The 230,686-nt window shown below is 70.7% G+C and carries 184 protein-coding genes and 1 tRNA gene (2 of these 185 running past the window's edge); 92 read left to right on the top strand and 93 right to left on the bottom strand.

Translation table 11 applies throughout. From position 1 onward, the window contains the following. The 3 genes from OV207_RS03255 to OV207_RS03245 all read left to right on the top strand — a co-directional run. Nucleotides 1-46, top strand: partial view of a hypothetical protein gene (locus OV207_RS03255; RefSeq protein WP_193346333.1) — the 3' portion only. The gene continues 410 nt to the left of window position 1, outside the view; only the last 46 of its 456 coding nucleotides appear in the window; the start codon falls outside the window, past its left edge; the stop codon is at nucleotides 44-46. Between the two features lie 106 nt (nucleotides 47-152). Beyond that, nucleotides 153-1,301, top strand: a complete 1,149-nt coding sequence (locus OV207_RS03250; RefSeq protein WP_193346332.1) for an AAA family ATPase — start codon at nucleotides 153-155, stop codon at nucleotides 1,299-1,301. Between the two features lie 145 nt (nucleotides 1,302-1,446). Beyond that, on the top strand, nucleotides 1,447-1,878 hold the full coding sequence (locus OV207_RS03245; RefSeq protein WP_193346331.1) for a DUF5335 family protein: 432 nt from the start codon (nucleotides 1,447-1,449) through the stop codon (nucleotides 1,876-1,878). A gap of 104 nt (nucleotides 1,879-1,982) precedes the next feature. Here OV207_RS03245 and OV207_RS03240 read toward each other — a convergent pair whose 3' ends face one another. The 3 genes from OV207_RS03240 to OV207_RS03230 all read right to left on the bottom strand — a co-directional run bounded on the left by OV207_RS03240 (nucleotide 1,983) and on the right by OV207_RS03230 (nucleotide 9,705). After that, nucleotides 1,983-2,798: a M57 family metalloprotease gene (locus OV207_RS03240; protein WP_267552496.1), complete on the bottom strand. Its 816-nt coding sequence runs from the start codon at nucleotides 2,796-2,798 to the stop codon at nucleotides 1,983-1,985. A gap of 322 nt (nucleotides 2,799-3,120) precedes the next feature. Further along, a complete protein-coding gene (locus tag OV207_RS03235; RefSeq protein ID WP_193346329.1) occupies nucleotides 3,121-4,515 on the bottom strand; it encodes an MBL fold metallo-hydrolase in 1,395 nt (464 codons plus the stop codon). Between the two features lie 285 nt (nucleotides 4,516-4,800). After that, nucleotides 4,801-9,705 (bottom strand): DNA topoisomerase 3, encoded by a 4,905-nt coding sequence (locus OV207_RS03230; protein WP_267552494.1) that lies wholly within the window; start codon nucleotides 9,703-9,705, stop codon nucleotides 4,801-4,803. Nucleotides 9,706-10,034: 329 nt separating this feature from the next. Between OV207_RS03230 and OV207_RS03225 the strand changes: the two genes are divergently transcribed. Further along, nucleotides 10,035-10,502 (top strand): hypothetical protein, encoded by a 468-nt coding sequence (locus OV207_RS03225; protein ID WP_267552491.1) that lies wholly within the window; start codon nucleotides 10,035-10,037, stop codon nucleotides 10,500-10,502. A gap of 48 nt (nucleotides 10,503-10,550) precedes the next feature. Here the strand turns inward: OV207_RS03225 and OV207_RS03220 are convergent, their stop codons facing one another. From OV207_RS03220 to OV207_RS03205, 4 genes are all read right to left on the bottom strand, one after another. Further along, nucleotides 10,551-11,876 (bottom strand): NAD(P)/FAD-dependent oxidoreductase, encoded by a 1,326-nt coding sequence (locus OV207_RS03220; protein WP_267552480.1) that lies wholly within the window; start codon nucleotides 11,874-11,876, stop codon nucleotides 10,551-10,553. A gap of 141 nt (nucleotides 11,877-12,017) precedes the next feature. Then, nucleotides 12,018-13,190 (bottom strand): NAD-dependent epimerase/dehydratase family protein, encoded by a 1,173-nt coding sequence (locus tag OV207_RS03215; RefSeq protein ID WP_193346326.1) that lies wholly within the window; start codon nucleotides 13,188-13,190, stop codon nucleotides 12,018-12,020. After that, nucleotides 13,187-14,473 (bottom strand): NTP/NDP exchange transporter, encoded by a 1,287-nt coding sequence (locus OV207_RS03210; RefSeq protein ID WP_267552474.1) that lies wholly within the window; start codon nucleotides 14,471-14,473, stop codon nucleotides 13,187-13,189. Before OV207_RS03210 ends, OV207_RS03215 begins: the two co-directional genes overlap by 4 nt. 68 nt (nucleotides 14,474-14,541) lie before the next feature. Further along, a complete protein-coding gene (locus OV207_RS03205; protein ID WP_267552472.1) occupies nucleotides 14,542-15,840 on the bottom strand; it encodes a pyridoxal phosphate-dependent aminotransferase in 1,299 nt (432 codons plus the stop codon). Between the two features lie 279 nt (nucleotides 15,841-16,119). Here OV207_RS03205 and OV207_RS03200 point away from each other — a divergent pair, with 279 nt between their 5' ends. After that, entirely contained in the window at nucleotides 16,120-16,881 is a 762-nt protein-coding gene (locus OV207_RS03200; protein ID WP_267552471.1) for an AMIN-like domain-containing (lipo)protein, read from the top strand. A gap of 12 nt (nucleotides 16,882-16,893) precedes the next feature. On the opposite strand, the gene OV207_RS03195 is transcribed toward OV207_RS03200, so the two are convergent. From OV207_RS03195 to OV207_RS03150, 10 genes are all read right to left on the bottom strand, one after another. Next, entirely contained in the window at nucleotides 16,894-17,301 is a 408-nt protein-coding gene (locus OV207_RS03195) for a hypothetical protein (RefSeq protein WP_267552470.1), read from the bottom strand. 273 nt (nucleotides 17,302-17,574) lie between these two features. Next, nucleotides 17,575-19,554, bottom strand: coding sequence for a 4-alpha-glucanotransferase (locus OV207_RS03190; protein ID WP_267552468.1), 1,980 nt, complete (start codon nucleotides 19,552-19,554; stop codon nucleotides 17,575-17,577). A gap of 72 nt (nucleotides 19,555-19,626) precedes the next feature. Then, nucleotides 19,627-22,809, bottom strand: a complete 3,183-nt coding sequence (locus OV207_RS03185) for an efflux RND transporter permease subunit (RefSeq protein WP_267552467.1) — start codon at nucleotides 22,807-22,809, stop codon at nucleotides 19,627-19,629. Between the two features lie 46 nt (nucleotides 22,810-22,855). Continuing rightward, complete coding sequence (locus OV207_RS03180) at nucleotides 22,856-24,115, bottom strand: efflux RND transporter periplasmic adaptor subunit (protein WP_267552465.1); 1,260 nt, start codon at nucleotides 24,113-24,115, stop codon at nucleotides 22,856-22,858. Nucleotides 24,116-24,386: 271 nt separating this feature from the next. After that, the gene (locus tag OV207_RS03175) at nucleotides 24,387-26,267 is read right to left on the bottom strand and encodes a hypothetical protein (RefSeq protein WP_267552463.1); all 1,881 of its coding nucleotides are present in this window, start codon (nucleotides 26,265-26,267) and stop codon (nucleotides 24,387-24,389) included. Nucleotides 26,268-26,525: 258 nt separating this feature from the next. After that, the gene (locus OV207_RS03170) at nucleotides 26,526-27,494 is read right to left on the bottom strand and encodes an ADYC domain-containing protein (RefSeq protein ID WP_267552461.1); all 969 of its coding nucleotides are present in this window, start codon (nucleotides 27,492-27,494) and stop codon (nucleotides 26,526-26,528) included. Nucleotides 27,495-27,681: 187 nt separating this feature from the next. Further along, nucleotides 27,682-31,506 carry a protein kinase domain-containing protein gene (locus OV207_RS03165; RefSeq protein WP_267552459.1) on the bottom strand — a complete coding sequence of 1,275 codons (3,825 nt, stop codon included), beginning with the start codon at nucleotides 31,504-31,506 and terminating at the stop codon, nucleotides 27,682-27,684. A gap of 119 nt (nucleotides 31,507-31,625) precedes the next feature. Then, on the bottom strand, nucleotides 31,626-32,093 hold the full coding sequence (locus OV207_RS03160) for a response regulator (RefSeq protein ID WP_193346307.1): 468 nt from the start codon (nucleotides 32,091-32,093) through the stop codon (nucleotides 31,626-31,628). A gap of 170 nt (nucleotides 32,094-32,263) precedes the next feature. Then, on the bottom strand, nucleotides 32,264-34,042 hold the full coding sequence (locus OV207_RS03155; RefSeq protein ID WP_267552457.1) for an Ig-like domain-containing protein: 1,779 nt from the start codon (nucleotides 34,040-34,042) through the stop codon (nucleotides 32,264-32,266). 286 nt (nucleotides 34,043-34,328) lie between these two features. Further along, complete coding sequence (locus tag OV207_RS03150; protein WP_267552456.1) at nucleotides 34,329-35,981, bottom strand: carboxypeptidase-like regulatory domain-containing protein; 1,653 nt, start codon at nucleotides 35,979-35,981, stop codon at nucleotides 34,329-34,331. A gap of 138 nt (nucleotides 35,982-36,119) precedes the next feature. Here OV207_RS03150 and OV207_RS03145 point away from each other — a divergent pair, with 138 nt between their 5' ends. The 4 genes from OV207_RS03145 (at nucleotide 36,120) to OV207_RS03130 (ending at nucleotide 40,570) form a co-directional block, all read left to right on the top strand. Further along, nucleotides 36,120-36,563, top strand: a complete 444-nt coding sequence (locus OV207_RS03145; RefSeq protein ID WP_267552453.1) for an HIT family protein — start codon at nucleotides 36,120-36,122, stop codon at nucleotides 36,561-36,563. Nucleotides 36,564-36,674: 111 nt separating this feature from the next. Further along, nucleotides 36,675-39,533 carry a TonB-dependent receptor domain-containing protein gene (locus tag OV207_RS03140; RefSeq protein ID WP_267552451.1) on the top strand — a complete coding sequence of 953 codons (2,859 nt, stop codon included), beginning with the start codon at nucleotides 36,675-36,677 and terminating at the stop codon, nucleotides 39,531-39,533. A 14-nt stretch (nucleotides 39,534-39,547) separates the two neighbouring features. Next, on the top strand, nucleotides 39,548-39,988 hold the full coding sequence (locus OV207_RS03135; protein WP_267552449.1) for a GNAT family N-acetyltransferase: 441 nt from the start codon (nucleotides 39,548-39,550) through the stop codon (nucleotides 39,986-39,988). A 129-nt stretch (nucleotides 39,989-40,117) separates the two neighbouring features. Then, nucleotides 40,118-40,570, top strand: a complete 453-nt coding sequence (locus OV207_RS03130; RefSeq protein WP_267552448.1) for an FKBP-type peptidyl-prolyl cis-trans isomerase — start codon at nucleotides 40,118-40,120, stop codon at nucleotides 40,568-40,570. A gap of 30 nt (nucleotides 40,571-40,600) precedes the next feature. On the opposite strand, the gene OV207_RS03125 is transcribed toward OV207_RS03130, so the two are convergent. Continuing rightward, a complete protein-coding gene (locus OV207_RS03125; RefSeq protein WP_267552446.1) occupies nucleotides 40,601-40,828 on the bottom strand; it encodes a hypothetical protein in 228 nt (75 codons plus the stop codon). 116 nt (nucleotides 40,829-40,944) lie between these two features. On the opposite strand from OV207_RS03125, the gene nudC reads away from it, so the two are divergent. Then, nucleotides 40,945-41,781, top strand: a complete 837-nt coding sequence (gene nudC, locus OV207_RS03120; RefSeq protein ID WP_267552444.1) for an NAD(+) diphosphatase — start codon at nucleotides 40,945-40,947, stop codon at nucleotides 41,779-41,781. A 129-nt stretch (nucleotides 41,782-41,910) separates the two neighbouring features. Further along, nucleotides 41,911-42,603, top strand: a complete 693-nt coding sequence (locus tag OV207_RS03115; RefSeq protein ID WP_267552441.1) for a radical SAM protein — start codon at nucleotides 41,911-41,913, stop codon at nucleotides 42,601-42,603. A 34-nt stretch (nucleotides 42,604-42,637) separates the two neighbouring features. Here the strand turns inward: OV207_RS03115 and OV207_RS03110 are convergent, their stop codons facing one another. After that, nucleotides 42,638-43,132 (bottom strand): hypothetical protein, encoded by a 495-nt coding sequence (locus OV207_RS03110; protein WP_267552439.1) that lies wholly within the window; start codon nucleotides 43,130-43,132, stop codon nucleotides 42,638-42,640. 1 nt (nucleotide 43,133) lies between these two features. Next, nucleotides 43,134-43,415, bottom strand: coding sequence for a hypothetical protein (locus OV207_RS03105; protein WP_267552437.1), 282 nt, complete (start codon nucleotides 43,413-43,415; stop codon nucleotides 43,134-43,136). Nucleotides 43,416-43,507: 92 nt separating this feature from the next. On the opposite strand from OV207_RS03105, the gene OV207_RS03100 reads away from it, so the two are divergent. Further along, nucleotides 43,508-43,816, top strand: a complete 309-nt coding sequence (locus tag OV207_RS03100) for a hypothetical protein (RefSeq protein WP_193346295.1) — start codon at nucleotides 43,508-43,510, stop codon at nucleotides 43,814-43,816. 25 nt (nucleotides 43,817-43,841) lie between these two features. Here the strand turns inward: OV207_RS03100 and OV207_RS03095 are convergent, their stop codons facing one another. The 3 genes from OV207_RS03095 to OV207_RS03085 all read right to left on the bottom strand — a co-directional run bounded on the left by OV207_RS03095 (nucleotide 43,842) and on the right by OV207_RS03085 (nucleotide 45,064). Further along, nucleotides 43,842-44,189 carry a hypothetical protein gene (locus tag OV207_RS03095; RefSeq protein WP_193346294.1) on the bottom strand — a complete coding sequence of 116 codons (348 nt, stop codon included), beginning with the start codon at nucleotides 44,187-44,189 and terminating at the stop codon, nucleotides 43,842-43,844. Nucleotides 44,190-44,431: 242 nt separating this feature from the next. Next, complete coding sequence (locus tag OV207_RS03090) at nucleotides 44,432-44,671, bottom strand: GIY-YIG nuclease family protein (RefSeq protein WP_120556452.1); 240 nt, start codon at nucleotides 44,669-44,671, stop codon at nucleotides 44,432-44,434. A gap of 75 nt (nucleotides 44,672-44,746) precedes the next feature. Next, nucleotides 44,747-45,064, bottom strand: a complete 318-nt coding sequence (locus OV207_RS03085; RefSeq protein ID WP_267552435.1) for a CBS domain-containing protein — start codon at nucleotides 45,062-45,064, stop codon at nucleotides 44,747-44,749. 151 nt (nucleotides 45,065-45,215) lie between these two features. On the opposite strand from OV207_RS03085, the gene OV207_RS03080 reads away from it, so the two are divergent. The 4 genes from OV207_RS03080 to pdxA all read left to right on the top strand — a co-directional run bounded on the left by OV207_RS03080 (nucleotide 45,216) and on the right by pdxA (nucleotide 49,495). Then, on the top strand, nucleotides 45,216-46,235 hold the full coding sequence (locus tag OV207_RS03080; protein ID WP_193346293.1) for an alpha/beta fold hydrolase: 1,020 nt from the start codon (nucleotides 45,216-45,218) through the stop codon (nucleotides 46,233-46,235). A gap of 179 nt (nucleotides 46,236-46,414) precedes the next feature. Continuing rightward, complete coding sequence (locus OV207_RS03075; RefSeq protein WP_193346292.1) at nucleotides 46,415-47,416, top strand: peptidylprolyl isomerase; 1,002 nt, start codon at nucleotides 46,415-46,417, stop codon at nucleotides 47,414-47,416. Between the two features lie 61 nt (nucleotides 47,417-47,477). Beyond that, nucleotides 47,478-48,449 (top strand): peptidylprolyl isomerase, encoded by a 972-nt coding sequence (locus OV207_RS03070; RefSeq protein ID WP_193346291.1) that lies wholly within the window; start codon nucleotides 47,478-47,480, stop codon nucleotides 48,447-48,449. Further along, a complete protein-coding gene (gene pdxA, locus OV207_RS03065; protein WP_267552431.1) occupies nucleotides 48,446-49,495 on the top strand; it encodes a 4-hydroxythreonine-4-phosphate dehydrogenase PdxA in 1,050 nt (349 codons plus the stop codon). The genes OV207_RS03070 and pdxA overlap by 4 nt, the downstream gene beginning before the upstream one ends. Here pdxA and OV207_RS03060 read toward each other — a convergent pair. The 8 genes from OV207_RS03060 to OV207_RS03025 form a co-directional block, all read right to left on the bottom strand. After that, nucleotides 49,419-49,751, bottom strand: coding sequence for a hypothetical protein (locus OV207_RS03060; RefSeq protein WP_193346290.1), 333 nt, complete (start codon nucleotides 49,749-49,751; stop codon nucleotides 49,419-49,421). The two genes, pdxA and OV207_RS03060, sit on opposite strands and share 77 nt — an antisense overlap. Nucleotides 49,752-49,797: 46 nt before the next feature. Then, a complete protein-coding gene (locus tag OV207_RS03055; protein WP_267552427.1) occupies nucleotides 49,798-51,432 on the bottom strand; it encodes an AgmX/PglI C-terminal domain-containing protein in 1,635 nt (544 codons plus the stop codon). Between the two features lie 214 nt (nucleotides 51,433-51,646). Then, the gene (locus OV207_RS03050) at nucleotides 51,647-52,735 is read right to left on the bottom strand and encodes an aldo/keto reductase (protein WP_267552426.1); all 1,089 of its coding nucleotides are present in this window, start codon (nucleotides 52,733-52,735) and stop codon (nucleotides 51,647-51,649) included. Nucleotides 52,736-52,886: 151 nt separating this feature from the next. After that, entirely contained in the window at nucleotides 52,887-53,495 is a 609-nt protein-coding gene (locus tag OV207_RS03045; protein WP_267552424.1) for a RedB protein, read from the bottom strand. Between the two features lie 90 nt (nucleotides 53,496-53,585). Continuing rightward, a complete protein-coding gene (locus tag OV207_RS03040; protein WP_267552422.1) occupies nucleotides 53,586-54,206 on the bottom strand; it encodes a DUF1360 domain-containing protein in 621 nt (206 codons plus the stop codon). 65 nt (nucleotides 54,207-54,271) lie between these two features. Beyond that, nucleotides 54,272-55,294: a zinc-dependent alcohol dehydrogenase family protein gene (locus tag OV207_RS03035; protein WP_267552420.1), complete on the bottom strand. Its 1,023-nt coding sequence runs from the start codon at nucleotides 55,292-55,294 to the stop codon at nucleotides 54,272-54,274. A 52-nt stretch (nucleotides 55,295-55,346) separates the two neighbouring features. Continuing rightward, nucleotides 55,347-56,189 carry a GIN domain-containing protein gene (locus tag OV207_RS03030; protein WP_267552418.1) on the bottom strand — a complete coding sequence of 281 codons (843 nt, stop codon included), beginning with the start codon at nucleotides 56,187-56,189 and terminating at the stop codon, nucleotides 55,347-55,349. Nucleotides 56,190-56,222: 33 nt separating this feature from the next. Next, entirely contained in the window at nucleotides 56,223-57,776 is a 1,554-nt protein-coding gene (locus tag OV207_RS03025) for a hypothetical protein (RefSeq protein ID WP_267552417.1), read from the bottom strand. Nucleotides 57,777-58,036: 260 nt separating this feature from the next. Between OV207_RS03025 and OV207_RS03020 the strand changes: the two genes are divergently transcribed. After that, nucleotides 58,037-58,933 carry an aldo/keto reductase gene (locus OV207_RS03020; protein ID WP_267552415.1) on the top strand — a complete coding sequence of 299 codons (897 nt, stop codon included), beginning with the start codon at nucleotides 58,037-58,039 and terminating at the stop codon, nucleotides 58,931-58,933. Between the two features lie 17 nt (nucleotides 58,934-58,950). On the opposite strand, the gene OV207_RS03015 is transcribed toward OV207_RS03020, so the two are convergent. Beyond that, entirely contained in the window at nucleotides 58,951-59,445 is a 495-nt protein-coding gene (locus tag OV207_RS03015; RefSeq protein WP_193346281.1) for a hypothetical protein, read from the bottom strand. 150 nt (nucleotides 59,446-59,595) lie between these two features. On the opposite strand from OV207_RS03015, the gene OV207_RS03010 reads away from it, so the two are divergent. From OV207_RS03010 to OV207_RS02985, 6 genes are all read left to right on the top strand, one after another. Continuing rightward, nucleotides 59,596-60,120: a pyridoxamine 5'-phosphate oxidase family protein gene (locus OV207_RS03010; protein WP_193346280.1), complete on the top strand. Its 525-nt coding sequence runs from the start codon at nucleotides 59,596-59,598 to the stop codon at nucleotides 60,118-60,120. Nucleotides 60,121-60,529: 409 nt separating this feature from the next. After that, entirely contained in the window at nucleotides 60,530-61,864 is a 1,335-nt protein-coding gene (locus OV207_RS03005) for an inositol-3-phosphate synthase (RefSeq protein ID WP_193346279.1), read from the top strand. A 10-nt stretch (nucleotides 61,865-61,874) separates the two neighbouring features. Further along, nucleotides 61,875-62,780 carry a phosphatase PAP2 family protein gene (locus OV207_RS03000; protein ID WP_227026701.1) on the top strand — a complete coding sequence of 302 codons (906 nt, stop codon included), beginning with the start codon at nucleotides 61,875-61,877 and terminating at the stop codon, nucleotides 62,778-62,780. Further along, nucleotides 62,773-64,017 (top strand): GtrA family protein, encoded by a 1,245-nt coding sequence (locus OV207_RS02995; protein WP_193346277.1) that lies wholly within the window; start codon nucleotides 62,773-62,775, stop codon nucleotides 64,015-64,017. The genes OV207_RS03000 and OV207_RS02995 overlap by 8 nt, the downstream gene beginning before the upstream one ends. Further along, nucleotides 64,007-65,002 (top strand): hypothetical protein, encoded by a 996-nt coding sequence (locus OV207_RS02990; RefSeq protein ID WP_267552410.1) that lies wholly within the window; start codon nucleotides 64,007-64,009, stop codon nucleotides 65,000-65,002. Before OV207_RS02995 ends, OV207_RS02990 begins: the two co-directional genes overlap by 11 nt. 17 nt (nucleotides 65,003-65,019) lie before the next feature. Next, nucleotides 65,020-65,601, top strand: a complete 582-nt coding sequence (locus OV207_RS02985; RefSeq protein WP_267552408.1) for a protein-tyrosine phosphatase family protein — start codon at nucleotides 65,020-65,022, stop codon at nucleotides 65,599-65,601. Between the two features lie 9 nt (nucleotides 65,602-65,610). On the opposite strand, the gene OV207_RS02980 is transcribed toward OV207_RS02985, so the two are convergent. Together OV207_RS02980 and OV207_RS02975 are read right to left on the bottom strand one after the other, a co-directional pair. Beyond that, on the bottom strand, nucleotides 65,611-66,237 hold the full coding sequence (locus tag OV207_RS02980) for a hypothetical protein (protein ID WP_267552406.1): 627 nt from the start codon (nucleotides 66,235-66,237) through the stop codon (nucleotides 65,611-65,613). A gap of 127 nt (nucleotides 66,238-66,364) precedes the next feature. Next, nucleotides 66,365-68,863, bottom strand: a complete 2,499-nt coding sequence (locus OV207_RS02975; protein WP_267552404.1) for an efflux RND transporter permease subunit — start codon at nucleotides 68,861-68,863, stop codon at nucleotides 66,365-66,367. Nucleotides 68,864-69,307: 444 nt separating this feature from the next. On the opposite strand from OV207_RS02975, the gene OV207_RS02970 reads away from it, so the two are divergent. The 3 genes from OV207_RS02970 to OV207_RS02960 all read left to right on the top strand — a co-directional run bounded on the left by OV207_RS02970 (nucleotide 69,308) and on the right by OV207_RS02960 (nucleotide 73,387). Next, nucleotides 69,308-71,794, top strand: coding sequence for an efflux RND transporter permease subunit (locus OV207_RS02970; RefSeq protein ID WP_267552403.1), 2,487 nt, complete (start codon nucleotides 69,308-69,310; stop codon nucleotides 71,792-71,794). 47 nt (nucleotides 71,795-71,841) lie between these two features. Then, nucleotides 71,842-72,576: a hypothetical protein gene (locus OV207_RS02965; protein ID WP_267552401.1), complete on the top strand. Its 735-nt coding sequence runs from the start codon at nucleotides 71,842-71,844 to the stop codon at nucleotides 72,574-72,576. A 232-nt stretch (nucleotides 72,577-72,808) separates the two neighbouring features. Continuing rightward, nucleotides 72,809-73,387, top strand: a complete 579-nt coding sequence (locus tag OV207_RS02960) for a hypothetical protein (RefSeq protein WP_267552399.1) — start codon at nucleotides 72,809-72,811, stop codon at nucleotides 73,385-73,387. A 177-nt stretch (nucleotides 73,388-73,564) separates the two neighbouring features. Here OV207_RS02960 and OV207_RS02955 read toward each other — a convergent pair whose 3' ends face one another. Next, nucleotides 73,565-73,783 (bottom strand): hypothetical protein, encoded by a 219-nt coding sequence (locus tag OV207_RS02955; protein WP_193346269.1) that lies wholly within the window; start codon nucleotides 73,781-73,783, stop codon nucleotides 73,565-73,567. A 283-nt stretch (nucleotides 73,784-74,066) separates the two neighbouring features. On the opposite strand from OV207_RS02955, the gene OV207_RS02950 reads away from it, so the two are divergent. The 9 genes from OV207_RS02950 to OV207_RS02910 all read left to right on the top strand — a co-directional run bounded on the left by OV207_RS02950 (nucleotide 74,067) and on the right by OV207_RS02910 (nucleotide 87,291). Next, nucleotides 74,067-75,338 (top strand): hypothetical protein, encoded by a 1,272-nt coding sequence (locus OV207_RS02950; RefSeq protein WP_267552398.1) that lies wholly within the window; start codon nucleotides 74,067-74,069, stop codon nucleotides 75,336-75,338. Between the two features lie 136 nt (nucleotides 75,339-75,474). Next, the gene (gene glgX, locus OV207_RS02945; protein WP_193346267.1) at nucleotides 75,475-77,619 is read left to right on the top strand and encodes a glycogen debranching protein GlgX; all 2,145 of its coding nucleotides are present in this window, start codon (nucleotides 75,475-75,477) and stop codon (nucleotides 77,617-77,619) included. A gap of 41 nt (nucleotides 77,620-77,660) precedes the next feature. Beyond that, nucleotides 77,661-78,344, top strand: coding sequence for a class I SAM-dependent methyltransferase (locus OV207_RS02940; RefSeq protein WP_267552396.1), 684 nt, complete (start codon nucleotides 77,661-77,663; stop codon nucleotides 78,342-78,344). Nucleotides 78,345-78,591: 247 nt separating this feature from the next. Beyond that, nucleotides 78,592-78,661, top strand: a tRNA-Trp gene (locus tag OV207_RS02935). Nucleotides 78,662-78,951: 290 nt separating this feature from the next. Continuing rightward, nucleotides 78,952-80,076: a slipin family protein gene (locus tag OV207_RS02930; protein WP_193346265.1), complete on the top strand. Its 1,125-nt coding sequence runs from the start codon at nucleotides 78,952-78,954 to the stop codon at nucleotides 80,074-80,076. Nucleotides 80,077-80,257: 181 nt separating this feature from the next. After that, nucleotides 80,258-80,887: a glutathione S-transferase family protein gene (locus OV207_RS02925; protein WP_267552393.1), complete on the top strand. Its 630-nt coding sequence runs from the start codon at nucleotides 80,258-80,260 to the stop codon at nucleotides 80,885-80,887. A gap of 171 nt (nucleotides 80,888-81,058) precedes the next feature. Further along, the gene (locus OV207_RS02920) at nucleotides 81,059-83,575 is read left to right on the top strand and encodes a VIT domain-containing protein (RefSeq protein WP_267552392.1); all 2,517 of its coding nucleotides are present in this window, start codon (nucleotides 81,059-81,061) and stop codon (nucleotides 83,573-83,575) included. 99 nt (nucleotides 83,576-83,674) lie between these two features. Then, on the top strand, nucleotides 83,675-85,492 hold the full coding sequence (locus OV207_RS02915; RefSeq protein ID WP_193346262.1) for an acyl-CoA dehydrogenase: 1,818 nt from the start codon (nucleotides 83,675-83,677) through the stop codon (nucleotides 85,490-85,492). Between the two features lie 143 nt (nucleotides 85,493-85,635). Beyond that, nucleotides 85,636-87,291 (top strand): hypothetical protein, encoded by a 1,656-nt coding sequence (locus tag OV207_RS02910; protein WP_267552389.1) that lies wholly within the window; start codon nucleotides 85,636-85,638, stop codon nucleotides 87,289-87,291. A 5-nt stretch (nucleotides 87,292-87,296) separates the two neighbouring features. Here the strand turns inward: OV207_RS02910 and OV207_RS02905 are convergent, their stop codons facing one another. After that, nucleotides 87,297-88,400: a hypothetical protein gene (locus OV207_RS02905; protein ID WP_267552387.1), complete on the bottom strand. Its 1,104-nt coding sequence runs from the start codon at nucleotides 88,398-88,400 to the stop codon at nucleotides 87,297-87,299. 332 nt (nucleotides 88,401-88,732) lie between these two features. On the opposite strand from OV207_RS02905, the gene OV207_RS02900 reads away from it, so the two are divergent. Together OV207_RS02900 and OV207_RS02895 are read left to right on the top strand one after the other, a co-directional pair. After that, a complete protein-coding gene (locus OV207_RS02900) occupies nucleotides 88,733-89,443 on the top strand; it encodes a LysM peptidoglycan-binding domain-containing protein (RefSeq protein WP_267552385.1) in 711 nt (236 codons plus the stop codon). A gap of 243 nt (nucleotides 89,444-89,686) precedes the next feature. Further along, nucleotides 89,687-90,067 (top strand): response regulator, encoded by a 381-nt coding sequence (locus tag OV207_RS02895; RefSeq protein ID WP_193346258.1) that lies wholly within the window; start codon nucleotides 89,687-89,689, stop codon nucleotides 90,065-90,067. Here OV207_RS02895 and OV207_RS02890 read toward each other — a convergent pair. Together OV207_RS02890 and OV207_RS02885 are read right to left on the bottom strand one after the other, a co-directional pair. After that, nucleotides 90,064-91,977 (bottom strand): sensor histidine kinase, encoded by a 1,914-nt coding sequence (locus tag OV207_RS02890; protein ID WP_267552383.1) that lies wholly within the window; start codon nucleotides 91,975-91,977, stop codon nucleotides 90,064-90,066. The two genes, OV207_RS02895 and OV207_RS02890, sit on opposite strands and share 4 nt — an antisense overlap. 102 nt (nucleotides 91,978-92,079) lie before the next feature. Further along, nucleotides 92,080-92,340, bottom strand: a complete 261-nt coding sequence (locus tag OV207_RS02885; protein ID WP_193346257.1) for a hypothetical protein — start codon at nucleotides 92,338-92,340, stop codon at nucleotides 92,080-92,082. Between the two features lie 190 nt (nucleotides 92,341-92,530). Between OV207_RS02885 and OV207_RS02880 the strand changes: the two genes are divergently transcribed. Then, nucleotides 92,531-93,211: a response regulator gene (locus OV207_RS02880; RefSeq protein WP_267552382.1), complete on the top strand. Its 681-nt coding sequence runs from the start codon at nucleotides 92,531-92,533 to the stop codon at nucleotides 93,209-93,211. Nucleotides 93,212-93,226: 15 nt separating this feature from the next. On the opposite strand, the gene OV207_RS02875 is transcribed toward OV207_RS02880, so the two are convergent. Genes OV207_RS02875 through OV207_RS02865 form a run of 3 tightly spaced genes read right to left on the bottom strand, consistent with a single transcriptional unit; the run spans nucleotide 93,227 to nucleotide 98,600 of the window. Then, on the bottom strand, nucleotides 93,227-96,325 hold the full coding sequence (locus OV207_RS02875; protein WP_267552380.1) for a bpX6 domain-containing protein: 3,099 nt from the start codon (nucleotides 96,323-96,325) through the stop codon (nucleotides 93,227-93,229). Continuing rightward, nucleotides 96,322-98,130, bottom strand: coding sequence for a hypothetical protein (locus tag OV207_RS02870; protein ID WP_267552378.1), 1,809 nt, complete (start codon nucleotides 98,128-98,130; stop codon nucleotides 96,322-96,324). The genes OV207_RS02875 and OV207_RS02870 overlap by 4 nt, the downstream gene beginning before the upstream one ends. Continuing rightward, nucleotides 98,127-98,600 (bottom strand): hypothetical protein, encoded by a 474-nt coding sequence (locus OV207_RS02865; RefSeq protein WP_267552375.1) that lies wholly within the window; start codon nucleotides 98,598-98,600, stop codon nucleotides 98,127-98,129. The genes OV207_RS02870 and OV207_RS02865 overlap by 4 nt, the downstream gene beginning before the upstream one ends. Nucleotides 98,601-98,871: 271 nt before the next feature. On the opposite strand from OV207_RS02865, the gene OV207_RS02860 reads away from it, so the two are divergent. From OV207_RS02860 to OV207_RS02850, 3 genes are all read left to right on the top strand, one after another. Continuing rightward, the gene (locus OV207_RS02860) at nucleotides 98,872-99,252 is read left to right on the top strand and encodes a DUSAM domain-containing protein (RefSeq protein WP_267552372.1); all 381 of its coding nucleotides are present in this window, start codon (nucleotides 98,872-98,874) and stop codon (nucleotides 99,250-99,252) included. Between the two features lie 135 nt (nucleotides 99,253-99,387). Further along, a complete protein-coding gene (locus tag OV207_RS02855; RefSeq protein ID WP_267552370.1) occupies nucleotides 99,388-100,296 on the top strand; it encodes a DUF2381 family protein in 909 nt (302 codons plus the stop codon). Nucleotides 100,297-100,461: 165 nt separating this feature from the next. After that, entirely contained in the window at nucleotides 100,462-100,812 is a 351-nt protein-coding gene (locus tag OV207_RS02850; protein WP_267552791.1) for a hypothetical protein, read from the top strand. 7 nt (nucleotides 100,813-100,819) lie between these two features. Here OV207_RS02850 and OV207_RS02845 read toward each other — a convergent pair whose 3' ends face one another. After that, a complete protein-coding gene (locus tag OV207_RS02845) occupies nucleotides 100,820-101,977 on the bottom strand; it encodes an AAA family ATPase (protein ID WP_267552369.1) in 1,158 nt (385 codons plus the stop codon). Nucleotides 101,978-102,102: 125 nt separating this feature from the next. On the opposite strand from OV207_RS02845, the gene OV207_RS02840 reads away from it, so the two are divergent. The 3 genes from OV207_RS02840 to OV207_RS02830 all read left to right on the top strand — a co-directional run bounded on the left by OV207_RS02840 (nucleotide 102,103) and on the right by OV207_RS02830 (nucleotide 104,217). Then, nucleotides 102,103-102,702 (top strand): hypothetical protein, encoded by a 600-nt coding sequence (locus OV207_RS02840; RefSeq protein WP_267552367.1) that lies wholly within the window; start codon nucleotides 102,103-102,105, stop codon nucleotides 102,700-102,702. A gap of 19 nt (nucleotides 102,703-102,721) precedes the next feature. Beyond that, nucleotides 102,722-103,441 carry a YqiA/YcfP family alpha/beta fold hydrolase gene (locus OV207_RS02835; RefSeq protein ID WP_267552364.1) on the top strand — a complete coding sequence of 240 codons (720 nt, stop codon included), beginning with the start codon at nucleotides 102,722-102,724 and terminating at the stop codon, nucleotides 103,439-103,441. Nucleotides 103,442-103,503: 62 nt separating this feature from the next. Further along, a complete protein-coding gene (locus OV207_RS02830) occupies nucleotides 103,504-104,217 on the top strand; it encodes an esterase family protein (protein WP_193346246.1) in 714 nt (237 codons plus the stop codon). A 22-nt stretch (nucleotides 104,218-104,239) separates the two neighbouring features. Here the strand turns inward: OV207_RS02830 and OV207_RS02825 are convergent, their stop codons facing one another. From OV207_RS02825 to OV207_RS02810, 4 genes are all read right to left on the bottom strand, one after another. Further along, the gene (locus OV207_RS02825) at nucleotides 104,240-105,643 is read right to left on the bottom strand and encodes an MATE family efflux transporter (protein ID WP_267552362.1); all 1,404 of its coding nucleotides are present in this window, start codon (nucleotides 105,641-105,643) and stop codon (nucleotides 104,240-104,242) included. A gap of 98 nt (nucleotides 105,644-105,741) precedes the next feature. After that, nucleotides 105,742-107,892: a beta-propeller domain-containing protein gene (locus OV207_RS02820; RefSeq protein WP_267552360.1), complete on the bottom strand. Its 2,151-nt coding sequence runs from the start codon at nucleotides 107,890-107,892 to the stop codon at nucleotides 105,742-105,744. 127 nt (nucleotides 107,893-108,019) lie between these two features. Beyond that, entirely contained in the window at nucleotides 108,020-109,192 is a 1,173-nt protein-coding gene (locus tag OV207_RS02815; protein ID WP_267552358.1) for a TIGR02266 family protein, read from the bottom strand. 92 nt (nucleotides 109,193-109,284) lie between these two features. Beyond that, a complete protein-coding gene (locus OV207_RS02810; protein ID WP_267552356.1) occupies nucleotides 109,285-111,111 on the bottom strand; it encodes an Hsp70 family protein in 1,827 nt (608 codons plus the stop codon). 208 nt (nucleotides 111,112-111,319) lie between these two features. Here OV207_RS02810 and atpH point away from each other — a divergent pair, with 208 nt between their 5' ends. The 3 genes from atpH to atpA all read left to right on the top strand — a co-directional run bounded on the left by atpH (nucleotide 111,320) and on the right by atpA (nucleotide 115,303). Beyond that, nucleotides 111,320-111,862 carry an ATP synthase F1 subunit delta gene (gene atpH, locus OV207_RS02805; RefSeq protein ID WP_267552355.1) on the top strand — a complete coding sequence of 181 codons (543 nt, stop codon included), beginning with the start codon at nucleotides 111,320-111,322 and terminating at the stop codon, nucleotides 111,860-111,862. A gap of 147 nt (nucleotides 111,863-112,009) precedes the next feature. Then, nucleotides 112,010-113,500 (top strand): sensor histidine kinase, encoded by a 1,491-nt coding sequence (locus OV207_RS02800; protein WP_267552354.1) that lies wholly within the window; start codon nucleotides 112,010-112,012, stop codon nucleotides 113,498-113,500. 255 nt (nucleotides 113,501-113,755) lie between these two features. Continuing rightward, nucleotides 113,756-115,303 carry a F0F1 ATP synthase subunit alpha gene (atpA, locus tag OV207_RS02795; RefSeq protein WP_267552353.1) on the top strand — a complete coding sequence of 516 codons (1,548 nt, stop codon included), beginning with the start codon at nucleotides 113,756-113,758 and terminating at the stop codon, nucleotides 115,301-115,303. Nucleotides 115,304-115,407: 104 nt separating this feature from the next. Here the strand turns inward: atpA and OV207_RS02790 are convergent, their stop codons facing one another. After that, nucleotides 115,408-116,256: an HAD family hydrolase gene (locus OV207_RS02790; protein ID WP_267552351.1), complete on the bottom strand. Its 849-nt coding sequence runs from the start codon at nucleotides 116,254-116,256 to the stop codon at nucleotides 115,408-115,410. A 169-nt stretch (nucleotides 116,257-116,425) separates the two neighbouring features. Between OV207_RS02790 and OV207_RS02785 the strand changes: the two genes are divergently transcribed. The 4 genes from OV207_RS02785 (at nucleotide 116,426) to OV207_RS02770 (ending at nucleotide 122,000) form a co-directional block, all read left to right on the top strand. Beyond that, nucleotides 116,426-119,023 (top strand): PAS domain-containing protein, encoded by a 2,598-nt coding sequence (locus OV207_RS02785; protein WP_267552350.1) that lies wholly within the window; start codon nucleotides 116,426-116,428, stop codon nucleotides 119,021-119,023. A 90-nt stretch (nucleotides 119,024-119,113) separates the two neighbouring features. Then, a complete protein-coding gene (locus OV207_RS02780) occupies nucleotides 119,114-119,980 on the top strand; it encodes an OmpA/MotB family protein (RefSeq protein ID WP_267552348.1) in 867 nt (288 codons plus the stop codon). A gap of 107 nt (nucleotides 119,981-120,087) precedes the next feature. After that, a complete protein-coding gene (locus OV207_RS02775) occupies nucleotides 120,088-120,966 on the top strand; it encodes a hypothetical protein (protein WP_267552346.1) in 879 nt (292 codons plus the stop codon). 137 nt (nucleotides 120,967-121,103) lie between these two features. Further along, nucleotides 121,104-122,000 (top strand): hypothetical protein, encoded by an 897-nt coding sequence (locus OV207_RS02770; protein ID WP_267552345.1) that lies wholly within the window; start codon nucleotides 121,104-121,106, stop codon nucleotides 121,998-122,000. A 67-nt stretch (nucleotides 122,001-122,067) separates the two neighbouring features. On the opposite strand, the gene OV207_RS02765 is transcribed toward OV207_RS02770, so the two are convergent. From OV207_RS02765 to OV207_RS02755, 3 genes are all read right to left on the bottom strand, one after another. Then, complete coding sequence (locus OV207_RS02765; protein WP_267552344.1) at nucleotides 122,068-122,784, bottom strand: nucleotidyltransferase family protein; 717 nt, start codon at nucleotides 122,782-122,784, stop codon at nucleotides 122,068-122,070. A gap of 301 nt (nucleotides 122,785-123,085) precedes the next feature. Further along, on the bottom strand, nucleotides 123,086-123,394 hold the full coding sequence (locus OV207_RS02760; RefSeq protein WP_267552789.1) for a CBS domain-containing protein: 309 nt from the start codon (nucleotides 123,392-123,394) through the stop codon (nucleotides 123,086-123,088). Nucleotides 123,395-123,479: 85 nt separating this feature from the next. Next, complete coding sequence (locus OV207_RS02755; protein WP_193346233.1) at nucleotides 123,480-124,019, bottom strand: hypothetical protein; 540 nt, start codon at nucleotides 124,017-124,019, stop codon at nucleotides 123,480-123,482. Between the two features lie 201 nt (nucleotides 124,020-124,220). On the opposite strand from OV207_RS02755, the gene OV207_RS02750 reads away from it, so the two are divergent. From OV207_RS02750 to OV207_RS02740, 3 genes are all read left to right on the top strand, one after another. Next, the gene (locus OV207_RS02750) at nucleotides 124,221-127,187 is read left to right on the top strand and encodes a hypothetical protein (RefSeq protein WP_267552342.1); all 2,967 of its coding nucleotides are present in this window, start codon (nucleotides 124,221-124,223) and stop codon (nucleotides 127,185-127,187) included. A 29-nt stretch (nucleotides 127,188-127,216) separates the two neighbouring features. After that, the gene (locus OV207_RS02745) at nucleotides 127,217-128,407 is read left to right on the top strand and encodes an OmpP1/FadL family transporter (RefSeq protein WP_267552341.1); all 1,191 of its coding nucleotides are present in this window, start codon (nucleotides 127,217-127,219) and stop codon (nucleotides 128,405-128,407) included. An 84-nt stretch (nucleotides 128,408-128,491) separates the two neighbouring features. After that, complete coding sequence (locus tag OV207_RS02740; RefSeq protein WP_267552340.1) at nucleotides 128,492-129,784, top strand: SEC-C domain-containing protein; 1,293 nt, start codon at nucleotides 128,492-128,494, stop codon at nucleotides 129,782-129,784. Between the two features lie 4 nt (nucleotides 129,785-129,788). Here the strand turns inward: OV207_RS02740 and OV207_RS02735 are convergent, their stop codons facing one another. The 5 genes from OV207_RS02735 to rpmG form a co-directional block, all read right to left on the bottom strand. Further along, entirely contained in the window at nucleotides 129,789-130,958 is a 1,170-nt protein-coding gene (locus OV207_RS02735) for a cyclic nucleotide-binding domain-containing protein (protein WP_267552339.1), read from the bottom strand. A gap of 111 nt (nucleotides 130,959-131,069) precedes the next feature. After that, nucleotides 131,070-132,239, bottom strand: a complete 1,170-nt coding sequence (locus OV207_RS02730) for a cyclic nucleotide-binding domain-containing protein (RefSeq protein ID WP_267552337.1) — start codon at nucleotides 132,237-132,239, stop codon at nucleotides 131,070-131,072. Between the two features lie 355 nt (nucleotides 132,240-132,594). Beyond that, nucleotides 132,595-133,245 (bottom strand): DUF1826 domain-containing protein, encoded by a 651-nt coding sequence (locus OV207_RS02725; RefSeq protein ID WP_267552336.1) that lies wholly within the window; start codon nucleotides 133,243-133,245, stop codon nucleotides 132,595-132,597. Continuing rightward, nucleotides 133,242-134,498 (bottom strand): zinc metallochaperone GTPase ZigA, encoded by a 1,257-nt coding sequence (gene zigA, locus OV207_RS02720; protein WP_267552334.1) that lies wholly within the window; start codon nucleotides 134,496-134,498, stop codon nucleotides 133,242-133,244. The genes OV207_RS02725 and zigA overlap by 4 nt, the downstream gene beginning before the upstream one ends. Continuing rightward, nucleotides 134,495-134,659 carry a 50S ribosomal protein L33 gene (rpmG, locus tag OV207_RS02715; RefSeq protein WP_193346225.1) on the bottom strand — a complete coding sequence of 55 codons (165 nt, stop codon included), beginning with the start codon at nucleotides 134,657-134,659 and terminating at the stop codon, nucleotides 134,495-134,497. The genes zigA and rpmG overlap by 4 nt, the downstream gene beginning before the upstream one ends. A gap of 232 nt (nucleotides 134,660-134,891) precedes the next feature. On the opposite strand from rpmG, the gene OV207_RS02710 reads away from it, so the two are divergent. From OV207_RS02710 to OV207_RS02670, 9 genes are all read left to right on the top strand, one after another. Then, nucleotides 134,892-136,247: a WD40/YVTN/BNR-like repeat-containing protein gene (locus OV207_RS02710; protein ID WP_267552332.1), complete on the top strand. Its 1,356-nt coding sequence runs from the start codon at nucleotides 134,892-134,894 to the stop codon at nucleotides 136,245-136,247. Beyond that, nucleotides 136,244-136,879, top strand: a complete 636-nt coding sequence (locus OV207_RS02705; RefSeq protein ID WP_267552331.1) for a hypothetical protein — start codon at nucleotides 136,244-136,246, stop codon at nucleotides 136,877-136,879. Before OV207_RS02710 ends, OV207_RS02705 begins: the two co-directional genes overlap by 4 nt. After that, complete coding sequence (locus tag OV207_RS02700) at nucleotides 136,876-138,117, top strand: YncE family protein (protein WP_420715157.1); 1,242 nt, start codon at nucleotides 136,876-136,878, stop codon at nucleotides 138,115-138,117. Before OV207_RS02705 ends, OV207_RS02700 begins: the two co-directional genes overlap by 4 nt. Continuing rightward, nucleotides 138,114-138,824, top strand: coding sequence for a c-type cytochrome (locus OV207_RS02695; RefSeq protein ID WP_267552330.1), 711 nt, complete (start codon nucleotides 138,114-138,116; stop codon nucleotides 138,822-138,824). Before OV207_RS02700 ends, OV207_RS02695 begins: the two co-directional genes overlap by 4 nt. Before the next feature lie 21 nt (nucleotides 138,825-138,845). Continuing rightward, nucleotides 138,846-139,379, top strand: a complete 534-nt coding sequence (locus OV207_RS02690) for a hypothetical protein (RefSeq protein WP_267552329.1) — start codon at nucleotides 138,846-138,848, stop codon at nucleotides 139,377-139,379. Nucleotides 139,380-139,446: 67 nt separating this feature from the next. Beyond that, a complete protein-coding gene (locus OV207_RS02685) occupies nucleotides 139,447-139,881 on the top strand; it encodes a hypothetical protein (RefSeq protein WP_267552328.1) in 435 nt (144 codons plus the stop codon). Nucleotides 139,882-140,042: 161 nt separating this feature from the next. Then, entirely contained in the window at nucleotides 140,043-142,442 is a 2,400-nt protein-coding gene (locus OV207_RS02680) for a PAS domain S-box protein (RefSeq protein ID WP_267552326.1), read from the top strand. 110 nt (nucleotides 142,443-142,552) lie between these two features. Next, complete coding sequence (locus OV207_RS02675) at nucleotides 142,553-143,341, top strand: hypothetical protein (RefSeq protein WP_267552324.1); 789 nt, start codon at nucleotides 142,553-142,555, stop codon at nucleotides 143,339-143,341. A 122-nt stretch (nucleotides 143,342-143,463) separates the two neighbouring features. Further along, nucleotides 143,464-143,868 (top strand): DUF2203 domain-containing protein, encoded by a 405-nt coding sequence (locus OV207_RS02670; protein ID WP_267552322.1) that lies wholly within the window; start codon nucleotides 143,464-143,466, stop codon nucleotides 143,866-143,868. Nucleotides 143,869-143,884: 16 nt separating this feature from the next. On the opposite strand, the gene OV207_RS02665 is transcribed toward OV207_RS02670, so the two are convergent. Continuing rightward, a complete protein-coding gene (locus OV207_RS02665) occupies nucleotides 143,885-144,499 on the bottom strand; it encodes a hypothetical protein (RefSeq protein WP_193346218.1) in 615 nt (204 codons plus the stop codon). Between the two features lie 181 nt (nucleotides 144,500-144,680). Here OV207_RS02665 and OV207_RS02660 point away from each other — a divergent pair, with 181 nt between their 5' ends. Next, nucleotides 144,681-145,607 carry an NmrA/HSCARG family protein gene (locus tag OV207_RS02660; protein ID WP_267552320.1) on the top strand — a complete coding sequence of 309 codons (927 nt, stop codon included), beginning with the start codon at nucleotides 144,681-144,683 and terminating at the stop codon, nucleotides 145,605-145,607. A gap of 95 nt (nucleotides 145,608-145,702) precedes the next feature. After that, nucleotides 145,703-146,434, top strand: a complete 732-nt coding sequence (locus OV207_RS02655) for a hypothetical protein (protein ID WP_267552318.1) — start codon at nucleotides 145,703-145,705, stop codon at nucleotides 146,432-146,434. Nucleotides 146,435-146,573: 139 nt separating this feature from the next. Here OV207_RS02655 and OV207_RS02650 read toward each other — a convergent pair whose 3' ends face one another. Next, entirely contained in the window at nucleotides 146,574-147,980 is a 1,407-nt protein-coding gene (locus tag OV207_RS02650; protein ID WP_267552316.1) for a competence protein CoiA family protein, read from the bottom strand. A gap of 392 nt (nucleotides 147,981-148,372) precedes the next feature. Between OV207_RS02650 and OV207_RS02645 the strand changes: the two genes are divergently transcribed. Both OV207_RS02645 and OV207_RS02640 read left to right on the top strand, forming a co-directional pair. Then, nucleotides 148,373-149,296 carry a DUF6310 domain-containing protein gene (locus OV207_RS02645; protein ID WP_267552784.1) on the top strand — a complete coding sequence of 308 codons (924 nt, stop codon included), beginning with the start codon at nucleotides 148,373-148,375 and terminating at the stop codon, nucleotides 149,294-149,296. Continuing rightward, a complete protein-coding gene (locus tag OV207_RS02640; protein ID WP_267552314.1) occupies nucleotides 149,293-150,051 on the top strand; it encodes a DUF5953 family protein in 759 nt (252 codons plus the stop codon). The genes OV207_RS02645 and OV207_RS02640 overlap by 4 nt, the downstream gene beginning before the upstream one ends. 176 nt (nucleotides 150,052-150,227) lie before the next feature. On the opposite strand, the gene OV207_RS02635 is transcribed toward OV207_RS02640, so the two are convergent. The 3 genes from OV207_RS02635 to OV207_RS02625 all read right to left on the bottom strand — a co-directional run bounded on the left by OV207_RS02635 (nucleotide 150,228) and on the right by OV207_RS02625 (nucleotide 152,677). Continuing rightward, nucleotides 150,228-150,512, bottom strand: a complete 285-nt coding sequence (locus tag OV207_RS02635; protein ID WP_267552312.1) for a hypothetical protein — start codon at nucleotides 150,510-150,512, stop codon at nucleotides 150,228-150,230. 156 nt (nucleotides 150,513-150,668) lie between these two features. After that, entirely contained in the window at nucleotides 150,669-152,000 is a 1,332-nt protein-coding gene (locus OV207_RS02630) for an IS4 family transposase (RefSeq protein ID WP_420715171.1), read from the bottom strand. Nucleotides 152,001-152,377: 377 nt separating this feature from the next. Further along, the gene (locus OV207_RS02625) at nucleotides 152,378-152,677 is read right to left on the bottom strand and encodes a hypothetical protein (RefSeq protein WP_267552309.1); all 300 of its coding nucleotides are present in this window, start codon (nucleotides 152,675-152,677) and stop codon (nucleotides 152,378-152,380) included. A 149-nt stretch (nucleotides 152,678-152,826) separates the two neighbouring features. On the opposite strand from OV207_RS02625, the gene OV207_RS02620 reads away from it, so the two are divergent. The 3 genes from OV207_RS02620 to OV207_RS02610 all read left to right on the top strand — a co-directional run bounded on the left by OV207_RS02620 (nucleotide 152,827) and on the right by OV207_RS02610 (nucleotide 156,705). Further along, entirely contained in the window at nucleotides 152,827-154,368 is a 1,542-nt protein-coding gene (locus OV207_RS02620; RefSeq protein WP_267552307.1) for an FAD-binding oxidoreductase, read from the top strand. A gap of 118 nt (nucleotides 154,369-154,486) precedes the next feature. Then, nucleotides 154,487-155,404: a hypothetical protein gene (locus tag OV207_RS02615; RefSeq protein WP_267552305.1), complete on the top strand. Its 918-nt coding sequence runs from the start codon at nucleotides 154,487-154,489 to the stop codon at nucleotides 155,402-155,404. A gap of 113 nt (nucleotides 155,405-155,517) precedes the next feature. Continuing rightward, entirely contained in the window at nucleotides 155,518-156,705 is a 1,188-nt protein-coding gene (locus OV207_RS02610; RefSeq protein WP_193346212.1) for a tetratricopeptide repeat protein, read from the top strand. A gap of 54 nt (nucleotides 156,706-156,759) precedes the next feature. Here OV207_RS02610 and OV207_RS02605 read toward each other — a convergent pair whose 3' ends face one another. Further along, entirely contained in the window at nucleotides 156,760-157,722 is a 963-nt protein-coding gene (locus tag OV207_RS02605) for an ornithine cyclodeaminase family protein (protein WP_267552303.1), read from the bottom strand. Between the two features lie 266 nt (nucleotides 157,723-157,988). On the opposite strand from OV207_RS02605, the gene OV207_RS02600 reads away from it, so the two are divergent. After that, nucleotides 157,989-160,019 carry an ATP-binding protein gene (locus tag OV207_RS02600; RefSeq protein ID WP_267552301.1) on the top strand — a complete coding sequence of 677 codons (2,031 nt, stop codon included), beginning with the start codon at nucleotides 157,989-157,991 and terminating at the stop codon, nucleotides 160,017-160,019. A gap of 7 nt (nucleotides 160,020-160,026) precedes the next feature. On the opposite strand, the gene OV207_RS02595 is transcribed toward OV207_RS02600, so the two are convergent. After that, entirely contained in the window at nucleotides 160,027-161,661 is a 1,635-nt protein-coding gene (locus OV207_RS02595) for a Sapep family Mn(2+)-dependent dipeptidase (RefSeq protein WP_267552290.1), read from the bottom strand. A gap of 112 nt (nucleotides 161,662-161,773) precedes the next feature. Between OV207_RS02595 and msrA the strand changes: the two genes are divergently transcribed. Both msrA and OV207_RS02585 read left to right on the top strand, forming a co-directional pair. Next, complete coding sequence (msrA, locus tag OV207_RS02590) at nucleotides 161,774-162,430, top strand: peptide-methionine (S)-S-oxide reductase MsrA (RefSeq protein ID WP_267552288.1); 657 nt, start codon at nucleotides 161,774-161,776, stop codon at nucleotides 162,428-162,430. 110 nt (nucleotides 162,431-162,540) lie between these two features. Next, nucleotides 162,541-164,856, top strand: coding sequence for a M20/M25/M40 family metallo-hydrolase (locus OV207_RS02585; RefSeq protein WP_267552286.1), 2,316 nt, complete (start codon nucleotides 162,541-162,543; stop codon nucleotides 164,854-164,856). Nucleotides 164,857-164,977: 121 nt separating this feature from the next. On the opposite strand, the gene OV207_RS02580 is transcribed toward OV207_RS02585, so the two are convergent. Then, nucleotides 164,978-165,352 carry a DUF962 domain-containing protein gene (locus tag OV207_RS02580; protein ID WP_193346205.1) on the bottom strand — a complete coding sequence of 125 codons (375 nt, stop codon included), beginning with the start codon at nucleotides 165,350-165,352 and terminating at the stop codon, nucleotides 164,978-164,980. 243 nt (nucleotides 165,353-165,595) lie between these two features. Between OV207_RS02580 and OV207_RS02575 the strand changes: the two genes are divergently transcribed. Beyond that, entirely contained in the window at nucleotides 165,596-166,714 is a 1,119-nt protein-coding gene (locus OV207_RS02575) for a hypothetical protein (RefSeq protein ID WP_267552283.1), read from the top strand. A gap of 2 nt (nucleotides 166,715-166,716) precedes the next feature. Further along, nucleotides 166,717-167,856: a hypothetical protein gene (locus OV207_RS02570; protein ID WP_267552281.1), complete on the top strand. Its 1,140-nt coding sequence runs from the start codon at nucleotides 166,717-166,719 to the stop codon at nucleotides 167,854-167,856. Here OV207_RS02570 and OV207_RS02565 read toward each other — a convergent pair. Continuing rightward, nucleotides 167,837-168,607, bottom strand: coding sequence for a class I SAM-dependent methyltransferase (locus OV207_RS02565; RefSeq protein WP_267552279.1), 771 nt, complete (start codon nucleotides 168,605-168,607; stop codon nucleotides 167,837-167,839). The genes OV207_RS02570 and OV207_RS02565 overlap by 20 nt on opposite strands. Nucleotides 168,608-168,829: 222 nt before the next feature. Here OV207_RS02565 and ptsP point away from each other — a divergent pair, with 222 nt between their 5' ends. Genes ptsP through OV207_RS02550 form a run of 3 tightly spaced genes read left to right on the top strand, consistent with a single transcriptional unit; the run spans nucleotide 168,830 to nucleotide 174,407 of the window. Then, the gene (ptsP, locus tag OV207_RS02560) at nucleotides 168,830-171,328 is read left to right on the top strand and encodes a phosphoenolpyruvate--protein phosphotransferase (protein WP_267552277.1); all 2,499 of its coding nucleotides are present in this window, start codon (nucleotides 168,830-168,832) and stop codon (nucleotides 171,326-171,328) included. After that, nucleotides 171,325-172,281, top strand: coding sequence for a 1-phosphofructokinase (pfkB, locus tag OV207_RS02555; RefSeq protein ID WP_267552275.1), 957 nt, complete (start codon nucleotides 171,325-171,327; stop codon nucleotides 172,279-172,281). The genes ptsP and pfkB overlap by 4 nt, the downstream gene beginning before the upstream one ends. Before the next feature lie 29 nt (nucleotides 172,282-172,310). Continuing rightward, nucleotides 172,311-174,407 (top strand): PTS fructose-like transporter subunit IIB, encoded by a 2,097-nt coding sequence (locus tag OV207_RS02550; protein ID WP_267552273.1) that lies wholly within the window; start codon nucleotides 172,311-172,313, stop codon nucleotides 174,405-174,407. A gap of 23 nt (nucleotides 174,408-174,430) precedes the next feature. Here OV207_RS02550 and OV207_RS02545 read toward each other — a convergent pair whose 3' ends face one another. Together OV207_RS02545 and OV207_RS02540 are read right to left on the bottom strand one after the other, a co-directional pair. Further along, a complete protein-coding gene (locus tag OV207_RS02545; RefSeq protein WP_267552271.1) occupies nucleotides 174,431-175,642 on the bottom strand; it encodes a GAF domain-containing sensor histidine kinase in 1,212 nt (403 codons plus the stop codon). A gap of 95 nt (nucleotides 175,643-175,737) precedes the next feature. Next, a complete protein-coding gene (locus OV207_RS02540) occupies nucleotides 175,738-176,199 on the bottom strand; it encodes an acyl-CoA thioesterase (RefSeq protein ID WP_267552268.1) in 462 nt (153 codons plus the stop codon). 165 nt (nucleotides 176,200-176,364) lie between these two features. Here OV207_RS02540 and OV207_RS02535 point away from each other — a divergent pair, with 165 nt between their 5' ends. Then, nucleotides 176,365-178,194: a metallophosphoesterase gene (locus tag OV207_RS02535; protein WP_420715156.1), complete on the top strand. Its 1,830-nt coding sequence runs from the start codon at nucleotides 176,365-176,367 to the stop codon at nucleotides 178,192-178,194. 114 nt (nucleotides 178,195-178,308) lie between these two features. Next, the gene (locus OV207_RS02530) at nucleotides 178,309-179,976 is read left to right on the top strand and encodes an alpha-amylase family glycosyl hydrolase (RefSeq protein ID WP_267552267.1); all 1,668 of its coding nucleotides are present in this window, start codon (nucleotides 178,309-178,311) and stop codon (nucleotides 179,974-179,976) included. 7 nt (nucleotides 179,977-179,983) lie between these two features. Here OV207_RS02530 and OV207_RS02525 read toward each other — a convergent pair whose 3' ends face one another. From OV207_RS02525 to OV207_RS02475, 10 genes are all read right to left on the bottom strand, one after another. Then, nucleotides 179,984-181,225 (bottom strand): imm11 family protein, encoded by a 1,242-nt coding sequence (locus OV207_RS02525; protein WP_324291497.1) that lies wholly within the window; start codon nucleotides 181,223-181,225, stop codon nucleotides 179,984-179,986. A gap of 21 nt (nucleotides 181,226-181,246) precedes the next feature. Beyond that, the gene (locus OV207_RS02515) at nucleotides 181,247-182,611 is read right to left on the bottom strand and encodes an AHH domain-containing protein (protein ID WP_267552262.1); all 1,365 of its coding nucleotides are present in this window, start codon (nucleotides 182,609-182,611) and stop codon (nucleotides 181,247-181,249) included. Between the two features lie 41 nt (nucleotides 182,612-182,652). Next, nucleotides 182,653-183,738, bottom strand: a complete 1,086-nt coding sequence (locus OV207_RS02510; protein ID WP_267552260.1) for a glucodextranase DOMON-like domain-containing protein — start codon at nucleotides 183,736-183,738, stop codon at nucleotides 182,653-182,655. Between the two features lie 148 nt (nucleotides 183,739-183,886). Next, nucleotides 183,887-186,007 (bottom strand): hypothetical protein, encoded by a 2,121-nt coding sequence (locus OV207_RS02505; protein WP_193346193.1) that lies wholly within the window; start codon nucleotides 186,005-186,007, stop codon nucleotides 183,887-183,889. A gap of 214 nt (nucleotides 186,008-186,221) precedes the next feature. Continuing rightward, on the bottom strand, nucleotides 186,222-187,205 hold the full coding sequence (locus tag OV207_RS02500; protein WP_267552257.1) for a glucodextranase DOMON-like domain-containing protein: 984 nt from the start codon (nucleotides 187,203-187,205) through the stop codon (nucleotides 186,222-186,224). 51 nt (nucleotides 187,206-187,256) lie between these two features. After that, nucleotides 187,257-188,144, bottom strand: coding sequence for a sugar ABC transporter permease (locus OV207_RS02495; protein ID WP_267552256.1), 888 nt, complete (start codon nucleotides 188,142-188,144; stop codon nucleotides 187,257-187,259). Between the two features lie 5 nt (nucleotides 188,145-188,149). Then, nucleotides 188,150-190,054, bottom strand: coding sequence for a carbohydrate ABC transporter permease (locus OV207_RS02490; RefSeq protein WP_267552254.1), 1,905 nt, complete (start codon nucleotides 190,052-190,054; stop codon nucleotides 188,150-188,152). Between the two features lie 148 nt (nucleotides 190,055-190,202). Continuing rightward, nucleotides 190,203-191,429, bottom strand: coding sequence for an extracellular solute-binding protein (locus OV207_RS02485; protein WP_267552252.1), 1,227 nt, complete (start codon nucleotides 191,427-191,429; stop codon nucleotides 190,203-190,205). Between the two features lie 20 nt (nucleotides 191,430-191,449). Beyond that, nucleotides 191,450-192,544 (bottom strand): ABC transporter ATP-binding protein, encoded by a 1,095-nt coding sequence (locus OV207_RS02480; protein ID WP_267552250.1) that lies wholly within the window; start codon nucleotides 192,542-192,544, stop codon nucleotides 191,450-191,452. An 82-nt stretch (nucleotides 192,545-192,626) separates the two neighbouring features. Then, complete coding sequence (locus OV207_RS02475) at nucleotides 192,627-194,093, bottom strand: alpha-amylase family glycosyl hydrolase (RefSeq protein ID WP_267552248.1); 1,467 nt, start codon at nucleotides 194,091-194,093, stop codon at nucleotides 192,627-192,629. A gap of 590 nt (nucleotides 194,094-194,683) precedes the next feature. Here OV207_RS02475 and pulA point away from each other — a divergent pair. Then, nucleotides 194,684-198,007: a pullulanase-type alpha-1,6-glucosidase gene (gene pulA / locus OV207_RS02470; RefSeq protein ID WP_267552246.1), complete on the top strand. Its 3,324-nt coding sequence runs from the start codon at nucleotides 194,684-194,686 to the stop codon at nucleotides 198,005-198,007. Between the two features lie 84 nt (nucleotides 198,008-198,091). On the opposite strand, the gene map is transcribed toward pulA, so the two are convergent. The 3 genes from map to OV207_RS02455 form a co-directional block, all read right to left on the bottom strand. After that, a complete protein-coding gene (map, locus tag OV207_RS02465) occupies nucleotides 198,092-199,093 on the bottom strand; it encodes a type I methionyl aminopeptidase (RefSeq protein WP_267552243.1) in 1,002 nt (333 codons plus the stop codon). After that, nucleotides 199,090-199,326: a hypothetical protein gene (locus tag OV207_RS02460; RefSeq protein ID WP_193346186.1), complete on the bottom strand. Its 237-nt coding sequence runs from the start codon at nucleotides 199,324-199,326 to the stop codon at nucleotides 199,090-199,092. Before OV207_RS02460 ends, map begins: the two co-directional genes overlap by 4 nt. 181 nt (nucleotides 199,327-199,507) lie before the next feature. Next, entirely contained in the window at nucleotides 199,508-200,503 is a 996-nt protein-coding gene (locus OV207_RS02455) for a hypothetical protein (RefSeq protein ID WP_267552239.1), read from the bottom strand. 287 nt (nucleotides 200,504-200,790) lie between these two features. On the opposite strand from OV207_RS02455, the gene OV207_RS02450 reads away from it, so the two are divergent. Beyond that, a complete protein-coding gene (locus OV207_RS02450; protein ID WP_267552237.1) occupies nucleotides 200,791-202,656 on the top strand; it encodes a serine/threonine protein kinase in 1,866 nt (621 codons plus the stop codon). Nucleotides 202,657-202,667: 11 nt separating this feature from the next. Next, entirely contained in the window at nucleotides 202,668-203,153 is a 486-nt protein-coding gene (locus tag OV207_RS02445; RefSeq protein ID WP_267552235.1) for a hypothetical protein, read from the top strand. 42 nt (nucleotides 203,154-203,195) lie between these two features. Here the strand turns inward: OV207_RS02445 and OV207_RS02440 are convergent, their stop codons facing one another. The 5 genes from OV207_RS02440 to OV207_RS02415 form a co-directional block, all read right to left on the bottom strand. Continuing rightward, nucleotides 203,196-203,648 carry a GNAT family N-acetyltransferase gene (locus OV207_RS02440; RefSeq protein ID WP_267552233.1) on the bottom strand — a complete coding sequence of 151 codons (453 nt, stop codon included), beginning with the start codon at nucleotides 203,646-203,648 and terminating at the stop codon, nucleotides 203,196-203,198. A gap of 778 nt (nucleotides 203,649-204,426) precedes the next feature. Further along, nucleotides 204,427-206,601 carry an RCC1 domain-containing protein gene (locus tag OV207_RS02435; protein WP_267552231.1) on the bottom strand — a complete coding sequence of 725 codons (2,175 nt, stop codon included), beginning with the start codon at nucleotides 206,599-206,601 and terminating at the stop codon, nucleotides 204,427-204,429. A 1,125-nt stretch (nucleotides 206,602-207,726) separates the two neighbouring features. Then, nucleotides 207,727-208,887 carry a M57 family metalloprotease gene (locus tag OV207_RS37625; protein WP_324291489.1) on the bottom strand — a complete coding sequence of 387 codons (1,161 nt, stop codon included), beginning with the start codon at nucleotides 208,885-208,887 and terminating at the stop codon, nucleotides 207,727-207,729. Nucleotides 208,888-209,057: 170 nt separating this feature from the next. Further along, nucleotides 209,058-210,758, bottom strand: a complete 1,701-nt coding sequence (locus OV207_RS02420; RefSeq protein ID WP_267552229.1) for an SH3 domain-containing protein — start codon at nucleotides 210,756-210,758, stop codon at nucleotides 209,058-209,060. A 107-nt stretch (nucleotides 210,759-210,865) separates the two neighbouring features. Further along, nucleotides 210,866-212,773 carry a LamG-like jellyroll fold domain-containing protein gene (locus tag OV207_RS02415; RefSeq protein WP_267552227.1) on the bottom strand — a complete coding sequence of 636 codons (1,908 nt, stop codon included), beginning with the start codon at nucleotides 212,771-212,773 and terminating at the stop codon, nucleotides 210,866-210,868. Between the two features lie 271 nt (nucleotides 212,774-213,044). Between OV207_RS02415 and OV207_RS02410 the strand changes: the two genes are divergently transcribed. The 4 genes from OV207_RS02410 (at nucleotide 213,045) to OV207_RS02395 (ending at nucleotide 217,063) form a co-directional block, all read left to right on the top strand. Continuing rightward, nucleotides 213,045-214,295 carry a putative DNA modification/repair radical SAM protein gene (locus OV207_RS02410; protein ID WP_267552225.1) on the top strand — a complete coding sequence of 417 codons (1,251 nt, stop codon included), beginning with the start codon at nucleotides 213,045-213,047 and terminating at the stop codon, nucleotides 214,293-214,295. Then, entirely contained in the window at nucleotides 214,295-215,698 is a 1,404-nt protein-coding gene (locus OV207_RS02405) for a UdgX family uracil-DNA binding protein (RefSeq protein ID WP_267552223.1), read from the top strand. Before OV207_RS02410 ends, OV207_RS02405 begins: the two co-directional genes overlap by 1 nt. A 124-nt stretch (nucleotides 215,699-215,822) precedes the next feature. Beyond that, nucleotides 215,823-216,176 carry a calmodulin gene (locus OV207_RS02400; RefSeq protein ID WP_193346174.1) on the top strand — a complete coding sequence of 118 codons (354 nt, stop codon included), beginning with the start codon at nucleotides 215,823-215,825 and terminating at the stop codon, nucleotides 216,174-216,176. A 113-nt stretch (nucleotides 216,177-216,289) separates the two neighbouring features. Continuing rightward, on the top strand, nucleotides 216,290-217,063 hold the full coding sequence (locus OV207_RS02395; RefSeq protein WP_267552221.1) for a hypothetical protein: 774 nt from the start codon (nucleotides 216,290-216,292) through the stop codon (nucleotides 217,061-217,063). Between the two features lie 171 nt (nucleotides 217,064-217,234). Here the strand turns inward: OV207_RS02395 and OV207_RS02390 are convergent, their stop codons facing one another. Continuing rightward, complete coding sequence (locus tag OV207_RS02390) at nucleotides 217,235-219,001, bottom strand: SulP family inorganic anion transporter (protein ID WP_267552219.1); 1,767 nt, start codon at nucleotides 218,999-219,001, stop codon at nucleotides 217,235-217,237. A gap of 172 nt (nucleotides 219,002-219,173) precedes the next feature. On the opposite strand from OV207_RS02390, the gene OV207_RS02385 reads away from it, so the two are divergent. Both OV207_RS02385 and OV207_RS02380 read left to right on the top strand, forming a co-directional pair. After that, nucleotides 219,174-220,670 (top strand): HAMP domain-containing sensor histidine kinase, encoded by a 1,497-nt coding sequence (locus OV207_RS02385; protein ID WP_267552217.1) that lies wholly within the window; start codon nucleotides 219,174-219,176, stop codon nucleotides 220,668-220,670. After that, nucleotides 220,660-222,105 carry a sigma-54-dependent transcriptional regulator gene (locus tag OV207_RS02380; protein ID WP_267552216.1) on the top strand — a complete coding sequence of 482 codons (1,446 nt, stop codon included), beginning with the start codon at nucleotides 220,660-220,662 and terminating at the stop codon, nucleotides 222,103-222,105. The genes OV207_RS02385 and OV207_RS02380 overlap by 11 nt, the downstream gene beginning before the upstream one ends. Before the next feature lie 90 nt (nucleotides 222,106-222,195). Here OV207_RS02380 and OV207_RS02375 read toward each other — a convergent pair whose 3' ends face one another. Continuing rightward, a complete protein-coding gene (locus OV207_RS02375; protein WP_267552214.1) occupies nucleotides 222,196-222,834 on the bottom strand; it encodes an SRPBCC family protein in 639 nt (212 codons plus the stop codon). Nucleotides 222,835-223,004: 170 nt separating this feature from the next. Here OV207_RS02375 and OV207_RS02370 point away from each other — a divergent pair, with 170 nt between their 5' ends. After that, nucleotides 223,005-224,498: an HAD-IG family 5'-nucleotidase gene (locus OV207_RS02370; RefSeq protein ID WP_267552213.1), complete on the top strand. Its 1,494-nt coding sequence runs from the start codon at nucleotides 223,005-223,007 to the stop codon at nucleotides 224,496-224,498. 32 nt (nucleotides 224,499-224,530) lie between these two features. Here the strand turns inward: OV207_RS02370 and OV207_RS02365 are convergent, their stop codons facing one another. After that, complete coding sequence (locus tag OV207_RS02365; protein ID WP_193346164.1) at nucleotides 224,531-224,989, bottom strand: DUF2267 domain-containing protein; 459 nt, start codon at nucleotides 224,987-224,989, stop codon at nucleotides 224,531-224,533. A 211-nt stretch (nucleotides 224,990-225,200) separates the two neighbouring features. Between OV207_RS02365 and OV207_RS02360 the strand changes: the two genes are divergently transcribed. Further along, nucleotides 225,201-225,716: a hypothetical protein gene (locus OV207_RS02360; protein WP_267552210.1), complete on the top strand. Its 516-nt coding sequence runs from the start codon at nucleotides 225,201-225,203 to the stop codon at nucleotides 225,714-225,716. 55 nt (nucleotides 225,717-225,771) lie between these two features. Here OV207_RS02360 and OV207_RS02355 read toward each other — a convergent pair whose 3' ends face one another. Genes OV207_RS02355 through OV207_RS02340 form a run of 4 tightly spaced genes read right to left on the bottom strand, consistent with a single transcriptional unit; the run spans nucleotide 225,772 to nucleotide 229,257 of the window. Beyond that, nucleotides 225,772-226,575, bottom strand: a complete 804-nt coding sequence (locus OV207_RS02355; protein ID WP_267552209.1) for an Imm49 family immunity protein — start codon at nucleotides 226,573-226,575, stop codon at nucleotides 225,772-225,774. Next, nucleotides 226,575-227,189, bottom strand: coding sequence for an imm11 family protein (locus OV207_RS02350; protein WP_267552207.1), 615 nt, complete (start codon nucleotides 227,187-227,189; stop codon nucleotides 226,575-226,577). Before OV207_RS02350 ends, OV207_RS02355 begins: the two co-directional genes overlap by 1 nt. Then, nucleotides 227,189-228,187 carry an AHH domain-containing protein gene (locus tag OV207_RS02345; protein WP_267552205.1) on the bottom strand — a complete coding sequence of 333 codons (999 nt, stop codon included), beginning with the start codon at nucleotides 228,185-228,187 and terminating at the stop codon, nucleotides 227,189-227,191. The genes OV207_RS02350 and OV207_RS02345 overlap by 1 nt, the downstream gene beginning before the upstream one ends. Next, complete coding sequence (locus OV207_RS02340; RefSeq protein ID WP_267552204.1) at nucleotides 228,184-229,257, bottom strand: hypothetical protein; 1,074 nt, start codon at nucleotides 229,255-229,257, stop codon at nucleotides 228,184-228,186. The genes OV207_RS02345 and OV207_RS02340 overlap by 4 nt, the downstream gene beginning before the upstream one ends. Nucleotides 229,258-229,564: 307 nt before the next feature. Here OV207_RS02340 and OV207_RS02335 point away from each other — a divergent pair, with 307 nt between their 5' ends. After that, entirely contained in the window at nucleotides 229,565-229,861 is a 297-nt protein-coding gene (locus OV207_RS02335; RefSeq protein ID WP_193346158.1) for a hypothetical protein, read from the top strand. Nucleotides 229,862-229,965: 104 nt separating this feature from the next. Here OV207_RS02335 and OV207_RS02330 read toward each other — a convergent pair whose 3' ends face one another. Together OV207_RS02330 and OV207_RS02325 are read right to left on the bottom strand one after the other, a co-directional pair. After that, nucleotides 229,966-230,583, bottom strand: a complete 618-nt coding sequence (locus OV207_RS02330; RefSeq protein ID WP_267552201.1) for a transglycosylase SLT domain-containing protein — start codon at nucleotides 230,581-230,583, stop codon at nucleotides 229,966-229,968. 95 nt (nucleotides 230,584-230,678) lie between these two features. Beyond that, a protein-coding gene (locus OV207_RS02325) for a S1 family peptidase (protein ID WP_267552199.1) crosses the window boundary here: on the bottom strand, nucleotides 230,679-230,686 show its 3' portion. The gene runs 1,252 nt beyond the window's last position; the window shows 8 of its 1,260 coding nt (coding positions 1,253-1,260); its start codon lies off the right edge, out of view — the gene reads right to left on this strand; it ends in the stop codon at nucleotides 230,679-230,681.

Here is a 230,686-nt window from a genome sequence, read left to right as displayed (position 1 = left end):
GACCTACCTCATCGACGGCCAGGGCCGCATCCTCGACATCCGGTAGCGGCGGGACGCGCATCGCGCCCTGCCCGGGTGGCTTGTGGCCCCCGGGCCCTCCCGGGATGATGGGGCGTCCGTCGCACGCCGCCCTGTCCTGGAGTCCACCGAAGATGCCCCCCCGCCCCGGCGCCGAACCCACCCCCTTCCCCGAAGGCCCGCCCGTCCAGGAGCGCGTGGCCGCCCTGGAGGTGCTGTCGCCCCAGGACATCGACGCGCGCCTGGGGGACCTGGGCTACCGGGGCCAGCCCGAGGCCCGCCGCGCCGCCGCCGTCATCGCCTACCGCCACCTGCGCCGCATCCGCCGCCTGTACCTGGAGGGCCTGGAGCCGGAGCCCGGCACCCGCGAGAACGCCCTCTTCCTGGGCCCCACCGGCTCCGGCAAGACGTTCCTCGTGGAGCTGATGTTCCGCGAAATCCTCGGCGTGCCCACCGTGCTCGCGGACGCCACCCAGTTCTCCGAGACGGGCTACATCGGCGATGACGTGAGCAGCCTGCTGTCCCGCCTCTACGAGGCCGCGGACCGCGACGCGGAGTGGGCCGCCTGCGGCGTCATCTGCATGGACGAGTTCGACAAGCTGGCCACCAGCCGCTCCGACAGCCGCTTCTCTGGTCAACAGACCACCAAGGACGTCAGCGGCTTCGGCGTCCAGCGCAGCCTGCTGCACCTGCTCTCCGCGTCCAGTTCCACCTTCCCCCCGGACTTCGGCTTCACCAGCCGCATCCGCGCGGAGACGCTGGACCTGTCCTGCCTCACCTTCATCGCCTGCGGCGCGTTCAGCGGTTTCCAGGGCACCGCCCTGAACATGACCCACGTGGAGCGCGTGGGCTTCGGGCGGGACCCCGGCAAGGGCGGCACCCGCGACGCGGAGTCCATCGCCACGCGCATCACCGAGGAGCACCTGGAGAACACCACCGCGTTCTCCCGCTACGGCTTCATCCCGGAGCTCATCGGTCGCTTCAACCGGCTGGTGTCCTTCGCCCCGCTGGACGCGGCCACCCTGGGCGACATCCTCCAGAACAACGTGCTGCGCACCTGGGAGCGCGAGTTCGAGCACGAGGGCCTCCAGCTCACCGTGACGCCGGAGGTGCGCGATTGGATCGTCGCCCGCGCCATCAAGCGCGAGACGGGCGCGCGCGGCCTGCGCACCGCGCTGGCCCCCGTGCTGGAGGCGGCCGCCTACGAGCACTTCGGGCACGGCCGCGCCGCCACCGTGCGCCTGGTGCTCAAGGACGACGCCGTGCACGCCCTGCGCGACTGAGCGCCCCTCCCCACCGTCGGGGGCAGCCGACACGGCGGGGCCCGGTCCGGGGGGCCCCCGACGCGACGGTCAGTCGGGCCCGTCCTTCATCCGCGCGTCACAGGCCTTACGGTTGAGGCACACGACAGCGCGCGGAGGCGGCTTCATGGCACACACCAGCAAGGAAATTCCCAGGGACCAGTGGGCGAGCTACCTCGCCGACATCAGCCGGCGGGTGCGCAACGAGCGCGTGCGCGTGGAGTCCATCGTCCGCGCCCAGCCCAGCACCCGCACCCAACGCGTCACCCTGGAGTCCCTCAGCGAGCAGACCGGTGACCAGGACATCGCCCGGAGCCTGCCGCTGGTGGAGATCTCCCTGGAGCTGAAGGGCAGCGACACCGGCGCGGTGCAGATCATCGTGGGCCACGACGACGACGCCATCACCCACCGCGTCCTCGAACCGGAGCGCATCAGCGCGGAGGTGGACTCGGACAGCGGCGCGCTGGAGTGCCTGGAGATCATTGAGCGCGGCAGCGGCAAGCTGCTCGTCTTCTTCGAGCGCGAACTGGACGTGGACAGCCCGACCCTCCACGGCTGAAGCGGGCCCGGCCGGAAACGAACGCGGGACCGACGAGAGCGAAGAGGCTCCCACCGGTCCCGTGCGCGCGGCATCACCCGCGCGAATTCAGCACGTCACGTCGCTCACGGGTACAGCGCGCGGGCGCCCTGCTTGTCCAGGGTGGTCAGCACGAGGTCGCCCGTCTGGGTGCCGTTGCACTGGGGGTAGTGCATGACCGAGGCGCGGTCGTAGGTGGAGGTCAGCGCGCGCCACTGGGAGTCCTCGTAGCAGCCGGACGCGGTGGAGCGGGTGTGCTCGTGGCGGAAGCCCAGCGTGTGGCCCAGCTCGTGACGGATGACGCCCGTCAGGGACCACGCGCCCGTGCTGGTGAACGCGCTGCTGTTCACGAGCACGTTGCGGCCGGAGCGGCTGGAGTTCGGGAAGAACGCGCGCGCCACGTAGGACTGGCCGCTCACCGGGCGCACGTCGAACAGCACGCCGGTCTGGCTCGCGGTGCAGGACGCGTCGTACTGGGACAGGTACGTGAAGTTGACGTTCGCCGTGGCCTCCCAGGCCGCCGTCGCGCTCGCCATCGCGTTGACCATCTTCGTCTTGTTGGCGCCGAAGTTGTTGCTGATGCAGTACGTCAGGTTCATCTTCTGCGTGGCGTTCCACTTGATGTCGCCGCCGATGTAGTACACGGCGAGACCGTCCTGCGACTGGCCCAGCTTGGCCTCCACGACGTTGTGGAAGTAGGCCGCCAGCTCCTCCTCGGACTCCAGCGCCTCGTCGCCGTTGACGATGATCTTCCCGCCCTCCCACGGCTCACGCACGGCGCTCGCCCTGAACTCCTCCCACGACGGCGTCACTTCGGCTTCCTGCTGGGACTCGGGACCACCACAGGCGGCACCGAGCAGCGAAACACCGGCCAGCATCGCAACAGAGCGGAACTTGAGCATTGGGAACTCTTCCTCTGTCCTACGGGGGATTGCGCCGCCACCGCCTGGCATCTCCGCCAGCCGCGACAGCTGCGTGCCGGCCCATTGAGCAACTGTCGGGCCAAGTTCCCGACAAACCCTCTCAGGGGGAGAAAATCCGAAAACGCGGGATAGCTGGAGTGACTTCACTCCACGCCCCCGCGTCTCCGTTGTCACCCTTCGTGACGTTCCCTTGACCAAGTGCCCTGAAGCACTGGGCTTTCCATCCCCTGTTCACTGCGTCCGGGAAGAAGACAGGGGGGTGTCCTGCTTCCGGTCAGCCTTCTTGCTTCTCTTTGAGCTCCTAGAGGATGGCGCGGCGCACCTTCCAATAGGTCTCCTTGGCCATGCGGAAGGCGCTGGAGTCAGCGGGCAGCAGGGTGCGCAGCAGCTCCGCGGACTGGGTCTGGAGGGGTCGCACGCAGTGGGCATCCAGTTGGTGGCGCAAGTAGCCCACCATGTCGCGGCTCTTGTACTCGTGGAAGTAGTTGCGCAGCTCCGCCTCCGTGCGGGCCTTGCCGTTGTCCGCGTACTTGGCCACGTAGGGGCTGAAGTCCGGATAGAGGCTGCCCTTGCCGAAGCCGCCGTGGATGGTGGTCTTCATGAAGTTGCCGATGAGCAGGTCGTCGAACACCTGGTACTTCACGGCGGTCATCAGCGAGCCCCGGGGCGCTTCGAAGGTGATGCCCTTTTCGAAGCGGCGCTTGTTGAATTCGATGACGTGCTCCCTGCCGCCCACGCGGAAGCGCAGGAAGTCCATCACCGTGCCCAGGTGTTCGACGGCGCGGAAGTACTGCTCCAGCTGCTTCACCTCGTCCGGCTCCAGGCACTCGCTCCAGTCGTCACCGTACTCCCTGGGGTCCACCGGCGTGAGGGTGCGCTCCCTGGGGTTGATGGAGACGGAGGAGTCGTTGGTGAAGTCGTGGCGCAGGAAGGCCGGGAGCATCTGGCAGGTGTTGGAGCTGAAGCCCCGGGCGTAGTCGGGCAGCGTGGTGGTGTACTCAGCGGCCCAGAGGCTGTCGGCGCGCTGGTACTTGTGCATGGAGCTGAAGGGGACGAAGTAGCGCACCCCGTACGTCTCCGCCTGCCGCGCGATGGTCTGCCCCACGGGCGTCTTCGCCGCCGCGTACGGGAGGATGCGCTTCCCGTCCTCGGTGAAGAAGTTCATCATGTCCGCGTCGCCGTAGCCGGACAGGGCCAGCAGGAAGGTCTCGTCGTATTCCTTGATGACCCGGCGCACGAAGCGGCCCTGGCCGCGGTCCCCGGAGTCGTTGAGGTTGACGATGAGCCGGCCGCCCACCTCCACCAGCAGCACCGCGTCCTGGTTCACGTCCGGCAGGCACAGCACGCGGATGCGCGGGGACAGCCGCGTCCACTCGCGGTCCGCCAGCACCTGGACGCGGAAGCCCGCCTCGCGCAGGTCGTCCCGCATGCGGTGGCCCACGTGGTTGGGCACCAGCAGGGTGCGCTCGCGCAGCTTCTCCAGCGACTCCATGCTCAGGTGGTCGGGGTGGCCGTGGGAGAGCCACACGTAGGCGCAGTCACGGATGGCCTGGCGCTGCTCTTCCGGAATCTCGTGCGACAGCGTCCAGCTGCCGAAGTACGCCGTGCCGTCCGTCCAGGGGTCGGTCACCAGCACCGGCCCGTTGTCGTGACAGATGAGTGTGGCGTTCCCAATCGTCTCGAAGCCCAGCTCCATCGTTGCGCGCCCCCTTGAAACCCCCACGTCGCCCATGCGCGTGTTGGGTGAGAAGGTGGCACCCGCCCCTACGCCTACAAGCTTGGGAAACAACCTTCATGCCCGGCCGGCCGCCCTCCGCGCCTGCGACCCAGGAAAAGGCTTTCCCTTGTCAGGTGGCTCCGCGCCCTCCCGGGTGCCTGTCCTGCCCACGCCGGGCCTGACGTTCCCTTGCGCGGTACGGCGAAGGGCCCCGGGCGTGCCCCGGATGGCGCCCGGGAGTCCCGGTGTCCGGCGGCGGACGTCCTAGCGACGGCGGGACACGAGCGAGAGGATCTGCGCGCCGTAGCGTTCGGTGAGGGCGGGCCCCACGCCGTGGATGGACAGGAGCTCCGCGCCGCTGGAGGGCCGGGCGCTGGCGATGGCGTCCAGCACGCGGTCGGTGAGGATGCGGAAGGCGGGCACCTTGCGCTTGCGCGCCTCCGTGAGCCGCCAGGCCTTCAGGGACTCCACCAGGGCGGGCGCGGCCTCAGGCGCGGCGAAGCCGGGCTCGGGCGCCTGCCGCGACGCGTTCCAGGACGCCGCCCGGGAGCCCGTGGAGGGCTCCGGCGTGGTGCGCGCCTTCCAGCTCCGGCCCGGGGCGGGCGCGTCCGGGGGGAAGGACTCCTGGGTGAAGTCCGCGCCCTCCCGGTCCACGCGCGGGGCCTGCCACGGTTCGGCGCCGCGCCGGGTGCCCGTGCTGGCGGCGCGCTTGCCCCGTCCCGTGGAGGCGGCCCCTGCCCCGGTGCTCGCGCGCTTGCGAGGGGCCCGCTTCGAGGCCGCGGGGGAGGCCCGGCCCCGGCGCTTCTTGGGGGACTCCTCGCGCGCCTGGGGGAGCACCACCTGTCCGGGCGCGATGACGCGCGCGCGGCGGCCCGTGTCCGTCAGCGACAGCCGCTGGAACAGGATGACCTGTCCGTCCTTGTCGAAGGAGTCCGAGTCCAGGCGCACCAGCCCGGAGCGCGCCAGTCCGCCCACGAGCCGCTCGAAGTCGCGCCGGTGGAGCGCGTCGCCGAACAGCTCCCGGTGGAGCCGGCCGGTGGCCTGTCCGTCGCGGGCATGCAGGGCCTCCAGGATGCGGCCCAGGGCGTGGGCCTCCACCGCCGAGGGCTCCTCGAAGCGCACCACCGCGCACGTCTCCGGGGCGCACACGTCGCACAGGCCGCACGCCGCGCCGGAGTCCTGCAGGTCGCCGAAGTGCGCGACCAGGTGCCGCATGCGGCAGCCGTGCGCCTCCGCGTAGCGCCCCATCTGCTCCAGGTGGAGCTGCTTGCGCTCGCGCTGCGCGATGTACTGCACCGCCCAGCCCGCGCGCCCGCGCCGCACGTCCTCGTCCGGCGTCATCTCCACGCCGCCGTGGATCCACAGCTGTTCGAGCGCCTTGTCGAACACCTCCGGGTCCCCGCGCACGCGGGCCTGGAGGGAGCCCTTGGGCTCCAGCTCGTTGGACGTGGCCTGGTACAGCCGCTCCAGCACGGCGGGGTCCGGGTAGTCGCGGCGGTGGAAGAACTCGTGCGTGCGCCGGTCCACGAACGCGTGCAGCAGCACCGCGCGCGAGTCCTTCCCGTCGCGGCCCGCGCGCCCCAGCTCCTGGTAGTAGCCCTCCAGGCTGGCCGGCAGCGCCGCGTGGATGACGGTGCGCACGTCCGCCTTGTCGATGCCCATGCCGAACGCCGTCGTGGCGACGATGACCTCCAGGTGCCCCTTGAGGAAGGCCCCCTGGATGCGGTCGCGGTCCGCGGGGGGAAGGCCCGCGTGGTACGGCGCGGTGTGGAAGTCCGAGGAGAGCAGGTCCGCGTACTGCTCCGCGTGCTTGCGCGTGGAGGCGTAGACGATGGCGGGCCGGTGGGCCGGGTCGCGCAGGAGCGACAGGATGGCCTCGCCGCGCGCCCCCGGGTTCAGCTCCCGCACCTCGATGGCGATGTTGGTGCGGCGGAAGCCGTGGATGAAGGTGTGCGCCGCGCCGCCCGTGGAGCCGCGCAGCCCCAGTTGCTGGACGATGTCGCGCTGCACGTCCGGCGTCGCCGTGGCGGTGAGCGCCACCACCGGGGCCGGACGCAGCAGCGGCAGGCGCGAGCCCAGCAGCCGGTAGTCCGGACGGAAGTCGTGGCCCCACTGAGAGATGCAGTGCGCCTCGTCGATGGCGATGAGCGAGGGGGTGCGCCGGGCCAGGAACTCACCGAAGCCGGGGACGCCCAGCCGCTCGGGCGCGATGAAGAGGAAGTCCAGGCGGCCTTCCAGGTACTCGGCGCACACCTGCCGGGAGGCGGCCCGGTCGCGGCCGGAGTGGATGCGATCCGCCGCGAACCCCAGCGACTGGAGCCGCAGCACCTGGTCCTCCATCAGCGCGATGAGCGGACTGACGACGAGCGTCGTCCCCGCCCGCGCCAGGCCCGGCAGCTGGTAGCACAGCGACTTGCCCGCGCCCGTGGGCATCACCAGCAGCAGGTCCTCGCCGGACGTGGCCGCGCGGCACACCTCTTCCTGGTACGGCCGGAAGTCGGAGAAGCCGAAGGCCTCCTTCAAGAGGCCCCGGAGCTGGTTCGGCGGCGTGGGCGCGCGGTGCACCCGCTCCGGCCGCCCGCTTCCCATGTTCACGCCCTGGGGCTGACGCTTGGCCCGGCCGAAGCCCTCGGACGACGCCTGCACGAACGCGGTCCGCACCTCCGCGGACGGAATCCGGGGCGGAGGTTCCTGCCCCCGCGGCGGCGCCGCGCGGGGGTCCATGGACGCGCCACCGGACTCGCCTGCAATCGGAGACATCGCCGCGCGTGACCCGGCGACGGTGTCGCGCGGCGCGCTGGAGCCCCAGGTCGCGGCCTGGGGACCCGCCCCCTCCCACGCGGCACCGGAGCGGGCCTCTTGGGCACCGCGCGCCAAGGCCTCGCCCGTGGCGGACAGGGCTTCGCGGGCACGGAAGAGTCCTTCGGCGGGCGCCTGCGCGGGATGCTGTCGGGAGGCCTCGAAGCGCCCGTTCGCGGGAGCCGGTCCTCCGCCTCCACCGTGGGACGCAGCACCGCCGAAGCGGCCCGCCTCCGACGACAGCCGGGCGGGGTCCTGGTGCGGGCCTCCCCGGACGCCGCCTTCACCGGACGCAGGGGACCGGACACCGCCGGACTGCGCCGGGGTCGGCGGCAGCGACGCGGGCGCCTGTCCCACGACCTCGCGCACGTACGCTTCAATGCCGCTCAGGAACGAGCCCAGCTCGCCCTGCCCGCGCTCGATGCGCTGGAGCCACGCCTCCCACTGGCCCGTCATGACGGGGGACTTCACGTCCGGGTGCACCACCTGGATGAGGTGGATGCCCTTGTCCGTGGCCTCCAGCCGCTTGCCCTGGCGGATGAGGTACTCGCGCTCCAGCAGCACCTCGATGATGGACGCGCGCGTGGCGGGCGTGCCCAGCCCCGTGTCGCGCATGGCGTCCGCCAGCTCCTTCTCATCCAGGGTGCGCCCGGCGGACTCCATCGCCGTCAGGAGCGTCGCGTCCGTGAAGCGCGGCGGCGGGCGCGTGCGCTTCTTCACCGCCTCCACGTCCTCCACCGTCTGCGCCTGTCCGCGCAGGAGCCCTGGCGGCAGGTCCTGGGGCTCGTCGTCCGGCTCGTCGTCCCGGTCCTTGTCCTCGCCCTTCTTGCCCTCCGCGCGGGGACGCGGCGCCTTCTGCCCTCCGCCCAGGTCCAGCACCTTCCACCCCACGCGCTCCACCTGCGTGCCCGCGCTGTGGAAGCGGTCCACCACGGCCCCGGTGTCTCCCTTGGACGTCACCGCGGTGATGACCGTGGTGACCTTCCAGACGTGGTCTTCGTGCCAGGCCTGGAGCACGCGCCGGCACACCAGGTCATAGAGCCGCTGCTCGTCCGGCGACAGGCGCACGCCGGAAGGGGGCGTTGGCGTGGGGATGATGGCGTGGTGGTCCGTCACCTTCGCGTCGTCCACGTAGCGCTTGCCCAGGGGCCGCTCGCCCGTGCCCGGCGCCAGGTCCTCCGCGTAGGGCGCCTGGATGGCGCGCACCACCTCCGGCAGCGTGTCCGCCACCGACTGCGACAGGTGTCGGCTGGCGGTGCGCGGATAGCTCAGCAGCTTGTGCTTTTCATAGAGCGCCTGCGCCACCTCCAGCGTGCGCTGCGCGCTGAAGCCAAAGAGGCGGTTGGCGTGACGCTGCAGCTCCGTCAAGTCGTAGAGCAGCGGCGGCGGCATCCGCTTCGTCTCCGCGTCCAGCGACTCCACCGCCGCGAGCCCGCCCCTCACGCGGTCGATGATGCGCCCCGCCTCCACGCCGTCCACGTCCAGGCGCCGCGCCTCGCGCACGCTGTCGAAGCCCGGGGGAATCACCGGCTTGCCGTCCGGCCCCGAGCGGAACCACGTCCCCTGGTAGCGCGTCCCGGGCGCCGCGCCCTTGCCGCGCGGCGCGAAGGTGGCCACCAGCTCCAGGTAGTCCCGGGGCACGAAGTCGCGGATGGCCAGCTCGCGCTCCACCACCATGGCCAGCGTGGGCGTCTGCACACGGCCCACGGACAGCATGCTCCCGTAGGTGCCGCTCGCGAGCGTGTAGAGGCGCGACAGGTTCATGCCGACGAGCCAGTCCGCCCGGCTGCGGCCCATGGCGGCGTCGGCCAGCGGCGCGTAGGCCCGGCCGTCCTTCAGCTTCTGGAAGCCTTCGAGGATGGCGCGCTCGGTGAGCGAGGACACCCACAGCCGCCGCACCGGCTTGCGACACCCGGCGGCGTCGTAGATGTAGCGGAAGATGAGCTCGCCCTCGCGGCCCGCGTCGGTGGCGCACACCACCGTGGACACCTCCGGCGCGTTCATCACGCGGCGGACCACCTCGAATTGATCCTTCGTCTGTGGGGACACCACCAGCGGCCAGTCCTCCGGCAGCATGGGGAGCTGCGAGCGGTGCCAGCGCTTCCACTCGGGCTTGATTTCATGTGGCTGGGCCAGGCCCACCAGGTGGCCCAGGGCCCACGTCACGATGTAGCCGTTGCCGCGCAGGCAGCCTTCACCGCGCTCGGTGGCGCCCAGCACCCGGGCGATGTCGCGCGCCACGGCCGGCTTCTCCGCCACCACGGCGAGGATGGAGCCCCGCCCACCCCGAGCTGCCTGACCGTTCGCGCCACCGTCCCGCGCCACCGTGCTGTCCCATCCGGGCGACTCGCCCATTGCATCCCACCTCATGGCCTGTCCCCACCCACCCTGCCCGCCCACCCGCGGGGTCGGGCCCCCCGCGCTCCACGGCCCTACCCTTCACTATCGCGGCAGGCTGACATGGCCAGGGCCCGCGTGTCCCCCTCCGTAACGCCCGCCGGCACTGCGAGCAGCCGGGAAGGTCTGGCCCCGCCGATCACGAAGGGCCGGATCCAGGGAAATCTCCCAACCCTGCGCCGGGCTACCCCCCACGCTCCGTATCCTGGAGCGGGCCGGTTGAACCCCCAGCGTCATGCCAGAGCGAGAAGACCCGTCCTCGCCAGGGCACACCGCAGGTGCGGAAATACGAGGTTGGAACGATGAGCGACGACAAGCTCCTGCTGACGCTGTTTCCTGACGAAGCCGGGTCGGCGGAGCTCCAGGTGAGCGTCCGTTCCGGGGCCTTCTCGGGACAGGGCAGCGCATGGTTCGGCCTGGCGCAGCTCCGGGCCTTCGCCTCGGCACTGACCGCCTTCCCCCTGGGCGAGGAGGCGCGGCGAGGCCTCGTGGGGGGAGCGTGGTCCTTCCACGAGGCCGACAAGGCCTACAAGCTCGACCAGGTCTTCGTCGCGATCTCCGCGTACCCCATCAACACCCGGGGGAGCCTGGGCGTCCAGGCTCGGCTCGCGACCCGCACGGACCGCGCCGAGCGCCCGGAGTCGGTCAATACCGCGGCAGTGGAGCTCAAGACGACCTACAGCGCGCTCGCCCGCTTCTCGGAGCAGTTCGCGCTGCTGCTCGATGGCAAGGCCCAGGAAGCCGTCCTGCTGACGGACGACACCACCTGAGCCGTCCTCCCGGGGTCGCCACCGGGAGGAGCTGCTTTCGCCAGAAGCTCAGTGCACCGGCGCGGGCCGGGCCACCGACAGCTCCGGGCGCGGCGGCGGAGCCACGGGCACGGTGGGCCCTGCGTTCAGGGCCGGCATGCGGGGCGCCACGTTGCCTGTGATGAGCCGCAGGTCCCGGCCGCCCTTGGTGAAGAACGTGTAGCCCCAGTTGAGCATCACCGACAGGCGGTTGCGGAAGCCAATCAGGTAGGCGATGTGCACGCCCGCCCAGACGAGCCACGCGGGCAGCCCCCGCATCTTCCACTTGTCGAAGAGCACGCCCACCGCGTAGCCCCGGCCGATGACCGCGAAGTTGCCCTTGTCGTGGTAGCGGAACGCCCGCGGCGGCTTGTGCGCCAGCCGGTCGCGCACCGTCTTCGCCACATGCCGCCCCATCTGCATCGCCGCCGGCGCGATGCCCGGCACCGGCTTGCCGTGCTGCTCCACCGCCGCCACGTCGCCAATCACATACACGTCGTCGTACCCCGGCGCCGTGAGAAGCGGCCCCACCTTCACGCGGCCCGCGCGGTCCAACGGAACGTCCAGCGAACGCACCAGCGGTGATGCCGCCACGCCCGCGCCCCACAGCACCGTGCGCGTGGGAATGCGCTCCTCGCCAATGTTGACGCCCTCCGCGTCCACGCCCGTCACCATCGCCCCGGTGCGCACCTCCACGTGCAGCTGCTCCAGGTCGCGCTTCGCGTCCGCGGACAGCTCCTCCGGATACGCCGTCAGCACCCGGGGCAGCCCCTCCAGCAGGATGACCCGCGCCTGCCGCGTGTCGATGCGCCGGAAGTCCTTCGGCAGCGAGTGCCGCGTCATGTACGCGAGCGCCCCCGCCAGCTCCACCCCCGTGGGCCCCGCGCCGATGATGACGAAGGTCAGCCACTCGCGCCGACGCTCGGGGTCGGACTCACGCTCCGCGGCCTCGAAGGCCGTCAGCACGCGCTCGCGGATGCGCACCGCGTCCTCCAGCGTCTTCAGGCCGGGCGCCACCTGCGCCCACTCCGGGTGCCTGAAGTACGAGTGCGCCGCGCCCGTCGCCAGCACCAGCGAGTCGTAGGGAATCTCTCCGCCCTCCACGAGCAGCACCTTGCGGCGCGGATCCACCGACTTCGCCTCCGCCAGCATCACCTCCGTGTTGCGCGCCTTGAGCACGCTGCGGATGGGCGCGGAGATGTCCGCCGGGTTCAGCACCGCCGTCGCCACCTGGTACAGGAGCGGCTGGAAGAGGTGGTGGTTGTAGCGGTCCACCACCGTCACCCGCACGTCGCGGGACCTGCCCAGCGCCTTCGCGGCCTCCAGCCCGCCAAAGCCCGCCCCGACGATGACCACGTGATGCCGGCTGTCCTGATGGCTTTCCATGGCGGGAAAGGTGCGGCCGCATGACGCGGACGACCAGCACCCCCAGGACGTGCTTGCTTCACCGGCACCGCCTGGTCGCACGGATGCCCGGCGACCAGGCAATACCCGCGTCTACTCCGCCGCCTTGGCGGTCCCGGTGCCCTTCGCCTGGTGCCACGCGGCGAGCAGCTCGCGCTCGCGGTCCGCGGGGATGCCCGCGCGCTGCTTCTCCTGACGCTCCGGAGGCAGGGCGCGGAACCACGCCAGCGTGTCGCGCACGGTGTCCGCCATGGGCCGGATGGTCAGGCCCGCCTGGATGGCGCGCTCGATGCTCACGCGGCCCATGCCCCCTTCCGCGCCGGTGCGCGCCGACCAGATGGGGATCTCCGCCATGGGCATCACCTTCTGCTGCTCCAGGAAGGGGGTCTCCACCCAGGTGAAGCGCGCGTCGCTGCCCGTCACCTCGCGAACGCCTTCCAGGAAGGAGCGCATCTTGATGGGCTTCAGGGGGCCGGTGACGTTGAAGACGCCCATCGTGCGGCGCTCCACGTTCCGGATGATGAAGGCGGCCAGGTCGCGCGAGTCGACGAACTGCACCGGATCCTCGCCGTCACCGGGGGCCAGCATCTCCCCGCCCCGCGCCACGCGCAGCGGCCAGTAGGTGAAGCGGTCCGACCCGTCGTCCGGCCCCACGATGTAGCCGGGGCGGATGTTGAGCGCGCGGCCCGGGAAGGCGGCCTCCGCGGCCTGCTCGCAGAGCGCCTTGAAGGCCCCGTAGCTCTGCTCGGTGATCTCCTCCGGCGCCGACGGGTCGATGGTGGCCACCGCGGCCGTCTCATCCAGGTTCGACTTCGTCAGCTCCTTGTAGACGGAGATGCTGGAGATGAAGACGTACTGGCCCACGTTGGGCGCCAGCAGCTCCGCGGAGGCCTTCACCATGCGCGGGTAGTAGCCGGACGTGTCGATGACGACGTCCCACTTGCGGCCCGCGAGCGCCTTGAGGCCCTCGCCCTTGTTCGGGTCGCGGTCGCCCTGGAGGGTCTCCACGTCCGGGAAGCGGCCGGGGTTGGACTTGCCGCGGTTGAAGAGCGTGAGGGAGTGGCCGCGCTCCTTCGCCCGCTCCACCAGCGCCGGGCCCAGGAAGCGCGTGCCGCCCAGGATGAGGATGCTCAGGGGCTTGCCCTTGGGGTCCTCCGCCTCCGGCCCCGCGCCAGGCCCCGCCTTGGGGGTCGTCGCACAGCCCAGGGTCTGGGCCACGCCCAATGCCGCCGCTGCTTGAATCACGCCTCTTCGGGTCAACTTCATGCCGTGGTTCCTCCGGGAAGGGTCGTCTGCGGAACTGCTTCAGGGGGGCGCGTGCGCTGCTGCCGCGCCAGGTACAGGGACACCGCCAGCCACAGCGCCGCCATGGGGACCGCGACCAGCGACAGGCCCGTCATCCCCATGCCCATCGCGGTGAGGCCGCCCTGCAGCCAGGAGCTCACCGTGTCGCTGCCGCGGTAGACCACCGTGTCGATGAAGCTCTTCGACTTGTAGCGGGCCTCGCGGTCCACGGTGGTGAAGAGGATTTCGCGCGACGGGCGCTCCAGCGCGTAGTGGCTGGCGCCCCGGAGCGACTTCACGCCGATGAGCACCGCGAGCACCGGCGCGAACGCGAGCACGCCAAAGCCCAGCATGGTGATGACCGGCGGCACCGCCATGGCCACGCCCAATCCCAGACGGGAAATCACGCGTCCGGTGACGAGCGTCTGAAGGCCCAGCGTCAGCACCTGCACCCAGAAGTCGATGTCCGCGAAGGCCGCCGTGCGCGCCGCCGCGTCCTTCGCCATCCCCGCCACCAGCTGCACCTCCTGGTAGTACAGGAACGTGGAGGTGGCCGCGTACAGCAGCACCTGGAGCCCCAGCGCCAGCAGGAACGGCGAGCGCACCAGGAGCCGCAGCCCCGCGAGCATCCCGCCGCCCACGGGCCCTTCACGCGTGGCGGGCTGGTGCTGCACGTCCCGCGCCCAGCGGCCCAGGCGGCGCACGCACTGCGCGCTCACCTCCAGCATCACCGCGGACAGGAGGATGAGGTTCACCGGGCCCACGCCCTCCGCCAGCCGTCCCACCAGGAACGGGCCGACGATCATCCCCGTCGTGCCGCCCGCGGCGATGAAGCCGAAGAGGCGCTTGCCCTGGTCGCTGGCGAACACGTCCGCCATGAAGCTCCAGAAGATGGAGACGACGAACAGGTTGTAGACGCTCAGCCAGACGAAGAAGGCCCGCGCCACCCCCTCCTTCGCCACGCCGAGCTTCAGCAGCACGAAGAAGACCAGCAGGTTGACGAGGAAGAAGCGGTAGACGCGCGGCACGACGACGCGCCGGGGGTAGCGCGCCACCAGCATGGAGAAGGCCGGCACCGCCAGCAGCATCACGCCGAACGTCACCGTGAAGAGCCAGGGCAGGTGCTTCACGTCCCCCGCCGTGCCCATCTCGTTGCGGATGGGGCGCAGGATGGCGTAGCCGCACATCAGCGTGAAGAAGTAGATGAACGAGCCGAGGACCGCCCCCACCTCCTCGTCCCGGACGTCCACGAAGCGCTTGAGCATGATGGCGGCGCCCTCAACGGCGGTTCTGGCAGGCTATTCCCAACCTGCCCTTCTGGGGAGGAAAGTCGCTATTGCCCGGCGAGGATTTCACGCACGGTGGCCTCCACGCGGGGCAGGGCGTCCTCGATTTCGGCCACGGAGGTGGCGCCCACGGAGAGGCGGAACCAGCCGGTGTCCTCCTTCAGGCCGAAGGCCTGGAAGGGCACCATGGCGAAGCGGGCCTTCTCCAGCAGGCGCTTGCGGATGGCGTCATTCGTGGTGAGGCCGTCCCTGCCCACCAGGTCGAACTGGACGGACAGGTAGATGGCGCCCTGCGGCGCGATGGCGCGCACCGGCAGGCCCGCGTCCTTCATGCGCGCGAAGCCCCGGTGGAGGGCCTCCAGGCGCGCCTCCACGCTGGAGCGCATGGCCGTCAGGAAGGCTTCGGTGGCCTGGGTGTCGTCCAGGTAGCGGGCGGTGGCGACCTGTTCGGCCTTGGGGGCCCAGGCGCCCACGTGGCCCAGCACGTCGCGCATGCGGGAGATGAGGGTGGGCGCGCCCACGCCCCAGCCCACGCGCACGCCGGTGGCGGCGAACGCCTTGCTGATGCCGTCCACGAACACGGTGTAGGGCGCCATCTCCGGCACCAGCTCCACGGGCGTGACGTGCTTCGTGCCGCCGAAGCTCAGCACCCAGTAGATGTGGTCGTACATCAGGATGAGCGGCTTCTGGCCCCGGCCCTCGCGCGCGCGGTTCTCCTGGACGATGCGCTCGCAGATGGCGCGCAGCGCTTCAGGGTCCACCATGGTGCCGGTGGGGTTGAGCGGGCTGCACAGGCAGAGCAGGCGCGCGGTGGACAGGTGCGGCTCCAGTTGCGCCAGCGTGGGCATGAAGCCGGAGGCCGCGTCGGTGGTCACCACCACGCTCCTGGCGCCCAGCATGTGCGCGTAGTGGTTGTTGTTCCACGACGGCACCGGGTAGACGACGACGTCCCCTGGATCCAACACCGCGCGGTAGGCAGCGTAGATGATGGGCCGCGCGCCGCCCGCGATGAGGATGCCCTCCAGCGGGTACTTCAGCCCCAGGGAGCGCTCGTAGAAGCGCTGCACGGCCTGGCGCAGCTCCAGCACGCCGTCCGAGGGCGGGTAGTTCGTCTCTCCGGCCTGGAGCGCGGCGCCAATCTGGTCGCGCAGGCCGGCGGGGATGGGGAACTCCTTCGGGCTGAAGTCGCCCACGGTGAGGTTGCAGACCGGGGTGCCCCTGGCGACGAGCTCGCGGATCTCCGCGGCGATGCGGAGGATTTCGCTGCCCACGAGTCCACGCACCATGGTGCCCACGGTGGTGTCGTCGCGCGAGGGACGCGGGAGGGAGGTCAGGTCGAGGGCCATGCGGCGCAGGTCTCCAGTGAGGGGGCTCGAAGGGGTGGCCCGGGACGCGGCCGGGCGGACCCTATACGCAACCCGCCCGGGCGTGGGGCCCACTTCCGGCGCGGCCCGTCCGGGTGGAGGGGGAACGGCGCGGCGAGCCACCTCCGGGCCCGCGCCTGTCGGGGAACCGTCGCTGGCGCGGGGAGGGCGGAGCATCTTCCGTGACTCGGGCGCGCACCTTGTGCGAGGAAACGGAAGTCCCGGTGGGACGCGGTTCAACTGGAAGGCCGGAGGAACAGGATGCGTCTGCGACAGGGGTTGTGCGCGCTGGGGATGCTGGGCGGGCTGCTGGGGGCGGGCTGCGAGAAGCAGCAGGAGCCGCCGACGGTGCCCATGGACGTCCCGGCCGTGCCCGCGCCCACCAACACCGTGCCCCGGGCAGGTGCCGCCGCCACGCCGACGGCACAGAAGGTCGTGGACTCGGCGCCCGCCCAGGGCACGGGCAGCACGGGCACCGCGCAGGGCACGGGCAGCACGCAAGGCGCAGGCAGCGCGGGCACCGCGACGGGCACGGGCAGCACCACGGCCACCGCCACGACGGACGCCGGCAGCGCGGTGGCCGCGGACAGCGCGTGGACGCTGGAGCCCGCGGAGAAGAAGCGCGGCGAGCCGCCCTCCATCACGATGCGCTCGGTGCGCACGGGCACGCACGCAGGCTACGACCGCACGGTGTTCGAGTTTGAAGGCCCCCGCCTGCCGGGCTATCAGGTGTCGTACGTGAAGACGCCGGTGCAGGACTGCGGCTCGGGGGATGACGTGCCGGTGCCGGGCAAGGCCGCGCTCCAGGTGCGCTTCACCCTCGCGCAGCTGCACAACGAGCAGGGCCAGGCCACGGTGGCGCAGCGCACGTTCAAGCCCGCGCTGCCGTCGGTGCTGGAGCTGGCGCGCGTGTGCGCCTTCGAGGGCGAGGTGACGTGGGTGCTGGGCACCACGCGCCGCGCCCCGTTCCGCGTGCTGGAGCTGCGCGACCCCACCCGCCTCGTGCTGGACGTCCAGCACTGAGGCGACGGGCACCTAGTGCCTCGGTGGCTGCGCGCGCTTCCTCGCGACGAGGTCGCGCGCGTCACGCTCCGAGTCCGCGAAGTCCACGTCCACCATCCACCTGCCGGTGAAGTACAGCGCCAGCATCAGCGCCTTGGCCCCCGCGAGCTGTCGCGGGCCCGTGCCGACGTAGATGTGGCCCCGGAACCACTCCGCCTTCGAGTGCTCCACCAGCAGCTCGCGCGCCTCCTTGTCGATGAGCGAATTCGTCACGTCGGAGATGAGGAAGACCGGCTGCTCCGCCGCCACCTCCTCGCACACCTCCAACAGCTTCCGGCAGTCCTCCACCTTGGAGGGACCATTGAACTTCATCACCAACAGGTCTGGCTCCTCGAAGTGCGCGTGATGCCCTCCGAAGCTCCACTCACGATGACTCGACACACGGCCCCCGCCTCAATCCTCACCTCAACTTGCTTATCCTGTTAACCCCTCCAACCAGGATTTCAAGACGAGAATTCAAATCCCAAACGCTCTCGACTTCTTCGAGCGTGAAGTCGAGCAGCCCTGACGTGGGTCGTGGCGACTGGGGTTGGGTCCCTGATGACAGACGTCCTGCCGGACCCGGGGCAGGCTGGGCGCGCGCAACTCAAGGCAAGACGCCAAAGCGGTGGATGATAGTGGTTTTCCACTATCCCCCTGACGAGGAGGTTCCCGTCACACTTCGCCTTGCGGCGACTCCGCGCCCCACCGGAGCCGGGCGGCGGCGCCGTCCAACCGTGCGAGGAGGTCCGCGTGGCGGCTTCGCGCTTCGGGCCCACCCGCGCGCAAGGCCATGGCGAGCACCTGCGGCAGGTTGAGGGCGGCGCCCGCGCGCAGGCGCTGCTGGTATTGCCAGTCCCAGTCATGGGGGAGGCGCAGCGACCAGTTGCGAGCGTCCACGGAGCCCGGGGCGTTGTACGTGTCCGGCATGCCCAGCAGGTCCGTGAAGAACACCATCACGCTGCGGGCGCGGCTGGTGAAGAGGTCCGCGAACTTCGCCTGCGCGAGCAGCCCCGGCTCATGCGCGAGCTGGCGCGCGAAGTCCTCACGGCCCTCCGCCTCCGGGTGCAGCCGCTGCGCGAGGTAGTCCGCCTGGGCGCGCAGCAGGTGCTTCCACTGCCACTCACCCACGAGCCGCCAGAGCGACTTCGTGTCGTGGTTGCCCACCATGATCCAGTCCTCGGGGGACGCGTTCTCACTGCGGTACACGTCCGCCGGGTTGTCCAGGTCCGCCTTCTGCGTGACGCGGAAGCGGCCCAGCCCGTCGCGCGCCATCACCTGGGACAGCTCGAAGGGCAGCGTGCTCAGCACCTCGCACAGCACGTCCTCGCGGGCACGTCCCCGCTCCCGGGCCGCGCGCACCACGGTGTCGAAGAGGCGCGCGTAGCGGCCCACCTGTTCGGGCGTCAGCGACTTCACCCAGCCATCCGCGTGACGCGCCCGCGCGCGGTCCAGTTGCTCCGGGGCGACGATGGCGTAGCGGGCCAGCTCCGGGTGGTCCGGCAGGTCCGGTGAGGAGAAGAGGCGCGCCCCGCCCTGCACGGCGCGCAGCGGATCCGCCTGGCCCGCGCGGTACACCCACGGGCACACGAGCCCGTGGGGATGGTCGATGCGCAGCCCGTCGTACTCGGAGAGCATCTTGCCCAGCCGCGCCTCCATGAAGCGCAGCACCGGGCCGGGCCCCACACCGTCCGGGGCGACGTAGCGCGAGGGGTCCAGCACGGGGTAGTTCCACGGCTGGCCCTCCGGGTTGGTGCGACTGGGCGGCGCCCCCATGAGGTACGCGGACAGGAACAGCCCCTGCCGCGTCCAGGTGTCCCGGGGCGAGAACCCAATTTGGAGATCGCCGTACAGCTTCAGGCCCCAGCCCGCGGCGCGCTCGCGAAGGACGCCGTGCTGTTCGTGCACGAGGAGCTGGCGGAAGGCGTACTGCTCCACCGCCTCCGCTTCGAGCGTCAGCAGCTCCCGGATGCGCGCTTCGGCCCGCGCCTCTTCTCCGGGCCGGGGTGCGTAGAGGCGCCCGTCCAGCGACTCCGCCCAACCCCGCCAGTCATCCGGAGTGCCCTTGCGCGCCCCGAGCACGTCGAAGAGCGCATCCGGCTCCAGCCAGGCCCGGTGCTCCTCCCGGAACGCCGCGAAGCGCTGGTCCAACGCGTGGATGGCGGCGGGCGCATCCGCGCGGGTCCGCTCCCGGAGGAACGTCTCCCAGGCCTCCTGCAATGCCAGCGACTGGGAGCGACAGGCGTGGCGGTAGCGGGCCTCGGGGCCTCCACCTTCGGGCACCTCCGCGGACAGCCGCGCCAGCGTGTCCGCGGACAGCAGCGCGCCCCAGGGCCCGTGCGGATCCGTGAGCGGCGCGAGCGCCACGTTGAGCGTGTTGCGCGAGAACAGCGTCCCGTCATACGGCGACGGGTTGTGCGCCGTGGTCTGCCCCTGGGGCCCCAGTTGGACGCCGGTGAAGCCCAGGTCCCGGGCGAAGGCGAGGAAGCGCGCGGCGCCCCCGGAGTACGGCGAGCCCCGGCCCACGTCCTCGCCAGGGAGGCCGGGGAAGCTGGGGTCATGGAGGCTCAGGACCCAGCGGGTGACGCCCAGCGCCTCCAGGGCTTCGGTGATGAGCGAGCGGTGCGAATCGGGCAGCGGGGACGGGAGCTCCACACTCCTGACCCTATGGGCTGGAGCGGGGAGCGCCAACCGTTCCTTTGGGATGACGCAAGCGACCTCCGCGCATCAATCCTGGCGGGCCTGGGGCTGGGGCCTGGGCTCACCTCCGCCGCCGTGCACGGGCCCGGACGCGCCGCCCTTGAACACCTTGCGCAGCCTCCGGGTCATCCACGTACGACCGTCCGAGAGAATCTCATACACCGTGGGTATCACCAGCAGCGTGAGGACCGTGGAGGTGATGACGCCGCCAATCACCGCGCGGCCCAGCGGGGCCCGGAAGTCACCGCCTTCGCCGCTGCCCAGCGCCACCGGCACCATGCCCGCGATGAGCGCCAGGGTCGTCATCATGATGGGCCGCAAGCGGATGCGCCCCGCCTCGATGAGCGCTTCGCGCAGGGGCATGCCCTTCTCGTGCTGCCACTTGGCGAAGTCGATGAGCAGGATGGCGTTCTTCGCCACGATGCCCATCAGCAGGATGACGCCGATGAGGCTCATGATGTTCAGCGTGTCCCCGGTCGCCACCAGCGCCAGCACCACGCCGATGAGCGACAGCGGCAGCGACACCAGGATGGCCAGCGGATCCAGGAACGAGCCGAACTGGATGACGAGGATGAGGTACATCAACATCACCGCCACGCCCAGCGCCAGGAACACGCGGCCGAACACCTCCTCCTGGTCCGCCGACTCGCCGCCCGTGGACAGCTCGTAGCCCGGCGGCAGCCTCACGCCCTCCAGGCGCGTCTGGACCTCGCCCATCACCTCCGACAAGGAGCGGCCCGCCACGTTCGCCTGCACGTTGATGACCTTCTCGCGGTTCAGGTGGTCGATCTGCGCCGGGCCAATGGTCTGCCTCACCGTCGCCACCTGCCCCAGCGGCACCACCACCGGCGCGCCCGTGGGGCCCGCGCCAATCACCAGCGGCAGCTGCGCCAGGTCGGAGGGGTTCTCCCGGAACTGCGGCGCCAGCCGCACCATCACGTCGCGCGTCTCGCCAATGGGGTCCACCCAGTCACCGGAGTCCAGCCCCGCGAAGGCCGGCCGCAGCGACTGCGCCACCATGCCCACCGTGACGTTGAGCTGACCGGCGACGCCGCGGTTCAGCTCCACCTCCAGCTCCGGCTTCTCACCGCGCGTGGACAGCCCCACGTCCACCGCGCCCGGCACCTGCTTCACCTCCTTCATCACCTGCTGGGCCAGCTGGTTGAGCCCCTTTGAATCCGGCCCGCGCAGCTCCAATTGGATGGACTTGATGGCCCCGCCGAAGCCGCTGGTGAACACCGACACGGACGCGCCGCCCACCGCGCGCAGCTCCTCGCGCAGCGTCTTGCCCAGCACCTCCTGGCTCGCCTTGCGCTCGTCCTTCGGCTTGAGCCGCACGTACACCAGGGCCTGGTCCACGCCCGGCGAGCGCAACGGCAGCGGCACGCCGATGGTCGTGTACGTGTACGCGACCTCCGGGTGCTCGCGCGTGAGGCGGGACACCTCCTCCACCTTGCGCCGCGTGTAGTCCAGGCTGGAGCCCGCGGGCGTCTCCACCAGCATCTCGATTTCGGCGCGGTCGCTCACCGGCACGAAGCCCGCGCCGCCAAAGAGCCCCTGCAAGGCCACCGCGCCCACCAGCGAGCCCACCGCCAGCAGCACCATCGCGAGCCGGTGGTCCAGCGCCCACGCGATGACGCCCTTGTAGCGGTCCGCCTGCCGGTCGAACCAGTGGTTGAAGCGCTCCAGCCCCCGCGAGATGAAGTTGCGCCGCTGCCCCTTCTCAATCTGCGGGTCGGGCCAGTACGCGCTGAGCATGGGGTCCAGCGAGAAGCTGACGAACAGCGACACCAGCACGGAGATGGCGATGGTGAGCGCGAACGGCTTGAACCACTGCCCCGCGACGCCGTACATGAACGCCACCGGCACGAACACCGCCACGATGGAGAACGTCGTGGCCGCCACCGCGAGTCCAATCTCGTTGGTGCCCTCGCGCGCCGCCGTGTAGTGGTCCTTCCCCATCTCCACGTGCCGCACGATGTTCTCACGCACCACGATGGCATCGTCGATGAGGATGCCGATGGCCAGCGTCAGCCCCAGCAGCGACATCGTGTTGAGCGTGAAGCCGAAGGCCCAGACGCTCACGAACGACGCCAGCACGCTCACCGGCAGCGCCAGGCCGGTGATGACCGTGGAGCGCCAGGAGTTGAGGAACAGGAACACCACCAGCACCGTCAAGAGCGCGCCTTCAATCAGCGCCTCCTGCACGTTGAGCACGGAGTTCTCCACGCGCGTGCCCGCGTCGCGGACGATCTCCAGCCGCGCGTTGGCGGGCAGCTGCTGCTGGAGCGCCTTCACCCGCTCGCGCACGCCGTCCGCGACCTCCGTGGTGCTGTAGCCCTTGGACTTGATGACCTCGATGCCCACCGCCTGCGCGCCGTTGTAGAGCGACAGCGTGCGCGGCTCCTCGGTGCCGGCGAACACGTCCGCCACCTCGCCCAGCCGCAGCGTGCGCCCGTTGCGCTCCGCGATGGGCACCTGGGCGAAGTCCTCCGGCGTCGCCAGCCGGCCCTTGAGCCGGATGGTGCGCTCCTGGAGTTCGGAGTTGAGCCGGCCCACCGGCGCCGCCAGGTTCTGCGCCTGGAGCGCCGCCACCACCTGCGCCACCGACAGGCCCGCCGCCTGGAGCGCCGTGGGCCGCACCTGCACCGTCATCTCCCGGTCCACGCCGCCCACCACCGTGGCCTGCGCCACGCCCGGCACCGAGCGCAGGTCCCCCACCACCATGGGGTCCGCGATGAGCGTCAGCGCCGGCACGTCCAGCGCGTCCGACGTGAGCACCAGCGACACGATGGGTTGGTCCGCCGGGTCGAAGCGCGTGAGGATGGGCTCCTCCATCTCCGGCGGCAGGTCCGCGCGCTTGCTGGAGATGGCGTCCCGGATGTCCTGCGACGCCTCCTGCACGTCCTTGTCGAAGTCGAAGAAGACGGTGAAGTTCGCCAGGCTGTCCGTGGCGCTGGACGTCGTCTTCTTCCCGTCGATGCCGGAGATGCTGAAGATGGCATCTTCAATGGGCTCGACGATTTCACGCTCCACCGTGTCCGGGGCCGCGCCCGGGTACGCGATGGTGACGTTGATGACCGGCTGCTGCACGTCCGGGAACTCGTCCGTCTCCAGGTTGATGAGCGCGACGATGCCGAACACGACGAGCGCCACCATCGCCGTGACGGTGATGATGGGGCGCTTGATGGCGAAGTCGGAGATGAACACGGACGGCTCCTGCACGGCTTCAACGGGTGGGGCGCGCGGTCCGCGCCTATTCGACCTTCACGGGGGGCCCTGACGGCGTGCCCGCATCCGGGGCCTGCGCGGGCGCACCGGAGGCGCGGCCCGCACCGCCCACGCCGGGGGCCTCCCGGGGAGCCTTGGGCTTGCGCGGTCCTTCGGGCGCGGCGGTGAGCTTCACGGGCGTCCCTTCCGTCAGGTCGCGCGCGGACCCGAGCAGCACCATGTCCCCGGCCTTCAGCCCCGAGCTCACCTCCACGGTCTGCGCCACGTCGTCCCGCAGGCCGAGCTTCACCGCCACCTGCTCCACCTTGCCGTCGGTGATGCGCTGCACGGTGGGCGGCTCCTGGCGCGTGTCCAGCGCGTCCACCGGCACCGCCAGCGCCTGCTTCGCCTGCGACGCCACGCGCCCTTCGGCGAACAGGCCCGCCAGGAGCGTCTGTTCGGTGTTGGGGATGCTCACGTAGATGCGCACCTGGCCCGTCGCGGGGTCCACCGCGGGGTTGATGAGCTCCACGCGCCCCTTGAAGGCGCGGTCGTCGTAGCCGGTGACGCGGAAGTCCACCGGCGTGCCCACCCGCACCTGGCCCAGCTGCGCCGCGGGCACGGACGCCTCCAGCCGCAGCGTGGCGGGGTCCACCACCGTGAAGAGCGGCGCGCCCGGCTGGACGATGTCGCCCATGTGCACCTGCCGCTCGCTCACCACGCCCGTGAACGGGGCGGTCACCTTCGTGCGCCCCAGCTGGTCCTGCGCCAGCTTCAGCCGCGCCTGCGCTTCGGCGAGCTGCCCCTGCGCCTGCGTCCGCGCGAGCTGGGTGCGCTCGAAGTCGCGGCGGGTGATGACGCCCTGCTTGACGAGCATCTGGTTGCGCTGCTCATCCGCCTTCGCCACCTGCAAGGCATTGCGCGCCACGGTCAGGGTGGACCGGGCCGCCAACACCTGCTCGCGCAGCGTGCCCTCCTCCACGCGCGCCAGGAGGTCGCCCTCCTTCACCACCTGCCCCTGGTCCGCCTTCACGTCCAGGATGCTGCCCCCCACCTCCGCCCGCACGCTCGCCAGCCGCCGCGCCTGGAGCGAACCGGAGATGAGGGGGCCGCTCTGGAGCCGCAGGGGCACCACGCGCACGACGTTCTCAGGCCCCAGGGACACCACTGCGGGCGTGGTGGGCGCGGGCGCGTCCTCCGCGCGCTGTCCGCACGCGGCCCCCAGCCAGACGACCCCCAGCAGCGCCCCCAGCCGCAGGCCCGCGCGCGCGGACCGGCGTCCCGTCGTTGATTCGGCTCGTCTCACGGCCTGCCTCCCCGTTCCCCCAAGCCCTCCCATCCGAAACGAACGAGGGAGGTCTCCGGGGCCGGGTAAACGTGGTGCCGCCCCCCCGCCCGGGGAAGCCGCCCTGTCCGGGATGGTGGGTCCGGCGAACACCCCCGGGCCCCTCTCCCGGCAGTCAGGGAGGCGGGCGCTGGAGGGCCCGAACGTCAACGGCCTCCGCCCCGTGCACCGGGCGAAGGCCGCGCATGACGTCGAACCCCTCACGCCCGAGGGGCAGGCAACCGACAGGCCGTCAGTGGACGGACGCGCTGGTGCTCAGGAACGCGGAGGTCAGGCAGCTCTGGTTGGCCACCTGGTCCAGGAACGTCTGGCGCGCCAGCATCTCGTTGAACGTGCGGGTGGGCGCCCCGTCCGCGGGGTCCGGGACGACGAGCGGGCCGCTGAGGAAGGGCGACAGTGCGCCGTTCCAGTCCACGTGGGTGAAGTGGGTGCCAATCTCATCACCGTGGCAGCCGTCGCAGGTGTTGAGCGAGAAGACGTGCCGGGCCTGACGGTTGGGGATGCTCGCGGGGGGCAGGCTCCAGAACGGAGGGTTGAGCGGGTTGGCGGAGGTCGACGTCACGATGGCGCGACCGGACCGGAACGGGCTGGCCGTCCACGCGAGCGGGACGGTGTACGCGCCGGCGACGATGCTCGGGGCGGTGGCGTTCACGTAGGACGGGAACAGCGTGCTCTTCACGGAGGGCTTGCGGTCCGGCGTCTGCGCCACGGTGTGGCTGTTGAGCAGCCCCAGGATGGGGGGAGGCGTGGTGGAGAACGACGACGGGTTGATCTGCGAGTTCCAGAGGCGGAACTCCCGCAGCTCCCACGGCTGGGCCAACCACTCCTCGTTGGTGCGCACCTGGTTGATGGAGCTGCGGTTGGGCTTGCGCGGCGACAGGTCCCGCTTCGCGAACTGTTCGGTGAGGTTCTCCAGCGCCGCGTTGTAGGTGGCGCTGCCCGGCGTCAGCGACGACAGGGCCTGCCACTGCTGCGCATAGGCCTTGAGGGCCACGCAGCCGGTCTTGTCCACCCCGTACTCCAGGATGACCAGGAAGGGGACCGTGTAGCAGGAGCTGCCCGTGCCCTGGGTGGCGGCGAAGATGAAGCGCCCCTCACCCGCGTTGCCGGCGCCGTAGGCGGGGTTGCCGCCGGCCAGGTCCAGCCGGTTGACGATGGCGATGAGCTTGAAGGGCGACTTCGCCAGGTTCAGCTCGCCGGAGGCCAGCTTGGGCCAGGGGGTGATGAGCTTCGGCACGATGTTGCCGCGCGGCGGGTTGACGAAGCCGTTGATGGTGCGCGGCGCCTCCCACTGCTTGAGCCACTCACGCACGAAGGCGGTGGGGGGCACGCCGGTGAACGGCTGGTTGGCCATCTCCGTCATCAGGTAGTTGAACGTCCACTTGCCGTTCGGGTTGCCCGCGTTGGTGCACGGGTTCCAGGTGCGCGTCGGATCATTGATGACGCCCGGCGCGGTGATGAGCAGCGAGCGCGCGGGGTCCACCAGCGTCGCCAGGCCAATGGGCCGGATGGGCACGCGCTGGCCGACCTGGAAGACGCTGGTGGGCAGCGGCGTCACCGGGACGGTGCGCACGAGCGCGCGGTTCTCGAACACCGCCGTCGTCAGCTGCGTCTGCGACTGGGACTGCGCCTGGGCAATGCGCTGCTGCTCCGCCTGGAGCGCCACGAAGTCGAAGGTGCCGGACGCGGTGAACAGCAGGTCGCCCGCGACCGCGTCACCATTCTGGCCATCGTCGCGGAAGACGAGCTGCTGGGCGCCGTCCACCATGGACAGCGTCTGGCCGCGGAACTGCTCGTTCTCCGAGCGCTGCGCGCTCAGCTTCAGCTCGAACACGGAGGCCGTGGCCTTGCCAATCGCGGCCTGCGGGATGGCCACCAGCGACTCCACCACGGGGCGCGCCACCTGCCCCTCCAGCGCCTGGTCCACCGTCCCGAGCGACTCCTCCAGCACCACGTCCTGGGCGGAGGGCTCCGTCACCGGGGCCCCAGGCTCCGAGGCCTCGGGCGCGGGCTGTCCACAGCCCACCGCGAGCGACGAGGCCAGCAGCGCGAACGGCAGGCGCCACCGCGCACTCCGGGAATGCTTCCACAGCGAAGACAGGTCAGGCTTCATGGGTGCTCCTTCCACGACGGGGAACAGCGACGGCAGGCATCCGATGGGGCACCCTCCCCCGCCCCGCCCGTCGGGTCCGAAAGGCACGCGCCCCGGTCCCGTCCCGTGTGAAAGCAGTCACGCCCCACCCAGCGCCGGCGCCTCGCGGCACCGACGCTGAATCAGGCGTTTCCCATATCATGAAACACTGACAATTAACGACTTGCTGGTTTTGTAACCTATCCCGCTACAAGCCAGGGTTTGCCGTAGCCTGGGAGGTTACAAGCCGCTGGTGCCGTACGGCGTCTCGCTGATGAGGCGGGTGCCGGACTGGAAATGGGTGGTGTCGCCGCAGTTGGCGAGGGTGGTGGGGTTCGCGCACGTCACCGGCGCCTGGGCGCGCGTTTCACTGGTGAAGCAGCGGGCGCCGCCCTCGTTCCACTCCGCCTCCGTGGTCCAGGACTCGGTGTCGCCCTGGACGCCCGCGGCGTCGAAGAGGTTGACCCACTGGCCGTCGGTGGTGTGGGAGACGCCGTCGCCGCAGAAGTCCGCGCGCACCATCCGGGTGCAGGCCTGGTGGTGGCCCGCCAGGCTCTCGCCGTTGGCGGCGGTGGCCCAGGGCTTGTAGCCAAAGTGCATGCACTTCGCGATGGCGGCGCCCTCGCAGGCGAAGGTGAAGGCCGCGGCGTCGTTGATCTTCGCGCCGCCCCCTTCCACGCCCTGGCGGTAGTCCCAGCGGCCGGCCACGGCGATGGCGGAGGCCGCCGCGCCGCTCGAGTCCTGGCACACCGGGCGCCAGCCGCCGTCGCTGCCCTGGTAGGAGACACGGTAGGACCACAGGTCGCTGTCCACGCCGGTGCCCGGGGTGATGCTGTCCACGCGCAGGGGCAGGGTGGAGCCGTCCCCCAGCGTCCCGACGAAGCGCGCGCCGGTGAAGCTGGTGCCCGTCACGGGGTTGGCGCCGTCGAGCCCGACGAACACCGAGCCCTGCAGCCGCACGTTGCTCAGCGCCTTGCCGCTGACGGACTGGGCGCCCGCGTAGGCCACGGACACCAGCATGCCGCCCAGCTCCGTGTTGTTGAGGTTGCGCCCATTCAGGTTGCGCCCATTCAGGTTGCGCCCGTTGGGCGACGCCAATTCCGCCACCTGCGTGCGCAGGGACGGAGCCTCGGGCTCCGACGATTCCGTGCCACAGCCCACCGCCACGACGGCAAGACACGCCGCGACCACTCGCTGCAACGTCCTCATCTGGATGCCCCTTCCCTGCCCGACCCCGACCCCGCACCGTGCTTCAGGTGACAAGGTCCGTCCGGCGACGGGGAGCGGCAACCGCTGAAGGCCCCGCCGGGCACTTGCAGCGTCCAATGGCTTTCACTTGCAGCAGACCGGAGGGCGAACCCCGGCGTTCTCCAGGGGTTCTACCGTCCGGTGGTGTTCACTGCCCCGGCACCGCGGACGGGGGCAGGTCCGCGCACACGCGCAGGCCCACCGCGACGTCGCGCATGGAGGCCTCCGGCAGCTCGCGGTTGGTGGAGCGCGCGGACGTCACGGCGAACGAATAGCTGCCGCCGCGCGCCACCGGGCGGCCGGGCTCCAGCCACGAGCGCGCCCACTCCCACACGTTGCCCGCCATGTCGTCCGCGCCGAAGGGGCTGCGGGACGCGGGGTGGCTGCCCACGACGTCCGGGCCGAAGCCGCCCGGGTCCTTGCCGTAGGTGGTGTCCACGTTGGCCTCGTCCGGGCCCAGCCGGTTGCCGTGGGGGTACTCGCGGCCGTCCACGCCGCGAGCGGCCCGCTCCCACTCCAGCTCCGAGCACAGCCGCGCCCCGGGCACGCGGCCGGACGTGGACAGCCAGGCCACGTAGGCCTCCGCGTCGGTGAAGGAGATGCCGCTCACCGGGAAGCGCCGCCAGTCCTGCTCCGCGCGCAGCATCCGCCGGGCGTAGCGCAGGGGCTCGCCGCTCTTCGCGGTGTAGAGCACGCCGCCCGGCTGGAAGCGCAGCTTCCAACCACCGGCCTCCGGCTCCAGCGCGAGCACCCCGGCATAGCCGCCCGTGCCCACGCGAGGCTGGCGCCGGGCGCGCTCCTGGGCGGGCAGGGCCTCCAGGTACGCGAGCCAGTCCGCGAACGTCGTCTCGTGGCGGGCGATGAGGAAGCCCGGCACGGAGACCGGGTGCAGGGGCACGGCGTTGAAGAAGTCGCGCACGCTGGCCTCCGCGGCGCTGCCGAAGCGCACCTCGCCCGGGGGCACGTAGGCGAAGCCCGCCGGGAGCGCGCCCGCGCGGGGCAGCGGCAGGACGACGCGGCGCGCTTCGCCGCGCTGCAGGAGCAGGGGCTGCACCGCCTCCTCGCGGCCCGGGGCCCGCACGGTGAGCCGGTAGGGGCCGGGAGGCAGGGCGACGTCGCTCAAGGGGGCCGTGCTGGCGGCAGGCACGGGCTCGCCCGCGACCTCCGGGCCGCCGGGCTCGCGGGTCAGGGGGCGCAGCTCCACGGAGGCGCCGGGCGCGTCCGTGTCCAAAGACAGGCGCGCGGGCGCGTTCCAGTTCCGCCAGCGGGTGCCGTCGCTGTCGTAGAGGCGCATGCGCTGGATGAGCGCGGGCAGCACGGGCTCGCGCTCGCTTTCGGCCCACAGGGCGCGCTCGTAGAGGAAGTCCGCCAGCGTGTCGCGCACGTCTTCGCGGCCGGGGGCCAGGGCCAGCGCGCGCTCCAGCCGGTCCGCCACGACGTCGAAGTGGTGGGCCAACTGGGTCGCGTGCCCCGTGGCCTTCGCCCAGTTGCGGTCCCCGTCCGCCTTGTGGCCGGTGTCGTAGAGGCGGAAGGCCTCGGCGCGCTCGGCCCGGAGCGCATCGCGTTCAGCGCGCACGGCGCCCAGCTCCGTGGTGGCCGCGCCCAGTTCGGCGCGCACGCGCCCGTCCAGGATGCGGCGCTCGCGCCACTGGAGGCCCAGGTACACCAGGGCCAGGGACACGAGGAAGCCCAGCGCCAGGCCCTGCTTCAGGCGCCGGCTGCGCACGCCGGTGCGGCGCGAGGCCTCCAGGAAGGCCTGTTCGCGCCGGGTGAGTTCAGAGGGCTCCAGCACCCCGGTCTCCGCGAGCTGGCGGGGGCCCCAGAGGGACTCGCGCGCATGGCCCAGGCGCTCCCACTGCGCGGCGGCGGCCTCCAGCCGGGCCTGCACCTCGCGGCGCTCGCCTGCCTCCACCAGCCAGCGGGCCAGCGTGGTCCACCCGGTGAGGAGCGCCTCGTGGGCCAGCTCGTACGCGGTGCCGCCCTCCCCTTCACGGGCGACGAGCAGGCGCGCGCGCACCAGGGCCTCCAGCGCGGCGCGGTAGCGCGGGTCGTCGCCCACGAGCTCGCGGTCCGTCTTGCGCGCGCGGGTGCCGTCCTGGGTCACCAGGCGCAGCATCACCCCGCGCGCCGCCGAGCGCTGGTCGGGCAGCAGGCGGGCCACGGCGGCGTCCGCATGTCGCGCGAGCGCGCCGGACACACCGCCCAGCGAGTCCAGCGCCGCCTGGGCCATCACGCCCCGGGACTCGTCGCGCGCGTCCCACAGCTCCGCCAGCGCGAACTGGAGCAGCGGCAGGCCGCCGTCGGAGGCCGCCGTGGAGGCGACGAGCGCGTCCACCACCGCCTCGGATTCGAAGCGCACGCCCTTCACGCGCGCGGGGCCGACGATGGCCTCGCGCGTCTCCTCGGAGGTGAGCGCGCGCAGCAGGTACAGCGCGTGCGGCACCTCCGGCCCCAGGCCGGGCACGCCGGTGAGGCGGGTGAGGAAGTCGCTGCGGCCGGTGGCCAGCAGGCGCAGCCCGCCGGCCGCTTCTGTAAGCGAGCCCAGCGCCGCGCCCGCGAGCGCCGCCTCCTCCGGCGGGGACAGCGTCACCAGCTCCTCCAACTGGTCCATGTACAGCAGCAGGCCGCCCTGGGTGCCCAGCTTCGCGCGGAGCCGGCGGCCGAGCGACGTGGGGTCCTGGCGCAGCGTCTCCGCCAGGGGCGCCTCGTCCACCTCCAGCACGGGGGCGAGCGCCACGGCGAGCGCGGAGACGGGCCTGCGTCCGGGCACGAGCCGCGCGGTGCGCCAGCGCCGGCCGTCCTCCAGCGCGCCGTCGCACACGGCGGGGAGGATGCCCGCGAGGCACAGCGACGACTTGCCGACGCCGGAGTCGCCCGTCATCAGCAGGAAGGCCTCCGCCTTGAGCCGCTCCAGCACGGCGCGCTGCTCGCGGCGGCGGCCGAAGAAGAGCGAGCGGTGCTCGGCCTCGAAGGCCTGGAGGCCGCGGTAGGGATTGCCCTCCGGGACGACGACGGGCACCTCGTCCCGCGTCAGGGCCTCCAGCGCGTCGAGCAGCTGCGCGGCGGACGCGTGGCGCTCCGCCGGGTCGCGCCTGAGGCACTTGTCGATGGCGGCCGCGAAGCCGGGATCCACCGACGAGGCCACCTCCGCCAGGGGCCGGACGTCGCGGGTGCGCACGGCCTCGGACAGCTCGCGCCACGGCACGTCGCGGAAGGGGCCCCGGCCCGCGCACAGCTCGTAGAGCACGACGCCCAGCGAGTACACGTCGCTGCGCGCGGTGAGTTCCTCCCCGGCCCAGGCCTCCGGGGACATGTAGTACGGCGTGCCCACCAGCGAGCCGCGCGGCAGGGACGGCAGGAAGACGCCATCCAGCGACCGGGCCCCCAGGGCGGGGCTCGCTTCGGGGTCCCAGTCCGCGGGCAGCTCCGGCGGGGGCATGGGCGCGCGCGGGGCGGTGGGCTCGCTGCTCTCCGCGCGGTCGAGCAGCTTGGCGAGCCCGAAGTCGAGCAGCTTCACCTCGCCGCTCTCGGTGAGCACGGCGTTGCCGGGCTTGATGTCGCGGTGGAGCACGCCCCGGCGGTGGGCGGCCCCCAGGCCCCGCGCCAGGTCCCGCCCGATGCCGAGCGCGCGCTCCCAGGACACGGGCCGGGCCAGCCGGTCCAGGCTGACGCCCCGGATGAACTCGGAGATGAGGTACGGCTGGTCCTCCAGCTGTCCCACCCGGTACAGGGTGACGACGTTGGGGTGCTGGATGCGGGCCGCGGCGCGGGCCTCCACCAGGAAGCGCGCCAGCGCGTTGGAGCCCAGCGACGGGATGAACTTCACCGCGACGGGGCGCTCCAGGAGCGTGTCGTGCGCCAGGTACACCCGGCCCGTGCGCCCCCGGCCGAGCGGCCGCACGATGCGGTATTCGTCGAACTCCTCCGGAGGAGTCCACGCGTCGGATGGAGGGGACGAGGCGGGAGAGCCCACCGGGGTTGCCTACGCATCCCGCGTCCGGGGGTCAACCCGGGGGCCGGAGAGAGGTGGGCCAGCAGCAGGAGCGTGGACCCGGGTGTCCACCCGTGGACACTCCGAGCTCCAGGCTCGGGTCACTCCTGACCCGAGCGGGGCTTGGCCTTGCTGGGTTTGAGCATGTTGCGGATCTTGTTCTCCAGGTCCTGCGGCAGGCAGGGCTTGGCGACGAACTCGTCCGCGCCCACGGACAGGGCATGTTCGGCGTTGCCGGCGAGCACATGGCCGGTGAGGGCCATCACCGGGATGTCGCGGGTGCGCGTGTCCTGCTTGATGCGCCGCGTCGCCTCCCAGCCGTCCATGACGGGCAGGGACAGGTCCATGAGGATGATGTCCGGCTCCCCTTCCTGGGCCTTCTCCACGGCCTCCAGGCCGTTGCGGGCGGTGTCGACCTCAAACCCGCAGAATTCCAGGTACTCCGCGTACATCTCGCGGGCATCGTCGAAGTCATCCACGACGAGGACGCGCTTCTTGGAGTTCACGGGGGCCGGCCCGCCACTGGCGGTCGGTTCGCCCTCCGGGGATGTCAGGACCGCGTTCTTCATGGAGCAGAGGCCTCGCATGTAGGGGAGGGGCGGGACGAATCTAAACACGTCCTCGAAAAAGTGCCCGTTCTCGCAAGATTTCCCTGGACGGGACGCAAGGGCGGGGCCGGCGCCCGGTGTGAGACGGGAGCACGGTGAACGACAGTGTAGGTGCGCGGAGGAACTGGGATTCAGTGGTTGAGGCGGTACACGTAGATCCGAGGGCCCGAAGAGGACGGGCCCGGCGGCTCTTCGGTCCAGGCTACGAATACCTTGCTGTCAGGGGCCACGCCCAGCAGCGGCTGGCGCTTCGAAAGCATCCCAGGAGTCGCCTTGAGCACCCCACCGAGATCCTCCCATTGAGTCCCGTTCAACCTCCGAACCTGGACAATTGTCGTCGCGTCGGTCGACAGCCCTTGCTGACCATATAGAGCAACGATGGGCCGCCCAGAAGCGTCGAACTGCACGGCACCGACCTGTGTGTACTGGGACTCACTGAGTTGTTCGAACACGTCCCCTACATTGGCCCAAGCACTTCCATTCCACCGTTTCACCATGGCCTGGAGTTGGCCCGAAACAAGCGCCATCGTGCCCACGCAGGGTGCCCCAGCTGCATCGAAAGCCAGAGCGGCAGGGGCTTCCGTCAGCGTGATTGCCAGGTTCTGCCACGCCGCTCCCGTCCAGCGCATGGCGTAGACGACATCCGGACTTCCCTCTGACGCCCCCTCAAGCCACGTCAAGAATGGATGGCCTTGGGCATCAACCTTCATGCGGAGGAAGTGGACGGTGGACCCCTGTCGCAGGTCAATGGCAGCTCCCATGAGGTTCCATGCGCTGCCGTTCCACTGGCGGACCACGACCTGGTGCTGGGCCTCATTCTTCTCCTCTGTGGCGAGAATCGGATGACCTTGCGGCCCCTGCCCCCATTGCCAGTTCCAGGCACGAGCGTTCGGCAGGACGGGAGTCACGGCAGGCGCCAACTGCTCCCAGGCCTGTCCATTCCAATGACGCACGACCCACCGATGGACACTGGCCTCCGGGTTCTCATGCCACATCACCGAAGGCCCCCCGTCCAAGCCCATACTCAGACTGCTCTGCAGGGCATTTCCGGGCCCACTTGGAGCCAGCGGCGTCCCAATGTATTCCCAGGCATTTTCCATCCAGCGTTTGACATGAACCTTGAAAGGCTCGTCCCACCCCTCAGTCCAGGCAACAATCGGTCTCGAATCAGCTCCGACACCGAATGAGATGTTTTCAATGTTGGGGTGCGAGGGCTCCGAGGTGAGCGGCTCGCCAACGGGAAGAAAACCCGGAACACGCCACATCCAACCCGCTTGGGACGTCTCTACGCGATTGCCCGCAAGATCCGTGATTACCCCTCCAATGGAGACCTGGATGGAACTATTGACTGGCAATGGAGCTGATGGCTTCAGGGTCAGTATCTTCCCATCCTCTGAAAGAAGGACTTCTGCCGCCAGGGCTCCGCCATCCGATACCAACTGGATGGACTGCGTCCCCACGGTTTCAGGATGGAGCGGTTCGGAAAACCCCGCCTGTATTACGGTCCCTACGGGAACCAAGGTTGAGCCGGTTGCGGGGGCCTGGAAGACCATCTGCGGGCGTGTTCGATCAATCGTGACCGTACGCGCTGGGCTTACAAAAACCTGACTACCCCTGAAAGCTTTCACTGAAAGCACATGGACGCCCTCAGGAGTCGCCCCGGTGTCCCAGTCCAACGTATATGAAGCAGGGAGTGAAGCGACCGGCGCTCCATCTACCAACAACTCCACGCGTTCTGGAGTCGGGCCGGTGACTTCCATCCGAACCTGCAGCGTGCCGTTCGTGTAGGACTCAGGACCTGGCGACACCCAACTCACCGTGACAGGGCGCTCATCCTGGCTTCCAGCATCCGAAGGCGCATCCGAGTCCAACTCGGGAATCTGGAGACAGGCGCTCGACAGAAGCAGCATCAGTACTGAGCATTGGAGCCGGCGTAGGGTCATGGAGTTCTCTCACAGCAAGAATGCAACCAACCCATTCCATGAAGGACCGGAGTCCATGTGAACAAAGGGAGTCTCCAGTACCGGATGGAGCATCCCAATCGCGGGACGCCTTTGTTCATCTCTTGACCCATGTCTTCCCATAAAGACAAGCGCCCTTGTGAGTGACTCACAAGGGCGCTCTGTCTTCTAGGCTCGGCGACAAGGCGTGCCTGACTTTACATGTCCGTCACAGGCGACCGCCAGACAAGCCTTCTCAGGGAGAAGTCGGAGGCTGCTGCCCGACCAGCGTCACGGAGACCGCGATGTTCGAGGTCACCGGGACACCCCAGACGGACTCATACACATCCGTATTGGGGCTCGGGAGGAATTCGAACGCCAGTTGCAATGGCACGATGGCGCCAGACGAAAACGTCTTGAGCGGCGTGCCCGACGAGTAGAACCGGAAGTAGTAACGCGAGCTGTAGTTCGACAGACGCGGCGCGAAGGCCGGCCGAGGATCCGCGTACATCCCCCCCTCCAGGGGAGCGCTCTGCGGCTCGTAGGCGAGGAGCGGGAATCCAATGGCGGACTTGTTCGTGGGATTCCACTCGCCAACCCCAAGCGCGCTGCTGGCATTGAGATCAGCGTTCTCGAAGAAGACGTAGGCAGGAGTGCCGCTGCGCATCATGGGCTGATTGAAGTTCAGCGCCACGACTTCGCCCGAGTCCAGGGAGCCGCTGCTGTTGATGTCGTAGAACGTAGCCGACGTTGTAACGGCGATTGCCGGTGCGCTGAACTGCGACCCGCCAATGAAGAAACCCTTCGCATCAATGGTGCTGCCACCTTCAGCGGAAGTGGCGCGGAGGATGACGTTGTACTCCTTGCCCTCCTGGACGATGCCCGAGCCCGGAGAGAGGGTCGCCGAGTAGCCGCCGTTGTTCACGGTGGCCGTCACCGGCAGCGTCTCCTTCGCGTACTCATCCGTCAGACGCACGAGCAACGAGCCCGGCTGCACCGGCTGGTTGAAATACACGTAGACCGGCTCGCCCGGGCGGACCAGGTTCCGAAGAGGATCCAGCTCCGGATTGGCCTTCATGCTGGGCACGCTGCTGCTTTCAATGGCAAGCGCCGCAGGGTTGCCCGGCTTCGAGTACGGCAGGTTCACGACGCGCGCGACGCTCGAGGTCACGATGGAGGCACCCGAGTAGCTCATCACGAAGCCGCCCGTCTCCGGGGCGCCGTCGCCGTTGGCGTCCAGCGGGGACACCCACAGGTTGTAGCTGCCGTTCAGCCGCGCCAGCTCCGTCCCGGAGGGCACGCCGTTGAACGTCAGCACGCCCTGGGCGTCCGCCGTGGCCTCCACGTAGACCCGGCTCACCACGGAGGTGCCCGTCTCGTAGTTGCTCAGGATGATGGAGCCCGCACGGTCCACTTCCAGCGTGCCCTTCGCGCCCGCGGCCGGGCGGCCGTCCGGCGTCACCACCTGGAAGGACAGCGAGCTGTTCAGCTGCGCCAGGGTGATGGGACCGAAGCTGGCGTTGCCGTTGTTGATGGGCACCGTGCCCGCCTCGGCCGGCACCGTGGACGTCGCGCGCAGCGTCGCGTAGCCCGGCTTGCTGAACGTCAGCAACACCTGCGCCGCCGCCGGCACGTCCGTCATCACGAAGTTGCCGTTGGCGTCCGTCGTCGCCGACTTGCCCGCCGCCTGGCTGCCGATCGTCATCGCCACCGTGACGTCCGCGAGCCCCTGGAGGTTCGTTCCCAGCACCTGGCCAGAAACAGTCCCCTTCGGCGTCGAAGGCACCACCACCGACACGTTGTTCGGATCGCGAATTCCGTCCGCGACACCATCATTGTCCGCGTCGGTCGAGTCGCCGCACCCCCAAGCCAGCAGCGGCAATACGGCCATCACCAAATGCTTCTTCATCGTCCCCACCTTGAATTTTTGACGGAATTTTCACGCCCCAGCTGTCAAGAAAGGGCGGATATCGGACACTCCCCGAGCCGAGGCCACTGCGTCAAGGTGGGGGGATTTCGACCCAGCCCCTCCGTAGGATGACACGCCATGTCAGACGTCAACCACCCCTGCCTGGGTTGCGCCATCGTGCGGGGAGACACCCGCACCACCGGTGGCGTCCTGGCGCGCGCCCCCGGTTTCGTCCTCCACGCCGTGGCCTCGCCCAGCCCCGTCCCCGGCTGGGTGGTGCTGACCAGCGAGCGGCACGTGCGCGGCTGGTACGACCTGGAGGAGACCCCCTCGCGGGAGCTGGGGCCTTTCGCCGCCCGGGTGATGCGCGCCCAGCGCGAGGTGCTCGGGGCGGAGCACGTCTACGCCTTCGCCATTGGCGACGTGCTGCTGCACTTCCACCTGCACCTCGTGCCCCGCTTCGCGGACACACCACCGCACCTGCGGGGTCGGGGCGCCTTCGACGCGGCCCCCTCCGAACACCGTGCCCCGGAGGAGCTCGAGGCCGCCGCCGTCCGGCTGGCGACGGCGCTCGCCCGCTGACCCACGCCGGAGGTGCCCCCTGCCTCCGGCGCCCATCCCTCGAATCCGCCTCCAGGCAGGCCACTGTCATGGACCTGACATGTCATCGGGGGGAGAATGCAGGACGTCACCATGCGTGTGTCCTCCCTCGGCCCGTGGCTGCTCTCACTGCTGCTCCTCACCACCGGTCCCGCCCTGGCGGACAACACGGCGGATGAGGCGGACATCGCCTTCGAGCTGGGCAACGACGCCTACTCCCACGGGAACTACACCGAAGCGCTGCGCTCGTACTTCACCAGCTACCGGCTGGTCCCCAACCGCAACGTCCTCTTCAACATCGCCCGCTGCTTCGAGGCCCTGGGCAAGTTCAACGAGGCGTACCGCTACTACAACGACCTGCTCGGCGAGGACCTGCCCACCGAGGACGCCGCCGAGGTGTCCCGCTCCCTGGAGCGCCTGCGCCCCAAGGTCGCCCTGGTGCGCGTCACCACCAACCCCCGGGGCGCGGACGTGTTCGTGGACCGCACCGACCTGGGCAGCCGGGGCCGCTCGCCCCAGACGCTCGCGCTCACGCCGGGTCGCCACAAGGTCCTCGTGCGCAAGGACGGCTACCGCCCCACCGAGGCCATCGTCACCGTCACCAAGGGTCGCGAGACGCCCGTCGACCTGGACCTGGGCCTCATCACCGGCATCGTGGACGTCACCGGCACCCCCGCGGGCGCCGAGCTGCGTGACTCGCCGACGGGCCCCCTGCTGGGCCGCATCCCCGCGAAGCTGCGCCTGTCCCCGGGCCAGCGCGTGCTCCACGTGCGCGCCCCGGGCCACGCGCCCGGGCAGTACGTCCTCGACGTGCCCGCCGAGGGCACCCTGCCGCTCGTCGTCACCCTGAGCGCCCAGACGCGCCCCACCGGCCGCGTCGTCGTCACCGCCAACCACGACGGCGCCACCGTGCGCGTGGACGGCCGCCCCGCGGGCTTCACCCCCACCGTCGTCACCCTCCCGGAGGGCGAACACGTGCTGGAGGTGGAGAGCCGCGATGTGCGCCCCATGCGCCAGAAGGTCACCGTCATCCCCGACCAGGAGGTGAAGGTCCACGCCACCCTGCGCTACGAGCCGCCCCCGGTGCGCGCGGCGTCCAAGAGCCTGCTGTCCGTGGACGAGGCCCCCGCCTCCACCACCGTGCTCACGCCGGAGGAGCTGCGCGCCTTCGGCTGGCGCACCCTCGCCGAGGCCCTGGCCGGCGTGCGCGGCTTCTTCCTCACCGATGACCGGACGTACACGTACCTGGGCGTGCGCGGCTTCTCCCCGCCGGGCGACCTCAACACGCGCATCCTCATCCTCTGGGACGGCCACGCGATGAACGACGTGTGGGCCGGCCAGGGCTATGCCGCCCACGACCTGAGCGTGGACCTGGAGGAGGTGGAGCGCATTGAAGTCGTGCGCGGCCCCGGCAGCGCCCTGTACGGCACGGGCGCCTTCTTCGGCGTCATCAACGTCGTGCCCCGCGAGTCGCTGGGCCTGGACCGACGCCTGGAGATCACCGGGGCCGTGGGCGCGATGGGCTCCACGCTCGTGCACGCCACCACGTCGTGGGAGGACCCCAACCGCTCCATCCTCTTCAGCCTCGCGGGCATGAACGCCCGGGGCGCGGACACCACCCGCCTGGGCGACCCAGGCCCCATCGTCACCGGCCTGGACGGCGAGAAGGCCGGCACCGGGTCGCTGCGCGCGCGCATCGGCAACCTGTCCCTGGTGGCCCAGCTGCATGGGCGCACCAAGGACGTGCCCACCGCGCCCTATGGCACCCAGGTGGGCGCGCAGGGCACCCGCGTGCAGGACGTGCGCGGCTTCGCCGAGGCGAAGTACGAGCGCGTCCTCTCCGAGCGCATCAACCTGTCCCTGCGCGGCGCGGTGGACCTGAGCCGCTACGAGGGCCACTTCAACTACGGCGGTGACCAGACGAACACCGACTCCGGCGCCGCGGACTGGCTCACCGCCGAGGCGCGCGTGCTGGTGGGCCTGTTCGACGCCAACCGCCTCACCTTCGGCGTGGAGGGCCAGCACCAGCTGCGCGTGGATCAGAAGAGCGTGGGCCCCTCCGTGGAAGAGCCCCTGGGCACGCGCACGCGCTCCCTGGTGTCCGTGTACGCGCTGGACGAGTGGCGCCTGCACCCGCGCCTGAGCCTGTCGCTGGGCTTCCGCGTGGACAAGTACACCGACCTGGACACGCTGCCGCTCACCCCGAGGCTGGCCGTCATCGGCCGGCCCTATGACAAGGGCCTCACGAAGCTCGTCATCGGCCGCGCCTTCCGCGCCCCCAACGTCTACGAGCTGTTCTACCAGGACAACCTCCTCACCCAGCGCCCCGCCGAACAGCTGCTCCCGGAGACCATCACCACCTTCGAGGTGGAGCACTCGCACGACCTCACGCAGGAGCTGCGCCTGACGGTCGCCGGCTACCACAACCGCATCTCCCAGCTCATCACGCTCAACACCGAGACCGCGCCCACGCCCCGCTGCGGTCCCGACGGCGCGCCCACCCAGTGCCTCGTGTACGCGAACAGCTCCGGGGAGACGCTGGCGTGGGGCGCGGAGGCCGGGCTGCACTGGCAGCCGGGCCGCTGGCTGCTGGTGGACCTGAGCTATTCCTACGTGACGCTGCGCAATGCCTCGCAGGACGTGGTGCAGGCCAAGCCCGCGCACCTGGCCTCCGGGCGCTTCCTGCTGCCCGTGGGCAACGGCGACATGCGCATCGCCACCCAGGCCACGTACCAGAGCTCGCGCGTGGACAACATCTCCGGCGCCGACAGCGGCGAGGCCCTGCTGCTGGGCTTCGGCGTGTCCGGCGACTACGGCCGGCTGCGCTACTTCGCCGGCGTGAACAACCTGCTGGACACCCGCTACGCCTTCGTCGTGGGCGAGGACGTGTCCGCCGGCCCCGTGCCCCAGTACGGCCGCACCTTCAACCTCCAGCTCACCGGCAGCTTCTGACCGCCTCGCACGCCATGGCCGACGACACCTTGCTCGCCTTCATCCACCCCGGACACCCGCTGTATGACGGGGAGCTGGAGCTGCGCTTCCGCGTGCTGCGCGAACCGCTGGGCTTCACGCGCGCGGACGTGAAGTTCCCCTTCGAGGACGCGAGCCTCCACCTGGTGGCCCACGCGGGCGACACCGTCACCGGCTGCGTGCTGTTCCACCCGGAGGACGCGCACGGCGGCCGGCTCTTCCAGATGGCGGTGGCGCCCTCGCTCCAGGGCCAGGGCCTGGGGGCCCGGCTGGTGCGCGCGCTGGAGGACGAGCTGCGCCAGCGCCGCTTCCGCCACGTGCACCTGCACGCCCGCGCGCAGGTGGTCCCCTTCTACGAGCGCCTGGGCTACTCGGTGTACGGCGAGCCCTACGTCGAGGTGGGCGTGCCCCACCGGAACATGCAGCGCGACCTCTGAGGCTCCCGCGTCAGGTCCAGACCACGAGCCCCGTGCGCGGCTGCTTCCCCCAGAAGCGCCCTCCGGGCGGGCAGGCCTCCTGTCCCTTCCCCCTTTCGCGGGGCGCGTGCGCCGGGCAGGCTGCGGGCCATGATTCGACCCCTTCTTCTGTGTGCCGTGCTGGCCCTCGCGGGCTGTGGTGACTCCTCCGGGGACCCCGCCAAGGAGACATATGCCGACGCGCTGGGCGTGGACCTGGCCGCGATGAACAAGAGCGACTCCGGGCTGTACACGCAGGACCTGACGGTCGGCGACGGCGCGGAGGCCTCCCCCGGCAAGGTCGTCCAGGTGCACTACTCCGGGTGGCTTCCGGATGGCACGCTGTTCGACAGCAGCATCCCTCGCGGCACGCCCATCTCCCTCGTCCTCGCCAAGGGCCGCGTCATCGACGGCTGGGTCGAAGGCGTCTCCGGCATGCGCGTGGGCGGCAAGCGCAAGCTCGTCATCCCCTCCGACATGGGCTACGGCAGCGAGGGTTCGCCGCCCGCCATCCCCAGCAACGCCGTGCTCGTCTTCGACGTGCAGTTGCTGAACACCTTCTGACGTCCCACGCCCGACGCGCGAGGGATGCCCTCAGACGCCGGGCGTCCCACCGGACACCGGCGGCGCGGGCGGGGCGCGCTTCTTGGGCGGCAGGCGCGAGCGGCCCTTGGGCCCCTTCAGCGCCACGCCCAGCAGCATCGTCGCCGGCAGCATCATGCCCAGGCCCTGCGTGAGGTCCTTGGGGGGACGGGCCACCACGCCCAGCACCATGCCCGCGAAGAGCAGGGCGCAGACCAGACGCAGGATGAGGGCATTCACGCGTGACTCCCGGGAGCCGAGCCCGGGGGCCCGGGGCGCCGGGTTCCTGGCTCGATGACGAGCGGCCAGGAGCATAGCGCGCGGCGCCCCGCCGCGCCGTTCGTTAAGGTGGCCCCGTGAGCTCCCTGAAACGCTTCCAGCCCGGGTACGACACGCCCGCCCGCTCGCGCGACACCGCCCTCCTGTTCCTCGCGCGCGGCATGGACCTGCTCGTGTCCGACCACGACGGCCACCTCGCCCTGCCCCGGGGCGCGGACCTGCCGGAGCCCGCCGCCAGCGCCCACTTCCTGGGCGTGCTCGATGACACGGACTGCTACGCCGTGGCGCTGGCCGGGGACTTCACGCCGCCGGAGGGGCTGAAGTTCGTCCCCGCCCGCTCGCTCTACAAGCAGGTGGATGAGGCCACGTTCGCCGTGGCGGGCCGCGCGCTGTCCATCGCGGAGTGGGACGTGAGCCACCGCTTCTGCGGCAAGTGCGGCACCCCCACGCAGCTCGTCGCGGGCGAGCGCGCGCGTCGCTGCCCCGTGGACCACACGCCCTTCTACCCGCGCATCTCCCCGGCGGTCATCGTCCTCATCACCCGGGGCGACCAGATGCTGCTGGCGCGCAACGCGTCCTTCCCGGAGCCGTTCTTCAGCACCGTGGCCGGCTTCGTGGACCCCGGCGAGTCCCTGGAGGAGACCGTCCTGCGCGAGGTGAAGGAGGAGGTGGGCGTGGACCTGAAGGACCTCACCTACTTCGGCAGCCAGCCGTGGCCCTTCGGCCGGTCGCTGATGGTGGGCTTCATGGCCGAGTACGCGGGCGGCGACGTCACCGTGGACGGCAAGGAGATCGCCGAGGCCCGGTGGTTCGACGTGGACGACCTGCCGCGCATCCCGCCCCGGCTGAGCATCGCCCGGCACCTCATCGACACCTTCATCGACCGGGTGAAGGCCCGCCGGCCCACGTCCTAGCCGCGCCCGGGAGCAGGCGGCCGGCCCGGAATTCCCCGCCCCCCGGGGTGCGTTCGTCCCGGGATGGAGCACCGGGCTTGACCCACGGCCCCCGGGTGCGCTTGATGCGCCCCTCCATCCCCACAAGCCATGCCCGCCGCACGACCGCACATCGAGCCCCGCCGCGTCCCCACCGCCGACTCCGTGGTGGTGAAGGAAATCTACCTCTCCCTCCAGGGGGAGTCCTCCCACGCCGGCCTGCTCTGCGCCTTCATCCGCCTCACGGGCTGCCACCTGCGCTGCTCGTACTGCGACAGCGAGTTCGCCTTCCACGGCGGCAACCGCATGAAGAACGCGGACGTCGTCACGCAGATCCTGGCGCTCAACACGCCCGCGGTGGAGGTGACGGGCGGAGAGCCCCTGCTCCAGCCCGGCGTGTACCCGCTGATGGAGTCGCTGCTGGACGCGGGCCTCAAGGTGCTCCTGGAGACGAGCGGCGCCATCGACGTGCGGCTCGTGCCCCCGGCCGTCCACAAGATCGTGGACATGAAGACGCCGTCGTCGGGCGAGTGCGACCGCAATGACTACCGCAACTTCGCGTCGATGAACGCCAACGACGAGCTCAAGTTCGTCATCGGTTCGCGCGAGGACTACGAGTGGTCCCGCGCGCTCATCACCGAGCACGCGCTGGGCTCCCGGCCCTACGGCGTCCTGTTCTCCACCATCTTCGACAAGCTCCACCCGCGCGAGCTGGCGGAGTGGATCATCGAGGACCGGCTCCCCGTGCGCTTCCAGCTCCAGATGCACAAGTACATGTGGGACCCCAACGCGCGCGGCGTGTGACGCGCGCGACCGGGCCGGCCAAGGACGTCCGGGCTCAGACGAACAGCAGGAAGCCGGCGAGCGCGGCCCACAGCGCCACGCCCAGCAGGTTCAGCGCGGCCACGATGCGCAGGCCGAGCGTCAGCCCGCCCCCGCGCAGGAACACCCCGGGCTCCGCGGGGTGCCGCAGCTTCCACGTGGCCAGGGCGGTGCCGCCCACCCCCGCCGCCAGCGACGCGCCCAGCTGCAGCAGCGTGGCGGCGACCCCGCTCATGCGCCCGGGCTGCGTCGTCCACGACAGCTGCGTCACCGGCGCGGAGAGGAACAGGAGCCCCAGGACGTTGGCGGCCAGCATCGCCTGCACCGCGCGCGACGGCCGCGTGTCCCGCCAGCGCCGTTCGCCGCACGGCTCGCAGTACGCCGCCTCTTCCAGTACCTCCGTGCACGCGCCGCACAGGAAGCCGCCGCAGCGCGCGCAGAGGGCCACCGCCGTCACGTCCGGATGCTGACCACAGCGGGCATCCGGCAGGAGGACGGAGGCCGGGGCCACGCTAGAAGCCCGGGGGCGGGGTGCGCGCCGCCACCGCGGCGATGCCGTGGACTCCCATGCCCAGGAACACCGCCGTCAGCACCGTGCTGGCCACGAAGCCGGCGACGATGAGGTTCTTGCGCGGGTGCTCGAACTGGCTGAAGGCGTACACGAGCATGTAGCAGGGGATGAGCAACACCATCACCCCCGTGCCCACGCTGCGGCGGAAGGCGTGGTTCAACAGGGTGACCGCGCACACGAGCGAGACGACCCCGAACAGGATGGCGAGTGGCAGGAGCGGCACGCCCCCTCCCTTAGCATGCCTTCGCCCCTTTCGCGGCGGACGGACGCATACTAAGGACGGCCCGCCGCCCACCCGCCGAGGAGGTCCCTCCCATGGCCCTGTTCAAGACATTCCTCATCTTCATCCTGGCCGGCACACTGCTGGGCACCCTCATCGCGTCGCTGACCGCCCCCTCGTACATCGAGTGGAACAACAGCACGCCGCTCGCCGCGCAGACCATGTGCAACCTGCCGGAGGTGGTGCGCAGCGTGACCGCGTCGCTCATGCATTCGCAGCTCATGGGCGCGGCCATCGGCTCGGGCGTGGGCCTGGTGGCGGCCATCCTCGTCGCCGTGCGCGCCCGGAGCCGCTCGAAGCAGCGGCCCGGCTCACCGCCCCCTCCCGCGACCGTCGCCGGGTAGGGGCCGCGAGCGTCATCCCCGGCGCCTACTGCTTGGGGATGACGTAGATGTCCGGCGACTTGCCCAGCAGCACGCCGCCGTTGCCGTCCTTCACCTCCACGGTGAGGTAGATGGCCTGCTTCGGGTTCTCCGGGGGCGGCGGCACCGTCCAGGTGGGCGTGGCCACCGTGGTGCTGCTGAACGCGCCGGCCGGATTCGGGGGCACCTGCGACCAGAGGAAGAAGATTTCATCCTCGTCCTTGTCGGTCACCTCCAGTTGGAGCTGGATCTCCGTCCCCTCCTCGAACTTCAGGCCCCCCGGCGTCGACGGCGAACCCAGGGGCCGGGGCCCCGCGGTGATGACGGGCTGGTGGTTGGGCGCGTAGCACCCCAAGACCCCCCATCCCAAAGCAAGCAAGACGAACACGGCAGAGCGTGACCGGAGCATGGACTTCTCCCTGCGAGGAATGGCCCCACCCTAATTCGGGCTCCGCCCTCCCGTACACCCGCCCCGGCGACCCAGGCGGATCATCACTCCAGGATGAAACAACCGCGGACGCCGCGCGGACTGTCGCGCAGCCCGCATCCCGCCCCACGAATTAAATCCATCCGGCCAAGATTCCGGGGGGATGCGCGTTAGCGCCGTCCGGGACGCCGCGCGAAGAGCCGCAGCTTGTCCGCGCGGGTGAGCCGCTTGATGGCGGCCTCGCGGCGCAGGGCGGCGCCGCGGTCCTCGGCGGGCTCGCTCCACACCAGCGTCACCGGCAACCGGGCCCGTGTATAGGCGGCGCCCTTGCCCCGACCATGCGTGGCCAGCCGGCGCTCCAGGTTGTTGGTGGCGCCCGTGTAGAGCGTGCCGTCGCGACAGCGCAGCATGTACACGGTCCAGGCGGCGGGGGCGGCTTCTGACACGGCGCCCCCACTCTATTCCGCCCGGAACGCCCTGCCCTTTCAGAAAAGCTTCTGCCTCCCCGGCGGACGGGCGGCCAGGCGCGCCAGGTGGATGCGCCGCCGGCCATTGCTCCGGACCTGCGTCTTGCGCACGCGCGCCATCACGTCCGACACCTGCGCCAGCGGATCCGCCCTCCAGGCGGCCAACAGCTGCGTCTCATGGACCACCCCCACCAACCCTCCTCCCGTCCCCACCACCCCGACGAGGCTCACCCGGTGCCTCTCCATCACCTTCAAGGCACCCAGGAGGGTGTCTGTGGGAAAAACTGTGGCAATGAAGGACGACAACGCTTCCTTGAATCCCCGGCCCTGCCGCATTTCTACGACCTCCCAGCGAATACCTCGTACCTCCTGCAACTGCCCTGCCGTCCCATGAAAGTCCCTGTGCGACACGGCGGCATTGGCCCGGGGTCGGGCGTAGACTGAAGACGTGACACCACGACAGGCAGCGGCACCCCGGTTGAGCCGGATGGCGGACCTCTTCACGCGAGCAGTCGAGCGCGGCAAGGAGGGGTTGCTGACACTGAGCTTCAAGCCGGATGAGCTCTACCGGGTGCCCACGGACGACGGGGCCTCCATCGCGCTGGGGCGCTACCACCCCCGGGGGGAGCGCCGGTACGCGGAGCCCGTCGTGCTGTGCCATGGGCTGGGGGCCAACCGCTTCCACATGGACTTCAACGAGCAGTACAGCCTGGCGCGCTACCTGGCGCGGGCGGGGTTCGAGACCTGGGTCATCGAGCTGCGCGGCCGGGGGCTGGCCGGGGCGTGCGCCGACTGGAATTTTGATGATCAGGCGGAACACGACGTGAGAACCGCTTTGCGCACGGTGATGTCCACGGGTGCCCAGCAGGTCCTCTGGGTGGGCCACTCCAAGGGCGGTCTGATGCTCTATGCCCACCTGGCGAAGAACCCCCAGGCGCCGGTGAAGGCGGCGGTGGCCCTGGGCGCGCCCTTCACCTTCGCGGTGCAGCCGGGGCTGCGCGCCTTCGTCCAGCGGGTGGAGCCCCTGCTCAAGCTGAAGGTCATCCCCACCCGCCGCGTCACCAGCATCGCCTTCTTCGGGGCGCCGCCGGGGCCGCTCACCCGCTACATGATGCTGGCGGAGAACATGGATCCGCAGGTGGTGCGCTGGGCGCTGGCCAACGTGCCGGCGGACATCGCGGGGGGCGTGGGGCGGCAGTTCGCCCGGTGGATCGTCTCCAACAAGTTCACCTCCTACGACGGCGGGTACGACTACCGCGAGCCGCTCGCCGGGGTGCGCATCCCCTTCCTGCTGATCGCCGGGAGCCGGGACCTGCTCGCGCCGCCGCTGGCGGTGGCCCGGGCGAAGGAGCACCTGGGCGGGCCGGTGAAGATGCTGGTCGCCGGGCGCGGCCACGGCTTCGCGGAGGACTACGGCCACGCGGACCTGGTGCTGGGCCGCAAGGCGCCGGACGAAATCTTCCCCCAGGTGGAGGCCTTCCTCACCACCCACGGCACCCGGCTCTAGCGGCCCCGGGCGCGGACGGGGGCTCGGGTTGTCCGGGCCCCGACGCCGTGCTACCCGGGAGGCCGTCCCATGGGCCCATCCGTCCGCTTCCCATCCCGGCCGTGACGTCCCGCTTGAAAGCACGGCGGCCCGACACCACCGTGGAAGGTCCCCCGCTGTCTCCCCTGAGGCCCCCGCGCATGCGCCCTGCTTCCCTCCGCGCCTCCCTGCTGTCCTGGTCCGCCGCCCTGGTCTTCGCAGCGGGGGTGCTGGGCACGTCCGGTTGCCGCCCGCCGACGCAGGAGGGCCCGGACCCCACGGTGGTCGCGACCGTGAACGGCGAGTCCCTGAGCCGGGCGGACTTCGAGCAGGAGCTGGGCCGGGAGCTGGCCACCACGGAGGGGCCCGAGCCCACGCCGGAGGAGGTGGAGCCCTTCAAGCGCGCGCTCGTGGACACGCTGGTGAAGCGGATGCTGCTGCTCCAGGCGGCCAAGCAGAACAACATCGCGGTGACGCCCGAAGAGGTGGACCGAGGCGTGCTGCGGCTGTCGGGCGACTACCCGGCCGGCAACTTCAACGAGGTGCTGGCCCAGGGGCAGCTGTCCATGGCGGAGCTGCGCGCGCGCGAGGCGAGCCGGCTCACCATCGAGAAGCTCTTCACCCACCACGTCTATTCGCGCGTGGCGGTGACGGAGGAGGAGCTGCGCGCGTACTACGCGGCGCACGAGGCGGACTTCCAGGAGCCGGAGGAGGTCCACGCGGCGCAGATGGTGGTGAAGGGCCTGGACGAGGCGCGAAGGCTCCAGGTGCAGCTCAAGTCCGGCAAGAAGTTCTCCGACCTGGCGCGGCGCTATTCGCTCAGCGCGGACGCCAAGGTGGGCGGGGACCTGGGCTTCTTCCCCCGGGGACAGATGCCGCCCGCCTTCGACGAGGTGGTATTCAAGCTGGGGGTGGGGCAGGTTTCGGACGTGGTGTCCACGGAGTACGGCTACCACCTGTTCAAGGTGCTGGAGCGCAGGGCGGCGAGGAAGCGGGAGCTGGTGGAGGTCCGCTCCAAGGTGGAGGCCCGCCTGCTGGAGACCAAGCGGGCGCAGGCGCAGGAGGCCTTCGAGAAGGAGCTGCACGAGAAGGCCCAGGTGGTGGTGAACGAGGCCACGCTGCAGACCATCCGCGGGCGGCCGGCGCCGCAGGCGGCGAAGTGAAGGACTTTTCCGGGGGCCTGCCGGTTGGCCATCCCGGGGTTTCGTGGAGAGGGTCGTTGCGATGAAGAACCTGGTGGCGTTCCTGGCGGCGGTGATGCTCCTGGCGGGCGGCACGCGCGCGCGCGCGGAGCTGGTGGACAAGGTGGCGGCGGTGGTGAACCGCGACGTCATCGCGCTGTCGGAGGTGCAGCTGCGGGCCGCGCCGGAGCTCCAGCGCGTCAACGCGGAGGTGGACTCGCGCAAGCGCGCCGAGGCCCGCGCGCAGCTCATGAAGAGCGCGCTGGACACGCTCATCGGCGAGAAGCTGATGGAGTCCGAGGTGCAGCAGCTGGGCATCACCACCACCGACGCGGAGGTCGAGGAGCTGGTGCAGGACGTGCTCAAGCAGAACAACATCTCCGACATGAAGCAGTTCGAGCAGATGCTCGTGAACGAGGGCTACACGCTCGCCAGCTACAAGGACATGCTGCGCAAGCGCGTGGTGCGCGACAAGCTGCTGCGCATGAAGGTGGGCCCCAAGGTGAAGGTCACCGAGGAGGACCTGAAGGCCGCGTACACGCAGTACACGCGCCTGGAGAGCGAGGACGTGGAGGTGCACGCCCGCCACATCCTGGTGCAGGTGGACGCCAAGGCCACGGCCGAGCAGGTGGCCGCCGCGAAGCAGAAGGCGGAGGGCATCGCGAAGGAGGCGCGCCGTGAGGGCATGGACTTCTCCGCCCTGGCGCGCGCCCGCAGCGAGGGCCCCAGCGCGGCGGACGGCGGCGACCTGGGCTACTTCAAGCGCGGCGTGATGGTGCCCGCGTTCGAGAAGGCCGCCTTCAACCTCAAGGAGGGCGAGGTGAGCGAGCCCATCCGCACCAACTTCGGCTGGCACATCCTGAAGGTGGAGGAGCGCCGCAACGTCGCGGTGGCCTCCTACGACGAGATGAAGCCCAAGCTGGAGACCAAGCTCCTCTCCGAGAAGACGGAGAAGTTCCTGGAGCAGTACGTCCAGGAGCTGCGCTCCAAGGCCAACGTCGAAGTGAAGATGTGAAGCGCGCCCCGGTGGCCACGACGCCCGCGCTGCCTCGCGTGGGCATCTCGCTGGGGGACGTGTCGGGCATCGGGCCGGAGGTGACGGCCCTGGCGCTGGCCCGCCCCCAGGTGCGCCGCGCGCTGGTGCCGGTGGTGTTCGGGGACGGGCCCACGCTGGAGGGCTTCCCCCTCTTGCGCCGCTTCCCGCGCGTGGCCCTGGAGGACCTGGGGCGCACGACGGGGCCGGCGGTGGTGGAGGTGACGCGGCTGGCGCCGAAGCACCGCGTGCCAGGCAAGCCGTCGCGCGAGGGAGGCCGGGCGCAGTACGCGTACGTGCGGGCCGCCATCGACGCGATGCGCGCGGGCACGGTGGACGCGCTGTGCACCGCGCCGGTGTCGAAGGAGGAGATCTCCCGCGCGGGCATCCCCTTCATGGGCCACACGGAGGTGCTGGCGGACGCGTTCGGCGTGGACGTGTTGATGATGATGGACGGGCCGCGCGTGCGCATCGCGCTGGCGACGAACCACGTGCCCATCTCCGCGCTGCCGACGCTGCTGACGGTGGAGAAGCTGGTGGCGCAGCTCCAGCTGCTGTCGCGCAGCCTGGAGCCGGTGGTGGGCCGCAAGCCGCGCATCGCCGTGCTGGGGCTCAACCCCCACGCGGGCGAGGGCGGGATGCTGGGGCGCGAGGAGGTGGAGGTGATTGGTCCCGCCATCCGCCGCGCGCGCGCCCGGAAGGTGGATGCGCACGGGCCCATCCCCGCGGACGGCCTTTTCGCCCGGCCCGACGAGGTGGGCGCGAAGTACGACGTGGTGCTGGCCATGTACCACGACCAGGGGCTCATCCCGGCCAAGGCGCTGGACTTCGAGCGCACGGTGAACGTGACGCTGGGCCTGCCGGTGCCGCGCACATCGCCGGACCACGGCACCGCCTATGCGATTGCCGGCACGGGCACCGCGAGCTGCGTGCCCATGATGGAGGCCCTGCTCAAGGCCGCCCGGCTTTCGCGAGGACCTGCTTCAGGTGCTGCGCCAGGTCCTCGCCGTCCGCCACCGGGTCGATGAGCTTCGCGTGCGTCCCCTTCGCCGTGGCGTCGGGGACGACGAGCGTGGTGACGAGCCCCGTGGGGCAGTGCCCCAGGCAGGACGCGGGGATGAGCTGGGTGCGGTTCGCGAGGCCGTGCGTCTTCAGGGCCTCGCGCACGCGGCGCGGCAGGTCCGCCCCACCCGCCTCCACCGGCAGCCGCACCAGGCAGCGGTAGCACAGGTGCACCTCCGTCGGGTCTGGATGCTCCACGGAGGGGGGCGCGCGCTTCGTCATGACCCGGGAGAGGATAAGCGCCCCGGGGCCGCGGTGCTGGCCGTTCCTAGAAGACGAAGGGGAAGCGCACGGGGGCGTCCAGGGCCACGCGGTGCACGGGGAACTTCCAGCCGCGCACCCGGTCCTCGACGCAGCCGGCGAGCGGCGTGCCGCGCAGGGAGTCCGTCTCCATGGCCACGCCGGACACGCTGCCGGAGGTGTCCACCGACCAGCGCACCTGGAAGCGGCCGCCGTTCTCCAGGGCGGTGCCGGCCTTGAAGCTCTGGACGCAGGTGGCGATGTCCGGCTGGTTCGTGAGGACCACGCTGCTCACGTCCGAAGGGGACAGGCGCTCGGGGCCAGCGGCGCTCGGGGCCGGCGGGATGTAGACGGTCTTCTCCGGGGCCTGCTCCGACGCCTGCGCCTGGGCGGCGTCCGCCTCCTCGGTGAAGCCCATCTCCCGCGCGAAGTCCTGGTCGAACTCCGAGCCCGGCGGCGCGGCCTCCTCGGCCTCCGCGGCGGCGGCGGCCAGGCGGGCCTGCTCGATCTCCTCGGGGGTGATCTCCCGGCCGAAGGACAGCTCCTGCACCTCGCCCGTGTCCTCCGGGGATTCGAGCGTCGCCGCGCGCGCCGCGACGGGCGCCTTCTTCTTCGTCACCGGGGCCACCGCCGTGGACGGCCGGGCGTCCGGGGCCAGCGTGTTCAGGCCGGTGGTGAGGCCCACGTTCGCCGGGCCCGTGAGCCCGGGCGTGTTCGGCGTGAGGGATTGCGCGGCACGCTGCGCCTCCGTCAGCGCGGACGCGCCCACCGTGTTCGCGACGGACGCGGCGGCCTGCTGGAAGTCACCCGACGCCTGCCAGCCCGGCGTCGCGGACTGCGAAGAGGTCACGCCCTGGAAGCCCTGCACGCCCGGAGTGCCCGTGGCGTTCCGCGAACCCGGGGTCCCCGCGATGCCCGCAGCGCCGATGACGTTCTGCGAACCCGTGGCGGCCTGCGTGCCCGTGGCGTACCGCGGGCCCGTGGACTGCTCGAAGGACGCCGTGCCCTGCTCGGTGGACTGGGGCTGCGTCAGGCGCACGGCCGCGACGACCAGGAGGCCCGCGGCGAGCGCGCCCATCGCCACCGCGCTGACGAAGGAGAGGGGGTTCATCCCCAGGATGCGCGTGGACACGTCCGCGATGGCCGGCGGCGGAGCCTCCGGGGCCGGCGCTTCGTAGGGCACCCACGGCTGCGGCGAATAGGCTGCGGCCGGAGAGCCCGGCGCGGCCCAGGCGCTCGGCGGGGGCGCGGCGTCCCACGACGTCACCCCTCCGCATGAGACGTCGTGCAGGGCGTGGGCGAACGTCGGCGTGGACGGCGACGCCTCGGCGCGCAGCCACTCCGGGATGACGACGTTGGCGGCCTCGTCCGACAGCGTGAGCGCGGGCTCCGTGTCGTCGTTGGAGGGCGGCGGCAGCGACTGCAACCAGGACTCCTCCGTGGAGGCCAGGTCGAGCAGCGTGCGCATGGAGCCGGTCGCGGCGACTTCCTGCACGTCGTCGGTGTCTTGAGAAGGACCGGAGAAGAGCGCGCGATCCAGGCACGCATCCAGCTCCGCGTCGAAGGCTTCGGAGTCGTGGGAGAGGCCCGCACCGCCCGAGGAAACCGGGGTGCCAACACCCTGCGCACGCAACAGCCCATCACCCGTCAGAAGCTCGCTCACGCCACCCTCCCGCCGCCCGTACCGCGCCAGACCACCCACCCACCCGACTGCCAGGGGGCCGATACTAGGAACGGCCCCCGTTCGCGCTACCGCGAGCGTCGTGTCGTGAACGTTCCAGCCGCCGTTTTCCCGTTGGCACGGGCAGAAACGTACGGCCCCACACTCCACGGTGTGGGCCCCTGTGCCGAAGGGGCCCGGGTTTCCGCCCTCCGGATCAGTAGCTCGGGGCGGTGCCCGACTTGGGCTTCAGGCTGCTCGGTGGCGCCTGGACGCCGTTCACGCGCAGCCCCGGGTGCATGAAGGACGGGGCGTTCTGCAGGAAGGCCGACGGGAAATCGAGCGTGGGCTTGGAGAGCTCATCCAGCGCCTTCACCTGGTCGGGCGTGAGCTTCAGGTCCAGCGCGCCCAGGTTGTTGTCCAGCTGCTCCAGCGTGCGAGCGCCCAGGATGGTGGACGCCACGCCGGGACGGTTCTGCACCCAGGCCAGCGCCACGCGCGCCACCGTCGAGGCCTGCTCCTTCGCCACGCGCTCCAGCAGGTCGATGAGGGCGTAGGTCTTCTCGTTGAGCGAGCTCTCCGCCCACGCGCCGCGGTCCGCCTTCTGCTTGCCCGCGTTCTGGCGCGTGTACTTGCCGCTGAGCGCCCCGCTGCGCAGCGGCGACCACGGCGTCACGCCCAGCCCCAGCTCCCGCGCCATGGGGATGAGCTCCCCCTCCACCGTGCGCTCCAGCAGCGAGTATTCAATCTGCAGCGCCACCAGCGGCGCCCAGCCCCGGAAGGTCGCCGTCACCTGCGCCTGCGCCACCTTCCAGGCCGGCGTGTCGGAGAAGCCCACGTAGCGGACCTTCCCTGAGCGCACGAGGTCGTCCAGCGCGCGCATCGTCTCCTCGATGGGCGTGTGCGCGTCCCAGGCGTGCATCCAGTACAGGTCGATGTAGTCCGTCTGGAGCCGGCGCAGCGACTCCTCGCACGCGGCCATCACGGACTTGCGGCCCGCGCCGCCGCCGTTTGGATCCCTGTCGAAGAGGTTGCCGAAGAACTTGGTGGCGATGACCACCCGGTCGCGCTTGGCGGGGTCCTTGCCCAGGTGGTCCCCGATGATCTTCTCCGAGTGGCCGAACGTGTACACGTTCGCCGTGTCGATGAAGTTGCCGCCCCGCTCGATGAAGCGGTCCATGATGGCGTTGGACGTCTGCACGCTGCTGCCCCACCCCAGGTCCTCGCCGAACGTCATGGCTCCCAGGCAGAAGGGACTGACGCGCAGGCCGGAGCGGCCCAGGGTGACGTAGTGGTCGAGCGACATGGCGGGTTCCCCGTGAAGCGAAGGGTGGAGCGGACGAAGACCCGCGGAGCCAACCCCACACGTCCCACCGCGCCAACAGCCCTCCACCCCGGACGTCCAGCGCGGAACAGCGCCGCGCCGGGTTCCGACCTCCGCAGGACATCCGCGCGCGTCAGCGGCTCGCGGACGCCGGAGGGTCCTCCAACGCGCAGCCATAGACGGGCGTGTCGCCGCCCTCGCCGCCTTCACGCAGCACGCGCTCCAGCGCCATGCGTCCCGGACTCTCCCCCTCGTGGCCGCGCGCCACGGTGATGCCACCGCTGAAGCGCAGGAGGCCATCCGCGCCATAGAGCACCACGTGCCCGGAGGTCGTCGCGCCGAAGTGCTTCGCCTCCAAGCCTCCGGGATCTCGCAGCACCGTGACCCCGGGGATGCGTGCGGCGGCGCGCCACAGCTCGCCCTGCTCCCAGCCGTCCTCCAGTCCCTCCGGGCGCAGGAACAGGACGAACGCGTCCGCGCGTCCGCCCGCGTGCGCCATCAGCTCCGCCAGCTCCGTCACGCTGGCCCGCGTGCAGGGACACTTCGGGTGCGCGAGCATCACCAGCACGGGCCGTCCCGCCTGACGTGTCAGCCGCGTGGCCTCCGGCCACCGCGCCACCTTCGCCTGCGCGATTCCAGGCGTGGCGGAGTAGCGCGCCAGCACAAAGAGCCCGGCGCCAATGCCGCCCAGCCACAGCGCGCCCGCGAGCACCAGCCATCCCCGGGTGGAAGGTCCCTTCATGCGCGCGGCGCCTCCTGGAAGACGCCGACGCTACCGGCTCCGCCCGGGCCCCGGCAGGACCCCTCCCCGGAGTCCAGGAGAGTGTCCGGTTCAGCTCGGGGACGGGATGGGCGCGCGGCCGGACTCCACGACCTGCGGCCCGGTGCCCGGCAGTTGCACGGCGGACGCGTGCTCCTGCTGCTTCTCCAGCAACTTCACCTGCGCGCGCGTGCGGTGCAGCCCCTCCCCCAGCCACTCGTAGGCCCGGTGCAGGAAGAAGGACGCGGCGCTGAGCGCGAAGATGGAGGCCACGAAGCGGGTCTCACGAGGACGCACCGTGGACGCGGCCACGAAGCCCGTGGCCACCCAGGGGCTCAGGCAGAAGGGACAGTCCAGCAGCTCGCCCAGCGCGCGCCGGGGGCCGTCTCCTCGCGCCTTCTCCACCACCTCGCCCGCGGTGCTGTCGGACTCGTAACGAACGAAGGGCGCGCGCAGCGGGGCCGTCACCTTGTCCAGTGCCACCAGCCGCGACACCGCGTGCGTGGCGACACCGAACAGCGCCAGGTCCCTCCACCCCAGGCGTTCAGGCAGCCCCCGCCCTGATGCGCTCATCCATCCCAGGAAGCCGAGCATCGACGTGCCGAACGTCCCGATGAGCGCCGCGTAGGAGCCCAGCGGGTGGTGCTCCGAGTCATAGCCGGCGAACGGTCCCGTCTCCTGAAGCGCTTTCATGCGGTGGGCAGCCTCCGTGTCCGCCAAAGCTGTGCACGCCCCCCGCGCTCCAAGCATCCAGGCGGTCAGGCCCATGGAGCCTCGCCCGAGTCCGTCATGTCCAGCACCGCCGCCCCTCGCACGCGGCCTTCGCGCAGCGCCTGGAGCGCCTCGTTCGCGGCGGACAGGGGGAACACCTGGACCTCCGTGCGCACCGGCACGCGCGGCGCCAGCGCCAGGAAGTCCAACGCATCCGACCGCGTGAGGTTCGCCACCGAGCGCACCACGCGCTCCTCCCACAACACCGAATAGGGGAAGGAGGGGATGTCACTCATGTGGATGCCGCCGCACACCACCACGCCGCCCTTGTCCACGGCCCGCAGCGCGGCCGGCACCAGCGCGCCCACCGGCGCGAAGAGGATGGCCGCGTCCAACGGCTCCGGCGGCGGTGCGCCCGAACCTCCCGCCCACACCGCGCCCAGCTCGCGCGCGAATGCCTGCCCCTTCGCGTCGCCTTCGCGCGTGAAGGCATACACCTTGCGCCCCTGGTAGCGCGCCACCTGGATGAGGATGTGCGCGGCGGCGCCAAAGCCATACAGCCCCAGCCGGGGCCCCTCGCCCGCCATGCGCAGGCTGCGAAAGCCGATGAGCCCCGCGCACATCAGCGGCGCGGCCTCCACGTCCCCGTACGACGGTGGCAGGGGGAAGCAGAAGCGCGCGTCCGCGACGGTGTACTCCGCGAAGCCCCCGTCCACGTCGTAGCCGGTGAAGCGCGCCGCGTCGCAGAGGTTCTCCTTCCCCGCGCGACAGAAGCGGCAGTGCCCACAGCTCCACCCCAGCCACGGCACGCCCACGCGCATCCCGGGCACGAAGCCCCCCACCCGCTCCCCCATCCCCACCACCGTCGCCACGATTTCGTGGCCGGGCACCAGCGGCAGCTTCGGGCGGGTCAGCTCGCCGTCCACCACGTGCAGGTCGGTGCGACACACCGCGCAGGCGTGCACCTTCAACAACACCTGCTCCGGCCCGGGCTCCGGCAGGGGGAGGTGCTCCTCCCTCAACGGCTGCCCGGGTGCATGGAGCACCATGGCCCGCATGGTCCCTGGCATCGCCCGCCTGCCTTCCCCCCCGCGCACGTCGCGGGTGATGAAGACAAGGTAGTCAGTGCCAGATGACCCGACCGCTGCCGTTCACCCGCGCCTGGGTGGAGAGCGCGTGGCCGAAGAGGTCCACGCTCCCCGACGAGTCGAGCGTGACGACCACCCCGCCGCCGTCCACGAACGCGGTGACGTTCCCCGACCCCTGCGACGCGATGTCCACGTCCACGGCCCGCAGGCCCTGGGCGCTCATCCGGCCGCTGCCATCCAGCCGGGACACCAGGCGGTTGGTCGCGCCCGTGAGGGTCATGTCGCCGGAGCCTTCCATGAAGGCGCGCACCAGCTTCGCGCTGCCGGACCACGTCAGCTCGCCCGAACCGGACTGGGTGAAGTCCACCCACTCCACCATCCGCTCCCCGGCGGTGCACAGCTCCATGCGCCCGGAGCCGCTGTGCTTCGCGTCCAGCGTGTGGGCCCCGCCGCAGAAGGACAGCGTGCCGGAGCCCTTCGACACCAGCCGCACGTCCTCCTGGCCCTGCTCGAAGCCCTCCACCCGCAGGGTGCCGGAGCCACGGTGGGTGACGCCCACCACGCGCGGCATCCGCACCTCCACCCGCGCCTGCCCCTTGGGATTGAACGAGCCGTCCGTCGCGATGACGAGCGTGTCCTCGGCAACGATGAAGGTGTGCACGCTCGACTGGAGGTTCGAGTCGATGATGACCTTCACCTCCGGCACCTCCCCTTCCATCACCACGACGTCCAGCGAGTCGTGGTTCTCCACCTTGACGAAGCCCGCAGTGACGCGCGCCTCCGTCACGGTGTCGCCGTTGCCCTGCAGGTCATCGGTGAAATAGCAGCCGGTCGTCAGACCCGCCGCGAGCACTGCCACCACCAGGCGCTTCCACATGGTTCCCTCCCGATTCATGACGAAGTCCTCGCGCTACAGCTGCACGCCCAGGAGCACGCCCGGCCACACGCGCACCGTGGTGTTGCCCTCGTCGGAGACGCTGCGCCACTCAGGCCCGATGCCCAGCTCCTCCCACCGGTCGCCATTGTCCCACGTGACCAGCGTGTTGCCGGTGATGCCGCCGATGAGCGCGAACCGCTTCGCCACCTGCCACCCCGCCACCAGCCGCAGCTGCCCGAGCACGTTCAGGCCGTCGCCGTCGCGAAAGAGGTTGTCCGCATGGACGCTGGAGCCGATGGCGTCCACGTCGAAGAACACCCGGCCCACCGGGATGTGCGTGCCGAAGCCGAAGCCCGCCACGTAGCGGCGACGGTGCGTGTCCGTGCCGGGGTTGAAGCCCAGCGTCAGCAGCGTGTGGAAGTGCTGGCTGCCGAACTTCAGCGCCACGTTCGTGTACGCGATGTCGCTGGCCCACAGCTGCACGTTCGCCTGACCGTTGCCGATGAAGCTCAAGAGACCCAGCGCCTCACCCTGGGACTCGCGCGCCACGTTGATCAGCCCCAGCTGCAACCCGTCCACCTTGCCCGCGATGTTGAGAAGCCCCACCTGCGTGCCGGACACGTCCCCGCCCACGTTGAGCAGCGACAGCTGCGCGCCCCGCATCTCCTTCGCGTAGTTCAGGCCCGTGGCGGCCTGGAGGCCGACCATGGACGGGGCCACGTTGGCGCCCACCGAGGCCTGGACGCCCTTGAGCGCCCCGCCCGCGATGTTCGCGCCCACCGAGAACTGCCCACCCACGCCGCCCGAGCCCGCGATGTTCGCGCCCACCGAGAACTGCCCGCCCGACAGCGCCCCTCCCGCCACGTTGCCGCCCACCGCGAACTGCCCGCCCGTCGTCGCGCCCCGCACCACGTTGAGCCCCACCGACGACTGAAGCCCCTCCAGTTCGCCCGTCACCACGTTGCCGCCCACCGCGAACTGCACGCCCGACGCGGCGCCACGCACCACGTTGGCCCCCACCGCGAGCTGTCCGCCGGACAGGGACTCCCCCACCCAGTTCGCTCCCAGCGACAGCGCCAGGCCATTCACCCGCTTCGCCTGCGTCCCGAGCAGGCCCACCGCGAACGTCGTCACCACGCGGTCCGTGGCCGTACCCACGGAGCTCAGGTGCGGCATCACCATCAGCACCGCCGGAACGTGGATTTCATCCGGCGCCGCGCTCTGGGCCACCGTGGCCCCCACCGGCGCACCACCCGCCGCGGCCTCCACCAGGGGCGCGGGAGACAACACGGTGACGGGAGCCGCCACCCCCGGCGTCGCCGGATCCACCGGGGCCATCTCAATCGCCGGGGCCGCCTGCCCCGCCGGAGCCGGCTGAGCCACGGGGTCCGACGCCATCGCCGGGCCAGCCATCGCCGGGGACGGCTGGACCGGAGCCGCCTGGACCGGAGCCGCCTGGACCGGAGCCGCCTGGACTGGAGCCGCGACCACCGCCACCTTCGCGGACGCCGCCGGCTCCGCTGCCCCCGCCACGCCTCCCGCCACCGCGACCATCACCCCGACACACACCGCGACCTTGCGCTTCATCGCCTGGACCTTCCTGGACTGGTTCCGAATGGGGCCGCCGTCCGGGTGCCTCCCGCGTGGGGAGCCCGGTGCGCCACCGTCATGTCGGGGCGTCGTCGCCCCTCGCGGACACAGGAACACCGGCCCCTTCCAGAACTGTCACCTGCCTGTCTCCGCCCCCTGAAGTCCCGGTGGCCGGGCCCTCCGGCCGCTACGCTTTCCCCATGCGCCCGTCCCGTCCCCGCCATGCCCCCCCGGGCCCCACCCGCCGAGAGGTCCTGGTGGCCGGGCTCGGCGCCGCGCTCACGCCCTCGCTCCCGGCCCTCGCCCAGCCCCCCACCGCCCCCGGTCCCCGCATGCTCACCCGTCCCATCCCCAGCTCGGGCGAGGCCCTGCCCGTCATCGGCCTCGGCACCTGGCAGACCTTCGACGTCGGCGGTGCCGCGGGCGAGCGCGCCCCCCTGGCGCAGGTGCTCCAGAAGTTCTTCGCCTCGGGTGCGCGCCTCATCGACTCATCGCCCATGTACGGCCGCTCCGAAGCCGTGGTGGGTGACCTGCTGAAGCAGTCAGGCCAGGAGAAGACACCCTTCCTCGCCACCAAGGTCTGGACGCACGGCAAGGCCGAGGGCGCCGCTCAAATCCAGACGTCCCTCCAGCGCATGGGCCACGGCCGCATGGACCTGATGCAGGTGCACAACCTGCTCGACGTGGACACCCACCTGCCCGTGCTGCGCGAGCTGAAGGCCGCGAAGAAGATCCGCTACGTGGGCGTCACCCACTACCAGCGCGGCGCCTTCGACGACCTGGAGAAGCACATCAAGGGCAGCAAGCTGGACTTCGTGCAGCTGCCCTACTCGCTGGCGATGCGCGACGCGGAGGCGCGCCTGCTGCCCGCGGCGAAGGAGCACGGGGTCGCCGTGCTCGTCATGGAGCCCTTCGACAAGGGCAACCTCTTCCGCAAGATGAAGGGCCGCCCCCTGCCCGCCTGGGCCCAGGACTTCGACTGCGCCAGTTGGGCGCAGTTCTTCCTCAAGTTCATCCTGGGCCACCCCGCGGTGAACTGCCCCATCCCCGCCACCTCCAACCCCGCCCACCTGGAGGACAACGTGAAGGCGGGCCTCGGGCGGCTGCCCGACGAGAAGACGCGCGCCCGGATGGTGAAGCTGCTGGAGGGTTGAAGCCCCCCCTTCCGCGCCTACAGCTCGGGCGACGGCGTGTAGTGCAGCTCCCCGCTCGGCTCCAGCACCAGCCCGGTGCCGGTCTCGCCGGTCTCGTCGTCGCGCCCCACCTCCAGCACCTGCGCCTCCGCGTCCCACTGGCCCAGGTAGTACTCGCCGCCCGCCGCCATGCAGGCGCGCCCCTCCGACACCAGCGTCTCCACCACTTCCTTCCGGTCGCTGGTCATCCGCAGGAGCGTCCACGTCTTGGCGTCCTCGCGGAAGCCCTTCACCAGGTCCGCCAGCTCCTCGTCGCGCGGCGTGCCCCCGGCCGTCTCCTCGCGCTTCCACTGGCGCGACTCCTTCGCCGGCTGCGTCTTCTGCCACGCCCGCGCCAGCTCCAGCACCTTCTGCTGGGCGGCGTCATGGAGCGCGTGCATCGCGTCCGGCAGCTCGATCTCCTCCAACGCCAGGAGCGCCGTCTCCAGTTGCAGCGCCTTCAGGCTCCACTCGTTCCACGCGGTCTTCAGCATCGTGTCGCTCCCGGGCGTCACACCCGCCCGGAAGGGAAGGTGACGTCGCACGCCCCCTATCACACGCCCGCCTGCCCTGGCGCCGGGCAGCCGCCGCGCCGGTGTCCGCCCCCTGTCCGCTGCCTACCTTGAGCCCCCAGGGAGGCGAGCATGACAACGACACAGAAGGATCCGCAGGACGTGGTGGCGCACCTGGGCAAGCTCATCCACGGCATCAAGGTCGCCATGATGACGACCGTGGACACCGACGGCAGCCTTCGCAGCCGTCCCATGTGGACCTACGACAAGGACTTCGACGGCGAGCTGTGGTTCTTCACCAACGACCACACCCACAAGGTGGACGAGGTGGAGAAGGACCACCACGTCAGCCTCGCCTATGCCGACCCCAGCAAGGACCGGTACGTGTCCGTCAGCGGCCGCTGCCACCTGATCCGCGACAAGGCCAAGGCGAAGGAGCTGTGGAACCCCGCCCTCAAGGCCTGGTTCCCCCAGGGGCTGGATGATCCAAACCTCGCCCTGCTGCGCGTCAGCGTGGAGAAGGCCGAGTACTGGGACACGCCCAACAGCCGCATGGTCCAGCTCGTCGGCTTCGTGAAGGCCGTCCTCACCGGCGAGAAGTATCATCCGGGCGACAACCAGAAGCTGGACCGCGGCGCCCCCGTCCGCCGCAACTAGCGCCGGCCCACCCTTCCCGACTTCTCAAAATCCCGACATCCGTGTCAGGGAGTGAGTGAAGTCAGGACAGTTCCAGACCCGTGGCACATCCGCCCACCCGGCACTTCCGTACAGAGGAAGCGTGCCGCGGTGGGCGCGGCGTTTGCCCCGCAGTTGCTGTTTCTCTGACAGCGCCGTTCGTTGTGGCTTGTGGAGGCAGGCCGGCCCGGGTCATGCACCCGGGCGCCGCCGTGATACGAGCCCGATCCACCGTCACATCACGTTGAAGTGACGAACGGTTTAGAGTATCAACCATCCGCTTTCGAGATTTTCCACCTTCCGTCCGGCGGTGTGCCGGCGCCGGATGGAGTGAACTCGGAGACGCTCATTGGGGCGGAGCGATTTCCCGCCTTTTGAAGGAATCAGGACGATGGAGAACAAGAACAAGGTCGCGAAGCCGGAGGGCAAGCTGGCGGTGCTCATCCCTGGGCTCGGCGCGGTGTCCACCACCCTGATGGCGGGTGTGGAGCTGGCGCGGCAGGGCAAGGGCGCCCCCATTGGCTCGCTCACGCAGATGGGCACGGCCCGTCTGGGCAAGCGCACCGACGGCCGCACGGTGAAGCTCAAGGAGCTGGTGCCCCTGGCCACCCTGGAAGACGTCGTCTTCGGCGCCTGGGACATCATCAAGGAGGACGCCTACCAGGTGGCGCAGCGCTCCGGCGTGCTGAGCGACAAGCACATGGAGCAGGTGAAGCCCTTCCTCCAGGGCATCAAGCCCAAGCCGGGCGTGCATGACGCGGAGTTCGTGCGCCGCATCGCGGCCGACCACGTCAAGGCCACGAAGACGCACCGCGAGAGCATCGAAGCCATCCGCCAGGACATCCGCGACTTCAAGAAGGAGCTCAACGCCAAGCGCGCCGTGATGGTGGTGTGCAGCAGCGTGGAGACCTTCCGCCCCCTGCCGGAGGCGTTCCAGACGCTGGCGAACTTCGAGAAGGCGCTGGACGCCAACAGCACCGACGTGAACCCCACGGCGCTGTACACCTACGCGGCCATCAAGGAAGGCGTGCCGTTCGCCAACGCCACCCCCAACGCGAGCGTGGACACGCCCGCGCTGCAGGAGCTGGCGAAGCTGGAGGGCATCCCGGTCGCCGGCCGTGACCTCAAGAGCGGCCAGACGATGATGAAGACCGTCATCGCGCCGGCGCTCAAGGCGCGCATGCTGGGCCTGGAGGGGTGGTTCTCCACCAACATCCTGGGCAACCGCGACGGCGAGGTGCTGGATGATCCCCAGGCCTTCAAGGCCAAGGAGGTCACCAAGTCGAGCGTGCTCGACACCATCCTGCAGCCGGACCTGTACCCGGAGCTGTACAACAAGTACTCGCACAAGGTGTCGATCCACTACTACCCGCCCCGCGGCGACGCGAAGGAGGGTTGGGACAACATCGACATCACCGGGTGGCTGGGCTACCCGATGCAGATCAAGATCAACTTCCTGTGCCGCGACTCCATCCTGGCGGCGCCGCTGGTCCTGGACATCGCGCTGTTCCTGGACCTGGCCAAGCGGCTGGAGTGGCGGGGCATCCAGGAGTGGATGTCCTTCTACTTCAAGAGCCCCATGGCCCACCCGGGCCTGCCGGTGGAGCATGACCTGTTCATCCAGCTGACCAAGCTGAAGAACACGCTGCGCGTCGTCGCGGGCGAAGAGCCCATCACCCACCTCGGGCTTGATTACTACGGGGATGACCTCCCGCTCGCCCGCTAAGAACCCCGCCATGTTCAAGTGGCTCGTCACCCTCATGGCGACGGGCCACTTCGCACTGGTGGTCATCACCGGTCGGGTCCGGTGGGAACACGTCGCGGCGGCGCTGCTGCTGGTGGTGCTGGCGTGGGCCGGCCCCGGCCCGCGGCGGTTCCTCCGGGGCGCGTTCCCGCTGTGGCTCACCGGCATGCTCCTGGACAGCCAGGGGCTGTGGCTGGGCGTGCGCGGCACCATCCACACCGGCGACCTGTGGGAGCTGGAGCGGTCGCTGTTCCCCGCCCCGGACGGGATGATCTGGCCCGAGTGGTGGTCGCACCACCCCAACACGCCGTTGGACCTGCTGTGCGGCTTCGCCTACGCGGCCTACCTCTACGAGGTCTTCCTCGTGGCGCTCTGGTTCTTCTTCAAGAAGGACGACCACCGCTTCGAAGCGCTCTGCTGGGCCTTCCTGGTGGTGAACGCCATTGGCGTCGTCATCTACCTCGTCTACCCGGCGGCCCCGCCCTGGTACGTGCTCCAGTACGGCCCCGGCCCGGCGAACCTGGCGGCGCTGCCCAGCCCCGCGGGCACGGCGCGCTTCGACGCCTTCTTCGGCATCCAGTACTTCGCCAACTTCTACTCGCGAAACCCCAACGTCTTCGGGGCCATGCCGTCGCTGCACGCGGCCTACCCGCTGATGATGGTCCTGGTCCTCTGGTACAAGGGCATCGCGTGGCGCGTGGGCACCAGCCTGTTCGCGCTGCTCGTCGCCTTCTCCGCCGTCTACCTCACGCACCACTACATCCTCGACGTGCTGGCGGGCTGCGTCGCCGCGGTCGTGGCCTACGTCGTCGTGAGGGCCGTATTCGCTCGTCGGAACAGCGGGACGCTGGAAGCGGCGTCCGTGTCCCTGCCGTCTGGAGGAAACACCCGTGCATGACACCGTCCTGGCCTTGCTGAGTGGAGACCTGTCCCCCTCGGCGCGCATCTGGACCGCGCTGGCGCCCGCGCTCTTCGCGATCGCCTACTTCCTGGGCGGGTTGCTGCTCTTCTGCATCCGCTGCGCCATCAAGGGCATCCCCCAGGACGCGGAGACGCTGACGCGCGGCAAGTCGGTGCTGGTGGGCTTCTTCCTGCGCCACTACTTCTTCTGGGTCATCCAGCCCCTGTGGCGCGTGCTGCTGCGCTCGGGGCTGCCGGCCAACGCGCTGTCCATGCTGTCGGGCCTGCTGGGCGTGTCCTCTGGCGTCGCGGTGGCGGCGGGCCGCTTCGCGCTGGGCGGCTGGCTGTTCCTGATGGCGGGCGTGCTGGACGTGATGGACGGCCGGGTGGCGCGCACCCGCAAGGAGGCCAACCCCGCGGGCGCGGCGCTGGACTCCGTGTTGGACCGCTACGTGGACTCCGCGATGCTGATGGGCCTGGCCTGGTACTACCGGGACACCTGGGTGCTCCTGCCCGCGCTGGGGGCGCTGCTGGGCTCGTCGCTGGTGCCGTACGTGCGCGCCAAGGGTGAAGGCCTGGGCGTGAGCGTGCGCGACGGCGCGATGCAGCGGCTGGAGCGCGTGCTGTTCCTGGGCGTGGGCACGGCGCTGTCGCCCATCCTGGAGGCGCTGTTCTGGCCGGCGGAGAAGCACCCCATGCACTGGCTGGCGGTGGTGGGGCTCGTCTTCGTCGCCATCCTGAGCAACGTCACGGCGGTGTCGCGCTTCCGCACGCTGGTGAAGGCGCTGGCGCCCAAGCGCCCCGCGCAGCCGCGCTCCGGCGTGGCGCTGTTCGGCTTCAACGCGGCGGCGGGCGCCATCGCCACGGCGGTGGACTTCGCCGCGGTGCTGGCCATGGTGGAGTGGGCCGGGCTGTCGCCGGTGCTGGCGACGGTGATGGGCTGCGTGCTGGGCGGCGTGGTGAACTACTCCATCAACCGGGTCATCACCTTCCGCAGCCACGGCGCGGTGGCGCCGCAGTTGGCGCGCTACACGCTGGTGAGCGCGACGAGCGCGCTGCTCAACGCGGGCGGCGTGGCGCTGCTCACGCTGCACCCGCAGCTGGCCTACACGCTGGGCTGGTGGCTGGTGCGCGGCGTCATCTACTTCGCCTGGAACCTGCCGCTGCAGCGCGACTACGTGTTCAACGACACGTCGTCGGACGCGCTCCTGGAGCAGCGGCCCCATGCGGCGTGATTCGCGCTCCCGCGTCGGGAGGGCCCTGGGGTTGGGGGCCCTGCTGACGCTGCTGCCGGGGGTGGCGGCGGCCGGTGCGCTGGAGGTGGTGTTCAACTCCAGCGACCGGTACGGCGAGAGCTTCACCTTCGTCGCGGACACGGACGACGGTGTCTACGTGACGGTGAACCTGTCGGTGACGAACATCGGCCCGGGGTCGCGCACGGGCATCTGCCGCGCCACCGTGCTGCGCCCGGGCAAGCCCGTCTGGGCGCCGCAGACCCGGGTGGGCGGCAAGGAGTGGAGCTACGACGCGGCCACGGATGCCCTCAAGGTGGGCACGTGCAGCGCGAAGGTGACGGACACAGGCCTGTCCGTGGTGGCCCCGCTGGACGGGGGCCGGGTGGTGCTGGAGTACGCGAAGAAGCCGGAGCCGTGGTCACCGGACGGCTCCACCATCGAGCTGGGCAAGGACCGCTACCGCCACGAGGTGCTGGTGGGCGCGAGCCCCGTGAAGGTGACGCTCCAGGTGCCCAAGACGGCGGAGGTGTCGCTCACGGGCGGCGGGTACGTGGACCATTCGCGCAGCACGGTGGCGCCGGCGAAGCTCGCGAAGCGCTGGGTGCGCTTCCGCGCGCTCCGGGGCACGCAGCGCGCGGTGGTGCTGGGGCGCGAGGGCCAGGAGGGCGACTACGGGCCCATGTACCTCTGGGAGGACAAGGGCCCGGCGCAGCTGCTGGAGTCGTTCACCCTGACGCAGACGGGTGAGAAGGAGCGCAGCACCTGGCGCGCGGAGTTCACCGACCGCGAGGGTCAGCCGACGCTGACGCTGCGCAGCCGGACGCTGTTGCAGCGCAGCGCGCCCGTGGAGTCGCTGGGCGTGTTGAGCGGGTTGGTGCGGCCGATGGTGGGCTCGCCGGTGACGTACCTGCACCGCGCGGTGATGGAGCGCGCGGGCAAGGCGCCGGTCGAAGGCCTGATGGAAGTCACGCTGGAAGGCGAGTAGCAGGAGGCGAAGGGTCCGTGAGCGAGTCGCTGCTTCGGTCGGTGCATCACGTCCCGGGGGTCCGCGGGTTCGTGCGCAAGCAGGTGCTGCGGGTGGTGGCGCGCGGGGTGGAGTGGACCACCAAGCTGCCCGGCCAGCGCGCCCTCAACGTGTCCCGCGTGAACGAGTGGCTGCACGTGGGCGGCGGCGTGTCCCGCGCGCGCTACGGCGAGCTGAAGGCCCGGGGCATCACGGCGGTCATCGACCTGCGCGCGGAGCGCTGTGACGACCGGCAGGCGCTCGCCGCGCTGGGCATCGAGCTGCTGCACCTGCCGGTGACGGACCGCTTCCCGCCGTCGGTGGAGCAGCTGTCGCAGGGCGTGCGGTGGGCCCTGCCCCGGCTGGACTCGGGCGGCGTGCTGTACGCGCACTGCGAGCACGGCGTGGGCCGGGGGCCGCTGATGGGCCTGGCGGTGATGGTGGCGCGCGGCTGGGATGCGCCGGAGGCGTACCGGGCGGTGCGCCACGCGCGGTGGCAGGCGACGCTCAATGACCGGCAGCTGCGGGGCCTGGCGGACTTCGTGGCCGCGTGGACGGGCGTGCCGGAGCAGGCCGCGTAGGGGCGCGGGCTACTTCCCATCCTCGTACAGGGGCAGGAAGTGTGAGCTCGCGATGGACGCGCCCCAGCAGCACTCGGACTCATCGTCGTCATCGTCCGGGAGCGTCGTGTGGAGCGGCGCGCCCGGCTTCACGTCCTCGAAGAAGAAGAGGTTCTCCTGGAGGATGACGAACGCCCGGTCGCCCTTGCGCGTGCGCAGGGTGAGCTTCGTCAGCTTTGGATCCGACAGGTTCGTGGCGCCCTTGGGGACGAAGACCTCCTGCCGAGGCTTGCCAGGCGGCTCCTGGGGCCGGTCCTTCAGCTCGCAGTGGACCTCCTCCTGCGACCACACGTCGACGTCCTGCACGCGGCATCCGCCATCGCCTGAGAAGCGGAACAGCGCCTTCACGGTCGTGAAGTAGCAGTCCCCCGTGCCGCAGTCCGCGCCGTGCGCATCCAGCGCCACCGACAGGCGCACCCGGCCATCCGGGAGCGCCTCCACCCACCCCAGCCGCGCATAGCGTTGGAACAGGGGAGCGCTGGCGCAGGACACTGCGGCCCTGGGCTTCGGAGGGGGGGCCGGCTTCTTCGGCGCCTCCGCCATCGCGGTCGCACAGCAGAGGGAGAGGAGGACAGCGAGCGGTCGCGTCATGGCCATGACGGCATGCCTTAGCAAATCACGTACCCGCGCCCGTGTGGCCCCGCGCCCGCGCTCCGGCCCGCAATGAAAGAGGCCCCGGCTTCGGCTGCCGGGGCCTCTTCACACCATCAAGTCCCGTGCGGGCTCAGCTCTCCGGCGCGGGCCGCTGCGGGGCTTCGTCCCCCGCCGTCGCGGTGGGCGTCGTGCCGTGCTTGTTGCGCCAGCGGTCCACCAGCAGCAGCAGCGCCGGGAAGCCCACCAGCACGACAACCATGTTCACCGCGAAGCCCAGGTTGGCCAGGTCGCCAATGGAGTTCAGGCCCGGGTGCTTGGCGAACACCAGCGCCAGGAAGCCGATGGCGCTCGTGAGCAGACCGCCCGTGATGGCGCGCCCCGTCTCCGCGTACACCGCGACGAAGTCCGCGCCCCGCTCGCCCAGCCGCTCGATGAGGTGCACGCCCGCGTCCACCGTGGTGCCGATGAGCACTGGGATGACCACGACGTTCAGGTAGTTGAACTGCAACCCCAGGATGGACATCAGGCCCACCAGCGCCGCGATGGACAGGAGCGTGGGCATCATGCAGATGACCGCGTTGCGCAGGCTGCCCAGCGTCATCCACATCGCGAAGAACACGCTGAGCACCGCGGCCACCAGGATGCGCGGGCTCTCCTTGGCCACCATGTCCAGGATGTCCGCCAGGATGAGCGCCTCGCCCGCCGCGGACACCTGGCTGCCATCCGACAGTTGAAGGTTGCGCACCTCCTTCGCGAAGCGCCGCGTGCCCTGACCGTCCGACAGGCTCACGTTCGCGTAGACCAGGACCACGCCGCCCTTCTGGCCGGGCGCGGGCTCGAACTGGCGGCGCAGGCCCACGGGCAGGTCCTCGCGCACGAACGGCTTCGCCTCCGACATCCGCAGCGCGCGCACCAGGCTGGCGCGTGTGTCCTTGGCCACCTTCTCCGGGTCGATGCGCGACAGCTTCTTGTGGATGGACTGGAGCAGCGCCTGCTTCTCCTGCTGCTGCGCGGGCACCAGGTCCTCCAGCGCCCCCACGAAGTCCACGGTGGAGTCCTTGCCGTACTGCTGCTTGCGCGCCTGGAGCTGGCCCACCACCTCCCGCTCCTGGCCCTCCTTGTCCGTCAGCACCACCACCGGCGTCGCCGAGTACCCGAGGATGTGGTCGATGCGGCGGTCCAGCCGCACGCTCGGCAGCGACACGTCATCCAGCTTCGTGGAGTCGTAGTTGAACGTCACCCGGTACGCCTGGCTGATGAGCCCCACCAGCGCCACGCCCAGCACCAGCGCCACCGCGCGGTAGCGGCGGGGCAGGAAGCGCGCCATCACCGCCATGGGCCCCGACTGCGCCTGGTGCATGCGCGGCCTCCAGCCCAGCTTCGACACCAGCCCCAGCAGCGCCGGGAGGATGAGCAGGTAGGAGCTCACGCTCACCAGCATGCCCACCGCCGCGATGATGCCGAATTCGTGGAACGCCCGGAACTCCGACAGCGACAGGCTCAGGAACGTGAGCGCCGCCACCAGCGCGGAGATGAGCGTGGAGAAGCCCGTGTGGCTGAACGCCTCGCGCACCGCCTCCTCCGACGTCATCCCCTCCGAGCGCAGCGTCCCCCAGCGCCCCAAGAGGTGGATGCCGTGCTCCACGCCCAGGCCGCCCAGCACCGCGGCGAGGAAGCCCGTCAGCAGGTTCACCTGCCCGTACGCCACGCCCACGAAGCCGTAGGTCCACATGAGGCCCACGGCCACCGGGACCATGGTGAGCCCCACCGCCAGCGCGCTGCGGAAGTGGAACGCCAGGTAGACCACGAGCAGCACCAGGGCCAGCGACGACGCGCGCGCCAGGTCGCCGGTGATGACGCCCTGCTGGTCGATCTTCTTCTTGAAGGTGCCGGTGATCTCCGTGCGGAAGCCGGGCCCGTACTTGGACAGGTCCTGCTTGGACAGGTAGTCCTCCACCTGCGCGATGACCTTCTTGGAGTAGCCCAGGTCCGCGGAGCTGCCCTTCGCCTTGAGGAGCATCACCACCATGCGCTCCTGCGGATCCAGGTAGTAGGTCTCACCGCCCTGGTCGGACCCCGACAGGCGCTGGTTGGCGCCCCCGGTGTACTTCTTTTCGATGTCGGAGAAGTCCAGCGACGGGGGCGGTGACTCCTCCAGGCGCACGAAGAGCGGGTTGGCCTGCTCCTTCTCCCACGCGAAGCGCGCGTCGATGCGGTCCTGGATGATCCTCAGGTCAGGCAGGTCCACGTAGTAGAGCGCGTGCTCTTCCAGGAACTTGCTGGGCCGCTGCGCGTTGACGAAGCGGATCTCCGACAGGGTGCCCAGCTTGGGCGCCAGGTCGTCCACGAACTGCTTGAGCTGTTCCGGCTCCGAGCCGATGCCGGCCACCACGACGTTGCCCATGCCGCCAAAGCGCGTGCGCAGCTTCTCCAGGTCCTGCACGGACTGGAACGTCCTGGGCAGCAGGTTCACCAGATCCGCGTTGAGCGTCAGGTTCCGGGCGAAGAAGGTGCCCATGCCCGTCAGCAACAGCGCCACCACCAGCGCCACCCAGGGCCGCCGGTGGCCACGGGCCGCCAGGGAGCCCATCGCCGCCTCGAACCGCTCGGACCACCGCTTCTCGCTCATGGATGTGACGTCCTCATCGTGAGCCCGGCCAAACCGGGCCGCTCCCGCGTATATGCCCCGGACCCCGGTGCGTCCAGGCGTCGCCCCGGGGCCTCCCCTGGCCGCGGGGAAGGGTGGGGAAGAGGGCGCCGCTGAAACAAACACGCAGGTATGCAGTCCCGGCGGGCGGGCCGCCAGTGGATCCACGCCCCCGGCGGCGTCCAGGCGTCCGCCGGCCCGCGCCTCTCCCGGTCACCGGCGGCCGGGCGAGCCCGGCCCTCGTGCCTTCGTGCCGGAGGTCCATGGCATGGCCAGTTTTTGCTCGGACACGGGCCCTGCCAGGACGCAGGCGCCCCATGGAGGGGATGCCGCCACGTGACCCACGGCCGGCGGGTGCCGGACTCCAGGCCACGGGCGCCCACGGTGATGCCCAGGGACCCATCTTCGCCAGCCGAGCGGTCGTGGATGCACCGGGTGGAACGCACGCTGGGTGCGCTCGCCGCGCACAACCACCGTCGCCCCGTCGTCGCCCTGCTCTGCGCCCTGCTGCTGTCCGGCGTGGGCCTGCTGTGCGCCCGGAACCTGACCCTCAACGCCAACCTGGCGGACCTGCTGCCGGAGTCCTTCGGGAGCGTGCAGGCCATCAAGACCCAGGAGGAGCGCTTCGGGGCGCTGGGGTGGGTGGTGGTCGTCGGTGAGGACGCGGATCCCGAACAGCTCAAGCGCTTCGCGGAGGACCTGGCGCCCAGGCTGGAGGCCCTGCCGGGCATCCGCTACGTGGAGATCACCCGCCCCAGCCGCTTCTTCAGCGACCATGCGCTCTACTTCCTGTCGCCAGAAGATTTGAAGGAGGTGGAGCGCCGCATCGACGCGCGCCTCACCTGGGAGCGCCAGCACGCCAACCCGCTCTTCGTGTCGCTGGAGGACGACCCGGCCCCCTCGCTGGACTTCTCCGACCTGGAGGAGAAGTACGGCGGGGGCGCGGTGACGCGCCTGTCCAACAACCCGAACGAGTACTACCTGGACCCCGCCGCGCGCCGCGTGGTGGTGCTGGCCAAGCCGGAGACGTCGTCCTCGGACCTGACCTTCTCGCGGAAGATCGTCGACGAGGTGCAGGGCGTGCTGAAGCAGCAGGACCTGTCCAGGTACGGGCCCGACTTCCACACGGAGATCACCGGCACGTTCCAGAAGAAGCTGGACCTCCAGGAGCAGATCACCCGCGACGTGGCGGTGGCGTCGTCGGTGGCCGGGGTGCTGGTGCTGCTGTACCTGTTCCTGCACTTCCGCAGCATGCCCGCGGTGGGGCTGGTGCTGGCGCCGGTGGGTGCGGGCCTCGCGTGGACGTATGGCCTGGTGGGCGTGGCATACGGTCAGGTGAACCTCCTGACGGCGTTCCTGGGCGCCATCCTGGGCGGCCTGGGCGTGGAGCACGGCATCCACCTCTTGGGGCGCTACCTGAACCTGCGCGGCGAGGGGATGGCGTCGGAGGAGGCCACGCGCGAAGCCTTCACCCACACGGGCGGCGCGGCGCTGGTGTCCGCGCTGGTGGCGGCGATCACCTTCTTCGTGCTGGGCACCTCCCGCCTCCAGGCGTTCCGCGAGTTCGGCGTCATCGCGGGCCTGGGCATGCTGGTGCTCATCCTGGCCTACGTGCTGGTGATGCCGGCGGTGCTGGGCCTGGCGGCCCGCCACGGCTGGAAGCCACGCAAGGCCTCCACGGCGACGGTCGAGGCGCCTCTGGGCCGCGTCATCATGCGGCGGCGCGGGGTGCTCACGCTGGTGTCCGCGCTCATCGTCGCGGGGCTGGTCACCCAGATGCCGCGCCTGCGGTTCGACTACAACGTGTCCTCGCTGGAGGATGAGAGCCTGGGCTCGTTCGTCCTGGACCGCGCCGTCAACCAGATCATCGGCTATTCGCAGATGCCCGTGGTGGTGCTGACCGACTCCCGCGAAGAGGAGGCCGTGGTCGTCAAGGAGCTGCAGGAGCGCAAGCAGCGGCTGGGCGCGGACTCCAAGGTGGACTTCGTCGCGTCGCTCGGGAGCCTGGTGCCCCCGGAGCAGGCCCGCAAGCAGGTCATCCTGAAGGATCTGGCGAAGCGGCTGGAGGCCGTGCCCGAAGGACAGCTCACCGCGCCGCAGCGGGAGCGGCTGGCGGAGCTGCGCCGTCAGGTGGCGGCCCCGCCGTTCACCGCGAAGGACCTGCCGCCGGGCGTGCGCCAGCAGTTCGAGGGACGCGGGCAGAACGGCCAGGGCTTCGTGGTGGTGTATCCCTCCGTGGACCAGTCCGACGGGCAGGCCATGCGCAAGCTGGCGAAGGAGGTGCGCGGGGTGAGGCTGCCGGATGGCCAGGCGGCGGTGGTGGCCGGCGAATCGCTGGTGCTCGCGGACATCCTGGACCTGGTGTCACACGAAGCGCCGTACATCCTGCTGGGCACGACGCTCGCGGTGCTGCTGGCGATGTGGATCGCGTTGGGCGGGCTGCGCACCGCGCTCCTGTGCCTGACGCCCACCGTGGTGTCGCTCTTCGCGCTGTTGGGGCTGATGCCGCTCGTGAACGTGGAGTTCAACTACCTGAACATCATGGTCATCCCGGTGCTCATCGGGACGACGGTGGACGCGGGCGTGCACCTCGTCACCCGGCTGGCGTCTCCAGGGAGCGACTTCGTGCGGGTGTACTCGGAGACGGGCAAGGCCATCTGCGGCGGCCTGCTCACGAGCGCGGTGGGCTTTGGCGCGCTGTTCCTCGCGGACCACCCGGGCCTCAACTCGATTGGCACCCTGGCGAACCTGGGCTTCGGCATGAACCTGCTCATCATGCTGGTGACCTTCCCCGCCTTGCTGCTGCTGCTCTCCGAACGCAAGCGGCGCCGCCGTGCGGTTCCGTCCTCCTCGCGGCGTGAGCACCTCGTGGATGGAGGGCAAGGTCCTCACCGGCCCACGCCCGCCAGCTGAAGGCCGAGGCGTCGCCCGCCCGGCCGAGCACGCGGAAGGAGCGGGACATGTCTCGGCGATGGATGTGGATGGGGATGGCGGCCTGCGCGGTGGCGCTCGGCTCCGCCCGCGGTGACACCGAGCCCCCCGTGTTGCTGGCGCAGGTGGACCCCAACTCCGCGGGCGCCATCACCAGCGGACAGCCGAACCCCGGAGCCCCCGCTGGCAGCATGCCCGCCGCGCCAGCCGGGAGCGTCACGGACCCCGTCTCCACGCGCACCTACGGCGACCCGGGGGTCGACATGAGCGGCGGCACCGGAGGCAGCGGCACGGGCGCGGTGCTGCCCCAGCCGTACACCGCGCCGCCGTCCGTCACCGGCGCCCAGCAGGACGGCTTCACCGGCTCCGGCGCGGTGCTGCCTCCCGGCACCTCCGCCCCTGGCACGAGCGGCGCGTTCACCCCCGGCACGGGCAGCATGGCCGCACCCGGCACGGGCGGCGCGCTCCCCCCCGGTACGGGCGGCGCGCTCCCCCCTGGCGCGGGCGGCGGCATGCCCTCTCCCGGCCTGGGCAACACGGTCAGCGGCTCCGGCGCGGTGCTGCCCTCCGACATGGGCAGCGCGACAGCACCGGGGACGGGCAACACGGTCAGCGGCTCCGGCGCGGTGCTGCCTCCCAGCCCGGGCCTCACGCCCGCTCCCGGAGCGGCGGGCACCACGCTGACGCCAGACACCAACACGTCCAGCAACTCCGTGACACCGCCTGGCGGGGGCTCCGTCGTGGACCCGGGCACGGGGCGCTGAAGGCTCCCCTTCCCGCGAAGGTCCCCAGGCAACGTCCGGCGGGCCAGGGGGCGTGCCCTCCAATGCACATTCGCGCGAATGCAACCGCGCAACCCCACCCGTCCCTGCCGTTCCCCGAGCAGGCAGGCGGAGGAGCCACCCCTGCACACACACCCGGGCCTGCTCACTTTCGGTCCAGCAGGCAGTCGGGACCTTTCAAACAAGCAGTCTGACTCCATCCAAGGGGAATCCCATGAAGAGCTTCCTGAAGAAGCAGCTGACGGTGGCGGCGGTGCTGGTGGGTGCGCTGGCGCTCGGCACGGGCTGTAAGTCGGATCAGTCCGCGACGCGCGGCACGGAAACGACGCCCGCCTCCGACTCCAGTATGGGCACGGACTCCACGGGCACCGGCACCACCGGCACCGGCACGGACACGTCGGGCACGGGCACCACCACGCCGCCCAACAGCGGCGGCTCCGGCTACGACACGGGCAGCACGTCGCCCGACTCGCAGACGTCGCCTTCGGACATGGACACCGGCGGCTCCGGCATGACGGATGACTCCACGCTGCCGCCCGCCAGCGACGACAGCCTCGAACCGGGGACCGGCGGCGCGGGCACCAGCGAGGGTGAGCCGGGCGTGCACGACGGCGAGATGACCGAGCCGGGCACGGGCGGCTCCGGCATGACCCCGGACGACAGCGTCATGCCCGAGGACGGCAGCCTGCCCCAGGACTCCACGCTCGACCCGAACGCGCCCAAGGGCAACATGAACACGCCGGTGCCGGACTCGACGGGCACCCTGTCGCCCAACAACGGCACCACCCGCTAAGGCCCTCCACGGCCGCCGTGAAACCCACGGCGGCCCGGGTCGCATCTGGAAGCGCCCGTGACCTCCCAGGTCGCGGGCGCTTCGTGCGTTCCCGCAGGCGGAGGCTTCGCGCAAGCGACAACCCCCGCCGACGCGCGAGGCGTCAGCGGGGGTCCGGAAGACAAAGGCCCGCGAACCTCAGGTCACGCTCACGCCCGGGTACGGGCGCGGGGTGCTCACGGGCTCGATGATGCGGGGGTTGTTGTGTGACACACCCGGGCCGTCGCCAGGGCCACCGTCGGGATTGAGGATGGGAGGCGTGGTGCGCTCGCGCTCCTCCTCCTCCGTCCCCGCCTGGCGCTCCGGCACGGGAGGCAACCCTTCCAATGGAATGTGCAGCACGTCCTTGTCACTCATGATGAACGCCTCCTTTCAATCACTTCAACAGTGGGGCGTGTCCGGGGTTTCCGCATGCCGGCAGGGAGGGGAGCCCCGGCCGGGGCGGACGCTGTCGTTCGCGCGCCTCGCCTGGGCCACCGGGGGCCCTCCCCCCTGGCCCCCCTCCTGCCGCCCCGGCACGGGCCCCGGACGGGAGTGAGGCCCAACGGCGGCGGGCATCCCGGGATGACAGGGAGCCCTGGGGGGCTTATCCAAGGAGGTGCTGGCAGCGGTCCCCACCCGAACCGAAGGCGCACGACGCATGAAGCTGTTGCTGGCAGGCCGACGAGGAGCAACCGACCCGCTCTCCGCCTTCCCGGAGGCCGCCACGCCCTGGCTGGAGCGGGTGTTGGCCTGGGTCCAGCAGGCCGTGGGAGACCTGCTGGAGGAGGGCGCGCGCATCGAGGAGGGCCCCCAGGGTGCCCCCGTGCTGCGCCTGCGCCTGCACCCCGCCGCGGGCGAGGTGTCGCTGCTGGCCGCCACGCAGGAGCGCATCGTCGTGTCCGCGGAGACCAGCGCCGTGGGCCCCGGCTACCACCTCTTCCTGTGCGACCTGCTCAAGTCGCTGGGCGACGCGCACGGCGTCAGCTGGGCCCCGCCCGACGAGGACCTGGGCGTGGGCGACGCGACGGGCTACTTCCACACCGGCGACCCGGCCCCCGTGGAGGGGCACATGCTGGCGTGGCTGCAGCAGTCGGTGGGCCAGGTGGTGCTCATGCGCAGCATGGGCAACTCCGGCTTCGCGCTGTCCATGCGCTTCGGCCACACCTTCCAGCACCCGGGCGCGCTGCTCACGCCCATGGGCCCCCGCGACGAGCGCTGGCTGCGCGCCGTGATGGACGACCCGCGCCAGGGCACGGACGTGTTCCCCTGGTGGAGCCCCGGCCTGGACGCGCGCGTGCGCTTCAACCGCGCCCTGTGCCGGCTGTGGACGGACGTCGTCTGGCGCGCCCCCCTCCTGGACGAGGAGCGCCTGCGCCTGCGCGACGTGGCCCGGCTGCTGGAGCAGGCGTGGCGCGAGGACCCCACGCTCCCCTACCCGTGGCGCGAGTGGCAGGAGGTGCTCGGCTACCTGGGCGTGGGCGGGACGCTGGCCGAGGAGGTCCACCGCCAGGCCCTGGAGTCGCCCGGCACCGGGCCCTCCATCGGCTACCGGCGGGGCTCCGTGCAGGTGGCGCTCCCCGAGGGCTGGGAGATCCGCATCCCCGGCTCCCTGGCGGAGACGCGCCTGGGCGACGGCAGCTGGGTGGCGCGCGACCATCGCCGCACCGTGCGCGTGCTGCCCCTGGAGGATTCCGCGGAGGAGCAGCTGGCGCCCACCAGCCCGGAGCGCCGGGCCCTGGAGCTGGAGCACCACGGGGCCCGCGTCAGCGGACGCGCGTCGCTCCACGTCGGGCCCGGGGAGTGCCGGCTGACGGCCCTGTGCCGCTCCGGCACCCGCCGCGCCCTGTGCGTCGTCAGCTTCGATGATCCCGAGGAGCAGGACTGGGCCCTGGGCACCTGGCGCTCGTTGGACCACGCCGTGGCGGCCTGAAGGGAGGGGTTGTTTCACCCCATACGGCTTGACGAAGCGCCGCCCGGTGGACAGTCGGGAAGCCCCCACGTCTTGCCGCGGCGCGCGGTCGCACCCAGATTCCGTCCGCATTTTCCCACGGAATCGAGTGATACCCATGAGCAGCAAGCGGGAGATCTGGCCTGGCAAGCCCTGGCCACGCGGCGCGACCTTCGACGGCTCGGGCACCAACTTCGCGGTCTACTCCCAGGTGGCCACGCGGGTGGAAGTGTGTCTGTTCGACAAGGCCGACCCGACGAAGGAGATCGAACGCTTTGATTTGCCGGTGAGCACGGAGTTCGTCTGGCACGGGTACGTGCCGGACCTGGAGCCCGGGACGCTGTACGGCCTGCGCGTGCACGGCCCCTACGAGCCGGAGAAGGGCCACCGCTGCAACCCGCACAAGCTGCTGGTGGACCCGTACGCGAAGGCGCTCTACGGCGAGGTGGACTGGAAGCAGCCGGTGTTCGGCTATCCCCTGGACCATCCGAAGAAGGACCTGATGCGCGACGAGCGCGACAGCGCCGCCGGCATGCCGAAGAGCGTGGTGGTGAGCGACTTCTTCGACTGGGGCAATGACCGGCGCCTGGACATCCCCTGGCGCAAGACGGTCATCTACGAAGCGCACGTGCGCGGCCTCACCATGAAGCACCCGGGCGTGCCGGAGCACCAGCGCGGCACGTACGCGGGCCTGGGTTCACCGGCCATCATCGAACACCTCCAGAAGCTGGGCGTCACCGCGGTGGAGCTCCTGCCGGTGCACGAGTTCGCGGACGACTCGTTCCTCAACGACAAGGGCCTGTCGAACTACTGGGGCTACAGCACGCTGAACTACTTCTCCCCCGAGCAGCGCTACGCCAGCCGCAAGACGCCGGGCGGGGCGGTGGCGGAGTTCAAGTCGATGGTGAAGTCGCTGCACGCGGCGGGCATCGAGGTCATCCTCGACGTCGTGTACAACCACACCTGCGAGGGCAACCACCTGGGGCCCACGCTGTCGTTCAAGGGCATCGACAACGCGTCGTACTACTGGACGATGCCGGAGGCGCGGCACTACCTGGACTTCACCGGGTGCGGCAACAGCGTCAACACCTCCAACCCGCAGACGGCGCGCTTCGTGGTGGACTCGCTGCGCTACTGGGTGGAGGAGATGCACGTGGACGGGTTCCGCTTCGACCTGGCCACGGTGCTGGGCCGCGTGGGCAAGGGCGGCTACGACCCGAACGCGCCCATCTTCCAGATCATCAACCAGGACCCGGTGCTCAGCCGCGTGAAGCTCATCGCGGAGCCGTGGGACGTGGGCCTGGGCGGCTACCAGGTGGGCGGCTTCCCGTCGCCGTGGCACGAGTGGAACGGCAAGTACCGGGACGCGCTGCGCAAGTACTGGAAGGGCGACGAGAACCAGGCGTCGGAGATGGGCTACCGGCTCACCGGCAGCGCGGACCTGTTCGCGGCGGCGCGCCGCAGGCCCCAGGCGAGCATCAACTTCGTCACCGCGCACGACGGCTTCACGCTGCACGACCTGGTGACGTACAGCTCCAAGCACAACGAGGCCAACGGCGAGCACAACCGCGACGGCGCGGATGACAACCAGGCCTGGAACTGCGGCGTGGAGGGAGAGACGGACGACAAGGCCATCATCTCCCTGCGCGAGCGCCAGAAGCGCAACCTCCTGGCGTCGCTCTTCATGTCCAACGGCGTGCCGATGATCGTCGCGGGCGACGAGATGGGCCGCACGCAGAAGGGCAACAACAACGCCTACTGCCAGGACAACGAGCTGTCGTGGGTGGACTGGAACCTGGACCCCACGCGGCAGGACATGCTCGCGTTCACGCGCAAGCTCATCCACCTCCGCCACGGGCAGCCGGTGCTGCAGCGCCGCCGCTTCTTCCAGGGCGAGCACCTGTGGGACTCCGAGCACAAGGACCTGGCGTGGTACCGCCCGGACGGGACGGAGATGGGGCCGGAGGACTGGCAGAAGCCCTTCGTGCGGTCGCTGGCGTACCTGCTGGGCGGCGACGCCATCCCCACGCCGGACGAGCGCGGCCAGCGCGTCAGCGGTGATTCCCTGCTGGTGCTGCTCAACGCGCACCACGACACGGTGTCCTTCAAGGTGCCGCCGCTGGGAGAGGGTGGCGTCTGGGTGCTGGAGCTCTACACGGCGGACGACAAGCGCGGCGACGAGGAGATGAAGCCGGGCTCCTTCGAGATGGCCGGCCGGTCGCTCGCGGTGTTCCGCAAGAGCGGGGGCAACGGCACGCCGTGATGGCTTGCGGCGCACCGGCCGCGTGAGCGAGGGTGCGCGGCATGGCGGACGAAACGGACGGCGGAGCACCGGGGCCAGACGTGGGGCACGGTGGATCCGCCGTCGCGCGGGTGTACGGGGAGATTGCCTCCGCCTACGAGGTGCTCTACCCCGCGCTGCACCGCTACGGCGACCGCGTGGAGCGGTTCCTCGCGGACGCGGTGGCCCCGGGGATGCGCGTGCTGGACGTGGGCTGCGGCCCGGCCCTGCACACGCGCGGCCTGGATGCGTCCGTGGACGTGGTGGGCCTGGACTTCGCGCCGGAGATGCTGGAGCTGGCGAAGCGCGCGCGCCCCGCGGGGACGTGGCGCGAGCACAGCTACCTGGAGCCGGTGCCGGAGGAGCTGGGCCGCTTCGACGTGGCGCTGGCCATTGGCTGCCTGGACTTCTGTGACGACCTGCCGCGCGTGCTGGGGCACCTGGCCCAGGCGCTGAAGCCCGGGGGGCGGATGCTCTTCACGGTGCTGGAGCGCAGGCCCGGGCTGGAGGCGCACGAGGAGGCCACGCGCCAGGTGCGCACGGCGGACACGGACGTGACGCTGCACCTGTGGAGTTCGGTGGAGACGGCGCGCGCGCTGGACGGCGCCGGGCTGAGCACGGGCTTCTACCTGCACGCGCCCGGCTGGGAGCTGCTCGCGGAGGAGCGCACCATGTGGTTCGGCTGGTGGTACGTGACGCGGGGCTGAGCTTCTTTCGCGGAGGGCCTGTCAGGCTTCTTCGCGCCCCGCGTCTGGTGCTCCCGTCGGCGCTTCAGGGGGTGCACGGGGCTGGCCCGAGGCTTCCGGTTCCAGGCAGCGGCGCTCTGCGCCGGGGCACGGGCGCTGGACGTACTTCAAGGCCATCGCCTCCGCGCATTCCCCCACCATCGAAGGTCGACCGGTCGCGCGCTACCGACAGGCGTGCATGAACAGTGTCCCTTACCCGGACATCACCCGAACTAGCTCACTGGTAGAGCAAGAGACTCCAACTCTCTGTGTCGAAGGTTCGATTCCTTCGTTCGCTGGAGACCCCGTCGTTTCGCTGGTGTCAGCGCGGGTCCACCGCTTCTTCCTCCTCCTCGTCGCAGCCTGGCCGGTCGCCAGGGCCTCTGGATGCCTCCGTGCGGCTCGCGGAGTGCACCGGTCGCCGTCCGTGACCGGCATCCGGTGCGAACGCGCGGGCGGAGTGATGCGGGCTGGACGGTCTGTCCGCGGGAAGCGCCCGTGGGCGGCGGGGTCTCTTCTTCTCGTTCGGATCCTTTCTTCTTTTTCGCGGGACCCTCCCCTTCGCGGGAGGCAACAGGGGTGACGTGTCATGAGCATCGGTCGGGTGGAAGTGGCGCAGAACGAGCGGCTGTTCGTCGTGGTGAACGGGCGGGCGGAGCAGTACCTGGGGCCGGGTCGGCACTGGGTGGTGCGCCCCTTCCAGCACGTCCGCTTCGAGCGCGTCTCGATTGAGCAGCCGCTGATCCGCCTGGACGAGGCGAAGCTCGCGTTGGTGCCGGAGAAGGACCTCCAGGTGGTGGAGCTGGGCGCGGACGAGCGCGCCATCCTCTTCCATCACGGCCAGCCGGTGCAGTGGCTGAAGCGGGGTCAGCACCAGGTGTGGACGGCGCAGCGGCTGCCCGGTCGTACCGGTCGGCCCGAGACGCCGACCGTGAAGGTGGAGCGCGTGGACGTGTCCGGGGTGGTGACGTCACCTCCCAGCGACGAGGTGCGCGCGCTCATCCCCTCCACCGACTACACGGAGTGCATCGCTCCGGAGGGCAGCGTGGCGCTGCGGTACGTGGACGGCGTGCTGGAGGCCGTCCTGCCTCCGGGCCGTCACGCGGCGTGGACGGTGGTGCACAAGGTGCAGTTCGCGGTCATCGACCTGCGCGAGCGGCTGCTCCACGTCACCGGCCAGGAGGTGATGACGAAGGACCGCGTGTCGCTGCGGCTCAACCTCTCCGCGGCCTTCCGCGTGGCGGACGCGCGCCGGCTGTCGGTGGTGTCGCGGGCGCCGGACGACGTGCTGTACCTGGCGATGCAGCTGGCGTCGCGCGAGGCGGTGGCCACGCGCACGCTGGATGAGCTGCTGGCGTCGCGGGAGGCGGTGGCGGAGTCGCTGTTCGCGCAGGTGAAGGCGGGGGCGGAGAACGTGGGCCTGGAGCTGCTGCGCTTCGGCATCAAGGACGTGGTGCTGCCGGGTGAGATGAAGGAGCTGCTCAACCGGGTCATCCAGGCGCAGAAGGAGGCGGAGGCCAACGTCATCACGCGCCGCGAGGAGACGGCGGCCACGCGGTCCATGGCGCAGACGGCGAAGGTGCTGGCGGAGAACCCGCTCCTCGTGCGGCTCAAGGAGCTGGAGGCGTACAAGGACCTCGCGTCCAAGGTGGGTCAGGTCCACCTGGTGCTGGGCGAGGGCGCGGTGCCCACGCTCCAGCTCAAGGGCGGCTGATGCACGTGTGAGCACCGTGGAGGCCCTCGGACCGGAAGCACGGGTCCGGGGGCCTTCGCGCGTCCGTCACGGGTGCGGAGGCGCCGGACAATCGTCCGCGCCAGACAATACCTGACATTCCCCTGTCACAGCGGGCGGGCAGATTGTGCCCATCCACCCGATGCGGTCCAGGAGGACTGTCATGAAGCTCTACTTCCATCCCTTGTCCGGAAACTCGCGCCGCGTGCTGCTCGTGGCCGCCCACCTCGACGTGCCCCTCGAGCGCATCGTGGTCGACCTGCCCAAGGGCGAGCAGCGCGGGGCGCCGCACCTGAAGCTCAACCCCAATGGGCGCGTCCCGGTCCTCGATGACGACGGCTTCCTGCTCTGGGAGTCGCGCGCCATCATGCAGTACCTGACCGAGAAGACACCGGGGCAGACCCTGCTCCCGACGGATGCGCGCGGCCGCGCGGATGTGAGCCGCTGGCTCTTCTGGTGCTCGGCCCACATGGCCCCGGCGAACACCGTCCTCGTCTTCGAGAACTTCGTGAAGGCGCAGACGGGGCGCGGGCCGGCGGATCCCGCCGAGGTCGCGCGGGGAGAGGCGCTCGTCGCGCAGAACGCGCAGCTCCTGGACGCGCACCTCGCGGGCAGGACGTGGGTCACGCAGGAGCGCCTGACGCTCGCGGACCTCTCCCTGGCCGCGTCGTTCGCCCTCGCCGGTCCGGCACGCCTGCCCATCTCGGACTACGCGAACCTCCGGACCTGGCTCGGGCGCGTGCAGGAACTGGAGGCGTGGAAGCGCACCGCGCCCTCCCTGCCGCGCGGTTGACGCAGGGGGCGGGCACCTCCCGGGGTGTGGCCGGACGGCCACGGTGATGCACGCGAAGTGTCTCCGAGCGGCCCACACGCCCCGTCCTTCCGAGGGGTTCCCGGGGCGTCTGGGGTTGGCCCACGGACTGCAATGTCCCTCCGGCACACCCTGAAACCCAAGGCCCCGTCCATGCGAGTCACGCTCGCCACGCTCTTCGTCTGTCTGCTGGCCCTCCCGGCCTTCGCCCAAACCCCGTGCCCTCCCCCGGCGTCCCCCGTCAGCCAGGGCGCCGTGTCCCAGGGCACGCTCGTGGCGCTGCTGCGGCAGCAGGCCCAGGACACCGGGTGCCCGGACACCGCGCCGCGCACCTTCAGCCTCAAGCACACGCAGGTGGACGCGGAGGTCAGCGGCTTTCTCGCCTCCGTCACCGTGACGCAGGTGTTCGAGAACCCCTACGCCGCGCCCCTTGAAGCGCTCTACGTCTTCCCGCTGCCGGAGCTGGCCGCGGTGGACGGCATGGAGCTGCACGTCGGCGCCCGCGTCATCCAGGGCGTCATCCAGACGCGCGAGCAGGCCCGCGACACCTACGAGCGCGCCAAGGCCGAGGGCAAGACGGCCGCGCTGCTCGACCAGGAGCGCCCCAATGTCTTCACCCAGTCCGTGGCCAACATCCTCCCCGGCGAAACCATCCGCGTGCGGATCCACTACGTGGAGCGCCTCACCTACGACGCGGGCACCTACCGCTTCACCTTCCCCATGGTCGTTGGCCCCCGCTTCATCGGCGGTGAGCCGCTCGCCACGCGCCAGGGCGAAGGCACCTCGCCGGACACCACCACCGTCCCCGACGCGAGCCGCATCACGCCTCCCGTGCTCCCCGCCGACGTGCGCAGCGGCCATGACATCCAGCTCACCGTGCGCCTGGACGCGGGCCTCCCGGTGCACTCGCTGCGCTCCACCTCCCACCGCGTGGAGGTGACGCGGGAGCGCCAGTCCCGCGCCACCGTCAGCCTGGGCCGCGACGACCGCATCCCCAACAAGGACTTCACGCTGGAGTACGTCGTCGCCGACGCGCTCATCCGCCCCGCCGTCCTCATGCACCGCGACCCCGGCGCGGACCACGGCTACTTCATGGTGATGCTCAACCCGCAGCTCGCCCCCACCGAGAAGGAGATCACCCCCCGCGAGCTGTACATGGTCCTGGACACGTCCTGCTCGCAGTCCGGTCTCGCCATCGAGAAGTCCAAGGCCATCACCAAGGAGGTGCTCAACCACCTGATGCCGGAGGACACCTTCCAGGTCCTCAACTTCGACACGCAGGTCACCAAGTTCGCGCCTGGCGCCGTCCCCGCCACGCCGGAGAACATCCAGAGCGCCCTGCCCTACGTCGCAAGCTTCTGGGGCGGTGGCGGCACCGACGTGCGCATCGCCGCGCAGGAAGCCATGGTGCCCGCCAACGACCCGGCCCGCCTGCGCATGGTGCTCTTCATGACCGACGGCCTCATCGGCGGGGATGACTTCGTGCTCAACACGCTCCAGACCCACCTGCGCGAAGAGACGCGCATCTTCTCCGCGGGCGTGGGCAACAGCGTGAACCGCTACCTCATCGCGAAGATGGGGGAGCTTGGCCGGGGCGCCTCCACCTTCGTCAACCTCCACCGCCCCGAGGAAGAAGTCGCCCGCGAGTTCGAGCAGCGCATGCGCGGCCCCGTCCTCACGTCGCTCGTCGTGGACACCGAAGGTCTGCCCGTCACGGACGTGTACCCGAAGCGCGTGCCGGACCTCTTCGCCGGCCAGCCGCTGTTCCTCGTGGGCAAGTTCACCGGCACCGGGGACGGCCTGCTGCGCATCTCCGGCCGCGTGCGCGGTCAGCTCCGCCACTTCGACGTGCCGGTGCACTTCCCGGCGGTCGCCCCGGAGCACGACGCCCTCAAGAGCCTCTGGGCCCGCCAGCGCATCGAGGAGCTCACCGTGCAGGGCTACCGCGGTGAGACGCCCGACATCGTGAAGGGCATCACGGACACCGCGCTCGAGTACCACCTGATGAGCCGCTTCACGTCCTTCGTCGCGGTGGAGCAGGTGGCGCGCACCGCCCCCAACGGCGAGACGGTGAAGGAGCTGGTCCCCGTGCAGCTCCCCGACGGCATGCTCGAAAGCTCCCTGAGCCGCGAGGAGATCCCCCCGGGCGACCCCATCATCTCCGTGCGCGCCCCGCGCGACGCCCGCCGCGTGACGGCCTACTTCCCCTTCGGCCTCGTGAAGCCGCTCACGTTCGACGCGGTGTCCGGCGCCTGGCGCGGCCGGTTCCTCGTGCCCCTGGGTGTCGCGGATGGCTACTACACGGTGTTCCTCATCTCGGAGCTGGCGGACGGCCGGGTGCAGCGCAGCGAGGTGCGCTACCGCCTGGACTCCCAGGGCAACGACTTCGAGGTCGCGCTCTCCCAGCGCGAGCTTGCCCCCGGGGACACAGTGACGCTGGACGTGGACGCGGTGGAGACCACGAAGGAGGTCAGCGTGTACGGCGAGCTGTTCGGCGAGGAGCAGCAGCAGCTCACGTCCGAGGACGGCCTGCGCTTCACCACGTCGCTCGTCGTCCCGGAAGGCACCCCGGCCGGAACGCATGAGCTGGTGTTCGTCGCGCGTGACGCGGCCGGCAACCGCTTCGAGCGACGTGAGACGCTGCGCGTCATCCACTCCCGGCGCGACTGACCCCTGAATCAATCTCGGATACCCTCACGGTCCCGTCCGTGCCCGCGCCGGAGTCCTGGCGCGGGCCTGTTCTCAGCGCCGACCGTGAGGAGTCCGCCGATGTCGTCGTCGTCCCTGCACTACACGCCCAACCTGCGCGATATTGAGTTCAACCTCTTCGAGTTCCTGGACATCGGCCGCACGTCGCTGGGCAAGGCGCCCTTCGGGGACCTGGACGAGGCGACGGCCCGGCAGACGCTGGAGGCCTTCTCCAAGCTGTGCACGGAGGAGCTGGCGAAGAGCTTCGACGAGTCCGAGCACAACCCTCCCCAGTTGATCAACGGCGAGGTGAAGCTGCCCCCCGGCCTCAAGGCGGCGATGGGCTCCTTCTACGACGCGGGCATGCACCTGCTGGAGCAGCCGCCGCACCTGGGCGGCATGGGGGCCCCGCCGTCGCTGGGCTGGGCCGCGTTCGAGCTGCTGCTGGGCAGCAACCCCTCCCTGGCCTTCTTCACGCTGGGCAACCTGCTGGTGCGCATCATCGAGCGGCTGGGCACGGAGTCGCAGAAGAAGCGCTTCCTGGCGAAGATGATGGAGCGCAACTGGAGCGGCTCCATGGTGCTCACCGAGCCCGACGCCGGCAGCGACGTGGGCGCCGCCCGCACGAAGGCGCGGCACGTGGACGGCGACCTGTGGGAGATCGAAGGCGTCAAGCGCTTCATCACCAACGGCGAGTCGGACATCGCGGAGAACATCATCCACATGGTGCTCGCGCGTCCGGAAGGCGCCGCGCCCGGCACCAAGGGCCTGTCGCTGTTCGTCGTCCCCAAGTACTGGGTGAACGAGGACGGCAGCATGGGTGAGCACAACAACGTGGTGTGCACCAAGCTGGAGAAGAAGATGGGCCTGAAGGGGTCCGTCACCTGCGAGCTGACGTTCGGCGACGGCAAGCCCACGCGCGGCCTGCTGCTGGGCGAGGTGCACGACGGCATCCGGCAGATGTTCCACATCATCGAGAACGCGCGCATGGCGGTGGGCCTCAAGTCCATGGCCGCGCTGTCCGCGGGCTACTTCCGCGCGCTGTCGTTCGCGAAGGACCGCGTGCAGGGCAGCGACCTGGCCAAGGCGCGCGACAAGTCCGCGCCGCGCGTCACCATCCTCCAGCACCCGGACGTGCGCCGCATGCTGATGGCGCAGAAGGCGCACGCGGAGGGCATGCGCGCGCTGTGTCTGTTCACCGCGTCCGCGCAGGACCAGGTGGAGATCCAGGGCGGTCACCGCTCCACCGCCGCCGGTGAGGCGGACGTGCTCAACGACATGCTGCTGCCGCTGGTGAAGGGCTACTGCTCGGAGAAGGCGTACGAGCTGCTGTCGCTGTCGCTCCAGGTGCACGGCGGTTCGGGCTACCTGACGGACTACCCGGTGGAGCAGTACATCCGGGACCAGAAGATCGACTCGCTCTACGAGGGCACCACGCACATCCAGGCGTTGGACCTGCTGATGCGCAAGGTCGCGCGGGATGGCGGCGCGACGCTCCAGGGGCTGCTGTCGCGCATCCGCGAGACGGCCGAGGGCGAGGAGGGCGGCCCGGAGCTGAAGAACGAGCGCGCCGCGCTGGCGGAGGCGCTGGGGCAGTTGGAGACGATGCTCGGCACGCTGATGGGCAAGCTGGGCGAGTCCGTCTACCACGTCGGCTTCCAGGGCAACCGCGTGCTGGCCGCCGTGGCGGAGGTGGTCATCGGCTGGCTGCTGGTGCGCCACGCCGCCGTCGCGCTGGACCGGATGAAGTCCAACCCCGGCGACAAGGCGTTCTACGGCGGCAAGGTGGCCAGCGCCCGCTGGTTCTGCCACGAGGTGCTGCCCGGCATCGCCCACGCCGCGCGCATGGTGGAGCACGGCAACCTGGACCTGATGGACGTGCCGGAAGAGTCGTTCTAGTCCGCTCCCACCGTGGACGCCCCAGGCCGCCTCCGCTGGCCTGGGGCCGCACGGGTGTGGTCGTCGGGAGACACCCCCGGAGGCCAATGCCTGAGGATGGAGGGGCAGAGGGGCTGGCCCGGGGTTCGCATTGAGGGTCGGGCGTGATGCTCTCCGCCCTCACTGCCCTGGCCCTCGCGGCCACCGTCACCAACACCGAGACCGTGCACGACCTGGCGCCCTTTGGCGGCCACGTCGTCGCGTGCACCGAAGGCGGGCTGGAGGTGTTCACGCCCGCCGGCCGCTCCGTGCGCGTGCTCACCGTCGAGGATGGCCTCCCCAGCCACTTCTGCCGCGCGCTGGAGTCCACCGGTGACCGGCTCTTCGTGGCCACCGATGAAGGGCTCGTGTCGCTGGACGCGGGCTTCCAGGTGACGCCGGTGATGGACGTGCGCTGGCAGGCGCTGCCCGCCGCCGAGGACGCGAGCACGCCGGACTACGTGAGCCGGTTGGAGTCACTGGCCGCCGTGCTGGTGCCGGGCACCGCGTACACCGCGTTCTCGCCCCGGTTCGCCGGCACCGCCGAGGGCCGCCTGTTCGAGCTGGGCACCTCGCGCTCGTGGGCGCTGCCGGGGCCGGTGCGCTTCCTCTCCGACACGCGCGACGGCGTGGACGTGGGCACCAGCGAGGGTGCGTTCTCCATCGACTCGCGTGGGCGGCTCGCGGCGGTGGGCTCCGTGCCCACGGGGCCGTTGTCCTTCACCGTCACGGAGCACGGCGTGAGCGTCGTGGGCAGCCACGGTGACGTGCGCGCGTGGGGTGCCTCCGAGGACGCGGCGAGCGTTCCCGCTGGCGCCACCGTGTTGAACGGTGACTGGGTGGGCACCCACGCTTCGGGCGTCTTCCTTCGCGAGGCGAAGGGCTGGCGCCGCGTGACGCCCACCGGGCAGCTCTGTGGCAATCACATCACCGCGCTCGCCCGACACAAGGGCCGGCTCGTCGTGGGCACCTTCGACCGGGGCGCCTGCTGGCAGCGGGATGACGGCCGGTGGCAGACCTTCCGCACGCCCTCGCTTCCCAGCAACCAGGTGCTGGGCATCACCAGCGATGGACAGAACCTCTACGTCGCCACCACGTACGGCCTGGGCTTCCATGACAAGAAGACGTGGACGCAGATGGCCTACGGCGGCCGCAACCCCGTGGCCCTGGGCAAGCTGTCCGTGCTCGGCGCTTCGCGGGCGCTGGACGGAGTGGCGCTGGTGGATGGACGCGGCGTCTCCGTCGTCACTCCGGGCAGCGCGCCCCTGTCGCTGATGAAGCGCCTGCCCCTCCCCGAGGGCTGGAGCGAACACCCGTCCGTCGCGGAGGGCTCTGGCCGCTTCCTGTGGATGGGCAGCGAGGACCGCGGCCTCCTGCGCTGGGACGGCGAGCGCTGGCAGCGCTTCCATGACGGCCGCGACCTCACCGACAACTGGGTGACGGCGCTGTCCACCGACGCGGAGGGACGCGCCATCGCGGGCACCTGCCAGGACGGCTTCAGCTACTTCGACGGCGCGAAGTGGGCGCGCGTGCGCACCGCGGCCGGCCTGCCTTCCCCGGCCATCGTCTCCGCCGCGCTCGTGCCCGGCGGGGCGCTGGTGGGCACGCTGCTCGGCGCTTCGTACTTCGACGCGGGCACCGGCGCGGTGCACGCCCTGCCCCGGCTGGCGGATCCACGCGTGTACGCGGTGCTCCCGGAGGGCGACGCCGCCTTCTTCGGCACCGAGGGCGGCCTGTCCCGCGCGGAGTGGAAACCCACCTCCGCCGTCAGCCAGCGCTGAAGGGGCTACACCGGCTTCGGAGGCAGCGCTCGCGCCGCCAGCTCGCGCTCCACGTACAGCCGCAGGATGTGCATGAAGTCCTGCGCGTTGGTCACCACGCCGAACGCCTGATGCGTGCCGCGGTCCTTCAGCTTGCTCACCACGAACTCGGACGAGTCCACGCAGATGGTGGGCAGCTCCCGCAGCGCCCCGTCCTGCTCCACCACGAACGCAGGCAGCATGTTCCCCGTCGCGATGGCGTGCAGCGCCGTGGCGATGAGCACCGCCATCGTCGCCTTCACCGCGTGCCGGCGCATCGCGTCCTGCGCCGCCAGGTTGTCCGTCACCACGTCCGGCAACGGGCCGTCATCCCGGATGGAGCCCGTCAGCACGAAGGGCACCTTGTTCACCACGCACGCATGCATGATGCCGTTGGTGATGATGCCCGCCTCCACCGCCTTCGCGATGGAGCCCGCCTGCCGCACCCGGTTGATGGCCCGCATGTGCAGCCCGTGGCCGCCGGACGTCGCCTCGCCCGCGCCGCTCATCCCCAGCGTGGTGCCGAAGATGGACGCTTCGATGTCGTGCACCGCCACCGCGTTGCCCGCGAGCAGCGCCCCCACGAAGCCGTTCGTCACGAACCACGTCATGTCCGCGCGCGCCCGCGAGTGCACCAGCGCCGGCCCCGTCACCCAGATGGGATAGCCGCCCCGCTCGCGCTCCTCCACCAACAGCCGCGCCATGTGCGCGTAGTCGATGGGCTTCTCGCGCGACACCTCGCTCGTCATGAACTTGAACTCGCCGTCCCCGCCCTCCGCCAGGTACGCCATGTTCACGTACACGCCGTCGCGGCCGTCCTCCGCCAAGCCCACCACCACGCGCTCGCCCGCCTTCACCCGCCGGCCCTCGCGCACCCACAGCTCCCCTTGCGCGTCCAGCACCAGCGCCCCGTCCATGCGCGGCTCGCGCGGCATCCGCCACCGGCCGTCCACCCGCACGTAGGTGGGCAGGTTCGTCGTGGTGAAGAAGCCCTCGGGCAGGACGCCGTCCGCGGGCGCCGGCTGGAAGCGCGCGTCCGGGAAGTCGCCAAACCGCGCCGCCGTGAAGTCGGGATGAGCAATGGTCGTCACACCACCACCATGCGCAGGGCCTCCCACCCGGTTCAAGCGGCCCGCACGCCCCCCATCCCCGGCCCGACAGCACGCCCTCCCGGGCCCCTCACAAATCCCGGGAAATTGCGCGCCGCGACATCCGCTCCGGAGTCCATCCGGGGCGGAAAAGCCACCGCCTTCCAGTCACTTCGTAGCGGGGATTCCACCGTGGGTGTGCTCTTCCCCTCCATGTGCGTGCTTTCAGGGAAAAGCAGGTGGAGGACGCAACCCGGGTTCTTGAACGGCGAGAATGGAATCAATCGCAGCCGGTGACCGCGGTCGGGTCACTGCTCCCAACCGGAGCCCCCCACATGAGCTACCGCATCCAGTCTGGCGACACCCTTTCGGCCCTGGCCAAGCGCTACAACACCAGCGTTGGCGACCTGATGAAGGCCAACCCGGACATCAAGGACAAGAACCTCATCTACACGGGCAAGAGCCTGAACATCCCCGGCTCCAAGGACACCTTCGAGCCCGGCACCTCCGGCAGCGGCGGGTCCCAGGCTCCTGGTGGCTCCAGCGGCTCCAGCGGCTCTGGCAACGTGACGGCGCCCGCGGGCGGCGCGGGCCCGGCCTCTCGCGGCCCCGGTGGCAGCCCGTTCGAGATTGCCCAGTCGCACCTGGGCAAGAACGCCGGCTCGCTGAAGATGGAAGGCAGCGGCGTGGGCGCGGACATGGAGGACTGGGTCCCCAACGACGTGAACTGCGCCAACTTCGTCTCCGCGTGCCTGGAGCAGGCGGGGCAGATCAAGGACAGCCAGCACAGCGCCTCCGTGATGACCCTCCAGGCGAACCTGGACAAGGATCCGAACTTCCAGCGCGTGGACCTGAAGGACGCGAAGCCGGGCGACGTCGTCTCCATGAAGGTGGGCAGCGGCCAGCACGTCGTGATGTTCGCGGGCTGGAAGGACGGCAAGGCCCAGTTCATCGGCTCCAACAACGTGAACTCGGATGGCTCTCAGCGCATCAGCATGACGTCCATGAACTACCCCATCATGTCCGTGCACCACTACAAGGGCTGAGCCGCCGCCTTCCGCGCCTGATGCACCCGGTGGGGCCTTCGCCTTCCGCGCTTCGACAGCGTGGTGGGGGGAGGCCCCATCCTCGTTTCCGCCGCCCCCCTGGGTCCCTCCGGTCCCCCCGCCCCGGAAGGCACCGCGAGTGCCACCGGCTCCACACTGGGCAGTGCTTCCGTCCAGGGTTGGACGTTCCCTGGACACGGGGACTTTCCGGGCGGGCTCGGACGGGAGGAGGCTGGGGGCGCCATGCGAAGCCTCATCCTGCTCGTGGAAGACCATGTCGACAGCCGGGAGATGCTGGAGGAGTTCCTCACGCTGGAGGGCTTCGCCGTGGAGGTCGCCGGCAATGGCCTCCACGCGTGGGAGCGCCTGCGGCGCCAGCCCCTGCCGGACGTGATGCTGCTGGACCTGATGATGCCGGTGATGAGCGGCTGGGAGCTGATGGAGCGGCTCCAGAAGGAGCCGCGCCTGAAGAACCTGCCCGTCATCGTCGTGTCGGGCGCGGGGGCCACGCGGCCGGTCCCCCAGGGCATCCGGGCCTCCATCCCGAAGCCGCTGGACCTGGATGACCTGATGCGGGCGCTGGAGCCCTTTCGCTCGCAGTCCGAATTAGCCGCCGCCTACTAGGGCGCCGGAGGGTGGGCGCCGCGCGGCAGCAGCACGCGGAACACGGTGCCCTCCGGAGCGCGGGAGCGCACCTCGATGCGCCCGCCGTGGCCCTTCACCACCTGTTCGACGATGTAGAGCCCCAGGCCCAGGCCGCCGTGCGTGTTGTCGCCGCCGCCGCGCCGGAAGGGGTTGAACAGGTGGGGCAGCACGTCCGGCGGGATGGGCGTGCCGCTGTTCTGCACCTCCAGTGACACCCCTTCTCCCTGGTCCGTCAGCGTGAAGCGGACCGGTGAGTCCGGCGGGCTGTACTGGAGCGCGTTGCCCCCCAGGTTGCTCACCACCTGGAGCAGCCGGTCCGCGTCCCAGGCGCCGTCGAAGCGGCCGGTGCCCACCTGGAGCGTGAGCGTGCGCTCCGGCCACGCGGCCTCCAGCTCGTCCACCGCCTGGCGCACCACCGCGCGCACGTCACCGGGCACCCGTTCAATGGGGATGCCGCCGCCCAGGCGGCTGCGGGTGAAGTCCAGCAGTTCGGAGATCATCCGCGCCATCCGCTCGCCGGAGCGGGCGATGCGGGACACCGCCTTGCGGTCGCGCTCCGGGAGCGCGTCGCCGTGCAGCAGCTTCGTCGCGGACAGCTGGATGGCGTTGAGGGGGTTGCGCAGGTCGTGGCTGACGATGGCGATGAACCGCTCGCCGAACAGCGCCGCCTCGCGCGCCGCCTCCTCCGCGCGCCGGCGCTCGGTGACGTCCACCAGGGTGACGACCCCCGCCACGATGCGGCCCTCGGAGTCCCGCACGGGCGCGCTGGAGCCCAGCAGGTGCGCGGTGGTGCCGTCCGGCCGCCGCACCTGGAAGGGCTCCGCCGTGCGCGTCTCCCCGGTGCGCAGCGCGCGCGCCATGGGCCACGCGTCGTCCGGCAGCAGCTGGCTGTCCGCGCCGAACATCTGGTGGGCCGCGTCGTAGTCCGCCAGGCTGGAGGCGGGCCGGAAGGGCTGGCCCAGCAGCGACTCCAGCGCGCGGTTGCCCAGCAGCAGCCGGCCGCTGGGGGCCTCCGCGATGAGCACGCCCGCGGGCAGCTGGTCCAACACCGCCGACAGCCGCGAGCGCTCCGCTTCAATGGTGGCCAGCAGCCGCTGCCGCTCGGTCTCCGCCTGGCGCCGCTGGGTGATGTCCAGCACCGTGGCGGCGCGGCCCACGCGGCGGCCGGTGGCGTCGCGCAGGGACGTGACGTGCACGAAGGCGGGGAAGCGGCTGCCGTCGCGGCGCAGGTGCAGCGCTTCGTATTCGTGCGACGGCTTGGAGCTGGCGGCCGCCATGTGCCGGGGCAGCGCCCCCCGGGACTCGGGCGCCACCAGCTCCTCCAGCCGCAGGCCCTTGAGCGCTTCAGCGGGCTGGCCGTGCATGCGCGCGAGCGCGGGGTTCGCCGCCACGAGCGTGCTGTCCTCCGCCTCCATCACGCCCACGCCCACGCCCAGGTGCGTGAAGATGTCCTCCCAGCGGCGCGGCCCGGACTCCTCCGGACCGGCCTGCGTCCCGGACGCGGCCTGCGCGTCGCGCGCCTCGGCCAGGCGCCCCTGGACGTACGCCTCCAGCGCCGCGGACTCCACCGCGTCCACGGCCTGGTGGAAGCGCTCCGTCACGTCCGGCGCCGCGTCCTCGCCGGTCTGTTCACGCCACAGCCGCAGCACCGTGCGCCGCAGCCGCCGGAAGCCCGACACCACGGGACGTCCGTCCGGGCCGCGCACGAGCAGCGCCGCCTCGCGCGCGAACTCGTCGGAGACCTGGGCCCCCGGGTTCGCCATCCGGGCCGCCACCGCGTCCAGCACGCGGGCGAAGACGTCCCCGGAGCCCGGGGCTTCGTGGATCCACGCGTCCTGGAGGACGTTCCGGGACTGGAAGAGGAAATCGGCCAGGGGCTGGTGGGACACGGTGCGCAGGCTCGCGGTGGGCGGGAGGAGAGGACCCGCGGAGGGGCTTCCCCGACTTAGGCGCCCGGCCACCGCCCCGACAAGGACCGTGTGGGGCTCCGGTCACACAGGAGGCGGAGGGACCACCCCGAGCGGCTGGAGGGTGGTCAGCCGCAGCAGGCCCTCCCCGGGCTCCAGCCGGTAGCGCACCTGGAAGCCGCAGGCGAGCACCGCCGCCCCCTCCCGCGCCGGCAGGGGCACCGGCCTCCCCGGCATCAGACTGGCGAGCGCGCCCAGTTCTTCCTGGAGCCGCGTGCGCACCCCTGTCGGACACGCACTGAGCGTGCGCACCACCTGCGGTTCAAGCTGGAAACGGTAGGCCATGGCGGCCCCAGGGTGTGCATTGCACCCTGCCTGCAACAAGACAGCGTGACGGTCATTTTCGAGAAGGGGGGCAGAGCGTCCGGCGGGAACAGTCCTCCCTGCCCAGTGTCAGGCAGGCAACGCTGGGGGACCCGTTTGACCCGGGTCGGCTTCAAGAACCCAAGGGAAAGCGGGTCGAATCAAGGTGACCATGGGCATCCACCACCTGCTGCTCGTCGAGGATGACCAGACGTGGCGGGAAGGCGTGGGTCGGGCGGCGCGCGAAGCGGGCTTCGTGGTGTCGCTCGTGTCGGACGGCGCGGAGGCGTTGAACTGGCTGCGCCACCGGCCGCGGGCCCAGCACCCGGACCTGGTCCTGCTGGACCTGATGCTGCCCCGCGTGGATGGGTGGGAGCTGTACGGGCGGCTGCGCACGGACGCGCGGCTGCGGCACCTGTCGGTGATGATGATGTCCAGCGCCAGCGGTCCACCGGAGGTGCCCCTGGGCGGGGTGGTGGGCTTCCTGCGCAAGCCGGTGCGGCCGGAGACGCTGGTGTCGGACCTGACGGAGCGGCTGCGGGAGCTGCCCCCTCGGAAGCCGGAGCCGCCGCGCCTGCCGTACACGCTGCGGCTGCCGGACGAATCGCTCTACTCGCTGCATGCGCTGCCGGACGCCATCCGCCACGCGGTGCGCGTGCACCTGCTGCGCGCCGCGGAGCTGGCGGCCACGGAGCTGCCCCTGGCGTCGTCGTGGCTGATGGCGCTGCACAGCGAGCAGCCCTCGCTGCTGGTGACGGTGGAGGGCGTGCGGGTGGTGCTGGAGGTGGACGACGCCGCGTGCGCGCTGACCGCGAGCATCGTCATCGTCCCCAGCCACCTGCGCTGCGCCTGACGCCGGCCCGCGCGCTCACTCCACCGGCACGGCGTGGACCGCGCCGGAGTGCAGGTCCACCCAGACCACGCGGCCGAGCAGGTCGTGGACCAGACACCAGTCGTCGGTGAGCCGCACGACCTGGGGTGGGACGCCGGAGAAGAGGAAGGCCCCGCGCAGGTGTCCGGCGAGGTCGCGCAGGTTGACCGTGTGGGAGGCGTCCTGGGTGAACCGCGCCGCGCTCCACCCCTGGGAGAGCACCACGCCCACGCATGACGGGGCCCCCGAGGGCAGCGGATGCCCGCGCCGTCCGACGAACGACGGGAGGAAGGGCCATGGCGCCAGCGCCTCGTCCTCGGCGGCGTCCCGCCGCGCCGCCGCCGCCTCACCGTCGGGCGTGAGCGCGTGGATGTCCGGCCTGCGGGACAGGCCCGGCAGGCTCGCGCGCTGGCGCAGGGTCGGGCCGCCCTCCAGGTCGTAGCCCCAGCGCTCCAGGCGCTGGAACTCCTCCTCCCCGGTGAGGTGCAGGACGAGGAAGGACAGGTGCCGCGCGTCGGCGGCCAGCTCCAGCACCGTGCCCCCCACCTGGGGCACCCGCCAGAGCGAGCGCAGGTCCTGGGCCAGCGCGTCCACCATCACCACGGTGTCGCGCACGGCGATGAACCAGCGGTCCCCGTCATACGTGGGGGCCCACGCGCCCAGCTCCGCGTCACACCAGCGCGAGGCCCGGCGCTCCACCAGGTCCAGCCGCGACAGGCGCCACACGTCGCCCCGCCGGGCGAGCGCGAGGGCCCGGTCTCCCTGCGAGGAGAGCACCAGCGAGAACGCCGGCACATCGAACCAGGCCAGCGTCCTCCCGTCCGCGCCCACCAGCCGCGCCCCCGCCTCCCCCAGCGCGAGCAGCACGCGCCGGCCCGGGAGCACCACCGCGTCATGCACCGCGTGGGCGCCCGCGTCGTTCCTGTCCCGTCGCACCTGGATGGGGGGCCGCTCCGAAGCGGAGACCTCCGACCACGCGCGAAGGACCGGCTCCGCGGGCAGGCTCAGGTCCGCGCGCAGCGCGGCCATCGCGGGTTCCCTCAGGTTGCGCAGGCGCTTGATGAGCGCGTCCAGCGGCACGGTGAGGTCCCGGGCGCGGTCGCGCAGCAGCGCGCGCACCGTGGGGGTGAGCAGCGCGGCGTGCGCGTCCGACGGCTCCTGGCGCAGCAGCTCCGTGGCGAAGGCGAAGCGCTCCGGGGCGCGCTCGGGGGCTTCGTCCTCCAGCAGCGCTTCGATGTTTGCGCGCGCGGCGACGAAGCCCTCCGGGAAGCCGAGCGCCTGATGCACGAGCAGCTTCGCGCCGCTCGCGCCGCCGGCCCGCACGCCCCGCTCCACCCACGCCTTCGCCAGGTGGCGCGCGGAGGTCACGGGCCACACGGCCTCCACCGCGCGCGCCCAGTCTCCGGCCTCCGCGAGCGAGTCCGCCCACAAGAGCCGCAGCGCTTCGGCTTCGCGCGGATGGGACTTCTCCAGGCGCAGCACCGCGTCCGCGAACACCCCGCCCCTGCGCGCGATGGCCACCGCCCGCGCCACGTCCTTCGCCAGCAACCACTGGCGCACGACGAGGCCCGCGGGCAGGTCGCGCCCCTCGGCCAGCTCCGCGGCCAGCCGCAGGCGGCCATGGCGCTCCAGGAAGGACACCGCTTCTTCCGTCGCGTTGAGCAGCTCCGCCAGGACGAAGGCCGCCTCGTCGATGCGGCCCTCGCGCTCCAGCCGGCGGAAGAGGTCGCGGTAGCGCTGGCGCAGGGTGTCGAACACCGCGCCGCCGCCGAACACCTGCTGGGCCCCACCGCCACGCTGGGGCTGGATGCGGAGCTCCTCGCGCCGCGCCGGCAGCCCCAGGGCGAGCTGGGCCTGCGCGTCGGGGTCCTTGCCGAGGGGAATCGCGTGGCGCAGCGCTTCGTCGACGTTGCCCTGCTCGAACAGGTCCAGCAGGTGGCGCAGGTAGTCGCTCTTGCGCTGGAGCATGAGGCGCCCCAGCGGCGTGTTCTCCAGCATCCACGACTTCATCCGCGCGAGCGCACCGGGACCGGAGGGAGGGGATGGAGCCCGCGGGGAGGGGGCGCCGCCTGGACCCGGGCCGCCGCCTGCATCACGCGGGGCTCCGCCAAAGGCACGCAACCACGAACGGAGGGCCCGCATCAGCGGCGAGGAGACACCCTGCCGCGCGTTCGGAGTGGCGGACGGCGAGGCGTGCGGATCCACGGGGGCTCCGCTTCCACGCAGCCCGGACAGGAGCCGCGCGAACCAGCCGGGGCTCGCGGGCGTGGCGGATGACGTGCCTTGATCAGCACGAGTCAGGCCTTCCCGTGCAGGGCTTTGGCCGAAGAGGCGGCGCCACCATCCTGGCGCTGCGCCGTGGGCATGGGAGGCAGGGGACTGGACGTCCGAGACCGACGCGCCCGGGAAGAGCGCGGCTCGCATGCGGGAGAAGAAGCCCGCACGGCCCACCGTCATCGCGCTTCCCGGAGCCGCCTCGGAGCGGCCACCGAACGCGTGTCGCAGGCGCGAGAGCAGGCCCTTCCGCGCGACGACAATCTCTCTACCCTCCATGCGCGCCAGCATCCGCTGCGCCTCGGGCGCGAGCGCGGGCACACCCGGTCCGAACGACTCCCGCGTGGGCGGAGGCACGGGGGGCAGCGCGTGCCGCATGGCCGGTGGCGGCGCGCCCAGCCCCTTCACCGCGACGCGCTGCCAGCCGGACACGTCCAGCCAGGTGCCCGGATCCACCTGACGCGGTTCGCCCGGCACGAGCACCCGCGCCACCCCCGCGAGCACCAGCACGATGGCTCCCGGCGGCGGCGCCAATCGCTGGCGCTCCTTCGCGGTCAGCGGCGCGCTGGTGAGCACGCCGGACTCCAACACCAGGGGCAGCCCGGGCGCGGCCTCCACGGCCACCTGGCGAGGCGTCGCCAGCCGCAGCAGGTAGCCTCCCGCCATCACCCAGGCGGTGGCTCCGGGCGCCCACGCGGCCAGCATGCGGCGGCGGGCCTCCGTCACGCCCAGCGTGCCGGAATGGAACCAGTAGGCCACCGCCACCACCGTCCCCCGGTGCACGTGGGCCCGGGGACGCAGCGTCCGCGCCACGGCGCTCATGGCGTGGCCTCCGGGACGGCGCGGTAGAGGACGGTCTGCTCCATCAGGTCCCACAACACCAGCTCGCCCGCCTTCGTCAGCCACCCGAACACGGGCTGTCCATGGCTCGCCGCGACCTGCACCACGTCGTCCGTCGCGGCCACCAGGGTCCGGGGCTCGTGCTGCGAGAAGAAGTGGAACGTGCGCAGGTCCGGATCCAACGCCACCACGCCCGGAAGGGACGGGGCCGGCGGCTGCACCGCGCCCACCACGCGGAACTGCTCGGGGACGGTGATGGGCGTCATGCCCGTGTCCAGGAACAACTTCCAGACGTGCTCGGAGTGGCGCACCGCGAGCAACCCCGCGTCGGGGTGGGCTCCGGAGGGTGAGTAGCCGAAGTACGCCTCACCGCTCCGGGCGTTGAGCGGGGTCAACTGGGGTTCCGCCTCCCCCAGCACTCCCAGCCGCGCGATGATCGCGCGCCCCGTTCCGCCAGCCTGGGGACGGGTGACGTAGACGGGTCTGGACCGCACCTCGGCCAGCGCGGAGACCTTCACCTCCACCGGGGTGAGCGGCTGGGCCGTCTCCTGGCGCAGCGGGGGCAGCAGGAACAGCCGCCCCTGGGTGTCCTTCAGCCAGAGGAACTCCTCGCCCCGCGGAGCCACCCAGCTCACGAGGAGCGAGGGCAGCGCGCCGGGAGGCAGCTCCGGCCGGTCCGCCTCCGACAGCGCGTGGTAGCGCACCTTCCGGAATCCCTCTGGCGTGCGCACCTGCCCGTGCATCACGTAGTCGTTGCCCTGGCGTGCCAGCACCAACAGCCCGCCCGAGTACCGCCAACCCGCCGCGAGGATGCGCTGTCCTCCAGGGACCTGGATGCGCCGGGGCTTGGGCACGGTGGCGCGAGGCGAGTGGGGCACCGCCATCGCCGCGACGCTGCCGTCCGCGTGGTGCAGCAGGATGCGCCGTCCATCGCCGGAGAAGCCAAAGCCGACGAGGCGCCGGTCCTTGTGCGTCCACACGGGCGTCACGGCCCGTCGCTCGAACGGGTTGCGCAGCAGTCGGACGCAGTCATCCGGCGGAGGCAGCTCCAGCACCACCGACCGGGCGACCCGCGCCACGGGCCGCACGTCCACCGTGAGGCGGTGCGCGCCGGGCTCCATCGGTTCGGTCACCTCCACGCGGGACAGGCCCTCCGCGCCAGCGAGCCGGGACAGGCGGGGTGCGCCCACCAGCCACGCATCCTCGGGCGACTGCTGGAGGCCCAGCGCCTCGCGCCACGCGGCCAGGTGTTGCGCGCAAGCCGGTTCGAGCGAGCGGGCCTCCAGCCACTTCAGGAGCGACGGGACGTCCAGGCCCGTGTGCATGTCGGAGCGGGGCGAGGACTGGAGCGCGGCCCAGGTGAACGCGGCGCCCGCGGCTTCCGCGCGGCGTGAGAGGACGACGAGCAGCGCCAGGTGCGCGATGCGCGGCAGCCCCAGTTGATCCGGTCCCGCGTCCAGCAGCACCACCGTGCGCCGGGCGCCTCGCGGTTGGCGGAAGGCGGGCTTGAGGAAGGACAGCTCACCGAACGCCGCGCGGCGCACCAGCTCGTCGGGAGCCTCCAGCGCCCACAGCCACTCGCTGACGAGCAGGCGCTCGAAGGGGCCCCGGCGGCTGAGCCCGTCATAGCCCTGCGGCTCTCCACCCTCCGCCTCGCCGCGAGGCCGCAGCCCGCCCAGCGCCACGGACAGCCGCGCCACGAAGGGCCCCAACTGGAGCGCGAGGTCCTCCGGGAAGAGGGACAGCTGCGCTGACCACGGGCGGAGCACGGGGGGCAGCGAGGTCATGACGGAGCCTCCGGCCCATCCACCACGGGCGCCAGCCACGCCACCAGCGAAGCGCGCGCGACGGGCTGGGCCGCGCCCACCGGCACGAGCAGCCCGGAGGCCGGCAGCACCGCGAGCGGAGCATCCCCCTGCCCCGCGAGCAGCGCGCGCTCCAACAGGGGCACGGCCACCTCGGGCTCCAGCGCGCACGGCAGCAGGAGCGCGGGGGCCAGCGGATCCCGTCCCAGGTAGAGCACGCCCTCCACCCACGGCAGCGACGGGCCTTCGCCCAGGAGCACGAGCACGTCCGGGCCCGCGACCCCGCGCCAGTTCGCCAGCGTCGCGTCGTCCGCCCGAGCGGCCCGAGCCCCCAGCGCCCGCGCCACCGCGCCCACGCCCACGACGGCGACCGGCTCCAGGGGCAAGGCCCTGGGGCGCCAGCGCACGGGAAGGCCCGCGACGACGCGCTCCGGCTCTGGTGGCGGCCTCATGACTCCCAGCTTCTTCCCAGGCCCGGGCGACACCGCGCCAGGGACGACCCCGACAGTCTAGTCAGCTCCGGCCCAGGGCGGATACGGCGCAGAGCGCCTCCAGGGTCCCGGAGAACAAGAGGTGATATCCCGCCGTGAATGATGCGTGCACGTCGCGATGCCAGAACGCCATCAAGCCCAGGTGGCGAGGCGACTGTGACGCTTGCATGAAGCACTGCCAGGGTCAGCGGCAGTGGCCCTTCGACATGTGTGGCCCCAAGGTCAAGCAGCCATGGATCCGAACGACTGGCGGAGGGTGATTGATCTGGGCCTCGGGCTCGCGCAGGGCTCCGAACTGGCGCCCCACGAGGAGCTGCGCGCGCTGTTGCTGCGCATGGCCCCCCAGGTCGCGTTGAGCGAAACCGACGCACAGCAGGCACTGACCACCCCCGCTGGAACCGCGGCCTTGGTGCGGGAGATCCACCGCAGGACCCGTGAAGGCTCCTATCGTCTGGGCCGGGCCTTCAAGGCGTCGGATGCATTGAAGGCCGAAGGGGACATCGCGGGAGCCAGGCGGGCCTTGGAAGAGGCACTGGCCGCCGAAGTCGTGCCGCTCTATCGCGACCAACTGCGTGCGGTCATGGACGCTGTCGACGCGCCAGACGACGTTTGAGCGCTGTCGTGTGCGGATTGAATCCAGCGCGTCTTCACATGCGCCGGAACCCTGTGGATCCAGTGCGTCCCTTCGCGAACCACCTATCTCAAAAGGTAGTTGCCAATCATGAGAACCTGCTAGGTTGCCATCCCCATGAGGAAGCGCCTCGACAGCCTCTTGCTGGGCATGCTCCTGACGGCCACGGTCGCTACCGCCCAGGAGCGACAGCCGCTGGTGCGAAACGTCTACCTGTCGGACGACCCGCAGCAGGAAGTGCCCCGCATCCGCGTGGGCTCGCGCATCGCCACGGTGCTGCGCTTTGAACAGGACGTGGATCCGGCCCGGACCGGGTTGCTGGGCTGGGAAGGGCGCTTCGAACCCGTCCTGTCAAGTGGGAGGTCCGTGCTGCTGATGCCCCGGCAGGGCCTGCTGCCCGAGGACGCGCTCCTGCTCCGGGTGACGCTCCAGGATGGGACGGAAATCCCCTTCGCGCTCACGGCACCGGAGGACGGTCGGGTGGACCAGCAGCTCAATGTCTTTCGCGACAGCGAAAGTCCTGGGGCCGTGCGTTCAAGATTGTCCGACTCACGCGTCCGCGAGCAGCGGTTGCAGGAAGAGAACGAGCGCTTCCGTCAGGAAGAGACGTCCGTGGACCACGCGCTCGCGGCGATCATGAGTCAAGGCGCCGTGGAGATGACGCCCTTCCGTAAGTTCCGTTCGTGGCGGTTCACCTGCGACACCGGAGCCGTGAACATCCTGGGGTACATCCATCCCAGCAAGACGGCTGTCGTCTTCCAGATCACGAATCAGACGTCGAAGACACCCTGGCGCCTGGGGGAGGCTCGGTTGTCGATCGAATCCACTGGAAAGGCTTGGCCCTTCGCGCTGCGGATGAATCAAGCGGAGATCGTCCCAGGCACTTCGGGCAACATCGCGGTCGTCGCCGACCTGAGCACCTTCGACTTCAAGAAGGGATCCGAAAAACTCGTCCTAGAACTCTTCCGTCACGACGGTCTCAGGGAAGCATTGGTCGTGGTGGAAGAGACAGGCCCGCACAAGTAGACCCTCTCATTCATGGCTCCTCCCTTCGTGATTCGCTCCTGCTCCTTGTTGCTGTTGGGCTTCCTCACTGGCTGCGCGACCGCCGCGCCCATTCCGGGTCAGGTCGCCATGCGCCCCGACGGGACCCCAGAGCCTGAAGCCTGCTCGGAGGAAGCCTTGAAGACGATGCGCATCCTGGGGTTGGAGGTGTCCGACGGGGCGACGATGGAGTTCGATGTCAACCAGGCGGACACCGGCCCCGTGTACCTGCGCGAGGGCCCCATCGAAAGCGAGCTGAACAGCAGCCTGGGGCCGCTGCATCCCGCAACGCTGATGTACGGCCGCATCTGGACGGGCGGAAATCAGATCGTCATCCGCTACTACGAGGCCAAGCCGCCCGACCGCGAGAGGCTTCCCCTTTGCGCGGTCGCGCGAAGCTCGAAAGGCCAGTTGCGCAAGATGAAGGACTCCAAGCCCGGAATGGCCACCATGGAGTTCTCGGGCGCGGCCGTCTACATCGTCGACGGGTTCCGCTGACCCTCCGTCACGCGGCCCGCGACGCCGCGTCGCCCAGCACCGCCGCCACCTCACCGCGCAGCGCGCGCAACGCGTCCGGCAGTGCCTCTGGCGCGAAGCCCGCGTCCATCTCCCGCGCCACGCCCTCCAGCTTGAGCCGCCACGCGGTCAGCGCGTCCGCGTCCTCATCTGGAGGCCGCGTCTCCAGCAGCACCTGTCCCGCCTGCGCGATGCGCTGGGCCCGCGCCAGCGGCCCCGCGCTCGCCTCCAGCGCCGCGGCCGGCAGCGCCGTGTTCTCCGACGCGGCCAGCACGTCGCGCAGCACGTCCCGCGCGAGCGCCTGTGCCTCCTTCGTGGGCACCGCGTAGATGAGGGGCCACAGGTCCGCCACGCTTGGCGTGGTGCGTCCCGCCAGCGCCGCCGCCGCCGCCACCAGCCGCTGCACCTTCACGGCCCGGCGGTCCGACAGGCCAATGCCCGCGCTCCGCAGCGTCCGCAGCGCCTGCGCCAGGTGCGGCCGCACCGGCCCCAGATCCGCGCCCCGCGCCACGCCCGCCACCACGTCGAGCGCGTCCAACGACGCCACGCGCGGCACCGCGTCCTGCCACAGCGACGCGCCGCCCGTCAGCAGCTCCTCCAGCCGCGAGTCGGGCACGGGCTCCACGAAGATGCGCGCCAGGAAGCGGTCGGAGAAGGCGGCCAGCGCGTCGTCCTCCGGCAGCGCGTTGGACGCGCCCACGCAGATGCGCAGCGGCACCTGCTTGCGCGTGTGCCCGCGCCGGAAGGTGCGCTCGTTGAGCAGGCCCAGCAGCGTGTTGAGGATGGCGGTGGAGCCCAGGAACACCTCGTCCAGGAAGGCCACCTCCGCCTCCGGCAGCATGCCGGACGTCTCCGTCTCCACCACGCCCTCGCGCAGCTTGCGCAGGTCCACCGGCCCGAAGATTTCGGACGGCTCCGTGAAGCGCCCCAGCAGGTATTCGAAGTAGGAGCCGCCCAGCGCGCGCGCCGTCCTGCGCACCGCCTCGCTCTTCGCCGTGCCCGGCGGGCCGATGACGAGCAGGTGCTCGCCCGCCACCGCCGACAGCGCCACCAGCTCCACCATCGCCTCGCGCTCCACCAGCCCCCGACCCGCGTCGGTGAGGGCGTCGCGGACGGTGGCCGCCGCGACTTCAAAAGAACCGGACATGCGCCCAAGCCTAGCCGGCCCCCCCGCCCTCCGCGAAGCCAGCCTCCTCGCTGCCTTCAGGCGCGACGACACCCGGGCGACCGGGCAGGCCTGTCCCCGCCGCCGGGCCGGCATACAGTGGCGCGATGGAAACGAAGTGGAAGTGGCTGGCGCTGGCGGGCGTGCTGGCAGCAGGGCCAGCGGTTGCGGGCGGGTGGCATGGCTACGCCTCGCTGGGCGCGGGGGTCACCCTGGACCATTTCAGCGACTGGCGCGCCAAGGGCCCCACGTTGCAGGCGTGGCTGGGCGTGGAGACGCCGCCCGGCCTGTCCCTGGGCGCCGTCTTTGAAACGACGCAGACCTGGGGCCAGCAGTTCGCGCAGGCCCAGAACCCGTCCCAGCTCAGCCGCGTGCAGTTGGACTACACCGCCGTGGGCATCGAGGCCCGCCTGCGCTTCCTCGGCGACAAGCCGGTGACGCCGTGGCTGGGGGCGCGGCTGGCCAAGAGCTGGGCGAAGCCCTTCACCCCCAACAGCCTGGGGCAGCTGCGCCGCGAGGACTTCGACGTCACCAGCATGGCCTTCCGCGTGGGCCTGGACGGCTGGTTCGGCGACCACTGGGGCGTGTCCGTCGCCACCGCCCTCCAGTTCTGCGACCTGAAGTTCACGAAGGACGCGGACACGGACAACAGCGCCTGCGCCAAACCCCTCCAGAGCATCACCGCCGGCCCCGTGCTGCGGTTTTGATGGGGGTACAGTGCGCGCCATGAACGCGCCTCCCCTCTCCCCCCCGGGTCCCCGCTGGCTGTACCTGCACGGCTTCGCGTCCGGCCCCGCCTCCACCAAGGGCGTCTGGCTGGACGCGCACTGGGCGAAGCAGGGCATCCACCTGGAGCGCCTCAACCTGCGCGTGCCGTCCATGGAGCGCCTGGGCCTGAGCGCCATGCTCGACACCGTGCGCGACGCGCTGGGCCCTCCCCAGGACAACGCCCGCGCGGTGCTCATCGGCTCCAGCCTGGGCGGGCTCGTCGCCGCGCGCTCCGCGGAGCGGGATGCCCGCGTGGGGGCCCTGGTGCTGCTCGCCCCCGCGTTCCACTTCGTGGAGCAGCTCCAGCGCCGCATGGGCGCGGAAGCCTGGGCCCACTGGGAGCGCACGGGCTTCCTCGAAACGGACGACCACGCGGAGAAGCGCCGCACGCGCGTGCACCACGGCATCGTGGAGGAGGCCCAGGCCCTGGACGCCCGCCTGGGCGTCTGGCCCGACGTGCGCGTGCCCACCCTCATCGTCCACGGTCGCCGGGACGACACCTGCGACGTGCGCTACTCGCGCGAATGGGCACAGGGCAGGCGCCACGTCCGGCTGGTGGAGGTGGATGACGGCCACGAGCTGACCGCCTCCCTGGAGACCATCGCCCGGGAGGCGGACGCCTTCCTCACGCCGTGGAGGGGTGAGGAGCCCACCCGGCAGGTGTTCACTGCCGGCTGACCGGCGCGCGTCCAGGCGCCCGCCGCGCTTGCGTCGCGGACGCGCCGGTTAAGGTGACGGGCATGAACCGCGAATACCACCGCTGGTACAGCCAGCGGCTGAACCGGGACATGGAAGTGCTGCTGTACGGGCACTCGGGCGAGCCCATCATCCTGGTCCCCACCAGCAAGGGCCGCTTCTACCAGGCCGAGGACTTCGGCCTCATCGGCGCGCTCGCGGACGGCATCTCCGCGGGCCGCTACGTCGTGCTGTGCGTGGACTCCGTGGACGAGGAGTCCTGGTACAACAAGCACGTCGCCCCGGCCGTGCGCGTGGCCCGCCATGCCCAGTGGGAGGACTACCTGGTCAGCGAGGCCGTCCCGCTGGTGCGCGGCCGCGCCTCCGGAGGGCGGCTGACGCTGGCCGGGTGCAGCCTGGGCGGCTTCCACACGTACAACGTGGGCCTGCGCCACCCGCACGTCTTCCAGCGCCTCATCTCCCTGGGCGGCAAGTTCGAGACGGACGACTTCCTGGACGGCCACCACGACGAACAGGTGTACTTCCACACCGCGCCCCATTGGCTGCCCGGCCTGCACGACGCCGCGCGCCTGAACGCCCTGCGCCGCGTGGAGATGACCCTGGCCGTGGGCGAGCACGACTTCTGCCGCCCCTCCAACGAGCACCTGTCCAAGCTGCTCTGGCAGAAGGACATCCGCAACGACCTGTCCATCTGGGACGGCGGCACCCACGACTGGCCCGTGTGGCGGCAGATGATCCGCCACTACCTGCCGGCCTGAGCCACCGCGACTCCTGGACGCCTCAGCTCTCCAGGGGCCGCAGCGTGCCCGCGCTCACGCGCCAGAAGCGCCAGAACACGGCCAGGGCCACGAAGATGAGGCCCGCGCACAGGCCCCACCAGATGCCCAGCACGCCCATGCCCAGGCCGAAGCCCAGGAGCAGCGTCAGGGGCAGGCCCACGGCGTAGTGACCCACGATGTTCGCCAGGAAGGTGAAGCGCGTGTGGCCCGCGCCCCGGAGCACGCCCGCGCCCACGCCCTGCACGCCGTCGAACACCTGGAAGATGGCGCTCACCATCAGGAGCGGCAGCAGCAGCGGCAGCACCTCCGGCGGCGCGCCCGCGAGCCTCGCGAGCCCCCCCGGGAACAGCGCGAAGACGAGCCCGCCCACGGACATCACCACCGTGCCGATGGCGAAGGCCATCAGCCCGCTCCTGCGCGCCTGCGGCGTGTCATGCGCCCCCACCGCCCAGCCCACCCGCACGCTGCCCGCGTTGCCGATGCCCAGCGCCATGGTGAAGGTGAGGCTCGCGAAGGAGATGGCGATCTGATGCGCGCCCACGCTCGCAGGGCCCAGCCGCGCGGCCAGCACGCCCGCCAGCGCGAAGACGCCCACCTCCGCCGCGATGTGCAGGCCAATGGGCAGCCCCACCCGGAACGCGCGCAGCTGGTCCGCCAGCACCGGCCGCAGGGACGGCGTCCCCGGCACGGGAATCCCGCGCACCGACCGCGCCACGATGAGCACCTCCATGCCCGTGCACAGCAGCGTGGACAGCGCCGCGCCCGCCGCGCCCATCGCCGGCACGAGCGCCAGGGGGCCCGTCCACGCGGGCAGGGACGCACCGCCGAAGACGAACAGCGGCACCATCATGAGGTTCAGGACGTTGGCCGCCACGGTGGACACCACCAGCGGCCGGGGCTTCCCGATGGCCTGGAGGTACGCGCGCACCGTGAGGAAGATGAGCATCAGCGGCAGGCTGGGCGCGCGGAAGTGCAGGAACGCGCGCACCTGGACGATCTGCTCCTCCGCCACGCCCACCCACGGCAGGGCCGACGGGACGGTGATGAGCACCGCCCACAGCACCAGCCCCACGAACGCGGACAGCCACACGCCCTGCCACAGCACGTTGCGCGCGCGCACCGGGTTGCGCGCGCCAATGGCCTGCGACACCAGCGGGTCCACGCCCATCATCAGCCCCATGCCGAAGCTGCTGACGGCGAAGAACAGGCTGTGGCTCAGGCCCACCGCCGCCAGCGCGGACGTGCCGGCCCGGCCGACGATGAGCGTGTCGACCAGGCCCATGAGCGACTGGCCCGCCTGCGCGATGCACAGGGGCAGCGCCAGCGCGAGCAGGGCGCGCAGCTCCCCCCGGTTGCGGACCGAGTGGGACGACGACACGGACGACTCCGGGGCTTCGGGCGACATGGGCGGGCCTATAGCCTCTTCGGGAGGGGATTGCGCTGCCCGAACGATGGACGCGCCTCCCCTCCCCGGCCTGACCGCCCTCCTGCCCCGTCAGGACCTCAGGGGTTGACGACCTTGGTGAAGCGCGTCGTGACCAGCGGCGCCTGGAGGTTGCCCAGCTTCGCCACGCGCACCCCCGCGTCGCTGATGGCGTACACGTAGTCGTCCGCCATCACGCTGCGGCGCACGTCCGGCGTGTAGTACCAGCTCCAGTCCGGCGTCTGCGCCTGCTGGTACATGTCCGTCATGCTCACGGCGCCCACCGGGGAGATGCCCGCCGCCAGGTCCACGCGGAACACGCGCAGCTCCGTGCGGAAGCCACTCCAGTAGTCGTTCCCGCTGTAGCCGCGGGGGGTGTAGTCCGTGAAGGGGATGGCGACCAGGCCCTTCGCCGGGAAGTAGTTGAAGGCCTTGTGCTCGTAGACGGCCTCGCTCCAGCCGTAGGCGGTGCCCACCAGCTGCGTGAAGGCCTCCTTCGGGTTCGCCAGGTCGCTGACGTCGAAGAGCGACAGCTTCAGCGAGCGCTCCCCGCAGCAGCCGCCGTTCGCGTCCATGTGCACGCCCATCGTGAGCAGGTGGTTGTCTCCCACCGGGTGCAGGTACGTGGAGAAGCCGGGCACCTTCAGCTCACCCACCTTGCGCGGGTTCGCCGGGTCGCTCAGGTCGAAGGTGAAGAGCGGGTCCACCTGGAGGAAGGTGACGACGTAGCCGCGCGTGCCCACGAAGCGCGCGCTGTAGATGCGCTCCCCTTCGGCCAGGTCCGCGCTGCGGCCCAGCTCCTTGAGCCGCCCGTCCTTCATGCCCATCGTCGTCACGCGGCTCGCCGTCGTCGTGCGGCCCCACCACCAGTCCGCGTTCTTCTCCTCCGGCAGGCGCGTGGTGACGGTGGTGGCCAGCCGCAGCACGCCTTCGTGTTCGTCCAGGGCGAACTGGTTGACGGGCACGCCCTCCACCGTGCCGGAGCCCGCGTACACCGCGCGGCCCGGCTCGCGGGTGTCGAACTTGTGCAGGTAGGTGAAGTCCTTCTGCCCCGGCTCCGGCCACCACCAGTAGTGCGAGTGCGCCAGGTAGAGCGAGTCCTTCGACGCGTACACCGTGCCCGGCTCCGCCACCAGGCTGGTGCGCCCCGGCGCCGCCGCCTGCGCGTCCAGGTCCAGCGAGGCCACCGTCACGAAGCCCAGCGCGGACGGCGCGTTGCTCCGGTAGAAGTCACCGCACGACACCGGCAGCGCCGTCGTCACGCCCGCCGCGTCCACGCGCCTGCCCGCGGGCAGCCACTGGTCCAGCGTGTTCGCGCGGATGAGCTTCTCGTTGGCGGCGATCTGCGCGTCGATGGCGTCATCCAGCTTGTCCTCGTCCTTGTAGAGCTCCTCCGTGTAGTTCACCCAGGACCGCACGCCCGCCGGCCAGCGGAACGCCTCCGACAGCACCAGGCGCACGGAGCTGTCCACGCGGCGCGCCTGCGTGAAGAGGCCCGGCAGGTACACCTGATCCACCACCGTGGGGTTGGCCACGTCCGACACGTCCACCGTCGTGACCTTGGTGCTGTCGGCCGCGTAGTAGCCACAGCCGAAGCCAAGGCCGGTGCAGTCGATCATCGGAATCGGCGCGCCTTCGCCCATGTAGACGCCCCCGCCGGACGGACTGCCCGGCAGCCCCTGGCGCACTTGCGAGACGATGACCAGCCGCTGGTGCTCATCCAGCAGCATCTCCCGGGGCCAGCCCTCCACCTCCAGCGAGCCCGCCAGCGTCAGCTGCTCCGCAGGCCACGAGCGGTGCGCGTAGAGACGGCTGCCCGACAACACGAAGATGCGCGTGCCGTCGTTCTGCACGAAGTCCGACTCGTGCACGCCCTCCACCTGGTTGTTGGTGCCGGTGCTGTCCTTCGGGCCCTGGGAAGGCGACGGGCTGCCACCGCCCGACGAGGCGTCCCCCTCCGCCATGGGGGGAGGACTGCCCATGTCCACGCCCCGGTTGCGGCCGAACCTGTCCCAGAAGCTGGGCCGCTGCTGCTCCAGGCTCGCGCGCATCTGCTTGGACGCGGTGTCCTCGATGTACTGCTCCAGGTCCGCGCAGGCGGCGAACTCCTCCAGCCGCAGCGCCTGCTGCACGGGCTCGTTGCCCAGCCCGCTCGGGGGGCCCTTGTCGCCGTCACCACACCCCACCGCCAGCAGCGTGAGTCCCACTCCTCCGAAACGCGTCCAGTGCATGCCTTGGGTCCCTCCCTCGAAAGCTTCGCGGGGCCGGGGCACTGCCACGCCCGTGCCAGGAGGGAATCCCCGGGTGACGGCCAGGGATTGCCAGGGGTTGCGGGGCCCCGCAGGGGGGCCTCCGCTCTCAGAAACCTGAGGCGCGCGCCGGGCCGGCGGTGGGAAAACCGAGGGTCTGCGGCACGAAGCGCACGAAGCGCTGCTGGAGCTGCGCGTCCATGCCCTCCAGCTTGAGGCCCATGCCCGTCTGCGAGCGGAAGGCGCTGCCGGGGCCGGGCGGGTTGGACCACGCCACCACCGCCTGCGCCTCGCACGGGGTGCGCTGGCCGGCCATCACCAGCCGCAGGGACAGCCGGGCGCCCTCGCGCGCGGGCGTGAGCGTGCGCACGAAGAGGCCCTGGGGGCTGGCGTCGTGGCTGAAGCCGCTGAGCGTGGGCCCGCCCGCCGTGGAGAACTCCACCACGGTGAAGAAGGGCACGCGCTCCGCGGCCCGCAGCGGCACGGTGTTCGGCGCCAGGCGCGCGAGCACCCGCCCCAGCAGCTCGTCCGCGCCCAGGTGGCGCTTCTCCAGGAGCGGCGCGCCGCACAGCTCCAGCGCGCGGGCGAGCACGTCCGGCGACTCCTCCACGCGCGACATCAGCACCAGCGGCTTGCGCGGGTACAGCTCCCGGATGCGCGCGGCCAGGGCCAGGGCCTCGCGCGGCAGCCGCGACACGTCCACCACGAAGCCATCCAGCCGGTCGCCGTGGGCCGCCGCCTGCGCCCCCGCGTCCTCCAGGTCCTTGGCGTAGAGCACGTGCAGCCCTTCGTGCTCCAGCGCGCCGCCCAGGAAGGTGTGCAGGAAGCGGCCGCCCTCCACCAGCAGCACGCCGCGCCCGCGCGGAGGGCCCGTCCAGACGCGCTCCCGGGACGCCCTCACCGCGGCCACCTTCGCCGCCAGCGCCTCCTGGCACACGGGCTTGGGCAGGAAGTCGTCCGCGCCCGCGCGCCCGCAGTGCATCACCTCATGGGGTTCGTCCGCGGCGGTGAACATCACCACCGGCACGTCGCGCCCGGCCGCGTGCGCCTTCACCGCGCGGCACGCCTCATCCCCCTGGAGCTTCTCCAGGTGCAGGTCCATCAGGATGAGCGCCGGCACCCGCTGCTGGAGCTCCGCGAGGCACGCCTCCGCCCCCTCCAGGGCCACCACGTCGCAGCCCATGCGCGACAGGTGCAGCCGCACCACGTCCCGCGCCGTCCGCGAGTCGTCCACCACGAAGACCAGGTCTCTCGGGCGGGGAGAAAATCCGGGGGTCGTCATGACTCCGGAGATAGGCGGACTCCAGGAAAGTCACCACGCACCCGGCGCGTCAACGTGCGCTGGTGGACGCCTTCCGCCACGGCCGCGGGGGCTCAGCTCCGGGGTTCCGCGCGACCGGACAGAAGCTTCGTGAGCTGGCGAGCAATCTGGGCGCACTGCGCGGCGTCCCCGGCCGCCAGCGCGTCCTTGCCGCCCACCAGCAGCTGCTGCACGGTGCCCACGGCGGACTCGGCCTCCGGGCTGGGGTTCTCCTTCGCGCTCTTCTGGAGCAGGCGGGCCAGCTTCTCCCCGCGCTCCAGCAGCTTGCGGAAGGTCTCCTCTGCCTTGCGCGCGTCCACCACGCCCTGGGCCTGGGCGTAGTTCATCTGCTCCTGGCCCAGCTTCTCCGCCTCGCCCTGCGGCAGGCCGGCGCGGGCCTCCAGGCGGACCACCTCCATGTTGCCGGAGGTCAGGTCGGTGGCCTTCACGGACAGCGTGCCCTCGCCGGACAGTTCGAAGACGACCTCCAGGGGCGTCTCCCCGCGCGCGGCGACGTGCAGGTTCTTGAGGACCACCTCGCCCAGCTTGTGGTTCTCATCCTGGAACTCGCTCTCCCCCTGGTACACGGGGATGCGCGCCTCGGCCTGGCCGGAGGTGCCCGGGAAGAAGATGTCGCGCGCCACCACCGGCACGCCCGTGTTGCGGGGGATGAGGCGCTTCACGCGCCCGCCCATCACGCCCACGCCCAGGCTCTGGCTGGCCACGTCCAGCAGCAGCGCCTGCCCGGACTGCCGCAGGAGTTCGTCCGCCTGCACCGCGGCGCCCAGCGCCACCGCTTCGTCCGGGTGCACGTCCGTGGACGGCGCGCGGCCGAAGAAGTCCGCCACCAGCCGGCGCACCAGCGGCACGCGCGTCATGCCGCCCACCAGCAGCACCACGTCCACCGAGCGCGGATCCATCTTCGCCTCCGCCATCACGCTCTTGCAGACCTCCAGGCAGCGGCGCGACAGGGGCTCGGAGAGGGTTTCGAAGAAGCTGCGCGTGAGCGCGGTGTTGATCTCCGTGAAGCGCTTCCCGCCCGAGGCGTGGTCGCCCAGGCCGGACACGGTGATGCTGGCCTCGTCCCTTTCGGTGAGCTCGCGCTTGGCCGCCTCCGCCGCCACCTTCAGCCGGCGCAGCGACGGCGCGTCCTTGGACACCGCGTCCTGGAAGGCGTCCTCCACCTGCGCCAGCAGCCACTGGACGATTCGCTGGTCGAAGTCCTCGCCCCCGAGCGCGTGGTCGCCGCCCGTGGCCTTCACCTCGAAGACGCCCGCCTTCACGTCCAGGATGGACACGTCGAAGGTGCCGCCGCCCAGGTCGAACACCAGCGCGCTGCCCTCGAAGCCGCGCGACAGGCCGTACGCCAGCGCCGCCGCGGTGGGCTCGTTGACCAGCCGCACCACCTCCAGCCCCGCGATGCTCGCCGCCTCGCGCGTGGCCTGGCGCTGGTTGTCGTCGAAGTTGGCCGGAACCGTGATGACGCACTTGCGCACGTCGCGGCCGAAGTGGGCCTGCGCGTCCAGGCGCAGCTCGCCCAGGATGAAGGCGGACACCTGCGTGGTGGGCAGCACCCGGCCCGCCAGCTTCACGCGCACGTCGCCGGAGGGGCCCGCCACCAGGGGGTAGGGCACCACCGACTTCGCCTGCTGCACCAATTCCGGCGTGTACCGGCGCCCGAGGAAGCGCTTGGTGGCCCACACCACCGCGTCGGGTTGTTCCTCCGCCAGCGCCTGGGCCGCCTGCCCCACCAGCCGGTCGCCCGCGCGGGTGAGGCCCACGACGGAGGGCGTGAGGCGACCTCCCGCACGTGAGGGGATGAGGCGCGGACGTCCGTCTTCCACGGTCGCCACGACGCTGTTGGTAGTGCCCAGGTCGATGCCGATGACGGGTTCTTGCATGGGGCGAGGAGGCCCACGCTACGGGCCCACCCCCCATTCCGCCAAGCCCTCTTGCTACCAGGCCGTCACCTTGCGAGCGCCAGGCTGCCTTCCGGGGCTCCTCCGGCGTTTCATGAAGCAGACCCCGGAAGGGGCCTTGCGGCCACGGGGCGCGGGATTTTCGGCGGGATTGCCGTGGGGGACGCCCCATGCTAAGGGCGCCAGCGTCATGGTGAACGTCTCCATCGCCCGCCGCTACGCCCGCGCCATCCTCGACGTCGCAGCGGAAGGCAACCGCACCGACCTGGTCGCGGAGCAGCTCAACGCCTTCGCCGACGTGGTCGGGCACAGCCCCGAACTGTCGGACGTGCTGCTCAACCCCGCCTACAGCCGCGCCCAGCGCAGCCACGTGGTGGAGGCCGTGCTCCTGGCGCTGCCCTCCCCCGCGGACCCCGCGCTCTCCAACGCGCTGCGGCTGCTGGTGGACAGGAACCGCCTGGGCTACCTGCCCGACATCGCCCGGCTCTACCGCGACATGGCGGACGCCCGCGCGGGCCGCGTCCGGGGTCAGGTCACCAGCGCCGCGCCCCTGTCCGCCGACGCCGTCACCCGCCTCCAGCAGTCGCTCCAGCAGCTCACCCAGCGCAACGTCGTGCTGGAGACCCGCGTGGACCCCTCCGTGCTCGGCGGCGTGTCCGCCCAGGTCGGCGGCACCCTCTACGACGGCACCCTGCGCTCCCAGTTGGAGCAGATGCGCCGCGAGCTGAAGTAGCCTGACTTCCTGCTTCCAACGGCCAACCTCCCAGGTTGGCCGTGTTGCCCCGTAGTCCTAGTCAAACCTGTATTTCCCGCTGGCATGGGGAATGGGTATACTTTGGGTCAACGCGGACAACCCCGCGTTTTCCGAGACGACCCGCCCATGCCGCAGCCCGTGTTCCACCGGCTTCCCGGAGCCCTTCCGTCCGCAGGGGTTCCCGAGGAGTGCTGGCCCTTCCTGAGTGCGCTGCTGAACGCGCCGGGTTGGGGGGTGGCGCTGGTGGGCGCGGACTCCCGTCTGCTCTGGATGAACGACCTGCTGACGTCCCTGGGCGGGCGGCCCGTGGCGCTCTGCGTGGGGCGGCTGCTGGCGGAGGCCTGGCCGGGGCTCGCGCCGTCGCTGTCGCCGCTGCTGGGCCGGGCGCAGTCGGGCGAGCGGGTGGTGGAGGAGCTGGTGTCGGGGCGCTTCGGGGAGGTGGGCACGCTGCGTCACCTGACGGTGAGCGCGCTGCCGGCGGCCCCGTCGTCCGCGGGGGTGCTGCTGCTCCTGCGCGACACGTCCGCGCGCCTGCGCGAGGAGGCGGCGCTGCGCGCGAGCGAGGAGCACATGCGCAGCATCGTGGAGATCTCCTGTGACGGGTACTTCTTCCACGACCGGGGGCACTTCCTGGACATCAGCCCGGGGCTGGCGCGCCTGCTGGGGCACTACGAGACGGCGGAGCTGATCGGCCGCAGCGTCATCGACTGCGTGGCCCCGGAGTTCCGCGCCCCCGCGCGCGACGCGATGGAGCGCGGCGTGGAGGCCCCGTACGAGGTGGCCATCGTCCACCGCGACGGCCGGCGCATCCCCGTGGAGGTCATGGGCCGCCCGGCCACCTACCAGGGCCGCGCGGTGCGGCTGGCGGCGGTGTGGGACGTCAGCAGCCGCAAGTCCTCCGAGGAGCGCCTGGCGCGCATGGAGCACTTCCGCGAGCAGTTCCTGGGCGTGGTGGGCCATGACCTCAAGGTCCCGCTCCAGGCCCTCCAGCGCGACGTGCTCGCCCTCCAACACGCTCCGTCACTGCCGGAGGCCCTGACGGAGCAGGTCGGGAGGGTGGGCGTGGGGGTGCGCCGGGTGGAGCGGATGATCCACCAGCTGCTGGACTTCACCCGGGCCCGGCTGTCCGGAGGCCTGCCGCTGCAGGCCTCGCCGGTGCACCTGGGGCAGGTGGTGGAGCAGGTGCTGGAGACGCAGCGTCAGGCCCACCCCGGGCGGGACCTGCGCCTCACCGCGCTGGGCGACCTGCGGGGCACCTGGGACGCAGGGCGGCTCACCCAGTTGGTGGACACGCTGCTGGGTCACGCGCTGCATCACGGGACGGCGGCGGTGGCGCTCCAGCTCCAGGGCCAGGGCGACGGCGTCACGCTCCTGGTGCACGACCCGGGTCGCAGGGTGCCTCCGGAGAGCCACGCCACCCTCTTCGAGCCCTTCCGGCGCCGGGCGGCGTCGTCCGGGGCCAGCGACGGGGACGGCCTGGGCCTGTCGCTCTACATCGCCCGGCAGATCGCCCTGGCCCACGGGGGGCGCATCTCCGTGGAGTCGGGGGCGGCGGACGGCACCCGCTTCATCGTGTGGCTGCCCCGGGCGGGCGGTCCCCCGTCGGCCGGCTCCTGAGCCTCCAGACGTCCGGGCGGCCTTCCGGGTGGCCTGCCGGGACGGGGGCTGGGAGGCCGGATTGGCCCGGGTTCCAACGGCCGGGCAGGGTCCGCTAACGGCCCCGATAACGGGGGACTTGGGGGCGGCATACGGCGGGCGGCGTGCGCGTTGCGATGGGGCCTGGGAGCGTGATAGGGGGCCACCCGGTACATCAAGATTCGTGGCGGCCCTCCCCGTTTCCGGCCGCCCCCTCCGCAAGGACGCAAGACGCTCATGGAAATCCGCGCCGACGAGATCAGCAGAATCATCCGGGAGCAGATCAAGGACTACGGCAAGAAGGTCACCGTCGCCGAGACCGGCACCGTGCTGTCCGTGGGCGACGGTATCGCCCGCGTGTACGGCCTGGAGGGTGCGCTGGCGGGCGAGCTCGTGGAGTTCGCCAACGGCGTGCAGGGTCTGGTCCTCAACCTGGAAGAGGACAACGTCGGCATCGCCATCATGGGTGACTTCAAGGGCATCCGCGAAGGCGACGTCGTGAAGCGCACCGGGCAGATCGCCTCCGTGCCGGTGGGCAAGGGCCTGCTGGGCCGCGTGGTGAACGCCCTGGGCGTCCCGGTGGACGGCAAGGGCCCCATCGAGGCCACCGAGCACCGCCGCCTGGAAGTGAAGGCGCCCGGCATCGTGCAGCGCAAGTCCGTGCACGAGCCCCTGCAGACGGGCATCAAGGCGCTGGACGCGCTGGTGCCGGTGGGCCGCGGTCAGCGCGAGCTCATCATCGGTGACCGCCAGACGGGCAAGACGGCCGTCGCCATCGACGCCATCATCAGCCAGAAGGGCCTGGGCGTTTACTGCGTCTATGTGGCCATCGGGCAGAAGCAGTCCACCGTCGCGCAGGTGGTGGAGAAGCTGACCCGCCACGGCGCCATGGAGTACACGACGGTCGTCGCGGCGAACGCGTCCGACCCGGCGCCCATGCAGTACTTCGCCCCGTACGCGGGCGTCGCCATCGGCGAGTACTACCGCGACAACAAGATGCACGGCCTCATCGTGTACGACGACCTGTCCAAGCAGGCCGTGGCGTACCGCCAGCTGTCCCTGCTCCTGCGCCGCCCGCCGGGCCGCGAGGCGTACCCGGGCGACGTGTTCTACATCCACAGCCGCCTGCTGGAGCGCGCCGCCAAGCTGTCCGACGAGGAGGGCGCGGGCTCCCTCACGGCGCTCCCCATCATCGAGACGCAGGCGGGTGACTTGTCCGCCTACATCCCGACGAACGTCATCTCCATCACCGACGGGCAGATCTTCCTGGAGACGGACCTCTTCAACTCCGGCGTCCGTCCGGCCATCAACGTGGGCCTCTCCGTGTCGCGCGTCGGTTCCGCGGCGCAGATCAAGGCGATGAAGCAGGTCGCCGGCTCCATGAAGCTGGAGCTCGCGCAGTACCGCGAGCTGGCCGCCTTCTCCCAGTTCGGCTCCGACCTGGACAAGGCGACGCAGGAGACGCTGGCGCGCGGCGCCCGCATGGTGGAGCTGCTCAAGCAGGGCCAGTACGAGCCCCTGTCCGTCGAGCGCCAGGTCATCCAGATCTACGCAGCGACGAACAAGGACGACGCCGGCAAGCGCGGGTGGATCCGCCAGGTGCCCGTGTCGGACGTGGTCCGCTGGATGAAGGAGATGCTGGAGTTCGTGGACGGCAAGTACCCGAACATCGTCCAGGACATCGTCGCCAAGCGCGAGCTGACCAACGACATTAAGGCGGCCATCAACAAGGCGCTCGCCGAGTTCAACGACGTGTTCCAGCCGACCGCTGGCGCCAAGGTCTAAAGGATTCTCGCGCCCCACGCGCGGTGCAGTGCGGACGGCCCCGCCCTCCCTTCACGGGGAGGCGGGGCTTTTCGTTTGCGCCGCGCTCGCGGCGGCACGGCCCCTCAGCGCAGCCGGGGCAGGATGGCGCGCAGGCTCTTGTCCACGCCGCCGCGCGCGCCCAGGCGCTCCACCGCCGCGCGCTCGTAGGGCAGCACGTTGGCGCGCTCCACCAGCTGGACGTGCGCGCCCAGCGCGGCGGGCATCGCCAGATCCAGCTCGTAGATGTCGCCCGCGACCAGCGTGGACTCCGGGCCCGAGTGCGTGGCGTCCCAGATGCGCTTGAGCGCGGCGAAGTAGCGCCCGCGCCGCAGGTACACCGGCCGGCCCAGCACCCCGTCCAGCGTCAGCGCTTCGGGCAGCGCGTCGAAGCGCGCGTCCTTCGGCTCCGCGTCCTCCAGCGTGAACTTGCGCGCGTCGCCGAACACCGTCAGCCGCTCGCGGCCCTTGGGTGCCAGCCGGGTGAGCTTCGCCTCCACCAGCTCCGTGTGCGCGTTGGTCACCACGTTGACGGGCAGGCCCGTGGCGAGCAGCGCCTCCAGCACCTCCTTCGCCTCCTCCTTGAAGGCCGTGGCCGAGTGCCGGTACGCGTCCCGGTACAGCGTCTGCACCGTGTCCGTGCGCGCGGCCTCGTCCTGCCCCTTGCCGAAGCGCTGGAGCAGCCGGTGCGCGGTGCACGTGGCCGTCAGGTAGGGGTCCGCCGTGGCCGGCGCCACGATGCGGCCGCCCACCTCCCAGCCGTATTGATCCACGCCCTCATGCAGCGCGGCCACCTCTTCATCCCAGGCGGCCGCCGCGTCCTGTCCCAGCACCCGGTACAGCGCCTGCTGGAAGTGCGTCAGGAAGGGCGCGCCCTCCGCCAGCACATCCGTGAACGTCCCATCGAAATCCAGCACCACGCACTTGATCGCCATCCCTCCAATGACGCCCCGTCGGGCGTCCTGAATCAAGCCCCTTCCCCCACCGCCGGGCGGACAGGCGTGCCAACTCCCGGAAAGCCGGCTCGTACCGGGGTCGGGTGGTCTGGGGCCCCTCGCACACCCACCCTAAGAACCTCCCGCGGGGAAAGGGGGCTCCGCGCCCATGTCCGAGCCGACCGGCACCTTCCTGGGGGAGTCCACCCCCGTGCGGCACGAGTGGCTGCGCACCGTGATGCAGCTGCTGCCGGTGGGGGTGATCATCGTCGACACGGCCGGACGCCTGCTCGCGGCCAACGCCGCCGCGAGCGCGCTGTGGGGGGCCCGCGCCCTGGAGGAGATGGGCCTGGAGCGCTACGGCCTCTTCGAGGCGTACTGGCCCGGCAGCGGCCGGCGCCTGCGGGGCGAGGAGTGGGCCCTGGCGCGCACGCTGCGCACCGGGAAGACCATCTCCAACGAGGAGGTGGACGTCGTCGGGCGCGCGGGCGTGCGGCGCACCATCCTCAACTCCTCCGCGCCGCTCTCCACGGAGGAAGGCGACCTGCTGGGCGCGGTGACCGTCAACGTGGACATCACCGAGCGCAAGGCCACCGAGCGCGCGGAGTTCTTCGTCAGCGAGGCCAGCCGCCTCCTCGCCGAATCCCTGGACTGGGAGACGACGCTCAAGGCGGTGGCGCGGCTGGCCACGCTGGAGTGGGCCGACTACTGCATGGTGGACGTGCTGGACACCGACGGCGACCTGCACCGGCTGGTCGTCACCGCGAAGGATCCGCGCAGGCAGGGGCTGCTCGACCAGCTGATGCCCTTCCCGCCGGAGTCCGGTTCGGACACGCCGCTGGCCCGCGTGTTCGCGCAGGGCCGGCCCGTGCTCGTGTCCGACGTCACCCGAGAGGGGCTGGACCTGCTGGCGCGCACGCCCGAGCACCGGCGCCTGCTGGAGGCGCTGGAGCCGCACTCCGCCATGCTGCTGCCCCTGGCGGTGGGCGAGCGCCGCTTCGGCCTCATCAACCTCGTCTCCGCGTCCCCCGGGCGGCGCTACACCCGGCGCGACCTGGCGTACGCCACGGAGTTCGCGCGCCGGGCCGCGCTGGCGGTGGAGAGCGCCCGGCTGTACCGCGAGGCGCGCAGCGCCCTGCGCGAGCGCGACGCGACCGCCGCGCTGCTGGAGTCCTTCCTCGCCGCGTCGCCGGTGGGCATGGGCTTCGTCGACCCGGGCCTGCGCTACGTGCGGGTCAACAGCGTCGTCGCGGAGAACAACGGCATCCCCCTGGAGCAGCACCTGGGCCGCACGCCCCGCGAGCTGATGGGCCCGGCGGGCGCGCCCATCGAGGACCTGCTGGGCCGCGTGCTGGCGACGGAAGAGGCCGTGGTGGACGACCCGGTGGAGTACGTCGGCGGCCCGGAGCCGCGCACCTTCCTGGCTACGTACTTCCCCGTGCGCTCCGGCTCGGAGCTGCTGGGCGTGGGCGGCATCGTGCGCGAGGTCACCGAACAGCGCCGCATGGAGAAGCACCTGCGCTTCCTCACGGAGGCGACCACGCGGCTGTCCACGTCCCTGGACTGGCGCACCACGGTGCGCAACGTGGCGGAGCTGGTGGTGGCCCAGCTGGCGGACTACTGCCTGGTGGACATGCTGGCCACGGACGGCCAGCACCTGGAGCGCGTGGAGCGCCAGGCCCGCGACGCCGTCCTCCAGGTCCAGTTGGAGAAGTCCATGGCGTTCGCGCCCCCACCCGGAGCGGACACGACGCTGCGCCGGGTGCTGGAGTCGGGCCGCTCGGAGCTGGTGGCGGAGGTGGACGAAAAGGCGCTGCAGCGCTTCGCGGTCAACGCGGAGCACCGGGCCATCCTGGAGCAGCTGCGGCCCCGCTCGGTGATGGTCGTCCCGCTGACGGCGCGGGGGCGCACGCTGGGCATCATCAGCGCCGCGTCCTGCTCCCCCACGCGGCGCTTCAGCAGGCGCGACCTGGCGTCGCTGGAGGACCTGGCGTGGCGCGCCGCGCTCGCGGTGGACAACGCCCGGCTGTACCGGCAGGCGGAGCAGGCCGTGGCTGCGCGCGACGAATTCGTGGCGGTGGCGACGCACGAGCTGCGCACGCCCCTGTCCGCGCTGCACCTGCAGCTGGCGTCCCTCCAGCGCACGCTGGACAAGCAGCCGTCGGAGGAGGCGGAGCGGCTGGGCCAGGGGCTGGCGGGGGCCCTGCGTCAGGCGGACCGGCTGACGCGGCTGGTGGCGCACCTGTTCGATGTGGCGCGGCTGGGCACCGGGCAGATGGCGCTGGAGCTGGGCGCGGTGGAGCTGTCCTCGCTGGTGCACGCGCTGGTGACGCGGATGGAGGAGGCGCTGGCCACCGCGGGCTGCGTGGCGGTGGTGCACGCGGACGCGCCCGTGGTGGCCATGGCGGACCGGCCCCGCGTGGAGCAGGTGCTGATGAACCTGCTCACCAACGCGATGAAGTACGCCCCGGGCCTGCCGGTGGAGCTGTACGTGGAGCGCGACGGGGACCAGGCCCTCATCGCCGTGCGGGACTGGGGCCCGGGCATCCCCCCTGAAGCGCGCGAGCGCATCTTCGAGCGCTTCGCCCGCGCCACCGGCCAGCACTCGCGCGCCAGCATGGGCCTGGGCCTCTACATCTCCCGCCAGCTCGCGCGCGCGCACGGAGGCGACCTGTCCGTGGAGTCCCCGCCGGAGGGCGGGCCCGGCTCGCGCTTCGTGCTGCGCCTGCCCCGGTGGAAGAAACCGTCCGGAGCGGCCCCGGCCTGACGCGGCGCCCGGCCGAAGCGGGCGGGCGTGGGGTTTCACACGGGGCCCACCTTGCCGTCCCCCCCGGGGGCGCCGTTACCCTTGCGGGCCATGGACGACGCCCGGACCGAAGCAGCGCGTGGACGCTGGCGGTGGCTGCCCTGGGGGCTGCTGGCCGTCGGGGTGGTGGTGGCCTCCGCGGGCGCCTGGCTGGGCTCGCGCTCGCTCCACGCGCTGGAGACGCGCGCCGCGCAGTTGGAGCGCGAGGCCACCGAATCCGAGGCCCACGTCGCGCAATTGCAGACGCTGCGGCAGGCCATGGAGCGGCGGCTGCGCACGCTGGAGCGCCAGCAGCAGGCCGCGGAGTGGGGCGGCGCCGCCGCGCAGGTCCAGGCCCGGAACGCGGAGGCGCAGCACATGCGGCGTGAAGCGGCGCTCGCGACCCTGGGCGCGGCGCTGAAGGACGCGCTCGCGGGCGGGGACGTGTCGCTGGACCTGGAGGACGACGCCCTGCGCATGGAGGTGTCCGAGCGGCTCCTCTTCGCCCCCGCGAGCACGCAGCTCACGCCCGAAGGGGCCCGCCTGCTGAAGCAGTCCGCGGGCGTGCTCCAGGGCGCGCTCGCGGACCACCGCGTGGCGGTGGAGGCCCACACGGACGAAGTGCTCCCGGCCGCGCCCGGCGCCCCCGCGTCCACCGCCTGGGAGCTGTCCGCCGCGCGCGCCGTCACCGTGGTGCGCCACCTGGGCGAGCGCGAAAAGCTGGACCCGGTGCGCCTGAGCGCCACCGGCCACGCCGCGTACCGCCCCAGGGTCCCCGGCGACAGTCCTCCCAACCGCGCCCTCAACCGGCGCGTCACGCTGCGGCTGTCCCCCACGCCGGTGACGCCGCAGAGCGTGGCCGTGGCGAGCACCGAGCCGCCACCGCGCCCCGTGAAGCGCGCCGCGAAGGCCAAGGCGAAGAAGATGGCCCGCCGCTGAAAGGGGGCCCGCGCGCCGCGAATCGCGGCACGGCCTTGAATAAACGCACGCGGCTTCACGTCAGGCACTCCAGGGGCCCACTCCCATCCCCTGCCCTGGAGCTTCCCGTGTCTGCCTCGCGCCCCACGCTGTGCGCCGGACTCGTCGTCGGTCTGCTGCTGGCCGCTCCCGCCGCCGAGGCCCGCTTCGGCAAGAAGTCCGCGCCCTCCTCCGACAGCAAGGACGACAAGGACTCCCGGGTCCACGCGGCGAGCCCCATCACGCCCCGCTCCACGCACGAGGCCTCCTCGTACACGCCGCCCGCGGACGACGACGATGGCGACGACTGCTGCGACACGTCAGGCCCCTCCTACACGCAGCGCCTCTACGGCGACGCGCCCACCTATTCGTCCAGCGCCCTGAGCGACGACGAGGCCCGGGAGCTGGCGGACATGGCGGTTCGCAGCAGGCCCCCGTCCCCTCCCAGCGCGCCGCTCGACGTGCGCCTGGGCCTCAACGTCGGCGCCATGGGCGGCGGCACCGCGGGGGACGTCTTCCTCGGCATTGAAGGGAGCATGCTCGGCGTCGCCTTCCAGGGCACGAAGCTGACGCTCCCCACCGACGACGGCACCCCGGGCACGGACGTCATCAACCTGGTGGCGGCGCACCTGTCCTGGGCCGCCGTGTCCACGGACCGGATGCGGCTGCGCGCGGAGGTCGGCTTCAGCGTGGCCAGCGCGCCGGACGTCTTCCTCGCCGGGCCCAGCCTCGCCGCCTCCCTGGAGGCCTGCCTCGTGGGCCCGCTGGACCTGGAGGTGCGCGTGCAGGGCACCCCCGCCCCCTACCGGCAGCTGGACGCGAGCGCGGGCGTGGCGCTGCACCTGGGCGCCCTCAACCTGCGCGCGGGCTGGCGCGGGCTCATCCTGGACGACGCGGGCCTGGTGGACGGCGTCGCGCACGTGGACCGCTTCACCGGCCCCTACGCCGGCGCGGGCTTCTCCTTCTAGCGCCTGAGACCGGGCCCTGGAGGCCCGCGGATGTCCGGGGGAGCACAGCCCCCTGGTGAACACGCGGCTGCGCCCCGGGGGCCCTGGCGCCCGGTGGGGTGATGGCGGTTGAATATTCCGGGCGAGCAGGCGTCCAGATGCCGTGGCCCCTTTCGGGGGTCGGTGAAGAGGAGGGGTTCGCCGTGGGCTTCTGGAAGACGTTGTGTGCCACGCTCGCTGTCGGTGTCCTGCTGGGGGCGGGGCCCGCCGAGGCCCGCTTCGGCAAGCGCTCGAAGCCCTCCGCCTCCAAGCCCTCCGACTCCAAGAAGGACAAGGACTCCCGGAGCGACGATGACCGCTCCACGCACCGCGCGAGCCCCGTCGGCCGCGCCTCGGACGCCCCGGTGCGCGCGAACGTGCGCCCCAGCCGCACGCGCCTGTCGTGGGTGTCCTTCCTCTTCATGAGCCGCCCCTCCGCCTACCACGCGTCGCGCAGGGCGGACGCGCGCCCCGGCGTGCGCGCCGCGGCGATGCCGCCCATGGTGCGCCTGAACGTGCAGGGCGACATGTTCGGTGAGACGGGCGGCGCGCTGGGCCTCTTCATGGGCCTGGATGGCCAGCGGCTGGGCATGAACGCGCGCGTCACCGGCATCGCGCTGTCGGCGGACGACGGCTCGCAGGACGTGGACCGGCTGACGCTGCTGGACGCGCACCTGACCGCGTCCCTCTGGTCCAGCGAGCGCGGCCGCTTCCGCATCGAGGGCGGCATCGCCAGCGCGCACGCCCCGGACGTCATCTTCGTGGGCCCCAGCGTCGCCGCCTCGCTGGAGGCGTGCATCGGGCCGTCACCGCTGGACGTGGAGGCGCGCATCCAGGTGGTGCCCTTCCCGCACCGCCAGGTGGACGCGCAGGCCGGGCTCGCGCTGCACCTGGGCGCCCTCAACCTGCGCGGCGGCTGGCGCACGCTGTACCTCAACGACGCGGGCCGCCTGGATGGCGTCGTGCACGAGGACGCCTTCTCCGGCCCCTACCTGGGCCTGGGCATCGCGTTCTGAAGGCTGAAAGGCTGAAAAGACTCCCGGGGTCGCGTCACCCGCGAACCCCGGCAAGCCCCAGGCCCGCCTACTCCTCCGGGGACGCCGCGTAGGAGGACGGGGACGCGCTCTCCGCCCCGGAGCCGTTGGAGCCCCCCGCGCGCTTGACGCCGCGCCGCTTGGGCGGAGGGGCCAGGATGGGCGCCTTGCCGAAGACGCGCTCGTAGGCCTCCGGCGTGTTGATGTTCACGATGACGCCCGGGTCCTTCACGCTCACCGGGCGCGGGTTGAGCGCCTTGAGGGCCATCTCCAGGTCCTCGCCCTCCGCCTGGAGCAGCTTCTCCGCCGCCGCCTGGGAGAGCACCAGCGGCCAGCCCCTGGCGCTCTCGTACTCCGGCCGCAGGGCCAGGACGCCCTTCGGGTCCCCCCGCTCCATCTCCTTGAGCATGGATTTGACGGTGTTCACGCGCAGCGCGGGCATGTCCACCGGGTGCACCAGCACCGCGACCGTGCCTTCGGGATCCGAATCCCGGGCCTCCCGCAGCGCCGCCTCCAGGCCGGCCTTCACCGACGCCAGGAAGCTCTTCTCCCAGTGCTCGCTCGTCACCAGCATCAACGAGGGGTGCTGTTCACGCACCATCGCCGCGTCGCTGCCCACCACGCCCAACACCCCGCACCCCGCCTTGAGAAAGGTGGACGCCAACGACTGAAGGAAGCTCCTGCCCCCCTCATGCTCGATGTTCGCCTTGGGGTGGGACATCCGCCGGGACTTCCCCGCCGCCAGGATGATCGCCACTGCCTTCATGACCCGCCTCCTCCGCCCACGGCGGAAAGCCGTGAGCACCGCTAACAGGCTGTTGACCTCCTCCCGGGATTGCAGCCCGCCCGCCAGTACGAGTCGTCAGACAGCCGCCAGTCACACACGGAGGTGTTCGCTGCCGGCACATTGCGCAAGGGCAGGTGTCCACCACCGGTCAGCCTTCCGGCCTCCAGGGCTTCCCCTCCCCGGCGTCCGAGTGACACGGCGCGGGGGTGTCCTCCTGCCCGCCCCACCCTCCCGGCCCACGGGCTCCGCCGTGGCCGTGCGAGGAGCGGGGCCCCTCCCTTCAGTGCAGCCAGCCCGCCGCCGCCGCCAGCCGCAGCGGGGCCACGGGCTCGACGGTCGTTTCTTCCGGCGCGGCCAGCGCCTTGACGGTCAGAATTTCAGCCAGCCGCGCCAGCGGGCGGCGACGCGCCACGCGGTGCAGCTCGTCCTCGGTGACTTCGCCCAGCAGGTCCCCGCCACGGCCCTCCACGACGGGCAGCACCTGCACGCCGTGGCGGTACATCTGCTGGAGCGCGCCCAGGACGGTGTCCTCGGGGAACAGGGTGATGGCGCGGGAAACGAAGGTCAGGAACTCAGGGCTGCGGCACATCGACACGTGAGGCCTCCGGTGCTCGGCGTTCGGGCGCCGTGTACGGGGAGGTCCTTAGCAATCCGCTTGCCGAAGCCCCGGCCCCCTACTTCTTCGCCGCCGGCTTCACCGACTCCACCAGCTTGCGGAAGCCCTTCTCCGCCCCGTTCACCGTCTTCTCCGGCCCGGTGAGCTTGTAGAAGAGCGCCCCCTCCGGCCCCTCCACGATGGCGCCGCGCAGCTTGAAGCCCGGCTTGGGCGTGGACGGTCCCATCATCGGGCCGCCCCCCGCGTACGTGCCCTTCACCTCCACCGTCGTGACGGGCATCCCGTTCACCTTCTCCTGCTTCGTCTTCGCGTCCTTGTCCGGATCCACCGGCTTGCCGTCCGGCTTCTGGAACTGCGACACCCAGCGCTTCACGTTCGCGTCCACCGCGCCGCCCTGCCCCGCGCCGAAGTAGAAGACAGCCAGCTCCGCGTCTTCCGCGTCTCCCTTCGCCGCCGGCACCTTGTAGGTGGCCGCGCGCATCGGCCGCGCGGGCTGGGCCGTCCACTCCGGGGGCGCACTCCACGTCAGGCCCCCGGCCTCCTCCGCGCTCGCGCTCAACGCCACGGTCATCGCCAACACAGTCAGCAGTCGTTTCATGGGGCCGCAGCGTAACCGCGTTCGCGCGCGCGTCACGCCCTGTCGCCCGCACGCACCGCGCGGGACGTCCACTCCCACGCGCATGGCGCCACCCCAAATCTGACTCGTCGCGTCAATCCCTCTCACTTTGTGACGGGCAGAGGGCGTGCTACTCACTGCGATGTTTCCAGCAGTACACCTTGGCTGGAGGGGAATCCCACCATGAAGAAATCGCTGTTCCTTGGGGCCATGGCCCTGGGAGCCGTTTCCTGCACGCCCGAGATCGCGCAGGACGCTCCGAATACGAACGTTGGCCTCGCGGAGTTTGATCCCTCGGGCACGCCCGCCGTCGTTCCCTCTCCCAACGACCTGGCCATCAATCGGGCCACGGGCCTGGTGAACGCCCCCATCAACCCGACGGCGTCTCCCGCGGAGCAGGAGTTCACGCGCGAGTACCTGAACACGCTCAACGGCTTCCCGACGTCGGCGGTGGCGACGACCAAGGTGCAGGACCTGGATCCCACCTCGATGGGCCCCCAGTCGGTCATCTTCATCGACCTGAAGGCGGGCACGCCGATCGCGACCAAGCCGGTCTCGCCGACCATCGCGTACAACGAGACCACCGACCTCATCAGCCTCATCCCGCCCGTCGACGCGAACACCGGTCTGCCGGCGTGGCCGAAGGGCGGCCGCTACGCGGTGGCGCTCATCGGCGGTGAGAACGGCCTGAAGACGACCGCGGGCCACCCCATCATCGGTTCGGCCACGTGGTCCTTCGTCAGCTCCGTGAAGCCGCTGGTGACGTGCGAGGACCTGACCGCTCCGGACTGCGCGCCGGCCACGGAGATCATCCCCTCCACGGAGACGGACGCCGCCAAGCGCCTGGAAGACCAGATCGCCAGCGCGAAGCAGTTGGAGCAGCTGCGCCGCGGCTACGCGCCGCTCATTGAAGGCCTGGTGCAGAAGGGCATCAAGCGCGAGGACGTGGTCCTGCTGTGGACCTTCACCATCCTCGACCAGCCGGAGGCCACCATCAGCCTGGCGCCCACCGCCCGGCTGCCCGCGCCCATCATCCCCTTCCCCAACGACCTGATCCGCATCGCGGCCACGAAGACCACGCCCGCGCGGCTGGACTTCCCCATCCCCGCGCAGGACGGCCTGCAGAAGCAGCTGTTCCAGGGCCTCAACACCCTGGACGGCTTCTCCACCACGGGCGCCATCGTGTCGGAGAACGGCGACGGGCAGGGCGTGCTGGACGGCACGCAGTTCCGCGGCCCCGGTGATGCCGCGGCCCCCAAGGTGGACCCGGCCTCGCTCGCCGAGGGCGTGAAGTTCGCCAAGCTGTCCAACCTGGACAAGGGCACGAAGCCCGACGTGGCCGTCTGCCTGGTGAACAACACCGGTGACTGCGGCACCAGCGTGGCCCCCACGGGCGTCGCCCCGGTGCCCCAGCAGCTGCAGATCGTCCCGAAGGCGCCGCTCGACGGCGCCACGGAGTACGGCGCGGTGCTGACCACGGAGCTGAAGGACACCCAGGGCCGCAAGGTCGCCCCGGCCACCGCCTTCGCGCTGCTGCGTCTGGCGAACCCCGTGTACCTCAACGGCAAGAGCCAGATCTCCTCCGTGCCGGACGCGCTCGCCGCACAGCTGGAGCCGCGGCGTCAGGTGCTCAAGGCGTTCTTCGACAAGGTGGCGCTGGCGCCGGAAAAGGGCGGCATGGGCCTGAAGCGCTCGCAGATCGCGCTGGGCTGGGGCTTCACCACCCAGAGCACCACGTCCGTGCTCAACCAGCTCAACGCGCTGCCCACGGCCGTCTCGTACCCGAACGCGCCGAACTTCGTCGTCCCCACCACGTCGCAGGTGAAGGGCGCGATGGCGGCCTCGGGTCTGGCCAGCAACAACATCGGCGCCACCTTCGAGGCGCAGGCCAACACGCCCTTCCTGCTGACGGGCCCCAGCGGCACGCTGAACCCGTCGGAGGTGCGCCCCACGCGCTACCCCTTCATGGTGCTGCTGCCGTCCACCCCGGCGCCCGCCACGGGCTACCCGGTGGTGGTCTTCGGCCACGGCCTGACGGGCAACCGGACCAACGTGCTCGGCGTCGCCAACAAGCTGACCGGCGCCGGCTACGCGGTCGTGTCCATGGACACCGTCTTCCACGGCGATCGCACCACCTGCGTGGGCGCCGCCTCGGCCCTGCCTCCCGCGAACCCCGCGGGTGACAGCGGCGCGTGCGCCGACCCCAGCGCCCAGCGCTGCGAGACCGACGTCTCCAAGGAGTCCTATGGCCGCTGCGTGGCGCGCGTGGACAGCACCCGCCTGGCCTGTGACGACGCCTCCCGCGGCGTCACGCCCGCGGACCTGTTCTGCTCCAGCCAGGGCCAGGGCCGCTGCCTCGCGGACAAGAAGTGCGAGGGTGGCAGCTTCCTGCTCAACCCCCAGACGAACGCTCCGGCCATCTCCGGCTGGAACATCCTGAACCCGGGCAACCTCTTCGCCACGCGCGACAACTTCCGGCACTCGGTGCTGGACTTCGCCCAGTTCCAGCGCGTGCTGTCCAGCCCTGAGATGTCCGCGGCCCTCACGCAGGTGGGCGGCGCCAAGCTCGACGCCACCCAGGTGGACTACGTGGGCCAGAGCCTCGGCGGCATCCTGGGCACGCTCATCTCCGGCACGTCGCCCCGCGTGCACCGCGCGGCGCTCAACACCCCGGGTGGCAACCTGGTCGGCATCCTGCTGACCTCGCCCGGCTTCGCGGGCGTGCGCACCGCGTTCCTGCAGCAGCTCGGCACCGCGGGCATCACCCCGGGCCTCCCGGCGTTCGACACGTTCATGAGCCTGGCGGGCACCATCCTGGACCCGGCGGACCCGCGCAACTACGCCTACGGCCTGGAGAACACGCCGGCGGCGGGCACGGACGCGAACGTCCACCGCGCCTTCATCCAGTACATCGAAGGCGACGGCGTCATCCCTAACCCCACGACGCAGGCCATCATCGCCGCGGCCAACCGCACCGACGCGCCCCGCACCGTGGCCTCCTACCAGTTCAAGTACAGCACCGATGATCTGGCTCCGGACCTGCGTCACGGCTTCCTGAGCGATCCCCGGGTCAACGTCGCCATCCGCGACGCGGCCCAGGATCAGGTCATCACGTTCCTGGAAACCGGCGCCGTCGCGGCGCAGCCGTAGTCGCCCCCTGAGAGAGGACACACACACCCATGAAAAAGACACTCTCCCTCGTGGCGATGCTGGCGGCTGGTACGAGCCAGGCCGCGGGCTTCCAGATCGACACCCACAGCGCGCGTGCCACCGGTATGGGCGGCACCGCCACGGCGGCGTTGGAGGACTCCAGCGCCATCTATTACAACGCGGCCAACATCATCGGCGTGAAGAAGCTGGACATCACGATCGGTGACACGGGCATCCTCCCCAACATCCAGTTCCAGCGGGTGGGTGGCGTGCAGGAAGGGCAGAAGACGACCCTGTCGCCTCCGCCCCACCTGTTCGTCGTGTACAAGCCCTTCCAGAAGCTGGCGCTGGGCGTGGGCGTGTTCACGCCCTACGGCGCGCGCAGCCGCTGGGAAGACGGCTTCAGCGGCCGCTTCCGCGGCAGCGAGTCGTCGCTGGCCACGTACTACATCAACCCCACCATCGCGTATGAGCTCCACGAGCGCTTCCGCTTCGGCGTGGGTCTGGACATCGCCCGGGCCACCATCGAGCTGACGCGCGGCCTGGACTTCGTCAACAGCGAGGGCAGCGTCCACCTGGGCGGCGCGGACTGGGGCTCCGGCTTCAACATCGGCGTGCAGGCGCTGGTGCTGGAGAACCTGCGGTTCGGTCTGCACTACCGCAGCGCCGTGGACATCTCCTTCGACGGCAAGGCGGACTTCCAGAACGTGCCGGTGGAGTTCCAGAGCCGCCTGCGCGACCAGAGCGCGAAGGCGGACGTCGTGCTGCCGTCCACCGTGACGGCGGGCCTGTCGTACTCGCCCATGGACCGGCTGCTGCTGGCCTTCGACGCGAGCTGGGTGGACTGGTCCAGCTTCTCGCAGCTGGCCATCCGCTTCGAGGATCCGTCCATCGACAACCCGCTGCAGAAGCGCTGGCGCGCCAAGTGGAAGTACTCCCTGGGCGCCGAGTACGGCGTGACGCAGGCGCTCAACGTGCGCGCGGGCTTCGTGTACGACCCGTCGCCCAGCCCCAACAACACGCTGACGCCGGACCTGCCGGACGCGAACCGCATCAAGGCCACGCTGGGCGTGGGCTACGCGTTCAACCCCTTCCGCGCGGACCTGGGCTACCAGTTCGTCGCGTTGGCGGACAAGAACAGCACCGCGCCGGGCATCGCCGGGACGTACTCCGGTTCGGCGCACGTGTTCGGCCTGACGCTGGGCTTCTCGCCCCAGTAGTCGGCAGCCGCTCATCCTGAAGCACCGGACGCCCGGTCCCTTCCCTCGTGGAAGGGCCCGGGCGTTTCGCTTACGGTGCCGGCCGTGAGCCCTTCCAAGCCCGGCCGCAACGACCCGTGCCCCTGTGGCAGCGGGAAGAAGTACAAGGCCTGTCATGCCGCCGAGGACCGCGCGAAAGCAGCGCCGCCTCCTTCCGCCGCCCCCGCCCATCCGCTGAAGCAGGACCTGGAGGGCGCCATGGCCCTGCTGGGCGACGCGGACGTGTCCCGCCTGTCCGGCGCCCTGGAGCACCTGGGCGTGCTGCTCGCCGGAGCGGGCCCCCAGCCGGGGCTGCGCTACGACGACAAGGCCTTCAGCGACCACGTGGGCCAGGCGCTGGCGAAGCTGGCGGCGGAGGAAGGCCTGGACGCGATGGAGGCCCGCGACCGGCTGCGCGTGGGCGTGGTGCGGGAGCTGGGCACGCGCGGCTTCCAGGAGAAGCTGGGCGCGGGGCTGCTCGCGCAGGCGGCCCGGAGCGGGCGCACGCCGGAGGAGCGGCGGGCGCTGTGCGTGGGCGCGCTGCTGGCCACGGCGGCGAAGAAGACGGGCCGGGTGCGCCCGGAGGACAACCCGGTGCTGGACGTGGTGTTCGACGTGCAGTTCCGCGAGTGGAGCCAGAAGCACGCGGAGGTGGTGCGCAAGTACGAGGCGCTCATCGCCGGCATGGCGCCGGAGGCCCTCACGCCTGAAGCGGCGGAGGCCCTGCGCAAGGCGGAGGCCGGGGAGCTGGACGCGCTGGTGAAGCACGTGCAGGCGGACCCCGCGCTGGTGGAGCGCATCTCGCGCGAGGCGAAGGAGCGCGCGCAGCGGGTGGAGGCGAAGCTGCGCGACCCGGCCACGCCGTCCGTCTTCTCGCCCGACGAGGAGCTGTGGCTCACCTGTTCGCTCTGGGAGCCCCTGCGCGCGATGAAGTCGCCGCCCGGGGATGCGCAGGGACGGCGGGAGGTCATCGCCGCGCTGCTGCGCGCGGTGAAGGTGGCGGTGGATCCGGACTTCCTCGAAGGGATGCTGGAGCGGCTGCGCGCGGGGGCGAAGGACCCCGCCGCGGACGAGCCCACGCGCGAGTGGCTCACCGACGCGGCCATCGCCTTCGAGGCGGAGCCGGCGCGGCTGGTGCTGGCGGCGCTGCTCACCGCGCGGCAGGAGGCGCGGGGGCGCAGCGCGGAGGAGATGGTGGCGCTCGCGGACCTGAAGGCCCTGCCCGCGTGGACGCCGGAGCAGTTGGAGCCCTACCGGCAGCTGCTGGAGAAGGAGGGCCGCGCGGGTGGCGCTGAGCGCGTCCGTCGCGCGCAGGACTGGCTGCGCGAGCATCCGGTGAAGCTGGACGCGGAAGCCTAGACGGTTAGATGAAGAGCGCCTTCGCGGTCTGCTGGAGGCGCTCCGTGCCCATGCGCATCAGCAGGCCCTTGAGGCCGGGCTGGCTGAGCAGGTGCCGCTCGAACGCGGCGCGCTCCAGGCGCAGCACCACGCAGTCCGTCCGCGTGCGCACCGTGGCGGACACGGGCTTGTCCAGCAGCAGGGAGATTTCCCCGAACACGTCGCCTTCCCGCAGCTCCGGCAGCGCCACGGTGCGGCCCGAGGGCTGCTCCAGCGATGGCAGGCATTGGCCGCGCAGCAGCAGGTAGAAGGCGTCACCGGACTGCCCCTGCGTGAGCAGCACCTGGCCCGCGGGGATGGCGCGCAGGTCGAACTCGCGCGACATGGTGAGCTTCAGCTCGGGGGACAACTTGTTGAACAGCGGGCTGGTCCGCAGCAGGTTCTCCACCAGCCGGCGCCGGTAGAAGGCCTGCACCGCGACGTCCACCTCCGGGTGCGCGGTGAGGCGGGCCAGGTGCTCGCGCTTGAACTCCAGCAGCACGGAGCGCTCCGTCACCTCCACGCTGGCGAGCCTGGGCCCCTCGGACACCAGCGCCACCTCGCCGAAGAACTGGCCCGGCCCCAGCGTGGCCACGACCTGGCGCGCGTTGCCTTCCACCCGCCGCGCCACCTCCGCCCGGCCCTCCACCAGCGCGAACATCGAGTCGCCCGCCGCGCCCTCCTCCACCACCTTCTGGCCCGGCCAGAAGGCGCGCACCTCCAGCGCCTCCACGAGCGCCACGAAGGCCTCGCGTCCCACCCAGGACAGGATGGGCACGCCTGGATCCGCCCCTTCGGGGACCAGGGCGAGCGACGGGGCCGGAGCGCCAGGGCTCAGGGCGAAGCGCTCCGCCAGGGTCCGCACCGTCTGGGGCCGAGCCCCCCGGAGTCCCCGCGAGAGCACGGTGGCGGCCACGGCGCGAAGCAGGTCCCCTACCCGGGTCCAGGCGAGCGCCGCGTCGTCGTAGGCGCGGGCGGCCTCGGGGGTCCGCTCCAGCCACTCCAGCAGTTCGGCCACGCGCTGGTGACCTTCCGGGTCACCCGGGTCCGCGCGCAGGGCGTCCTCGTAGCCGGCCAGCGCCGCTTCCAACTGCCCCTGCGCGGCCAGGGCCGCTGCCTGCGCCTTCAAGGACCGCGCGTGTGGGGTGTCCACCATGAGGGCCCTCTGTATCCCAGGAGCCCGGCGCACGCACGCGCCCGGGGGTCCAGGCGAGGTGTCACTGGACACCACCCACCAGGGAGGCCCCTTGCCACGTCAGGAATGACTTCAGCTGCTCAGCGCCCGCACCCGCTCCGCCAGGCTCTGCGTGAAGAGGCGGAAGATGCGCAGGGCCGCGGCCTCGTGCGTCTCCAGGAAGTACTGGAAGTCCGTCCGGGTCACGCGCAGCGCTCGCACCACCGTGTGCGCCCGCACATGCGCGGACACCGGTCCGTCGAGGATGAGCGAAATCTCTCCCAGGAACGCGCCCGGCCCCAGCATGTTGAGCTGGCGCGCGTCCGGCCCCGGGCCGGTGGACACGCTCACCATGCCCTCCAGCAACACCACCAGGCCTCCGCCCTTCGCGCCCTTCTCCAGCACCGTCGTCCCCGCCGGCACCAGCACCGGCCGCGCCAGACGGTACAGGTCGCGCATGTCCTCCAATGACAGACCATCGAAGATGGGAATGGCTTTCAGATAGCCATAGCCATCCACCACCGGCGGCGCCTTCTCCGCCGCGGCGGCGCCCTCCGGCGGTGACGCGAGCCCCATCTGCCGCAGCAGCCGGGACTGCTCCGCCTGGAGCATCGCCGCCCCCGCGCCCGTCGCGTGCTTGAGGCCGTCCGCCAGCAACACCAACGCGCGCCACGTCGCACCCTCGGCGTCCAGCAGCGCGCTCATCCGCAGCACCGCCTCCGGGCGCTGGGCGTCGTCCGTGGGCACCGCGCGCAACATCTCCAGCTCCGCGTGCGTGTTGCCCAACATGTGGAACACCTCCGCGGCCTCCATGGGCCGGTTCATGCGGCCCAGCAGATGCGCCAGCGACTCGCGCGCGCCCAGTGCCTGGTAGAGCGCCAGCGCCTGCTCCAGCGAACCCGCGCGCTCGAAGGCCGCCGCCGCCCGGGCCTGCTCGCCCACCCGCAGCCAGGCCTCCGCCGCCAGCAGCGGCGCTCCCGCCTGTTCGTACATGGGCGCCGCGGCCCGGTCGTCACCGTCCGACTCCAACAGCCGCGCCGCGCCGGCGAAGTCGCGCGCCTGGCGCAGCACCTCCACCAGCGTCTCGCGCGTCGCGGCGGGCACCACCAGCGCCTCCTCCAACACCCGCTCCCGGTGACCGGCCGCCATCGCCTCGTAGGCGCGCACCGCGTCCTCCACCGCGCCCTGCATCACCCGCGCCCACACCAGCCGGGTGGCACTGGAACCGGGTCCCCCGCCCACGTCGCTCAGATTCGAATCCATTGGAGTCACGACCTTGTCGTTCCTCCCGGACACGGGGCGAAAAGGGGTGTCACGCCAGCGTCCGGGACTCCATCTCCGTAGCATCCTGAAACAGGGAAAGCCAGCCATCGCCGGCAACAACGGCAGGCTTTGAACACCTGGGTTCGCACCGGCCACGGGCCTCGTTTCCGAGGGCCGCCGGGGGCACGAAGCGACCATCCGAACCTGAGAGGTTGGGAAGACGATGCGATGAATCACGGCACCCAGGTGCTGCTATCGCGGGCGACAGGGACTCCTCACCTTCGGTGCGTCCTGCCCCAGGGCCCCTACCCAGGGTGTCCATCGTCGCGGCCCGTGACTCCAGGCGGGCCGCGCTTCACAACACGTCCACCGTGAGCAGGATGCGGCGCGAGCCCTCCTTCGTCAGTGAAGGGGAGCGGTGCACCGCGCCCCTGCCTTCGTTGCCCGGCCAGGCCTCGCCCTTGAGCAGGGCCACGTCGAAGCGCTCCAGCGTGCGCACCTGGCCTCCCGGACGCAGCACCTCGCCCGTGGGTCCCAGGTGGCCGCGCGCCACGTGGCGCTCCTCCAGCCATTCCGTGGCGGGCCCCGCGTAGGTGCACAACAGCCGCACGCCCACCCGGTCCACGTGGAAGCGCGGACACAGGTCGCGGTCCACCGTGGTCAGCCGGACGCCCAGCCAGCGCGCCTCGAAGAGGTCCGCGTACAACCCCACCACGGCGTGCAGGTCCTGGAGCCATGCCTCGCGCTCGGCCGACTCTGGAACGGGAGCCAGCGACGCGCGCAGATCCAACGCGTGCGCATCCACCCGCTCCACGACCTGGAGCCGGTGCTTGCGCCCCACCCCTCCAAGCCATGCGGACAGGCGCGCATCCAGCCCGCGCCGCCAGACGCACAGGTTCACGTCCTCGCGGTAGATGTCCGTGAGGCCCGCGGGCTCCCACACGAACGCGTGCGCGTCCCCCCGGGACTCCGGCACCTCGCGCGGCTTCAGGGAGCGCGCGTTCATCCGGCACGCTCCTGGGGGGCCTCTTCCTCCGAGGACGCCACGCGCCACTCCGGGAACGGATCCCTCATCCGCGCCCAGGCCTTCGGCCCCTTCGCCAGCTCCGTGGGGGTGAGCAGGCAGCGCTCCAGCTCCTTCGCCAGCGCTTCGTGGTCCGCGTCCCGGGTGATGAACACGACCTCCTGGCGCCGGTCCCCGTAGGGCCCGGCCGCCACGTCGCGCTCCAGCTCGGCGCGCAGCTCCGGGTCCTCGGGCCAGTCCTCGCGCGGCATGGCGGACCACCAGATGCCCGCGGGCTCGAAGCTGCACGCGCCCCCCGCCTGCGCCCACAGGCCGGTGACGTCCATGCGCGTCGCCAGCCAGAAGAACCCCTTGCTGCGCAGCACGCCCTTCCAACTGCCATGCACGAAGTCCCAGAAGCGCTTGGGGTGCAGCGGCACGCGGCTGCGGAAGACGAAGCTGCGGATGCCGTATGCGTCGCTCTCCGGGACGTGTTCGCCGCGCAGCTCCTTCAACCAACCCGGGGCGCGGCTCGCGCGCTCGAAGTCGAACATGCGCGTGTCCAGCACCGACGCCAGCGGCACCCGGCCCCGCTCCGACAGCACGATGCGCGCCTGCGGGTTCAGCCGGCGCAGCACGTCCTGCAACCGCCCCAGCCCGTCCGCGTCCACCAGGTCCGTCTTGTTCAGCACCAGCACGTCCGCGAACTCCACCTGCTCCACCAGCAGGTCCACCACCGTGCGCTCGTCCTCCTCCGCCAGCGCCAGCCCGCGCTCGGACAGCGCCTCCGACGCCTCCCAGTCCCGCAGGAAGTTGAACGCGTCCACCACCGTCACCATCGTGTCCAGCCGCGCCAGCGCCGACAGGCTCTGGCCCTCCGCGTCCTCGAAGGTGAAGGTCTCCGCGACGGGCAGCGGTTCGGAGATGCCGGTGGACTCAATCAGCAGGTAGTCGAAGCGCTTCGCCTCCGCCAGCCGGGCCACCTCCTGGAGCAGGTCCTCGCGCAGCGTGCAGCAGATGCAGCCGTTGGACATCTCCACCAGCTTCTCGTCCACGCGGCTGAGCGCGGCGCCCCCGCCCTTCACCAGCTTCACGTCGATGTTCACCTCGCTCATGTCGTTGACGATGACCGCCACCCGCAGGCCCTCGCGGTTGTTCAGCACGTGGTTGAGCAGCGTCGTCTTCCCCGCCCCCAGGAACCCCGACAGCACCGTCACCGGCAGCCGCGCGTCCTGCTTCGCACGCGACGGCTTCACGGCTTGCCCTCCACGAAGAGCACGTGCCTGCGCACCTTCGGGTCGTACTTCTTCTTCTGGAGCTTCTCCTGCGACTTCCGCTTGTTCTTCGTCGTCGTGTAGGTGAAGCCGGTCCCCGCCGAGGACACGAGGTGGATGATGGTGCGGTTGCCCTTGGGCATCGTGGGACTCCAGGGAGGAATTGGAGTTTATGTAACCAAGTTGCATTAACACCGCAAGTACATCAGCGCGCCACCCGCCCCTGGAGGTCCCCGTGGGAGGCCCCGGTCGCCCGCCCTCCACGCGGGGAGGCTGGGCGCGGGCCGGTCGCGTTCAAAACGCAAGGGTCGCTATGCAGGGCCGGGCCGGGCGCTATCCTGGGGCGAGCATGGGGTCCAGCCCCGGAGCGTCGCGATGAAGAAGCCACGAATCACGGGGGGATGGGGGGCGGTGGCGCTGGCCCTCCTGCTGGGCCCGGGCCTGGCCCAGGCGCACGCGGGCCTTCCGGAGACGTCCAACGTCACGCTGCGGCGGGGGCACCCGGAGGACTTCTTCGTGGGGGCCACGTTCGGCGCGGTCATCTCGCGCGACAGCGGTCAGACGTGGAGGTGGGTGTGTCCGGATGCCATGGGGTACGGCGGCTGGCGCCCGGAGTCCTTCGTCTGGCGCGAGCAGGGTGAGCTGCTGGCGGCCACCGGCAACGCGCTGCTGCGCTCGAAGGACGGCGCGTGTTCGTGGTCCGCGCACCCCGGCTTCAAGGACACCTGGGTGACGGGGCTCGCCGTGCACCCCACGGACGACGCGGTGCTGTACGCGGCGACGGGGCGCTCCACGGCGGCGAAGAACGGGCTGTTCCGCTCCGACGACGGCGGGGAGACGTGGCGGGCGCTGCCGCTGCAACGCGAGGGCATCCTCTTCTCGTCGGTGCGCGTGTCCACCGCCGCCCCGACGACGCTCTACGTGTCCGGGTCCGACGCCGCGCGCATGTACCTGTTCCGCAGCGACGACGCGGGCGAGACGTGGGAGGAGGCGCCGCAGGTGTTCCCGGCGCTGGTGCGTCCGTTCGACTTCGTGGTGACGGCGACGGACCCCGTGGACGCGCTGGGCGTCTGGGCGCGCGTGTCCGCGCAGGGCGCCACGCACATCCTCCACAGCACGGACGGCGGGCGCACCTTCACCGACCGCTCGGGCAGCGGCATCGACGACGTCTTCGTCAACATGGACGTCTCCGCCGACGGGGGCACCGCGTGGGTGTCCACCTACAACTCCTTCTTCCGGAGCCGGGCGGGCGGGGCCTTCGACAAGCTCACCCTGCCCACCGGCAACGCGTGCGTCACGCGCGTGGGGGAGGTCATCTACGGCTGCGGCTCGCCGTGGCTCCATGACTGGTCGCTGGCGCGCAGCCATGACGAGGGCACCACCTGGGAGCCCCTCTTCAGCCTGGAGGACATCCAGGGCAGCCACCAGTGCCCGGCGGGCACGCCCGTGCGGGAGCTGTGCCCTTCGCGCTGGCCCCAGCTCGCGGAGACGATTGGCGCGCCGCTCTACCCGGACGGCATCCCCGACGCCGGCGCGTCCGACGCAGGCACGTCCCCGGTCGACGCGGGCGGGGTGCCCCCCGGCGACGCGGGCACGTCCCCCGACGGTGATGGCCCCAGGACGCCCCCCAAGTCGGGCTGCGCCGCCGCGCCCGCGAATGCGTTGCTGCCGCTCCTCTTCCTCCTCCCCCTGTGGCGCCGCGGCCGGCGGCGCGAGGACTCCCGACCATGAAGACGCCCTCCCTCTTTTGGAGCACCGCCGCCGTCGCGCTGCTCGGCCTGACGGCCTGCTCCGGTGACGACGAGGACCCGAAGCCCGAGTGCGGAGAGCCGCTGTACGCGGGCGGTGCCACGGACGAGGCGTGGCGCACGCTGGTGGATGCTCAGAGCAGGCCCCAGGACAGCTCGCGCGCGGTGACGCTCCTGTCGCCCGAAGCCGGCCAGACGTACGTCACGAGTGAAGCCGCGCCGCTGTGGCGGTGGACCTCGCCCCTGCGCGCGTCGTTGCAGCCCCCGGGGCGCGGCGGGCCCTCTCCGGTGGCGCGGCCTCGTGAGTCAGGCCGGTCGGTGCTCGCGTGGCTTGGCGGCCTGGTGCTGCCCGCGGCGCAGGCGCACCTGCCGCCGTACACGGGGGACCTGTACTGGGTGAAGGTGCAGGTACCGGGGCGGCAGTGCCCGCTGGAGCTGTTGACATCGGAGTTGCAGTGGCAGCTGGATGACGGCTCCTGGCGGACGCTGCGCGACGCGGCGGGACAGGCGCTGTCGGTGCAGGTGATGAGCGCGTACCTGGTGCAGAACCGCATCACGGAGGGGCCGTACACGCTGGCGCAGCCGGTGTCCTTCGGCGTGGCGGGTGCACGGTGAGGCGCGCCGTCTGGCTTTGCGCGCTGGCGCTGGGCGCGTGCGACGGCGAGGGGACGAAGGCGGAGGGCCCGCTGGAGGTGCCCGCGCTGACGTACGCGGAAGAGACGCCGTGGACGCGGAGTGGGACGACGGTGGCGCCTCCGGGGCCGGAGGGGCGGCTGCTCGTCACCAACAGCCTGGATGACTCCGTGAGCCTGCTGGACCTGGCCGGCCTGGGCCAGCCGGACTGGAGGGAGCTGGCGCGCGTGCCGGTAGGGCTCAACCCGGTGGAGCTGGAGGGGCCGCACCACACGGCGGTGTCCCCCATGGGGGACTACTACTACGTGGGCATCTCCAACTACGTGCCCGGCGGAGGCTCCGGCCCGCACGGCGCGCACGGCACCGGCACGGCGGACGGGTACTGCCTGAAGCTGAGCGCGAAGGACAACCGGCTGGTGGCCTCCGCGCGCGTGGACCGCAACCCGGGCGACGTCATCGTCAGCGCGGACGGGCGCACGCTGTACCAGACGCACTTCGACCTGCTTCGCATCGCGGACGTGGCGCGCAAGGGCGGCACGGAGGAGGAGATGATGGCGCGGCTGGCCATCCTCGACGCGGAGACGATGGAGGTGAAGGCGCGCGTGAAGGTGTGCCCGGCGCCGCACGCGGTGCGCCTGTCGCTGGATGAGCGCACGGCCTACGTGGCCTGCTGGTCGGACGAGGTCGCGCTGGTGGACCTGGCGACGGAGGGCACGCCGGTGACGCGGGTGAAGGTGGCGCCCGGGGCAGGCACCGCGACGAACCCGCGTCACCAGCCCTACGCGCTCACGGTGTCGCCCACGACGGGGGACGTGTGGGTCAGCTCACTGGCCAGCCGTCAGGTGCAGGTGCTGGAGCCCGGCACCCGCGCGATGAACCCGGAGCGCACGGTGTACCTGCGCGGGTCGCCCATGTTCGGCGCGTTCACGAAGGACGGGCGCACGCTGTACCTGCCCTATCAGCAGGAGGACGCGGTGGCGGTCATCGACCCGACGACGTCCACGGTGCAGCGCACGCTGGAGCTGTCACAGGCGGGCTGCCTCAACGTGCACCAGTTCATGCTGACGCCGGATGAGCGCCACGGGCTGGTGGTGTGCGAGGGCGACCACGTGGGCCCGGGCACGCTGCACGTCGTGGACGTGGCGGAGGGCACGGTGGTGTCCACGGTGCGGATGGGCATCTTCCCGGACTCGGTGAGCCTGCTGCGGGGGGCGCCATGAAGTGGGGCGTGGCGGTGCTGCTGGTGGGCGTGTTGTCCAGCTGCGACGGGGGCGAGGAGCCCGTAGCCGCGGCGGACTTCGGGGAGCAGCTGTTCCAGGACGCCCGGCTGTCGGAGAGCACGTTCAACCGCTTCTCGTGCGCGACGTGTCACGTGACGACGCCGCAGGCGCCCGCGGGGCGCATCGACTCCGGCTACACGCTGCACAACGTGACGGCGCGGCCCAACTGGTGGGGCGGCTATGAGACGCACCTGCTGGACGCGGTGAACTTCTGCTACGTGAACTTCATGCGCGGGGTGACGAAGCTGGAGCCGGAGGACCCGCGCTCCCGGGCCCTGTACGAATACCTGGCGAGCATCAGCCCGGACGCGCAGGCGCCCGCGCTGCCGTTCACGGTGGTGAAGGACATCGACGACGTGCCCCGGGGCGACACCGCGCGCGGTGAAGCGGTGTACCGGGCGGCCTGTCAGAACTGCCACGGCGCCACGCACACGGGCGAGGGGCGGCTGACGGAGCTGGCGTCGGTGCTGCCGGAGGTGACGCAGGACTACGACCGGCTCTTCCCAGGCATCCCGCACGCGCGGGTGGTCATCGAGAAGGTGCGGCACGGTCAGTTCTTCGGCGTGGGCGGCAACATGCCTCCCTACAGCACGGAGGCCCTGTCCGACGCGGACCTGGGCGCGCTGCTCATGTACCTGGGGCTGTAGCGCTGCCATGGGAGGGGCCCGGTGAGCGCGCGAAGCCAGGTGTGGTGCCTGAAGGTGTGGTGCCTGATGGGGCTGCTCCTGGGATGCGCCATGCCCAATCCCGCCGTCAGGGTGCAGGAGTTGGCGGACGGCTCGCTCCAGGTGGAGGGGCCGCTGGCGGGCCCTTTCAAGGGCACCGAGGCCCTCGCGGCCGCCGCATGTGAGCTGATGACCGCCCAGCCGGGCGCGGACGCGACCCATGGCCAGCGCGGCAAGGAGTACTGCGCGCTGCACTACTACTCGGAGCAGGAGCAGGGTTACTTCCTCAGCTTCCTCTCCGACATTGGCGGTGACGGGCCCGATGGCCGCAAGTACTGCCTTGTTCCCCGGAAGCTCGACGAGTTGGGGCATCGGCGCGTCGTCCTGCTGGGGCCCGCCCACAGCCATCCCCACAATCCGTTGCCCTCCGACCGGGACATGGGCGCATTGCGACCCGAGGGCTGGTCCCCGCTGGGCACGTCCCGGTTCTTCGAACAGGAGACAGGGCGCATCTGGGATCGCGAGCTGTACATCTGATTCCCATTGGTAGGGCGGAAGGCCATTGGGGCGCATTCAAGGCCTTCGAGGGAAAGGATTGGTTGCCATGATTCCGCACGGATTCCGCGCGCTCTGCCTCGGTCTCCTGGGCTTGGGACTGGGAGGATGCAGCCTGCTGGGCTACCACAAGCTCCCTCCGACCCCGCGCGCGTCCCCGGAGGAAGCGGCCCAGGTGCGCTTTCCGGACGCCTTCGATGATGCCACCCACCTTCCGGGCCCCATGCTGGAGGCGCTCACGCTCGCGCTGAACGACTTCCTGCCCCCGGGGCGCAAGGTCCAGACCAACGCTCGCGATCAACGCATCGCGGAGTGTCTGTCTCGGCGGGGCACTTACGAGACGCGGGTGCTCCGCTCCCAGGAGGGGCTCTTCTTCGTCTCCTTCATCCCGGACCTCACGCGCTGTGGTCTGGATGCGGAGATCCTGGATGGGGGCGCCGTCTATTGCATCGACGGACGGGGCCGCATCCTGGCGGTGCGCTGACTCGGCTCCCCTGACTGCCCGGCATGCGAGGCGGCAGGGGTCCGGCTGTCCGCCCCTGCATCGCGCGGCGGGCATCCGCACCTCTTAAGACACTCATGTCCTCCTCGGGTTCACAGGAGCGGGGTCCTTCGGCGGACGGACGGACGCCCACGGAGGGCGGCGTGTCCCTGTCCCTCGCGGACCTGTTGGAGTTCGACCGCGACGCCCTCGTGGAGGACTGGCTGGCCCGCATCACCCTGCTGCCCGGCGCCTCCCGGCTGACGCGGGAGCAGCTCGTCGACGCCCTGCCCGCCTTCATCGACGAGCTCCACGACGTCGTCGAAAAGGACTCCGGCGACGACTTCCGTCCCAGCTACCACAACGAGGCCTCCGAGGCCCACGGCCGCCAGCGGCTGCGCCTGGGCTGCGACGTGACCCTGGTGGCCCGTGAGTACGGGCTGCTGCGCGACTGCATCCTGGAGCGCGCCGAACAGCAGGACCTCCACGTCCCCCTGTCGCAGGTGCGCGCGCTCTGCACCCGCATCGACACCGCGCAGCGCGGGGCCGTGTCCCAGTTCGAACTCGATAGCTCCGAGCGCAGCCGCAAGGAGGCGGAGGACCGCGAGCGCTTCTTCCAGCTGTCCCCGGACATGTTCTGCATCGCGGGCACGGACGCGTACTTCAAGCGCGTGAACGCGCACTTCGTCCAGGTGCTCGGGTGGAGCGAGACGGAGCTGTACCGGCTCCCCTTCCTGGACCTCGTCCACCCCGACGACCGGGAGGCCACCCTCCAGGAGCTGCACAAGCTGTCCCAGGGCCTGCCCACCCTGCGCTTCGAGAACCGCTACCGCTGCAAGGACGGCGGCTACAAGTGGCTGGCCTGGGCGGCGCGCCCCCTGCCCGAGAAGGGCCTCATCTACGCCGCCGCGCGCGACATCACCGAAGCGAGGGCCGCCACCCTGGAGCGCGAGCGGCTGCTGGAGGCCCTGCGCGAGAGCGAGGCCCGCTTCCGAAACATGGCCGACCATGCCCCCGTCATGCTCTGGGTGACGGACGTGGAAGGCTTCACGACGTACATGAACCGCGGCTGGTACGCCTTCACCGGACAGACGGAGGTCCAGGGCCTGGGCCTGGGCTGGCTCGCCGCCATCCACCCCGACGACATGGAGCGCACCCGGGACATCTTCCTCGCCGCCAACACGGCGAACCACCAGCCCTTCCGGCTGGACTACCGGCTGCGCGGCGGGGACGGCGTGTACCGCTGGGCCGTCGACAGCGGCTCGCCCCGCTTCGACGCCGACGGGCGCTTCCTGGGCTACATCGGCAGCGTCATCGACATCTCCGACCGCAAGCAGGCGGAGGTGGAGCGCGAGGCCCTGCTCGCCCGCGAAAGCGCCGCGCGCCAGGAGGCGGAGGTGGCCAACCAGCTCAAGGACGAATTCCTCGCCACCGTCAGCCACGAGCTGCGCACCCCGCTCACCGCCATCCTGGGCTGGGTGCAGCTGCTGCGCACCGGCCACCTGCCCGAGTCCCGCCGCGCGCGCGCGCTGGAGACCATGGAGCGCAACGCCCGCGCGCAGGGACAGCTCATCGAGGACCTGCTCGACGTCAGCCGCATCGTGTCCGGCAAGCTCAAGCTGGACGTGGAGCCGGTGGACCTGTCCACCGTGGTGCAGCAGGCGCTCGAATCCGTGCGCCCCGCCGCGGACGCGCGCGGCGTCCAGGTGCAGGCCACCGTGGACTCCTCCAGCAGCGTCATGGGCGACCCGCAGCGGCTGCAGCAGGTGGTGTGGAACCTGCTCTCCAACGCGGTGAAGTTCACCCCGCGCAACGGCCGCGTGCGGCTGGTGGTGGAGCGGCGGGCCTCGCTCGTGGAGCTCACCGTGGCGGACACCGGCCAGGGCATCTCCCCGGCCTTCCTGCCCCACGTCTTCGAGCGCTTCCGCCAGGCCGACAGCGGCACCACCCGCAAGACGGGCGGCCTGGGCCTGGGGCTGTCCATCGTGCGCCACCTCGTGGAGATGCACGGCGGCACCGTCGCCGCCGCCAGCGCGGGCGACGGCCAGGGCGCCACCTTCACCGTGCGCCTGCCCCTGTCCATCATCCAGCACCGCGACGCCGCCCTGCCCCCGCCCCTCCGGCTCCCGTCCGGCCCGGGCACGGAGCCCGTCCACCCGCCGGAGCTGAACGGCGTGCGCGTGCTCGTGGTGGATGACGAAGAGGACGCGCGCGAGCTCCTGCGCACCCTCCTGGAGGACAGCGGCGCGCTCGTGCTCACCGCCGGCTCCGCGGCCGAGGGACTCCAGGTGCTCCAGGCGGAGCGGCCGGACGTGCTCGTGTCCGACATCGGCATGCCGGGCACGGATGGCTACGGCTTCATCGAACGCGTGCGCGCGCTGCCCGCCGATGACGGCGGCCGCACCCCGGCCGTGGCCATCACCGCGTACGCCCGTTCGGAGGACCGCACCCGCGTGCTGCGCGCCGGCTTCCAGAGCCACGTGCCCAAGCCCGTGGAGCCCGTGGAGCTGCTCGCCGTGCTCGCGTCGCTGGCGGGCCGCTTCGAGACGCCGCCCAAGGCCTGACGCCTGGCGCCGCGCCCGGGTGGGATGGGACGTGGGACGCCCGACACCGGGTGGCGAAGGCGTTGGCATCCTCCTGGCCAGCGGGCCGGCCCAGGGCATAGCTTGCGGGCATGCGTCCGCCGCCCGGACAACTGGCGATGTTCGACGCGCCGTCGCCCGAGCGCGCCCCGGCGCCCGGGCGCACGCGGCTGCCCTCGCGCGAGGACGCCCTGCCCCGGGCCGCGGCGCTGGCCCGGCGCGTGTCCGCACTGCTGGGCCTGCCCGTGCACCTGCGCCTGACGGACAACCGCGCCACGCTGGTGAGCTTCCGCCGGCTGCCGGAGGGCGTGCGGCTGCGCATGCACCACCTCTTCCTGGACGCACCGGAGCCGGTGGTGCGCGCCATCGCCGGGTACGTGGCCGGTGAGGCGGGCGCCGGCGAGGTGCTGGAGGCCTTCAGCCACGCGCACCAGGACCAGGTGCGCCGGGAGCGCCGGCCGGGCGCCCCGCTGCGCAGCCGGGGTCGGTGCTTCGACCTGCGCGCCGTGCACGCCCGGCTGGACGCGGCCTGGTTCGACGGCCGGGTGCACGGGGTGGAGGTGGGCTGGGCCCGCCGCCCGGGCCGCCGCACGCGCCGCACCATCCACCTGGGCGGCTATGACGCGCGCCTGCGCGAGGTGCGCCTCCACCCCGCCCTGGACAAGCCCCACGTGCCCGCCTTCGTCGTGGACTACCTCGTCTTCCACGCCCTCTTGCACGCGGACATGGCCTCCAGCGACGCGGACCGGGACAGCGACGACACCGGGCGCTGCGCCGCGGAGCACTCCCCGGAATTCCAGGCGCGCGAGGCCGCCTTCCCCCTGCGGGAGTCCGCGTGGCGCTGGCTGCTGGAGCACCTGGCCTCCCTGCGGCGCGGGTAGGCGCCCCCAGGCCCAGCCCGCTGACACGTTTCCGACACGGGGCGGCCCGGCCCACCGGCATGCGCGCCCCTCCGGGGATGGTGATGGCCAGCGGAGGGCGCACACTGCATGCTGTCGCCCCGATGCGCTTTTTCAGCGTGGAAGAGGCCAACCGCCTGGTGCCGTTGCTGTCGAACACCTTCGGGCGCGTGCGCCCCTGGGTGGAGCGCGTGCAGAAGCTGGCGGAGGGACTGGACGCCCTGGGCTCCGCCCCCGAAACCCAGGAGACCCACGCCTGGCGCGAGGAGCGCGACGCCCTGCTGGAGCGCATCCGCGCGGAGCTGGGGCCGCTCCAGGAGATGGGGCTGGAGATCAAGGGCGCGGACGGCCTGGTGGACTTCCACGCCCGGCGCGGGGAGGAGCCCGTGTACCTGTGCTGGCGCTTCGGGGAGAAGAGCGTCACGCACTGGCACGACCTGCAGGCGGGCTTCTCCGGGCGCCGCCCCATCGACAGTCCGGACGACTTCGAGCCCACCTACCTGAGCTGAGCGCCGCGCGCCGGGCTCACGACGGGTTCGACGACAGGCTCTGGTGCAGCAGGCCCAGCTTGTTGCGCGCGGACAGCAGCTGCTGCCTCAGGGAATCCGCCTGCCGGGCGATGTCGGAGAAGTGCTCCGCCTCCGCGGCGCCGGCCAGGGTCGCCGCCTCGTCCGCCACCTCCGCCATGCGCTCCTGGAGGGCGCCAAAGACGGACGTGAGCTGCGCGTCCTCTTCCGGCGTGCGGGACTCCTGCTGACGCAGGGCCGCGAACTGCTGCATGCGCCCGTTGAGGTCCGCGGCGCTCTGCCCCAGGCCCCCGTAGCGGGTGAGCAGGTCCTTGAACACCTCCGTGCGCCGCTGCAGCTCCTGCGCGCGCGCGTTGACGGCGTCCGCCTGCGTCTGCTGCCGGGTGCGCACGCCGGTGATGGCCTGCACCAGCGCCCCCACGCGCAGCCGGAGCGCGTCGTCCAGGTCCGCCAGGTCCTTGAGCATGCGCGAGGCGCGCTCCAGGTGCTTCTCCGAGTTCAGGGGGGCCTCCTCCAGTTGGCCCGCCAGGGACTCGAAGCGCAGCAGCTCCGCGTCGAGGGCCTGGGCGGCGGAAACCAGCTCGGAGGGGGATGGGGCGTCGCGCTTGCTCATGGGGTGCCTGGAAGATGCCACGCGGCGCGCCTGCCCGCCTGCTTCCTGGCCTGCCCCTCCGGGCCTGCCTGCCTGCCCCGGGAGCCTGTGTCCGGGGGGCAGCGTACGACTTCCAGACCTCGCCAACGGTGCGGAGCGGTCCCACCTTCTCGTGACACGTCGCGTCCGGAGGTCTGAACCCATGTCCGTGGATTTCTCCATCACCGTGCTTGTCACGGGCGCCACCGGCCAGCAGGGGGGCGCGGTGGTCCGGCGGTTGTTGAACCGGGGGCACAAGGTGGTCGCGCTGGTGCGTGACCCGAACGCCTCCACGGCCCGCGCCCTCCAGGAGAAGAACGTGCGGCTGGTGCAGGGCGACTTCGACGACGTGGACGCGCTCCTGAAGGCCACCCAGGGCGTGGATGCCGTCTACGCCATGGCCACGCCCTTCGGCGACGGCGGCCCGGACGCGGAGACCCACCACGGCATGAACCTGGCGGACGCGGCGAAGCGCTCCGGCGTGCGGCACTACGTGTACTCCTCCGTGGCGGGCGCGGATCAGCTCACCGGCGTCCCGCACTTCGACAGCAAGCACCGCGTGGAGCTGTACCTGCGGCGGATGGACATGCCCTTCACCATCCTGGCCCCCACCTTCTTCATGGAGAACCTGCTGCACCCTCCGACGCGGGACGCGCTGGGGGCGGGGCACCTGGCGCTGGGGCTGCCCGCGTCGCGCGGGTTGCAGATGGTGGCGGTGGACGACCTGGCCGGCTTCGCGCAGCACGTCCTGGAGGACCCGGAGAAGTTCATCGGCGAGCGCATCGAGGTGGCCTCCGACGAGGTGACGGGCCAGCAGTCCTCCGCGCTGCTCTCCATGGTGAGTGGCCACCGCATCCACTACGAGCAGGTGCCGCTGGAGCAGCTCGCGCGGCAGAGCGAGGACCTGGCGCGCATGTACGACTGGCTGGACCGGGTGGGCTACCACGCGGACATCCTCACCCTGCGCAACAGCTTCCCGCGCGTGGGCTGGCAGACCTTCGAGACCTGGGCGCGCCACCAGGACTGGGGCTTCGTCACCTCCGCCGCGTGGCCCGGGGCCGCCGCCGAAGCCGTGACGCCGCAGCCCTGAGGGCGTGACTGCCTGGACGGCCTCCGGGGTGGGGCGGGGCGGGCGTCGTCTTCCGGACGACGCGGGCCCTAACTTGAAACCCCAGGAGGTCCATCATGCGGGCACACGGGCTGGGGGCCGCGGCGCTGTTGCTGGTCGCGGGCTGCGCGGCGGAGACGAAGTTGCGGCCCTCGCCGGAGGCGGGGGTCCTTCAAGACGGCAAGAGCGGCGCCGTCACGGAGCAGGCGGGGGTGCGGCTCGTGGCGGATGGCTCGGCGTGGCGGGGCTACCCGTCCGACCTGGAGCGCCGGCTCACGCCCGTCTACGTCCGGCTGGAGAACCAGGGGGAGCGCGCGCTCAAGCTCCAGTACCCGGGCTTCGCGCTGGTGGGGGCGGAGTCGCGCTTCCGCTACACCGCGCTCGCGCCCCTGTCGCTCCAGAAGGCCGTGTCCTCCCGGGATGCCGGAGCACCCGACGCCTCCAGCGCCGTCATCGCGCCCGCGGGGCGCTGGCGGGTGGGCGTGGGCGTGGGCTCCGCCTACGGCTACGGCTACCGCCCTCGCCGGGGCTTCGTGCCGCCGTACTACGGGCCCTGGGGCAGTCCGTTCTACGATCCGTACCTCTACGCCCGGCCCCAGTGCCAGGAGCCGCTGCCCACCGAGGACATGATCAACAACGCGCTGCCGGAGGGCACGCTGGAGCCCGGCGGCACGCTGGAGGGCTTCCTCTACTTCCAGGGCGTGGCGAGCCGCGAGGACGCGGTGACGCTCCAGGTGAAGCTGGTGGACGCGGAGTCCGGAGAGCCGTTCGGAGCGCTCGACATCCCCTTCCAGGTGAGCACGCGCTAGCTAGGAGTGTGTTGCCGTAAGGGGGAAGCGGCGCTGTCCGACGCGCGTGTCCTGGCCCGAGCTGGAGCGTCCGACGCGCTGGGCTTCCACTGTGCCCAGCACATTGGGCCGCAACCGGGGCGAGGTACGGAGGCGCCGCCTACCAGCGACGGCGGGTAGCGGTCCCGTCAAGAGTCCAGTTGAGCGGGATAGGCGGCGCCCACATGAAAGGCGATCCCTTGAGGCTCACCACCTCCTGATCAAGCACGATCACCTCATGCCCCCCGTTCTTGACCCAGGCAATCCCCTCCTCCATGGAGCCCACCGGCCGCCGTGTGCCTTCCTGGCTACCCACTTGGATCTTGTCGCGTACCTCGAACGTGATCTCTTCGGCACGCGTGAAGTAGTCCAGCGTGCGCGTTTTCACGATGAACCAGGGGTATTTCTGGAGGGCTGCAAGCGTCGAGTGGATGCTGTGCGCGCTGGGCGCGTCGGGCCTCTTGCGTAGATCCTCTCGGGTTCCATCCTCCGTGGAACTGCCCTGCGGGAACAGCGAGCCCTGCGCCGTAGGCGGATCCGCTCGGGGAGGTGGATCAGTGCGTGTGGGTCGCTGAGCTTCCGCCTCACGCCTGAGAGTGTCGATGCGCTGCGAGGTGAGCGCGTCAATCCTGGCCTGTTCCTCCCATAGCCGCCGCAGTGTCGGCGTTACGAAGCGTTGCCCCTCAAGGCTGCATTCAGAGAGGGCGTCCGCGTCAAAGTGCATGAGGTTGTCGCTCTGGGAGGGAGGGTGCTGCCATGTCCACTCATCCCACGCCATCGTCAAGGGCAACCTGTGCCGCTCGTCACTCGTCTTCAAGGTGGGCTGATGCACTTGACGGCGGCTCATCGTCCAAGCTGTTGCGATGGCTCCCCCCTCCATTCCCTCGGGAGCGATCCAAAAGCACTGCGCCCCGAGTTCGATGAGGCGGCGCTGAGCCTGGCCCATCTCTACCAAGGGCAATTCTTCCGAGTGGTGCCGCGCGTTCACGAGGTGCGGGGGACGATGGCCCAACAACCAAACGTCGATGATGCCGAGATCGCGGTAGCCCTTGTGCCGTCGCTGCGGTTCCTCTGGAGCAAGGGCCGAGTATTGGATCTCGAAGGCGAACCGGCGCCCCCCCAGGGTCACCAGGACATCGGGTTGTTGTCCGTTCTCGACCTTCACTTCCTGTTGAACCTGAGCGCTGGGGTAACGCTGCCGCGCCCACTGGAACACAAGATCCTTGCCCAGCAGGTGGAAGTAGGTTTCGGGGTGATGGACATCGACTGACTCGCGCGCCCCAGACTCATGGACGAAGCAGTGCCGCCGCTTGCCGCTCCGGGTGGTGACGAAGCGAACGCCGCAGCCTGGGAAGGGACACCAGAGATGGCCCTCCCTGGAATCGGACCGAAGCGTTTCCGCTCCGCCGTCGGGCAAGAAGACCAAGGGGGCATCGTCACCGCGTCGCTTGTCTCTCGCGTAGACGAACCTGGGGTCGCTCTCAAGGAACAGCGGTTCCCGATGCCGCGTCTTCGTATCCTCTGGCATGTGAAGCCCTCCCAGGGCGCAAGCCAAGCGAAGGGCTGAAGTTATCACGTCGGCCCTCGGCTGGCGGCGTCTGACACGCGGGACACGGGTCCCAGCCTGAGCGGCGCCGCGACGATGGCTGTTAAGCTGCGGGCGTGCTCCACCGGCCCGAGCTGAAGCTGTCCGACGCGCGCGCCACCGGGGCTGAGCTGGACGCGGCGACGATGGCTGCCGTCCTGGCGCGCACCACGGGGCCGAGCTGGAGCTGTCCGACGTGCGCGCCACTGGCCAGAGCTGGCGCTGTCGGACGAGCGCTCTTCCATCGGCTCTCGCTGTTGGGGCGTGCTGATATGCTCCATCGGAGAGCCGGAGCCGTGACCCGCAGCACTTCGCTTGATTGAAAGAACGTGGCCATGCGTGCGCGAACTTGCAGCGCCCCCCTGCTCCTGCTCCTGCTCCTGCTCTCGGCCTGCGCCACGATGGATCCGAGCCCGGGAGAGTTGGAGGACCCGAGTCCCCCGAGTCCGAGACTCGCGAACCTTCAGCGGGCGGCGCAGTATCCGTGGACGGATGATGGGAAATGCGTGGTGCGGGAAGCCTCCAACGAGTGGCCAATCCTTGCGCAGCGGTGCTTTCATGCTCTCGACCGCGACAGGGTCAGGTTTCGGGATGTCACCAAAAGATGCGCTGTCGCCTCGGTGGATGCAGCCGCTCCCGCAGTCGTGACCCTCTGTGTTTTCGCGGCACCCGAGATCGTCGTCGGTGCAGTGATTGCTATCAGCGCGGTGGTGGTAGCCGCCGCCATCCAGGAGGGGATTGATGCTTATCAACGGAACGCGTCCCGCGAGCGCGCGAAGCCCAAGGCTCAAACGCAGCCCGCTCAGGAACCGTTAGCGAAGCGAACGCCAAAGCCAAAGGGATCACCCACCGGAGACATCTTCCCTCCACCGCCAGAAACCACACTGCGCCGTCCGTCGTGCGAACCCTTCCCGGTGCGGCACGCGGGCGAAGATGTCCCGCATAACCAGTGCGCCGATCAGTTTCCGCCCAACCGTTATCCCGGCATGGACGTATTCGTGGGCGGTGAGCGCTTCGATGCGCTGCAAGTCGGCGTACGTGTGCTGTGGGAGATCAAGACCCATCGATTTGACACCTACCCTGACTTTATCCAGGAGCGGGAGATTGAGAAGGAGGTGGAGCAATTGACCAAGGAACTCGCAGCTGCGCGGGCCTGTGGATACGACTTCGTCGTTGGGGTGAGCACGCAAGCGCATAAAGACGCGCTGCGCGAAGCGCTTCCGGGGCTCAATGTCGTCGTTACGGGGTGCACACGATGACCAAGCCTAGAGCCCTCACCCTTATCGTCTACGCGCCTGCGCTCGTGGGCAAAGACGGCCGCGCGCTCGATCTCATCCATGGGATGGAAAAGGCCCTTCCGGGTTTGCGCCTCGCATGGAGGATCTCCGAAAGCGGGCGCCCCATCGCCTTGCCGCAGCGCGACGCGTGGCTCATAGAAAGGATCAAGGACGGGAGAATCCCTCTTCTGTGCAACGGGGACGAGAGTTACCCCGTGACGATTTCGGGGAGACAGAGCCCAGCACTCCTCAGCCCGGGCGGTCAGCCGCAACTCGACGTTCGTGCGAAGTTGCCACTAGACGAGCCTGTGATCGCGGCAGCGGCGGCTATGCTTGAGGCCGTGGCGGAGGGGGCGCGCTCGTTCTGGGGGCATGCGTCCCGGTATGGTTACGGCTCGGAAGTCGGGGATCAGTTTCGCCGCTCCGCTGATGGACCGGAGCGCTCACCCCGTGGGCTTCCCATGCTCAGTCTTCCAGAAAACCTCCCCGCGCCTGAGATTCCCTGTTTCCTCGGGTGGTTGAACTATTGGTCTGCTGCTGCCGCGCAGGCCATCGGGTTCCCGGATCCTGCTCGCGACGCCGACCTACTCACGCGGGCACAGCGCACGCCGTCGGGCGGATGGGTTGTGAAGCTCACGGATGCGCCGCTCAATTATGACAACCCCGCCCACCTGGACGCGCTCAATCGGGCCTATGAGCGCTTCCCGGTGATCGGCGGGCGCGACTCTCCACGCTGACGGAGGCTGCCGCGCGTCTCCTGGCACACTCCACCGGGCCGAGCTGTCCGATGTGCGCGCCACCAGGGCCGAGCTGGAGCTGTCGTAACTGCTCGCCCTGCCCCGTGGTGGTGGGGTGTCCACCGCTCCTGATCCGCCAGACGGTCAGCCCGATGCCACTAGCCTGATAGGAGTAGTTACGGAACCAACGAGAACTCGAAATCCCGTACCAGAGTTCCACCTACGACGTCCGGGGGATCAGAAAGCTCAATCTTCCCTGCGGGGTACTCCCAGACCTTCCAAGTCGCAATCATGCCATCGACTTCAAATTCTGCGACGTGAAGCAATTCCGGCCCCATACCCTCATCTTTCTCTCCCTCGTTCGTCGCCTCCCACGTGAGGTCACTGCAAGAGACCTCAACAATCTCGCCAGTCTTTTCAACTTCAATCTGCGCCGTCTGCTGACTCCGGATACGCGACATGCCAAGCCCTCCTGTGTAATCGCTCCACGTTGGGCACCCCCGCTGACGCGAGTGCACCGATGCTCGCTATCATCGAGCGGGGTCCATTGGAATCCGGTTCTCGTGGCGTTCGGATCCCACCACCAAGGGGCAGGGCGACCAGTTACGAGCATCCCTCTAAACATCTTGCTTGACGTAGTCGACGGTGCCGGCAGTGAGGACGCGTGACGTCGCGACCTGCCGGCGCACCTCACTGCTTGGTGCGTAGCCTTTCCTCTTCCCTGGCTTCGGCCCGCGAGGATGCTTGAGGAGCATCACGGGGTCTACGTGCCTTGCCATTTCCACCAGCGTCCGGGCCAGCCGCTTCGATGTCTGGCTTTCGTATGGCACCCAGACTTCCTCCGGGAGGGCGGCCTTCATTCCGCCGTAGTACTCGCGCAGTTCGGCCGCGATGTAGAAAGGGGAGATGGGTTTCTCCTCGCACACCGGATGGGCGGTCTGCACCGCCGCCTGCAAAAGGGCCAACACGTCGTAGGCCACCAGTGCGACGCAGAATCCAAGTAGGGCGCCCCGGGGAGAGCCAAGGCTTCGTGCCTCGCTTTCGAGGACGGATTCCAGGCGGCCAAAAAGGCATTCAATGCGCCAGCGCGTGCGGTACAGCTGGGCGAGGGTGGTGGCCGCCTTGCGGTCCGCTGGGACGTTTGTCAGCAGCCGGATGACGGTTTCGCCGTCCTCGGTCGGCGCGTCGAGTTCAATCTCGATGCGCCGCAGTCGCAGCAGGCCGCTGGCTCCGTCTGGAATGGACACCGGCTGCTCGAATACCGTGCCGGTCTCGATGCGCCCCACCTTCCTTCGCGGGCGCTCCTCGGTCGGTGAGGGATTGCGTGCATGCTCACGAACCAGCAGGAAAGCGTCGTGGGCGGCGAATGTCTGGAGAATCGAACGCGTGCTGAAACCCCGGTCCGCCACCCAGAGGTGTCCTGGCTCGACTTGCGGCAGCAGATGCTGGAGCAGCGAGCGCTCATGGTCATGCGCGTCCTCCCAGGGGAGCACGTCGGCCACCAGGTCCAGGTCCGGGTCATAGAGCACGAGGGACTGGCCCGGCATCGCGGCGCCCCGGAAGCCACGCAACGCAGAAAGGCGCTTGTCACTCGCCGGCAAGTCGTTGCCGTCCACGATGCGCACGGCCATCCCTTCGCAAACCGCTTCCCCCTGGCCCATCGCGCAGCGCACCGGAGCCAGCCGCGCGTACGCGCCACGCACCAGCGCCCTGAGGACCGCCGGCTCGGTCCGGTTCACCTTCTTGTAAAGCGCTTGCACCGAGACGGGCAGTCGATGCCGCTGCGCCGCCGCATGCAGCGAGGGGCGCAAGCCCAGCACGACCAGGCTCATTCGGTCGACGATGTCGGAGAAAAGCAACTCGCGCTCATACTGCCGGCTCCGGTGCTCATGGAACGCCGCATCCACCCACGCCGCGTCACAGGCACGCTCCAGCACCACCCGGGCCATGACGGTGAGTGGACTCTGGGCAAGGAAGCGCTCCACGATGGCATCGAACATGACGGTAGAACCTCCAGTCCAAGAGTGGCCAAGGGGCTACCGTCCGCACAGGGGGCAGGGCGTGCCGATGGAGCAGCCCCTTGCAGCGCACACCTGCTTGCCAGCCAGCACGCCTTCCTCCCCGCAGGGAGCCGATGCCGAAGATGTTTAAAGGGGTGCCAGTTACGAGCTGTCCGACGTGCGCGCCCACGGGCCGAGCTGGGCGCGGCGACGATGGCGCCGCGCTGCCAATTCCGCCGCCGTTGCGGAAGGGCGCCGCGCTTCGAGCTGGACCGGTGCACGGTGGCCATGCGCAGCCAATTCCGCCGCCGTTCTGAAAGGCGCCGTTAGTGCAGCAGCATGCTGGGCGGCGCGTAGGGAGAGCGCCCGCCGTCGTGGGCCAGGTCGAGCAGCGGCGCGTCCTCCGGCTGTCCCAGGGCGCGCCGCGCGTCCGCGCCATTCACGGGCAGCCCGAACAGCGGCCCCAGCAGGAACAGGTCCAGGGCCCCGGACATCAGCGGCACCAACCCCGTCAGGGCCACCATGGCGCCCCGGGGCGAACCCGTACCCAGGCCGCCCAGCACCAGGCCCGTGCCCGCCAGAATCCGCACCCACCGTCCCGTCCGTGACGCGATGAAACCCAACATGAACACCTCCCCACGCCGAAGATGAACACGCGTCAGGGGGCGACCATCGACGGTGTCCGCCCGGCGACCCTCCCGGCCCCAGGCCCGGCCGGCCGCCCCCCTTCCAGGAGGCCAGCGCCCGGACGGGCGACGCGGGCATACTGCGCCCCGTGAACGAAACCGACGCGAAGGTCCCGGTGGATGGGTCGCCGCTGGAGCTGGCCCTGGCCGCGTGGCGGGAGGCGCTGGGCGAAGCGCACGTCGTCGTGGAGCCCGACGCGCTGGAGGCGGCCCAGACGGCCACCTTCGCCACCACGCAGCGCATCCCCGCCATCCTGCGGCCGGCGGACACCGCCCAGGTGCAGGCGTGCCTGCGCATCGCCCAGGCGCACGGCGTGCCGGTGTACCCGGTGAGCGGCGGCCGCAACTGGGGCTATGGCTCGCGCGTGCCCGCGGGCGACGGCAGCGTGCTGCTGGACCTGGGGCGGATGGACCGCATCGTCGAACACGACGAACAGCTGGCGTACCTCACCGTGGAGCCCGGCGTGACGTTCCGGCAGGCGCACGCGTGGCTGCGCGAGAAGAACTCCTCCACCTTCATCACCACCATCGGCGGCTCGCCGGACGCGAGCCTCGTGGGCAACGCGCTGGAGCGGGGCGACGGGCGCGGCCCCCACGCGGACATCTTCCAGCACGTCTGCGCGCTGGAGGTCGTCCTGCCCACGGGCGAGGTGGTGGAGACGGGCCACGCGCGCTTCCCCGGCGCGCTCGCCGCCCCGGTGTTCCGCTGGGGCCTGGGGCCGGTGCTGGATGGCCTGTTCAGCCAGTCCTCGCTGGGCGTGGTGACGCGGATGACGTTCTGGCTCGCGCGCAAGCAGCCCTACCTGCGCGAGTTCTTCTGCACCGTGAACGACGACGCGTACCTCTGGGACGCGGTGGACCGGCTCCAGGCGCTGGCCCTGGACGGCACCCTCAAGGGCAGCTTCTTCTTCTGGAACGACCTCAAGGCCCTCAGCGTCACCCAGCAGTACCCCTACGCCTCCGTGGGCCGCACGCCCCTGCCCGACCCGTTCCGCGACCAGTTCCGCGAGGGCTTCGGCCGCTGGGCCATCAGCGGCGCCCTCTCCGCCCCGGACGCGGAGATTGGCGCCCTCCTGGAGCGCCGGCTGGCCACGGCCCTGGAGGGCGCCTTCCGCCCCGTCACCTTCGCCCCCCCGCCCCCCGACGGCGAGAGCCACTTCCAGGGCGTCCCCAGCGAGGCCAACCTCGCCATGGCCTACTGGCGCAAGCGCACCCCGCCCCCGCAAGCCCCCGACCTGGACCGGGACCGCTGCGGCTTCATCTGGTGCTCCGTCGCCCTGCCCTTCACCGGCGCCCAGGCCAGGCGCGCCGTGGAGATCGCCGACCGCGTCCCCCGCCTCTTCGGCCTGGAGCCCAACCTGGCCCTCCTCGCCCACTCGCCCCGCTGCCTCTATCTGGTCACCGCGCTCGCCTACGACCGGGACGTCCGGGGCGAGGACGCCCGCGCCCACGCCTGCTACCGCGCCCTCGCCCGCGAGCTGGCCCAGGCCGGGTACTTCCTGACCCGAGCCGGACTCCAGGCGCAGGAGGCGTCACCCCCGGTGCGGGATGCGTCCTCGGAGGTGGTGCGGAGGCTCAAGGCGGTGCTGGACCCCCGGGGAATCCTGGCCCCCGGGCGATCCGAGTCCTGAGGGACGGCGTGGATCAGCGGCGAATAAAAGATGGGTGGAAACTTTCCCACTCCCTGAGCCGATAAAGCTTCAAGTCACACGCCTTCCAAGCGCCTCGCGCCCTCCGGAGCACCATCCCATGTCGATCGAGACCAACCGCTACCGCCCCGTGTTCCGGAACACCACGACCACCCCCCCGGCGAACGGCACGAACGTGCGCCGCGAGGTGCAGGCCCAGACGCACAACCGGGCGCAGGGCGAGGCGACGATCAACCTGAACCGTGGCGTGCAGGGCAACCGCGTCACCACGAGCAACAAGGCCAACGAGTCCACCACCACGGACATCCAGAAGCAGCTGGAGACCAGCCGCTTCGACCAGACCGTCGCCCAGGGCGAGTGGAACAAGAACTGGACCGCCGCGTCCGGTGAGCACACGTTCGGCGACGCGAACAGCAACTTCCACACGACCGTGGAAGGCCAGGCGCTGACGGCGGACGTGGGCGCGCAGGGCAACGTCTCCATCGACCCGCTCAGCGGCAAGATTGGCGCCGAGGGCACCGTCGAGGCTCGCGCGGACCTGGTGCGCGGCTCGGTGGAAGGCCACGCGGACACCGCGCTGGGCCGCTCCGAGTGGGGCGCGGAGGGCAACGTCGGCGCCGAGGCGACCGCCACGGGCCAGGTGGTGTTGGATCCCCTCAACGGCCAGGCCGCGGCCTCGGTGCACGGTGAGGCCTTCGCCGGCGCCCGCGCCAGCGCGGAAGTCACCCAGGAGATCGGGCCCGCGACCGTCACGGCGGGCGCGGAGGCCTTCGCCGGCATCGGCGTGGAGTTCGAGGCCAACGTCGGCCTGAAGGACGGCAAGCTGTCCGCCAACTTCGACGTGGGCGCGGCGCTGGGCATCGGCGCGAGCATCGAGTTCGGCTTCTCCGTCGACGTGGGCAAGATTGGCGAAAGCGTCGGCAACGCGGTGCAGGACATCGGCAACGCGGTGCAGAACGTCGGCGAGGGCATCAAGAACGTCGGCGAGGGCATCAAGAACGCGCTGACCGGCTGGTAGTCGCCGGACCGCTTTCGCTTCCAAGGTGCTTCCCAGGGCCTCGTCCATCCGGACGGGGCCCTTCCTTTTTCCCGTCGCTCGACAGCCCCCGGACCCTGGGGGACACTTCCCCCATGAACTCTCTGGAAACCCTCCTCGCGGCGGGTCAGCTCGCCCAGGCCAAGGCCGAGGCCGAGAAGCTCCTCGCGAAGAACCCGGCTCACCGCGATGCGCTGGTGGTGATGACCAAGCTCTCCCTGGTGGAGGGCAAGCTGCCCCAGGCCGAAGCGCTGCTCGCCAAGGCGGAGGCGCAGGGCGCCACGCCGGAGACGGGGCTGGTGCGCGCGAACATCGCCGCGCAGAAGGGCCAGCTCGACGCCGCGCTCAAGGCCTACCAGGGCGTGCTCGCGCAGGACCCCAACCGCGCCGAGGCCCACTTCGGCCGGGGCATGATGCTCATCAAGCAGGACAAGGCGCCCCAGGCGCTGGAGGCCCTCACCCACGCGGTGCGGCTCCAGCCCCAGCAGGACGTGTTCCGCTACCGCCTGGGCCAGGTGCAGTTGGAGGCCGGCAAGACGGAGGAGGGCCTGGCCACGCTGCGCGAGGTCATCACCCGGCAGCCGCGCTTCGTGCCCGCGTACCTGAGCCTGTCGCACGCGCTGTCCTCCCAGGAGAAGCTGGCGGAGGCGCGCCGCGTGCTGGAGCAGGGCCTCAAGGCGGTGCCCAACCAGCCGCGCCTGCTGGCCTCCGTGACGGTGCTGTCCATGGCGCTGCGCGACCTGCGCACGTCCTACCAGGCGGCCTCCGCGCTCGCGGCCTCGCGCCCCAAGGACGCGGACGCCCAGGCGAACCTCGCGCAGCTGATGCTGGCGCGCGGTCAAATCGAACAGGCCCGGCACCTGTGCCAGACCATGGCGTCGCTGGGCGTCACCAGCGAGTCCCTGAAGATGGCGGAGGCCACCTGCTTCGAATCCCAGGAGCCGCCCGCGTACGACAAGGCCATCGCCGCGTACGAGCAGGGCATGGGGATTTCGCCGGACGGCTGGCGCGCGGCGAACAACCTGGGCCAATTGCTGCTGCGCATCCCCGCGGAGCCGGCGGACAAGCACCTGCCGCGCGCGGTGACGGTGCTGGAGGAGGCCACCCGCCGCGCCCCGGAGCGCCCGGAGCCGCTGCTCAACCTGGCGCTCGCCCAGGCGCGGCTGGGCCAGGAGAAGAAGGCCAAGGAGCTGGTGCAGAAGGTGCTCGCCATGCCGCTGTCGGAGGACACCGACCTGCACCAGGAGGCCGTCCGCCTGTCGCAGGTGCTCGCCAAGGCGTGACGCGGGCCCCCGGCCGCGCGGGCCCGCTGCCTTCCGGGCCCGGCCCGCGCGCCGTCACTCGCCGAAGTCCAGCGTGGGCACGTCCTCGTCGCCGGAGGCGGCCTGGAAGACGTGCCACGCGGTGGCCAGGTCCTGGAAGGGCAGGCCCACCGGGGCGAACACCGTCACCTGCTCCTGGGACGTGCGCCCCGGCTTGAGGCCCGCCAGCACCTCGCCCAGCTCCGCGTGGATGGCGTCCTCGGAGAGCCCCACCGCGCCGGCGGCGCCGGACGCCACGCTGAGCGCGCGGTGGTCGCAGACGAAGAGGGACTGCGCCAGCAGCGCCGCGGACAGCTCCGCCTTGCCCGGCTCGTCCGCGCCCAGCGCGGTGATGTGCGTGCCCGGCCGCACCATGCCCGGGTGCAGGAGGGGCTCGCGGCTCCACGTCGCCGTCACCACGATGTCCGCGTCCACCACCGCGTCCGCCACGGACGTCTCCACGCTCACCGGCAGGTTCAGCTCCTGGTACATGCGCGAAGCGAACGCGTTCGCGTGCTCCGGGTTCGTGTCGTGGACGCGCACGTGGCTGAGCGTGCGCACCAGCCGCAGCTGCTTGAGCTGGAGCACGCCCTGCCGGCCCGCGCCCACCACCGCCACGCGCGTCGCGTCCGGCCGGGCGAGCACGTCCGCCGCCAGCGCGCCCACGACGCCGGTGCGCACGGCGGTGAGGTGGCCGGAGTCCATCACCGCCAGCAGTCCGCCGGTGACCAGGTCGTGCAGGTGCACCACGCCCCGGATGGCGGGCGTCTGCCCGGGGAACTTCGCGTGCACCTTCACGGTGTACGCGGGGATGCCGGGCACGCTGCCGGGGAAGAGCACCAGCGCGGTGCCCTCCGAGTGCAGCGGCGCGCGGACGCGCTGCGGGGCCACCGTGCGGGCCAGCGCGTCGGTGCGGAAGGCCTCGCGCATGTCGTCCAGGAGCAGGAGCGCCTGGAGGTTGCGGGCCACGGCGGAGCGGTTGAGCAGGAGGGTGCGCATGCGGTGTCCGCCACCCTACCCGAGCACCTCCAGCGCCATGCGGAGGAACGTGCGCCGGCACCGCCGAGCGCACGAAGGTGAACGGCACGCCGGGCGGTGTGTCCGAAGCCCGTCCCGGGGCCGGAGGGCCGGGGGTCGCCATGGCGGGTTCGGGACAGAGGGGGGACGAAGCACGGCGGCGACACCATGAGCACCCTTCCGGCAGGGCGGCGCGGCCGGGCAAGGGCCTGGGGAGACTGGCGATGCAGGAGCCGGATTCACGCTCCATGAAGGAGAGCGAGGGCAGCGAGGCCCGCCTGTCGGCGGCGGCGTTCCTGCGCGCCCACCACGAGGCGCTGCTGGGGGACTGGCAGCAGGCGGTCCTCGAGCACCTGGAGGGGAGGGTCCCCACGCGCGACCCCTGGCTCATCGACCACCTGCCGGAGCTGCTCTCCACGCTGGCGGACGCGGTGGACGCGGGGCCGGAGACCCTGGATGAGCGCCTGCAGCTCGCGCACGCCGCCGCGCGGCTGGACCAGGGCTTCGACCTGGGCGAGGTGGCGCAGGAGTACGCGCTCCTGCGCCGCTGCATCCACCGCCGCCTGGAGGACCAGGAGCAGCGGCTGAGGCCCGGCGACCTGACGCGGCTGGAGGAGGCGCTCGACCGGGTGGTGACCCGGACGATGAAGTTCTTCTGGGAGATGAAGCAGCGCACCCTCCAGACCCTGGACCGCATGGCCGAGGCGACGCTGGACGACCCGGACATGGAGACGCTCCTGGAGCGCCTGCTCACCCGGCTGATGGAGGCCACGCTCACCGTGGACGCCGCGGCGGTGATGCTCCTGGAGGATGACGGGCTGGTGGTGCGCGCCGCGGTGGGTCTGGGCACCGGGGAGGTGAAGGGCCAGCGCGTCCCCATGGGGCGCGGCGTGACGGGGCAGGCGGCCCTCTTGCGGCAGCCCTTCTTCGTCCGCTCGGCCGCCACCGACCCGCGCGTCCTCCTGGAGCCCCTGCGCCAGCAGGACCTGCGCGCCCTGTACGGCGTGCCGCTGCTGGAGGGGGAGCGGCTGCTGGGCGTGGCGTACATGGGTTCGCGCACGGCGTTCACCTTCTCCGACGCGGACACCCTGCTCTTCCACGCCGTCGCGCAGCGGGCCTCCGCGCACATCGCCCAGGCGGAGCTGCACGCGCGCGAGCACGAGGCCCGGCGGGAGGCGGAGCGGTCGCTGGCGCAGCTGGACTCGCTCGTGGACTCCGCGCCCGTGGGCGTCGCGTTCCTGGACACGCAGCTGCGCTACCTGCGCGTCAACGACGTGCTCGCGAACCTCAACCGCAAGCCCCTGGAGGCGCACCAGGGTCACGTCCCCGGCGAGATGATCCGCGACGGCGCGGTGGAGCCCATCGAGCATGCCCTGCGGCGGGTGCTGGAGACCGGCCAGCCGGTGCAGGACGTGCTCCTGGAGGGGCCGGATGCGCGGCGGGGCGGCAGCGGGTACTGGCGGGCGGACTACTTCCCGGTGCGCACGGCGGACGGCGCGCTGCTGGGCGTGGGCTGCACGGTGGTGGACGTCACCGACTTCAAGCGCGCGGAGGCCGCGCTCCAGCAGGCCATCGACTTTCGCGAGGAGCTGCTGGCGGTGCTGGGACACGACCTGCGCAACCCCCTGCACGCGGTGAACGCGTCGGCCTTCATGCTGGGCCGCTCGGACGGACTGGACCCCACGTCGCGCCGGGCGGTGGACCGCATCCGCAAGTCCTCCGCGCGCATGGGCCGGATGATCAACGACATCCTCGACTTCGCGAGCAGCCGACTGGGCGGGGGCATCCCCATGAAGGCCCAGCGCATGAACATGACGGATCTGTGTCAGGGCGCCCTGGAGGAGTTGCAGGTGACGCACCCGGAGCGCCCGCTGTCCCTGCGGGTCCAGGGCGGAGACCTGGAGGGGCACTGGGACCCGGACCGGGTGGCGCAGGTGCTGGGCAATCTGGTGGTGAACGCGCTGCAACACGCCAGGAACGACACGCCCGTCATCACCACGCTCACCGACGAGGGCGCGGACGTGGTGATGCGCGTGCACAACGAGGGCGACCCCATCCCGGAGGACCTGCTGCCGCGCCTGTTCGACCCGTTCAAGGCGTCGCGCATCCCGGAGGAGGGCGGCAAGCAGCGCAGCCTGGGGCTGGGGCTCTACATCGTGCACGAGATCGTCCAGGTGCACGGCGGCAGCGTGCACGTGGAGTCCGATTTGGAGCGGGGCACGACCTTCACCGTGCACTGGCCCCGCGTCCCACCGCCCCGGGGCCTCCTGCCGCCGTGAGCGGCCGTCACGGCGTGGACGGGGCCTTCACGTCCGGCGCCGGGGACAGCGCCAGCGTGTGCACGGCCTCCGCGAGCATGCGCGTGCTCAAATCCAGCGTCTCCAGCGCGATGGACTCGTCGGGGGCGTGGCCGGTGTAGGGCTCGTTGGGGAGCGCGGGCCCGAAGTCCACGGCCCGGGGGAACAGCCGCGCGTAGGTGCCGCCCCGGATGGAGCCGGGCACGGCGTCCGGTGCGTTGCGCTGACGCTTGAAGATGTCCATCAGCGTCTGGACCAGCGGGCCGGACGTGTCCGCCACGTGCGGGTCGCCCACGTAGCGGCCCTTCGCCTCCGTCACCTGCCCACCCGTGTCCTCGCCCACGCGCTTCGCGGCGGCGTCCAGGCTCGCGTTGAACGCCGCAGCGTCCCTGCCCTGCGGGCGGCGCATGTTGATGCCCAGCGACACGGCACCGTCCTTCACCCGCAGCACGGTGGGCGCGACGAGCAGCGGCCCCATCAGCGTGTCCTTGTACGCGACGCCCAGCTTGTCGCCGTGGTGGTCGCCGTCGAAGCGCCGGGAAACGACGCGCAGCATCGCGGCGATGCCGTTGTCCTCCAATGACAGACGCGCGGCCACGGCGGACAAGTCCCAGAGCGCGTTGTGGCCCTCGTCCGCGACGGACGAGTGCACGGCGTTGCCGTGGGTGGTGAGCACGACGGCAGCGCCCTCGCGCTTCACGTCCGCCTTCAGGCCCTTGCGCGCGGGCTGCTCGGCGGCGATGGCGGCCTTCACCTGGGCCAGCACCGCCTCCGGCGTCTGGCCCTTCACGGGCACGAGCTTCAGCGTCGCGGCGCCGGGCACCTGCGTGAGGAACTCCCCCGAGGCGGCGTCCACGGCGCGCGCGGTGGTGCCTTCCTTCGGCGCGGGGGCGGCCGGGCCCACGGGCGCCTCCAGCGTCCACGCGACGAAGCCGGACTGCGCGGCCATCACCGGGTAGCCGGAGTCCACGGAGACGACGTGCGTGGGCTTCGGTTCCGTGTCCGCGTACTTCTTCATGCCGGACCAGTCGCTCTCCTCCCCATTGCCGATGATGACGAGCACGCGGCCCTGGGGCTTGAGGCCCAGGTCCTTCGCCATGGCGAGCGCGACCAGGGCGGAGGCGATGGGCCCCTTGTCGTCCTCCACGCCCCGGCCATACAGGCGCCCCTTCTCCACGACGGGCTTGAAGGGCGGGCGCTTCCACTCGTGCGCGGCGGCGGGGACGACGTCGCCGTGGAAGACGAGCCCCAGCAGCGGCTCGCCCTCGCCCCAGGACAGCTCGAAGACGTCGCGCTCGCCCACGGTGCGGAAGGCGAAGCCGTGCTGCTTCGCCCAGGTCTCCAGGAAGCGCCCCATGGCGGCCACCTCCGGGTTCTTGGACGCCGGGGCCTCGCTGCTCACCGTCTTGAACCGGACGAGTCCCTGGGTGAGGGACACCACGTCGTCCAGCGCGCACGCCTGGACGTAGGCGGCGTAACGCTGCGCGGCGGACTGCCCCTTCAGGGCGGTGTCGGAGAAGCGGGCGGCCCGGGCGGCGGGCTTGCCGGCGCATCTCGGGTCCTTCGCGGCGAGGGCGGCGGTGGGCGCCAGGAGGCAGAGGGCGGCGAAGAGGGGGGTGCGCATGGGAGTCCTGGGGAACCGACCACGCAGGCGGGCATTCCTGGTGGGACGGGGGGCGGGAGGGCGGCCGTGCGCCAGGCGTGAAAATCGGCGGGCCCGGGGCTAAAGCTAGAGCATGTTCTTCACGTCCCCGAAGAAGTTGAAGCTCCCCACTCCCCAGGAGGCGCTGCCGGGCCGTCCGCAGGAGATGCCGGTTCCCCCCAAGCACACCGTGCTGGGCACCCCGCTGAAGGGGCCCGTGCCGGAGGGCTTCGAAGAGGCCGTCTTCGGCATGGGCTGCTTCTGGGGCGTGGAGCGCAAGTTCTGGCAGGTGCCGGGCGTGTACTCCACGGCGGTGGGCTACGCGGGCGGGCTGACGCCGAACCCCACGTACGAGGAGGTCTGCTCGGGGCTCACCGGCCACAACGAGGTGGTGCGCGTGGTGTACGACCCGAAGAAGGTCTCCTACGCGCAGCTCCTGAAGGTGTTCTGGGAGAACCACGACCCGACGCAGGGCATGCGCCAGGGCAACGACGCGGGCACGCAGTACCGCTCCGGCATCTACTATGCGAACGACGCCCAGAAGCGCGCCGCGGAGGAGACGCAGCGCGCGTTCCAGGCGGCGCTGCACGCGAAGGGGCTGGGCGACATCACGACGGAGGTCCTGCCGGCGCCGGCCTTCTATTACGCCGAGGACTACCACCAGCAGTACCTGCAGAAGAACCCGGGCGGCTACTGCGGCGTCGGGGGCACGGGCGTCAGCTGCCCCATTGGCGTCGGCGTCAGCGCCTGACGTGAAGCACGCGGCCTGACGCAGGGACGCGGCGCGGATCCACCGTCGTCGGGTCCGCGCCCTCCCACCACGCTGCGGACGGCAAGGGAACCCGGTAGGGTCGCGGTCCCTTGAACACGCGCCTCGCCTCCCTGTCGGCCGTGGCCCTCGTCGGGCTCACCGTCGCGTTCGCCCTGCACTTCGCCTCCGCCCCCGCGGCCCTGCCGGCCTCGGCGCCCGTGGAGGTGTTCTCCGCCGGGCGGGCCCGCGCGCACCTGGAGCACATCGCGGCGGTCCCACACCCCGTCGGCTCGCAGGCGCACCGCGAGGTGCGCGAGTACCTGCTGCGCACCGTGCGCGAAGCGGGCGTGACGCCGGAGGTCCAGGTGACCTCCGCCATCAACCCCTTCCTCGGGCTGGGCCGCTACATCCCGGGCGCCACGGTCCACAACGTCCTCGCCCACCTGAAGGGCGTGGATGGGAGCAAGGCCATCGCCATCGTGGCCCACTACGACTCCGTGCCCACCTCGCCCGGGGCCTCGGATGACGGGGCCGGCGTGGCGGCGATGCTCGAAACGCTGCGCGCGCTCCGCACCGGCCCCCCGCTCCGCAACGACATCCTCTTCGTCTTCACGGACGCGGAGGAGACGGGGCTCATCGGCGCCAGGGCCTTCGCGCTCCAGCACCCGCTGGCGAAGCAGGTCGCCGTCGTCCTCAACTTCGAGGCCCGCGGCTCGCACGGCCCCTCGCTGATGTTCCAGCCGAGCCCCGACAGCCGCTGGCTCATTGAACACCTGGCGCGCTCCGGGGCCCCCGCGCAGGCAAGCTCGCTCTTCGACGAAACCTACCGGCGGCTGCCCAATGACACGGACTTCACCATCTTCCTCAGGGCGGGCAAGCCGGGCCTCAACTTCGGCTTCATCGACGGGTTCATGCGCTACCACTCGCGCCTGGACGACCTCGCCCACCTGGACCTCGACAGCCTCCAGCATCACGGCGAGGTGATGCTCGCGCTCGCGCGCCACCTGGGCCAGGACCCGCTGGAGCCCACCTCCACGGGGAACGCCATCTACTTCAACGTCGGGCCCCTCCTCGTCCACCACCCGGCGTCCTGGGCGGTGCCGCTCGCGCTGCTGGCGCTCCTGGCCTGCGGGGCCGCCGTCGCCGTGGGCCTGCGGCGGGGCGCGCTGCGGGCATCCGGCCTCCTGATGGGCCTGGGCGCGCTGCTCGCGACGACAGTGGGGAGCGCGGCGGTGGCGCACGCGGCGTGGTGGCTCGTGCGGCACGTCGACGGAGGCTTGAAGGCCCTGCCCCAGCGCGACGCCTACCAAGGCCCGCTCTTCATCGTGGGGTTGCTGGCGCTGACGCTCGCGGCGGTGGCCGGCTTCCAGGCCCTCTTCCTGCGCAAGGTGCGGCGGGCGGAGCTCGCGGCGGGCGCGCTCATCGCGTGGACGCTGCTGGGGCTCGCCAGCGCGTTCGTGGCCAGCGGGGTCAGCTACCTGTTCATCTGGCCGGTCGTCTTCGGGGCGCCGGCCCTGGGATGGCGGTGGCGCGAACCGGGGGAGACCCCGTCCCCGCGCACCCGCCTGGTGCTGGCCGCGAGCGCCCTCCCCGGCCTGCTGTTGTGGGTGCCGCAGGTGCCCAACCTCTACGTCGCCCTGACGCTCGCGCTGGTGGCGGTGGTGACGGTGGTGCTCGCGCCCTGGATGACATTGCTGCTGGCCCAGACGGTCGCGGAGCCCGTGCGGCTGGGCCGGACGGTGGCGCCGCTGGCCTTCGCGCTGGCCGGGGTGCTGCTGGGCGTGGGCGTGGTCCAGGAGCGCTTCGACGCGGAGCACCCGCGCCCCAGCAGCCTCGCCTACGTCACCGACGTCACGAGCGGCGAGGCGTACTGGTTCTCCCTCGACTTCCAACCGGATGCGTGGGTCTCCGGGTTCCTCGGCGACGAAGCCGCGACACGCCGGCTGGTCACCTACCTGCCCCTGCTCCCGATGGACGTCCGCGTGGCCCCCGCCCCCCCGCGGCTCCTCCCGGCGCCGGACGTGCGGGTGGAGCACGACGAGACCCGGGACGGCCTGCGCCGGCTCGCGCTCCGGGTGACGTCGCGCCGGCAGGCGCCCCACCTCCAGCTCCAGCTTGGCCCGGGCACGCCCCTGCGAGCCCTGTCCATGGCCGGCCACCGGCTGGAGCCGGACGCCATCGCCCGCCTGCTCGAGCGTAAGTCGGGCCCTGTCCTGCAGTACTGGGCCCCACCGCCCGAAGGCGTCCTCCTGGAGGTCTCCGTCCCCGAGGGCACCCGCGTGCGGCTGCGCGTGACGGACTTCCGCTTCGACCTCTCCGAAGCCCCCGGCGCGCCCGGCGACCAACGCCCGGCCGACACCATCCCCGTGCCGTTCCACGTGGGCATCTCGGATGAAACCCTGGTGAGCAGCACGGGCGAGTACTGAGGCGGTATTCCCAGACACCCCGGGCGCACGTTGCTACTCCCGCCCGACAGCATGCACGCGGAGGACACGGTGCGCGCCGCGCAGGAGAGCGCGCCACCGGAGCCCCTGACGACAGGAGCGGCTACCGGACCTCGGCCTGCGCCGAGGCCACCGGGACCGGCACGGGCCTTCCAGCCCAGGCGCGCTCCAGGTGCGGGCCCAACTGGCCCACGGCCATCAGCCCCGCCATGCGGAGGTCGGAGATGAACGACCAGAGCGGGTACTTGAAGCTCGCCGGACGGTTGTTCTCGATCTTGAAGTGGCTGAACCACGCGAAGCCATAGGCGGCCACCAGCGCGGCGGGGATCAGCGCCCCCCGCCCGGTGACCGCGGCCGTCACGCCCAGGCACACGCCCAGACTGGTCCCGGAGAAGTGCAACCAGCGTGTCGACGGCAGCGAGTGCTCGCGCAGGTAGAACGGCCAGAACTCGGCATAGGTCTGGATGCGGTCGGACATGAGGTGAAGTTGTGTCCCGCTCCCCGCCTCCCGTCAACCCACACCCGCATTCTGGGCGCCCGCGACGACACCGGTCCGCCCCCACGTCCTGGCAACCCGAGGAGAACCGTTGGCAGGAAGGCAGCCGGGCAGGCCTCGACGCAGCCCGCCGTGTTCGGCTCCCTTCGGAACAATCCGGTGCCGACAGCCCCGGGTGTCCGGGAGGCGCGGGGTGCGCGTGTCGTGAAAGACTCGTGTCCGCGCATGAACGACTGGACGCCCAAGTTGAACCCGTCGGTGGACCTGCGACGCCTTCCCCTGAACGCGGAGGAAGGCTTCGTGTTGTCGCGCCTGGACGGGCACACGCGGGCGCGGGACCTTCCCGCGCTCACGGGACTGCCGCAGGAACGGCTGCACGACATCCTCACGCGGCTCGTCGCGCAGGGCGCCCTGCTGCCGGGCGCGGAGGCCGCGGCGCCCGTGAACACCGTGCGCCAGGACCCGACGCAACCGCAGGCCCGCGCCGCATCCACCGCGACGCATGCGGACGCCCGAGGAGCCCTGCCCCCGGAAGGGCATGACGGGCCTTCGCTCGACACCCGCGACGCGGATCCGCTGCCGGACACGGAAGCGGCCGAAGCGGATGACGAAGCCGCCGCCGCCGAGGAGGAGGTCCCCGAGGCCGTGCTGGGCAACTTCCGCAAGCTCTTCGAGACGCGCCTGCACGCGCTGCCCGAGGACCAGCGGGTCGCGATGGCGCACGGGGCGGAGGACCCGGAGCTGTCCGCGCTGTGCTTCGACCCGGTGCCCGCCGTCATCAAGGCCGCGCTGGAGAACCCACGCGTGGGCCTGGCGCACGCAAGGCTCATCGCCCGGCACCACCGCAACCCCGTGGGGCTGGAGGCGCTGGTGGCGCGCGCGGCCTTCGCGGCGGACACCGGCGTGCGGCGCTTCCTCGTGCGCAACCCGCAGCTCCCGGCGGCCCTCTTCCGCCGCATGTGGGCGCTGCGCCGGCTGATGGAGCACCACAAGCTCACCGTGGACCGCGACGTGCCGGAGTCCACGCGCCGCACCGCGCGCGAGCTGCTGCGCCAGCGCTTCGCCACCGGCCCCGCGGAGGAGAAGGTGGAGCTCATCCTCAACACGGAGGGCCGCGCGCTGGGGGCGCTCGTGGGCATGCCGGTGGATGGCAAGACGGCGTCGCTCCTCTGCGGCCGGACGTACCGCTCACCGCTGCTCGTGCAGAACCTGGCGCGCTGGAGCGCCGCGCCGCCCGTGCTCATCGCGCACCTGCTCAAGCAGGAGCTGGTGCGCCGTCAGCCGCAGCTCCGCGCGATGCTCGCGCGCCATCCCAACGCCCCGGCGGACGTGAAGCGCGCCTGAGCATGGTCAGCCCCGAGGCCCAGGTCGTCCGCTCGCTGAAGCACCACCTGCTGAAGCACGGGCTGCGCGACTCGCGCGTGCTCCACCTGCTGGTGGACGCGGATCCGTCCTACGTCCACAGCCCGTTCGCCCATGAGCTGGAGCCGATGACGCGGCTCACGCTGGAGGGGGCTCGCCCGGACATCCTCTGCAGCGTCGCGCAGCCGGAGGGCATCCTCGTCGCGGGCATCGAGGTGAAGGCGTCGGACAGGGATTGGGTCAAGGGCATGGGACAGGCCCACCGCTACCGCTCGGGCGTCCATCACGCGTATCTCGCGCTGCCCGCTCCCGCTTCCGACATCCACCGCTCCGCGTTGACCATGGCGCGGGACAACGGCGTCGGCATCCTCGCGATGGAGGCGAAGCGCTGGGTGGAGGTCGCGCCTCCCGCGGACCCGACACCGCTGCCCCGCGTCGTCAGCCAGGCCTCCGCGCTGCTCGAAGGCGCTCCGGTCGCGCGCAGGCTCCAGCTCAACCATCCGCTCAACTACCTGGCGGCCGCCTTCCTCGCGGAGCACAAGCCGTCCTCGCAGTCCCTGCTGGAAGCGCTCGCGGGCCACTGGTCGGACCTGTCGAGCGAAGGCGCGCGGCGCCACGCGGCGACCGGCGCCAGCACGCTCGGGTTGCTGGACCTGGACTGGGAGCCGACCCTCGAAGGCAGGGCCGTGGCGGAGCTGCTGGCCGCGCTCCAGTTCGACCCCGCCACCGGGTATGAGAAGCGGAAGCAACTGGCGCAAGCGCACGCGCCGCTCGCGGCCGTGGCGCGCTTCGTCCTCGTGCGCCAGCCCGCGGTGCGCCTCATCCACCGCACCCTCGCGGATCATGGCGGCAGCCTCACGCTCCCGGAGCTGGCGGTGGCCGCGGGCCAGGAAGACCTCGCGCTGGCCACGGCCCTCTTCCTCGCGGACCCCTCCGGAGACCTCAAGCCGGGGCTGAAGGGAGCGGACTTCAATCCCTCCACGGTCTTCAAGCTGAAGCAGAACCTCTGGCACGCGGGGCTGCTCGCCACCAAGGCGCATGGCTCGTCCGGCAAGCAGGCCAACGTCTATCGGCCGGATGAGGACGTCTGGAGCCTGCCGCCGCTCAAGGCTTCCGGACGGTGATGAGCGGCTGGTAGAAGCCGGTCTCCTCCGGCGAGTACCAGCGCGGATCCACCAGCCCCGCCTGCGTGAGCGCGCGCTCCAACTCCAGACGCTCCAGCAGCCGGTAGACGCCGGTGTGCTCGGTGGTGTGCCAGACGCCGGACTCCTGGCGCAGGATGAACTGGCGCACCGTGTACTGCCGGTCGTCCACCGCCCAATCCCAGACCTGGAAGAGGACGCGGCGCCCCAGGGGCGTGTCCAGCACCCGCTCCGCCGTGAAGCGCGGCCGCTTCTCCAGCAGCGCGGCGTTGTCGCGCAGGCTCGCCACCAGCAGCCCACCGGGCACCAGCCGCGACGCCATCGCGTTCGCCGCGTCGTGCAGGTCCGAGTCCTCCAGCAGGTGCGCGAGCGCGTTGTCGCACGCCATCACCACGTCGAACGTCCCCGGCACCTGCCAGTCCAGCATGCGCAGGTCCGCCACGCCCGTGGTGATGCTCACGTGCATGGCCCGCGCTTCCCGCTCCGCGCGCGCCACGGCCGAAGGGCTCAGGTCCGTGGCATGCACCCCGAAGCCCCGCGCCGCGAGCCCCAGCGCCTGCGTGCCGATGCCGCACGCGCAGTCCAGCACCCGGCGCGGAGGCGGCGCGCCCGAACGGCGCAAGAGCGCGTCCAGCACCGCGCCCTGCCGCTCCACCGCCTGCTCCCAGTCCGCGAAGAGCAGGTGGTACTCCTCGGCCAGCCCTTCGTAGAAGTCCAGGACGCTGTCAGGCATGACGGCCTCCTCCTTAACACCCTCCCACGCCCCGTCACGTCCACCGATGCGCCCCCGCAAGCGTTCCAAGAGCAAGCAAGCGCGCGGGCTTCCAGGGCTTTCCCAGCGCCTGGCTGTTACCGGGAAGACGGGACCCGGAGGGATGGAGCGGCGCGAGGAGGTCCCCGGGGCAGGATGCGCCGTCGTCCCTCGCGCGGAAGCACGAGCCGCCAAGGAGCCCCGATGCTGACGTTGACGCCCTCGCAGGTCCGACTGGGACGGTCCGCCGCGAACAAGGCGGAGGCCATCCGCCTGGTCGGACAGGTGATGGTGGAGTCCGGCTTCATTGCGCCCGGCTACATCGACAGCATGCTCCAGCGTGAGCAGGTGTCCGCGACGTACCTGGGCCATGGCATCGCCATCCCCCACGGCCTGCCCGAAGCGCGCGACCTCGTGCGCGAAACGGGGGTCGTCGTGGTGCAGTTCCCCGCTGGCGTCGCGTGGAGTCCGGAGGGCTCCGCGCGCATCGTCGTGGGCATCGCGGCGAAGTCCGACGAACACCTCCAGGTGCTCGCCAACCTCACCGGCGTGCTGGGCGACGACTCCCAGTCCCAGTTGCTGGCCCACACGCAGGACGCGGCCGTCATCGTCCACGCGCTCAACGGCGCCGCGGCCGCACCGGAGCCCCAGGCTCCCGTCACCTCCTTCGACGGGCCCCACGTCCAGGTCACCTCCCCCTCCCCGCATGGCCTGCACGCGCGCCCGGCCACCGCGCTGGTGGCAGTGGTCCGGCGCTTCCACGCCGACGTCACCGTGCACCACGCCGGGCGGCAGGCCAATGCCCGGAGCCTCCTGTCGCTCCTCCAGTTGGGCGCGCGGGGCGGCACGGCGCTGACGCTCACCGCGACGGGGGATGACGCGGGCGCGGCGCTGCTCGCGCTCCAGGATGCGTTCGAGGCGGGGCTGGATGAGGGCGCGCCCACCGCGCCCACCCCGAGCGCGACGCCGACCGTCACCGCGACGCTCGACTACGAGGGGACGCTGGTGGCGGGCCTGTCCGCGTCGCCGGGCATCGCGGCAGGGCCGGTGTGGGCCTTTCAGCGGGAGCGCTTGGAGGTGGAGGAGCGCGCCCCGGACAGCGCGCAGGAGCACCGCCGGTTGGAGGAGGCGCTCGCGGGCGCCGCCGCGGAGCTGCGCCAGTTGCACGAGGGCTTCCTCAAGAAGGCCGGGGCGCAGCGGGCCGCCATCTTCAAGGCGCACCTGGAGCTGCTGGACGACCCGGGGATGCTGTCGGAGACGCACGGCCACATCGACACCGGGATGAGCGCGGGCGCGGCCTGGCGCCGCGTGTTCGAGGACCGCGCGGACTCCCTGGCGAAGCTGGACGAGCCGACGCTGGCCGCGCGCGCCGCCGACCTGCGGGACGTGGGCCGGCGCGTGCTGAGGCCCCTGGCGAAGGTGGTGGAGGGCGAGGCCACCTTCCCGGACCACCCCGTGGTGCTGCTCGCGGAGGACCTGGCCCCGTCGGACACCGCGAAGCTGGACCCCGCCATGGTGCTGGGCCTGTGCACGGCGGGCGGCGGCACCACGTCGCACACGGCCATCATCGCGCGCTCGCTCGACCTGCCGGCGGTGGTGGCGGTGGGGCCGTCGGTGCTGGACCTGCGCAACGGCCAGCCCTGCATCCTGGATGGCGACGCGGGCGTGCTCGTCGTGGGCCCTTCGGAGCGCGACCGCGCGAAGGCCGCGAACCAGCGCGAGCGCACGCGGGCCCGGCGCGAGGAGGAGAAGCTGGAGCGCTACCGGCCCGCCATCACGCTCGACGGCAAGCGCGTGGAGGTGGCCGCGAACATCAGCGAGGCCTCGGAAGCCCAGAAGGCCGTGGACGCGGGCGGCGAGGGCGTGGGCCTGATGCGCACGGAGTTCCTCTTCCTCAAGCGCGACGACCCGCCCGACGAAGAGGAGCAGCTCCACGCGTACCGCGCCATGGTGCGCGCGCTCAACGGCCTGCCGCTCATCCTGCGCACGCTGGACATCGGCGGCGACAAGCGCGTGCCCTACCTGTCGCTGCCGGCGGAGGAGAACCCGTTCCTGGGCGTGCGCGGCATCCGGCTGTGCTTCGAGCGCGAGGACCTGTTCCGCACGCAGCTGCGCGCCATCCTGCGAGCGTCGAAGGAGGGCCCGGTCCGCATCATGTACCCCATGGTCGCGATGCCCGAGGAGCTGACGAAGGCCCGCGCCATCACCGAGTCCGTGCGACGGGAGGTCGGCGCGGATCCGGTGGAGGTGGGCATCATGATTGAAGTGCCCTCCGCGGTGATGATGGCGGACCGGCTGGCGAAGGACGTGTCATTCTTCTCCATCGGCACCAACGACCTGACGCAGTACGTGCTGGCGATGGACCGCGAGCACCCGGTGCTCGCGCCGCAGGCGGACGGCCTGCACCCGGCGGTGCTGCGCATGGTGGACCTCACGGTGCGCGCGGCCCGGAAGGCGGGCATCTGGGTGGGCGCCTGCGGTGGCATCGCGGGAGACCCGTCCGGCGCGGTGGTGTTGTCCGGCCTGGGCGTCAGCGAGCTGAGCGTCGCCATCCCCAGCATTCCGTCGGTGAAGGCGCTGCTGCGCGGCATCTCCATGACGGACGCGGAGGCCGTGGCGCGACGGGCCCTGGAGTCCGGCAACGCGGCGGAGGTGCGGGCGTTGGCGCGCGACCTGCTGGCCAGGAAGGGAGCCACGGCATGAGGCCGACGAAGCCGGGGGTGGTGACCGTCACGTTGAACGCGGCCATCGACCAGACGCTGGAGTGCCCGGGCTTCACCGCGGGCGCGGTCAACCGCGTGGTGGCGGAGACGCGCACGCCGGGGGGCAAGGGCATCAACGTGGCCGCGTTCTTCGCGGGAGGCTCCCGGCCGGTGACGGCCGCGGGCTTCCTGGGCGCGGACAACGCGGCGCTGTTCGAGGCGCTGCTCCGCGACCGGGGCATCCAGGACCGCTGCCTGCGCCTGCCCGGCTCCAGCCGCGTGAACATCAAGATCGTGGACCGCGCGAGCGGAGCGGTGACGGACCTGAACCTGCCCGGGCTCCGCGTTCCGGACGAGGCCCTGGAGGCGCTGGGGGCCACGCTGGACGCGCTGGCGGAGGACCACGGCTGCTTCGTCCTGTCGGGCAGCGTGCCGGCCGGGGTGCCCGCGAACATCTACGCCACGCTGACGGAGCGCCTGCGCGCGAAGGGCGCGCTGGTGGCGGTGGACACCAGCGGCGAACCGCTGCGCCACGCGGTGGCCGCGCGCCCGGACTTCGTGAAGCCGAACGCGCACGAGCTGGGGGAACTGTTCGACCGTCCGTTGAAGACCCCGGGCGACGTGGGCCGGGCCGCGCGAGAGCTGCACGCGAGCGGCATCGGGCTGGTGGTGGTATCGCTGGGGGCGGAGGGCGCGCTGTTCGTGTCACATGACGGTGCGTGGCGCGCGCTGCCGCCGCCGGTGGAGGTGGCGAGCACGGTGGGCGCGGGCGACGCGCTGGTGGCCGGCGTGCTGGCGGCGCGGCTGGATGGGAACGACCTGGAGACGTGCGCTCGCAGGGGAACGGCCTTCGCGGCGGGGAAGCTCGCGCGGGTGGGGCCGGTGCCGCCGACACCGGAGCGGGTGGCGGCGCTGATGGGCGCGGTGCGGATGCACCCCCTGGGCAACGCCTGAGACGACGGAACGACAAGGACACGACGACGATGGCGAAACTGGTGGCGGTCACCGCGTGTCCCACGGGCATCGCGCACACCTTCATGGCGGCGGAGGCGCTGCGCCGCGTGGCGGACCTCAAGGGACACGACCTGGCGGTGGAGACGCGCGGCGCGGAGGGTGTGCGGACCCCGCTCGACGACGCGGCGGTGGAGCAGGCGGACGCGGTCATCCTCGCCACGGACATCACCGTGGACGAGTCGCGCTTCGTGGGCAAGCCGCTGGTCCGCACCTCCACGGCGGTGGCCATCCGGGACACCGAGCGCATCATCGACGAGGCCGTGGCCCGCGCCACGCTGCACCGCACGGCGGCCGCCTCCGGAGAAGCCGGGCCCCCCGGAGCCACGCCCCCGGACGCGGCCCGCGCTGGCACCGACGCCACGGCGCTCCACGGCGACGCACCGCTGCCCCTCGCCGGAGCCCCGCGCCAGAACGAACAACCCCCGGGTGCCTCGACACGCGCCTCCCAGCCCCACACGCCGCAACAAGCGCCAGGACTCCCTCCCGGCCCCGCACGCACCCCGCCGCCCACCGGCGCCACCCGGCGGCCCGATACGCCGACGGGTGTCTCCTTCCCGCGGCCCCACGGGCTGCTGACGTCCACGCCCCTGTCTCCGTCGGACGTGACGCTGCCTCTCGATGGAACATCCCGCCGGGCCGAACCCTCGGGCGCGCCGCTCCGCACGCCTCCCTCTTCCACGCCCGCCGGCACGCTGGTCGCGGTGACGGCCTGTCCCACGGGCATCGCGCACACCTTCATGGCGGCGGAGGCCCTCACGCGCGCGGCGCGGGCGAAGGGCTATGCCATCCGCGTGGAGACGCAGGGCTCCGTGGGCGCGAAGAACACGCTGACAGCGGAGGAGATTGCCCAGGCGGACGCGGTCATCATCGGCGCGGACACGCACGTCTCCACGGAGCGCTTCGTCGGCAAGCGCCTGCTCCAGACGTCCGTGGGTGAAGCGCTGAAGCAGGCGGACCGCGTGGTGGAGCAGGCGCTCGCCCTGCCCGAGCCCATGAGCGCGACGCGGCCCGTGGCGGCGCCAGCGCTCGGCGCACCCGCGAAGGCCGAACCCACGGGCGCGTACAAGCACCTGCTCACGGGCGTGTCGTTCATGTTGCCCTTCGTCGTCGCGGGCGGACTGCTGCTGGCGCTGTCGTTCGTCTTCGGCATCGACGCGTACAAGCAGCCCGGCACCCTGCCCGCCGCGCTGAAAGGGATTGGCGACGCGGCGTTCGCGCTGATGGTGCCCGCGCTCGCGGGCTACCTCGCCTACTCCATCGCGGACCGGCCGGGGCTCGCGCCGGGCTTCATCGGCGGCATGCTGGCGAACCAGCTCAACGCGGGGTTCCTCGGAGGCATCGCGGCGGGGTTCCTCGCGGGCTACGTGGCGCGCACGCTGAAAGACCGCATCCGGCTGCCGGCGAACCTGGAGGGGCTCAAGCCGGTGCTGGTCATCCCGCTGCTCTCCGCGCTCATCGTGGGCCTGCTGATGACCTATGTCATTGGAGCCCCCGTGGCCGCGCTGATGGGCGCCCTCACGCGCTTCCTCACGGGCCTGTCCGGAACGAACGCGGTGCTGCTGGGGCTGCTGCTGGGGGCGATGGTGGCCTTCGACACCGGAGGCCCCATCAACAAGGCGGCCTATGCCTTCGCGGTGGGCCTGCTGGGCTCCAGCACCTTCACGCCGATGGCGGCGGTGATGGTCGCGGGCATGACGCCGCCCCTGGGACTGGCCCTGGCCACGGTGGTCGCGAAGAACCGCTTCACGCTCCAGGAGTGCGAAGCGGGCAAGGCGGCGGCGGTGCTGGGGCTCGCGTTCATCACCGAGGGCGCCATCCCCTACGCGGCCCGAGACCCGCTGCGCGTCATCCCCGCCATCGTCTTCGGCTCCGCCATCGCGGGCGCGGTGTCCATGGGCTTCGGCTGCGCGCTCAGGGCCCCCCACGGCGGCGTCTTCGTGCTCGCCATCCCCAACGCCGTGCAACCGCTGGGGCCCTACGTGCTGGCGCTCATCGCGGGAACGCTGGCCACCACGCTCGCGCTCATCGTGCTCAAGCGGCCCCTGGACGACGCACCGGCGCCGTGAACATCAAGGCCTGGAGGCGCGCTTCAACCCTTGCGTGGCAGATGCACCCGGAACGTCGTGCCCGCCTCCGCCGTGGAGGTCACGTCCACGCGGCCTCCGTGCGCCAGGGCAATCTGGTTCACGATGAACAACCCCAGCCCCACGCTGCGGCGCTCGCCGCCTTCCGTGGTGCCCCGGGTCATCGGCTCGAAGAGCACGGGCATCAGCTCCAGGGGGATGGGCGTGCCCACGTTGGTCACGCTCAGCACCACCGCGTCCGCCTCGCCGCGCGCCTCCACCAGGATGCGGGTGGAGGAGGCGCTGTACTGCACGGCGTTGGTGATGAGGTTGGTCAGCGCCTGCGCGACGCGATCCGGATCCCACCGGCCCCGAGCATCCCCATGGCACACCACCTCCAGCGTGCGGCCCAGGGAGGTGAGCTGCACCTCGTCCACCACCTGCTGGGTGATTTCATGCAGGTCCACGGCCCTGGGCTTCACCCGCAACGCCAGCCCCGTGCGCACGTGGGTGAAGTCCAGCAGGTCCAGGATGAGCCGGTTCGCCCGGTCCGACGAGTCCAGGATGCGCCGCAGCCCCCGGCGGGCCCGGTCGTCCAGGTCCGAGCGCCGCATCAGCGTCGCCGCCGCCAGCGAGATGGCGTTGAGCGGGTTGCGCAGGTCATGGCTGACGATGCCCATCAACTGCTCGCGCAGCAGCGACGCCTCGCGCGCGCTCAGCAACTGCGTGTCACGGTCGTTCAGCACCTCTTCCTGCTCAAGCTGGTGGCCTACCAGGTCCCCCAGGTGGCGGAAGATCTCCAGCTTGTCCTCCGTGAGGTCCGCGGGCTTCGCGTCCAGCGCGCACATCACGCCGAAGAACTCCCCGCTGCGCCGGTACAGCGGCACCGCGACGTAGCTCTCGATGCCGTACATCTTCGGCGCGGGGTGGTCCTTGAAGCGCGGGTCCTTGCTGGCGTGGTTGACGAGCAACGGCGTCGCCATGCCGCGCACCGTGTTGCAGAACGTCGTGGACACCACCAGCGTGTCCCCGGCGCGCAGGCCGAAGCCCATCTGGTCCAGCACCGCGCAGCACGTCCACGACTCCGGCGTCACCCGGGCCACCACCGCCAGCCGCAGGCCCGTCATCTGCGTGAGCACCCGGAGCACCGTCTTCACGGCCTCGATGCGGCCCACCGCCTCGACGTCCGCCAGGGGACCCTTGGGGGGAAGGATGTTGGGATTGGGAAGGCCACTCATGGTTTTTCTCGTGAAGGAGAACGGCACGCGCCACCAGCGCCATGCCCGTCACGAGTCAGCGGAAGCAGGGGGCCATGAGCGCCAGCCCGCCTTGATTAACCGCCGGTCCAGCGGCCTTCCAACTCCTCGATGGCTGCTCGGATGCCCTGCGGCACGGCGACCTTCTCGCCCGTGGCGTAGCGCAACGTCACCACGATGGACCCTCCGCGCGTGTAGACGACCCCGTCGTCCGCGCCCGCCACCGCGTGCTCGAAGGTGATGGAGGAATTGCCCACGCGGGTGACGCGCGCCCCCGCCACCAGGTTCACCGGGAACACCACCGGCCGCACGTAGTCCGCGTGCGTGTTCGCGAGGATGGGGCCAATCCCCCCCACCGTCGTCTCCTTCCCCGCCGCGGACGGCCCCACCAGCCCCACCCGGGCCATGTACGCGATGCGCGCGGACTCGAACCAGGTGAACGTGCGGGCGTTGTTGACGTGCCCGTAGGCGTCCATCTCGCTCCAGTGCACGGGGAAGGGCACGACGACGGGGAAGTCCTTCAGGGGCGCATCCGACATGCCCTCATGCTCGCAAGGAGCGGCCCGCCGGGGAACGGAAACCATGCCTGGCTGCCCTCCAGCCATCCCTGGCGGACATGCTAAGCCAGGGGTGCATGGCTTTCTGGTCCGCCCTGACGCCGCCCCTTCCCCTGCCGTCCTCCTCCGTCCTCCCGGAGGCTCGCGATGGCGGGTGAGCCCACGCGCCCCCAAGGGGCCCGACGCGACGACACGCCCGCGCCCTGGGAGGACCCGGGGCCCCTGCCGTCTCCGCCGCACCTCGTGCGCGAGCGGGGCAGCGCCACCGCCACCAAGCCCCAGAAGCACGCGGACATGGTGCGCTGGCTGCATCCCACCCAGGTGCTGCGCACGGGCCTGGACGCGGTGGTGGCCACGGTGTTCGGCGCCCGCGCGGACCACCGGCTCATTGAAGCGGTGGTGCGGCCGCAGGCGCCCTTCTTCGACTATTCGGAGGAGGCCGGCCCGGACGGCGACCTGTGGCTGGACTACGTCTCCGACATCGGTGACGGCTGGGACTCCACCTACGCGGTGGCGCGCCTGCTGGCGCTGCCGGAGTTGAAGCTGCCGGAAGAGGACGGCAAGACCGTGCACACCACGCCGCGCGGCCGCGTGCTGGTGTTCGGCGGCGACGAGGTCTACCCGGGCGCCAGCCGCGAAACCTACGAGGAGCGCACGGTGCAGCCCTACGAGGCCGCCATGCGCCGCTCCCAGGCGCCCCACCCGGACCTGTTCGTCATCCCGGGCAACCACGACTGGTACGACGGGCTGTCCGCCTTCATGCGGCTGTTCTGCGCGCAGCGCTGGGTGGCGGGGCGGCGCACGCGGCAGAGCCGCAGCTACTTCGCGCTGAAGCTGCCGCACGACTGGTGGCTCATCGGCACGGACGTGCAGCTCAACAGCGACATCGACGTGCCCCAGGTGGAGTACTTCCGCAACGTGGCGGAGCAGATGGGGCCCAACGACCGCGTCATCCTCTGCAACGCGGAGCCGGCGTGGATATTGGCGGCGGCGTCGCGGCGCAACAAGGGCAGCTACCTGGAGAACAACCTGGAGTACCTGGAGGAGAAGGTGCTCGGGCGGCGCATCTGCGTGTTCTTGGCGGGCGACCTGCACCACTACCGCCGGCACGAGGACGCCACCGGCCAGCACCGCATCACCGCGGGCGGCGGCGGCGCGTTCATGCACCCCACGCACGCGCCCGCGGCGCCCGTGCTGCGCGACGGCTCCACGCTGCGCAAGAGCTTCCCGGACGAGGCCACCTCCCGGAAGCTCGCGCGCAAGAACCTGTTGCTCATCCGCTACAGCCCGCTCTTCGGCCTCATCACCGGCCTGTGGTACCTGCTGCTCGCGCTGGCGGCCTACGCGGAGGTGGGGAGCCTGGGCCTGTCGCACCTGCCGGAGGTGCTCACGGCGGTGGGCAACAGCATGGTCAACCGGCCCTGGACGCTCATCCTGGGGCTCGTGACGGTGGGCGGGCTCACCGGGCTCGCGGACGCGGCGCTCGGCCGGTGGCGCACGCTGCTGGGCAGCCTGCACGGCCTGGCGCACATCGCGGCGGCGTTCTTCGTCGCGTGGGGAGGCACCTACCTCACGGTGAGCAAGCTGGGCATCTGTCCCACGCTGATGCCAGACGGAGCGCACTGCGTGGACGGGTGGATGCACCTGGCCGGCAAGTTCCTCTTCTCCTGCGGCTTCACCTTCGTGGGTGGCTTCCTCGTGGGGCCGTTCATCACCGGCATCTACCTCTGGCTGTGCGTGAACTTCTTCGGCGCGCACTCCAACGAAGCCTTCGGTTCGCTCGCGCTGCCGGACTGGAAGAACTTCCTGCGCATGCGCATTGGCAAGGACGGGGCGCTGACCATCTACCCGGTGGGCCTGGAGCGCGTGCCCCGCAAGTGGAAGCCCACGGGCGCCGGGCCCCAGGCGCCCGCCTTCGACCCGGACGACCCGAAGGCCACCGAGCCGTTCCTCATCGAGCCGCCCATCCGCATCTGAGCCGCCCGCGTCCGCCAACGGAACAACGGCCACGCGCCTGCTGTCCTGGGGAGCGCGCTCCACGCGACGCAGGCACTGGCCGGGGTGGAACGTTCGCTGTTAGAGCTGCGGGCCATGCGTCCCCTCCGCGGCCTCTCCCTGTTCAGCGCGGCCCTCCTGTCGGCTTGCGCGCGCTCCTCGACCCCGCCCACCGTCTCCCCGCCCGCGCCGGGCACCGTGACGCTCGCCGCGCCCGCGGGCGATGCGTGGTACCGGGGCGCGGTGTTCTACGAAGTCTTCGTCCGCAGCTTCCAGGACTCCAACGGCGACGGCGTGGGGGACCTGCCGGGGCTCATCTCGCGGCTGGACTACCTGAACGACGGCGACCCGGCGACGACGGACGACCTGGGCGTGGACGCGCTGTGGTTGATGCCGGTGTTCGCGTCGCCCAGCTACCACGGCTACGACGTCGTCGACTACGAGCGCATCCAGCCGGCATACGGCACGCTGGAGGACATGCAGAAGCTGTGTGACGAAGCGCACCGCCGGGGCATGCGCGTCATCCTCGACCTCGTCATCAACCACAGCAGCTCCGCGCACCCGTGGTTCGTGGAGTCGGCGTCGTCACCGCAGTCCGCGAAGCGCGACTGGTACCAGTGGCGGGCCAACAACCCGGCGTGGAAGCAGCCGTGGGATCCGGCCTTCTCGCAGACGGACACCTGGCACGAGCGCAACGGCGCCTGGTACTACGGCGTGTTCTGGAGCGGGATGCCGGACCTCAACCTCCAGACCGTGGCGGTGCGCGAGGAGGTCAAGCGCCTGGCCACGCTGTGGCTGTCGCGCGGCGTGGACGGCTTCCGGCTGGACGCGGCCCGCTACCTCATCGAGACGGGCGGCGGCGTGGGCCAGTCGGACACGGCGGAGACGCATGCGTTCTGGAAGGAGTTCGCCGCGCACGTGCGCTCGGTGAAGCCGGACGCGGTGCTGGTGGGGGAGAACTGGAGCGAGACGCCGTCGGTGGCGAAGTACTACGGCTCCACCGCGCAGGTGCCGGGCGGGGACGAGCTGCCGCTCAACTTCAACTTCCCCCTGTCGGAGCGGGTGCTCGCGGGCATCAACGCGGGCAACGCCGGGGGCGTGGCGTCGAAGTTCCTGGAGATGCGCAACAACTACCCGGCCGGGGTGGTGGACGCGCCCTTCCTCACCAACCACGACATGGTGCGGGTGGCGACGCAGTTCTCCGGCGACACGTCGAAGCTGGGGCTGGCGGCGGCGGTGCTGCTGACGCTGCCGGGCGCGCCGTTCCTGTACTACGGCGAGGAGGTCGGGCTGGGCAACGGCGCGACCAACAACGACGAGGCCAAGCGCACGCCGATGCCGTGGACGGCCGGGACGGGCGGAGGCTTCACCACGGGCTCGCCGTGGTACGGCTTCGCCAGCGGCAGGGACGCGGCCAACGTGGAGACGCAGAAGGCGGCGCCGGGTTCGCTGCTGTCGCGCTACAAGGCGCTGCTGCGCGCGCGGCAGGGCGCGGAGGCGCTGCGCACGGGCGACCTGCGCCTCTTCACGCCGACGACGGGGCCGTCCGCCACGCTCGCGTTCGTGCGCACGGTGGACGACGAGCAGGTGCTGGTGGTGCACAACTTCTCCACCGCGCAGGTCACGGCGGGGCCGTTCGACGTGGAGGGCACGACGGTGGAGCCGCTCTTCGCCGACACCGGCGTGTCGACCCTGACGGGGGGCTCGGGGGCCTGGAAGGCGACCGTGCCCGCCCGAGGCACCGGCATCTGGCGGGTGCAGTAGGCGACCGTCAGACGACGGGCTGTCGCCAGGAGCGGGAGACATAACCGTCTCCCGCTTCGGTGAAGCGCCGCGCCAGCTCCGCGGCGCCGCCCCGGCCCTGCTGGAGCAACCACTTCAGCTCCGACGGCAGCAGCGCCTTCACCGTCACCAGCCGCACGTCGCCCCCGGGCACCGTGAAGCGCGCGGGCAGTGACTCCGTCGCCAAGCCGAGCAGCACCGCCACGCGCCCCTCCGGGGTGAGCAGGGTTTCAGGCAGGCGCGAGCCGTCCACCTCCATGGACAGGGTTCCGCGCTCCAGCGCGCCGCGCAGCTTCTCGTGGCCCGCAAGCTCGTTGCCCACGCGTTCGAGCAGCTGCACCAGCCAGCTCTTCTCCAGGTCCGGCAGCGGCTCTGGCGTCTCCATGGCGAGCTCGAACCCGAAGCCCGCCGTGGGCCGGTCCACAATGTCCGCGAAGGGGGCGGACAGCCCGTCCGTCACCACGAGCGTGTTCCCCGAGGGACGGCGGATGACCCGCCACGCCTGGCTTCCCGCGGGCCAGTCACCGCCCAGGACCATGGAGATGACGAAGTCCTCCTCCAGCGTGCCCAGTCCCTTCCAGACGGCTTCACGGGCAGCGCGCGCCTGGTCGCGGAGTTCACCGCGCTTCTTCATCTCGGCACGCCGCACAGGATTGGCCGTGCTGGGACCGGTCACCTCCTTGAACTTCGCGCCCGTGATGCCCGCGCGTTCCATCGCCTCCTTGATGTCCTCGGAGACGATGAGGGCGACCTCCCATTCCGAGGGGCGAAACACCTTCGCATCGCCCACCTTCGATGGGTCGATGCGCATCCCGAGGAGCGAACTCAACGTGCCGACCTTCTCGGGAAATCCGTCCTCCGCGGTGTAGTAACTCACCTCTTCCGAGGCCTCGACATCCACGCATGGCAGGAGGCGGGTGGCATTGAGGATGAAGTACGGACCGGAGTGAGAGTCGACCTCTACAGGAATCAACTCCACGTCGTTCGGGGTCAGTTCCTTGAAGAGGGCCGCAAGCCTGGAGTGGACGACGGGAGTGCCGAACGCCGCATGGGAGAAGTCGCGTGCCTCGCCCTCGACATCCACAGGAAGCCGGACCTGCTCCTTGAAGTGTGCCGGAGCCCCCACCCTGAACTGCCAGGGATCATCGAGTTCTCTCCGCATGGAGTCGAGGGGATGTCCCAGACACCAATAGCCTTCATCAACGTCTTCGGAAAGCTTGAAGTATTTCATTGCCATAGCGGGAATCCCGCCTCACTCAAGGCCAGTAATCATTCGATTCAAACCTGATGTCTTATCGAGAATCTGACTGGCAATACGTCTTAGAGCGTTCGTCAGAAGCTCTCTGCAATTTTCCATGGTGCCGCACCCCGTCGTTGCCCGATCCAAGCGTTCAAGAACAGTCTCGTGGTACTCCCGAGGGTGAGGTCCCTTGTGGCCCGGCACACGCACCTTGTTCGCCGGATCATCGAGTGACATCCCAGCCCTGTCGAAGATCTTCTGGAACTGCGGCGACCACGGTCCACCCCGGTTCGTGGCGCTCCACCACTTGTTCGAAGCGATGTGGTGCTCGTGTCCCTTGCCATCCACGCCACCCGAGACAGGAGGGCCTCCCTCTTCCCGCGCGGCCATCGCCATCGCGGTCGGTGCCAGGGCCAGGGTGATGACCCCATCCGTGGCCACCGCCACCGACTCCACCTGCGCCACCGCGCCCAACCGCACGCCGGCCTGCTCCGCCGCCACCACCGCGGCCTGTCCTGAGCCCGGGAGCACCGGCACCTTCGCGGCCAGCGTCTGCGCAGTGCTCCCCACCGCTGCCGTGGCCAGCATCACGAAGGCCCGCGCCGCGTTCTCTCCCAGCACCTCCCCGTACTGCTCCCCTGCGTCGCGCACCGCCTCGAAGCTCCTGGCCACCCGCACCTGCTCGGACAGCACCCGCCACCCACGGATGAGGTCCAACACCGTGTCGATGCCCAGGTAGCCAATCAGCACCACCGTCATCGCCGCCGCGACGCCCTTGGACACCGGCTCCGGCAGCGCCCACAGGCACAGGTAAACCGTCCCCGTCGCCACGACGGTGGCGAGCACCGCCTCCCGGTTCGTCATCCCCACCATCGCCTCGGCCGTCTCCTCCCACACCGAATCCAACGCGATGGCGAAGGCCAGCGTGCGCCGGGCGTCCTCATCCAGCGTCGGCCCCAGCTCCAACAATTGGAGACAGTCCCCCGGCGTCTGCTTGCGCTGGCACCACCGCCCGTAGGCGCTCGCCAGCTCCGCGTCCGCGCCGTCCTCCACCAGCAGTCGCCTGCGCGGAGGCTCCTCCAAGGACACCAGTCCCAGGCGCCCCCGCACCCGCGAGTACGCCTTCGAGGAGAAGGAGCCCGCGAACAGCCGGTACGCCTCCTCCGTCGGACGCGCGGACACCGGCGCATCCCCCGCCAGTGTCTTCACCGCCTCCGCGAACGCGCCCTCCGCCAACACCACCGGAGCGCTCTCCGCCCGTGGCGCATGGACGACAGGCGCGCCCTGCCCCGTGTCCAGTCGCACGACGCGCGCCGCCGAACACCCCGTGCCCAGCAGCACCAGCACCACGACAAGCCAGCTCCGACCCAGGGACACGCAACACCTCCAGCCGTCGGACGCGGACCGCGGACCGCCGCTCAGGGCGTGGGGGGCGGCGACAACGGAGTGCCCGCATCCTCCACCGCCGGCGCCACGTCGGGCACGCCTGCGTCCACGGTCCCCGCATCCGGTTCCGGAGCCACGACCGCCGGAGCCGGAGTCGTCACGCGCCCCGAGGGCACCACCGTCCTCCAGCCCGGCTTCGCGGCCCCCAGCACCGCCTCCTGCGTCTCCCCCGGAGGCACCAGCAGGTCCACCACCGGCGACTGAGAAGGGTCGCCCTTGCGGCCCCCGCCGAAGCGGTCGTTGACCGGCTCACCCGGCGCGATGCCCATCGCCATCAGCCCCGTGTTGCCCTCCGTGACGCCCCCGAACATCCCGCCCAATGACACACGCCGGTCGATGGACGCCCCCGTCACCGCGACGCCATATCCCCAGTCCGGCTGCGCATGTCTGCCCAGGAAGCGGTCGGGCACCTGGAACATCACGGTGCGTCCACTCACCTGGATGAGGGTGGGGAAGAACACGCGCGCCTCCAGGTCCTGTTCGGCCGCCGCGTTCAGCTCCGCCTCCACCTTGCCGCCGATGGGGCCCTTCTTCTCCTGGTACTCGCGCAGCGCCAGCTCACGCCAGTGCTTGCGCAGCAGCTCCCGCGCCTCGTAGGGGCGCGGCGTCAGCAGGATGGCCTTCTCCCACCCGGAGTCTGGCGACAAGGTGAGGTTGCGCCCCGGCAGCGTGTCCGTGCGCCCGGAGCCCGTCACGCGGTCCGTGTCCACATACAGGTCCACGTTGAACGTGTAGAAGCCGTGCCGCGCCCGGTCCGCCACCGTGGCGCCGCCAATGTCCACCGCCTGCGCGCGCGACGGCTTCGCGATGGGGTGCGCGAACGTCACCTCGAAGCGCGTCGCCTCTCCGTCCGCGAACGCCGCCACCGCCACCACGTCCAGGGCGCCCCGCCCCAGGTCCGTCCGGCGCGGGTAGAGCAGCTCCCCGTCGCCGACGTCATCCCCCACCGGGTCCTCCATGCGGAAGAGCAGCGAGTCCTCGCGCGTGCGCGCCCCGGAGCACGCGGCCAGGCAGGAGGCGAGCAGGAACGCGGACAGACCGCGACGGCGCAGGAGCACGGGACACCTCGAGCACAAGGGGGGAACGACCCTGGGAGGTGTATCGCGCGGTGCCCCAAACGCAAGGAGCCCGGAGTGCCTGTGCTCAGGCGCCCCGGGCTCCCCTGCATCCCACGGAAGGCCCGTCAGGGCCTCCGTGGGGGCGTGACTAGAACTGCGCCTTCATGAACGCCTTGACGCGCATGTGGTCGAAGTTGCGCTCTTCCAGGCTGTTCCAACCGCCGTTGCGGTTGGTGAAGCCGCGCGAACCCACCGCGACGTTGTGGTCCGCGGCGATGGTGTCGTCCGCGTACTGCGTCACGAAGCCGTCGCCGAAGTCGGGACGGAAGGTGCCGAACGCGTACTGGCCCTCCAGACCGAACTCCACGCCGGACAGGATGTAGCGCGCCTTCACGAGCAGCTGGTTCTTGTTGTGCTTGCCGGACGCCATCTCGTGGTTGTTGTAGGCCTGGAACGCCGTGTTGCCGTCCAGCAGGTCCGCGAAGAACTTGGAGTAGCTGGCGGACAGGTACAGGTCGTCCGTGAACTGGTAGCCGGCGCCCGCCGTGAACGTCGTGTAGTCCAGCACCCGGTCGTCGTCCGCCAGGTTGTCGAACGGCTTGAACTGGTAGCCCGTCTCACCCTGGCTGTTGGTGATGACGTTCGGGTTGCCGTACAGGCCGGAGGTGCTGTTGCCCGGGCTGTACTCGTTGACGAGCGAGTTGTCGCACGCCACCGAGCCGCCGGCGCACGCGCCCTGCTGGAACGGCAGGAAGCGCGGGTCGTTCATGCGCTTGTCGTTCTCATGGATGTACTTGAACTTGCCGAACACATCGATGCCCTTGAGCACGTCCACGACGTACTTGGCGCGCAGCGCGATGAGGTGCGTGCGCTTCTCCTGGAAGGGCTGGTAGGCCGTGCGGTAGTTGTGGCCCACGCCGGAGTCCAGCTCCGTGCCCGGATACTGGCTGTCGCCCAGCGCCTTGTCCGCGCTGCCGTACGCCTGCCAGTTGGTGTTGTAGGTGATGAAGGAATACTCACCGCCCAGCTCCAGCGCGCCGTTCGTGTAGACCGGGTTCGCCGTCGCGCCCTTCCAGCCGATCGCCGTCTCCGCGAAGGGCTCGTCGAAGTCCGTGAAGTCGTTGTCCACGTTGATGGTCGCCACCTGCTGCGACTCGCTGGACCAGCCGCCGTAGCCAATGCGCGTGGGGTTGCCCTTGTAGACGCCGTAGGAGGCATTGGACGGGCCGGGGAACGCGAAGCTGCCGTCGTGGCCTTCCGTCAGCAGCACGTCCGCCTCACGGCGGCTGGCCATCACCGCCACGTAGTCCGCGCCGATGCTGAAGAGCTGGAAGTTCAGCGACAGGCCCACGTCCAGCGGGTCGTTGAGCGACGCGTTCAGCATGTACGTCTGGTCCGTGTGGTGACCGGCCAGCACCGCGCTGTAGCCACCCACGCCGAAGCTCTTCGGCGTCAGGATGGGGTCCGCGTTCGAGTACGACGTGTACACGGCGCCGCGCACGTCCAGCCACGAGCCCATGTGCAGGCCGGCCTTCAGGCCGCCCACGCCGTTGCGGTAGCGCGGCGTCAGGTCACGCCCGTCATCCAGGTTCGTGTCCTCCGCGCGCACCTCCTGGTCGTTCGCGTACTGGAAGATACCCCCCACGTCGAACATCTCCGACGGGGTGTACCTGGCCTGGAAGCCGTAGGCCGCGTCGCGCGCGTGGAAGGCGCCCGTGCTGAAGTTCGGGCCGGCCCAGAGGCGGGGCAGGGAGATGCGCGCCGCGTCCCAGGTGAGCTTCCGGTCCAGGTTGGAGCCCTGGATCATGATGGCCGCCGCGTTGTCGCGGTCGATGTAGCGCACCCGGCCGATGACGAACGGGTCGAACTGGCCCAGGTCCGTCGCGCCGATGAGCGCCGAGTCGATGAGGTAGCCCGGACGCAGCGTCACCGACATGCCGCGCAGCTTGATGTACTGGTTGGAGCGCGGATCAAACTCGCCGCAGTCGCCGTTGAGGCAGGGGCCCGCCGCGTTGCCGCCGAAGCCGCCGAAGTTCGTCCAGAAGTTCTGGTTGAAGCGGCTGTGGATGCGGCCGTTGACCTCCACCTGCGGGGAGATCTTCGCGTTGAGCAGCAGCTCCAGCTCCGTGCCGATGCCGTTGTCGCCGTAGCCCTCACCGGGCACCGTGGAGAAGTTGTAGAGCGCGCCCTGGTCCCGCTGGTTGCCCCAGAGGTACTTGGTATAGGTCGTGCCACCAATGGTGAGCTTGGGGCCGCTGTCCTGCGCCATGACCGCCCCGGGAACGAGGCCGGCCGCAACGGAGAGCGCACACGCTCCCCGCACAACAGTCGTACGAATCTTCATGATGTTCGGAAAACCCTTCTCGAAAACGTGAGTCTGAGGGGGGTCATCCCCTCTCCCGGGGCCACCGCGGTGCTTCCGCGGCGGCCCTTCCCGTGTCGCATCAAACCTTGAAACAGACCGCTTTTGAACAGTCCGCCGGTTACTTCGTCGGCGTAGCGGTCGTCGGCGCCGGGGCCGGGGCCACCGTCGTTCCAGCCGGAGCGGCCGGCGTGGGCGCGGGCGCCGGGACCGGGGCGGCAGGCGCCGGAGCGGCGGGGGCCGGGGCGGCAGGGGCCGCGGCGGCGGCGCCACCCGAGGCGGCGGGGCGCTTCGGGCCGGACACCATCTTCAGCGTGGCCTTCTTGGTGGACGAACCATCCGGGCCGCACTCGTAGGCGAGCATGTCGTACTGCGCCTTCGCCTCGGAGGCGTCGCCCTTGCCCTCGCCCGCCAGCGTGTCAATCACGTGCGGATCGCAGTCGAAGTCGGTGCCGCCGCCGAAGCGGTGCTGGCCCTCGTACTCGTTCACGCGGCGCGTGAGCAGGTCGTTGCCGGCCGGGAAGCCCTCGTTGGACTGCATGACGACCTGGAAGCCCCAGGTGGACGGGTCGCTGTCGGCCAGGTCCGCGTTCATCACCGTGGCGGTGATCTTGTTGCCGGAGGCGCGCACCTTGGTGGGCACCACGATGGCGCTCTTCATCGCGCCCGCCTTGTTGTTGGCCTCCGCGCGCACGCGCGAGGAGCCCTGCGGCGAGATGACGACGACCTTCTCCCAGGCGTCCGCCGGAGCGAAGGCCACGTTGAGGCCCGGGGGGCTGTCCGTGAAGCCGCTGCCCGTCTTGTGGTCGGTGTCGATGAAGAGGAACACCTCCTGCACGGAGAACCCGTCCGTCATCTTCCAGGGGTTCTCCACGGACGCCTTCAGCTGGATGGTGATGTCCGTCTTGTTGCCGCCCTTGTCGACGGTGACGCCGGTCAGGTCGAAGGAGCCCGCCTTGTACACGGGGTCCGTCGGATAGGTGTACTTGCCCGGGCCCTTGTCGTCGCCGGTCGGGTCCTTGAAGGACACCTTGTCGGCCAGCGCCGGGGACGCCACCAGCGAGGCGGCGAGCGTGAGGAATGCAATGCGGGGGTTGATGATCATGGGGGTGATGGCTCCTTGCAACGACAGACGGGGAACTGCGGATGACCGCGACTAACCCTTCACGCCACCGGCGGTGAGCCCGGAGACGAGGTACTTCTGGAGGAACAGGAACAGGAACACGACGGGCACGGACACGATGATGGAGCCGGCCGCGAAGTAGCCCCACTGCTGGCTGAACCCTCCCACGAAGAAGCGCAGGCCCACGGGGGCCGTGTACATCGTCTCCTGGTCCATGAACGTCGCGGCGAGGATGAACTCGTTCCACGCCGTCATGAAGCTGAAGAGCGCCGTCACCGCCACCGCGGGCTTGGCCAGGGGCAGGATGACGCTCCAAAAGATGCGCCCCACGGACGCCCCTTCAATCAGCGCCGCCTCCTCCAGCTCCTTGGGGATGGTGTCGAAGTAGCCCTTGAGCATCCACACGCTGAACGGGATGGACGTCGTGGCGTACACGATGATGAGGCCCAGCCGGCTGCTGCCCAGGCCCAGCCACTGCACCAGGATGATGTAGAGCGGGATGAGCATCAGCGTGCCCGGGAACATCTGGGACACGAGGAACGCCATCATGCCCGCGCGCTGGCCGGGGAACTTGAAGCGGCTGAAGGCATACGCCGCCGTGCACGCCAGGAACACGCCCACCACCGTGGTGCCAATGGAGATGATGGCGCTGTTGAGCATCCACCTGGCGAACGGCTGGTCCGTCATCACCGACGCGAAGTTGGAGACGGAGAACTGCTCCGGCCACGGCGTCACCGCGCGCAGCCGGTCCCAGAAGTTGGGGTTCTCCGGCAGCGTGGCGATGGCCAGGCTCTGCTTGCCGGAGAACGCCAGGCTCACCACCCAGAGGATGGGGTAGATGGTGAAGAGGGTGAAGGCCACCAGCACGACGTGCAGGGGCGCATGGGGGATGCCTTCGCGACGTTCAGAGAAGAGCGCCATGGGGTTTACGCGGCCTCCGTGGCGCGGCTCATGCGGTTCTGCACCATGCTGTAGATGAGCAGGATGCCGAAGATGACGGTGGAGTACGCCGCCGCGTAGCCGTGGCGGTAGCGCTCGAAGGCGAACTTGTACGCCTGCGTGACGAGGATTTCGGTGGAGCCGCCCGGGTCTCCGCCCGTCACCAGGAAGATGATGTTGAACATGTTGAAGGTCCACACCACCGACAGGATGATGGCCGGCACCAGCGCGGGCTTCAGCGCCGGCAGCGTGATGGCCGTGAACTGCTGCCAGCGATTGGCCCCGTCCACGCGCGCCGCTTCGTACAGCTCCCCGGGGATGGACTGGAGCGCGCCCAGCGACACCACCATCATGAACGGGAAGGACAGCCAGCCGTTGGTGGCCAGCGCCGTGAAGAAGGACGACAGGGGCGAGTCGAACCACGCCAGGCCCTCCCCGCCGAACATCCGGATGACGTGGTTCACCACGCCGAACTGCTGGTGGAACATGCCCTTCCAGATGAGCGCGGTGATGTAGTTGGGCATGGCCCACGGCAGGATGAGCAGCACCCGGTAGACGGGGCGCATCCGGAGGTTGGGCACGTTGAGCGCCAGCGCGAGCAGCAGGCCCACCGTCACGCCGATGGTCACGTTCGTCACCGTCCAGAGGATGGTGAACAGCAGCGTGTAATAGAAGTTCAGGTAGTTGAAGACCAGCGAGCCGTCCGCCGCCGTCTTCGCGAAGCTGAAGTCGCCCAGGATGTCCGTGTAGTTCTTCAGGCCAATCCACAGCTCCGACAGCGGCTGGCTGCTGTTGTAGAGGTTGGCGTCGGTGAACGACAGCGTGATGCCGTAGGCGAAGGGGAAGAAGACGAGCAGCACCATCCCCACCATCGCCGGCGCCACGTAGGCGTACGCCTGCCGGAACTCCACCGCCGTCGCCACCGTGCGGTGCAGCGCGCCCATGCCGATGAAGAGCAGCACCGCCAGCCCCAGCACGCCCAGCGCGCCCAGCGCCTTGCCCGCGTCGCCGCGCACCCGGGCGCCACGCTCCGCCAGCTTGCCCGCGTCCGGGACGCCCGCGTCCGACAACTGGCCCAGCGGGCGGCGCATCGCGTCCGCGTCCCACACGCCGGGCTTCAGCAGGGGCTCCGCGCTGAGGCTGTGCGTGGCCATCAGCTTCTCGGCCGTCTGGCCGCGCGTGAGCAGCTCCGCGCTCACGGCCTCTTCCGTCTCCCGCAGCTCCGCGTCCAGCGTGCGCAGCGAATAGACGGTGTAGCCGCCCAATCCGGCCGCGAACAGCACCGCCGCCACCGCCACGCGCGCGCCCTGGCGCGACAGCGCGAACACCGCACCCGCGCACGCCGCGAGCGGCAGCAGGAAGGCCAGCAGCGCCGGGCTCCAGGAGATGGGCTCCGCCTCCGTGAGCACCGGCGTGAACCACTCCACCGACCCCACCACCTGCCCTTCCACCTCCACCGGCGCGGAGAGCAGCCGGCCGCCGGAGGGCAGCGTCTCCGACTCCACCTCCACCTTGCGCGCGCCGCCCTCCTCGCGGTTCGTCTCCACCGCGGCGCGCAGGCGCTGACCGCGGTCGTACAGCGGCTTCTCTTCACGCGCCAGCCGGCGCGGCGCCGCCTTGTCGCCGGTGTCCTCCGGGAAGGTGGACGCCTCCAGCTTGATGCCGCTGAAGGCGATGACGCGCGCGGCGCCCCCCTGCGTCCGGGGCCAGCCGGCGACGACGGCACCCACCGCGTCGCCGGTTCCTCCCGCGCGCTGCACCAGGTCCGTCAGGCCCAGCAGGGCCACCACGGACTTGCGCTGCGCGCGCTCCGCACCGCGCTCCGCCTGGGCACGGACCAGCAGCCCGTGCGCCAGGGCCAGGGACAACCCCAGCGCGAGCGCGAGCCCCACCAGGACACGCCCCCGCTTGCTTCCCCCGGAACGGCCCGTGGCCCCCGGGTCGGAGGGGGCCGTCGCGTCGTGATTCGCAGGAGCGCGGACCGTGCTGGCCGCGGAAGGGGGCTGCTGGGGGGCGTTCTGGCTCACTTCAGGTCCTCACTTACTTCTTGGTGCGCAGGCCCGCGACGTCCTTCGCCACGCTCTTCTGGGCCACGTCCAGCGCCGCCTTCGGCGTGGCCGTGTTCTTGAGCACGGAGTTCATCGCGCTGGTCGCGGGGGTCCAGACCATCGACATCTCCGGCACGTTGGGCATGGGGATGGCCACGTCCACCTGCTCCTTCATCGCCTTGAGCAGCGGATCCGCGGTCACCTTCGGGTCCGCGTACACCGCGTTGTTCGCCGGGCTCTGACGGCCCTCCAGGGCCAGCGTCCTGCCCGCGCCCACGTCCGTAAGGAACTTCGCGAAGTCGTACGCCGCTTCCTTGTTCTTCGACGGGGCGGCCACGTACACGCCCTCCACCGTCATCCAGGGCTTCATCGGCGTGCCCTTGTTCTCATCCAGCGTGGGCAGCTTCGCCAGGCCGAAGTCCACGCCCTTGGCGACCTCGCCCAGGAACCAGGGGCCGGAGAACACCATCGCGGCCTTGCCTTCGTTGAAGAGCGACGTGATGAGCGCGCTGGAGGGCTCCGCCGGCAGGATGCCGTCCTTCTTCCACTTGAGGACCTGCTCCACCGACTTCACGTTGGCGGGCGAGTTCATCGTGGGGGTCGTCTTCGCGTCGAACACGCCGCCGCCGAAGCCGTTCATCACCGCCGCGTGGTAGTAGAAGTCGCCGTACGCGTACGCGAGCCCGAAGCGGCCCGCCTTCGCGTCGGAGAGCTTCTTCGCCATCGCCACCATCTCACCGGACGTCTTGGGCGGCGTGGGGACCAGCTTCTTGTTGTAGATGAGCGTGATGACCTTGTAGTTCAGCGGCAGGCCGTAGGTCGTCCCGCGGTAGACCATGGCCTCCATCGTCGTGGGGATGAAGCGCTTCTTCGTCGCGTCATCCAGGAAGAAGTCGATGGGCTCCACCGTGTTGCCCGCTTCAATCCAGCCGCCCAGGCGGTCCTGCGCGAAGATGAAGAGGTCCGGGCCCTTGCCGCGCGGCACCGTGGCGGAGATCTTGTCCGCGTAGGCGTCGTACGGCACCGCCAGCGTGGTGACCTTGACGCCCTTGGCCTCGTTGGCCTTGTTGTACTCGGCGACCACCTTCTCCAGGGCGGCCTTCTCCTCCGCGCGGTAGGCGTGCCAGAGCACCAGCTCCGTGGCGGCGAAGGACGGGACGGGCAACAGGCCGACTGCGCACAGACAGAGGGCCGCGATCAGCGTTCGCAGGTTCGTCATGGGGAAATTCCTCCGGGATATCAAACGGACAGACGCAGCTCGGATTCAGCGTCGAAGAGGTGCAGGGACTCCAGCTCCACGGCCACGGGCACGGTGGCGCCCGGCTCCGGGGTGGACTGGGGCGGCAGGCGGAAGACCAGCGGGTTGTCCCCCAGCCGGGCGTGCACGATGAGCTCGTTGCCCAGCGGCTCCACCAGCTCCACGCGCGCCTCCACCGGCGCCGTCTCACCGCGCGCCGCCGCGCCCGCGGGCAGGATGTTGTCCGGACGCAGGCCCACCTTCACCTTGCGCCCGCCCTTGCCCGCCGTCGCCGCGCGCAGGCGCTGGGCCACGGGCAGCCGGAAGCCCTCGCCCACCAGCGCGGCGCCGTCCGCGTCCAGCGTGGCGGAGAGCATGTTGATGGGCGGCGTGCCAATGAACTGCGCCACGAAGACGTTGACCGGCTTCTCGTAGACCTCCAGCGGCGTGCCCAGTTGCTGGAGCTTGCCGTCCTTCATCACCGCGATGCGGTGGCCCATCGTCATCGCTTCAATCTGGTCGTGCGTGACGTAGACGGACGTCACCTGGAGCCGGTGCTGGAGCTTCTTGATCTCCGAGCGCATCTGCACGCGCAGCTTGGCGTCCAGGTTGGACAGGGGCTCGTCGAAGAGGAACACCGCCGGCTTGCGCACGATGGCGCGCCCCAGGGCCACGCGCTGGCGCTGGCCGCCGGACAGCGCCTTGGGCTTGCGGTCCAGCAGGTGCGTGATGCCCAGGATCTCCGCCGCCTCGTCCACCAGCTTGTCCATCTCCGGCTTGGGCGTCTTGCGGATCTTGAGGCCGAACTCCAGGTTCTGCCGCACCGTCATGTGCGGATAGAGCGCGTAGTTCTGGAACACCATGGAGACGTCCCGGTCCTTGGGCGGCAGCGCGTTCACCGCGCGCGGACCAATGGAGATGGTGCCCCCTGAAATCTCCTCCAGGCCGGCGATCATCCGGAGCGCCGTGGACTTGCCGCAACCCGACGGCCCCACGAGGACCATGAACTCATGGTCGCGGATATCGAGGTTGAGCCCCTCGATGACCGACACGTCCCCGTACCGCTTCGCCACGTCCTTGAACGACACGCCGGCCATCAGGCCCTCCAACAAGAGCCCCGCTCGCGCCGACGACGACAGCAGCACGTCCGGGTCAGGTTCTGCGCGCCCTGCGAGTGCCTCACGGCACGCGCCCGAGGATGCGCGCGGACAGCGGCTCCAACGCCAGCTCCAGCGTGGCGCCCGCCTTCGTCCGCCCTCCGTTCAGCAGATCCTCCACCTCCGCGACGCCCGTCCAACCCTCCGGCCACTTCACCGAAGCCGCGCCCCGCGTCTTGCCGCGGTTGATCGCCACCACCACCGTGTCACCCGAAGCCGCGTCCTTGCGCTGGAAGACATACACATCGCCCTCCGTGGACAGCGCTTCGTGCGAGCCCCGCGACAGCGACGGGTGCGCACGGCGGATGGAGATGAGGCGCTTGTAATACTCGCGCAAAGCCTCGTCGCGTTTCTTTCCGGCCCCCGGCTTCACCGCCTGCTTGCCCCACGGCATGTCGCTGCGGTTCTGCGGCCAGTCACCGCCGGCGCGGCCCACTTCCTCGCCGTAATAGATGACCGGGATGCCGGTGGTGGTGAGCTGCAGCGCGGCGGCCAGCCGGAAGAGCGACATGTCGCCCTTCAACTGGTGCAGCGCCCCGACCACGTCGTGCGACGACAGGAAGTGCGCCAGGTGATGCCCCGGCGTCACCTTCCCGCGCGACTGGAGGTAGCGGTCGAACGCCACCGCGCGGCCACGGCCCTGCAGGAAGCCCAGCGTGTTGCCCACGAAGGCGAAGTCGAACCCGGCGTCCATCTCATCCGGGGTGAAGTACGGCGCCAGCGACTCCACGTCGCCGCCCCACAGCTCGCCCAGCAGGAAGAAGTCGGGGCTCACCTCCGCGCGCGTGCGGCGGCGGTGCTCCTTCCAGAAGTCGTGCGCCACGTGCTTCACGGTGTCCAGCCGGAAGCCGTCCACGCCGGAGCGCTTCGCCCAGTCCAGCTGCGCGTCCAGCAGGTACTTCGCCACCTCCGGCACTTCGGTCTTGAAGTCCGGCAGGCCCGCCACGCACGACGTCAGGTCGTCCTGGCCGCAGGTGTTCTTGTCCTCGGAGCGCAGCCAGTCCGGCTTCTCCTTGAGGTAGCGCGAGTTGTAGCCCGGGTGGTTGTAGACGACGTCCAGGAGCACGCGGATGCCGCGCGCGTGCGCCGCGTCCACCAGCGCCTTGAAGTCCGCCTCCGTGCCGAAGCGCTCATCCAGCGCGTGGAAGTCGTCCGCCCAGTAGCCGTGGTAGCCCCAGTCCGGGAAGCCCGCGCCGGTGACGAACCCGGGGATCTGCTTGAGCAGCGGCGTCACCCACAGCGCCGTCACGCCCAGCGAAGACAGCTCGTCCAGCTTCCCGGTGAGCCCCTTCAGGTCCCCGCCGTGGAAGGTGCCTGGCGCCTTCGTGTCACCCTTCTCGTTGTTCGTGGGGTCGCCATCCGCGAAGCGATCCACCACCACGAAGTACAGCACCTCGTCCGCCCAGGACCGCGCGGGCTCCTTCGGGGCGGCCGGGGGCGCGGCCTGCGTCGCCCCAGCCGCGGGAGCGGGCGTCACCGGGGCGGTCACGGCGGGCTGCGTCGGCGCGGCCTCCGTCGCGGGTCGGGTCGGTGTCTCCGGGGCCGTGGCGCACCCCGCCAGACACAGGGCGACAAGCCCCCGGAGCAGCGGGTTCCAGGGACCACGGTGGCAGGCAGCGTTCGATTGTGGGCGAGGGCGGCTTGGGGACATCTAGGCGCGGCACTGTAGCCAACAGTTTCTCAACCGGTGAAGGCCCCTTGGAACAATCGCCTGATGCCGCAACGCGGCATGTCCCAGGTGTTTTCCGCTGCACATCCGTGTGACGCGAGGCGCGGGCGACTTCGACGGAGCGCGTGATTCCTGCCGCACCGCGTCTCGTTTGCGGCCCTTTCGCACCCGACGCAGCGGGGCGGATTCCCGGGCCTGAACGTGGATCATCCTGAGGTCCCAGCAACTCGGGAAACCACCCTACAGCCGCGTGTGACGGGCCCCGCTGCTACCGTGCGCTGGAAATTTTCACCCCCCGGAGGTTCCCCCTGAGAGTTCCATTCGCATCTCCCCGCGCGGCGCGCGCGCTCGCGCTGAGCGGGCTGTTCACCGCCCTCGCCCCCCTGTCGGCGCTGGCGGCGCCGACGTCCGTGACAGTCATTGGCGATCTGCAGAGCGAGGCGGGCTGCGCCGCCGACAACGACCCCACCTGCGCGCAGACGGCGCTGGCGTACGACGCCGTGGACGACGTCTGGCAGGGTTCGTTCAACGTGCCCGTGGGCACCTGGCGCTTCAAGGTCGCGCTGGACGGTTCGCTGTCGCAGACGCACGGCGGGCCTGGCGGCGCGGACATCGAGCTGAAGCAGACGACGGCCGGCGCGGTGAAGTTCTACTTCGACGCGAAGTCCAACTACGTGGCGAGCAATCGCTCCAGCGTTATCGCGACGGTGGCGGGCACCTTCCAGCCGCAAGTGGGCTGTCTTGGCGACTGGTCCCCGGACTGCCTGCGCTCGATGATGCAGGACCCGGACGGTGATGGCATCTACACCTTCACCACCAAGGCGCTGAAGGCGGGCACCCACGAGTGCAAGGTCGCGCTCGACGAGGGCTGGACCACGGCCTACCCGGGCAGCAACGCCACGTTCGCGGTGGAGGAGGACTACCAGGAGATGATCTTCACGTTCGACTCCGGCGAATCCAAGAAGGTGACCATCCGGGCCGCGGGCGCTCCGGCGGGCAACCTGCTGCTGGCGCGGGCGCACTGGGTGGCGAGCGACACGCTGGTGTGGAGCCCGGAGGTCGCGGTGCCGGCGGGCACGGTGTTCAAGCTGCACACGGACCCCACGGGCGCCATGACGCTCACGGGCGCGGGCGTGCAGGGCGGCACCGCCGTGACGTTGACGGTGGACGCCGCGGGGCTGACGCCCGCGCAGCGCACGCGCTTCCCGAACCTCGTGGGCCGGCCGGTGCTGAAGCTGGCCGCGGCCGACGTGGCGAACGCTGCCTCGTGGCTCAAGGGCCAGGTGGTGGTGTCCGCCACCAATGCGGAGGGCAAGCCGCTGGACGCCACCAGCGCCCAGTCCGCGGGCGTGATGGACGAGCTGTTCACGTATGACGGTGAGCTGGGTCCCACGTTCGCGGACGGGGTCCCCACCCTGCGCGTCTGGGCCCCCACCGCGAAGCAGGTGAACCTGCTGCTGTACGCGGACTCCAGCCCCACGGCGACCTTCACCCGCGTGCCCATGGTCGCCGGGGACAAGGGCGTCTGGAGCGCGACGGGCGACGCGACGTGGAAGAACCGCTTCTACCTGTACGAGGCGGAGGTCTACGTGCGCAAGGAGGGCAAGGTCGTCACGAACCTCGTCACCGACCCGTACTCGGTGGCCCTGTCCACCAACAGCACGCGCAGCCAGTTGGTGGACCTGTCGGACGCCACGCTCGCGCCGCAGGGCTGGAGCACGCTCGCCAAGCCGGCGCTGGAGGCCCCCGAGGACATCGTCCTCTACGAGCTGCACGCGCGCGACTTCAGCATCAACGACCTGACCGTGCCGGAGAACGAGCGCGGCACGTTCAAGGCCTTCACGCGCGACTCGGACGGCATGAAGCACCTGACGCGGCTGGCGAAGGCGGGCCTCACGCACGTGCACCTGCTGCCGGTGTTCGACATCGCGACCATCAACGAGAACCGCGCCGAACAGCAGCAGCCCGCGGGCGACCTGGTGTCGCTGCCCCCGGACTCCGAACAGCAGCAGGCCGCGGTGCGGGCCGTGGCGGACCTGGACGGCTTCAACTGGGGCTATGACCCGTACCACTACACCGTGCCGGAGGGCAGCTACGCCACGAACGCGGACGGCCCCGTGCGCACGGTGGAGTTCCGGGAGATGGTGCAGTCGCTCAACCAGAAGGGCCTGCGCGTGGTGATGGACGTGGTCTACAACCACACCAACTCCTCCGGGCAGAACGCCCAGAGCGTGCTCGACCGCATCGTCCCCGGCTACTACCACCGCCTGAGCGACGACGGGAACGTGGAGACGAGCACCTGCTGCCAGAACACCGCGTCCGAGAACGCGATGATGGAGAAGCTGCTCATCGACTCCGTGGTGACGTGGTCCAAGGCCTACAAGGTGGACGGCTTCCGCTTCGACCTGATGGGCCACCACATGAAGTCCAACATGGTGAAGCTGCGCGCGACGCTGGACGCGCTCACCGTGGAGAAGGACGGCGTGGACGGCAAGGCCATCTACGTCTACGGCGAGGGCTGGGACTTCGGCGAGGTGCAGAACCAGGCGCGCGGCGTCAACGCCACGCAGGTCAACATGGCGGGCACGGGCATCGGCACGTTCAACGACCGCCTGCGCGACGCGGCCCGGGGCGGTGGGCCCTTCAGCGGCCTCCAGAACCAGGGGTTCATCAGCGGCCTGCTCTCCGCCCCCAACGGCACGAACCAGGGCACGGAGGCGGAGCAGAAGGCCCAGATGCTCCTCTACGGCGATTGGATCCGCGTGGGCCTGACGGGCAACCTGAAGGACTACGTGCTCCAGGACCGCACCGGCGCGCAGGTGACGGGCGACAAGGTGGACTACAACGGGGCGCCCGTCGGCTACACCCTGGATCCGCAGGAGGTCATCACCTACGTCTCCGCGCACGACAACGAGACGCTGTTCGACGCGGTCCAGTTGAAGGCGCCGCGCGACCTGCCCATGGCGGAGCGCGTGCGGATGCACAACCTGGGCATCTCCCTGGTGGCGCTGGGCCAGGGCATCCCGTTCTTCCACGCGGGTGACGAACTGCTGCGCTCCAAGTCGCTGGACCGCAACAGCTACAACTCCGGGGACTGGTTCAACAAGGTGGACTGGACGTACCAGTCCAACAACTGGGGCGTGGGCCTGCCGCCGGCTCCGGAGAACACCGGCAACTGGCCGCTCTTCGGGCCGCTGCTCGCGGACCCGGCGCTCAAGCCGGCGGCGGCGGACATCCTGCGGGCGCGCGACCACTTCGAGGAGATGCTGGCCATCCGCAAGAGCTCGCGGCTGTTCCGCCTGCGCACGGGTGACGAGGTGAAGCAGCTGGTGCGCTTCGAGAACACCGGCCCGGACCAGCTCCCCGGCCTCATCGTGATGGCCATGCAGGACCACGGCACGAACACGGAGGGCAAGCGCGCCATCGTGCTGTTCAACGGCACGGACGACGCGCAGACGTTCAAGGCGGACGCGTACAAGACGCTGAAGCTCAAGCTGCACCCGTTGCAGCAGGCGTCCACGGACCCCGTGGTGCGCACGTCCGCGTACGACGCGGCCACGGGCGGCTTCACGGTGCCGGCGCGCACCACGGCGGTGTTCGTCACCGACGACGCGACCGACCCGGACGAGTCCGACGGCTGCGGCTGCCAGAGCACCGTCCCCGGGCCGCTGGGCGCCACGGGCCTGATGCTCGCGGTGGGCGTGATGCTGAAGCTGCGCCGCCGTCGGGCGTAGCGGGCGGACCCAGGCGCTGGAAATGAAGCGGGCCCCGGGCGCCAGTCAGCGCGTCCGGGGCCCGTGGTGTTTCCAGGAGCGACACTACGGGAGCGTGAGGATCTCCGCGCCCGTGTCCGTGACGAGCAGGGTGTGCTCGAACTGGGCGCTGCGCTGGCCGTCCGCGGTGACGACGGTCCACTCGTCGTTCCAGGTGCGGTGGTCCCAGTGGCCCTGGTTGATCATCGGCTCCACGGTGAAGATCATGCCGGGCTGCATGATCGTGTCGGCCTCCGGCTCGTAGTAGTGGGGCACCTGGAGCGAGGTGTGGAAGGTCTCGCCTATGCCGTGGCCGCAGTAGGCGCGCACGACGCTGGTGCCGTTCTTCACGGCGTGGGCCTCCACCGCGCGGCCAATGTCGCTGATGGGGCGGCCGGGCTTCACCGCGGCGATGCCAATGTCCAGGCACTCGCGGGCCACCTGCACCAGCTTCTGGTGCCGGGGCTCCACGTTGCCGACGAGGTAGGTGGCGGAGCAGTCACCGTGGACGCCATCCAGGTAGATGGTGATGTCCAGGTTGACGATGTCGCCGTCCTCCAGGGCGCGGCTGTCCGGGATGCCGTGACAGATGACCTCGTTGACGGAGGTGCAGAGCGACTTGGGGAAGTTGTGGTAGTTGAGCGTGCTGGGGTAGCCGCCGCGCTTGAGGTAGGCCTCGTGGGCGATGGCATCCAGCTCATCCGTGGTGATGCCCACCCGCACGTGCTGGGCGGTCTCCACCAGCACCTGCGCGGCGGCCTGACAGGCGCGGCGCATGCGGGCGATGACGTCCGGCGACTTCAGGTCGGACTCCCGCTTCATGCGCGACGGACGGCCCGCCACGGAGTCCGCGTAGTCGGGCCGGGCAATGGTGAGGGGCACGACGCGCCGGGGGCTGACGATGCCGGGGCGCACGCCCTGGCGGGGGGCGTCAGGGCCCCGCTTGCGGGCCTCCACGGTGTCGGCGCCACGGTGGCACTTCTTGTACTTGGAGCCGCTGCCGCACCAGCAGGTGTCATTGGGCCCGGGCAGGACGGCGGGAGCGGTTCGGGGGGTGGCGGTGGTCATCGGGAGGCTCCGGAGCGGGAGTCGGTGGAGGCGGCCTGGCGGGCACGGGCCCACCGCAGCATCTGGGGTTTGAGCCAGAGGCGCGGACGCCCGGCGCCCAGGTCGAGCACCGGACGGGGCATGTCCGGGTAGCGGCGCAGGTACGTGCTGACGCTGTTGGGGTGGGCCAGGCGCAACAGGCCCGCCACCGCCTGGGCGTCAATCAAGTCCTTCGTATTCACCAGGGGGCACATGCGGGTGTCTATACGCGTAGACACGCACGGATGCACGGAATCCTTCCCCTCCGTGGGGGGTGGGCGAACAAGGTGGGGGGCGGCTGGTGGGACGCCCGGGGACGCTCGTCGCCTGAAAGACAAAACCCCGGACTCCACTGGGGAGCCCGGGGCTTCTTCACGTCAGGACGTCAACTTCGGACTACTCCGCCCACCAGGTCTTGGTGAACACGCTGAAGCCGTTCACGGTGTCGACGAAGATGGAGACGCTGTTGCTGCTCCACGGGTCGTTCGCGTAGCTGAAGATGCAGCCCTTGAAGGTGCGACCCGCGGTCCGCGCCTTGAGGTTGGCGAGGCCGTTGTTGTACACGCTCGTGCTGATCCGGCCCTGCGCGTTGACATAGGCCAGCGTGCTCTCGACCTCGGCGTTCACTTCGGCGGCGTTGGCCAGGTTCGGCCGGATGGCCGCATCCCAGGGGACGCTGCTCGGCTCAAGCCCGAAGCACACCTTGTTGCCCGGGACATAGCCGCTGCTGATGGACGCCTCATTCCACCAGTCGAAGTGGCGCTTCAGCACTGCGCCGGAGGAGCCGTTGCTCGACAGCGCGTTGAACGCGGTGACGAGCGTCTCGAACGGCCGGCTCAGCGTGGCCGCGTTGCGGATGTTGCGGAAGCCCACCTCGCCGATGCCCGTCACGTTGGAGATGGCCTGCGCCGTCGTGAACGGGCGCTGGTTGAGCAGGTTCACGGCGCCGTTCCACGCGTCCGGCAGGACGTCGTGCAGCTCCGAGTCGTCGATGGTGTTCACCAGCGACACGATGGCGGCCGCGTCGGAGGTGGAGAGCGCGACCCCGTCGAAGATGCCGACACAGGTGCTGTTGATGGCGCCCGTGGCGCGAGCGCCCTGCTCGAGCTGCTTGAGGCGGGTCTCACCGACCAGGCTCACCGACGACACGTCCGCCAGCGACGTGAACAGGGCCGTCGCGCGGCGGTTCACGAGGTTCGTGGCGACGTTGCTCGGCAGGTACGCGTCCAGCGTCTGGAACGTCGCCGTGTTCACGAAGGTGATGATGCCCTTGCACTCGGGGGCCACATCCACGTCCGTCGTGGTGATGGGCGCCTGCTGCGACTCGAAGGACGGAGACGTGAGGGACTCGGGGGACGGCTCGGTTTCGAGACCGCCGCAACCGGCGAACATGCTCACAGCAAGAAGGGCTGAGCCAAGACGACGCATCAGGAACTCCTGGAGGGGGGGAGACAGCGGTGCGACGCGGCTCAATACACCAGAACGGTCTGACTCACCCCGCCTGTTTCACTTTGGACCCACCCGGTTCGTGTCACGTTTCAGTGAACAACTCCTGATTCCGCTGGGAGCGTCATCGCGGCCCGGGGCGAGACTTCCTGACGTGAGAGCACATGTGAGCCCGGCGACAGGACCGACATGACCTTCCAGGTTGAGTCCATTCCATGCGACCCTGGAGGTTGATGGCTCCAGAACGGACACAGGTGTTCCCGGCGGCGCTCCAACCCGGCACGGAGGTGGGGCGCTGGCGCGTGCTCGGGACGTTGGGGGTGGGTGGGTACGGGGCGGTCTACCGGGTTGAACCGCTGGAGGGGGCGGGCCGGAGCTTCGCGCTCAAGCTGTCCCTGCATCCGGATCCGGCGCGGGCGCTGCGGGAGATGTCGCTGCTGTTGGACCGGGCGTGGCATCCCCAGGTGGTCCGCGTCCACGCCACCGGGCGCTGGCCGGACCCCATCGACGGGCTGCCGTACTTCGTCATGGACCATGTGGAGGGGGTGGCGCTCCACGCCTGGGCGGAGACCCGCAACCCCACGTTCCGGCAGCTCGCCATGGTGGGGGGCTCCGTGGCGATGACGCTCGACGTGCTGCACGCGCGGGGCGTGCTGCACCGCGACCTCAAGCCGGAGCACATCCTGGTGCGCGAGCCAGGCCATGTGCCGGTGCTCATCGACTTCGGCGCCGGGGACCAGGCGGGGGCCACCACCCTCACCACCACCACCCTGCCCCCGGGCACGCTGCACCTGCGCAGCCCGGAGGCCATCCGCTTCCAGCAGCTCCACTGGCGGCAACCGGAGGTGCGCTATCCCTGTACGGAGGCGGATGACCTGTACGCGCTGGGGGTGTGCCTGTACCGCACGGCCACCGGCCACTACCCGTTCTCTCCGGAGCTGACGCCGGACCTGCTCACCGTGGCCATCACCCAGCGGCTGCCGCCGTCGCCCCGGACCATCAACCCCCAGGTGCCCGTGCCGCTCGCCACGGCCATCCTGAGGTTGTTGGAGAAGGAGCCGGAGCGGAGGCCTCGCACGGGGGTGCAGGCGCACGCGGAGCTGGTGGAGGGGCTGCTCTCCGACGGCGCGGCGTTCGAAGCGCGGCTCTTCGATGAGCTTCCGGGGGAGGCGCCCGGAAGGATCCGGCGCCCTGAGTGGCCGTCCCAGCCGTACCGGACGGCGGAGACGGAGCCCGTGGCGCTGCTGCCGCTGATGCGCCCCGCGGGAGGGTTCCAGCCTTTCGGAGGAACGGGGCTGATCAGCCTGTTGCTGTGCCTGATGCTCCTGGTCGCGGGGTCTGGAACCTGGGAGGTCCTGTCGGGGGCCTGGACTCGCCATACAACCCCAGGAGTCCTACCGAATGCCTCCGCCCCCAGTGGTCATAAACTGGCGAGTCCGCCCGAGCGATTGCACAGTGTTCCTGTCGCTGCCCCGCTGACCCCGGGCCCTCCATTGGCGACCGTTGCCCCCGTGGCGACGCCTCCCGAGGAACGCTCACCCGTGACTTCCAGACCGACTGCTTCAGCCCCTGTCGCAACGCCCCAGAAGCCGAGCCGTCCGCTCAAGGCCGTCATGGCTTCCGTCTGCATGGGAATGGCCTGCGCCAGCAATGCGCCCATGGTGGACCGTCCCACGCCTCCCTCCGAGGACTGTCCGGCGGAGGCGCTCGCAGCCATGAAGGAGCTGTATATCAATGGCCGCCTGCTGGACGGCGCGCTCGACCCCAAGGGGAAATGGGGAAATGTAACGGTTCGTGAGGGAAGGGGCTCCGTGTACATGTGGGGCAAAGGCAAGGTGAGGGAGGGTGACGTCGTCACGGGACAGTTCTACGTCGGCTCCAAGCGGGTCTACGGACGCTTCACCCAACTGAAGCAAAAGCGTACCGGCAACATCTACCCCGTCTGCCTTGAGTTCTGGACACAGAGCTGGACGAGGAATGGAGAGGTGTACATCGAGGATGCGACAGGACTCCCGCGCCTGAGAGGCGGTGATGAAGACACAGCGGTCGTCCTCAATCAGGTCACCGTCAAATCCGTTATTCGATACGACGAGCAGTAGCGTCCAGGCGAATGATTCTGTTGTTCCTTTCGCTGCTTACGTCTGCTGAAGCCACGGCGGCTGACGTCCCCGCTCCCTCTCCCCAACAGACGTGTCACGCGCTGGCGGAGCTCTCTCCCCTTCTATCCGAGAGCCTGATCGACGAGCAGGGCATCAAGGTCCTGCAATTCGCCAGTGCCCCCTTGGATGAAGAAGGGAGTCTTCGTGTCAGGAGCTTTCGCTCCGCACTGCGGGTCGCGTTGATCGTCGAACTTTCCGAGGGTTCGTCGCCCCCAGGCGGCGCCCTTCGCGCGAGCCTGACCGCGCCTGGGCTTCAGTCACCTGAAGTGCTGAAGGTGCTTCAAGTCGCGCCCAGGTCAACGAGCGAAAGGGCGTGGATCATCGTGGAAGCCTCAGCTTCCGCAGATGAAGCCCGGGGCGTCTACACGCTGGAGTTCCTGGACGCGGAGGGCACGCGGTTCCTCGTCCTTCCCGGGGTGCGGTTTCCGGTCCTCTAGGTTCCCCTGGCGGGCATGTCGTCGTAGCGCGAGCCACACCCACTACGTCGAACCAAGCCTCATGAGGACTTCGGCGACTTCACCCGGGTGATGCCGGGTTTCGTCGGGCAGGGCGTGGAAGCCACACTTCTCCAGGACGCGGATCGACGCGAGGTTGTGGAGCGCGACCCACGCATGAAGCGGCCGGGCGGGCTCGACCAGGAGAAACCCAGAGAGGGCCCGGGTAGCGATGCCTTTGCCCCAGTGCTCGCGACCAATCCAATAGCCGACGAGGCGCCTGGCCTCCTGTTCCCAACTGCCGATGTTCCCAACGACCACGCCGTCCATGACGATGGCGCGCGCGACGTTTTCAGGGCGGAGGACGTTCGTGCGCCAGTGGGTCATGAACGCATCGCGCTCCCGCGATGGAAACGCGGCCATGCGCAGCGCTTCCGGGTCGCGCTGGTGCTCGAAGAAGATGGGAAGGTCCTCATCCGTGACGTTGCGGAGGATCATTCTGGAAGGGCTCCGTCCAGTCTGCGCCGCGAGGGAGGTCGCGAGGCGAAAGACGGAAGGATTCTATCGCGTCCGGGTAGGACGAAGCGCATGTGACGGGTGAATGGACTGGTACGCCCGTATAGGGCGCACGTCGAGACGGACACAAGTGCATGGGTGAATCCGGGAATGGCCGGGCGGCTTCGCCTGCATGGCGAGCAGCGCCGACATGGTCACCACTGTCACGCTGGTGGCCATTACTGCGGGAAGCCGATGCGCCACTTTCGTCCGCCGCCTCGCTCGGTGCTCCTGCTGCCGAGCGGCGTGGGCCCGCCGCCGCTCCCTGACGCTCTGGTACTTCAGTCCAGCTCTCTGCAGGGACTCCCGTTGTGCACGGTCGCGGCAATCGCGCCCGCAGTACCGCTACCTCGTGTCGCACGGTCTGCAGAGAAAGAAGAGTTGCCGACACTCCGCCCGACCCCTAACAGTCCCGCAGCGACGACCACGACGAAGAACGGGAACTCAGCTCGACTGAAAATCAGATTCCCGCGCATCTGGTGCTCGCTTACAAGGGCGCTGGGCGGGCCCCGTCCCCTCTTGCATCCCATTTGTCGGAGGGGCCTTGGAAGCGAGCGTGGTGCGGAGGTCGAACACCCCCGAAGCGCGCAAAACGTTCTCCTTGCTCCCCATGCGTTATGGAATGACGCAGTGAGAGAAGTGCGCGCCCTACGTTCTCAAAATGAGAACGGGCAGGAACCGCAAGGATTCCAGCCCGTCTCAGTTGGAGCGAAGGCGGTGGTTACTGCATCACTGTGAACGCAGTGGCCTGCGTGTCCTTGAGCCCCTGCACCTGCGTGGGATTGGCCGCGCCGCCACCCCAAGCCCACACGCTGTTGTTCGTGCTCAGTGCAAGCGACCGATCTCCACCTGCGGAAATCATAGTCACATCACTGCCACTTGGAATCGACACATGCGTGCTCCATCCTCCGCTGTCGGTCGTCGAGCCGTCTCCCAATTGTCCCTGGCTGTTGTCGCCCCAGGCGTGCACATGACCTGCCTCGGAAAAATTAAGCATGTGATTGCCGCCAGCAATGACGCCCATGACTCCATACTCAGCCCTGGATGGGATGCCACTGCTTGTGGTCGTGCCATTGCCAAGCTGACCATCGCTATTGTTGCCCCATGTCCACATGTACCCATCCACCGCGATGACCGCCACATGGAAGTCGCCAGCGGCGAATGAGGTAACCGTAGGGAGGCCTGTGATTTGAACAGGTATCGAAGACGATGAAGTACCCGCCAGCTCACCATATGGACCGTAGCCCGAGCCCCAGACAGTTCCATCCGACTTAAGGAAGAATGATGTGTAAACTCCTGCTGCGAGGGCCTTGACGCTCGCAATCTGTGCCCTGACCGGGGTGCGGCGGCTTGAATAGCTGCCATCCCCAAGCTGGCCGTCATTGTATCCCCATGCCCAGACAGTCCCGTCGGACCGCAGCGCGAGCGAGTGGTATGAGCCTGCGGCAATGGCAATAATGCTGGAAACGCCCTGCACACGCCTGGGAAGCGAACGCGTTGTGACGGTCCCATCGCCAAGCTGACCAGCATAGTTATCCCCCCAGGCCCAGACGCTTCCATCTGATTTCAATGCGAGAGCGTGCCCCGCGCTTGCGGAAATCGAGGTGACACCCGTCAATCCCGCGACCTGGGCTGGGGCCGTAGTGCCCGCATCAGACCAGACCCAGACGGTCCCATCCTCCTTGAGCGCGAAGTTCCTGTTGCCAGTTGCGACAACTGCGACGATGTTGTTGACACCCAAAGTTTGAGTTGGGATCAACTTCGGGGCGAAGGTTCCATCGCCAAGCTGGCCGATGTAGTTGTCGCCCCAGGCCTTCACTGCCCCATTGACCAGCGCGAATGTAGAAAACCCACCTGCCGCGATGGTGGTTGCGCCAGTGAGTCCCTGGACGAGGGCGGCGGTGATTCCCATGTCAGTCGTTCCATTGCCAAGCTGCCCAAGGTAGTTGTCCCCCCAGGAATGCACTTCGCCGGTAGTCAGCAGGGCCACAGAGTGTGCGCTGCCTGCCTTGATGCTACTGACGCTGGAAAGCCCTTCGACCTGAACAGGGGTTACGCTCGAATCGGTTGTACCGTCCCCGAGCTGGCCATAGGAGTTGTCCCCCCATGCTACGACCGTACCATCCGCCTTGACCGCGAGGGAGTGAGTGCTGCCCGCAGCAATCGCGGTGATGTCCACGAGTCCCTGAACCTGCACGGGGACAGTGCGTGGGTCCGTCGATCCATCGCCCAACTGCCCAAGCGTATTGTCTCCCCAGGCCCAGACGGTTCCATCCGATTTGAGTGCCATGGTGTGGTAGTCACCCGCCACGACAGCGGTCACTCCCGTCAAGCCCATGACCGGAGCGGGAATCATGCGAGTCAAAAGGGCGCCATCGCCAAGCTGACCGTAATAGTTGTTACCCCATGTCCAGACGGTTCCATCCGCTTTGACCGCCACCGAGTGATAGGCTCCTGCCGCCAATGCGATCACATTCGAGAGCCCTTGAACTTGGATGGGACGTTGACGATCATGGCTTGTGCCATCGCCAAGTTGACCTGCGTAGTTGTCTCCCCAACTCCAGACGCTTCCGTCAACCTTGCGCGCAAGCGTAAAATAGCCGCCTGCCGCGATGGCGGTGACGTCCTTCAGGGAATCGATCCTTCTGGGATTGATGCGGTCAGCAACGGTGCCGTCTCCGAGCTGGCCGTAGGAGTTGCCGCCCCAGGTCCAGACGGTGCTGTTCGCCTTGAGCACGACTGTGTGCCCATTTCCCACTGCGATGGCGGGAGTTACAGTGACCAGGGGTTGAGCCTGAGGGGTGAAGGCTTCCTCGGAGAACTCAGGTTCTGCCTGGATGGGCTGCCCGCACGCACTCCAAAGGAAGCCATACAGGATGAGTGACAGGGCGGCCATTCTACTTCGAATTTGCACAAGGAACTCCTGGAAGGGGGTGCCAAACGCAATATCTTAACTCTTCCATCAAATAAAGATCTTCATGTAATTCGAGTAAATGCGGTCAGGGAAGCCCCGTGGATTCCCGACACTGGGGCAGAGCACACCCAGTGGGGAAACTCATGGATGCCGCTCCTTTCCGCCGGATGGCTGGCGAGCGGAAGACGGCCGCATCGCCTAGCGGATAGCGCCCGCTGCCCGGCGGCACGACACACCTCCTCTTCACCGGGCTGAAACTTTTACGGCGTGTGGCGTCGCGGGTGCCTCCGCATCGGAGAAAACCTCACGAGGTTCCACTGCGTCTTCGCTCTAGGCGTGAGACTACGGCCATTTATGGTCCCCATGCAGGTGCGGAGGAGGCGAGGATGATGCGCCCCCAGGCAGGTGCGGACGAGATAAGCGTGGCACCCCAGGCAGCGGCCAGGAAGGAGCCGCTGAAGCAGAAGGCGCCGCAGCAGACTTTCGCGGAGTTGCTCAGCAGGACGTTCGATTTCGACGTGTTCGCGTGCATGAGGTGGGAGGCAGGCGGCAGGTGCTGGGGTACGTGAAGGAAGCGGGAGGGGTGCACGCGAATCTGGAGCACCTGGGCTTGCCCAGGGCAGGTGCACGCTTGGCCCCAACTCGAGAGCCCCCGCAGGCCGCGAAGTGTTGAGGCTCACGCCGCCACAGCCACGAGAGCCAAGCCCCTGCTGCACATTTCATGGGAGAACGGGGTCTGGGCCGGCGTGTACCCCAAGGGAGTTCAAGCGGCCTCGCCACCGGCCGGGCTCACTGCTCGGGCGGCCCCATCGGAGACCCTCCTCCGCTCCTGCCCTCACCCTGAACATGGCCTCTCCCGCCTATACGCATCCGCCGGGAGGAACGGCTGTAGGCCCATGGGCACAGCGAAGGATCAGCGCCACCAGGATGACGCGCGAGGGCAGGCGCATGGGCGCCGGAGTCTGGACGCATGCGCGCCCTTGTAGCCGCACGCGACCGCAGCTTCATCCCCGCCAGGACGCTCGTGGTGGGCATCCGGGCCGGGCGCCCGAATGTCGCGGGCGCCCGGCAGGACTTCCATCGCTCAGACCGTCGCGAGCGACCCGCTCACCGCGTGAACCAGTTCTGGGCGTTCGTGCCGTTGCACTCCCAGATTTGAACCTTCGTGCCGGGGGTCGTCGAGGCGTTGAAGACGTCCAGGCAGAGGTTGGCCATCAACGCGCTCCGGAACGTGGCGCCGACCTTCGTCCAGCGCTGGGCGGCCGTGCCATTGCACCCGTAGATCTGGACGCTCGTGCCCTGGGCGCCGATGCCGCCCTTGACGTCCAGGCAGAGGTTGGGCGCCACGCCGCTGCGCAGCTCCCCTTGAGGCGTCAGGGTCCAACGCTGCGCGGCGGATCCGTTGCAATCCCAGAGCTGGACGGGCGTCCCCTGCGTGGGGGTGCCTCCGGCCACGTCCAGGCAGCGATTCGGATCCAGGCCGCTGAACAGGCTGGGGGCGGTGGAGGGCGTGTACATCGCGGACAGCGCGGTGAGGTCGCTGGAGGTGAAGTCGCCCGTCTCGACCGTGCGGAAGCAGGAGTTCATGATCGAGCTGCCGGTGGACGCCGTGGTCGGCGTGCCCGGGATGTGGATCGCGCCAACCCCCGCGTCCCCCTCGTTACCGCCGCTGCCACAGCTGATGGCGCGGTTGTAATAGTCCGAGTGACGGAAGCCGACGGCATGGCCAATCTCGTGCGTGATGACGTGCGCGATGACGTTGACGCCGTACTGGCTGAGCTGGCCGCCGACGGTGAACTGCCCGAACGGCAGGCCGTTCGCCGGGAACCCGGCCACGCCGCCGTTCATGTTCGGGTCGATGAACCCGTTGATGGTGAAGCTACAGCCGGTGCTCGGCGCGCGCGCCATGGCGAAGGTGAGCGGCAGCTCGTCGTAGTTCTGGATGGCCAGGTCCAGCGCCGTGCTGAACGCGCCGATGAACGCCGGAGCGTTGATGCAGATCTTCGTCACGGAGGCGCTGACGACGTTGTTCGTGCGGTACTGCTCCTGGGGCGTGCCGCCGGTCGCGATCATCTCGCGCGAGGCGGCCAGGGACACCTCGGCGTCCCGCCCGACATAGACCTTCCCGTCGACGACCATGATGTCGTCGGACGGGAACCCGGCGGAGACCAGGTTGCCGACAATCTCCTGCGTCTCGTCCGGAGACTCACCACACCCGAGACCCAGCGCGATGCAGCCTGCCGCGACGACGATGCTTCTTGAGAACATGGATGCCCCTTCGTGATGGTTCCAACGCAGCATGGATTACCGCGAAAGCCTGCATATTCGTTTCTGATCGGAATACCCGGCTTTAGCGGACATCGGCCCACACGGAGAGTTCGCCAGACAACACAACCCGGGAGACGGGAAGAGGCCTCCTCGCGCGCGTCGACTTCATCTCACGGCGGGCGAGCGCTTCCACCCTGGGGGGAGCACGGGCCCCGGGCTCGGGCCAGGAAGCGCCGGTTCACCCAGCCCCGCTTGCCCTCCTCCGTCAGCACTTCGGCCCAGGTTTCCCGGGCCACCGTGCGCCGGCGCAGCTCGCGGACGCACGAGGTCCCCGGTGCCAGCGTGGCCACCTCCAGGGAACGCCAGTCCGGCACTTCCCTCACGCGCAGCACATCCCGGGCCTTCACGCCGGACACCGTGGCCCATGTCTCGTCGGGGACGGGCATGGGCGCCGCGTCCTTGCGCTGGAACATCAGGATCTTGAGGAAGGGGTTCCAGAGGTAGAGCCCCTCGGGGCCTTCGGTGAAGTGACAGGCGTAGCCCATTGGAAGCCGCTCCGTGCGCCAGCCCTTCTCCGGCGTGCCCCGGACCAGCATGGCATTGAAGACGAACGCGAACTCGCCCCCTTCGAGCGCGGCGGCGCAGTCCGAGTCCTTGCCTTGCCCATACCTCACGAAGTCCTTGTCCTCCTGCGCCAGGGCCAGCTCCGTCCCAGGCTCCGCCAAAGGCAGTCGCAGCGGCTGCCATGACTTGCCATCGGGACTCCAATGCGCGTCGCCCGCGCGGAGGCAGCCCGTGGCATTGCACTGCTCACGGGCCTGGAGGCTCGCTTCCACGGACGGAGCCGTCTCCGACGGCCGTCCCACCCGGCGCCAGTGCGCGCCATCATGACGCCAGGTGCCGTGCTGGCTGACGACCTCCGGCAGGCCCCTGGCGTCGATGCTCGCGCGCTCCGGGTGGTGGTGGCCCTCCTGGGCGGTGGATGCCAGCGCTGGCAGGTCCACGGTCCGCCATGAGCCGCCTTGCGCGCGCCAGAGCAGCCGCTTGCTGCTCAGGAAACAGGGAGCGCAGCCGCCGCCCACCTGCACGAAGCCCAGGTCCGGGCTGGCCCACTCCAGCTCCGTCGTGAGCGCCTGCCAACGCTCGCCGTTGAAGCGGTGGAGGGAGTGGGTGCCCAGCTCGTCGCAGACGGCGAAGGGCCGCTCCGGCGCTCCCAGCAGGGTGACCCCATGCGGGCAGCGCGCCAGGAAGAAGCGCTCAAGCTTCCCGAGCGGGTGCTCCCGCGTCACGGTGAGGCGCGCGGTTTCATAGGCACGGTAGAGCCACAGGGGCTCACCGGGCCCGCCTCCGAACAGCACATCGAGTTCCTTCGCGAACTGGGTCCCCTCCACGGCGGGAGGTGTCCGTCGCTGACCTCCCGACTCGACGGTGAGCCGCTGCTCCTCCAGGAAGAACCGCGCACCGGGCCGGGGCTCCCGCGCCTCGGGCTCCGGAGGTATCACGGGCAGCTCGCTGTCCGGGACGAGCGCCAGCGCCCCGAAGCGGTCGTCCACCTTCGCGCGGACACACCGCACGCTGTCACACGCGAACAGCCACAGCGCGCCTCCGGGTGCATCAGTCAGCATCAAGCGCCGCAGCGGCCCCAGGCCCGTGTCCAGCGTGTCCCGCCACGCTCCGGCGCGCCCGAGCATCACCACGCCGGAGCGGACCCCGTGGGTGACGACGGTGTCACCCCGGGCGGCCACCAGCCCGGGGTACAGGGGCGCGGGCAGCACGGCGCACCAGCCCGAGCTGCTGCAGTGCTGCCCGGTGAGCTGCGGCAGGGTGACGGGAGCCTGGGTCAGGAGCGCGGCGAGGAGCGCGAAGAACATGGGGGTCGCTCACTCCGGAGACGGGAGGCCTGAAGCCTCGCACGGCACTTGCTCCAGGGAAAAGGTGCCGCCAGGCCCACCGGAAACACTGTTCGCCGCCGCCGCGACTACGGGATGCCGAGCGTGGAGCGGGGAATGCCCCAGACCCAGGGTGCCAGGACCACCGACGAGGACCCCTCGGCCTGCATCTTCTTGGAGGCCCCCTCGGTGATGCCCCACACCATCCCATCCGTCGTGACCACGACGCCCTCGCCATTCGTGGCCAGGGTGCTGGAGAGTTCCTTCACGTCGGTCGTGGAGGTTGACGGGCAGAACCTGTGGATCGCGGACGGGTTGCTCTCCCCACCCGAGAAATGAAGCACGAAGCACGGATTGCCGGCCGTATTGCCCGGGTGATACACGCCGGCCCCCTGCAACTGATAGACCTTGGTGCCCTGGGTGTAGGGCGCTTCGGGAATCGTCCAGGTCACCTCGGCGGTGGCGTCCGGCAGCGTGCCATCCGCGTTCAGGTTGTAGCCCCGGATGGTCCGCGAGCCGCTGAAGAAGCAATACAGACGGTTCGCGATGGCGTCATGGGACACGCTCGCGCCCGTGCAGAGACTGGTATGGCTCTTGACGAGCTTGAGGTCCTCGATGGCGGGCCGCCGTGTCGCGACATCCGCGGCGTGCCAGGTGGTCCGGGGGGCGGAGAGGTCGAACTGAAGCAGGCCTCCGATGCCCGTGGACGCATTCATGAGGGCATTGACATACAGGATGTTGCCCACCTTCACGACGCTGCCCGGGTGGACGCCATTGAGTTCGACTCCGGTCCCACTCACGAGCCGGTAGGTCCGCCGGATGAAGGGCGCACAGGTCCCGGTGGCGCATCCCGTGATGTTGATCTCCGGGACGATGGCCATGCCCTCCGAGAGGTCCGGGTCCGGCTCGTAGTGGCCCACGATGAACATCGTGTCGTTCGCGGTGGTGGTCTTGCCGACGGACACGCCCTGGTAGACGAAGCCGTCATTGATGTACGGAAGCGAGATGCGCCGGGTGACCTTGGCGTTCATGTCTTCGAACTGGGGGAAGTTCTTGCCTCCCTGCGGCTCGTTGATGGCATCCGCCATTCTCCGGTACTTCGAACGGTAGGCCCCGGTGGGCGTGTCCGTGACGGCGGGCGTGAAGTCGAAATAGGACGGCAGGCCGGCGTACCAGCCGCCGTCATTGAGCTGGGAGAAGAGATAGCTCCTCGACCACAGCGGGTAGTTGAGCACTTCCACGGTCGCGATGCGGCCAACGAAATACTCGCCCACGGGGCCCCGGGAGCTGCCGGTGCCGTCGCATTCGGCGGCGACGCACCCGGGCTGTCCGCTGTTCTTGACGGTCTGGGTTCCCGGAATCGGTGACACGTCGATGCGCTCCTGGCCATCCACGTAGATGCGCGCATGGCTGCTCGCGGGCGTCGCGCTGTTGATGGTGACCGCCGCGACGACGTAGTGCCAGTTCGTGTCGATGGCGTAGCCCGTGGCCGTCACGGATTGGTAGCCGGTGCCGTCATGCCATTGCACCTGCATGCGGCCATCGACGATGTCGAGCGCGATGCCGCCGCCCCCCTGGTCCGAGTAGATCGTCCGGCGGCCGGTCAACGACGCCGCGTCCGGCTTGAAATGGGCCACGACGGTGAAACCCGTCGGCGACTGGACGGGCGCCGTGGCGCTGGCCTTGTAGGCGCCCGCGGTGAAGGGGCGATACGTGAGGTTCATGAACTCGGTGTTGCCAGCGCCACCCCGGGCAATGGTGGCGGCAGCCCCCACGGTGCCCGTGATGACACCGGCACTCGCCCCCGTGCCCGAGGCGCGGTAGCGAAACACCAGCTTCGGATCGTCCCCTTCATACAGGGCGGCCTCCGTCGCCCGGAGCTCCAACGGGGGAAGGCCCTCCGGTGTCGCATCTTCCGGACCACATCCGGCAAGACCTCCGGCGACCACCAGCCACGCCGCCGGCCCCCGGAACTGCTTCAAGAATGTCGAACGCATCGTGTTCCCGCTCCTCTTGAGGTGGAGGCCACGTCGGGCTCCCGACGCGGCCGGGCAGGAACATAATTAAAACAGCAATACAGGACAAATCTTCAAATCATGAATTTCTCAGTAAAGCCGAAGCCAGCATGAGCGTGGGCCAGGTCGAGCATGCAGGGACACGCTCGTTGTCCGGGTCAATCGCCAGGCGAAGAGGGCCACGCCTCGCCTGCCTGGTTGCCAGGGCCTCTCCCTACGTCGCGCGTCAGGGGCGGTGACTAGGATTGCCTCCATGGACGTGCGCAAGAAGCTGGAAATCCTCGCCGATGCCGCCAAGTACGACGCCTCGTGCTCGAGCAGCGGCGGCAAACGCAAGGCGGGGAAGGAGGGGCTCGGCAGCGTCGAGGGCATGGGCATCTGTCACAGCTACACGCCGGATGGGCGGTGTGTGTCATTGCTCAAGATCCTGCTCACCAATTTCTGCATCTACGATTGCCAGTATTGCATCAACCGCATCTCCAGTGACACCGCCCGGGCGCGCTTCACGCCCGCGGAGGTGGTGCAGCTCACGCTCGACTTCTACAAGCGCAACTACATTGAAGGCCTGTTCCTGAGCTCCGGCGTCATCAAGAGCCCGGACTACACGATGGAGCAGCTCATCCAGGTGACGCGCACGCTGCGCGAGGTGCACGGCTTCCAGGGCTACATCCACCTCAAGGCGGTGCCGGGCGCGTCCAGGGAGCTCATCGACAAGGCGGGGCGGTACGCGGACCGGCTGAGCGCCAACATCGAGCTGCCGACGGACAGCGACCTGAAGAGGCTCGCGCCGGAGAAGAGCTTCGCGGTCACCGGCGGGACGATGAAGGAGATCTCCGCCCGGGTGGAGCAATCCAAGGCCGAGCGCATGGAGAGCCCCAAGGCGCCGAAGTTCGCCCCCGCGGGCCAGAGCACGCAGATGATCGTCGGCGCCACGCCCACGCCGGACGCGGCCATCCTCGACACCGCGAGCCGCCTCTACACGCGCTTCAAGCTGCGGCGTGTGTACTACTCGGCCTACAGCCCCATCCCCCTCGTCGACGCCCGCCTGCCCGCGAAGTCTCCGCCGCTCGTGCGCGAGCACCGGCTGTACCAGGCGGACTGGCTGCTGCGCTTCTACGGCTTTCGCGTGGACGAACTCGCGCCACCCGAACAGCCGGACCTGTCCCTGGAGATGGACCCGAAGCTCGCGTGGGCGTTGCGCCGACGCGAGGCGTTCCCCATGGACGTGAACCGCGCCCCGCGCGAGGCCCTGCTGCGCGTGCCGGGCATGGGCGTGCGCACGGTGGACCGGCTCATCCGCATCCGCCGCTGGCACCGCATCACGCTCGCGGACCTGGCGCGGCTGCGCGTGCCCCTCGCGCGCATGAAGCCCTTCATCGTGACGGCGGACCACCGGCCCACGGGGCTCATCGACTCGCCCCGGCTCGCCGAGCGGGTGACGCCCCCCGCCACCCAGCTCTCCCTGTTCACCTCCGCCCAGGAAGCACTCACCGGAGAGCTCTGATGCGGGTGGAGGTGGGGCCGGACCTGGACTCGTTCCGCGTGGCGGCGCGCGGACTGCTCGCCCGGGGCGTGTCCCCGGACCAGGTGCTGTTCACCGAGGAAGGGCTCGGACAGGGCTCGCTGCTCGCACCGGACGTGGTGCCCGCGAGCGCGCCCGTGGCGGGACTGTCCGTGCCTCCGGCGTTCCTGGAGCTGGCGCAGAAGGTGGCCTGCCACCGCTCGCCCGAGCGCTGGGGGCTGCTCTACCGGGTGCTGTGGCGGCTCACGCGGGGAGAGCGCAAGTTGTTGGAGGTCGAAAGCGACGCGGACGTGTACCGCGTGCTCACGCTGGCCAAGGGCGTGCAGCGCGACGCGCACAAGATGAAGGCCTTCGTGCGCTTCCGGCGGGTGGAGCGTGGGGGCGAGGAGTCCTTCATCGCGTGGCACCGGCCCGAGCACCTCATCGTGCGCTACGTGGCGCCCTTCTTCGCGCGGCGCTTTCCCTCCATGCGCTGGAGCATCCTCACGCCGGACGCGAGCGTGACATGGGACCTGGAGCAGCTCACGTACGGGCCGGGCGTGCCGCGCTCGCATGCCCCCGACGGGGATGCGCTGGAGGAGATGTGGGGGACGTACTACGCGTCGACCTTCAATCCGGCGCGGCTCAACGTGCGGGCCATGCGCGCGGAGATGCCCAAGAAGCACTGGGCCACGCTGCCCGAGGCCCGGCTCATTCCAGAGCTGGTGCGGCAGGCGCCCGAGCGCACTTCGCGCATGGTGAGCCCGAAGCTGGAACTCTCCGAAGCGGGCCGCTTCCTGCCCGAGCACCGGGACCTCGCCTCGCTCGCCCAGGCGGCGCAAGGCTGCCGGGCCTGTCCGCTGCACGAGCGGGCCACGCGCACGGTGTTCGGCGAGGGCCCGGCGGGGGCACGGCTGATGATCGTGGGTGAGCAACCGGGAGACCAGGAGGACCGGGTGGGCAGGCCCTTCGTCGGTCCGGCGGGCCAGCTGCTCGACAAGGTGCTCGCCGGAGTGGGCCTCGAGCGTGGGCAGCTCTACCTCACCAACGCGGTGAAGCACTTCGGGTGGATGGCGGGCGAGGAGAAGCAGCGCTTGCACGCGAAGCCCGGACGGCAAGAGGTGCTCGCGTGCAAGGCGTGGCTGGACGCCGAGGTGGCGCAGGTGAGGCCGAAGATGATCCTCTGCCTCGGGGCCACGGCGGCGCAGTCCTTCCTCGGGCCGGGCTTCCGCATCAACCTGAGCCGGGGGCAGATCTTCGACACGCCCTGGGCAAAGGCGTGGATGGCGACCTTCCACCCCTCGGCGCTCCTGCGCATGCCGGACGAGCGGGCGCGGGCCCAGGCCCGCGTCCACTTCGAGGAGGACCTGCGCCGGGTGGCGGACACGCTGCGTGCGCTCGGGTGAAGGCGCGGGCTCCACCGCGCGTCGCACTAACAAATTCCAAACACACCCATCCATCCCCAAGCCGGTTCCCAGGGGAAGCCCAAACCATCTACACCGGGCGGCCACCACCCAAAGGAGCCTCACAATGGCAACCGCCACCCGCTTCGCCTTCACCCAGCCCAGCTCGCCTGGGGCCGAATTCGTCATCGAGCTGACGGACGAGGCGATGATTTCCCATGCGCGCCGCATCCTCGCCGGAGAGGAGAAGAACGAGGTTCACGTCCACGGGCGCATCATCAAGAGGACCGCGCCCTACAATCCGAAGTTCTCGTTCCACATCGACCCCTCGACCGTCCGGTTCTTCTCGATGGCCATCGAGGTGTGCGACGCCAACATGATGTACGTCGAGGACCACCTGGACGAAGCCGGCGGCGCGTTCCTCCCTGGCGGCCACTGGTGTCCGTGGGACTCGAAGCTGACGCGCGAACTGAAGGGGTAAGCGGCGCGCGCCGCGGCTCCATGTCGCGGTGCTCGCCGAGCACGGCTCCCGTCTGACGGGCTGAGTGGTATGGGGTGTGCTGCGAACCGTCCCCCCCCACTGAAGGAACTCCGGTGAACCTCTCCCTCGCGCGTTTCCTCCTCGGCTGCGTCCTGTCCACCTCCCTGAGCGCCTGTGACACCAGCGCCGCCGGCGATGACGATGACAACACGGACACCGGCGGCGACAACATGGTCGTGACCGGCATCTGGAACCGCTACGGCAGCGAGTACGGCTATCAGACCGACATCGCGTACGGCGGCATCGCGGGCCAGTCGTCGGACCGGGTGTACATGTGCGAGCTGCCCGGCTCCCCCTCCGCGGGCCTCTACAAGGGCCGGCTCATCAGCCCGCGGATGATCCGCTGGGACGCGAACCACAACCTGCCCGACTACGAGGTCGTGTTCGAGGAAACCACCATGCGCTTCAAGCCCCAGAACGGCACCAACACGTTCCTGGGCCAGTACCGGCAGGGCACCTGGACTCCCGGGGCCTGCGACTTCACGCTGAAGGACGGCGAGCTCATCGACAACTCGGCCACCGCCTACGTGGTCTTCGACAACAGCGGGGAGATGAAGATCAACGGCGTGAAGATTGGCGGTGAGGGCATCCCGGTGAAGGCGAGCGCGGAGACCGCGTGCAGCGTCACGACGCTCATCCCTCCAGGCACCGGGAGCAACGGCGACCTCACCGTGTCCATCAGCTACAGCGGCGTGGGCGTCAATGGACCCTACAGCCGGACCCAGACCCACTCCCTGTACCGGTCGGACTTCAAGCCGGGCTGCAACAAGCTCGCGGTCGAGTTCGGCTGCGGCGCGCTCGCCGTCTGCGTCTATCCAGTCCCCTAGCCTCCAGCAGCCTTGATGGGGGGCCACCGCAAGGGGTGCGCGCGACTCTGGAGCACCGGGGCGTGCCCATGGCAGGTGCGTGCCTGGCCTCGGCGCGAGAGCCCCCACGACCCGCGGGGCGTGGGGGCTCCATTCACATCGCTTCTCTCCCGCCCATCCGTGCGCAGCGCTCTACAGGTGCGCGGAGTGCGCGGCAGGAGCGGGAGGCACGACGTGGGCAGCGAGCGCGGCGGGCGCGGGGTTGGCGACAGGCTCCATGGGCGCGCCGTGCGCAAGGCCAGCCCCCTGGAGCGCGGCCTCGAGCGAGTCGTGCATCCGCGCTTCGAGCAGGTGCTTCGCGAGCGGCTCGAGCGTGGCCTCCAGCTGGTGCGGCACCTTCACCAGGGCCAGGTGCGAGCTGCGCACGGCGAGGAACTCCGCCAGGTACTGGAGCGTCGCCACACCGGCGGCATCCACGAGCGACACTCGCGACAGGTCAATCACCACGAGCTTCGCCCAGGGGGGGCCGTCGACGAGGTCGTAGAGCTTGAGGTGGTTGATGAACAGGATGGGCCCGTCCACGCGCGCGACCAGGAGGTCCAGCGCCTTGGAGGCGTTGGGCGCTTCCGGGGATTGCACGTGCAGGCCGCGCTGGAGCTGCGACGCGTCCGTCACCCGCTGCACCTCCAGCCGCAGGGCGCCATGGCGCCGCATGTAGAGGATGCTCGCCAGCGCGAGCCCGGCCCCGATGCCGGCGAACACATTGAACATCGCAATGCCCAGCGCGGTGACGAGCACCACGCCCAACGTCGACTTGGACTGATTCCACATGGCAACAAGACCCTCCAGGTTGAGCAGCCGCACTCCCACGACGAGCAGGATGGCGGTGAGTGCAGCGATAGGGATGCGCGCCACCAGCGGCGCGAGAAGCGCCATGGCCACGAAGAGCCACAGTGCATGCATGACGGAGGCGGCGCGGGTGCGCGCGCCTGCCTGAATGGACGCGCTGGCGCGCACGATGGCCCCCATCACCGGGAAGCCGCCGCACAGTCCGGCCGCGATGTTGGCCAGCCCTTGCGCGACCAGGTCCTGATCCAGGTCACTGTGGGTGCGCGCACCCGTGAGCGCATCGAGCGAGCTCGTCGCGAGCAGCGAGCCGAGCGACGCCAGCAGCGCGAGGCCCAGGGCCGCCGGCAGGAGCCCCGCGAGGTCCACGCCCTGGAAGGACGGCAGCGCCGGCATGGGCAGCGAGCGCGGCAAGGCGCCCACCGCGTCGTAGCCCGCCCCGAGGAAGACCATGAGCGCGGTGCCGAGCGTCAGCCCCACGAGGACCGCGGGGATGCGCTTGTGCAGCCGGGGCAGGGTCAGCATGGCCAGCGCCGTGAGGGCCCCGGCGGCGACCCCGAGCCACCCCACGCGCTCGCCCCAGGTGCGCTGCATCACGAGCGCCACGGCGTCCGCGTGCGTGTTCTCCACCGCGAACAGCCGCGGCAGCTGCGTGTTGAGCAGCAAGAGCCCGATACCCACCGTGAAGCCCATCACCACGGGCCGGGGAATGAGTCGCGCGAAGCGCCCGGCGCGCACGAGCCCCAGCGCCACCTGCATGGCGCCCGCGAGCACCGTGGCGATGACGAGGCCCGCGGCCCCATGCGCCGCCACGATGGCCGCGGCCAGGGGCAGCAGCGCCGCCTCCGGGCCGGTGACCTGGAAGCGGCTGCCACTGAAGAGCCCGCCCATGATGCCGGCCACCACGCCGGAGACGAGCCCCACGCTCGCGGGCAGTCCCGCCGCGGTGGCGAGCGCGACGTTGAGAGGAAGTGCCACGCACGCCACGCTCAAGCCGGCGGCCGCATCGGCTGGCAGGCTGCTTGGGTGCACCATTTCGCGCCAGCTGTGGATGAGCTCGCCCGCACGCTGGGTCCAGAAGGGTCGCTTGGAGAAGACGGTCGTCGAACGCATGGACGACGGCGTCTTTCAGATGTCGTGCCAGGCCCCGTCTCCGAGTGCGGCGCGCCTCGCTGTCGGTCCATCCCAGCAGGCCTCCTGTCGGCCCAGGCCAACACTGTCGGGACCGACAGACGGCCGTGCACAGTGACGGGCGCGCGCGCGGAAGCGCGTTAGATTGCGCGCCATGTTCGTGCTTCGGCTGCGCGCCCGGCTCCTGTTGTCCTATGCGGTGGTCACCGCGCTGCTGGTGGCGGCGTTCTCACAGATGGCGGTGGGCCTCATGCGCACCCACGAGCTGGTGGCGAGCGTGGGCCAGCAGGAGCTCGCGGCCTTCGAGCGAGAGCAGCGCGTGTACGTCGCAGCCTGGGCGCTCGAACTGGCGGTGCGGCGCGGCGTGGTCGCCTGCGAGCAGCACGACAGCAGCGCGCCCTCCGTGCACAGCGCCATCGCCAGCGCACGCCAGGATCTCCAGACCGCGCTCGGCGTCGGCGCGGTGAAGCTCGATGCGGAGATCCGGGCGAGCGCCCAGGACTATGTGCAGTACGCCCTGCAACTGGAGCAGGCAGGCACCTGTGAGTCGATGCTGGCGTTTCCCCTGCGTGAGCGGCGGCTGCAGTTGGACGAGACCCTCACCACGGTGTGGTCCGAGCGCACGCGGGAGATGCGCCTGGCCATCCAGGCGAAGGAGGACCACGCGCGCTCCATCGGCGCGGAGGCGCTGAGCTCAGGCAGCCTCTTGGGCCTCCTGGGCATCCTCGCCGCGGGAGCGCTCGCCTTCGCGCAGGCGCGCGCGGTGTCGAACTCGGTGGCGCTGCTCTCCACGCATGCGCGCCGCATTGGCCAGGGTGACTTCAGCCCCCTGCCCCCCTTGCGCGGGCCCGAGGAGCTGCGCGCGCTCTCACTGGACCTGGACCGCATGCGTGGGCGCCTGGCGGAGCTGGACCACCTCAAGAGCGCGTTCGTGGCGTCGGTGTCCCACGACCTGCGCACGCCGCTGGCCCGGGTGCGGGAGGCCCTCTCGCTCCTGGGTGATGGCAGCACAGGCCCCCTGACGCCGCAGCAGGCCCGCGTGGTGAAGCTCGCGCAGGCCGCGTGTGAGCGCGAGATTCGCATGGTGACCTCCGTGTTGGATTTGTCGCGCGTGCAGTCCGGCCAGCCGCTGCAGCGCAATGCCGGGGCCTCGGTGGACCAGATTGTCCAGAACGTCCTCCAGGACCTCGCCTTCGAAGCGGATGAGCGCAAGGTCCAGCTGGTGTACGAGCCGGCCGCGAAGCCCGTGCGCGCGCCCATCGACGACCCTCTTGTCGAGCGCGCCCTGTCCAACCTGGTGAGCAACGCCATCGCCGTCTCCAGCTCAGGCCAGACGGTGCGCATCTCCTGTGAGCTGGTGAGCCGCAAGCGCCCTGGCGCCGCCAGCACCGTGCCCGCGGTCCAGCTGTCCGTCGCGGACCAGGGCCCAGGCGTGCCCGTGCACGCGCGCGAGTGGATCTTCCGGCCCTTCGCGAGCCTGGAGGTGGGCGGGCGCCGCAGCACGGGGCTGGGGCTCGCCATCGCGCGTGAGATGATCACCGCGCACGGAGGAGAGCTGTCGCTCGCGGACACGCCTCCCCCTGGAGCCACCTTCACCTTCTGGATTCCCCTGGAAGACCCCGCGCCCCCCGGAGGCCGCCTTGACACATGAATCCCCCGCTCAGCAGCCCCATGTGCTCCTGGTGGACGACGACCTTCAGCTCGCGGAGCTGATGTCCATGCGGATGACTTCACGCGGCTACCACGTGACCGTGGAGAGCGAGGGCAAGGGCGCCCTGCGCAGGCTCGCGCAGGAGCGCGTGGACGCGATGGTGCTCGACCTGCGCCTGGAGGACATGGATGGCATGGACGTGCTCCGGGCCGCGCGACAGAGCGCTCCCGAGCTGTCCGTCATCATGCTCACCGCGCACGGCTCCATCGAAACCGCGGTGCAGGCCATGCAGGAGGGGGCCTACGGCTTCCTCACCAAGCCGTTTCACGACCACGAGCTCATGCAGAAGCTCACGCACGCGCTCGAGCGCTCGCGGCTGCGCCGGGAGGTGGCCGAGCTGCGGCGGCGCATGGGTGAGGATGGCGAGCCCCTGCTGCTGGGCACCAGCGATGCCATTTCGCGCGTGCGCGAGGTGATTGCCCGCATTGCCCCCACCGACGCCACCGTCCTGCTCACCGGTGAGAGCGGCACCGGCAAGGAGCTGGCGGCGCGGATGCTCCACTTGCTCTCGCGCCGCAACAAGGAGCGCTTCGTCGCCGTCAACTGCGGCGCCCTTCCGCCAGAGCTGCTGGAGAGCGAGCTGTTCGGGCACGTGAAGGGCGCGTTCTCCGGGGCCGTGCGCGAGCGCGAAGGTCTGTTTGGCGCGGCCAACGGCGGCACGCTGTTCCTGGATGAAGTCGGCGAGGCGTCCCCGTCCGTGCAGGTGAAGCTCTTGCGCGTGCTGCAGGAGCAGCGGCTCACGCGCGTGGGCGCGGACGTGGAGGAGCCCGTGGACGTGCGGGTGGTCGCCGCCACCAACCGGGACCTCGCGGAGGAGGTGGCCGCGAAGCGCTTCCGTCAGGACCTCTACTTCCGGCTGCACGTGGTGCCCATCGAGCTGCCGCCCCTGCGCGAGCGGATCGAGGACATCCCCCTGCTCGCGCAGCTCTTCCTGGAGCGCACGGCGAACCGCTATGGCCTGCGCCCGCCGCGCCTCTCACCCGCGACGGTGGAGCTGCTGCAGCGCTATGGCTGGCCTGGCAACGTCCGGGAGCTCATCCACGAGATGGAGGCCGCGGTGCTCCTGGCCGGCACGGACGAGCTTCAGCCGCGCCACGTGCCCCGCCTGGGTCAGGCGCTGGAGCGGCCCCCGGCCGGGAGCGCGCAGCTGCCGGGCGTTCCAGGCGGGACGGCGGACCTGCCCTCGCTGCGCGAAGCACGCGATGCCTTCGAGCGCGCCTACCTGGCGGAGGCCATGCGCCGCAGCAGCGGCAGTGTCAGCGCCGCGGCCCGGATGGCCGGGCGCAACCGGAGCGACTTCTACGACCTGCTCAAGCGGCACGGGTTGTCCGCCGCTGACTTCAAGGAGACCTCCGAGGACGGCCCCCCACGCTGAACGGACGCGGAGCTTCGGCGGCGCGGCATGGGCCCCGGTCGGGAGAAACAGACAGACGCCTCACGGCCCCGGGGTCAGCGCGCCTCGCGCCTACTTCGCCGGGGGCGTCACGGTCAGCGACTTCGCGCGCTTCTCCACCGCGCGCAGCGTGTCCACCACCGCGTCCTTCTGCCCCACGTTCGCCAGGAACCCGGGGATGGAGCCCGCGGGGTCCACCGTGAACTTGTAGACGGCCCAGGACCGCCCCTCGCCCCGCGACTCCACCTTCCAGCTGCCCTCGTTCAAGCGCAGGCGCACCACGTCGCGCCGCGCGGGGAACGCGTCCGGCTCCGCCTTCCAGCGCTGCTGGTACACGCCCGTCCCATCCGGCGCGACCTTCGACTCCGTCACCACATGGCAGATGTAGTCGCGCGAGGACACCACCGGCAGGTCCAACCGCGTGTACGTCAGCCGACCGCCGTCGTCCGTCGGCTTCACCACGCGCGACTCCTTCACGTACGGCATCCACGACCGGTAGGACTCCATGTCCTCCAGGGCCGCCTGCACCTGCGCCGCGGACGCCTTCAGCTCGCCCTCCGCCCAGATGTCCTTCGCCTTGGTCCCCGGGCGAGGCCGCACCTTCACCACGAAGGGCTCCGTGGCCACCGTGTCCCAGGCCTCCTCTGCCCCCGCCATGCCCGACACCAGCAGCACCGCCGCCGCCACCGCTCCACCGAACCGTCGCGTCATTTCCACCGTGCACCTGTCCTTCGCATCGCGCCCGCCACCGGCCCCTCGTGTCGCGCGCGTCACCCGTATCCCATCATTCCGACATCTGGACGACCCAGGCCCTGCCCACGAACCAACGGAATGCACGGGCCGCTCGACTTTGCGCTCGGGGATTGGCAAGCCTTCACCCCATGCGTCCTCAATACTCCGGTCCCCCGCCCGAGCGTGGCCTGTTCTGCAACCGCACCCTCAACATGCGCGCCATCAAGGCCGTGGGCTACGACATGGACTACACGCTCATCCACTACCGCGTGGAAGCGTGGGAGCGCCGCGCCTACGAGTACATCCGCGACCGGCTGGTCGAGCAGGGTTGGCCCGTCGCCGACCTGACGTTCGACCCGATGCTCGCCATCCGCGGGCTCATCATCGACACGGCCAAGGGCAACCTGCTCAAGGCCAACCGCTTCGGCTTCGTGAAGAAGGCCCTCCACGGCAGCAAGGCCATGGACTTCGACGCGCAGCGCGAGGCCTACAACCGCACCATCATCGACCTGGCGGACCGGCGCTGGGTGTTCCTCAACACGCTCTTCTCCCTGTCGGAGGCGTGCATCTACGCGCAGCTGGTGGACCGCCTGGACGCGGGCCAGCTCCCCGGCCCCATGGGCTACGTGGACCTCTACGAGCACGTGCGCAAGAACCTGGACGCCACGCACATGCAGGGGCGCCTCAAGGCCGAAATCATCGCGGACCCCGAGCGCTACGTCATTGATGATCCGGAGACGCCGCTGGCGCTGCTGGACCAGAAGAGCGCCGGCAAGAAGCTGCTGCTCATCACCAACAGCGAGTGGGCCTACACCGAGCCCATGATGCACTTCGCCTTCGACAAGCACCTGCCCGAGGGCATGACCTGGCGCCAGCTCTTCGACGTCGTCATCGTCAGCGCGCGCAAGCCGGAGTTCTTCACCACCCGCTCCACCCTCTTCGAGGTGGTGGAGGCCAACGGGGAGGCGCTCCTGCGCCCCCACTCCGGCCCGCTCAACCGCAGCAAGCCCTACTTCGGGGGCAGCGCGCTGGAGCTGGAGCGGCACCTGGGCCTGTCCGGCGATGAGATCCTCTACGTAGGCGACCACATGTTCGGCGACGTGCACGTCACCAAGAACGTGCTGCGCTGGCGCACCGCGCTCATCCTGCGCGAGCTGGAGGACGAGGTGCGCGCCATCGCCGCGTTCCGCGCCACGGAGATGCGCATCGGCGAGCGCATGCTCAAGAAGGAGCGCCTGGAGGACGAGAGCTGCCAGGTCCGGCTGGAGCTGCAGCGCCGCCGCCACCAGTACGGCCCCCGCACCGACACGCTGGAGGGCGAGCTGGTCACCCGCCTCGCCGAGCTGCGCACGGAGACGGAGGCCCTGGACGCGGAGCTGGGGCCCATGGCGCGCGCGGCCGGGGAGCTGTCCAACCCCCACTGGGGCCTGCTCACCCGCGCCGGCAACGACAAGAGCCACCTGGCGCGGCAGGTGGAGCGCTACGCGGACATCTACACGTCGCGCGTGAGCAACTTCCTGTTCGCCACGCCCTTCGTCTACCTGCGCAGCCCGCGCGGCAGCCTCCCGCACGACCCCAGCCTCCCCGGAGGAACCCCCGTGTTCACCACCGGGGACGGCGCGGGCAGCGGCCCCGCGGAGTAGCCGCGCCACGCCCGGGCTCCGGGGCGCTTCACCTACTGAGTGAGGCGCCACAGGGCCTGGAGGTCCGCGGGGAGGTTGCTGGCGAACTTGTCCGCCTCGCCCTCCGTGATTTGATCCTGGAACGCGCGCAGCACGGCGCGGATGACCAGCTCCGCGCGGTCCACCGGCATCTTCAGGTCCTCCGCGACGGATTCGATGAACTCCTCCCGGCCGAAGCGCTGGAGCCGGGCGGGACGCTCCTCCGGGGGCGGGAGGAAGGCCACCAGCAGGCGGGGCAGCTGCGCCTCCAGGTTGCGCGCGCCCTCCGGCAGGACGCGGCGCTCCAGGGTGGTCAGCACCGACACGGCGGCGCACTCCGCGAGGTTGCGGGGCAGGCCGCTCACCTCCTCCAGGTGGCGCAGGAAGGCCGCGTAGGTGGCGCGCAGGTGGGCGTCATGCCGACGCTCGTGGCGGGCCTGCTTCTCGGATTCGCTTTCGTGGGACTGGGCCATGGCACACCTCGGGTGGGGCGTTGGGAGGGCAGCCCCAAGGTGCACATCCTCCCGGCCGTTCGCGCCCGCCAACCAGCCGGGCCCCGGCCTCCGGCCCCCCACCCTGGGCCGCCCACCGGCGGGAAATAGCCGCCAAGTGCCCGGAGTTACTGAACATGTGTCCAGACCTCCGAACGGAGGGGGACCTGGCGGGCAGGCGCGCGAACCGTCCATGTCAGACCCCTCCCGTATGAATGATCGCGTGAGCCACTCGACCCCGCCATCGTCGTCGTCGCGAGTCCTGGAGCAGCGCAACCTGCTGGGGGGACTCGACCTCCTGCCCGTGATGGGCAGCCGCAAGCGCGCGCGTCAGTTCCACGTGTCCACGGAGCGGAAGCTCGGCTTCGCGGCGGCGCTGGCGCTCGTGGTGGAGCACGGCCGGGAGAAGGCCAAGGAGACGGGCACCACGTCGATGACGCGCTGCCCGCGCTGCGGCCACACGGGGCCCACGGAGCAGGACTTCGGCTTCCGCATCATGAGCCGGGGCCAGCGCCGTCCGCAGTCCTGGTGCCGGGGCTGCCGGGGCCAGCACCTGGAGCCGGTGGTGAACGCCACCGCGCCCCGCCCCGAGGACGGCTGGCTGTTCCCGCCGGAGACCACGCGGCAGCAGAAGACCCGGCCGGGCGCCAAGCCGGGCAAGCCCAAGGCGAAGAAGCGCGCCCGCCGCAGCAACGACGACCTCACCTGAGCGGGAAGCCTGCCGTGCGTCCTGGCGTCCCTACGGCCAGGGGCCTGTCCGGCCGTCAGCCTGGAGCCGCGCCGAACGAGAGTGCCCAGTCACCGTCGTAGGCCATCTTCATCGGAACCCGTGCCAGGGGCGGGCAGTAGCGCAGCGGGGCTTCGACCTTCATCCCCCGGCGCTCGGCGAGGCGAAGCATCGCGAGGCCTTCGAACCAGATGAACCGGGAGGCCACGAACTGCTCCGGAGAAGTGCCCCACCTCACGGTCTGGGCTTCGGTTTCCGCCGAATGCTGCTGGAGGACCTGTTCGAAGGCGGCGAGGAAGCGGCTTCCGTCTCCTGACAGCAGGGCCTGGAACCACTCCCACCGGTCCGCCTGGGACTTCGCGAGGGCGCCCTCCTGCTGGCGGAGCCACTGCTCGGAAGGGGCTCCATCCGAGGGGAGCGCGATGAACTCCTGGAGCAGCCGGGCCCAGGCGAACTCGTCCTCGTATTCCTCTTCGGCCTGCTGGGAGGCGGAGACCCGGCACAGGTCGCGGGCGAGTTCCCAATATCCGCCGACCACGGCCCCCAGCAGCGAGGCGTTGTCGGAGGCGGGCGGAAGGTCCGCCCCCCGGGCCCGCAGGTGGATGAGCAACCGGCGCCAGTTCTCCGCCGCGCAGGCCAGCTGGTAGAAGAAGTGCTGGGGGCTCCCGTCGAGGAGCAGGGTCGTCACGCCCTGGGTGTGGAAGTGCACGCAGGCCTCGCGCACCAGTCCCACGAGCTCCTCCACCGTGCCTCCCGCCAGCACTTCCGGGAAGGCGTCGTCGAAGAGGATGTCGAGCGAGTCCGCGGCCTCCTCCCGGAGTTGTGCGAGGTCGAACTCCATCACTCCGCCTCAAGGTGCATGAAGGAGCCGTCCCAACCTTCCGCCGCGAACAGCCGGTAGCCGGTGACCTTGCCGGCCTTGAACGCATCTGCCACGACCTGGTCGATGACGTACTCCCGCATCAACGGCTTGAAGCGGAAGAAGCGGGCACGCGGGGGGATGGCTTGCTTGTTCAGGGTGAGTGTATGGACACGCCGGATCCTGCTCTCATCGAAGTGGTCCTTGTCATAGACGGACTTCTCCAGGTCGAGCCCCTCCTCCCCACCCACCGGGTGGATGATGAAGTACTCGGGCCCCACGGCCTTGTCCTTGTGGTCCTTCACCGCCACGGGCAGGTATTCGCAGTTGTCCACCCCCACCGAGTCGAGGATGTCCTTCACCTTCTTCGAGGCGATGATCAGGCTCAGCGTGTTGGCCACGAAGTCAAAGAGCTTGCGGTGCTTGGGGAAGTCCCTGGAGAACTTCAAGGTGGCCCCCGCTGGGAATTGCGCGACATGGCTCTGGCCCTTGAAGAGGCGCCACTTGGACGGAGCGTCCGCCACATAGGTTTCGATGACGGCTCCGGGATTGCTGATGGTGTCGAGCATCCAGAACGTCCGGTTGTCGGTCGTCATCAGTTCATCGCTCCCTCCGGGAAGCGCCTGCGCCGCCCCGTGCTCTTCCGCTTGCCCTTGGAGATGAACTTTACCAAGTTGTCCTTGGGACGCTTGCCCTGCAGGTACAGCTTGACTGAGTTCCTGCCCAGGTCCTTGAGCTTGTTCCAGAGATCGTCCTCGACGTCGGTCAACTCCCTGATGAGCTGTGAATAGAACGCCGCGTGAGGCCTGTCACTTTCCCGGGCCTCCTTGAGCGTGTCCTTGACGATCTCCAACTGCATCTTGGCATGCTTGATGTACTCGGAGTGGCCGCCGAGGTGCGCCAGCAGGCAATGCGGGGACACATCCCAGGTGGGCAGCGGCACGATGTTGTGTCCGTTGTTCACGTCGTAGCCCGAAGCGCGAATCAACTCCTGCTCCTCATCGGTGAAGTGGGACAGACTCCGACTGTCAAAGACCTCGATGGGGATGAGGTGGTGTGCCACCCACCGGTACGGCGTGGAAGCCGAGAAGAAGAAGTAGCGTTCCGCCTCCGTCTTGTGGGTGAGCTTCTTCGTCAGGAAGAACCGCTTGTCCCTGCCAGGGAAGCTCCCGGGCTCGGGGAACTCGAAGCACGCCTGCCACTTCGCACGGTCCTTCACGATGGCCCAGACCGGGCGCTGCTCCGCGAGCTTCTCCACCTTCTCCCGCATCGTCTGCTTCCGGGCGTCGTCGCAGCCCGTGAAGAGGAAGTCGAAGGGCCATTGGTTGTAGCGGTCCCGGCCTCCGTGCTTGTGCACGTACGCAGGCCCCCGGTATTGGGCGTGTCCCCTGCGCTTCAATGGATCCGGCGTGCTCGCGTGCTCGGAGTCCTCCTTCGACCGGGCTTCCAATTCCTGGATGAGTTGATGGGGGTAGGCCGGGTCCTCCAGCTCCGGAAACTTCTCGTGCTTGAAGGTGTCCTCATCGACGTTGCTGAAGCTGAACTCGCTGAAGCGGGTCCTCTTCGGTGCACCGCTCGTCCCGGAGCTGCTCATGCGCGACCCTCCTTCTCCGCGGTGGACAGCAGGATGGCGGCCCGTGGCGCCTGTCTGTCTTCCGACGTGAGCACCACGCCCGAACGGGCCCGGGCATAACCACGCTCGAGCCCCCGAAGCACCACACAGACCCCCAGGGCCCCCGAGACGACTCCCGTCTCACCGAAGCCGAGCGCCGGAAACCAGGAGCGCTCAAGCCGCCACGCGGGATGCGCCGCACGCAGGTGCAACAGCAGGTTGCCCCACTCGAGGGCCCGGCGCTGCTCGCCATTGTGGTCCCCCACCAGCAACGGCTCCTCCGAAGCGGGCGGTCCGGGCGGCAGCACCCGCTCCACACAGGCCGCCAGGTCACGGCCATCCGCCCGCTCGGGCTCGGGGGACTCCAGGACGCACACGTCATCCAGGAGGACCGGCGAAGGACCCCGGGAGTCCAGACGTCTCTTCGCGGGCCGGAGCAGCAGCGCGACCCCAGCCTCTCCCGGAATGAACCCCACGGGCTGGTCCTCCGTCTTGAGGCATCGCCGCAGGGCCAGGGAGTGCAAGGTCGGAGGCGACAGCAGGCTGTCCACCGCGACCACCAGGCAGGCCTCCGCTTCGTGGGAGCGGATGACGTCCCGCGCGGCCTGGAGCGCCTGGGCAAAGGCCACATGGCCCCCCATGAAGCAGCGCCATCCCCCCCGCCAGACCATCCCCAGGTTGTCGAAGGCCTGCTTCAAGACGAAGGTGCCGAGCACATCGCGCCGCCGCGCCGCGTCCTCCCGAAGTTCGGGGCGCATCGGGAAGTCGCGCTCCAGGGCGTCCGGCAGCACCAGGAAGAGTGGAGTGTCAGCCCCCAACGCCTGGAGCTCCACCCGGCCCCGCAAGTCCATGAGCGTTTCATGGAAGATGGCGATGAGCCTGCCCGCGGCGGAGAACCCAAAGGTGGCTTCCGGAATGGCACACGCCACCAGCGGAGCCGGGGCGTTGTCCCCCTCTGGGAAGTACTTGAACTCGCGTGACGCGCGGGCCTGCGTCAGCCCCGCCCGGAATGCCGCACAGGCCGTGATGAGCGGCCCCAGACACGAACTCATCGCGGCGGCGGCAATCTCCAGCCTCATTGGCAAAAGATAGGCGGAAGCTGGAATTCACCTCAAGGCGAGGAATATCAATGCCTGTCCAGACGGACGCCTGGGTTCAGACCGGCCCAGGCCATCCGCTTCCGTGGACCATGCTTGCGGCCATCCCGTGCGGACGGACGCTCGCCTCGCCCCTCCTGAGCTCGCGCGCGGACGAGCGCCGCCACCCTGCATGCCCATGGAGCGGCCCCTGCCCTGCCCTCCGCCGGGGGATGGCACCTGCCTGCGGGGTCCCTACCTCTTGAGGACAAGGAGGACCTCTATGTCCGTGCGGACCCTGGTGGCGGGAATCAAGAACAAGCGGCGCGTGGATGCCCATGCGGCCCAACCCAGTGTGCAGGCCAGCAAAGGTCGCAAGACGCTGGCGCACGACGACGAGGCCGCGCTGATGCGGCAGAAGGACCTGAAGCGCGTGACGCTGGGGCCCGCGGCGAGCGACCACGGCCCCAAGCGCAACAACCGGGGCACGGGGCTGCGGGGCCGGAAGAAGGCGCCCAGTCAGATCCACATCAAGAGCGAGGGCGGACCGCGCAATCGCTCCGGGCTGCACGGGGGCTGAAGCTCCAGCCCCACGCCGGAAAAGACGACGCCCCGCGTGGGAGACGAAGCCCCTCTTTTCGGGGGACCGCCTTCCACCGCGGGGCGCGGTGCCGCGAGCGCCGGTCAGTAACCGACGTACGCGCCGCCGCCGTTGAGGCCCTTGATGCCGGGGACGTTGGACACCGAGCCGTAGCGGTCGATGGAGTAGCGGACCGCCGCGATGATGTTGTCCACCGGGTTGCGGATGTTGTCGTGGCCGGGGAGCTTGTGCGCGTCGAACGTCGGCTGGATGGTCTGCATCAGGCCAATGGAAGGCGTGCCCTTCTGCGCGTTGGAGTCCCAGTTGTTGATGGCGTTCGGGTTGCCGCTGGACTCGTGCTCGATGATCTTGGCGATGTCCTGGGGGTTCATCTTGTCCGCCGGGATGCCGTTCGCCTTGAGGATGTCCGTCGCCTGCTTGATCCAGTCACCGACCTGGCCGGGAGGCATGTCGCCCACGGGCTCGGCGCCGCTGGCGCCCTGGGTCTGCTGGGTGCCGCCGCCGGTCAGGTCCGGGCCCTTGGCCGCGCCCTCCGCCTTGAACTCGTCCTTGCTGCCCGGGATGTTGAGCTTGGCGTCCGCGAGGATGAGGTCCGCGTTCTTGATGTCCGGGTTCGCCTTCATCAGCGTGCCCACGTCGGTGTTGAAGCGCTTGGCCAGTGCACCCAGCGTGTCGCCCGACTTGATCCGGTAGTCACCCATGTGAAGAACCTCGGAGAAGGCCGAAAACAGTGATGCGTGATTCTCGGGCGCCTACCGGCGGAGTTGCTCCTACACTTGCGTTTTTGTAGGCGCTTTCACGCGG

Source organism: Corallococcus sp. BB11-1 (genome assembly GCF_026626625.1).
In the GTDB taxonomy this organism is placed as follows: domain Bacteria; phylum Myxococcota; class Myxococcia; order Myxococcales; family Myxococcaceae; genus Corallococcus; species Corallococcus soli.
Note: the sequence above shows the minus strand (reverse complement) of the source record. Positions and strands in the feature narration are given on the sequence as shown.

Bases quoted from the DNA above. Each gene is read 5' to 3' on its own strand.
- OV207_RS03170 (WP_267552461.1), bottom strand. From the start codon at position 27,494: ATGAGGACGTTGCAGCGAGTGGTCGCGGCGTGTCTTGCCGTCGTGGCG.
- OV207_RS02375 (WP_267552214.1), bottom strand. From the start codon at position 222,834: ATGACGCGACGGTTCGGTGGAGCGGTGGCGGCGGCGGTGCTGCTGGTG.
- OV207_RS02350 (WP_267552207.1), bottom strand. From the start codon at position 227,189: ATGACGACCGACAACCGGACGTTCTGGATGCTCGACACCATCAGCAAT.
- OV207_RS02860 (WP_267552372.1), top strand. From the start codon at position 98,872: ATGGATCCGAACGACTGGCGGAGGGTGATTGATCTGGGCCTCGGGCTC.
- OV207_RS02340 (WP_267552204.1), bottom strand. From the start codon at position 229,257: ATGAGTTCGTGTCTGGGGCCGCTCATCACGGCCTGTGCGGCATTCCGG.
- OV207_RS02615 (WP_267552305.1), top strand. From the start codon at position 154,487: ATGTCGATCGAGACCAACCGCTACCGCCCCGTGTTCCGGAACACCACG.
- OV207_RS02595 (WP_267552290.1), bottom strand. From the start codon at position 161,661: ATGCGCACCCCCCTCTTCGCCGCCCTCTGCCTCCTGGCGCCCACCGCC.
- OV207_RS03175 (WP_267552463.1), bottom strand. From the start codon at position 26,267: ATGAAGCCTGACCTGTCTTCGCTGTGGAAGCATTCCCGGAGTGCGCGG.
- OV207_RS03245 (WP_193346331.1), top strand. From the start codon at position 1,447: ATGGCACACACCAGCAAGGAAATTCCCAGGGACCAGTGGGCGAGCTAC.
- ptsP (WP_267552277.1), top strand. From the start codon at position 168,830: ATGCTGACGTTGACGCCCTCGCAGGTCCGACTGGGACGGTCCGCCGCG.
- OV207_RS03005 (WP_193346279.1), top strand. From the start codon at position 60,530: ATGGAGAACAAGAACAAGGTCGCGAAGCCGGAGGGCAAGCTGGCGGTG.
- OV207_RS02940 (WP_267552396.1), top strand. From the start codon at position 77,661: ATGGCGGACGAAACGGACGGCGGAGCACCGGGGCCAGACGTGGGGCAC.
- OV207_RS03135 (WP_267552449.1), top strand. From the start codon at position 39,548: ATGGCCGACGACACCTTGCTCGCCTTCATCCACCCCGGACACCCGCTG.
- OV207_RS02605 (WP_267552303.1), bottom strand. From the start codon at position 157,722: ATGCGCACCCTCCTGCTCAACCGCTCCGCCGTGGCCCGCAACCTCCAG.
- OV207_RS02530 (WP_267552267.1), top strand. From the start codon at position 178,309: ATGCGTCCCCTCCGCGGCCTCTCCCTGTTCAGCGCGGCCCTCCTGTCG.
- OV207_RS03000 (WP_227026701.1), top strand. From the start codon at position 61,875: ATGTTCAAGTGGCTCGTCACCCTCATGGCGACGGGCCACTTCGCACTG.
- OV207_RS03080 (WP_193346293.1), top strand. From the start codon at position 45,216: ATGGCGGACCTCTTCACGCGAGCAGTCGAGCGCGGCAAGGAGGGGTTG.
- OV207_RS02710 (WP_267552332.1), top strand. From the start codon at position 134,892: ATGAAGAAGCCACGAATCACGGGGGGATGGGGGGCGGTGGCGCTGGCC.
- atpA (WP_267552353.1), top strand. From the start codon at position 113,756: ATGGAAATCCGCGCCGACGAGATCAGCAGAATCATCCGGGAGCAGATC.
- OV207_RS02650 (WP_267552316.1), bottom strand. From the start codon at position 147,980: ATGCCAGAGGATACGAAGACGCGGCATCGGGAACCGCTGTTCCTTGAG.
- OV207_RS02670 (WP_267552322.1), top strand. From the start codon at position 143,464: ATGCGCTTTTTCAGCGTGGAAGAGGCCAACCGCCTGGTGCCGTTGCTG.
- OV207_RS02880 (WP_267552382.1), top strand. From the start codon at position 92,531: ATGGGCATCCACCACCTGCTGCTCGTCGAGGATGACCAGACGTGGCGG.
- OV207_RS02695 (WP_267552330.1), top strand. From the start codon at position 138,114: ATGAAGTGGGGCGTGGCGGTGCTGCTGGTGGGCGTGTTGTCCAGCTGC.
- OV207_RS02535 (WP_420715156.1), top strand. From the start codon at position 176,365: ATGGCGGGTGAGCCCACGCGCCCCCAAGGGGCCCGACGCGACGACACG.
- pfkB (WP_267552275.1), top strand. From the start codon at position 171,325: ATGAGGCCGACGAAGCCGGGGGTGGTGACCGTCACGTTGAACGCGGCC.
- OV207_RS02400 (WP_193346174.1), top strand. From the start codon at position 215,823: ATGGCAACCGCCACCCGCTTCGCCTTCACCCAGCCCAGCTCGCCTGGG.
- OV207_RS02900 (WP_267552385.1), top strand. From the start codon at position 88,733: ATGAGCTACCGCATCCAGTCTGGCGACACCCTTTCGGCCCTGGCCAAG.
- OV207_RS03025 (WP_267552417.1), bottom strand. From the start codon at position 57,776: ATGAAGCGCAAGGTCGCGGTGTGTGTCGGGGTGATGGTCGCGGTGGCG.
- OV207_RS02450 (WP_267552237.1), top strand. From the start codon at position 200,791: ATGGCTCCAGAACGGACACAGGTGTTCCCGGCGGCGCTCCAACCCGGC.
- OV207_RS02725 (WP_267552336.1), bottom strand. From the start codon at position 133,245: ATGAACGCGCGCTCCCTGAAGCCGCGCGAGGTGCCGGAGTCCCGGGGG.
- OV207_RS02625 (WP_267552309.1), bottom strand. From the start codon at position 152,677: ATGTTGGGTTTCATCGCGTCACGGACGGGACGGTGGGTGCGGATTCTG.
- OV207_RS02780 (WP_267552348.1), top strand. From the start codon at position 119,114: ATGGACGACGCCCGGACCGAAGCAGCGCGTGGACGCTGGCGGTGGCTG.
- OV207_RS02570 (WP_267552281.1), top strand. From the start codon at position 166,717: ATGGTCAGCCCCGAGGCCCAGGTCGTCCGCTCGCTGAAGCACCACCTG.
- OV207_RS02410 (WP_267552225.1), top strand. From the start codon at position 213,045: ATGGACGTGCGCAAGAAGCTGGAAATCCTCGCCGATGCCGCCAAGTAC.
- OV207_RS02610 (WP_193346212.1), top strand. From the start codon at position 155,518: ATGAACTCTCTGGAAACCCTCCTCGCGGCGGGTCAGCTCGCCCAGGCC.
- OV207_RS03155 (WP_267552457.1), bottom strand. From the start codon at position 34,042: ATGCTGCTTCTGTCGAGCGCCTGTCTCCAGATTCCCGAGTTGGACTCG.
- OV207_RS02825 (WP_267552362.1), bottom strand. From the start codon at position 105,643: ATGTCGCCCGAAGCCCCGGAGTCGTCCGTGTCGTCGTCCCACTCGGTC.
- OV207_RS02640 (WP_267552314.1), top strand. From the start codon at position 149,293: ATGACCAAGCCTAGAGCCCTCACCCTTATCGTCTACGCGCCTGCGCTC.
- OV207_RS02915 (WP_193346262.1), top strand. From the start codon at position 83,675: ATGTCGTCGTCGTCCCTGCACTACACGCCCAACCTGCGCGATATTGAG.
- OV207_RS02830 (WP_193346246.1), top strand. From the start codon at position 103,504: ATGAACCGCGAATACCACCGCTGGTACAGCCAGCGGCTGAACCGGGAC.
- OV207_RS02455 (WP_267552239.1), bottom strand. From the start codon at position 200,503: ATGTTCGCCGGTTGCGGCGGTCTCGAAACCGAGCCGTCCCCCGAGTCC.
- OV207_RS02355 (WP_267552209.1), bottom strand. From the start codon at position 226,575: ATGGAGTTCGACCTCGCACAACTCCGGGAGGAGGCCGCGGACTCGCTC.
- OV207_RS02850 (WP_267552791.1), top strand. From the start codon at position 100,462: ATGCGCATCCTGGGGTTGGAGGTGTCCGACGGGGCGACGATGGAGTTC.
- OV207_RS02855 (WP_267552370.1), top strand. From the start codon at position 99,388: ATGAGGAAGCGCCTCGACAGCCTCTTGCTGGGCATGCTCCTGACGGCC.
- OV207_RS02495 (WP_267552256.1), bottom strand. From the start codon at position 188,144: ATGGCGCTCTTCTCTGAACGTCGCGAAGGCATCCCCCATGCGCCCCTG.
- OV207_RS02360 (WP_267552210.1), top strand. From the start codon at position 225,201: ATGTCAGACCCCTCCCGTATGAATGATCGCGTGAGCCACTCGACCCCG.
- OV207_RS03230 (WP_267552494.1), bottom strand. From the start codon at position 9,705: ATGAGGTGGGATGCAATGGGCGAGTCGCCCGGATGGGACAGCACGGTG.
- OV207_RS03045 (WP_267552424.1), bottom strand. From the start codon at position 53,495: ATGAAGGGACCTTCCACCCGGGGATGGCTGGTGCTCGCGGGCGCGCTG.
- OV207_RS02630 (WP_420715171.1), bottom strand. From the start codon at position 152,000: ATGGCCCGGGTGGTGCTGGAGCGTGCCTGTGACGCGGCGTGGGTGGAT.
- OV207_RS02800 (WP_267552354.1), top strand. From the start codon at position 112,010: ATGCCGCAGCCCGTGTTCCACCGGCTTCCCGGAGCCCTTCCGTCCGCA.
- OV207_RS03060 (WP_193346290.1), bottom strand. From the start codon at position 49,751: ATGACGAAGCGCGCGCCCCCCTCCGTGGAGCATCCAGACCCGACGGAG.
- OV207_RS02655 (WP_267552318.1), top strand. From the start codon at position 145,703: ATGCGGGCACACGGGCTGGGGGCCGCGGCGCTGTTGCTGGTCGCGGGC.
- OV207_RS02540 (WP_267552268.1), bottom strand. From the start codon at position 176,199: ATGTCGGATGCGCCCCTGAAGGACTTCCCCGTCGTCGTGCCCTTCCCC.
- OV207_RS02960 (WP_267552399.1), top strand. From the start codon at position 72,809: ATGAAGAGCTTCCTGAAGAAGCAGCTGACGGTGGCGGCGGTGCTGGTG.
- OV207_RS02415 (WP_267552227.1), bottom strand. From the start codon at position 212,773: ATGCGTTCGACATTCTTGAAGCAGTTCCGGGGGCCGGCGGCGTGGCTG.
- OV207_RS02330 (WP_267552201.1), bottom strand. From the start codon at position 230,583: ATGGGTGACTACCGGATCAAGTCGGGCGACACGCTGGGTGCACTGGCC.
- OV207_RS02925 (WP_267552393.1), top strand. From the start codon at position 80,258: ATGAAGCTCTACTTCCATCCCTTGTCCGGAAACTCGCGCCGCGTGCTG.
- OV207_RS02770 (WP_267552345.1), top strand. From the start codon at position 121,104: ATGCCGTGGCCCCTTTCGGGGGTCGGTGAAGAGGAGGGGTTCGCCGTG.
- OV207_RS03040 (WP_267552422.1), bottom strand. From the start codon at position 54,206: ATGAAAGCGCTTCAGGAGACGGGACCGTTCGCCGGCTATGACTCGGAG.
- OV207_RS02970 (WP_267552403.1), top strand. From the start codon at position 69,308: ATGCACCGGGTGGAACGCACGCTGGGTGCGCTCGCCGCGCACAACCAC.
- OV207_RS02575 (WP_267552283.1), top strand. From the start codon at position 165,596: ATGAACGACTGGACGCCCAAGTTGAACCCGTCGGTGGACCTGCGACGC.
- OV207_RS02885 (WP_193346257.1), bottom strand. From the start codon at position 92,340: ATGGCCTACCGTTTCCAGCTTGAACCGCAGGTGGTGCGCACGCTCAGT.
- OV207_RS03090 (WP_120556452.1), bottom strand. From the start codon at position 44,671: ATGCTGCGCTGTCGCGACGGCACGCTCTACACGGGCGCCACCAACAAC.
- OV207_RS03130 (WP_267552448.1), top strand. From the start codon at position 40,118: ATGATTCGACCCCTTCTTCTGTGTGCCGTGCTGGCCCTCGCGGGCTGT.
- OV207_RS02845 (WP_267552369.1), bottom strand. From the start codon at position 101,977: ATGTCCGGTTCTTTTGAAGTCGCGGCGGCCACCGTCCGCGACGCCCTC.
- OV207_RS02745 (WP_267552341.1), top strand. From the start codon at position 127,217: ATGAAAAAGACACTCTCCCTCGTGGCGATGCTGGCGGCTGGTACGAGC.
- OV207_RS03140 (WP_267552451.1), top strand. From the start codon at position 36,675: ATGCGTGTGTCCTCCCTCGGCCCGTGGCTGCTCTCACTGCTGCTCCTC.
- OV207_RS02810 (WP_267552356.1), bottom strand. From the start codon at position 111,111: ATGCAAGAACCCGTCATCGGCATCGACCTGGGCACTACCAACAGCGTC.
- OV207_RS02480 (WP_267552250.1), bottom strand. From the start codon at position 192,544: ATGGCCGGCGTGTCGTTCAAGGACGTGGCGAAGCGGTACGGGGACGTG.
- OV207_RS02990 (WP_267552410.1), top strand. From the start codon at position 64,007: ATGCGGCGTGATTCGCGCTCCCGCGTCGGGAGGGCCCTGGGGTTGGGG.
- OV207_RS02525 (WP_324291497.1), bottom strand. From the start codon at position 181,225: ATGAAATACTTCAAGCTTTCCGAAGACGTTGATGAAGGCTATTGGTGT.
- OV207_RS03085 (WP_267552435.1), bottom strand. From the start codon at position 45,064: ATGCGGCAGGGCCGGGGATTCAAGGAAGCGTTGTCGTCCTTCATTGCC.
- OV207_RS03115 (WP_267552441.1), top strand. From the start codon at position 41,911: ATGCCCGCCGCACGACCGCACATCGAGCCCCGCCGCGTCCCCACCGCC.
- OV207_RS02335 (WP_193346158.1), top strand. From the start codon at position 229,565: ATGTCCGTGCGGACCCTGGTGGCGGGAATCAAGAACAAGCGGCGCGTG.
- OV207_RS03205 (WP_267552472.1), bottom strand. From the start codon at position 15,840: ATGGCCCTCGACCTGACCTCCCTCCCGCGTCCCTCGCGCGACGACACC.
- OV207_RS02965 (WP_267552401.1), top strand. From the start codon at position 71,842: ATGTCTCGGCGATGGATGTGGATGGGGATGGCGGCCTGCGCGGTGGCG.
- OV207_RS02580 (WP_193346205.1), bottom strand. From the start codon at position 165,352: ATGTCCGACCGCATCCAGACCTATGCCGAGTTCTGGCCGTTCTACCTG.
- OV207_RS02645 (WP_267552784.1), top strand. From the start codon at position 148,373: ATGCGTGCGCGAACTTGCAGCGCCCCCCTGCTCCTGCTCCTGCTCCTG.
- OV207_RS02975 (WP_267552404.1), bottom strand. From the start codon at position 68,863: ATGAGCGAGAAGCGGTGGTCCGAGCGGTTCGAGGCGGCGATGGGCTCC.
- rpmG (WP_193346225.1), bottom strand. From the start codon at position 134,659: ATGCCCAAGGGCAACCGCACCATCATCCACCTCGTGTCCTCGGCGGGG.
- OV207_RS03200 (WP_267552471.1), top strand. From the start codon at position 16,120: ATGCGTCTGCGACAGGGGTTGTGCGCGCTGGGGATGCTGGGCGGGCTG.
- OV207_RS02435 (WP_267552231.1), bottom strand. From the start codon at position 206,601: ATGGCCGCCCTGTCACTCATCCTGTATGGCTTCCTTTGGAGTGCGTGC.
- OV207_RS02930 (WP_193346265.1), top strand. From the start codon at position 78,952: ATGAGCATCGGTCGGGTGGAAGTGGCGCAGAACGAGCGGCTGTTCGTC.
- OV207_RS03235 (WP_193346329.1), bottom strand. From the start codon at position 4,515: ATGGAGCTGGGCTTCGAGACGATTGGGAACGCCACACTCATCTGTCAC.
- OV207_RS37625 (WP_324291489.1), bottom strand. From the start codon at position 208,887: ATGTTCTCAAGAAGCATCGTCGTCGCGGCAGGCTGCATCGCGCTGGGT.
- OV207_RS03240 (WP_267552496.1), bottom strand. From the start codon at position 2,798: ATGCTCAAGTTCCGCTCTGTTGCGATGCTGGCCGGTGTTTCGCTGCTC.
- OV207_RS02735 (WP_267552339.1), bottom strand. From the start codon at position 130,958: ATGGTGGACACCCCACACGCGCGGTCCTTGAAGGCGCAGGCAGCGGCC.
- OV207_RS02895 (WP_193346258.1), top strand. From the start codon at position 89,687: ATGCGAAGCCTCATCCTGCTCGTGGAAGACCATGTCGACAGCCGGGAG.
- OV207_RS02665 (WP_193346218.1), bottom strand. From the start codon at position 144,499: ATGAGCAAGCGCGACGCCCCATCCCCCTCCGAGCTGGTTTCCGCCGCC.
- OV207_RS03010 (WP_193346280.1), top strand. From the start codon at position 59,596: ATGACAACGACACAGAAGGATCCGCAGGACGTGGTGGCGCACCTGGGC.
- OV207_RS02390 (WP_267552219.1), bottom strand. From the start codon at position 219,001: ATGCGTTCGACGACCGTCTTCTCCAAGCGACCCTTCTGGACCCAGCGT.
- OV207_RS02685 (WP_267552328.1), top strand. From the start codon at position 139,447: ATGATTCCGCACGGATTCCGCGCGCTCTGCCTCGGTCTCCTGGGCTTG.
- OV207_RS02870 (WP_267552378.1), bottom strand. From the start codon at position 98,130: ATGACCTCGCTGCCCCCCGTGCTCCGCCCGTGGTCAGCGCAGCTGTCC.
- OV207_RS02600 (WP_267552301.1), top strand. From the start codon at position 157,989: ATGAAGGAGAGCGAGGGCAGCGAGGCCCGCCTGTCGGCGGCGGCGTTC.
- OV207_RS03075 (WP_193346292.1), top strand. From the start codon at position 46,415: ATGCGCCCTGCTTCCCTCCGCGCCTCCCTGCTGTCCTGGTCCGCCGCC.
- OV207_RS02485 (WP_267552252.1), bottom strand. From the start codon at position 191,429: ATGACGAACCTGCGAACGCTGATCGCGGCCCTCTGTCTGTGCGCAGTC.
- OV207_RS03100 (WP_193346295.1), top strand. From the start codon at position 43,508: ATGGCCCTGTTCAAGACATTCCTCATCTTCATCCTGGCCGGCACACTG.
- OV207_RS02760 (WP_267552789.1), bottom strand. From the start codon at position 123,394: ATGTGCCGCAGCCCTGAGTTCCTGACCTTCGTTTCCCGCGCCATCACC.
- OV207_RS02920 (WP_267552392.1), top strand. From the start codon at position 81,059: ATGCGAGTCACGCTCGCCACGCTCTTCGTCTGTCTGCTGGCCCTCCCG.
- OV207_RS03070 (WP_193346291.1), top strand. From the start codon at position 47,478: ATGAAGAACCTGGTGGCGTTCCTGGCGGCGGTGATGCTCCTGGCGGGC.
- map (WP_267552243.1), bottom strand. From the start codon at position 199,093: ATGACCACCGCCACCCCCCGAACCGCTCCCGCCGTCCTGCCCGGGCCC.
- OV207_RS02635 (WP_267552312.1), bottom strand. From the start codon at position 150,512: ATGTCGCGTATCCGGAGTCAGCAGACGGCGCAGATTGAAGTTGAAAAG.
- OV207_RS02365 (WP_193346164.1), bottom strand. From the start codon at position 224,989: ATGGCCCAGTCCCACGAAAGCGAATCCGAGAAGCAGGCCCGCCACGAG.
- OV207_RS03150 (WP_267552456.1), bottom strand. From the start codon at position 35,981: ATGAAGAAGCATTTGGTGATGGCCGTATTGCCGCTGCTGGCTTGGGGG.
- OV207_RS02675 (WP_267552324.1), top strand. From the start codon at position 142,553: ATGCGTCCGCCGCCCGGACAACTGGCGATGTTCGACGCGCCGTCGCCC.
- OV207_RS03145 (WP_267552453.1), top strand. From the start codon at position 36,120: ATGTCAGACGTCAACCACCCCTGCCTGGGTTGCGCCATCGTGCGGGGA.
- OV207_RS02815 (WP_267552358.1), bottom strand. From the start codon at position 109,192: ATGACGACCCCCGGATTTTCTCCCCGCCCGAGAGACCTGGTCTTCGTG.
- OV207_RS02550 (WP_267552273.1), top strand. From the start codon at position 172,311: ATGGCGAAACTGGTGGCGGTCACCGCGTGTCCCACGGGCATCGCGCAC.
- msrA (WP_267552288.1), top strand. From the start codon at position 161,774: ATGTTCTTCACGTCCCCGAAGAAGTTGAAGCTCCCCACTCCCCAGGAG.
- OV207_RS03215 (WP_193346326.1), bottom strand. From the start codon at position 13,190: ATGAAGTTGACCCGAAGAGGCGTGATTCAAGCAGCGGCGGCATTGGGC.
- OV207_RS02835 (WP_267552364.1), top strand. From the start codon at position 102,722: ATGAACGCGCCTCCCCTCTCCCCCCCGGGTCCCCGCTGGCTGTACCTG.
- OV207_RS02385 (WP_267552217.1), top strand. From the start codon at position 219,174: ATGTTCGTGCTTCGGCTGCGCGCCCGGCTCCTGTTGTCCTATGCGGTG.
- OV207_RS02950 (WP_267552398.1), top strand. From the start codon at position 74,067: ATGAAGCTGTTGCTGGCAGGCCGACGAGGAGCAACCGACCCGCTCTCC.
- OV207_RS02705 (WP_267552331.1), top strand. From the start codon at position 136,244: ATGAAGACGCCCTCCCTCTTTTGGAGCACCGCCGCCGTCGCGCTGCTC.
- OV207_RS03225 (WP_267552491.1), top strand. From the start codon at position 10,035: ATGAGCGACGACAAGCTCCTGCTGACGCTGTTTCCTGACGAAGCCGGG.
- OV207_RS02660 (WP_267552320.1), top strand. From the start codon at position 144,681: ATGTCCGTGGATTTCTCCATCACCGTGCTTGTCACGGGCGCCACCGGC.
- OV207_RS02420 (WP_267552229.1), bottom strand. From the start codon at position 210,758: ATGTTCTTCGCGCTCCTCGCCGCGCTCCTGACCCAGGCTCCCGTCACC.
- OV207_RS02565 (WP_267552279.1), bottom strand. From the start codon at position 168,607: ATGCCTGACAGCGTCCTGGACTTCTACGAAGGGCTGGCCGAGGAGTAC.
- OV207_RS02440 (WP_267552233.1), bottom strand. From the start codon at position 203,648: ATGATCCTCCGCAACGTCACGGATGAGGACCTTCCCATCTTCTTCGAG.
- OV207_RS02820 (WP_267552360.1), bottom strand. From the start codon at position 107,892: ATGCACTGGACGCGTTTCGGAGGAGTGGGACTCACGCTGCTGGCGGTG.
- OV207_RS03250 (WP_193346332.1), top strand. From the start codon at position 153: ATGCCCCCCCGCCCCGGCGCCGAACCCACCCCCTTCCCCGAAGGCCCG.
- OV207_RS02370 (WP_267552213.1), top strand. From the start codon at position 223,005: ATGCGTCCTCAATACTCCGGTCCCCCGCCCGAGCGTGGCCTGTTCTGC.
- OV207_RS02545 (WP_267552271.1), bottom strand. From the start codon at position 175,642: ATGAGTGGCCTTCCCAATCCCAACATCCTTCCCCCCAAGGGTCCCCTG.
- OV207_RS02875 (WP_267552380.1), bottom strand. From the start codon at position 96,325: ATGAGCGCCGTGGCGCGGACGCTGCGTCCCCGGGCCCACGTGCACCGG.
- OV207_RS03015 (WP_193346281.1), bottom strand. From the start codon at position 59,445: ATGCTGAAGACCGCGTGGAACGAGTGGAGCCTGAAGGCGCTGCAACTG.
- OV207_RS02840 (WP_267552367.1), top strand. From the start codon at position 102,103: ATGGAAACGAAGTGGAAGTGGCTGGCGCTGGCGGGCGTGCTGGCAGCA.
- OV207_RS03035 (WP_267552420.1), bottom strand. From the start codon at position 55,294: ATGCCAGGGACCATGCGGGCCATGGTGCTCCATGCACCCGGGCAGCCG.
- OV207_RS02445 (WP_267552235.1), top strand. From the start codon at position 202,668: ATGATTCTGTTGTTCCTTTCGCTGCTTACGTCTGCTGAAGCCACGGCG.
- glgX (WP_193346267.1), top strand. From the start codon at position 75,475: ATGAGCAGCAAGCGGGAGATCTGGCCTGGCAAGCCCTGGCCACGCGGC.
- OV207_RS03030 (WP_267552418.1), bottom strand. From the start codon at position 56,189: ATGTGGAAGCGCCTGGTGGTGGCAGTGCTCGCGGCGGGTCTGACGACC.
- OV207_RS03160 (WP_193346307.1), bottom strand. From the start codon at position 32,093: ATGAAGAACGCGGTCCTGACATCCCCGGAGGGCGAACCGACCGCCAGT.
- atpH (WP_267552355.1), top strand. From the start codon at position 111,320: ATGGTGAACGTCTCCATCGCCCGCCGCTACGCCCGCGCCATCCTCGAC.
- OV207_RS02730 (WP_267552337.1), bottom strand. From the start codon at position 132,239: ATGGATTCGAATCTGAGCGACGTGGGCGGGGGACCCGGTTCCAGTGCC.
- OV207_RS03210 (WP_267552474.1), bottom strand. From the start codon at position 14,473: ATGCTCAAGCGCTTCGTGGACGTCCGGGACGAGGAGGTGGGGGCGGTC.
- OV207_RS02955 (WP_193346269.1), bottom strand. From the start codon at position 73,783: ATGAGTGACAAGGACGTGCTGCACATTCCATTGGAAGGGTTGCCTCCC.
- OV207_RS02405 (WP_267552223.1), top strand. From the start codon at position 214,295: ATGCGGGTGGAGGTGGGGCCGGACCTGGACTCGTTCCGCGTGGCGGCG.
- OV207_RS02765 (WP_267552344.1), bottom strand. From the start codon at position 122,784: ATGAAGGCAGTGGCGATCATCCTGGCGGCGGGGAAGTCCCGGCGGATG.
- OV207_RS02980 (WP_267552406.1), bottom strand. From the start codon at position 66,237: ATGGCCATGACGCGACCGCTCGCTGTCCTCCTCTCCCTCTGCTGTGCG.
- OV207_RS02345 (WP_267552205.1), bottom strand. From the start codon at position 228,187: ATGAGCAGCTCCGGGACGAGCGGTGCACCGAAGAGGACCCGCTTCAGC.
- OV207_RS02755 (WP_193346233.1), bottom strand. From the start codon at position 124,019: ATGAAACGACTGCTGACTGTGTTGGCGATGACCGTGGCGTTGAGCGCG.
- OV207_RS02785 (WP_267552350.1), top strand. From the start codon at position 116,426: ATGTCCGAGCCGACCGGCACCTTCCTGGGGGAGTCCACCCCCGTGCGG.
- OV207_RS02790 (WP_267552351.1), bottom strand. From the start codon at position 116,256: ATGGCGATCAAGTGCGTGGTGCTGGATTTCGATGGGACGTTCACGGAT.
- OV207_RS02460 (WP_193346186.1), bottom strand. From the start codon at position 199,326: ATGTGCCCCCTGGTGAATACGAAGGACTTGATTGACGCCCAGGCGGTG.
- OV207_RS02865 (WP_267552375.1), bottom strand. From the start codon at position 98,600: ATGAGGCCGCCACCAGAGCCGGAGCGCGTCGTCGCGGGCCTTCCCGTG.
- OV207_RS02505 (WP_193346193.1), bottom strand. From the start codon at position 186,007: ATGGCGCAGGACAGCGGCCCCAAGCTCACCATTGGTGGCACGACCTAT.
- OV207_RS02500 (WP_267552257.1), bottom strand. From the start codon at position 187,205: ATGATCATCAACCCCCGCATTGCATTCCTCACGCTCGCCGCCTCGCTG.
- OV207_RS02750 (WP_267552342.1), top strand. From the start codon at position 124,221: ATGAAGAAATCGCTGTTCCTTGGGGCCATGGCCCTGGGAGCCGTTTCC.
- OV207_RS03050 (WP_267552426.1), bottom strand. From the start codon at position 52,735: ATGTCGCTCGACCACTACGTCACCCTGGGCCGCTCCGGCCTGCGCGTC.